This is a genomic window from Thalassotalea euphylliae, assembly GCF_003390335.1.
Taxonomy (GTDB): domain Bacteria; phylum Pseudomonadota; class Gammaproteobacteria; order Enterobacterales; family Alteromonadaceae; genus Thalassotalea_F; species Thalassotalea_F euphylliae_B.
This window is the reverse complement of the sequence record NZ_QUOU01000001.1, coordinates 3,805,457-4,036,142: the sequence shown is the minus strand read 5'-3', so window position 1 is coordinate 4,036,142 and position 230,686 is coordinate 3,805,457. Positions and strand designations below refer to the sequence as shown.

The 230,686-nt window shown below is 45.1% G+C and carries 173 protein-coding genes, 1 tRNA gene, 1 rRNA gene and 2 pseudogenes (2 of these 177 cut by a window edge); 122 read left to right on the top strand and 55 right to left on the bottom strand.

Annotated elements, in window-relative coordinates; all coding sequences use genetic code 11:
- Both DXX93_RS17580 and DXX93_RS17575 read left to right on the top strand, forming a co-directional pair.
- Positions 1-389, top strand: the 3' portion of a protein-coding gene (locus DXX93_RS17580; RefSeq protein ID WP_116009247.1) for a hypothetical protein. 274 nt of this gene lie to the left of the window's left edge; only the last 389 of its 663 coding nucleotides appear in the window; its start codon lies beyond the left edge, outside the window; it ends in the stop codon at positions 387-389.
- A 180-nt stretch (positions 390-569) separates the two neighbouring features.
- On the top strand, positions 570-1,760 hold the full coding sequence (locus tag DXX93_RS17575; RefSeq protein ID WP_116009246.1) for a serine hydrolase domain-containing protein: 1,191 nt from the start codon (positions 570-572) through the stop codon (positions 1,758-1,760).
- Positions 1,761-1,922: 162 nt separating this feature from the next.
- Here DXX93_RS17575 and DXX93_RS17570 read toward each other — a convergent pair whose 3' ends face one another.
- Entirely contained in the window at positions 1,923-2,855 is a 933-nt protein-coding gene (locus DXX93_RS17570; RefSeq protein WP_116009245.1) for a GAF domain-containing protein, read from the bottom strand.
- A 541-nt stretch (positions 2,856-3,396) separates the two neighbouring features.
- Positions 3,397-4,428 (bottom strand): annotated as a pseudogene (locus tag DXX93_RS17565) (IS630 family transposase).
- Positions 4,429-4,676: 248 nt separating this feature from the next.
- On the opposite strand from DXX93_RS17565, the gene DXX93_RS17560 reads away from it, so the two are divergent.
- Positions 4,677-5,306 carry a hypothetical protein gene (locus DXX93_RS17560; RefSeq protein ID WP_116009244.1) on the top strand — a complete coding sequence of 210 codons (630 nt, stop codon included), beginning with the start codon at positions 4,677-4,679 and terminating at the stop codon, positions 5,304-5,306.
- Between the two features lie 186 nt (positions 5,307-5,492).
- Here the strand turns inward: DXX93_RS17560 and DXX93_RS17555 are convergent, their stop codons facing one another.
- Genes DXX93_RS17555 through DXX93_RS17540 form a run of 4 tightly spaced genes read right to left on the bottom strand, consistent with a single transcriptional unit; the run spans position 5,493 to position 11,061 of the window.
- Positions 5,493-7,526, bottom strand: a complete 2,034-nt coding sequence (locus DXX93_RS17555) for a TonB-dependent receptor (protein WP_116009243.1) — start codon at positions 7,524-7,526, stop codon at positions 5,493-5,495.
- Between the two features lie 2 nt (positions 7,527-7,528).
- A complete protein-coding gene (locus tag DXX93_RS17550; protein ID WP_116009242.1) occupies positions 7,529-8,881 on the bottom strand; it encodes a DUF3526 domain-containing protein in 1,353 nt (450 codons plus the stop codon).
- Positions 8,881-10,305 (bottom strand): ABC transporter permease, encoded by a 1,425-nt coding sequence (locus DXX93_RS17545; protein ID WP_116009241.1) that lies wholly within the window; start codon positions 10,303-10,305, stop codon positions 8,881-8,883. The genes DXX93_RS17550 and DXX93_RS17545 overlap by 1 nt, the downstream gene beginning before the upstream one ends.
- Before the next feature lie 3 nt (positions 10,306-10,308).
- A complete protein-coding gene (locus DXX93_RS17540) occupies positions 10,309-11,061 on the bottom strand; it encodes an ABC transporter ATP-binding protein (protein ID WP_116009240.1) in 753 nt (250 codons plus the stop codon).
- 362 nt (positions 11,062-11,423) lie between these two features.
- Between DXX93_RS17540 and DXX93_RS17535 the strand changes: the two genes are divergently transcribed.
- A complete protein-coding gene (locus DXX93_RS17535; protein ID WP_116009239.1) occupies positions 11,424-12,512 on the top strand; it encodes a succinylglutamate desuccinylase/aspartoacylase family protein in 1,089 nt (362 codons plus the stop codon).
- 501 nt (positions 12,513-13,013) lie between these two features.
- Positions 13,014-14,930 (top strand): methyl-accepting chemotaxis protein, encoded by a 1,917-nt coding sequence (locus DXX93_RS17530; RefSeq protein WP_116009238.1) that lies wholly within the window; start codon positions 13,014-13,016, stop codon positions 14,928-14,930.
- 116 nt (positions 14,931-15,046) lie between these two features.
- Here the strand turns inward: DXX93_RS17530 and DXX93_RS17525 are convergent, their stop codons facing one another.
- Positions 15,047-16,234: an HD-GYP domain-containing protein gene (locus DXX93_RS17525; protein ID WP_116009237.1), complete on the bottom strand. Its 1,188-nt coding sequence runs from the start codon at positions 16,232-16,234 to the stop codon at positions 15,047-15,049.
- 171 nt (positions 16,235-16,405) lie between these two features.
- Positions 16,406-17,413 carry a sensor domain-containing diguanylate cyclase gene (locus DXX93_RS17520; protein WP_116009236.1) on the bottom strand — a complete coding sequence of 336 codons (1,008 nt, stop codon included), beginning with the start codon at positions 17,411-17,413 and terminating at the stop codon, positions 16,406-16,408.
- 289 nt (positions 17,414-17,702) lie between these two features.
- On the opposite strand from DXX93_RS17520, the gene DXX93_RS17515 reads away from it, so the two are divergent.
- The 3 genes from DXX93_RS17515 (at position 17,703) to rlmB (ending at position 21,693) form a co-directional block, all read left to right on the top strand.
- Positions 17,703-18,329 carry a tetratricopeptide repeat protein gene (locus DXX93_RS17515; RefSeq protein ID WP_116009235.1) on the top strand — a complete coding sequence of 209 codons (627 nt, stop codon included), beginning with the start codon at positions 17,703-17,705 and terminating at the stop codon, positions 18,327-18,329.
- A gap of 106 nt (positions 18,330-18,435) precedes the next feature.
- Positions 18,436-20,880 (top strand): ribonuclease R, encoded by a 2,445-nt coding sequence (rnr, locus tag DXX93_RS17510; protein WP_116009234.1) that lies wholly within the window; start codon positions 18,436-18,438, stop codon positions 20,878-20,880.
- Positions 20,881-20,940: 60 nt separating this feature from the next.
- A complete protein-coding gene (rlmB, locus tag DXX93_RS17505) occupies positions 20,941-21,693 on the top strand; it encodes a 23S rRNA (guanosine(2251)-2'-O)-methyltransferase RlmB (RefSeq protein WP_116009233.1) in 753 nt (250 codons plus the stop codon).
- Between the two features lie 93 nt (positions 21,694-21,786).
- Here the strand turns inward: rlmB and DXX93_RS17500 are convergent, their stop codons facing one another.
- Positions 21,787-23,067: a DUF945 family protein gene (locus tag DXX93_RS17500; RefSeq protein ID WP_116009232.1), complete on the bottom strand. Its 1,281-nt coding sequence runs from the start codon at positions 23,065-23,067 to the stop codon at positions 21,787-21,789.
- 424 nt (positions 23,068-23,491) lie between these two features.
- Here DXX93_RS17500 and DXX93_RS17495 point away from each other — a divergent pair, with 424 nt between their 5' ends.
- The 7 genes from DXX93_RS17495 (at position 23,492) to DXX93_RS17465 (ending at position 29,447) form a co-directional block, all read left to right on the top strand.
- Complete coding sequence (locus DXX93_RS17495; protein ID WP_116009231.1) at positions 23,492-24,274, top strand: SDR family NAD(P)-dependent oxidoreductase; 783 nt, start codon at positions 23,492-23,494, stop codon at positions 24,272-24,274.
- A gap of 347 nt (positions 24,275-24,621) precedes the next feature.
- Complete coding sequence (locus DXX93_RS17490) at positions 24,622-25,731, top strand: GGDEF domain-containing protein (RefSeq protein WP_116009230.1); 1,110 nt, start codon at positions 24,622-24,624, stop codon at positions 25,729-25,731.
- A gap of 195 nt (positions 25,732-25,926) precedes the next feature.
- Complete coding sequence (gene rpsF / locus DXX93_RS17485) at positions 25,927-26,325, top strand: 30S ribosomal protein S6 (RefSeq protein WP_116009229.1); 399 nt, start codon at positions 25,927-25,929, stop codon at positions 26,323-26,325.
- Positions 26,326-26,335: 10 nt separating this feature from the next.
- Positions 26,336-26,638 (top strand): primosomal replication protein N, encoded by a 303-nt coding sequence (gene priB / locus DXX93_RS17480; RefSeq protein ID WP_116009228.1) that lies wholly within the window; start codon positions 26,336-26,338, stop codon positions 26,636-26,638.
- Between the two features lie 62 nt (positions 26,639-26,700).
- Positions 26,701-26,928, top strand: a complete 228-nt coding sequence (rpsR, locus tag DXX93_RS17475) for a 30S ribosomal protein S18 (protein WP_116001469.1) — start codon at positions 26,701-26,703, stop codon at positions 26,926-26,928.
- A gap of 17 nt (positions 26,929-26,945) precedes the next feature.
- Positions 26,946-27,398 (top strand): 50S ribosomal protein L9, encoded by a 453-nt coding sequence (rplI, locus tag DXX93_RS17470; RefSeq protein ID WP_116001468.1) that lies wholly within the window; start codon positions 26,946-26,948, stop codon positions 27,396-27,398.
- Between the two features lie 207 nt (positions 27,399-27,605).
- Complete coding sequence (locus DXX93_RS17465; RefSeq protein WP_116009227.1) at positions 27,606-29,447, top strand: EAL domain-containing protein; 1,842 nt, start codon at positions 27,606-27,608, stop codon at positions 29,445-29,447.
- Here the strand turns inward: DXX93_RS17465 and DXX93_RS17460 are convergent.
- Positions 29,401-30,426, bottom strand: coding sequence for a 1-aminocyclopropane-1-carboxylate deaminase/D-cysteine desulfhydrase (locus DXX93_RS17460; RefSeq protein WP_258872702.1), 1,026 nt, complete (start codon positions 30,424-30,426; stop codon positions 29,401-29,403). The genes DXX93_RS17465 and DXX93_RS17460 overlap by 47 nt on opposite strands.
- Positions 30,427-30,773: 347 nt before the next feature.
- Here DXX93_RS17460 and DXX93_RS17455 point away from each other — a divergent pair, with 347 nt between their 5' ends.
- The 30 genes from DXX93_RS17455 (at position 30,774) to metH (ending at position 71,309) form a co-directional block, all read left to right on the top strand.
- Complete coding sequence (locus DXX93_RS17455; protein WP_116009226.1) at positions 30,774-31,700, top strand: hypothetical protein; 927 nt, start codon at positions 30,774-30,776, stop codon at positions 31,698-31,700.
- Entirely contained in the window at positions 31,693-32,298 is a 606-nt protein-coding gene (locus DXX93_RS17450; RefSeq protein ID WP_116009225.1) for a PilN domain-containing protein, read from the top strand. The genes DXX93_RS17455 and DXX93_RS17450 overlap by 8 nt, the downstream gene beginning before the upstream one ends.
- The gene (gspM, locus tag DXX93_RS17445) at positions 32,298-33,017 is read left to right on the top strand and encodes a type II secretion system protein GspM (protein WP_116009224.1); all 720 of its coding nucleotides are present in this window, start codon (positions 32,298-32,300) and stop codon (positions 33,015-33,017) included. Before DXX93_RS17450 ends, gspM begins: the two co-directional genes overlap by 1 nt.
- On the top strand, positions 33,010-33,417 hold the full coding sequence (locus tag DXX93_RS17440; RefSeq protein ID WP_116009223.1) for a hypothetical protein: 408 nt from the start codon (positions 33,010-33,012) through the stop codon (positions 33,415-33,417). Before gspM ends, DXX93_RS17440 begins: the two co-directional genes overlap by 8 nt.
- A gap of 11 nt (positions 33,418-33,428) precedes the next feature.
- Positions 33,429-35,087, top strand: coding sequence for a pilus (MSHA type) biogenesis protein MshL (mshL, locus tag DXX93_RS17435; protein WP_116009222.1), 1,659 nt, complete (start codon positions 33,429-33,431; stop codon positions 35,085-35,087).
- A gap of 53 nt (positions 35,088-35,140) precedes the next feature.
- Positions 35,141-36,052 (top strand): ExeA family protein, encoded by a 912-nt coding sequence (locus DXX93_RS17430; RefSeq protein WP_116009221.1) that lies wholly within the window; start codon positions 35,141-35,143, stop codon positions 36,050-36,052.
- Positions 36,049-37,392: a tetratricopeptide repeat protein gene (locus DXX93_RS17425; protein WP_116009220.1), complete on the top strand. Its 1,344-nt coding sequence runs from the start codon at positions 36,049-36,051 to the stop codon at positions 37,390-37,392. The genes DXX93_RS17430 and DXX93_RS17425 overlap by 4 nt, the downstream gene beginning before the upstream one ends.
- A gap of 4 nt (positions 37,393-37,396) precedes the next feature.
- The gene (locus tag DXX93_RS17420; protein WP_116009219.1) at positions 37,397-39,109 is read left to right on the top strand and encodes a GspE/PulE family protein; all 1,713 of its coding nucleotides are present in this window, start codon (positions 37,397-37,399) and stop codon (positions 39,107-39,109) included.
- A gap of 8 nt (positions 39,110-39,117) precedes the next feature.
- A complete protein-coding gene (locus DXX93_RS17415; RefSeq protein WP_116009218.1) occupies positions 39,118-40,353 on the top strand; it encodes a type II secretion system F family protein in 1,236 nt (411 codons plus the stop codon).
- Positions 40,353-40,835, top strand: a complete 483-nt coding sequence (locus tag DXX93_RS17410) for a hypothetical protein (protein ID WP_116009217.1) — start codon at positions 40,353-40,355, stop codon at positions 40,833-40,835. Before DXX93_RS17415 ends, DXX93_RS17410 begins: the two co-directional genes overlap by 1 nt.
- Positions 40,836-40,993: 158 nt before the next feature.
- On the top strand, positions 40,994-41,620 hold the full coding sequence (locus tag DXX93_RS21150) for a prepilin-type N-terminal cleavage/methylation domain-containing protein (RefSeq protein WP_116009216.1): 627 nt from the start codon (positions 40,994-40,996) through the stop codon (positions 41,618-41,620).
- 74 nt (positions 41,621-41,694) lie between these two features.
- Positions 41,695-42,207, top strand: a complete 513-nt coding sequence (locus tag DXX93_RS21145; protein ID WP_116009215.1) for a type II secretion system protein — start codon at positions 41,695-41,697, stop codon at positions 42,205-42,207.
- A 204-nt stretch (positions 42,208-42,411) separates the two neighbouring features.
- Positions 42,412-42,975, top strand: coding sequence for a type IV pilin protein (locus DXX93_RS21140; protein WP_309545405.1), 564 nt, complete (start codon positions 42,412-42,414; stop codon positions 42,973-42,975).
- Positions 42,965-43,579, top strand: a complete 615-nt coding sequence (locus DXX93_RS17390; protein ID WP_116009214.1) for a prepilin-type N-terminal cleavage/methylation domain-containing protein — start codon at positions 42,965-42,967, stop codon at positions 43,577-43,579. The genes DXX93_RS21140 and DXX93_RS17390 overlap by 11 nt, the downstream gene beginning before the upstream one ends.
- The gene (locus DXX93_RS17385) at positions 43,579-44,385 is read left to right on the top strand and encodes a PilW family protein (RefSeq protein WP_116009213.1); all 807 of its coding nucleotides are present in this window, start codon (positions 43,579-43,581) and stop codon (positions 44,383-44,385) included. The genes DXX93_RS17390 and DXX93_RS17385 overlap by 1 nt, the downstream gene beginning before the upstream one ends.
- Entirely contained in the window at positions 44,375-44,875 is a 501-nt protein-coding gene (locus DXX93_RS17380; RefSeq protein WP_116009212.1) for a pilus assembly PilX N-terminal domain-containing protein, read from the top strand. Before DXX93_RS17385 ends, DXX93_RS17380 begins: the two co-directional genes overlap by 11 nt.
- Entirely contained in the window at positions 44,875-49,257 is a 4,383-nt protein-coding gene (locus DXX93_RS17375) for a LamG domain-containing protein (RefSeq protein ID WP_116009211.1), read from the top strand. The genes DXX93_RS17380 and DXX93_RS17375 overlap by 1 nt, the downstream gene beginning before the upstream one ends.
- Before the next feature lie 283 nt (positions 49,258-49,540).
- A complete protein-coding gene (locus tag DXX93_RS17370) occupies positions 49,541-50,584 on the top strand; it encodes a rod shape-determining protein (RefSeq protein WP_116001432.1) in 1,044 nt (347 codons plus the stop codon).
- Between the two features lie 87 nt (positions 50,585-50,671).
- Entirely contained in the window at positions 50,672-51,592 is a 921-nt protein-coding gene (mreC, locus tag DXX93_RS17365) for a rod shape-determining protein MreC (protein ID WP_116009210.1), read from the top strand.
- Positions 51,579-52,058, top strand: a complete 480-nt coding sequence (gene mreD / locus DXX93_RS17360; RefSeq protein WP_116009209.1) for a rod shape-determining protein MreD — start codon at positions 51,579-51,581, stop codon at positions 52,056-52,058. Before mreC ends, mreD begins: the two co-directional genes overlap by 14 nt.
- A 62-nt stretch (positions 52,059-52,120) precedes the next feature.
- Complete coding sequence (locus tag DXX93_RS17355) at positions 52,121-52,723, top strand: Maf family protein (RefSeq protein WP_116009208.1); 603 nt, start codon at positions 52,121-52,123, stop codon at positions 52,721-52,723.
- Positions 52,724-52,903: 180 nt separating this feature from the next.
- Positions 52,904-54,370, top strand: a complete 1,467-nt coding sequence (rng, locus tag DXX93_RS17350; protein WP_116009207.1) for a ribonuclease G — start codon at positions 52,904-52,906, stop codon at positions 54,368-54,370.
- An 81-nt stretch (positions 54,371-54,451) separates the two neighbouring features.
- Complete coding sequence (locus DXX93_RS17345) at positions 54,452-58,468, top strand: YhdP family protein (RefSeq protein ID WP_116009206.1); 4,017 nt, start codon at positions 54,452-54,454, stop codon at positions 58,466-58,468.
- The gene (locus DXX93_RS17340) at positions 58,461-59,324 is read left to right on the top strand and encodes a carbon-nitrogen hydrolase family protein (protein WP_116009205.1); all 864 of its coding nucleotides are present in this window, start codon (positions 58,461-58,463) and stop codon (positions 59,322-59,324) included. Before DXX93_RS17345 ends, DXX93_RS17340 begins: the two co-directional genes overlap by 8 nt.
- Entirely contained in the window at positions 59,317-60,756 is a 1,440-nt protein-coding gene (gene tldD, locus DXX93_RS17335) for a metalloprotease TldD (protein WP_116010022.1), read from the top strand. Before DXX93_RS17340 ends, tldD begins: the two co-directional genes overlap by 8 nt.
- Before the next feature lie 230 nt (positions 60,757-60,986).
- Positions 60,987-64,109, top strand: a complete 3,123-nt coding sequence (locus DXX93_RS17330) for an efflux RND transporter permease subunit (protein ID WP_116009204.1) — start codon at positions 60,987-60,989, stop codon at positions 64,107-64,109.
- A gap of 39 nt (positions 64,110-64,148) precedes the next feature.
- Complete coding sequence (locus DXX93_RS17325; protein WP_181902253.1) at positions 64,149-65,273, top strand: efflux RND transporter periplasmic adaptor subunit; 1,125 nt, start codon at positions 64,149-64,151, stop codon at positions 65,271-65,273.
- Positions 65,274-65,398: 125 nt separating this feature from the next.
- Positions 65,399-66,469, top strand: a complete 1,071-nt coding sequence (locus DXX93_RS17320; RefSeq protein ID WP_220347580.1) for a trypsin-like peptidase domain-containing protein — start codon at positions 65,399-65,401, stop codon at positions 66,467-66,469.
- Between the two features lie 168 nt (positions 66,470-66,637).
- Positions 66,638-67,591, top strand: coding sequence for a homoserine O-acetyltransferase MetA (gene metA, locus DXX93_RS17315; RefSeq protein WP_116009202.1), 954 nt, complete (start codon positions 66,638-66,640; stop codon positions 67,589-67,591).
- Position 67,592: 1 nt separating this feature from the next.
- Entirely contained in the window at positions 67,593-71,309 is a 3,717-nt protein-coding gene (gene metH, locus DXX93_RS17310) for a methionine synthase (RefSeq protein ID WP_220347579.1), read from the top strand.
- An 83-nt stretch (positions 71,310-71,392) separates the two neighbouring features.
- On the opposite strand, the gene DXX93_RS17305 is transcribed toward metH, so the two are convergent.
- Positions 71,393-72,418, bottom strand: a complete 1,026-nt coding sequence (locus DXX93_RS17305; protein WP_116009200.1) for an alpha/beta hydrolase family protein — start codon at positions 72,416-72,418, stop codon at positions 71,393-71,395.
- Between the two features lie 543 nt (positions 72,419-72,961).
- On the opposite strand from DXX93_RS17305, the gene DXX93_RS17300 reads away from it, so the two are divergent.
- Together DXX93_RS17300 and DXX93_RS17295 are read left to right on the top strand one after the other, a co-directional pair.
- A complete protein-coding gene (locus DXX93_RS17300) occupies positions 72,962-81,289 on the top strand; it encodes an Ig-like domain-containing protein (protein WP_116009199.1) in 8,328 nt (2,775 codons plus the stop codon).
- Between the two features lie 3 nt (positions 81,290-81,292).
- The gene (locus tag DXX93_RS17295; RefSeq protein ID WP_116009198.1) at positions 81,293-82,576 is read left to right on the top strand and encodes an OmpA family protein; all 1,284 of its coding nucleotides are present in this window, start codon (positions 81,293-81,295) and stop codon (positions 82,574-82,576) included.
- Between the two features lie 223 nt (positions 82,577-82,799).
- Here DXX93_RS17295 and DXX93_RS17290 read toward each other — a convergent pair whose 3' ends face one another.
- Positions 82,800-83,807 (bottom strand): NADP-dependent oxidoreductase, encoded by a 1,008-nt coding sequence (locus DXX93_RS17290; protein WP_116009197.1) that lies wholly within the window; start codon positions 83,805-83,807, stop codon positions 82,800-82,802.
- Between the two features lie 88 nt (positions 83,808-83,895).
- The gene (locus DXX93_RS20820) at positions 83,896-84,042 is read right to left on the bottom strand and encodes a hypothetical protein (RefSeq protein WP_181902252.1); all 147 of its coding nucleotides are present in this window, start codon (positions 84,040-84,042) and stop codon (positions 83,896-83,898) included.
- Here DXX93_RS20820 and DXX93_RS17285 point away from each other — a divergent pair.
- Both DXX93_RS17285 and DXX93_RS17275 read left to right on the top strand, forming a co-directional pair.
- Complete coding sequence (locus DXX93_RS17285; protein ID WP_116009196.1) at positions 84,042-84,293, top strand: hypothetical protein; 252 nt, start codon at positions 84,042-84,044, stop codon at positions 84,291-84,293. The two genes, DXX93_RS20820 and DXX93_RS17285, sit on opposite strands and share 1 nt — an antisense overlap.
- Positions 84,294-84,604: 311 nt before the next feature.
- Entirely contained in the window at positions 84,605-86,029 is a 1,425-nt protein-coding gene (locus DXX93_RS17275) for a hypothetical protein (protein ID WP_181902251.1), read from the top strand.
- Between the two features lie 172 nt (positions 86,030-86,201).
- Here the strand turns inward: DXX93_RS17275 and DXX93_RS17270 are convergent, their stop codons facing one another.
- Together DXX93_RS17270 and radA are read right to left on the bottom strand one after the other, a co-directional pair.
- Entirely contained in the window at positions 86,202-88,427 is a 2,226-nt protein-coding gene (locus DXX93_RS17270; protein WP_116009194.1) for a S9 family peptidase, read from the bottom strand.
- A gap of 114 nt (positions 88,428-88,541) precedes the next feature.
- Positions 88,542-89,903, bottom strand: coding sequence for a DNA repair protein RadA (gene radA, locus DXX93_RS17265; protein ID WP_116009193.1), 1,362 nt, complete (start codon positions 89,901-89,903; stop codon positions 88,542-88,544).
- Positions 89,904-90,103: 200 nt separating this feature from the next.
- Here radA and DXX93_RS17260 point away from each other — a divergent pair, with 200 nt between their 5' ends.
- Entirely contained in the window at positions 90,104-92,551 is a 2,448-nt protein-coding gene (locus tag DXX93_RS17260; protein ID WP_116009192.1) for a PilZ domain-containing protein, read from the top strand.
- A gap of 134 nt (positions 92,552-92,685) precedes the next feature.
- Here the strand turns inward: DXX93_RS17260 and serB are convergent, their stop codons facing one another.
- Positions 92,686-93,708: a phosphoserine phosphatase SerB gene (gene serB, locus DXX93_RS17255; protein ID WP_258872701.1), complete on the bottom strand. Its 1,023-nt coding sequence runs from the start codon at positions 93,706-93,708 to the stop codon at positions 92,686-92,688.
- An 81-nt stretch (positions 93,709-93,789) separates the two neighbouring features.
- Here serB and DXX93_RS17250 point away from each other — a divergent pair, with 81 nt between their 5' ends.
- On the top strand, positions 93,790-94,431 hold the full coding sequence (locus DXX93_RS17250; RefSeq protein ID WP_181902250.1) for an AhpA/YtjB family protein: 642 nt from the start codon (positions 93,790-93,792) through the stop codon (positions 94,429-94,431).
- On the opposite strand, the gene DXX93_RS17245 is transcribed toward DXX93_RS17250, so the two are convergent.
- The 5 genes from DXX93_RS17245 to DXX93_RS17225 all read right to left on the bottom strand — a co-directional run bounded on the left by DXX93_RS17245 (position 94,407) and on the right by DXX93_RS17225 (position 100,400).
- A complete protein-coding gene (locus tag DXX93_RS17245; protein WP_116009190.1) occupies positions 94,407-95,228 on the bottom strand; it encodes a TatD family hydrolase in 822 nt (273 codons plus the stop codon). The genes DXX93_RS17250 and DXX93_RS17245 overlap by 25 nt on opposite strands.
- Before the next feature lie 100 nt (positions 95,229-95,328).
- Positions 95,329-97,074 (bottom strand): arginine--tRNA ligase, encoded by a 1,746-nt coding sequence (argS, locus tag DXX93_RS17240; protein WP_116009189.1) that lies wholly within the window; start codon positions 97,072-97,074, stop codon positions 95,329-95,331.
- Positions 97,075-97,286: 212 nt separating this feature from the next.
- Positions 97,287-98,867 (bottom strand): peptide chain release factor 3, encoded by a 1,581-nt coding sequence (gene prfC, locus DXX93_RS17235; RefSeq protein ID WP_116009188.1) that lies wholly within the window; start codon positions 98,865-98,867, stop codon positions 97,287-97,289.
- Between the two features lie 180 nt (positions 98,868-99,047).
- The gene (locus DXX93_RS17230; RefSeq protein WP_116009187.1) at positions 99,048-99,836 is read right to left on the bottom strand and encodes an acyl-CoA thioesterase; all 789 of its coding nucleotides are present in this window, start codon (positions 99,834-99,836) and stop codon (positions 99,048-99,050) included.
- 6 nt (positions 99,837-99,842) lie between these two features.
- Positions 99,843-100,400 carry a YaeQ family protein gene (locus DXX93_RS17225; RefSeq protein WP_116009186.1) on the bottom strand — a complete coding sequence of 186 codons (558 nt, stop codon included), beginning with the start codon at positions 100,398-100,400 and terminating at the stop codon, positions 99,843-99,845.
- Between the two features lie 294 nt (positions 100,401-100,694).
- Between DXX93_RS17225 and DXX93_RS17220 the strand changes: the two genes are divergently transcribed.
- A complete protein-coding gene (locus DXX93_RS17220; RefSeq protein WP_116006715.1) occupies positions 100,695-101,897 on the top strand; it encodes an IS256 family transposase in 1,203 nt (400 codons plus the stop codon).
- 104 nt (positions 101,898-102,001) lie between these two features.
- Here the strand turns inward: DXX93_RS17220 and DXX93_RS17215 are convergent, their stop codons facing one another.
- The 9 genes from DXX93_RS17215 to DXX93_RS17175 all read right to left on the bottom strand — a co-directional run bounded on the left by DXX93_RS17215 (position 102,002) and on the right by DXX93_RS17175 (position 108,448).
- Complete coding sequence (locus DXX93_RS17215) at positions 102,002-102,637, bottom strand: imm11 family protein (protein ID WP_116009185.1); 636 nt, start codon at positions 102,635-102,637, stop codon at positions 102,002-102,004.
- A gap of 3 nt (positions 102,638-102,640) precedes the next feature.
- Entirely contained in the window at positions 102,641-103,321 is a 681-nt protein-coding gene (locus tag DXX93_RS17210) for an AHH domain-containing protein (RefSeq protein WP_116009184.1), read from the bottom strand.
- A gap of 9 nt (positions 103,322-103,330) precedes the next feature.
- Positions 103,331-103,840, bottom strand: a complete 510-nt coding sequence (locus DXX93_RS17205; RefSeq protein ID WP_258872700.1) for a hypothetical protein — start codon at positions 103,838-103,840, stop codon at positions 103,331-103,333.
- 53 nt (positions 103,841-103,893) lie between these two features.
- Positions 103,894-104,160 carry a hypothetical protein gene (locus DXX93_RS17200; protein ID WP_116009183.1) on the bottom strand — a complete coding sequence of 89 codons (267 nt, stop codon included), beginning with the start codon at positions 104,158-104,160 and terminating at the stop codon, positions 103,894-103,896.
- A gap of 33 nt (positions 104,161-104,193) precedes the next feature.
- On the bottom strand, positions 104,194-104,610 hold the full coding sequence (locus tag DXX93_RS17195; protein ID WP_116009182.1) for a DUF6911 family protein: 417 nt from the start codon (positions 104,608-104,610) through the stop codon (positions 104,194-104,196).
- Positions 104,598-106,397, bottom strand: coding sequence for a cytidine deaminase-like fold-containing protein (locus tag DXX93_RS17190; protein ID WP_116009181.1), 1,800 nt, complete (start codon positions 106,395-106,397; stop codon positions 104,598-104,600). The genes DXX93_RS17195 and DXX93_RS17190 overlap by 13 nt, the downstream gene beginning before the upstream one ends.
- Before the next feature lie 78 nt (positions 106,398-106,475).
- Complete coding sequence (gene rimI / locus DXX93_RS17185) at positions 106,476-106,955, bottom strand: ribosomal protein S18-alanine N-acetyltransferase (RefSeq protein ID WP_116009180.1); 480 nt, start codon at positions 106,953-106,955, stop codon at positions 106,476-106,478.
- A 1-nt stretch (position 106,956) separates the two neighbouring features.
- Positions 106,957-107,298, bottom strand: coding sequence for a DNA polymerase III subunit psi (locus DXX93_RS17180; RefSeq protein ID WP_116009179.1), 342 nt, complete (start codon positions 107,296-107,298; stop codon positions 106,957-106,959).
- Positions 107,299-107,470: 172 nt separating this feature from the next.
- The gene (locus DXX93_RS17175) at positions 107,471-108,448 is read right to left on the bottom strand and encodes an NAD(P)H-dependent flavin oxidoreductase (RefSeq protein WP_116009178.1); all 978 of its coding nucleotides are present in this window, start codon (positions 108,446-108,448) and stop codon (positions 107,471-107,473) included.
- A 179-nt stretch (positions 108,449-108,627) separates the two neighbouring features.
- Between DXX93_RS17175 and DXX93_RS17170 the strand changes: the two genes are divergently transcribed.
- Positions 108,628-109,644, top strand: a complete 1,017-nt coding sequence (locus DXX93_RS17170; protein ID WP_116009177.1) for an AraC family transcriptional regulator — start codon at positions 108,628-108,630, stop codon at positions 109,642-109,644.
- Between the two features lie 119 nt (positions 109,645-109,763).
- On the opposite strand, the gene DXX93_RS17165 is transcribed toward DXX93_RS17170, so the two are convergent.
- The 4 genes from DXX93_RS17165 to aceK form a co-directional block, all read right to left on the bottom strand.
- Positions 109,764-109,840, bottom strand: a tRNA-Trp gene (locus DXX93_RS17165).
- Between the two features lie 266 nt (positions 109,841-110,106).
- Positions 110,107-110,820, bottom strand: a complete 714-nt coding sequence (locus tag DXX93_RS17160; RefSeq protein ID WP_181902249.1) for a tetratricopeptide repeat protein — start codon at positions 110,818-110,820, stop codon at positions 110,107-110,109.
- Between the two features lie 169 nt (positions 110,821-110,989).
- Positions 110,990-111,808, bottom strand: coding sequence for a tetratricopeptide repeat protein (locus DXX93_RS17155; RefSeq protein ID WP_116009175.1), 819 nt, complete (start codon positions 111,806-111,808; stop codon positions 110,990-110,992).
- A 352-nt stretch (positions 111,809-112,160) separates the two neighbouring features.
- Positions 112,161-113,903 (bottom strand): bifunctional isocitrate dehydrogenase kinase/phosphatase, encoded by a 1,743-nt coding sequence (aceK, locus tag DXX93_RS17150; protein WP_116009174.1) that lies wholly within the window; start codon positions 113,901-113,903, stop codon positions 112,161-112,163.
- 185 nt (positions 113,904-114,088) lie between these two features.
- On the opposite strand from aceK, the gene queA reads away from it, so the two are divergent.
- The 5 genes from queA to secF all read left to right on the top strand — a co-directional run bounded on the left by queA (position 114,089) and on the right by secF (position 119,653).
- Positions 114,089-115,135, top strand: a complete 1,047-nt coding sequence (queA, locus tag DXX93_RS17145) for a tRNA preQ1(34) S-adenosylmethionine ribosyltransferase-isomerase QueA (RefSeq protein ID WP_116009173.1) — start codon at positions 114,089-114,091, stop codon at positions 115,133-115,135.
- 84 nt (positions 115,136-115,219) lie between these two features.
- Entirely contained in the window at positions 115,220-116,353 is a 1,134-nt protein-coding gene (tgt, locus tag DXX93_RS17140) for a tRNA guanosine(34) transglycosylase Tgt (protein WP_116009172.1), read from the top strand.
- Positions 116,354-116,455: 102 nt separating this feature from the next.
- The gene (gene yajC, locus DXX93_RS17135) at positions 116,456-116,785 is read left to right on the top strand and encodes a preprotein translocase subunit YajC (RefSeq protein ID WP_116009171.1); all 330 of its coding nucleotides are present in this window, start codon (positions 116,456-116,458) and stop codon (positions 116,783-116,785) included.
- A 63-nt stretch (positions 116,786-116,848) separates the two neighbouring features.
- Complete coding sequence (gene secD, locus DXX93_RS17130; RefSeq protein WP_116009170.1) at positions 116,849-118,696, top strand: protein translocase subunit SecD; 1,848 nt, start codon at positions 116,849-116,851, stop codon at positions 118,694-118,696.
- 9 nt (positions 118,697-118,705) lie between these two features.
- On the top strand, positions 118,706-119,653 hold the full coding sequence (gene secF / locus DXX93_RS17125; protein ID WP_116009169.1) for a protein translocase subunit SecF: 948 nt from the start codon (positions 118,706-118,708) through the stop codon (positions 119,651-119,653).
- A gap of 509 nt (positions 119,654-120,162) precedes the next feature.
- Here the strand turns inward: secF and DXX93_RS17120 are convergent.
- Together DXX93_RS17120 and DXX93_RS17115 are read right to left on the bottom strand one after the other, a co-directional pair.
- Positions 120,163-121,947: a Na/Pi cotransporter family protein gene (locus tag DXX93_RS17120; RefSeq protein WP_116009168.1), complete on the bottom strand. Its 1,785-nt coding sequence runs from the start codon at positions 121,945-121,947 to the stop codon at positions 120,163-120,165.
- A 411-nt stretch (positions 121,948-122,358) separates the two neighbouring features.
- Positions 122,359-123,873, bottom strand: a complete 1,515-nt coding sequence (locus DXX93_RS17115; protein ID WP_116009167.1) for a CRTAC1 family protein — start codon at positions 123,871-123,873, stop codon at positions 122,359-122,361.
- Between the two features lie 389 nt (positions 123,874-124,262).
- Here DXX93_RS17115 and DXX93_RS17110 point away from each other — a divergent pair, with 389 nt between their 5' ends.
- A complete protein-coding gene (locus DXX93_RS17110; RefSeq protein ID WP_116009166.1) occupies positions 124,263-125,159 on the top strand; it encodes a discoidin domain-containing protein in 897 nt (298 codons plus the stop codon).
- Positions 125,160-125,459: 300 nt separating this feature from the next.
- On the opposite strand, the gene DXX93_RS17105 is transcribed toward DXX93_RS17110, so the two are convergent.
- Positions 125,460-125,975 (bottom strand): GyrI-like domain-containing protein, encoded by a 516-nt coding sequence (locus DXX93_RS17105; protein WP_116009165.1) that lies wholly within the window; start codon positions 125,973-125,975, stop codon positions 125,460-125,462.
- A gap of 166 nt (positions 125,976-126,141) precedes the next feature.
- Here DXX93_RS17105 and DXX93_RS17100 point away from each other — a divergent pair, with 166 nt between their 5' ends.
- From DXX93_RS17100 to DXX93_RS17090, 3 genes are all read left to right on the top strand, one after another.
- Positions 126,142-128,325, top strand: coding sequence for a DUF6351 family protein (locus tag DXX93_RS17100; RefSeq protein ID WP_181902248.1), 2,184 nt, complete (start codon positions 126,142-126,144; stop codon positions 128,323-128,325).
- A gap of 194 nt (positions 128,326-128,519) precedes the next feature.
- On the top strand, positions 128,520-129,704 hold the full coding sequence (locus DXX93_RS17095) for an acyl-CoA dehydrogenase (protein WP_116009163.1): 1,185 nt from the start codon (positions 128,520-128,522) through the stop codon (positions 129,702-129,704).
- Between the two features lie 51 nt (positions 129,705-129,755).
- Positions 129,756-130,163 (top strand): GFA family protein, encoded by a 408-nt coding sequence (locus tag DXX93_RS17090; protein ID WP_116009162.1) that lies wholly within the window; start codon positions 129,756-129,758, stop codon positions 130,161-130,163.
- Between the two features lie 29 nt (positions 130,164-130,192).
- Here the strand turns inward: DXX93_RS17090 and DXX93_RS17085 are convergent, their stop codons facing one another.
- Together DXX93_RS17085 and DXX93_RS17080 are read right to left on the bottom strand one after the other, a co-directional pair.
- A complete protein-coding gene (locus DXX93_RS17085; protein WP_147302710.1) occupies positions 130,193-130,552 on the bottom strand; it encodes a hypothetical protein in 360 nt (119 codons plus the stop codon).
- Positions 130,553-130,949: 397 nt separating this feature from the next.
- A complete protein-coding gene (locus DXX93_RS17080; protein WP_116010019.1) occupies positions 130,950-131,951 on the bottom strand; it encodes an aldo/keto reductase in 1,002 nt (333 codons plus the stop codon).
- Positions 131,952-132,162: 211 nt separating this feature from the next.
- On the opposite strand from DXX93_RS17080, the gene DXX93_RS17075 reads away from it, so the two are divergent.
- The 6 genes from DXX93_RS17075 to DXX93_RS17050 all read left to right on the top strand — a co-directional run bounded on the left by DXX93_RS17075 (position 132,163) and on the right by DXX93_RS17050 (position 141,031).
- On the top strand, positions 132,163-133,044 hold the full coding sequence (locus DXX93_RS17075; protein ID WP_116009160.1) for a LysR family transcriptional regulator: 882 nt from the start codon (positions 132,163-132,165) through the stop codon (positions 133,042-133,044).
- Positions 133,045-133,378: 334 nt separating this feature from the next.
- Positions 133,379-133,756 carry a YacL family protein gene (locus tag DXX93_RS17070; RefSeq protein WP_116009159.1) on the top strand — a complete coding sequence of 126 codons (378 nt, stop codon included), beginning with the start codon at positions 133,379-133,381 and terminating at the stop codon, positions 133,754-133,756.
- A gap of 72 nt (positions 133,757-133,828) precedes the next feature.
- Positions 133,829-135,142 carry an efflux RND transporter periplasmic adaptor subunit gene (locus DXX93_RS17065; RefSeq protein ID WP_116009158.1) on the top strand — a complete coding sequence of 438 codons (1,314 nt, stop codon included), beginning with the start codon at positions 133,829-133,831 and terminating at the stop codon, positions 135,140-135,142.
- The gene (locus DXX93_RS17060; RefSeq protein WP_116009157.1) at positions 135,139-138,282 is read left to right on the top strand and encodes an efflux RND transporter permease subunit; all 3,144 of its coding nucleotides are present in this window, start codon (positions 135,139-135,141) and stop codon (positions 138,280-138,282) included. The genes DXX93_RS17065 and DXX93_RS17060 overlap by 4 nt, the downstream gene beginning before the upstream one ends.
- A gap of 75 nt (positions 138,283-138,357) precedes the next feature.
- On the top strand, positions 138,358-139,500 hold the full coding sequence (locus DXX93_RS17055) for a PQQ-dependent sugar dehydrogenase (RefSeq protein WP_116009156.1): 1,143 nt from the start codon (positions 138,358-138,360) through the stop codon (positions 139,498-139,500).
- A 196-nt stretch (positions 139,501-139,696) separates the two neighbouring features.
- Positions 139,697-141,031, top strand: a complete 1,335-nt coding sequence (locus tag DXX93_RS17050) for a hypothetical protein (protein ID WP_116009155.1) — start codon at positions 139,697-139,699, stop codon at positions 141,029-141,031.
- On the opposite strand, the gene DXX93_RS17045 is transcribed toward DXX93_RS17050, so the two are convergent.
- Positions 141,015-141,866: an HDOD domain-containing protein gene (locus DXX93_RS17045; protein ID WP_116009154.1), complete on the bottom strand. Its 852-nt coding sequence runs from the start codon at positions 141,864-141,866 to the stop codon at positions 141,015-141,017. The two genes, DXX93_RS17050 and DXX93_RS17045, sit on opposite strands and share 17 nt — an antisense overlap.
- A 137-nt stretch (positions 141,867-142,003) precedes the next feature.
- Between DXX93_RS17045 and DXX93_RS17040 the strand changes: the two genes are divergently transcribed.
- From DXX93_RS17040 to DXX93_RS16980, 12 genes are all read left to right on the top strand, one after another.
- Complete coding sequence (locus DXX93_RS17040; RefSeq protein WP_116009153.1) at positions 142,004-142,879, top strand: ATP-grasp domain-containing protein; 876 nt, start codon at positions 142,004-142,006, stop codon at positions 142,877-142,879.
- 237 nt (positions 142,880-143,116) lie between these two features.
- Positions 143,117-144,310 (top strand): ISL3 family transposase, encoded by a 1,194-nt coding sequence (locus DXX93_RS17035; RefSeq protein ID WP_116006470.1) that lies wholly within the window; start codon positions 143,117-143,119, stop codon positions 144,308-144,310.
- 734 nt (positions 144,311-145,044) lie between these two features.
- The gene (locus DXX93_RS17030) at positions 145,045-146,052 is read left to right on the top strand and encodes an aldose epimerase family protein (RefSeq protein WP_116009152.1); all 1,008 of its coding nucleotides are present in this window, start codon (positions 145,045-145,047) and stop codon (positions 146,050-146,052) included.
- A 200-nt stretch (positions 146,053-146,252) separates the two neighbouring features.
- A complete protein-coding gene (gene rplM, locus DXX93_RS17025; RefSeq protein WP_116001331.1) occupies positions 146,253-146,681 on the top strand; it encodes a 50S ribosomal protein L13 in 429 nt (142 codons plus the stop codon).
- 3 nt (positions 146,682-146,684) lie between these two features.
- The gene (rpsI, locus tag DXX93_RS17020; RefSeq protein ID WP_116001329.1) at positions 146,685-147,077 is read left to right on the top strand and encodes a 30S ribosomal protein S9; all 393 of its coding nucleotides are present in this window, start codon (positions 146,685-146,687) and stop codon (positions 147,075-147,077) included.
- 934 nt (positions 147,078-148,011) lie between these two features.
- On the top strand, positions 148,012-148,602 hold the full coding sequence (gene petA / locus DXX93_RS17010) for a ubiquinol-cytochrome c reductase iron-sulfur subunit (protein WP_116009150.1): 591 nt from the start codon (positions 148,012-148,014) through the stop codon (positions 148,600-148,602).
- On the top strand, positions 148,602-149,864 hold the full coding sequence (locus tag DXX93_RS17005; protein WP_116009149.1) for a cytochrome b: 1,263 nt from the start codon (positions 148,602-148,604) through the stop codon (positions 149,862-149,864). The genes petA and DXX93_RS17005 overlap by 1 nt, the downstream gene beginning before the upstream one ends.
- Positions 149,861-150,562 (top strand): cytochrome c1, encoded by a 702-nt coding sequence (locus DXX93_RS17000; protein WP_116009148.1) that lies wholly within the window; start codon positions 149,861-149,863, stop codon positions 150,560-150,562. Before DXX93_RS17005 ends, DXX93_RS17000 begins: the two co-directional genes overlap by 4 nt.
- 202 nt (positions 150,563-150,764) lie before the next feature.
- Positions 150,765-151,406, top strand: a complete 642-nt coding sequence (sspA, locus tag DXX93_RS16995; RefSeq protein ID WP_116001321.1) for a stringent starvation protein SspA — start codon at positions 150,765-150,767, stop codon at positions 151,404-151,406.
- 12 nt (positions 151,407-151,418) lie between these two features.
- Positions 151,419-151,910, top strand: a complete 492-nt coding sequence (locus DXX93_RS16990; RefSeq protein WP_116009147.1) for a ClpXP protease specificity-enhancing factor — start codon at positions 151,419-151,421, stop codon at positions 151,908-151,910.
- Between the two features lie 122 nt (positions 151,911-152,032).
- The gene (locus DXX93_RS16985) at positions 152,033-153,049 is read left to right on the top strand and encodes an IS110 family transposase (RefSeq protein ID WP_116008069.1); all 1,017 of its coding nucleotides are present in this window, start codon (positions 152,033-152,035) and stop codon (positions 153,047-153,049) included.
- Between the two features lie 294 nt (positions 153,050-153,343).
- Entirely contained in the window at positions 153,344-154,534 is a 1,191-nt protein-coding gene (locus DXX93_RS16980; protein WP_116009146.1) for a CaiB/BaiF CoA transferase family protein, read from the top strand.
- Here DXX93_RS16980 and DXX93_RS16975 read toward each other — a convergent pair.
- A complete protein-coding gene (locus tag DXX93_RS16975; protein ID WP_116010018.1) occupies positions 154,508-155,344 on the bottom strand; it encodes an HDOD domain-containing protein in 837 nt (278 codons plus the stop codon). The two genes, DXX93_RS16980 and DXX93_RS16975, sit on opposite strands and share 27 nt — an antisense overlap.
- A gap of 133 nt (positions 155,345-155,477) precedes the next feature.
- Here DXX93_RS16975 and DXX93_RS16970 point away from each other — a divergent pair, with 133 nt between their 5' ends.
- The 27 genes from DXX93_RS16970 to mutT all read left to right on the top strand — a co-directional run bounded on the left by DXX93_RS16970 (position 155,478) and on the right by mutT (position 189,771).
- The gene (locus DXX93_RS16970) at positions 155,478-155,963 is read left to right on the top strand and encodes a YcxB family protein (protein ID WP_147302709.1); all 486 of its coding nucleotides are present in this window, start codon (positions 155,478-155,480) and stop codon (positions 155,961-155,963) included.
- Positions 155,964-156,050: 87 nt separating this feature from the next.
- Entirely contained in the window at positions 156,051-156,929 is an 879-nt protein-coding gene (locus DXX93_RS16965; protein ID WP_116009144.1) for a sulfite exporter TauE/SafE family protein, read from the top strand.
- 104 nt (positions 156,930-157,033) lie between these two features.
- Positions 157,034-158,044, top strand: coding sequence for a Fe(3+) ABC transporter substrate-binding protein (locus DXX93_RS16960; protein ID WP_116009143.1), 1,011 nt, complete (start codon positions 157,034-157,036; stop codon positions 158,042-158,044).
- A complete protein-coding gene (locus DXX93_RS16955; RefSeq protein ID WP_258872699.1) occupies positions 158,041-159,663 on the top strand; it encodes an ABC transporter permease in 1,623 nt (540 codons plus the stop codon). The genes DXX93_RS16960 and DXX93_RS16955 overlap by 4 nt, the downstream gene beginning before the upstream one ends.
- An 83-nt stretch (positions 159,664-159,746) precedes the next feature.
- Positions 159,747-160,865 (top strand): ABC transporter ATP-binding protein, encoded by a 1,119-nt coding sequence (locus DXX93_RS16950; RefSeq protein WP_116009142.1) that lies wholly within the window; start codon positions 159,747-159,749, stop codon positions 160,863-160,865.
- Between the two features lie 492 nt (positions 160,866-161,357).
- Positions 161,358-161,945 (top strand): cohesin domain-containing protein, encoded by a 588-nt coding sequence (locus tag DXX93_RS16945; protein ID WP_116009141.1) that lies wholly within the window; start codon positions 161,358-161,360, stop codon positions 161,943-161,945.
- Positions 161,946-162,068: 123 nt separating this feature from the next.
- Positions 162,069-165,872: a M4 family metallopeptidase gene (locus DXX93_RS16940; protein WP_116009140.1), complete on the top strand. Its 3,804-nt coding sequence runs from the start codon at positions 162,069-162,071 to the stop codon at positions 165,870-165,872.
- Between the two features lie 129 nt (positions 165,873-166,001).
- Entirely contained in the window at positions 166,002-166,457 is a 456-nt protein-coding gene (locus DXX93_RS16935) for a hypothetical protein (RefSeq protein ID WP_116009139.1), read from the top strand.
- A 440-nt stretch (positions 166,458-166,897) separates the two neighbouring features.
- The gene (gene mraZ / locus DXX93_RS16930) at positions 166,898-167,356 is read left to right on the top strand and encodes a division/cell wall cluster transcriptional repressor MraZ (protein WP_116001310.1); all 459 of its coding nucleotides are present in this window, start codon (positions 166,898-166,900) and stop codon (positions 167,354-167,356) included.
- 5 nt (positions 167,357-167,361) lie between these two features.
- A complete protein-coding gene (rsmH, locus tag DXX93_RS16925; protein WP_116009138.1) occupies positions 167,362-168,306 on the top strand; it encodes a 16S rRNA (cytosine(1402)-N(4))-methyltransferase RsmH in 945 nt (314 codons plus the stop codon).
- 31 nt (positions 168,307-168,337) lie between these two features.
- Complete coding sequence (ftsL, locus tag DXX93_RS16920) at positions 168,338-168,652, top strand: cell division protein FtsL (protein WP_116009137.1); 315 nt, start codon at positions 168,338-168,340, stop codon at positions 168,650-168,652.
- Positions 168,649-170,385, top strand: coding sequence for a penicillin-binding transpeptidase domain-containing protein (locus DXX93_RS16915; RefSeq protein WP_116009136.1), 1,737 nt, complete (start codon positions 168,649-168,651; stop codon positions 170,383-170,385). Before ftsL ends, DXX93_RS16915 begins: the two co-directional genes overlap by 4 nt.
- Positions 170,378-172,024 carry a UDP-N-acetylmuramoyl-L-alanyl-D-glutamate--2,6-diaminopimelate ligase gene (locus DXX93_RS16910; RefSeq protein ID WP_116009135.1) on the top strand — a complete coding sequence of 549 codons (1,647 nt, stop codon included), beginning with the start codon at positions 170,378-170,380 and terminating at the stop codon, positions 172,022-172,024. The genes DXX93_RS16915 and DXX93_RS16910 overlap by 8 nt, the downstream gene beginning before the upstream one ends.
- Positions 172,024-173,445: a UDP-N-acetylmuramoyl-tripeptide--D-alanyl-D-alanine ligase gene (gene murF, locus DXX93_RS16905; protein WP_116009134.1), complete on the top strand. Its 1,422-nt coding sequence runs from the start codon at positions 172,024-172,026 to the stop codon at positions 173,443-173,445. Before DXX93_RS16910 ends, murF begins: the two co-directional genes overlap by 1 nt.
- A complete protein-coding gene (mraY, locus tag DXX93_RS16900; RefSeq protein ID WP_116009133.1) occupies positions 173,445-174,527 on the top strand; it encodes a phospho-N-acetylmuramoyl-pentapeptide-transferase in 1,083 nt (360 codons plus the stop codon). The genes murF and mraY overlap by 1 nt, the downstream gene beginning before the upstream one ends.
- A 75-nt stretch (positions 174,528-174,602) precedes the next feature.
- On the top strand, positions 174,603-176,018 hold the full coding sequence (gene murD / locus DXX93_RS16895) for a UDP-N-acetylmuramoyl-L-alanine--D-glutamate ligase (protein WP_116009132.1): 1,416 nt from the start codon (positions 174,603-174,605) through the stop codon (positions 176,016-176,018).
- 32 nt (positions 176,019-176,050) lie between these two features.
- On the top strand, positions 176,051-177,286 hold the full coding sequence (gene ftsW, locus DXX93_RS16890; protein WP_374188952.1) for a cell division protein FtsW: 1,236 nt from the start codon (positions 176,051-176,053) through the stop codon (positions 177,284-177,286).
- Positions 177,279-178,400 carry an undecaprenyldiphospho-muramoylpentapeptide beta-N-acetylglucosaminyltransferase gene (gene murG, locus DXX93_RS16885; RefSeq protein ID WP_258872698.1) on the top strand — a complete coding sequence of 374 codons (1,122 nt, stop codon included), beginning with the start codon at positions 177,279-177,281 and terminating at the stop codon, positions 178,398-178,400. Before ftsW ends, murG begins: the two co-directional genes overlap by 8 nt.
- A 73-nt stretch (positions 178,401-178,473) precedes the next feature.
- Positions 178,474-179,898, top strand: a complete 1,425-nt coding sequence (murC, locus tag DXX93_RS16880) for a UDP-N-acetylmuramate--L-alanine ligase (protein ID WP_258872772.1) — start codon at positions 178,474-178,476, stop codon at positions 179,896-179,898.
- Positions 179,898-180,824 (top strand): D-alanine--D-alanine ligase, encoded by a 927-nt coding sequence (locus tag DXX93_RS16875; protein WP_116009129.1) that lies wholly within the window; start codon positions 179,898-179,900, stop codon positions 180,822-180,824. Before murC ends, DXX93_RS16875 begins: the two co-directional genes overlap by 1 nt.
- 73 nt (positions 180,825-180,897) lie before the next feature.
- The gene (locus DXX93_RS16870) at positions 180,898-181,671 is read left to right on the top strand and encodes a cell division protein FtsQ/DivIB (protein WP_258872697.1); all 774 of its coding nucleotides are present in this window, start codon (positions 180,898-180,900) and stop codon (positions 181,669-181,671) included.
- A gap of 4 nt (positions 181,672-181,675) precedes the next feature.
- Positions 181,676-182,911, top strand: a complete 1,236-nt coding sequence (gene ftsA / locus DXX93_RS16865) for a cell division protein FtsA (RefSeq protein ID WP_116009127.1) — start codon at positions 181,676-181,678, stop codon at positions 182,909-182,911.
- 83 nt (positions 182,912-182,994) lie between these two features.
- Entirely contained in the window at positions 182,995-184,149 is a 1,155-nt protein-coding gene (gene ftsZ, locus DXX93_RS16860; RefSeq protein WP_116009126.1) for a cell division protein FtsZ, read from the top strand.
- A 161-nt stretch (positions 184,150-184,310) separates the two neighbouring features.
- Positions 184,311-185,225 carry a UDP-3-O-acyl-N-acetylglucosamine deacetylase gene (gene lpxC, locus DXX93_RS16855; protein WP_116009125.1) on the top strand — a complete coding sequence of 305 codons (915 nt, stop codon included), beginning with the start codon at positions 184,311-184,313 and terminating at the stop codon, positions 185,223-185,225.
- Between the two features lie 350 nt (positions 185,226-185,575).
- Complete coding sequence (locus DXX93_RS21135; protein WP_309545404.1) at positions 185,576-186,430, top strand: M23 family metallopeptidase; 855 nt, start codon at positions 185,576-185,578, stop codon at positions 186,428-186,430.
- Positions 186,431-186,524: 94 nt separating this feature from the next.
- Positions 186,525-189,227 carry a preprotein translocase subunit SecA gene (gene secA, locus DXX93_RS16845; RefSeq protein ID WP_116009124.1) on the top strand — a complete coding sequence of 901 codons (2,703 nt, stop codon included), beginning with the start codon at positions 186,525-186,527 and terminating at the stop codon, positions 189,225-189,227.
- A gap of 148 nt (positions 189,228-189,375) precedes the next feature.
- The gene (mutT, locus tag DXX93_RS16840) at positions 189,376-189,771 is read left to right on the top strand and encodes an 8-oxo-dGTP diphosphatase MutT (RefSeq protein WP_116009123.1); all 396 of its coding nucleotides are present in this window, start codon (positions 189,376-189,378) and stop codon (positions 189,769-189,771) included.
- A 120-nt stretch (positions 189,772-189,891) separates the two neighbouring features.
- On the opposite strand, the gene yacG is transcribed toward mutT, so the two are convergent.
- The 10 genes from yacG to DXX93_RS16790 form a co-directional block, all read right to left on the bottom strand.
- Positions 189,892-190,128, bottom strand: coding sequence for a DNA gyrase inhibitor YacG (gene yacG / locus DXX93_RS16835; RefSeq protein ID WP_116009122.1), 237 nt, complete (start codon positions 190,126-190,128; stop codon positions 189,892-189,894).
- A gap of 44 nt (positions 190,129-190,172) precedes the next feature.
- The gene (gene zapD, locus DXX93_RS16830) at positions 190,173-190,916 is read right to left on the bottom strand and encodes a cell division protein ZapD (RefSeq protein WP_116009121.1); all 744 of its coding nucleotides are present in this window, start codon (positions 190,914-190,916) and stop codon (positions 190,173-190,175) included.
- 169 nt (positions 190,917-191,085) lie between these two features.
- The gene (gene coaE, locus DXX93_RS16825; protein WP_116009120.1) at positions 191,086-191,685 is read right to left on the bottom strand and encodes a dephospho-CoA kinase; all 600 of its coding nucleotides are present in this window, start codon (positions 191,683-191,685) and stop codon (positions 191,086-191,088) included.
- A 71-nt stretch (positions 191,686-191,756) separates the two neighbouring features.
- Positions 191,757-192,644 carry a prepilin peptidase gene (locus DXX93_RS16820; RefSeq protein WP_116009119.1) on the bottom strand — a complete coding sequence of 296 codons (888 nt, stop codon included), beginning with the start codon at positions 192,642-192,644 and terminating at the stop codon, positions 191,757-191,759.
- Positions 192,645-192,736: 92 nt separating this feature from the next.
- On the bottom strand, positions 192,737-194,017 hold the full coding sequence (locus DXX93_RS16815) for a type II secretion system F family protein (RefSeq protein ID WP_116009118.1): 1,281 nt from the start codon (positions 194,015-194,017) through the stop codon (positions 192,737-192,739).
- 49 nt (positions 194,018-194,066) lie between these two features.
- Positions 194,067-195,770 carry a type IV-A pilus assembly ATPase PilB gene (gene pilB / locus DXX93_RS16810; RefSeq protein WP_116009117.1) on the bottom strand — a complete coding sequence of 568 codons (1,704 nt, stop codon included), beginning with the start codon at positions 195,768-195,770 and terminating at the stop codon, positions 194,067-194,069.
- A gap of 122 nt (positions 195,771-195,892) precedes the next feature.
- On the bottom strand, positions 195,893-196,576 hold the full coding sequence (locus DXX93_RS16805; RefSeq protein WP_116009116.1) for a hypothetical protein: 684 nt from the start codon (positions 196,574-196,576) through the stop codon (positions 195,893-195,895).
- Positions 196,577-196,623: 47 nt separating this feature from the next.
- Positions 196,624-197,058, bottom strand: coding sequence for a pilin (locus DXX93_RS16800; protein WP_309545403.1), 435 nt, complete (start codon positions 197,056-197,058; stop codon positions 196,624-196,626).
- A gap of 666 nt (positions 197,059-197,724) precedes the next feature.
- Positions 197,725-198,621 (bottom strand): carboxylating nicotinate-nucleotide diphosphorylase, encoded by an 897-nt coding sequence (gene nadC / locus DXX93_RS16795; RefSeq protein WP_116009115.1) that lies wholly within the window; start codon positions 198,619-198,621, stop codon positions 197,725-197,727.
- Between the two features lie 56 nt (positions 198,622-198,677).
- Entirely contained in the window at positions 198,678-199,193 is a 516-nt protein-coding gene (locus DXX93_RS16790; protein WP_258872696.1) for a retropepsin-like aspartic protease family protein, read from the bottom strand.
- Positions 199,194-199,462: 269 nt separating this feature from the next.
- Here DXX93_RS16790 and ampD point away from each other — a divergent pair, with 269 nt between their 5' ends.
- From ampD to DXX93_RS16745, 8 genes are all read left to right on the top strand, one after another.
- Positions 199,463-200,017, top strand: coding sequence for a 1,6-anhydro-N-acetylmuramyl-L-alanine amidase AmpD (ampD, locus tag DXX93_RS16785; protein WP_116010013.1), 555 nt, complete (start codon positions 199,463-199,465; stop codon positions 200,015-200,017).
- A gap of 24 nt (positions 200,018-200,041) precedes the next feature.
- Positions 200,042-200,884 carry a beta-lactamase regulator AmpE gene (gene ampE / locus DXX93_RS16780; protein ID WP_116009113.1) on the top strand — a complete coding sequence of 281 codons (843 nt, stop codon included), beginning with the start codon at positions 200,042-200,044 and terminating at the stop codon, positions 200,882-200,884.
- Between the two features lie 826 nt (positions 200,885-201,710).
- The gene (pdhR, locus tag DXX93_RS16770; RefSeq protein ID WP_116009111.1) at positions 201,711-202,478 is read left to right on the top strand and encodes a pyruvate dehydrogenase complex transcriptional repressor PdhR; all 768 of its coding nucleotides are present in this window, start codon (positions 201,711-201,713) and stop codon (positions 202,476-202,478) included.
- A gap of 148 nt (positions 202,479-202,626) precedes the next feature.
- Positions 202,627-205,314, top strand: a complete 2,688-nt coding sequence (aceE, locus tag DXX93_RS16765; protein WP_116009110.1) for a pyruvate dehydrogenase (acetyl-transferring), homodimeric type — start codon at positions 202,627-202,629, stop codon at positions 205,312-205,314.
- A 23-nt stretch (positions 205,315-205,337) separates the two neighbouring features.
- Positions 205,338-206,987: a dihydrolipoyllysine-residue acetyltransferase gene (aceF, locus tag DXX93_RS16760; protein WP_116009109.1), complete on the top strand. Its 1,650-nt coding sequence runs from the start codon at positions 205,338-205,340 to the stop codon at positions 206,985-206,987.
- A gap of 181 nt (positions 206,988-207,168) precedes the next feature.
- Entirely contained in the window at positions 207,169-208,602 is a 1,434-nt protein-coding gene (gene lpdA, locus DXX93_RS16755) for a dihydrolipoyl dehydrogenase (protein ID WP_116009108.1), read from the top strand.
- A gap of 108 nt (positions 208,603-208,710) precedes the next feature.
- Positions 208,711-209,046, top strand: coding sequence for a hypothetical protein (locus DXX93_RS16750; RefSeq protein ID WP_116009107.1), 336 nt, complete (start codon positions 208,711-208,713; stop codon positions 209,044-209,046).
- Positions 209,047-209,282: 236 nt separating this feature from the next.
- Positions 209,283-210,464: an IS4 family transposase gene (locus DXX93_RS16745; RefSeq protein WP_116006317.1), complete on the top strand. Its 1,182-nt coding sequence runs from the start codon at positions 209,283-209,285 to the stop codon at positions 210,462-210,464.
- Between the two features lie 243 nt (positions 210,465-210,707).
- Here DXX93_RS16745 and DXX93_RS16740 read toward each other — a convergent pair whose 3' ends face one another.
- Positions 210,708-213,521, bottom strand: coding sequence for a bifunctional aconitate hydratase 2/2-methylisocitrate dehydratase (locus tag DXX93_RS16740; protein ID WP_116009105.1), 2,814 nt, complete (start codon positions 213,519-213,521; stop codon positions 210,708-210,710).
- 573 nt (positions 213,522-214,094) lie between these two features.
- On the opposite strand from DXX93_RS16740, the pseudogene DXX93_RS21210 reads away from it, so the two are divergent.
- A pseudogene (locus tag DXX93_RS21210) lies at positions 214,095-214,220 on the top strand (hypothetical protein); the annotation flags it as partial.
- A gap of 328 nt (positions 214,221-214,548) precedes the next feature.
- Here DXX93_RS21210 and DXX93_RS16730 read toward each other — a convergent pair.
- The gene (locus tag DXX93_RS16730; RefSeq protein WP_181902246.1) at positions 214,549-220,236 is read right to left on the bottom strand and encodes a discoidin domain-containing protein; all 5,688 of its coding nucleotides are present in this window, start codon (positions 220,234-220,236) and stop codon (positions 214,549-214,551) included.
- A 527-nt stretch (positions 220,237-220,763) separates the two neighbouring features.
- On the opposite strand from DXX93_RS16730, the gene DXX93_RS16725 reads away from it, so the two are divergent.
- From DXX93_RS16725 to DXX93_RS16700, 5 genes are all read left to right on the top strand, one after another.
- Positions 220,764-222,218 carry a YncE family protein gene (locus tag DXX93_RS16725; RefSeq protein ID WP_116009102.1) on the top strand — a complete coding sequence of 485 codons (1,455 nt, stop codon included), beginning with the start codon at positions 220,764-220,766 and terminating at the stop codon, positions 222,216-222,218.
- Between the two features lie 148 nt (positions 222,219-222,366).
- Positions 222,367-224,775: a galactose-binding domain-containing protein gene (locus DXX93_RS16720; RefSeq protein ID WP_181902245.1), complete on the top strand. Its 2,409-nt coding sequence runs from the start codon at positions 222,367-222,369 to the stop codon at positions 224,773-224,775.
- Between the two features lie 341 nt (positions 224,776-225,116).
- Positions 225,117-225,593: a FixH family protein gene (locus DXX93_RS16710; RefSeq protein ID WP_116009099.1), complete on the top strand. Its 477-nt coding sequence runs from the start codon at positions 225,117-225,119 to the stop codon at positions 225,591-225,593.
- On the top strand, positions 225,580-226,809 hold the full coding sequence (locus DXX93_RS16705) for a cytochrome-c peroxidase (RefSeq protein ID WP_181902244.1): 1,230 nt from the start codon (positions 225,580-225,582) through the stop codon (positions 226,807-226,809). Before DXX93_RS16710 ends, DXX93_RS16705 begins: the two co-directional genes overlap by 14 nt.
- Before the next feature lie 172 nt (positions 226,810-226,981).
- Positions 226,982-227,212, top strand: coding sequence for a VF530 family DNA-binding protein (locus tag DXX93_RS16700; protein ID WP_116009097.1), 231 nt, complete (start codon positions 226,982-226,984; stop codon positions 227,210-227,212).
- Positions 227,213-227,243: 31 nt separating this feature from the next.
- Here the strand turns inward: DXX93_RS16700 and DXX93_RS16695 are convergent, their stop codons facing one another.
- Both DXX93_RS16695 and DXX93_RS16690 read right to left on the bottom strand, forming a co-directional pair.
- Positions 227,244-228,425: an EAL domain-containing response regulator gene (locus DXX93_RS16695; RefSeq protein WP_116009096.1), complete on the bottom strand. Its 1,182-nt coding sequence runs from the start codon at positions 228,423-228,425 to the stop codon at positions 227,244-227,246.
- 87 nt (positions 228,426-228,512) lie between these two features.
- Entirely contained in the window at positions 228,513-229,319 is an 807-nt protein-coding gene (locus DXX93_RS16690) for a hypothetical protein (protein WP_116009095.1), read from the bottom strand.
- A gap of 985 nt (positions 229,320-230,304) precedes the next feature.
- Here DXX93_RS16690 and DXX93_RS16685 point away from each other — a divergent pair.
- Positions 230,305-230,686 (top strand): 16S ribosomal RNA (locus tag DXX93_RS16685) (it continues 1,175 nt past the right edge of the window).

The following is a 230,686-nucleotide window of genomic DNA, read 5'->3' as shown; positions in this document are numbered from 1 at the left end:
GTTTTGTGTCTGCTTGTTATTTATTTTCGATTGGCTTAATTGAAATACTCTCCGCCCAGTCATTATTGAGCACTGGTTACTGGCTAGGGGAAGATCCCAATGCCAGTTATCAAGCGCTCTATATTTTGTTAACGAGAATAAGGGGCAGCATTGAATTCTCAAGTGACATTTGGTTTTTGTTGATTAACCTTTGGCTGCTCGCTCACCGTCAACTTAGCCACTGGCTACCCATATTGGGTGTGGCCACCACGTTGTTCGGCTTTCTGCTTTTAACACCCACTTTTGCGCCTTACGCCGTTGTTTATGTGTGTGCAAAAGGTGGTTGGTATTTCGTGATGGCTGGCTGGTTGCTTGGCAAAAGTCAGCGGGTGATCGCCTCACCCAATTAAGCTTATTTAACCATTCACGCATTGAGCTTTTACATTGCAATGTATCATTATTGCGATCTCTTCACCTCAATTTGACCTCATACCATTTAATTTACTCCCCAGCCGCTAGTGGTTCACTCGGGGCAACTAGCAAATTCGTTTTATATTTATTGGTAAACAGGGAGAATCGTTTTGAAACATATGCAAAAAGTATTGGCAATAACAATTGCAATGGGCACTGGCCTGTTATCGGCGTGCGGCTCGAGTAGTGACAATAAAGTGCAAACACCGCAGCCTCAACCTCAACCAACGCAACCTCAGCCACAACCATCAGAGCCAGCACAAAAAGATTATCAAACGATGATCGATAATGTCGTCGGTGACGATGTACCAGGCTTGATCCTGCGTGTTGATGGCAAAAATACAGACTTCTTGGGGGCGGCTGGTTTATCAGATATCGACAGCCAAGCGCCAATGCAGGTTTATCATCAAATGCCCGCAGGTAGCGCAGGCAAAAAAGCAACGGCATTGCTGGTAGCTATGCTACATGAAGCAAGCTTGCTTGATATTGATGGGCTGATCTCAACTTGGTTACCAGACAATATTCTCAACAACATTCCATACAGCGACACTATTACTTTGCGCCAGTTACTTAATCACACCGCAGGCGTTTATGATTACCTTGATGAGGAAACCTCAAGTGATTGGTTTACGGCGGGCATAGCTTCCATAGGTGAGTTGAAATCTGATATCGACGCGCTTGAGTTTGTTTACGGGAAGCCAGCGTACTTTGCGCCCGGTGAGGGGGTTAAGTACTCAAATTCGGGCTACATATTGGCTGGATTGGTCATGGATCAAGTCTTGGGCGAACACCATCATCGCGCGCTACGCGAGTGGGTGCTTGAGCCACTCGGGCTGATTGACACGTATTACAGCGGCTTTGAGAACGAATTAGGCTCATCTATTCCGGGCTATATTTGGGAAGACGGCACGCGTGTAAACACTAAACCTTTTTATGAAAGTGTCGGCGTGGCAGATGCGCCACTCGTCACAACCGTATCCGATTTAACCGCCTTGCTACGCGCGATCCTTACCGACAAAACAGTGGTCACCGAGGAAATGCGCGACTTACTCATTGGCGAAGACAACATAGTGGCTACGGATTTTGGTTTTGACTTTGGGCTGGGGCTTTTCAAAGAAGAAACGGATGCGGGGATTATTTATCATCATGGTGGCGATGAAGCTGGCTACAAAACATCAAATGCTTATGTGGTTAATGCCGATGTCGCGGTGACGTTATTTGCCAATTGCAATGGTGATACCGCCTGCATTGATAAGACGGACTCTTTGTTTAACCAAATTTTGGTTAAAGTGATTAAAGATAGTCAATAATGCCAATTAACATAAATGCTTATCCATGCCTGATAGCGAGTTTAGTCACGTATTTAATTGGTGTTTTTCAATAAGAATATATTAGGAGTGAGCTAGCGATTAGCACAGTACATAGCGTGCTGTGCTCGCTTTTTTATCGACTTTCTCGGTACATATAAGCCGCTATTTTCGATTAGCGTTGCGATAGTGCGCCATAAAGGCCTTGAATATAATTTCTTCGATGGGCGAGCTTCCATCATCTTCTGCTAAGCCAGCAATAACCTGAATATCCGTGATGTTAGCTGCCGTGAGTTGTTGATTAATAAGCGCGTTAATTTCATTGGCCTTTGATTCGATTGACGTTATTGTTGTGTTTGAAAAAAATCCCACAAATCCAGAATCTTCATATCTTGCAAATGCGTCAGAATGTGTCGAGTTTTTTGTGATCGCATCCACTACAATAGCTAATATTTGGCGATACCTTGCTTGGTCCCTTTCTTTAACACCTGCTAGCCCCTTTATGTACAAATAGGCGAAGGATAAAGGTATCGCTGCATTGCGACAGATTGATTTTCCGAGATTGGCAATTTGATGAAACCCCGCTTGGCTCAGCAATTTTGTTTCTTGGCAGTAGTCGTCACTGTGACGTGTCGCTAGTTCCAATTCGATTACGGCCGCAACTTGCTTGAGTTGTAATTGCGATTTGCTCTCGAATGAACGTGATTTATTACCAAGTAAATACAAGGCGCCAATTTTTTTGCCATCTGGCGATTTTATTGGTTGAGCAACATAAAATCGAATGTTCGGAAAGTCATTTACCAGTGGGCTATTGATAAAACGTTGATCGGCAAGTGTGTCAGGTACGACACAGACATTGTCCTGTGAAAAATCATCATCAAATAAGTGATTGTCGCTTAATATTTGTGTAATACCTTGTCCAACATTAGACGTGACCCATTTTTCGTCTTTATCAAACAGCGAAAATACAACAATCGGAATGCTAAATAGTTTAGAGACATATCGAGTCAGTCGATCGTACTTTTCTTGAGGTGAACTAGTTGGCAGGTTGAGCCGCTGTAACGACTTAATGCGATTTTCTTCGTTTGCAGGGTTCATTTTGTAGGAGTCATGAAGGTAATGAGTTAAACCAATCCATCGATAAGTTGAGCTTTTACTCAATTTTATGTGAATTGGGTGGTTATGCAATATCCAAGGAGGTTTTTAACCTTTTTTATAACAAAAGGTTTTCTTGGTTAACGTTTTGGTGTTGCAATTGTTACATAGGTAACGGGTTTGTAATGGCGCTAACTTGAGGGCACGTAAAGTTTAATCACTACTTTATGCAATAAGACGAGCTAAAGCCTGTGCCGCCATTTTAGAGCCCCCAGGTTGGCAAAAATCAACTGAGTGACTTGCCAGCGGCCGTTGCTGCTGCAATTTATCGAGCGGATTGATTGGCTGCCCTAATGTGTCGTTAAACACGACTGTAATACCAGTGCTTTCTTCGCCATACTGACTTTTCTGTACTGGCGTTGAGGTAGCCCGCGTGGCAGAAAAATATGACTCATTTGTTTGAGTAAATAAGCTAAAACGTCGCAGGCCATTTTTTGAGCACTCATTAAATTCATCGCATGAGTAATACCAATTTCATTAAGTATTAAGTCACTTTAATCCAATCTCTCGAGCACATTTGTTTCACTCTGCTAGGAGTTGATATAAATGTGTTCCATGCTTTTGATACTTGCTCGACAATATCGTCATAACCTTTAAATGTTCGATTTGATAAACAGTGCTGGCGTATCCAACTCCATACCTGTTCAATTGGATTGAGCTCTGGAGAATAGGGTGGGAGCTTGATAAGAGTAACGTTGTCAAATGGCCGGAAGTATCAACAGTGTGCCACCCGGCACCATCGACAATAACAACTGCATGCCTGCCAGGCGCTGTCGCCTTGGATATTTGTTCCATATGTAATGTCATGGCTTCTTTGTTAACGCACGGTGTTATTAAAGCTTCAGTCTTTCCATTGCTTGGGCAAACTGCCCCAAATAAGTACCCATATTCATACTGTTGCTGTTTCACCACTCTAGGTCGAGTGCCGCATTCAGCCCAAACTCGCGTTGTTTGATTCTGCTGCCCAAATCTTGCTTCATCTTGAAACCAAATATCCATGTCTTCAGGCATGACATTAAATGGGGTGTTCACGATCGTTGACAGGCGAAACTTTTTTAAAAACTTCTTGAGCCTCTGCTGATTGCTTGGGGTGTTTGGAACGAGTTGTTATCCAGCTTAGCTCAAGACTGTGCAATAACCGATAAACATTGCCTATCTGATAGTTCACATTAAAGTTGTTGCTAATGTAGGTTTGAATATCAGCAGCAATCAGTCGCCCCCCATCACTGGACTGTGCGTGTTTTAAAACGAACGCTTTTAATTCAAGCTGTTGATGTAAAGTTAAATTGGCTGGGCGACCTGAAATAGGCTTGCTGTCTAAGCCAGTTAACCCTTTTTCCAAATAACTAGATACCCATTTATTCACGCTACTTCTAGCTGTATTTAGCCTTCGAGCGATATTGGCTCTATTTTCGCCTTCAAAAAATAATGACACTGCCAATAAGCGTATACGCTTTCGTGCATTTGACTCTTTTCTTGAGAGGGCTAAAAGCTGTTTTGATGTTTTTAAGTTCAAGGCGGTTAATGAAGATTATGATAACAACCCTTATTAGATCAGATATTTAATTAAAATGGTATAAACTAATTACCGACATTAACACTTGCCAATATTGGCATGGTTTGTCTTTAACTAATTCCGTTTTTTGATTAATGGCGCTGAAATTGCTTACTTCGCAATTAGTAACAGCATAAGTGACACAAAACCAACGCTGTACTCCTCATACTTATTTATTCGTGTAGCACAACCAAGGAAGTCTCCTATTAATGTCAATTGTTTTACACTCCCCGAAAAATAGTCACTCGCTATTTGCTCCAAACACGGTCAAAAACACCACTAAAAATCTGGAAGAGGTAAGTGCGCCATCGGTAACGCCGCCATCAGAAAAACAAGCCACTAAGTCGCTCACAAGCGAACGATATTCACGTTATATCTCAAATATAAAACCGGAAGAGGTTAAGGCTAAATATGAAGAAATTCGACACAAGGCAAAAGAATCTCTAGAGGCGGCAAACCTTACCAATAAAGTGCTTAAACCTTTTGACTATCTAGAGGCGACAATCGACGAAATAGAAAATGCGCCAATTGAAGTTAAGATTGATCGCGATGAGGTTAATACCGCAATTCTCTACAACAGCCTTGGGATCAGTTTTCTCGATGTTAAGCGTGTCGAAGTTCGTATGGAGATTCTTCAACTAGCAAAAGACGACGTGACAAAGAGTGCTGAAAGCGGCCTGATACGTAAAGATCAAGCGGATCAGCTAAATCAGAAAATAGCAGAGCAAATGGCTAGGCTGATGGAAGAAAAAGAAAACTTAATGGCTGGAAAAGCGCGTGACCAAAGCGCTGATGAGTTTTTAAACCAGGTTACCAAACAACGTACATTGAATTTATAAACCTACTGGTAACAAGCCAGAAATGGCTTACCCTATTAGTTTGCATAAATAGCTCACATGAATGGTTCACATAGAGGCTAGCTAACGCGGCAAGCTTTGCCTCAATATAACGAAATTTAACGCAACGTTGCGGCTGAGGCTTGCCTATTTAATTTCTCTCTTAGCTACAGCTAAAGCTACACCAGCTTAGAACGAGTAACGAATAGACAGCGAGTAGTTTCTGCCATCAGCTGGCGAGTGAATCGTCGCTGTGCCGTCGCTGCTAAAGTCGAATACGTATTCGTAATACTCATCGAATAAGTTGTTGGCATTTAAGCTCACTAAACCCCAGTCAAATTCGTAATCAATGCTCGCGTTGGTAATGGTGTAGTCACCAAACTGACCACCTAAGTTCGCTTCGTTAACGTAGTAGTCGCCTTGGCTGTCAACGTGGACACTGGCGGTAATTTGCTCGGTAATTTGGGCATCGATACCAATTGATGCGGTATATTCAGGAATACTGCGCAGTTCATTCCCTTGGGTAGCCGCGGCAGCGGTACTGGTTTTAACGATTTCCGTATCAACCGATGAGTAGTTTGCCCAAATATCGATGATATCGGTTGCTGCCCATGTGAGCGCTAGCTCCCAGCCTTTACGTTCGGTTTCTCCCACGTTTTGTGAAATGCCGTCAACCGAAATAAATTCGTCTTCGGCGTCTTGTTGCCACAGTGATAAGCGCACATCAGCTGTATCGCCAAGGCTGACTTTTGTGCCTAATTCGTAACCTTTGTTGGTGGAAACATCGCGAGCATTGGTGTCACCGCTGGTATAGAGCGAAGAACCAAACGGGTGCTGGAAAGATTCACCGTAGTTAAAGAATAAGGCAAAGTTGTCTGTAGCTTGATAGAAGACATTCAACTTAGGTTGAACAATCCAATCAAAATCGAAAATATCCCGTGGTGATTGTGTGCCATCGCTACTTGTTGCGGTGAAATCACCGTCTAACTTGTCAGCGCGCACGCCTGCGGTAATCGACAGCTGCTCGTTAACTTGGTGTTCAACAGAGGCATAAACGCCTGTGGTATCCAGCGTGTAGTCAAAGTCTCGCACAACATTATTGGTATCGCGCACGCGGCGTTGACCTATCGTGCCAAAACGCTGTTCAATCACATCTTCTTGCTGGTAAGAAAGCCCTGTTAACAAACTCCAATCGTCATTAAAGCTGTAAACCGTGTCGAGAATAAAACCTAACTGCTCTTGGTCGTCGTATCGATTGCCCAGCGAACCGCCTTCGCTAAAGCGCACCCAGCGCTCGCGCTCAAAGGTTTGGAAGTAAGCTTTCGCGCTAATATCGAGTTTGTCGATGCTGGTGTCTAAATGTAGGCTATTGTGGAAAACGGTCTTATCGCCGCCATCTTCGCTGGCATAGCTGGCTGATGAGCGTGGGCTGCGGCGAGATTCTTCTTTGGTTAAGTAACCCGGTGCGTCGGCATCAAAATGTGAATAACGTAAGATGTAGCCAATCGTGGTGTTGGCGTCTAGTTCATAGAACCAGCGACCAGAGCCAGCGTAGCGCTCTAGATCTGTGTTATCGCGATAGCCTTCACTTTCGCGGTAACCGAACGCATAGTTGTGGGTTAGCTTGCCCGATTCAATACCTGTGTAGCCTTGTAATTCTCGCGTGTCAAAACTACCCACTGTGGCATCGATAGTGGCAACGCCTGTGTCTTTACGGCTAAAGACATTGTAGTTACCGGCTAAGTTGTATAAACCGTAACGCACATCGCTGATGCCTTTGAACGCTTGAATCGAGTCAATGTTAAGTGAGAATAATTGATCTAACTCACCAAAACCGTTGTGTAAGTTTTGCGGAATACCGTCAATTAACAACTTAGCGTGCGGAGTAGTACCGTCACCATCAAAACCGCGTATTGATAAATCGGCGTTGATAGGTCCTTGGTTATAGCGTGAAATCGACACGCCCGGCAGCTTGGTAAAAAGCTCAACGTTGTCGTCAACGCGCAAGTAATCGAGCTGATCGCGACCGATAATTTCGTAACTACCGACAAGGTTCGCCGCTGGTGCTTCGGTGGATTTACCAATCACCATGACGCGTTCAATGCCTGCTAGGTCATCCTCGGCATTTACTGCTGATGCTGTAGTTGTTAATAGCGCTGCGGCTATGCAAAGTGCGAGCAATTTAGCATTAGGTTTAAAAGCAAAGTGTTGAGAGTTATTCATTGTTATTGTCCTTGTGTGCTGCTTACTTTATTGGTGTTTGCAGCTTCTGTATCTGTAACCTGAGTATTTTTAGCTTCTGTACTTTTAACTTGGGTAAATTGGGGCAGCTTGGTCATCACTTCCTGACTAAACGCTACCTTGTTAAATAGCAGTGGGTAGTAGAACTGGCGCAGCTTAGCGTGGTAGTCGCGCACGCGCTGTTCGTAAGCTAGCGAGGATGCAGTGTCTGTTTCGGCAATGTTCGACATCAATCGTTGGGTCAACATCGGCGGTGAAAAGAACGAGACTGTGTCTGCGAGCGTATCTTTGTGCTCAGTCGCTGCGCGATAGGCTTGTGAAAGTGCTGCCGCTTTTTGGTCGCCGACTTGTTGGAAGGCGTAATACCATTTCCATTCAAAGCGGCTTTCCATCTGAGTTTTATCAGCCCATTCTGGGTGTTCGGCAAGGAAAGGCTGCCAAGTTTCTTCAAAAGGAATGTCCCATGCGTTGTTCACCGCTTCGCGCTGGGTAAGTGATATTTCCCCGCCTGCTGGGCTTGCTACTAACTCGTCAATGGCGGCATCACTGCCAACAGGAATCAGCACAGTAAACACTAACCAAATCGCCAGTAGCATAGATGCAATACGCGCAGCACTTTGCTTAGCATTAAATTTCAAGCCAGTGACCACATACGTAAGTACTAGCCAAAACGCTAAATGAGCGATTACAACAAGCGCCATTAACAGTGTGTCGGCAAGCGCAGCTTGGGTAATGAATGCGCTCACTAAAAATGGTAGCAATACGGCTAGTGCCAGCCCTGTGGTTAACACTAAGGCGCGTGTCACCCAAAGGTGACGTTGGCTTTTTGCAGTAACGACAAGTAAGTCGTAACGACCTGCATTACGCTCGCTGGCGCGTAAGTCATGCAACAAGAGAATGACAAATAAGGGCAGTAAAACACTGACTAAAAAAGCGAAGTCAAAGCGTCCTAAAAACGAGAGTTCAGGGTTGTCGGCATCGGTCTCGTAAATTTGTCCTTCCAGCGCCAGCATGCGCACGCGGTGCTTCCACGGGAAAATATCTCGTTGCCCCATGGCGGCAAAGGCAAGTGGTGACGGCGATGAGTAGGTTAAATGGAAACTGTAATAGGCTGCGCCGCCGTAGTCTTTTTGCTTGGCGAGCATATTGGCGCGGTCTATTTGGTCTTTTTCCAACAAGCGCTCAATGGTTTGCGTTTGTGCTGTGGTTTCTTTTAACCCAGACCAAACGGCAAATACTGATAAGGCAAAAACGATAGTGAAAAACACCAAAACATAGCGTTGTTTCGCGATAAATGAGGCTTCGCGTAGGAAGCTATTAGAGCTTGTAAATGCCATTATTGCGCCATCCTTCTGATCGCTACTGCCAATAACAGGCAAACTAATACACACCATAAAATCAGCTGTAAGCCATAAGGCATACTTTGCGCTAGGCGGTTTGCAGTGCTTTCAGGCGCAAATTCAAAATCGGCCAGGACTTGCCAATTGCTCGCATCGACTACCGCTTTGTTTTCACCTTTGTAGCGATTGACATCGGTTTGATAATCCAGCTTATCGCGGTGGACGCGGTTAAGGGATTGCACAAAGTCGATACGCAGTGCTTCCGCTTCACGCAGGAATCTGTGATGGGTTTCCAAGCTTGTGCCTGCCATCATCATCGACAAAGAGCGAATGGCAACGGTTGGCGACAACCAACCAAACTGACGGGCAATTTGTGCTTGTTCCAGTTCTTCACTCATGCGTTGTTCGGCAAACTTATTTAATACCTTGGCTTGCTTTTGCTCTGAGTATTCCGCAACGACACCGCGAAAGTTAACGGGCAGTTTATCAATGCTATCGACTTGGTATTTAGCCAGTAAGTTGGTTTTGAGTTTTTCAAAGGCAGGATCGGCAGCGTTGTGACCGTCACCTAATTTGCGCATTTCCTCGAGTACGGCAAAATCAGCTTCTAGTTTACCCGGTGAAGGCACCAATGACGCGGCAGTAGAGCTACCAATACGCGGTACTAAAATTGCTAGCGCAACCCATACGACAATAAGGCTAGTAAAGCTGACACTGTTATTGTTCACCAATGCTGAGATGGCAACGACCAGCCCACTCCAAACCAACACGTAAAGCATGTAACCTAAGATAAAGCTCGTGGTAATAAGCCCTGATTCTTCATTGCCTAATAAACTGCTCGCAAGGATCAGCGGTAATAATAGCAACAAGCCACTGGTGGTCAGTGCCAGTAATTTACCCAGCAACAAGTGCCATTTATTCAACCCTTGGGTGATCATAATGTTGAGCGTGCCTGCTTCTTTTTCTCGGCTGACGCTGGCATAACCAATTAAAATAATAAACAGCGGCGCAAGCACTTGAATTAGAAAGCTTGGTGATAAGCTGCTAAATCGGGTTAAGCCACTCGATTGGCGTTGATCAGAAAACATTGCACTGTTCTGGCGGTGACCTTCAAGGAAAATCGACGTGCCTGTAAACGCGTCAACCCCAGGTTCGATAATGCTCAGTGGTGATGGCGTGCGAAATACGTAATGACCATAGTGCACCATACGATGTGGGTGGCGATCCGGTTGTTCAACAAAGCGCGTTTCTGCGGTGTGTTGCAAGTGTTCACGTTGATGGGCTTTGTGCTCAATTTCCAGTGAGTTAACAACAATGGCAGCAACGGTCAGCAATAAGCCAATCAGCATCACTGTGGTCGCGACTTTGGTTCGCCACCAGTAGCGCCACTCATCGAGCATAATTTGTTTAATTACTCTCATTATCTATTGCCCATTACCAAATGCTTGTATGCTTTTATTTGCGTTGCGGGCAGCAAATGCGGCATGGACGGTTTCAGTGTCAATATGTTCGTTGCCTTCGCGCTCAAACATGCCGACAATTTTACCGTGATCTAACAGCCCAATGCGGTGAGCGATCTGGCAAGCGCCGTAAACATCATGCGAGACCATAAACACTGTGGTGCCTTCGCTGGCAAGGTTGCTGATCAGCTGGTTAAATTCATCGATGGCGCTTGGATCTAAACCCGAGGTTGGCTCATCAAGGAATAATACTGGGGCATTGCGCAGCAGTGCTAAGGCAATTGCGGTTTTTTGGCGCATACCTTTTGAATAATTTGAAAGCGCGCGGTGCCAAGCCTTCTCTTGCAGTGCGACTTTGCTCAGTGCTTGGGCGATTTCCTCTGTTGAGCGAGCAATACCTGCCAGCGACAAAAAGTATTCAATATTTTCATAGCCGGTTAAGTGACCATATAACATTACTGACTCAGGCAAATAAGCAACTTTGCGGCGCACTTGGTTGATTTCATTTACAACACTATGGCCCATGATTTCAGCGTGGCCGCTGGTTGGTTGAACAGTACCCAGTAAAGTTTTTAATGTGGTTGATTTTCCAGCACCATTGCCGCCTAGCAGGGCAAAAACTTCCCCTTTTTTGACGGTGAAATTAACATTGTCGAGTATTTTGTGGTCACCGATTTGAACATTAAGTGACGAAGCAACTACCATTTCTGGCTGCATTGATATTCCTTGCGTTTACTTTGTGATAACATAACGTTTTGCAAGATCGGAATTGTCATATTATAACGTTACGGTTTGCAAGCCAGATAGCGGTAGAAATTCTCGCTATAACGCTTTCCGTGTAATAAACCATCAGTTCGGGTTGAAAACATCCTATACATCTTAGTGAGCGTGATGTTAGCGATTGAATAATGGAATTGTTTGGCACAAAGCCACGCCGAAGCTGGCAGCAATTTAATAGATATGCTCAACAATGAACTCAGATACAGAGCTAGAGCACTTAGATATAAAAATAGAGAGCTTAGACTTAAAAATAGATAACTTGGATTTAAAAATAGAGAATAAGGGTTAGGTATAAATTAATGAAAATATGGTTACTCATCAACTGCTTAGTATTAACGCTACTGTTTCACGCTAACGCTGAAGCTAAGGCAGATTCGCGTTCAAGCCAGTCGCTTGTCGTTGGCGAGCAGCAAGTGGCTGCAGGCAGCAAAGCGGATATCAAGCTTGAAATTTCAGCAGGTGATAAAGACGGCGCAACTTTTATTCCAGTTACCGTTGTTCATGGCAAACACCCAGGACCTGTTCTCGCCGCAGTAGCTGGCGTTCACGGCTACGAGTACACGTCGATTGTGGCGGTTGAACAATGGCTAAAAACGCTCAATCCAGCAAACATGCATGGCTCAGTTATTGTCGTGCGTGTTGCCCATGTACCTGCGTTTGAAAATCGTTCTGTCTATGTGAATCCACATGATCGCAAAAACCTCAACCGCAGCTTTCCGGGGAAACCCAATGGCAGCCAAACCGAGCGTATTGCTTGGGCGATTTCACAGCAAATCGTTGCCAAAGCCGATTTCTTAATTGATTTACACAGTGGTGATGGCGGCGAATGGTTAGCGCCATTTATCGGAGTGTATGGCGGCCCACTATCAAGCGACTACCCACAAGCGTTAGCCGTTGCCGAAGCGTTTAACTTCCCGAACCTAGTGCGTTATAAAATGAATACACAGAAGCAAGTGGACACGCGCCGCTCCCTTAACCGCCAAGGGGTAGCCGCAAAAATTCCAACGATTTTGGTAGAAATTGGTGAACATGGTACGGCCACGCCAGAGCAAGTAAAGGCAATGATTTCGGGATTGTCGGCAACATTAAAAGTGATGGGCATTGACAAAGCTAAGCCAAATATTAGATCAAGTAAGTCACTTCGCTACTTTGAAAACACCAAATCCGTGCCAGTAAAACATTCCGGCCTTTGGCTCCCTAAACACGCCAAAGGTCGATTTGTCGAAAAAGGTGAAGTGCTCGGGGTACTTAAAGATTATTTTGGCAATGAGCTTGAGCAAGTTAAGGCACCAGTGAGTGGTTACGGTATTTACGGCTTAAAAGGGCCAGCAATTCGAAAAGGCGATAGCGTGATGACGATTGCTGTGCCGACTAAGTCCATCAAATAATAACGTTTGATCAATCATGTGCGGCCCACAAATTTAACGAACATTTGTGAGTCGCCAGATTAGACTTTTAATCTAAATAGCTACTTGGGTTCATCAACCCTATTCTTTGAGCTACCTCTTCTCAATAATTAAATAGCTCGTTCATTGCACAAATGATTTATTTCACAGGTCAAGCCATACTGCGCTAATACTAGGCTATTAGCTCAAAGTATTCGGTCAGTAGTCATGACTGTCATATGAAATATCTAACCAATTGTCTTATCTCCCTTATTTTATGTTAATAGGATGTAACATTTTAGGCTGGGTAATTGAAGTCAGTAGTCAGTAGTTTATAATGCGCGCAAAATTCATCAGACCAGTTCGAAAAGTGGACGATAACACGTTTAAAATGCCTGTTAGTGATGAAAAATATGCTCGATTTTTGCTTGCTAAATCGCCAAAATCGTCCCTCACATTCAAATACTTTGGAGCTCAGCTCCTTTGCAAGGTAGTAAGAGATCAATGAAACTTGATATTCGTTCGAAAGTTGTTGCAGCTTCGGCAATCGTTATCGTGATGGCAATCGCTATTATCAGCGCGTTTACCATTATTAACACTCGAAATATTGTATTGTCTAACACGATAGACAAAGAGCTGCCAGCGGTAATGGGGGAAGTGGTTAACAGTATTAATACTGATTTACAGCGTCCGATTGCTGTTTCTCGTGTGTTAGCAACCAATCCAGATTACAAGCAATTTCTAGCCAGTGGCGAGCAAGACAGTGCCAAGTTGTCTAACTACCTAAAAGCGATTAAAGAAGAATTTAATGCGACTTCTTCATTCTATGTTTCTGATGTGACAGGTAACTATTACACAGCTGATGGTATTTTAACGCAAGTATCAGAGGATAATCCTGAATTCTTTTGGTTCTATGGCTTTAAAAACAGTGGTAAGCCTTTTGCCGCCGTCATTAATGTTGATGCGGCGAATGGCAAAATGACGTTATTTGTGAACTACCGCGTTGAAATTGATGGCCAATTTAAAGCACTGGCGGGGGTCGGCTTTGCGGTCGATAGTATGGCGGAGCTCATTAAACAATATAAAATTGGCGAGAACGGTATCGTCTTCTTGGTTGATGGCGATGGAAAGATTGCTGCGCATCCCGACACTAACAAGGTTGGCCAAAACTACTTTTCACATATGGGCGTAGACAAATCGGTACTGCTTACACAACAGGCATTTGCCAGTTATGAGTTAAGCAATGCTGAGCATCATAGTTTATTAGCTAGCAGCTACTTACCTGATCTTGGTTGGTATATTGTTGCTGATGTGCCTTATGACGACGTGTTTGGACAACTTGATAGCTTAACTTATTCACTGGTGTTACTTGGCGTTATCATTGCCGTGGTATTTCTAGTGTTTGTGACACTCGTGATCACGCGCCTTATCTCACCATTTAGTGGCATGACCAAATTGTTAGAGCAAATAGGCCAAGGTGGTGGTGATTTAACCATTCGCTTAGACGAGTCTAGAACCGATGAAGTCGGTCGAATGGCGCGCGGCTATAACAACTTTGTTGAGCACCTAGCTGATATTTTGCGTCAGGTGTCTCGCGCGGCGGATGAATTGCAAAGTTCGGTGAGTCACGTCGACGTTAAAACATCTGAGATGACCGACGAGCTCTCTGTTCAAACACAAAACACTGAGCAAGTGGCCACGGCGATTGATGAAATGGGCGTGACCGCAAGAGAAATTGCCAATAATGCCCAGTCCGCAGCAGATTATTCAAAAGCTGCTGAGCACTTGGCGAATCAAGGTACAGAGTCAGTAGTAGAAACCTTAGCGACAGTGAATAGTACAACCTCACAATTGGCAGAAACCACTGATTTGGTAAATCAATTATCAGATAACACCGAATCAATCGACGATATTTTGGAAGTCATTCGCTCGGTATCTGAGCAGACCAACTTGTTAGCGCTAAATGCGGCGATTGAGGCCGCGCGCGCTGGTGAACATGGTCGAGGTTTTGCCGTGGTTGCTGATGAAGTGCGTAGCCTAGCATCGCGCAGTCAACAGTCGGCAGAGGAAATTAAAACGACGATTGAGTCATTTAAGCAACAAACTCAAGTAGTGGTTGAGTCTATCGCGCAAACGGTTGAGCTGAGTAATTCGAGTTTGGCGCAGGCAACTAAGTCAGGTGAACACTTAGAAGAAATTGTGGGCAATATGGCGCAAGTCAATGAGATGAATTTCCAAATTGCTTCAGCGACAGAAGAGCAGTCTAATGTGGTTGGTGAAATTACCCCGCACGTAGCCGCAATTGCACAAGTGGCGCAGCACAATTCATCTAACCTCAATGAAATGGCTGATGACAGTCAGCAATTAAACGAAATGGCGAGAAGCCTGAATAAGTTAGTTACTAACTTTAAGTTGAACTAGCTGCATCTCTTGGCAAGTATGAGTGAGCGAATTTAGTCTCTGTAAACACAAGCTAAGCCGCTTTTTAGCTTGTGTTTATGTTTGACGTATCTTGCCTTCTATCTATTTTAAATACCTCAGCCTTGCAACATCAAAAACTCGACGATTTTATTCATTTCTAGATTAAAGTCGTCGGCGCGTACACTTTTAATGGTAACGCCTTCAACGCTCGAGAGATCAATATCTTCCGCCATGGTGTAATGGCGGTGGTCTATGTCGTAGAACGAGCGTACTTTGGGGCGTATCGGATCATCGGTTCTCGCTTCAACAATGGCGAGCCGATTGGCATTTAGCTCAACTAAAGAGCCAATTGGATAAACGCCCATGCAGCGAATAAATTGATCGACAAGGGGTAAATCCAGCTCGCCGTCTTGCGCTAATTTGCGCAGAATATTGAACGCTTTAACATGGCAATAGCCCGCTTTATAGACTCGGTTGGCGGTTAAGGCATCAAAAATATCACAAATGGTGATCATCCTGCCGTACAGGGAAATATCGTCAGCAACTAGCTGATAGGGGTAGCCATTGCCATTGAGTTTTTCATGGTGAAGCGCCGCGACTTCAAGGCTAATGTCGGAAATACCGGTAATGTTGTTGATAATCTCTACCGAGTGCTCGACATGCGATTGCATGATGACAAACTCTTCTGGGGTGAGCTTACCGGGCTTGTTTAATATTTCATCGGGTATTTTGATTTTACCAACATCATGTAAGAAGGCGCCAATTGCGAGCTCTTTTGTTAGGCGTTTTTCAATGCCTAAATGACGGCAGAAAATCGTCATCAACACAGAAACCGAGACCGCGTGTTCAAGCAAATAATCGTCTTTAAAGCGGATGTTGAGCACACACGCTAACGCGTCTGGGTTTTTAAAAACGGCGTTAACGGTGTCGTCAGCAACTTCTTTAACGGGCGCTAAATCAACGTCAACATCGTTGAGTATATTGCGCAATACTTGTTGTTGAATGTGCTTCGAGTGTGAAAATAGCGCTTTAGCTTGGCTAATTTCAAAGGCCAGGGGGGCAATGTAGGTATCGGTTTGCTCCGGCCGAGTGAATTGAATATCACCGCTTTTTTCGTTTTTTATCGTCAGTGACTTACGCGTATCAATGAGTAGGCTCAGCACGCCGTGCTTGGCGAGGTGGTCAATGATCGCCTGGCTTTTTACGTGCCCCGGACCTTTCAGCTGGTAGGTTCCTGTTTGATCAACAATATCAAGTACATATTGTCCAAGCTTTAGGTCACTTATCGCCACTTCAATAATCATTAACAAGGTTTCCGTGCGAGGTTCGTTATAAATAGGTTGGTTAATTATTAAGTGTAGACGTCAGTATTAGCTTCGCAATTGAATGGCTAAGACGCGGCGTACCTAACTGAACGCGCCGAGGCACTATGATTAAAGGAGATGAGAGAAGAAAAAAGGGGAGAGAAAAGGGCGCTAACCTGGCTGTTCGGCTTTATGTCGATATAGGGCTTTATCTGCCAATTTTAACAACTCATCCATGGTCTGCTGGCCATTGCTTTCAATGGCGCCGCAGCTGATAGTAACGGGCAGGAGTAATTCTTGATAGCGCATTTGATGCGTGGCAAAAAAACGTGTTAAACGCGCCGCAGCTTGGTCTGCTTCACGCTGGCGCTGGCTCGCCAAAGTGATCACAAATTCATCGCCCGCGTAACGGAAACATCGGTCATTATCGCGTATCAACTCTTTAAGCTGATTGGCAACATAAACAAGCACTTTGTCACCACAGTCGTGGCCGTAGGTATCATTGATTTGCTTAAACTTGTTACAGTCGATAAACAGCAATGAAAATGGCACGCCATAGCGCTTTTGACGGCTTAACTCGTCGGCAATGGTGGCTTCCATTAACCGTCGGTTGGCGGCTCCGGTGAGGCGATCGTAGTTGGCCATATACTCCAACTGTTCGCGAATTAACACGTTAGATAAACACAAGCTCACTTTGACGGCTAACTGCTCTAAATGCATAGTGCCTAAGTCTGGTGCAAACCGGCCTTTGCTACTATCGGTTAACAGCAAGCTGCCAAATAGTTTGCCCTCAAGTTTCACTGGAATAAAAGCGGCAGATTTTGCCCCTGTAAACAGGTTAACAGGCAAAATACAGTCAAACTGCGCAAGCTCGTTCGTTAACATTGGCTTTTCATCGTGATGAAACAAGGCTAATCGCTCAGCACTAATTTGGCGGGTGTGTTGTTTGTGCCAATCGGATTGGGCGACTTGGCTTAACATGTAGTTGAGCGGCGGTGGATCAACCAATAATAAATGAATATCGTGAAGCTGAAATTTGGTTTTAATCATCGTCAGCAAGGTTTGTAAGAGCTCCTTGCTTGAAGTACAGCTAAGAATTTCCGTTTCAATTTCAAATAGCTTTTTGGCTATTGCTTCATTGGTTCTGGAGTTTTCTATTAACTGCGCTAATGACGACATTCACATCCACTCGCTAATCATGGCTAACGGGTTAATTGTTAAGAATTATTAACCGCTAAGCAAGCTAAAAGTGCTTTATTCGCCATTTTTACTCGCCATGGTATTGTAATTGCTTTAAAACTGAAGAATAGAGGTTGAAACTAACGGGTCATTTGATGGCGACAACTCTTTGGCGCTGAGTTGCTGGTTCATACGGCTTATTAAGGTTCTGTGGCCGTAGGCCGATAACCAATTACACGGCCCGATTTCAATCACAGTAGATAATCGTTATCACTTAGGTAATTTAAGCATGCGCGTACTTTTCTTTCTTGTTTCACTTGCTGTACTACAGCTGTTGGCAGTAGCGCCCAGCAAAGCGCAGAGCTTTGAAGCGGTGCAAATTTACACCGACAACCAGTTACTTGATCTGATCAAGGAAAATAAGCACCTGAGCCAAGTAGTGCTTGATGAATGCCAACTCGTACAAGATATTGAAGCTCGCGCCATTAAGGCGCAACTACCGTCTTACCAGTTTTTGTGGGGCGATATGCTGGCCTTTGGCGTGTGTATCAAAAAAGATATCGAATTGGGCCTTTACTACATGCAGCTATCGGCCGACCAAGGCTTGCCAGAAGCGTTGGAGCAGCTAGGCCGTTATCACCATGTTGGCAAGTTTATGCAGCCTGATTTAGACAAAGCGATTATGTACTTAAAGGCGGCGTCGGCGTCTAATAGCTTAAAAGCACAAATGCGTTTGGCGGATATTTACAACCAAGGCCATGGCAGTCCTTTAGATTTCCCCGAACTCTACTCCCAGTTACATCACGCTGTGACTGACGACAAAAAGGTGCACAAGCGCATTGGCATGTCGCTCGCCAAGCTTGCCGAGAAAATGCCTGCGCATATTGTTGCCAAAGCTAAACGCATAAAGTACTGACTTTTCGTACAAACTTTAGCACAAGCTTTTACACAAAATACGCTAAATCGCTCACTAGAAATGCGCAACTGAGGTTATACTACAAAAAAAATCCAGAGCATTTCATGTGAGCCCAAAAGATCCTTTCATTGAACGCGAAGCTAACAAGTACGAAAAGCCTGTTGCCAGCCGCGAGCACCTGCTAGAACTTATCAAATTATCCGCTGTCCCGATGACCTTTAGCGCTATTGTTAAAAAGTTGGGCTATGGCAAAGACGAAGATCGCAAAATTGGGGTTAAGCGCCGCTTACGTGCAATGGAAAACGCTGGCCAGCTAACGTTTAATAAGTTTAAACAGTATGTGATTGCCGACCAAAGTGCCAAGCTAACGGGCAGGGTGATAGGCCATCGCGATGGCTATGGTTTTTTTGCCCCTGACAAGGGCGGTAAAGACTTCTTTATCTCCTCTCATGAAATGCAGCGGGTGATTCACGGCGATATCGTTGAAGCCATTCTGCTTGACCGCACCGATCGCCAAGGCCGCAAAGAAATTAAAATACTCGATGTTATCGAGCCAAGAAAATCAGGCGTTGTTGGGCGATTTTTTGTCGAGAATCATCTGGCGTTTGTCGTCCCTGATGACGCCCGAATTAACCAAGATATTTTGATTGTACCCGATGGCAAACTCGGTGCTCGCCACGGCCAAGTGGTGGTGGTTGAAGTGGTGCAACGACCGAGTAAGCGCAGTAATGCTGTCGGCAAAGTGATTGAAGTACTAGGCGACCATATGGCACCCGGTATGGAAATTGACATCGCATTGCGCGAGCATGACTTGCCGCATCAGTGGCCGCAAGCGGTGACAGATGAAATTGCCGAGCTTAGCGAAGAGGTTGAAGCGTCTGCCAAGCAAGGTCGCGTTGATTTACGTGACTTGCCACTTGTGACCATTGACGGCGAAGACGCGCGAGATTTTGATGATGCGGTGTATTGTGAGCGCAAAAAGTCAGGTGGTTGGCGCTTGTGGGTGGCAATTGCTGATGTCAGTTATTACGTGCGGCCAGGTAGTGGCCTAGACGATGAAGCAATTGCGCGTGGCAATTCGGTCTATTTTCCAAGCCAAGTGATTCCAATGTTGCCGGAAAAACTGTCTAACGGCTTATGCTCGCTAAACCCAGATGTTGACCGCCTTTGTATGGTCTGTGAAATGACCATCAGTGAGCGCGGCAAGCTATCAGGCAGTAAGTTTTATCCTGCGGTGATGCGCTCTCACGCGCGCTTTACTTACACTAAAGTAGCGGCCATTTTAGATGGTGATGAGGCATTGCGTAAGCAATATGCGCCGCGCGTTGAGGAATTAGAAGAGCTGCACAAGCTTTACACCGCTCTTAACGATGCGCGTCTAAATCGCGGTGCGATTGCGTTTGAAACAGAAGAGTCGCGATTTATCTTTAATGCCGACAAAAAAATCGAAGCCATTCTGCCATTAGTGCGCAACGATGCGCACAAAATGATTGAAGAGTGCATGATTTTAGCGAATGTCGCCACGGCTAAATTCGTGGAGAAACACGCGATGCCGGGCTTGTTTCGTGTGCACGACAAGCCAAGCGAAGAAAAATATAAAAACTTCGTCAGTTATTTGGCTGAACTTGGCATTGCCATGCCGATTTCAGAAGAAGTCGAGCCACGTGATTACAGTGATGTGTTGGCAAAAGTGGCCGGACGCCCTGATCAAGAGCTGATCCAAACCATGCTGCTGCGCTCAATGAAGCAAGCGGTGTATCAAAGTGACAACATTGGTCATTTTGGCTTAGCGTTACAATCCTACAGTCACTTTACCTCGCCGATTCGCCGTTATCCTGATTTGGTGATTCACCGTGTGATTAAAGCAATTTTAGAAGCACAAGCAAACAACCCAGTGAATGTTGGCTGTTTTAGCTATTCAGAAGAGCAAGTCGTCAACTTAGGTGAGCATTGCTCAATGACTGAGCGCCGCGCAGATGACGCGACCCGTGATGTTGCTGATTGGCTAAAATGTGAGTATATGCAAGATCATGTCGGTGATGAGTTTACCGGTGTGATTTCAACCGTTACTAACTTTGGCATGTTTGTTCGCCTTTCTGACTTGCATATTGAAGGCTTAGTGCATATTACTTCGCTTGGCCGTGATTACTATCACTTTGATGATGTACGTATGTGTCTGACAGGCGAGAAAACCAATACCCGTTACCATGTTGGCGATGTCCTAAAAGTGCAAGTCGCGGCAGTAAATCTCGATGAAAAGAAAATTGATCTGGTGCTGTGCGGTGAAGACGCCGTGATCAAACGTGCTAAACCTCTACGTGATGCAAACAAAAGCGGTGGTGCAACGAAGGACAAGGGCAAGGCGAAATCGAAAGGCCGAGGCGGGGTCAGTTACCAGCCAGAGCACAAGGGCGATAAGGCTGCTGGTAAAAAATCGAAAAAAGCCAAGGCGAAGCAGGAGCAGCCGAAAAAGGAAAAGTCAAAAGCGGCAAAGCGCAAGGCGAGAAAATCTCGCCCGGGTAAGAATGCCCGCAAGCGTGCTAAGCAGTAGTTGCTGTCTTAGCCAATTAGGCTTCTAAGCAAAGTTAAAAAGTTAAATTAAGTAAGTGATATGGCAAAAGAAGAAATTGTTTTAGGTATCCATGCGGTCAACGCGCTAATTAAACGGTCACCTGAGCGTTTTGTTGAAATGTGGTTACTCAAAGGGCGTGATGATGAGCGTCTATTACCTATTATCAACTTAGCGCGAAAGTATGGTATTCCGGTGCAACTCGTGCACAGGAAAGTGCTCGACGACAAAAGTGACGGTGAGCAACACCAAGGCGTAGTGGCACGTGTTAAGCCGGGTAAAACTTATACCGAAAATGACTTGGAAGATATTTTAAGCGAAGCTGAGCGCAACAACGAGTCGCCATTTTTACTGATCCTTGACGGTGTCACTGACCCGCATAACTTAGGGGCTTGTTTGCGTAATGCCGATGCTGCTGGCGTACAAGCTATTGTTGTGCCAAAAGACAAAGCAGCACGCATTACGGCAACGGTAAGAAAGGTCGCCGTAGGTGCAGCGGAAACCGTGCCGCTTGTGCAAGTCACTAACCTTGCTCGCACGATGAAACAACTCCAACAAATGGGCGTGTGGATTATTGGCACTGCTGGTGAAACTGATACCTGTTTGTACGATGTTAAGCTCGATGGTCCGATGGCTCTGGTGATGGGCGCTGAAGGCAAAGGGATGCGCCGTTTAACGCGTGAGCACTGTGATCAACTTGTTAAATTGCCAATGGCGGGTAGCGTGTCCAGTTTAAATGTCTCGGTGGCGACAGGTATTTGTTTATTTGAGATTGTTCGCCAGCGTCGAGCCTAGTCTGATTTAGCGGTATCCAAGCCACAATAAAAAACGCCAGCCTGATAAGCAAATCAGGCTGGCGTTTTGTTTTATCTCAATAGAAGTAATGGCTTACAACGGCATGACTTTGTCGTTAACTGTTAGCTGACCTTGCGCAAAGCTAGCGGTAAAGCTCAAATTACCTTCGTCTTTGGTGAGTAGCCCTTGTTGTACATAACCGTCAATCATTGGCGATAAGCCAAATTGTTGAAAGAAGGCCTCAGGTGCAGCACCGTCGGCAACAACATTCATTGCCGCAACAATTGACATGGGGTTATTCATATCAACTAAGTCTTTGTTGATATCTAATGTCGCTTTGGTGGCCAACTTGCCGTGCTCCGTCACTATGCTTAATTCTTCAATCGCCAATACAGGGCGGTGATCAAGCATTTTCATTGCCGTAGGGATTAATGCTTCGAACGCTTGCTGTGCCGCTGCCGATTGCGGGTTATTGGTGAATGACTGAGACGCGCGATTAATTTCTTGAATCGCTTTGATATCTAAATTGCGCATTGCAATCACTAAGTTACTGTCTGTGACTTTCTTACCCATGGCTTGCACTTCGTCTACGCTATAAGTGAGTTTTAGATCGAGCAGCTCGTCATGTTCATCGGTGACACCTAACATATTCATGTTCTTGATGGTGACGTGCTGGTTCGTTGCACTATCGGTAAATGCAAAGTTCTCTAGCACTAAACTAAAGTCGCCAACAGAGACGGCATCGCCTGAGTACATGTCGCCAGCAATTAACGTTTGATCAACAGTTAGTGTTACTGGCGCAATCTCAATGCTTTTCCCTTTTCCTTCAACAGAAAGGCCTTGCCACTCGTAGTCACCTGTTAGCGTCTCACCGCTAAGCGTAAACACGCCAAATGAGGGTTTAAGATTAATTGCTTCGCCATTTTCGTCAAATTGAAAAGCGAGTGTTTCTAATTCGGTAGAATAGTTACCTAGCCAAGAAACGGCTGAATTAATGTTAATGTGCTCGTTAAGCTGCTTAACAATCTCTGGTCGTGATGCAAACGCTGGAATATCAAAGCTTGTTTTCGATTTAACCAGTGACAGCTGCAGGCCATCTGATGTTACGTTTACTGGGCCAAAACTCAATGCCTCAGTTAATACGATATCCACTACTGGCATTTCAGGTACTTGTGTTGCAATTGCCAATGTGGTCACGGCTTCACCTTTAAACCAGTTACGGGTGAACTGATAATCTTTGACCGAGACTGCTGGGTTTTTCTCAATTGAGGCGATGGTGTTTTGATGGTATGACTGAAATGAGTTGCCAACAAAGTTGGGTATGATTAAACAGCTAGCCACTGCGACTGCTGAAACTGCGATAGCTTTTTTCATCGTGGGTTCCTTGATAAAACATTCCTTGGCATGCAAACATCCAAGATTGCAAACAGTTCTCAACAGTACGATAAATATCTAAGTTAGGCAAACAAAAAGGTATTACTTTCATGCGTTTGTGCGTTTTATTCGAAGTTTGAACTTGACGTAAGTTGTCAACCAAGGCGGGATGAAATTAGTACCGTAATAGTGTGTGACTTCAACACAATCGTGCATAAGGTTTTTTCTACCCTATTTGCGACTATCCAAGGGCGGCGATACCTAGGCTCATTTAGCTGATTTATCTAGGGAATAACTGCGTGATGATGTGATTTGCCGCTGAACTTTCACGACAGATGCCGTACTATTCATGTCAGTTTTATATTTGAGATTGAAATTACAAGTGGCCTAACTATTCAGGCTATTAAGTTACTGGGAATCATTGATGAAGAAAATACTAATTACTGGCGCGGCAACAGGGTTTGGCCGCGAAACCGCTATCGCATTGGCAAAACGGGGTCATCAAGTTATCGCTGCAACTTACGATGAGAGCCAAGCTGAGTCGCTTGCTGAATATTCAACATCGCAAAACGTCGAGCTCACCATTATGAAGCTTGATATTACCAACCCGGATGATGTCGAGCAGGTCAAAGCGTTCGATCTGGATGTTTTGATCAACAATGCCGGTATTGGTGAAGGTGGTGCGTTAGTGGAAGTGCCGTTAGAGCGCATTCGCAACAACCTTGAAACCAATGTCATCGGTACGATTGCCATGATTCAGGCGGCTGCGCCCAAAATGATGGCAAAGAAAAGTGGTACCATTATTATCGTCACGTCGTTAGTTGGCCGTATTCCGCTGCCATTCTTGTCGCCTTATTCAATGACTAAGTTTGCGCTAGAAAGTGCAGGCGCTGGTTTGGCAGAAGAGCTGTCACCATTTGGCGTTAATGTCTCTATGATTGAACCAGGTCCATACGGCACTGGCTTTAACGAAGCCAATATGGAGAAAAAATTCTCATGGATGAAACCGGACTCGCTTTACAAAGATCACAAAGAATATATAGCCCAAGTAGAGCAAAAGTCGGTGTTAAATATGCAGAGCGACAATATTCAACCTGTTATTGATGCCATGGTTAAAGCCGCTGAGCATGACAAACCTAAACTGCGCTACGCTGTGCCGAAATGGATGGGCTTAGCGGTGAATGTTATGCGTGGTTTTGGCAAATAACGGTTGGTATATTCAGACTTTACGTACATAGCCATTAGCATGCTGATGGCTATGGCTTTATTTTTCAATGATTGAATTTAGCTAACTTATTTGAAATTAACGTTAATTTTTTGTAAACACTTTTAATTCTCAGTGCTTCCCTTTATCCTTAAAACCCCTATGGTATTTAACTCCCGTTGAGTATTGAAAAGGATTTTATGCTGATCACTTTGTTTTATGGCGTGTTCCTCTATCGCCGCTTCCCACTAGGGAGCTGCTTTATTCGATATCTTCCCTGTGTAAAGACAATGGCAACTGACATTATGTTCGTTGCGGTACTGCAAGACAGGTTAGGCAGGTAATGAACAGTGACTTCAGATAATTCAAGTGCGTCTATCCAAGTGAATGAACAAGTTGAGCAAGATATTGAGCGACGTACCCTCAATGGCTGCTATATCTATCTACTGGGTTGGCTAGCGATAGGTATTGGCACCGACTTTTATCGCCAGCAGACGACTTGGTTTTATAGCATTGCGTGTGCATTGTTTTTGCTCGGTGCTTTTCGCATTATCTTTTATTACAGCTCTCGGTCCTTAAAGCAATATAGTCATAAAGTTTGGTGGCTATTGCTGCGTGCCAGTGTCCTGCTTCCCTGTCTGATTTTCAGCTCTGTGTTTGCCCTTTCTATGCTGCGACCGGAATTTGAACCTTTGTTTATCTATGTCTTTATGACGCTGTTTGCGTTAGTGAGCAGTGGTACGATGACTTACTCGTTAGACAGATCTTTGTATAGTTATTACTTGGCATCGAATACGGCGATCCCCATCATTACTGTGGTATTAATGTCAGACTCTGTTGTTGCCCAGCTCGAGGTTGGCATGCTGTTTTTTTACAGCATATATATGCTATTTCAAGGCCGTCAGTTAAATAGCGAATACCATGAAAAGCTTAACCAAGAGCAGACATTAAAAGAGCTATCAATTAAAGACTCGTTAACCGGCATATATAATCGCCGCCATTTTGATCAGTACCTAGCGCATGCATGGGATGCGAATATGCGCCGCCAAACAATGTTGTCGATTGTGATTGTTGATATTGATTATTTTAAAAAAGTGAATGATAAGTATGGCCACCCGGCGGGGGATGAAACCATCAAGCATGTTGCCAGTGTGATGAAGTCAACATTCCAACGAGATACCGACATTGTTGCGCGTATAGGGGGGGAAGAATTTGCGGTTATCGTTACTGATACCGAGCAAACTGACGTGTTTAGCCTAGTAGAAACACTACGTGAAGAGATCAGTTCCTCGACAATTTATTTTAATCAACATGACTTTTCAGTCACCGTGAGTGCTGGCATATATTCATTAGTACCTAATCAACAAAGCAGCGCCAGTAATTTGATGAGCAGCGCGGATAAGGCACTTTATCAAGCGAAAGCTAATGGTCGAAACTGCACGGTAATTAATAAGGGTTAGCCTTATCTAACGCTAATAGTTAGTGGGTTGTTGTCTATTCGGTAATTAACAAGTGTTTTTTGCCGCGCTGTACTTGCCTTCCTTGGTTATTTTCCCTACAATACGCGACCTTAAATCAGCCGCAAGTTTTGTTCCTTGCCTCAACACTGGTGTTGGCTGAGCCAGATACGAGGCTACAACCGTAAGGAGCTCGTAATGCGTCATTACGAAATCGTATTTATGGTTCACCCTGATCAGAGTGAACAAGTACCTGGCATGATCCAGCGTTACTCAGACATGATCACAGCTGCTGAAGGCTCAATCACACGTCTTGAAGACTGGGGTCGTCGTCAATTAGCTTACCCAATCAACAAACTACACAAGGCACACTACGTTTTAATGAACGTTGAAGCGCCTCAGTCAGTTATTGATGAATTAGAAACTTCTTTCCGTTACAACGACGTAGTTCTACGTAACATGATCATGCGCACTAAAGGCGCGGTAACTGAAGCGTCTCCTATGGCGACTGCTAAAGATGACCGTCGCGAAGCTAAGAAAGAGGTTACTGAAAAGCCAGCTGAAGCTCCTAAGAAAGAAGAAGCTGCTGCTGAATAATTAGTAATCCGTGACTAACAGTTTCGTTCTGGTTGGTAATGTGGTAAGTCCACTGAAATTATCAACTAGCCCTGCGGGGGTTCACCACTGTCAGTTTAGTATCGAACATCGTTCAATTCAGGTTGAAGATGGCCTAAACCGACAAGCATTCGTCAGAATGAAAGTGGTCGCAACAGGCGAATGGTCACAACGATTAGCAAGTGAATTAATTGAGGGCATGCAAATTCAAGTGACAGGTTTTATTAACCGTCACGAGTCAAGAACCGGAAATCCAGTACTTGCCTTGCATGCTCAACAGATTGAAATGATTTGATTCGATGATTGTTTAATTGAGTGTTTGCTCACTAAACAACATCAATGATTAGGAGAAATCCCATGTCACGTTTTTTTAGACGTCGTAAGTTCTGCCGCTTCTCAGCGGAAGGTGCTGCGCAAATCGATTACAAAGATATCGCAACACTAAAAAACTACATCACTGAAAGTGGTAAAATCGTACCTAGCCGTATCACTGGTACAAGCGCTAAATACCAACGCCAACTAGCTACTGCTATCAAGCGTGCACGTTACTTAGCACTATTACCATACACTGATTTACACAAGTAACCTAAAGGGGCATTAAGATGGAAGTTATCCTTCTAGACAAAATCGCCAAGTTAGGCGGCCTTGGTGACAAGGTGACGGTAAAGTCTGGTTACGCACGTAACTACTTATTACCAAAAGGTAAAGCTGTATTCGCTTCTAAAGCTAACGTTGAGCACTTTGAAGCTCGTCGTGCAGACTTAGAAAAGCAACTAGCTGAAGCTTTAGCTGCTGCTGAAGCACGTGCTGCTAAAGTAACTGAGCTTGCAGAAGTGACTATCGCTTCTAAAGCTGGTGACGAAGGCAAGCTATTCGGCTCTATCGGTACTAAAGATATTGCTGATGCTATCACTGAAGCTGGTGTTGAAGTTGTTAAATCAGAAGTTCGCATGCCTCACGGTTCAATCCGTGAAACAGGTGAATTCGAAATCGCACTTCACTTACACACAGATGTAGACGTTAACGTTAAAGTTGTTGTAATCGCTCAAGCATAATTTGCTTTGTAGATAACAACGACACGTTAATACAAAAACACCATGTGCCTCGGCCATGGTGTTTTTTTATGCCTAAAGATAAATACAAAGATAAAGATTCAAATTAGTTGAATTAATTGGCTTATACCTCGGCCGTTATACCAATTGGTAGGGAAAACCTGTACCGAGTTAAATATCAATACTATAACTTATTAAACGGAGTTAATTTTGTCAGAGGCTGCTGTGCCGCATATTTTCCAGCATACATTAAAAGCGGTTATTAAACGGTTTGAACTTGGGGCTTTATTACTCTACCTTGCCAGCGTCGGCTTTATGTTTGGCAATGTATGGAGTGAGCAAAATCAGCAAGCTAACGAGATAGTGCAGGCCAGTAACCAGTGGTATCCCGCTCCTTTGATTGAGATTTTCGACAACGCCACGGGGTTGCCGCTTTATCATGAGCGCGCTTCTCGTTTAACTCTGCTGCGCGAAATTGAAAGTGGTGAACTGACGTTTGTTTTTGTGCATCCGCTTAACCTGCTGTTCACCTCTTGGCTATTTATTGCGTTTAATTTTATTTTTGCTGCCTGTGTACTAGGCGTTCGCTTTAGCCTGTCAAAGAGTCTCTCATCTTCCTTTGCCCCCATTCGTTCGCTGGAAAACTGGGCAGCTTTATCGCGTATTCACGGCAAATACCAGCCGATCAAAGCGCAAGAGCCAATCAGTGAGTCAATCGCAGAATTGCTGCACAAGCTCCACGAAGCGAAGGCGAATCAAGGACATGCTGAGTTGAAAATTCGCGAACGTTTATTATTGGAGCCCGAAACGGGCGTCGGTAATCGAGAGTTCTTCAATAATCGGCTAGATGCCTTGTTGAAGGAAGAAGACGCCAGAGGCTGTGTGATGTTACTGTGTTTTAAAGACTTCGACGCGGTGCAAGCGACCTATGGCGGGCAGACGGCGCTAGCATTTGTCGAACAAGCCATAGCGCTAATTAAAAAGCGTTTGGTTAACTTTAATAATTACTTTATAGCACGTCCTAATAGTGCTGAATTGGCGATTCTGATGACGGGCCTATATGCCGATGAAGCACAAAAACTGGCCAACAAACTGCTAGCAAGTATCAATCAAATTCCGTTACCTGTCGGGGTTGCCAAAGATGAGTTTACTCACATTGGGGTGGTGTGTTTTGCTGGAGACAACCAAGCCTACAAAATTATGGCAGAAGCGGATATGGCGCTGCGCAACGCACAATTGCAAGGGCCTTCTCAATGGTTTATGTACGAGTCTGGTGAGGTCGCTAGAGAGTCAGCGAAAGGTTCGCTCAAATGGCGCACCTTTTTGGCACGTGCGATTGAGAAAAACGCGTTTGTGATCTTCTTTCAACCAGTGATCGCTAGCCAAAGTGATCAAATTCTTCATCACGAAGTGCTCTCTAAAGTGCGCGATAGCCAAGGGCAGCTGATCAGTGCGCGTGTCTTCCTACCGATGGCGCAAAAGTGTGGGTTAAGCGCGAAAATTGATTTATTGGTGTTTGAGCAAGTTTGTCGGCTGTTGCAATATGAAGGCAAGCAGCCTGACGCTTGCAGCTTGAATTTGTCGATTGATGCTTTGCTCGACGAATACTTTATTGAAGCCGTTTATAACAAGTTGGCACAAGTGCCGGATATTGCGAATCGCTTAATTGTTGAAATCAGTGAATATCATTTAGTAACTCAACTGAATAAGCTAGCTCCTGTTATTCGCTTGCTTGACGAGCTGGGAGTGAAAATCCTTGCCGATAAAGTCGGGCAGTATGTCGTCAGTACCGATTATTTGCGCGACTGCCCGATCAGGTTTATCAAACTGCACCGCAGTATTGTTTACCATGTGCACGAGAAAATTGAGAACCAAGTCTTTATTCAAAGCCTTAAAGCCCGATGCCTTCAGCACGGCGTAAAAATTTATGCGCTTGGTGTTGAAAGTAAAGACGAGTGGCGAACGCTAGTGCATTTAGGGGTTACTGGTGGTCAGGGGCACTTCTTTACTGAGCCTGTGGCGCAGGTGGCAAATGCGATTGTACTGCCTTAACAAATTCAGCGGGTAACAAGCCTCGTTCCAGCTGTCCACCAAGCCCTTGAATGCCACCTGTATGCAATAGCGTTATACGGTGCCCTGATGGAAAATAGCCTTGTTCGATTAAGTCGAGTAAGGCGAGCAGCATTTTCCCTGAATAGATAGGTTCGAAGGGGATATCAGTAAACGCAGTAAATTGTGCCAAGCGCAAGCAATCCTCGTGACTAAACTTACCATAACCGCCTCTGTGTCGTTCAGTATTGAGCTGCCAATTTGTGTAAGGGCTGGTCGATGGTGTTGTACCAAGCAATTGATTGATATGGCCAATCAGGTAATCAGCTTGCTTGAGCACCGCAATCCCCAGTATGTGATGCTGGTTTTGATCTGCTTTGATTAAGCCCGCGATGGTTCCACCGCTACCCACGGGTAGCATGAGGGTGTCGTAGTCCACTTGTTGATTTAACTCGCTGACCAGTGTAGCTAAGCCTGATAATGCATATTCATTGCTGCCACCTTCTGGCACAACCAAGTGATCGGGGTAAGCAGCTTGCAATGATTTTAAATAGCCTAGTTCGCTGCGTTGGCGATAGGTTTGTCGATCGACAAATTGTAAATTCATTCCCCAATGCTTCGCCCAGCTCAAAGTGTAATTTGACTGGTACTTTGCCTCTCCTCGCACAATTGCTATTGCCGATAATTGGTACTGTTGGCAGGCATAAGCCAGCGCGTGCAGGTGGTTTGAGTAAGCGCCACCAAAACTTAAAACACCGCGTTTTTTAGCTTGCTTAGCAAACGCTAAATTACCTTGTAACTTGCGCCATTTATTACCAGAAATAATCGGGTGAATGAGATCGTCACGCTTAATGAAAACGGTTAGCTGGTGCGCTTTAAACAATGGGTGTTCAATTTGTTGTATGGGTGACATGGATGACAATGCGTATAACGGCGATAAGTGAGAATAAAAGTTGGCGTACTGCTGTTGCCAGTTTAACAAGTTTACCTTACGCACTAAATACTGACATAGTGATTAGAGACAGCAAAATAAGCAGAAAATAACTGAAAACGAACAAAACACGAATCAGTTAAAACGCCCTGTGTGGCACAATATCTGTTGTTGAATTGTGGCGTACACTGGTAATGTTCGACCCGTTGTTTCGAGCCGTGTGCGTTATTCGAACTAATTCAAGGCGTATCTTGGCGTTTGTATTTGCAATCTCAAGCGATATTGCGCGACGAGTTAAAGCTTGTTTTTGTTGCTAAAAAGCTTGCGCATCAAAGGGAATAGAGGATAATGGCGTTGTTTGGTAGCACCGTTTTGGAATAAATAATAAGAATCATTGGATGTCGTTAACCTCTAAATTATCTAGGCTGTTTCGCGGCGCAAACGCTGCACATCAAGTTGGCTTGGCATTTCGACAAGATGCCCTTGCTGTCTGTTATGCATTAGAAGCCGATACATTTGATTATCAGCAATATCCGGTCGTCAACAATGACCAATTACTCGCGCTCAGTAAACTTCAAGCCGAGCACAAAACTGCCGCGCAAGGTCACTTGGTGCTTGCTCCTGCTCAATACCAGATTGTGCAAGTGGACAAACCCAATGTGCCAGAAGATGAACTCAATGGCGCGTTAAAGTGGCAAGTTAATGATTTAGTGCATGTTGCACCAGATGAAATGATATTGGATTATTTCTCTGGCCCCACTCTTTCTGGCGGTGTTGAAAAGATCAACGTAGTGGTGGCAGCAAAAGCCCATCTACAATCGCTAGTTGAGCAACTTGATGGCAGTTCCATTGAATTGACAACAATCACCACCGAAGAATTCGCTTTTGCCAGCTTAGTGCCATTTCAAGAGCACGCCGTGCTACTTGTATGCCAGCAGCCAAATGAAGAAATTGTGATTTTGATTGTTAAGCACGGTCGAATTTTCTTTCATCGCCGTTTGCGCGGCTATGCGCAACTGGCCAGTAAAACGGTTGAAGAACTTTCCTTTGGCGTCATTGATACCTTGAGTTTAGAAATTCAACGTTCATCTGATTATTTTGAACGGCAACTCAAGCAGGCGCCGATCAAAGAGATTCAGGTCATTCTGCCGATTAAAACCAAAGATTATATCGTTACTAAACTCGCCGAAAATACTAACACACCAGTAGCGGCGTTTACCTTTAGTGAACAACACCAAGATAAAGGTATGTATGCTGTGGCAATCGGTGCTAGCCAGCTCAGTGCTAACCAATTGTCAACAGAGGAGCAAGTGATCCATGATTAAGTCATCAATTAACTTACTCCAACCGGAACTACTGCCAAAGAAGCCATGGTTGACTTTGTCAACCGTGATAAGTATTTGGCTACTCGCTTTGTTGGTGATGTTGGCTGGTGCCGGTTATAGCCATTTTCAACGGTCTGACACCGCCACCGAGCTGGTGCAGCTCAATCAACAAAATGAAAGTTACAACGCGCAGCTTGAAACACTTAAAACCCAGCAAAGTAGTGCGCAAGCTGACAGTGTCTTGACGACCGAGCTGGCGACATTAAAGGCGCTGACCAGAAACAAACGATACTTTCACGGGCACTTAACTGACACCGAATATACCTATATTGGTGGATTTGCTGCGGCAATGAAGGAACTTTCTGCCTTGCACAGCGCGCAAATTAGTTTGCACCATATACGAATTCACGAAGATCAGTTTTATTTTGCCGGGAAAGCGCGTCAAGCGAATGCTGTACCGAATTGGCTAGCAAACTTCGAGCAATCACAAGTGCTATCTGGTCAGGTCTTTCAGCAACTGAGCATGATAGAAGGCGAAGACAAGCTGATCGCGTTCCAAGTCAGTTCAACTGATAACTTGGTTGAGGAGAGCGAATAATGGAGCAGTGGCGCCACTACCAAGACAAGTTTTTGCAACTGACCAAGCGCGAGCAGATCATCATCTTGTTTGCGGGCTTGTTTCTTATTTTGTACCTAGGTTTTACGCTGTTTATTGAGCCTAATATCAAACAAACCGAACAAGATCGTGCGCGTATTAGGGATTTGAATAACTCGATTAACACCGCGCAGGCATCAATTGACATATATCAAGCAGCGTTAAGCTCAGATCCAAACGAGGCGGTGAGCAACGAAATTGAACAGCAAAAAGCCTTATTAGCCGACATTGACCAAGAGCTGCTGACACTCACCTCAGAGCTTATTAATCCGGTGCAAATGCGCATTGCGCTGATTGAGTTGTTAACGCTGCAACCGGGGGTTTCTCTGTCGGCACTGGAAGTGATTCCCCCCAGTGCGTTGTTTGTTGCTAGTGAAGCCGAAACGGCAGAAGGCGGTGAGGCTACAGCAGAACCAGAAAGCATAGCAGCGTCAGCGAATACAGGTAACGAGGCGCAAACCGTGGCGCTTTATCGCCACGGTATCAAGTTAACCTTAACAGGGCGATATAACGCATTACAGGCCTACCTTGCTGAATTAGAGCAAATGAAGTGGAAATTCTTTTGGCAAGAGTTTGAGTTAAAAGTAACGGAATACCCGAGTAACGAGTTAACTGTCACTTTGTATAGCCTGAGTACAGCAAAGGAATTTATCGGTGTGTAGAGTAGCGTTAAAAAAACGACAACGAAATTATTCAAATATTGCGCCTGTTGCCTTCAGTGTGCTGGCACTGTGCTACTGTGTGCACGCTGGCGCGGCAACTGACCCAACAAAACCACTGGTGGCAGGTCTGTCGTCAACTAGTGGTCAAAGTGCTGTACCAAAGCCAGGTGAATTGGTTTTGCAGTCAATTATTGCCCCTTCGTTAAAGTCATCGGCACTGACGCCAGAACAACGCAGTGCGAATTACAAGGCAATTATTAGTGGACAGCTTGTTGCCAAAGGGCAGCAGGTTGATGGTTTTCAGGTTGTAGACATCAGTGAGCGACAGGTTATCCTTCAATCAGAAGATAAAAGCAAAGAGTTAGTGTTGTTTACTCACCCTGTCGTGACATATAAATAAAAGAAGTGAATATGAAAAAGTCTCCCATTTATCTGTTTGTAGCAAGCTCGTTAATCGCTCTCGCAGGCTGTATCTCAGTGCCGGAAAAACCAACCTTTATTGAACAAGAGTTGGATCAAGCGATAGCTGGGCAAACGGCTAACGCCAAACGCAAGCCGCTAACTCAATTGCCAACAGCTGTGCAGCAAGAATTGATGCAGCAAACCATGACTGACGCGAAACAGTCATTACTTGCGGAAAAACGCTTAGACATTGCCGCTGTCGACGTTGATGCGAAAGCATTTTTTGCTGCGCTCGTCGAAGACTCGGACTACAGTGCAGCGGTTCACCCTGATGTCAGCGGTAATATTACGCTTAACCTCAAAGACGTTACCATTGATGAAGCGTTAACCGTTTTACAAGACATTTACGGGTTTGACGTCAAGCGCTTTGGCAAGGTTATTCAAGTCTTTCCGGCGGGGATGCGTACCGAAACAATTGCCCTTAACTACTTGTTTTTAAAGCGCTACGGTGCCTCGAATACGACAATCAATTCAGGTGGTGTTTCTGAGAACGACCCCAACAACGGCAACAATAACAACAGCAACAATCGCTCAAGTAATAACAGCAACAACAATAACAATAGCGGCAACAACAATAATCAAAACGGTAGCAGTGGCATTAACATCTATACCGAGAATGAATCAGATTTTTGGACTGAGCTACAAGAGACGTTAGTCTCGCTCGTCGGCGATGAAGATGGCCGTTCAGTGATTGTTTCTCCCCAAGCGGGCTTAGTTACCGTCAGAGCCTTGCCGAGTGAAATCAAAGCCGTGAAAACCTTTGTTAACGATACGCAAAAACATTTGCGTCGTCAGGTCATCATTGAAGCGAAAATTATGGAAGTGACGCTTAACGATGACTACCAGCAAGGGGTGCGCTGGGATGAAGTGATTGGCCATATTGGTAGTACCGATCTCTCATTCGGCACAAACATGGCACTGCCGGGTAATACTATTTCCGCGACAATTGGCGGTACAACGGGTATCAGTTTTACCAATGCTGATTTTCGGGGGGTGATTGCCTTATTGCAAACGCAAGGTAACGTGCAAGTATTGTCTAGCCCTCGTATTACCGCAACCAATAATCAAAAAGCGGTGATCAAAGTGGGTGAAGATGAATACTTTGTTACCGAAGTGTCGAGTACCACAACCACAGGCACGGCGACCACAACAACGCCAGAAGTGGAGCTAACACCGTTCTTCTCCGGTATTGCACTAGACGTGACGCCGCAAATTGACGAGTCAGGCGAGGTGATTTTACACGTTCACCCGTCAGTAACCGTAACTGATGAGCAAACCAAAACCATTCGCCTAGGGGGCGATGACTTTGCGTTGCCACTCGCGCAAAGTAGTGTCCGCGAGTCTGACACCATTATTCGCGCTAAATCTGACGAAATCGTAGTGATCGGCGGTTTAATTGAAACGCGCAAGGTTGATCAAGAGTCGAAAACACCATTGTTGGGCGATATTCCAATCATGGGCGAGCTGTTTAAAAACAAAGTGCAGACTACGCAGAAGAAAGAGTTGGTGATCATGTTAAAACCAACGGTTATTGGTCATAATACGTGGAATGAGCAGTTGATCGAAGCGCGTGAATTACTGAAACAATGGTTCCCAGAAAGCGATTAATCGCGCTGCTGGGAAGTTTGTGCCAGCAAGTGCACGAGAACATTTGGTAAACCATGTACCTGTATCACTTTGGGCTAACACAGTTACCTTTTACACTGACCCCAAATACTAGCTTTTATCTGGGATTAGCGCCTCACAATGAGGCGCTAGCTGTATTGCTAACGGCGTTAAAAACCGGTGAGGGCTTTTTAAAGGTTATTGGTGAAGTTGGCACGGGGAAAACCTTGTTGTGCCGAAAGTTACTCAATGATATTCCCGACCATTTTGTCACCGCCTATATTCCCAATCCATATTTGAATCCAGACGAACTGCGACGCGCTGTTGCCGTTGAGTTGGGCGTCAAGCAAGCACAGCGCATGTCAGTGCAGTTGTTGACGCAGCGCATTCAAACACGCTTGCTTGAGTTACATGCCAAAGGCCACTCTGTGGTGCTTATTGTCGATGAAGCACAAGCATTGCCAGAGGAAAGCTTAGAAGCACTGCGCCTGTTTACCAATTTAGAAACTGAGAGCCGAAAATTACTGCAGGTGGTAATGTTTGCGCAACCTGAACTCGACGCTCGACTAGCAGAGCAACACTTTCGCCAGCTGCGTCAACGCATCACTTTTTCCTATCGTTTACGCGCCATGTCGGCTGAAGAGGTTGAGCATTATATTCAACACCGTTTAAACGTAGCCGGCTATAAGGGAGCGGCGTTATTCTCTTCCAAGCTTTGCCGTCAACTGACAAAAGCCAGTAAAGGTATTCCTAGGCTAGTGAACGTTATTTGCCATAAAATGCTGATGCTAGGATACGGGGAAGGGCAATATCAATTGACCCCAAAACACCTAAGCTTGGCAGTTAACGATACCGAAGACACAGTAAAACCCAACAATCACTGGCGTACAATAGGGGTGTTGACCGCGACACTTGTGGTGCTCGTTATTGCCGCTTGGTTATTCATACCGATGGAGAGATTTGTGTGAGCGTCATCAATCAAATGCTCAAAGACTTGGAAAAGCGCAGTGACGACAATCGTGACGTATCAACTGCCGCAGGCCCTGTGACGCCGCAGGCAAAGAATAAAACTTCAATGGCGTTAATCACCGTTGTGGTTTCTGTGCTGCTTACCCTAGTTTTAGTGGCTGTGGTTTTCTTATTTCAAGAAAACCAACTATTAAGGCAACAGGCTAGCACAGGTGATAAGGTGTTATGGCAAAACCAGCAAGCACAGCAATTAGTTGCCGCCGTGGAAAAAATAGCCCAGCAATCAGCCGCCGTTAATGAAACTGTTGATGATTTGGAGCAGCGTTCGCTTGAGCAAAAACTAGAGCGAAAAACAGTGCAAAAAACAGCGCAACAACCCGCGAATGAAGCCGAAATCGCTGACGTTAATAGTGATACTGAGCGCACTCAAAACGATGCGACAGCGGCCGACATTACCCCTGAAAAAGTTCAAACAACAACACAAGTTAGCACTTCAACGTTCACTGAATCGCGCCGCCCTCTAGCAAGCGCTAATCATCATGTCGCCAGCACTGAGCTTATGCGTGATACCCAGTTATCGACCAGTCGCCAAATGCAGAAGCCGAACGAGACGACAACGCCAACCGACACAACTAATCTGCGTTCAATTAGCAGCGAATCAAGCCCATCACCAGAGCACTCTCAGCCCAATGCCGTTAAGCCATCGTTGACCATTGCGCGCAAGCAGCTGTCCTCGGCACAGTTGGCGGCGCAAAAAATTAACCAAGCCGAGCAAGCGATGGCTGCGCAGCAGGGTGAACAAGCAGAGCAGTTATTACAAGATGCCTTGTTACTGGTACCTAACAATAAGCAGGCGAGAAAGCAACTGGCGGCGATATGGTTTGCCAGAGGAAATAATCAAGCAGCGGTTAATTTACTTAATCAAGGCATTAGCTTGTCGCCGCTTGAGTCAGACTTCCGTTTGATGAAAGGCAAGATTTTATTGCAGGGGTATCAGCGTAGCCAGTTTCAAAATCCAGCTCAAGACTCGCCATTGCTGACTCAGGCATACGATACCCTTGTCGCGCAACCTGATGTCTCGCAAGTAGAGTATCAGGCGCTGTTAGCGAGTGTTGCACAGCAATTAAATCAATTACCAGCGGCAACTAACGCGTATCAACAGTTAGTGACCTTACAGCCGAATCAGGCTAAGTGGCAACTTGGTTTGGCGACTGTGCTTGATCAAGCCAGTCGCTTTAACAATGCCCTGGCCGCGTATCAGCAAGCACTCGCGATTGGCGGTTTGTCGACACAAAGTCGACAGTTTGCAGAGCAACGAATTAAAGAATTAGGAGAATAAGACGATGGCGGCACCCAAGTTAAAAATGCGCCTAGGTGATTTACTGGTGCACGAAGGGATTATCAGTAATGACCAGTTAATGCACGCGCTCAACAGTCAAAAATCGTCTGGCCGTAAATTAGGGGACATGCTGATTGAACTGGGTTATATCAGCGAACGCCAGCTCCTTGAATTCCTCGCCCAACAATTAGATGTGCCTTTTATGGATATCAGCCAATTGCGTGTCCCGGGGGAAGTCGCCAATCTCTTGCCTGAGGTTCACGCGCGCCGCTTACGTGCGCTGGTGATGGAAGATCGCGGTGACAGCGTGTTAATTGGCATGAGTGATCCTGCTGATTTAAATGCACTTGACCAGCTCGAACAAATGATGGCGCCCAAGCGAATTCAGCTTGCCGTGGTGATGGAATCACAGCTGTTTGAGTCGTTTGATAGCCTTTATCGTCGCACTGCGGAAATTGAATCATTTGCCAGCCAGTTAGAGCAAGAGTACGAGCAAACGTCCGACTTTGACATGTCGGCGACCTTTGATGATGGCGGCGATGCCACCGTCGGCAAATTACTGCAATCCGTGTTTGAAGATGCGGTACAAATGCGCGCGTCAGATATTCACATTGAACCTGACGAAAGACAACTGCGCATTCGCCAGCGTATCGATGGCGTATTGCAAGAAAACATTTTAAATGAAAACAAGATTGCTGCCGCGCTAGTGTTGCGTTTGAAGCTCATGGCCGGTCTGGATATTTCTGAAAAACGCCTACCGCAAGACGGTCGTTTTAATTTGCAAATAAAAGGGCATAACGTGGATGTGCGGATGTCGACCATGCCAGTGCAATACGGCGAATCTGTAGTAATGCGTTTGCTTGATCAATCGGCGGGCTTGCTGTCACTCGATGAGACAGGGATGCCGCCTGAGCTGGTGCAGCGACTTCGCCACCAAATTACCCGCCCACATGGTATGGTGTTAGTAACTGGGCCAACGGGTAGTGGTAAAACCACCACACTTTATGGTGCGCTGAGCGAATTAAACCAGTCTTCGAAAAAAATCATTACCGCGGAAGACCCTGTCGAGTATCGCTTACCTCGCATTAACCAAGTGCAGATCAGTAGTAAAATCGATTTAACCTTCTCTAGCGTGTTGCGCACTGCGTTGCGGCAAGATCCTGATATCATTATGGTCGGCGAGATGCGCGATAGTGAAACGGTCGAAATTGGCTTGCGAGGCGCGTTAACGGGTCACTTGGTATTATCGACACTACATACCAATGACGCGATTACCAGCGCGCTGCGTTTGATTGATATGGGCGCTGCGGGCTTTTTGGTCGGGAGTTCATTACGAGCGGTGATTGCACAACGTCTAGTGCGCCGCATTTGCGAAAACTGCCGGAATGACTATCGCCCAGATGCGCAAGAGCAAATGTGGCTCAACAACCTGACTGGACAAGATTGCAGTACATTATCGTTTAAGCACGGCACAGGTTGTCAGTCGTGTCAGTATACGGGGTACCGCGGTCGTATCGGTGTGTTCGAATTACTGGAAATGAACGACCCTATGATGGCCGCATTAAAAAGAGAAGACACCGAAGCCTTTACGGAACACGCCAAGCGCAATCCAACATTTAAACCACTGGCGAAGGCCGCATTTGATTATGCCTGTGAAGGTATAACCAGTGTAGAGGAAGTGCTAAGGTTAGTGGAAACCGTAGATGTAGCAGGTTAACTTAAACGATGGCAATGTTTAACTATATTGGGCGCGACGCACAAGGTAGCCAAGTTAAAGGGGCGCTTGAAGCGGTCAGTGCTAATGCAGTGGCGGAAGTACTGGCACGCCAGCGTATAACCCCTGTATCGATTGAACAAGGGACAGATCCTCAACAAGCTAGTGGCATTAATATCGATATTGGTGACTTACTGGGTTTTGCCCCCGTTGCACTCGATGATTTGATTGTCTTGTGTCGCCAGATGTATGCCCTGATGCGCTCAGGTGTTCCTATTCTTAGGGCGATTAACGGTTTGGCTGAATCGAGCGCCTCCCCTAAACTGCGCAAAGTACTCGCTGACGTCGCCAGCCAATTAGAAGGCGGTAACGCCTTGTCTTCTGCCTTAAATCAACATCCACGGGTATTTTCCTCGCTCTTTATTTCAATTGTTCACGTAGGTGAAAATACTGGTCAGCTTGACGGGTCTTTTTTGAAGTTAGCGACCTATTTTGAACGAGAGCAAGACACGCGCAAGCGCATAAAGTCAGCACTGCGTTACCCGAGTTTTGTGGTTGCGGCTGTTGTGATCGCGATTGTGATCCTGAACATTTTTGTGATTCCAACGTTTGCCAATATGTTTTCGCGTTTGGGCGCCGACTTGCCATTTGCGACAAAACTACTGATCAACAGCTCTAACTTTTTCTTAGCGTACTGGCCGCATATGTTGGCGGCGACTATTGCCGCGATAATCGCAATACGCGCTTATGTCAAAACCGATACTGGCCGATATCAATGGGATAAACGCAAGCTTAAAATTCCCGTGGTCGGTGGGATTATCGAACGCTCGATTTTATCGCGATTTACTCATAGCTTTGCGATTGTCCTTAAAGCTGGTGTGCCCATGACCTCTGGCCTGACCTTAGTTGCCGATGCCGTTGACAATGATTATATGCGCGACAAAATAATTAAAATGCGCCAAGGTATTGAAAGTGGTGAAAGCCTATTGCGCACCGCTGTTACCAGTACTTTGTTTACGCCCCTAGTATTGCAAATGATTGCCGTGGGTGAAGAAACAGGGCGCGTTGATGAGTTACTTGAAGAAGTTGGCGACTATTACGAGCGTGAAGTTGACTACGATTTAAGTACCTTAACGGCACGTATCGAGCCGATTTTACTGGTTATTGTCGCCGCCATGGTACTGGTACTCGCACTGGGAATATTTACCCCGATGTGGGATATGGCCTCTGCGTTCCAAGGTCGATAATGCGTAGGCAAATCGCTGCAGAGCACAAAGAGCGCACGGTCTTTGAGTTGATCATTATTGGTGTTTTGATCGCCTTGCTGATGGCTAATTTTTTGCATTCATTCTTAAAACAAGAAGGCAGTATTAGTGAAGCGGGCTTTCGGGCGCTGGGCAATCGCTTTACCACACAAGTCCATGCCATTCACGGTCAGTGGTTGATGGATGGACAGCCAAGTGTGGTAAAACTGCGCGATAGCCAAGGGCAGATAAACCAAGTGACGGTTAATCGCTTTGGCTGGCCAGATGGTGATAGTTGTGAGCACATATGGTTACAAGTCTTAGAGATGCCAATGTCGTTACTCAACCAACCGATTTCGGCGTTGGCATTGAACACTCAATCGCCAGAAAATAACGCGCGCGCCGTGCAACGAGTTTGCCGATATTATTTTAGTGAGAATCAATATTTTGATTATCAGCGGCATAGCGGCAAGGTATTGCTATAAAATTACTGCTATAAAAATATAAGTGTTAACGCATTTTTGCCTGTGCAGAACAACAGTTATGTGCGTGAACCTTGGGGCAAAGTTAAGCCAAAAGTCAGTGACTTATGTAACAAATCATTGCTAAAATCAATCAGTAGGGGAAATTAACGGGTGTACCCATGAACAAACAATCAGGTTTTACTTTAATTGAATTGGTTATTGTGGTCGTTATTTTGGGCTTTTTAGCAGTGACGGCTATTCCAAAGTTTCTAGACTTAACTGACCAAGCCAAGCAAGCGAATATTGAAGGCATGGCGGGCGGTTTTGCCACCGCAGTATCGTTAGTGCGCGCGCAGTGGGAAGCGGAAGGGCGACCACAAAATGCCAGTAATGAAAATTCAATTAACTATGACGGTGTTAACTTGGTGTTGACGACACCAACAACTAACCAACCCAATATCAGAGCCGGTTATGTGACTGGCCTTACAGACGGCGTAACGCTGGCGGCCAACTTTGACGTCAATAATTGCGTTGAAATCTGGCAGAATATTTTACAGCAACCGCCGGTCATAACGTCAATAGTGGCTAATTTAAACAACAACAGCGCAACGGATTATCTGGCGACAACGATTGCTAACCAGCAGCCCGCCAACACCAGTATTTGTGCGTTTTACTTAAAAGAGTCATTAAACAAAGATGCCAACGGCAACTTTGTCGCGCCAGCCGCAGGAGCCGAGACAACTACTGGTAACTTGTTTACTTACAACCCTGCAAATAGCTCTGTGGTTGTTTTTATTAACAACTAAAATTGAGCTAACGTTGCAGATATAAAGCAACACATAAACACAACACATAAACTTGAATAAATAAGAGTAGTCATATGAGAACATTACAGAAGCAACAAGGTTTTACCTTAATTGAACTCGTCGTTGTAATTGTTATTTTAGGTATTTTAGCTGCTACGGCCGCACCTAGATTTATTGATTTACAAGATGATGCTAGAAACGCAGTACTAAATGGTATCGAGGCGTCATTGCAAGGGGCTTCAACGCTTGTACGCAGTAAATCCTTGATTGAAGGAAATCAATCTGCTGCCGGTTCTACTTCACCTCAAGTAGCAATCAATGGTGTAGATGTTGATATTTCATATGGCTACCCAAGATCAGACACAGGTAGTGCTGCTGAGTGGAGAACTAACCTAGTCCAACTTGGTGATGACTACACTATTTCTGACACTGCTGTAAGTGGCAGCATCGTGATTTATCCTGCGGGCGCAACAGCACCAACATCGTTGAGTTCTTCGGCTTCAAACAATTGTTTTGCTTTTTACACTGAAGCTACAGGCCCCGCTACTAACCAAGCACCTAATATTGACGTAGTAGAGTGTCAATAACAATTAAGAATATGGAAAGGAGGGCCTCTTAGCCCTCTTTTTTTACGTCTAAATATGATAGCTGTAAGCCTCTGCTCAGCTAATTGGCTTATTTTTTACTTAACAGTATACTAATCAACACCATAACGGATGCTAATTGGGCGTTCTTGGTTCTTCAAGTAAGTCATAAGAAGTAGGTCACACGAGTTAAGAGAGGTTGCTGGCGTGGGATACAATCGTTGGACAATAAATCATATCGCTAAGCGCCGCTGTATACTGGCTTCTCGCGCTGAAAAACTTCGTACCTTGATTGACGCCAACAAGCAAAGTGGCTTTACCTTACTCGAACTTATTGTCACCATTATTATCATTGGCGTGCTCGCCGTAACCGCTTTACCACGCTTTACTGGCACAGACGGATTTGAGGAATACAGCTATCGCACGCAAGCCATCTCAATATTGCGCAATGCTCAGCTTAGGGCAATGAATCAAGCGACTAATACCTGCAACACTATTTTGATTGATAACAAAAATCTAGGTATACCTGACAATGGCAGTTGCAATGGTTTTTCCAGTAATTTTGGTGATCGCGATAACGACTTTACACGCGTTACCGAGCTGAAAATCACCAGTGATAATATCCAATTCTCAACCGTCGCCCCCAATAATAGGATCACCTTTGATAAACAAGGTGTGCCAAGCTGCGGCAGTAACTGCACCATAGAAATTCGAGGTACAGAAACTCTTCGTATTGCAATTGAGCCACAGGGGTATATTCATGCCCAATAAGCAAAATTCAAAGACTGGCTCACTAGCCAAGCACCATGGCTTTACCTTGATTGAATTAATTATCGGTATTGTCGTGCTCGCGATTTCATTTTCAGTGATCACCAGTTTAATTATTCCAACAACCGTACAAAGTGCCAATCAGCTGCATCAAATTCGCGCAGCGGAGTTGGGTCAAACCTTGATGAATGAAATTTTGGCTCGATCTTTTGATGAAAACTCTGATCATGCAGGTGGCTTGTTTCGCTGCCAAGAGCAAGGAGTAGAATGCACAGGCACCATTAGTAGCATTGTTAGCTTGGGGGTTGATGTGGGCGAGTCTCGAGATCAATACAACGATGTAGATGATTTTTATTGCTACGACCCAAGTAGTCCAGATAAATCGAAATCCTACGAGCTTCCCTGTGCTAACCCCGCCAATTGGAATATTGCGCCTTATTCGTCAGATATTTACAGTAATTACAGAGTGGCGGTCAACGTATTCTACGATGGAAATTATGATGGGGTAGACGATAACGACTATGCTGTCGCTAAACATATAGGCTTATCAATAAGAACACCAAGCGGTGAAGAGATCAACTTGACCACATATAAGGTAAATTTCTAATGCCAAGTCGTAGTCGTGGTTTTACCTTAATTGAAATGGTGATGGTTATTGTGCTGCTGGGGATTGTGTCCGTTGGCATCGGCAGTTTTATTCGCTTGGGCAGTCAAGCCTACGCAGAAGTTTCAGCACGTGATGAGTTGATTGCCAGCGCTCGCTTTGCCGTTGAGCGATTAAACCGTGAATTACGTCAGGCATTGCCAAACAGTATTCGCACAAACTTTACCAGCGTGAATGTGCAATGTGTTGAATTTATGCCGATTGTGGCAAGTACTATTTACCAAGATGTCCCTGTGCGCCCAGAGCCCGCTAGTGATACGCTGAGCATTATTAATTTTAGTGGCGCAAATGATATAGATAACAATCACAGCGTTGCTGTTTATCCAATAAACCAAAGCGACTTATACGCCAATAATAGTTCTTATATTTATTCAGTTGATAATGTCAGTATTCCAGCAAATGCCGATATTGGCACCGTGGAACTTGATGTTGTATCAAATATTCACTTTGCAGAAGATTCGCCAACGCAGCGCTTGTATTTTATCAGTAGCCCCGTAAGTTATTGCGTTGAAGATACCGAGCTTTATCGCTATGAGAGAGTCAATAATGTGCAAAATCGCGTGTTAATGGCGCAAAATTTTCAAACGCCAAATAACAATCCTAGTGACGCCATTCCCGACTACGCTCCGTTTGAGTTAATGACTGCGTCCCAATTTCGAAACGCAATTACGCGTGCAGAGCTCAGGTTTAGCCGAGACGGTGAACAAGTCATTTTTAACAATGAAGTACAGGTGTTAAATGTACCTTAGATACGGCGCTAAGAATTCACAAACTTCGGTGTTTACTCTCAACAACACTAAAGCTAAACAGCAGGGTAGCTCACTTGTTTTGGCCATTTTTGTGCTAGTGGTCATGCTACTACTGGGAACCGCACTTGTGCGTATGCTTGCGACATCTTCTCAATCAGTTGCCTATGAGGTGTTGGGCACTCGCGCATACCAAGCAGCCAATATTGGTGCACAACAACGTTTATCGATGATTTTTCCCGTACTTGGAAGTGCTCAACGTTGTGGTGTGCCAGATCCGGTAACCAATAGAAGCTCGGACAACACAGTCCCCAATGTACTTAATACTTTGGGGAATGTTAATGGCTTAAAGAGCTGTCAAGTTAGTGCGCTTAGTTGTAGTGACTTTGTTGTTGATGGCACCACTTATTATCGAATCACTGCAAGTGGACAATGCACCGCTGGCGAGGTTCAAACCTTGAGAACCATTGAAGTAGAAGCGAGAAGTTTGTAATGCGTTATTGTTTCTGGTTATTCACTTTGCTATTGAGTTTGATGGCTTTTTCCGCCAGCGCAGCGATTACTTGCGATGCCGCAGACAGTTTTGAACAAATTGCCTTTGATAATTTTAGCAGTGATCAAGGGCTATGGCGTGGCGTTGATTTTAACCGCACAGTCAGTAATTGGCCGAACGAGTCAATTCGCAACACAGGCAATGGGCTAGAGTCCCTTAATTTCGTTATTCGTCGCAACCGATTAAGCGTTCAGGGCAACGATAACGAATTCGGTATGGTTGCTTACAACTTTGGCGCATTAGATCCAGCTGCGGCGCGTCAATATAGCATTACAACGAATATTGCCTCTAACGTGTCGAGGGGCACAAATACAAATAATGATGTGGGTATTGTTTTTGGTTACCAAGACGAACGCAACTACTACTTAGCACGCTGGACGAAAATAGGCAGAGGCCTTCGAGACGACACTTTATATCCTGGTACTTATCGACAACTTGATTTAGTGAAAGTGGCTGATGGTACTGCAACCTTGCTTGATAGCGCGCCAAGTACCGGTACAAGTGCAGGAACTAATTTCGCCATGAAAGTGGTCGTAACCAGCGATGGTACCGGCGTCTGTTTGGGCAATTCGGGGGGCAACAATATGTCGCTGGTATTGTCATCGAATGAGGTCCCGTCACTACAAACCACAGGTCTTTACTCTTACGACAACCATAATATCGTTCGTTATAGCAATTTCGAAGTGCGATGCGATGATTGTGCGCGCTTGGTCGCAAACTACCGTATGGATGAGCAAAGTTGGAATGGAAATACGAGTGAGGTGGTCGATCAAACTGGCAACTATAACGCAACAGCCATCAACGGTGCGCTTACAAGCGAAATTTCGCCTGCGTTAACGGGTGATCCCGGTACCTGTCGATATGGCAGCTTTGACGGAGCCAATGATTACGTTGAACTGCCCAGTAATTTTGACAACCTGCAAGGTAGTTTCACGATTACGGCTTGGATCAACCCAAGTAATCTTGATAGCGGCTCTCGTATTTTTATTGATGACGAAAACAATTCTGACCAAGGCTATGGTTTTAGTTTAGGTGACCCGGGCAATGGCCGCTTGCGCTTTTACTCGCGAGGTGTCAGCCCAGTGAGCGTTGATACCGCTAGCTCAATTTCACCCAACACTTGGAGCTTCGTCGCTGCGGTGCACGACAGTGTTAATAAAACCCGGCAGATATACATCAATGGTGTTGCGCAACCGGTGGATGGTAGCAATACCATTAGTACCTACACGGGGAACTGGGGAACTGCTTCAGGCCCAGCCACAATTGGTGGTGAAACTGACCGTGGCGAAACGGCAAACCGCTTTACTGGCGATATTGACGAGGTAAGGGTCTATAAAGGTGCACTGACCTCAGCACAAATTAGCAATATTTTTACCGAAAGGCACCCTTGTCCAACCAGCAGCTTGCTCGCACATTACGACTTTGAACAGAACGATATTTCAAGTCAAATCAATGATACGAGTGGTTTAGATAATCACGCGTTTAGCATTGGCGGCTTGCTTGATACTGATAGCAAGTTCTGTAGAGGGTTTGATTCAAATGGCGATAACACAGACATTGCGACGGGCAATGCCTTTCGCTCGTCGCTTGATTTAGATGAGGATGTTGGCGTAACGGGCACGATAAGTTTCTGGTTCAACAGCGACATCGACTGGGGCGCAGGCAAGGAGCGGGTGCTGTTTGATGCCTCGTGCAACGGCAACCCAAATTGTGGTGGCCAGAATGATAAGTATTTTGTCTTGGAAATTGCCCAGAATGGCCGCTTGAAGTTTAGCGTTGAAGACTCAAACGACCGAGATTTTTCTTTTCAAGAGTCCAGTGCCTCGTCACGCACAGCCGATACCTGGTATTACGTAACGGCGACATGGGACTTTCCCAACGATCGTTTTGAACTGTATGTTGATGGCAATTTACGTGCGCGGCGAGTATTTGATACCAATGGGCAAATCATCGAGTTGAATCAAATTGTCTTTGGTGACAATGCCTCACGCTATGCCCGTGGCGACACCAGTAATTTTCCGTCGACAGACTCCTCACAAGGTCGATACGACGAAATTAAAATCTATGGCAAAGTATTAACCGCCGCTGAAATACAGGCAGATATGCAAGTAGGCACCGACTGTGCGGACAATAAACAAGTGTTCCAAATTCGTCATGACGGCTTAGGGCTAACTTGTGAACCTGAGCCGATTCAAGTGATTGCCTGTACCGACGGTAATTGTCGCAATATTGATAGTTCAGTCAATACTGATGTAACGCTTGCCATTAACGGCGGCCTAACCCGCACAATTTCACTAGCTAACGGTAAAAGCCCTGATCTTAATGTGTCAGGGCGTGCTGAAATAAACTATAACCAAGCCGGAAATGCCGAATTAAGCCTTACCTTAGGTGGAGATAATGGTTTTGAGTGTGGAGATTTCGGCGGCAATACACGCGATTGTAATATTGCGTTTGACACTGCGGGTTTTGTTTTTAACGGCGTTAAAAATGGCACCGCTGGATTACCCATCAATAATGTTACGATAGAAGCCAAGCAAGACAATGGCAGTGGCCAATGCCAAACCTTATTCGTTAACCAAAACCGAACTGTTGACTTAGCATTGGGTTACCTTACGCCGAATAATCAAGGTAGCAACCCATACACTATTGACGGCAAGGTTATACCTGATATCAGTAGTGGAAACTACCAAGATGTAAACCTTAGGTTTGACGCTACTGGCAAAGCAACCTTACCTAATAATATTCATAACGATGCCGGCCAAGTGCAACTAATTGCCAGGTATATACAGCCTGCCAATTTACCTACGCAACCGGGCTTTACTTTAATGGGCAACTCTGGAGCCTTTTGGGTTAAACCGCATTACATCAATATCTTGGTCGAGAAAAACGATGGTAGTGCCCTAGATGGTACTACTGCCGATTCACTAATCACGCATACTGCGAGCGCGCCATTTAAAGTCACTTTTGAGGCTGTCAATTACGGCGGTTCGACGACCAGTAATTATCAACCGAGTAATTTACAAATAAACTTACAGAGGACAGGCCCAACTGATGATGTCGCAGTAGAAGGCAAGTTAAGCTTACCTGGGTTAACTTTACAAGGGTCAACTTTACAAGGGGCAATTTTACCAGTTGCCGAAATCATTTCTGGCACGCCGGGTAACATTGACCCCCCATCGTTTTCCGCAGGAAAATACGAAACATCATCAGCAAAATACAGCGAAGTTGGTTTAGTAACGCTTGATGTTTCTGATACCAACTTTGGCGATCAAACTCCTAAATTTGTTGTTGATGGTGGCCTGTGGAATGCGAACAATCGCAGCGAAACAACGGAGATAGGTATTGGCCGTTTTATTCCTGCTTATTTTATTCAAACGGTGAAAGTCGACAACCACGGCTCCTTATCCGGAGATGAAGTCAACTGGGTATACTCTGGGCAAGAAGATGCCAGTGGAAAGGGCAGTATTAGATACCAGCAGCCGCCGACTATTACCATTACCGCTTACAATAACGATAACCAAGTGACGCAAAATTATATCGGCGATTTTAGGCGTTTATTGCCAACGGGAATCAAGATTACAGCACAGGCCGAAGATAGCAAAGTTGGCAAACTCAATAGTAAGTTGGCGATTTCAAAAGCTGAGATTATTATCAACAACACGCTCTTTGCGCGAACAGAAAAGGGGGAGGTTGATTACAGGCTAAGTACCATGGATAACTTCGCCTACGCGCATGAAGAAAATGCTGAAATCCCTCCGTTTGAGCCTGATTTCACTTTAGTGGTCAATAGCATCGAAGATAAAGATGGCGTGAAGGTCGACACTAATACCCCAAGCCACACAGAGGATATTAGGCCTAAACCGCATGTAAACAGCTCGAACGAAAGTTTTAAAGTAAGGTTTGGCCGTTTGGCCATTGATAATAGCTTTGGCCCCGAAACGAGTGATTTACAGCAAAAACTTTATGTTGAATATCTGAACGATAGTAATGTTTATCAGTTAAACACGGATGATAATTTAACGACATTGGAACTTGCGAAGTTAACACTTTCCAATATTAATCTACCAAGCTTACCCAGCCCTGCGACTGGTGTTAAATCGCTATCTACGCTTATGTTAAGTGGCGGTGAATTTACGGACTTTTCATTACTTGCCCCCGGTGCTAATAATCTGGGACAAACGAATGTGTTTTATGAAAGCCCTACATGGTTGAAATATGATTGGGACGACACGCTCAATCACGATAATAACGCCTCTGCCGTAGCCACCTTTGGCCGCTATCGCGGCAACGATCGCATAATCTACTGGCGCGAAGTCAATTAGCAAGCACTAACTATGCGTTAATGGGAATAATTAGCTGCCTTTTTTCGTTAGTAGCAGCTGATTGAGCGGGTAGGTTTTTACGAATCGCTTTTTTCTGTGCTGTTTTTTTAACCGCTTGATCTCCAATATGAAAAAAACTTGCCAATCAAGGCAATTTTTTTGCGAATCAGTACACACATCCGATAAATACTGAGTTATGATAGCTCGATCAAAAAATCAGAAATGATAAGCACATTCACGTTGCTGCGGCCAATCAGTAACAGTTATAGGGTATTGCGTTCATATGTTTAAGAAATTGCGCGGAATGTTTTCTAACGATTTATCAATCGATTTAGGAACGGCGAACACATTAATTTATGTCAAAGATCAAGGGATTGTACTGAACGAACCGTCAGTGGTGGCGATTCGACAAGACCGTGCAGGTGGTTCTAAAAGTGTTGCTGCCGTAGGTTTAGCAGCGAAGCAAATGTTAGGTCGTACGCCGGGCAATATTGAAGCCATTCGCCCGATGAAAGATGGTGTGATTGCCAACTTCTTCGTCACTGAAAAAATGCTTCAGCACTTTATTAAACAAGTGCACAGCAATAACTTCTTACGTCCAAGCCCACGTGTGCTAATTTGTGTTCCTTGTGGCTCTACGCAAGTGGAACGCCGTGCTATTCGCGAATCAGCGCTAGGTGCTGGTTCACGTGAAGTGTATTTAATTGACGAGCCAATGGCAGCGGCAATCGGTGCGGGCTTACCCGTCTCGGAAGCGACCGGCTCTATGGTGGTAGATATCGGTGGCGGGACAACGGAAGTGGGGATTATCTCACTTAATGGCGTGGTTTACTCTTCATCTGTACGCATTGGCGGTGACAAGTTTGATGAAGCGATTATCAACTATGTACGTCGCAACTTCGGCAGCTTAATTGGTGAAGCAACGGCTGAGCGCATTAAACACGAAATTGGTTCGGCTTACCCTGGCGAAGAGTTAATTGAAATTGAAGTACGTGGTCGCAACTTAGCCGAAGGTGTACCGCGCAGCTTTACGCTAAACAGCAATGAAATTCTTGAAGCATTACAAGAGCCATTAACCGGTATTGTCAGTGCGATCATGGTTGCCCTTGAGCAGTCGCCACCGGAATTGGCGTCAGATATTTCTGAGCGCGGTATGGTGCTTACTGGTGGTGGTGCGCTGCTGAAAGACCTGGATCGTTTGTTAATGGAAGAAACGGGTATTCCAGTCGTGGTTGCTGAAGACCCACTTACTTGTGTTGCCCGCGGTGGTGGTAAAGCGATTGAAATGATCGATATGCACGGCGGTGACCTATTTTCATATGAATAGCTGTCGTATGACTAGCTATTGTACGACTAATTGATTGAGTGCCAGTACAACTGGCACTTTACTTCTTAACCTGAAATCGGGTTAATCATGAATCCAATATTTAAACACGGCCCTTCCCTTCAACACCGTCTGGCGCTTGTCATGATAGTGTCTGCCTTGTTAATTTTCTTCGATCACAAAATGCAAAGCTTTGAATCCGCTCGCGGTTATTTGCAATCAGTGGTTAGCCCATTGCAATACATGGCGAACACTCCAAAACAGCTAATGACATGGACAGCAGAAAACTTGGTGACCAGACAACAGCTGATTGAAGAAAATGAAGCGCTAAAAGTTAATGAGCTTAACTTCCAGCAACAGTTGATGGAACTGGCCATTGTTAAGCAAGAAAACGAGCGGTTGCGCTCATTACTCGCATCGCCTTTACGCACTGAAACCAAGAAAATGGTCGCCGAAATACTTTCGGTTGATAGCGATCCTTATTCTCATCAAGTCGTTATTAACCGCGGCGCCAATGATGGTGTTTACGAAGGACAACCGGTTATCGATGAGCAGGGGGTTGTTGGGCAAATATTACACGTCGGCACAACCACTAGCCGGATTATTTTAATCACTGATTTAACTCATGCGGTACCTGTGCGCGTAAGTCGTAATGGCACGCGTATTATTGCCAATGGTGCAGGGCGTATCGATCGCTTATCTCATGCCCATGTGCCGCACAGCGCTGACGTGCAAACTGGCGATTTGCTGGTTACCTCTGGGCTGGGTGGTAAATACCCAGAAGGGTATCCAGTTTCTACAGTTAGCATTGTACGCAAAGATGAGTCACGCCCGTTTGCGCAGGTGTACAGTCTGCCCGTTGCGCAAATTGACAAACTGCGTTACCTGTTATTACTTTGGCCTGAGCAGCCTGCCAGTATTTTCGCACCGAAACAAACTAATCAACAGTCTGAGGCTCAGGGTGAGACCTTAAATCGTCAATCACAGGAGACGCCAAGTGCTAGCCAATAATGGCATTATTGTGGTGCTTAGCCTGTTGCTCGCCTTGATTGCCAGCATAGTGCCTATGCCACACAGCGTTGATGCTTTTCGCCCTGATTGGGTGCTAGTGGTACTGATTTACTGGAGTTTAGCACTGCCGAATCGCGTCAGCGTCTTTACCGCTTGGGTGATGGGTTTTTTGCTGGATGTATTGCTTGGCTCAACGCTCGGGGTGCACGCCGGTGCCATGGCGTTATCTGTGTATATCGCGGCGGTGAACTTTCAGAAAATCCGCAATTTTTCCTTGTGGCAACAAGCCTTGATTGTGGGTGTGTTAGCCGCGCTATATCACTTGCTGGTATTTTGGTTGCAGCGGGTATTAACTGATGTGGTGTTTTTACCCGGCTATTTATACCCTGTGCTCAGTGCCGTTGTGTTGTGGCCTTGGGTATTCTTGTTACTGCGTAAAATACGTCGCCACTTTAAGATTTCCTAGCGAGGCACAATGAACAGGAAACACGAACAACAGGAAACACAATCAATCGACAGTAATGCACAATGAATCAAACTAAGTTAATACTTGCCTCACAGTCACCGCGACGAAAAGCCTTGTTAGCCCAGCTGGGTTATGAGTTTACTTGCTTGCCAACCGATATTGACGAATCAGTGCAAAGCGGTGAAAGCGCTCGCGATTATGTCCACCGACTTGCTATTGCCAAAGCACAAACCGCGCTTGAGCAAGCAAGCGAGCAACACACTAACGGTGAACTGGTTGTGTTAGGTAGCGATACAACGGTGGTTTTTAATGATCATATTTTGGGTAAACCGGAACATTTTGAAGACTTTAATCGCATGATGACCATGTTATCGGGGCAATGTCACCAAGTGTTAACGTCAATTGCGGCGGTTAGTGAATCTAAGGCACAGGCACAAGTCATTGCTACCGATGTTTGGTTTAAACAGCTATCCTCTAAAGAGATCAGCGACTATTGGCAAACGGGTGAGCCGCAAGATAAAGCGGGTGGTTATGGTATACAAGGTATTGGTGGACAGTTCGTCAGTAAACTTGATGGCAGCTTTTTTGCGGTGATGGGATTACCCTTGTACGAAACCTCATTGCTGTTAAATCAATTCGGGGTAACGGGGTACGTTTCACCTTAGCTAAAAAAGTCGCTAACAGCTGTACTCGCGATGTTGCTGCGGCTGTCGGTATGATTGTCGAAATTATTGTCGAAATGACTGCCAATATGACAAGCCAAGTGGCTGCCCAAGCGGGATTGCAAGATAAAAAATTCTGGCGCTTATGGTATTTGCATATGCGCCCATCAAGAGGAGTGATACATGAGTGGTGAATTACTGGTAAATATTACCCCCAGTGAAACGCGTGTTGCCTTAATTGAAAACGGTGTTTTACAGGAATTACACGTTGAGCGGGAAGCTAAGCGCGGCCTAGTGGGCAATATTTATCTCGGTAAAATCATTCGTGTTTTACCCGGAATGCAAGCGGCATTTGTTGATATTAATTTAGACAAAGCCGCTTTTTTACATGCCTCCGATATCCACTCCAAACTTATTCTCAACGAAGAAGGCAAAGAAGCTGAGCCAGTCCCTGATATTCGCTCATTAGTGCATGAAGGGCAGTATTTAATGGTGCAAGTGGTGAAAGACCCGCTCGGCACCAAAGGCGCTCGCCTCACTACCGACATCACCATAGCGTCTCGTTATTTGGTCTTGATGCCTAATGCCAGCCATGCGGGTATTTCACAGCGCATTGAAGATGTAAATGAGCGCAATCGTCTCAAAGATATTGTAGTGCCATATTGTGATGATAAACACGGCTTTATCGTGCGCACCGCTGCCGAAGGAGCTGGTGAGCTTGAACTCAAACACGATGCGGAATTTTTGCGCCGCGTCTGGGCGAAAGTGAGTGAGCGCAAGCAACGTAAACAGATTAATGCGCCAATTTATCAAGACTTATCACTGGCATTTCGCGTCTTGCGCGACTTTTTTGGCACGGAATTAGAGCGCATTCGCATTGACTCTAAGCTGACTTACGATCAGCTGATGGAGTTTACCCAAGAATTTGTCCCCAATTTAGCGCATGTACTGGAGTACTACCCAGGCGAGCGTCCAATCTTTGATTTGTTCGATGTTGAAGCGGAAATTCAACGGGCGCTAGAGCGCAAAATTATGCTCAAATCTGGTGGCTATTTGATTATTGATCAAACCGAGGCAATGACCACGATTGATATCAATACTGGTGCCTACGTTGGTCATCGCAATTTAGAAGAAACCATTTTTAGCACCAATGTCGAAGCCACCCAAGCCATTGCTCGCCAACTGAGGCTGCGCAATTTAGGGGGCATTATCATTATCGATTTTATTGACATGACCAGTGAAGATCACAAGCGCCGTGTGCTACACAGCCTTGAAATGGCGATGGCCAAAGACAAAGTGAAATTTAGTATTCACGGTTTCTCGTCGCTGGGGCTAGTGGAAATGACGCGCAAGCGCACACGTGAAAGCCTAGAGCATATTTTGTGTGGCGAATGCCCATCGTGCCAAGGTAAAGGAACGTTAAAAACGGTTGAGACGGTCTGTTTTGAAATACTGCGAGAAATTGTTCGCGTAAATCGCGCGTACGATGCTGATCAATTTATTGTTTATGCGTCAACAGCAGTAAGTGAGTCTTTACTCAATGATGAGTATCACAACCTGGCTGAGCTTGAAGTTTTCATTGGCAAACTGATCAAGGTGCAAACCGAGCCTATGTATAATCAAGAACAGTTTGATGTGGTGATGGTCTAATTCAGAACGTCAGCTAACCGCTAGCACTAGTTGCAAGAGCGCTAGCCAGAGAAATCGCGAGAAAAATAGGTAGTAACAAGCTTGAACATTACGGCATTTTCGAACAGGTGGTTAAACCGACTATACAAGTGTATTGCGATACTCTTGGTCTTAGTGGCGGTGTTGATCAGCGCCATGCGTCTGCTGTTGCCTTACATGCACAACTACCGAGCCGAACTACAAAATCATATCAACTCAACGTACAACACCAATATTCACATTGGTGCGCTCACCATGGATTGGCAAAAAGTTGGCCCTGTGTTGGTTGCCAACAACGTTCGCTTAGTGAATACCGATGCCACAGTGGTCTTTATTGAACACTTAGACATCAAAGTAAACTTCTGGCGCAGTCTTCAGCACCGCACGCTAATTACACGTGGCTTGACCCTTGATGGTGCTAAAGTGATTGTCGACACCACTAAGTTGGCAAACAATGCCGTTAGCGATCAAGACAGCACCGTTTACGAGCGTTTATCAGATGTTTTCTTATTGCACGTGAATAAATTCTCGTTAACCAATAGCCAGATTGTGGTGCGCACCGAAAGTGGTGATAAAAAACTGGCACTCAAGCATCTGAACTGGCTTAACCAAGGGGATCGCCATCGCGCCAGTGGTGAGGTACTGGCACAGGGCTTAGCAACGAATACAGCCAGTGTATTACTCGATTTTACTGGCAGTGAAGTCAGTGAAATGTCGGGGCAAGTGTATTTAAAAGGTCAGCGCGTCAATTTAACCCCTTGGCTCGATCGCACGCTTACGATAGACAACGATAAAACCTATTCAGAGCTAAATTGGCAATCTTGGTTGACTATCGAGCGAGGTAAAGCGAGCCAGTTTTTATTGGCCGTCGATGATTCAAAACTGCGTTGGATTGATAATGACCAAGAGCATGAAATCATGCTGCAAGCGGCGATGTTTAACGCTGACTTTATCGAAGATCGTATCGCGATAAAGTCATCTCCTATCGATATTCTTGTTAACGGGCAATCTTGGCAGCCTGTGCATATCAATGCGGTGGTTACAGGTAGAGATATTGAGGGTTATGTGTCAGCAATAAATGTTGCAGGCGTTAGTGAAGTCTTACCTTTAATCATAGATTCACCAGCACTTCGACAAACAGTGGCTCAGCTTAATCCAAGTGGTCAATTGACGGATATTTATTTTCGACAATTAGCAGGCGAGTTAGCGCTGAGCGCTGAGCTTAATGACTACCGTCAAAATTACGCGCAAGGTATTCCGGGCATTAGCCACCTTAACGCTGAATTTACGCTAGTAAATGACCAGTTGGTGGCAGACATTAAGGCAACGGACAGCGCACTTAATTTTGATGAACACTTTAAACAGCCCATCGCCTTTGACCAATTAGCAACAAGACTGACTGCCCAATTCAACGCGAATGGTGTAAATGTTAATGCTCAGCAACTTAACTTTGCCGCGCCAAATATGGCATTAACGGGGCAAGTTAATGTGACTGTGCCAAAAGAAGGCGATGCCAGCATGGCATTGTTGGCGAACATTGAGCATGCCAACGCACAGCAAGCCAACTTGTATTACCCACACAAATTGATGGGTAAGGATTTAGTGAATTACCTCAATCGCAGCTTGATTGATGGTCAGATATCCGCTGGACAAGTGCTGTTCAATGGCGCGTTTCGCGACTTCCCGTTTAACGATCAGCAAGGTATTTTTGTGGTTGATGCTGAGCTAACCGATGCCACCTTTGCGTTTGATGAGAAGTGGCCAGCCATCGAAAACATGGCGGCGAATTTAAATTTCACTAACAATAGCATGCTGATCTCGGCGCGCGCAGGCAGTTTAACTGGGCTTAATGTTGAAGGAGTGACGGCTGGTATTGCCAATCTTAGCAAGGAGCAGTTATTGCGAGTGTCGGCTGATATTCATCAGCAGGCGCCTGAAAACGTGACCCGTTTAATGCAACAAAGTCCGCTGAAAAAATCGGTTGGCGAAACGCTCACGACATTGCAAATTAGCCAACCAATTTCCGGTAAGTTTGATTTATCGCTACCACTGAAACGCACTAAAGACGTTGTCGCTTCTGGCTATGTTGATTTTACCGATAATCAATTAGCGCTTTCCTCACCAGCGATGTCCTTTGCCAAGGTCAATGGGCGACTAACCTATCAAAATGAGATCATTGATACGCAAGACCTAGCGCTTGTTTGGCGCGGTATGCCGCTGACGGTCAAGGTGGCAGGGCGCGATCATCAAGACTACTACCAAACCGTGATTGACCTGCGTGGTGATTGGCGCGAAGTAGCATGGCTTGCACAGCTACCAGAATCGTTAACGCCATACGTCGCAGGTGAGCTTAACTGGCAAGGCCAACTCGCGCTCAATATGCATCGCGGTGGCGGTTTTAGTTATGAAGCCGATATCCAGAGTGACTTATCGGCAGCACAATTTAATTTGCCTGCCCCTTACGGAAAAAACACCGAGCAATTATTGCCATTGACGGCCAAAGTAACAGGTCAGTTAGACAAATCGACAATATCGGTGAGCGCTGGCGATGAGTTAAGCTTTTATGGGGTGCTCGATCACAGTGACACTCAGTTTCATCGCGCACATTTAGTCTTGGGTAACGATACCATGTTGCTGCCGATGAACGGCTTTCACATCACCACTAAGCTGGCGCAAGCGGATGTGTTAGCGTGGCAGCCGTTTATTCAAGATATTGTCACCAGCCTGCCCAAAGCCGATAAAAGCACTACACAGGTTAGCTTGTTCCCCGCCCCAGAGCGCATTCGCGGCAATGTAGATAAGCTTGATATTTTGGGTCAGTCACTTACCAATGTCTCGTTTAATTTGCTCGATCAAAGTAACTGGTGGCTACTGCGGCTCAATGCCAAAGAAGCGCGTAGCGAAATTAAGTTCTTCCCCGATTGGCATGCGCAAGGTTTGGAAGTTGATGCTGACTTTATACACTTAGCGGCAGATTTTGGCGAAACCAATACGGATGGGCTAGGGGAAAATGAAGGCGAGAACCAAAGCGAAGATGAGGGCGATAAGAAGGCCAAGACTAACGACGAGCCAGTTGAGTTGTCGTATCAAAAGCGTCTCGCACTGTTTAACAGTGTCCCTAGATTAGAAGTGGTTTGTGATAGCTGTAAGCTTGGCAAGCTTGATTTTGGTCAAGTGAGCTTTCAACTCAAGCGCTCTGGCGATAAAGCAAGTGGGCAACAACTGAACTTAGAAAATTTTAAAGCGAGCCGAGAAAAATCTACGCTAGCGTTAACTGGCACTTGGCAGCTAACGCCGGAAAACTCGAGTACGCATCTTACCGGTAAGCTCGATATTAACGAGCTTGAGCGTGAGTTCGATAAATTTGATTACACCAGTGTGATTAAAGACAGCGGCATGACCGCTGACTATAACTTTTACTGGCAAGGGGCACCCAGCGAATTTAGTTTGAATAAGCTCAATGGGCAGGCATCGATTGATATCGACGATGGCTATTTAAGTGAAGTCAGTGACAAAGGCGCGCGTATTTTCTCGGTGCTGAGCTTACAATCCCTAGTGCGCAAACTCACCTTAGATTTTCGCGATATTTTCTCTGACGGCATGTTCTACACCTACATGCGTGCCGATGCGCAAGTTAAAGACGGTATCCTCTACACAGACAATATGCGGATGAAAGGCGCGGCAGGTGATCTTTCGGTAAAAGGTAACACCGCTTTAGCACAAGGGATACTTGATTATCGCATGAGCTACAAGCCTAATTTGACCTCTAGCTTGCCAGTGCTGGCGTGGATTGCGACCTTGAATCCAGCGGTGTTTCTTGCTGGTGTGGCAATAGATGAAGTGTTTACTTCACAGGTGGTGTCTGAGTTTAACTTTGAGCTTACGGGCAGTGTCAATGACCCTAGCTTTAAGGAAGTGAATCGCAAAAGTCGCGATGTCAGCGTTGGTCGCTCAACACCGCCAACGTTTGTTGAAAACACCCCTGCACCTAGTGAGCCAGAAGAAATCACGCCTGAGCGCGAGCTAGATAATTTTATACCGCCGACACCGCTTCATTTGGACATGTATAATAATGGCTAGTGCCAGCCCCTTGCTGTCGGCCGTACAAATGTGTTCGGTTCCCGATATTGACGAGAATCTCACGTTTATCGCCAAGCAGCTGACGAAAATTACCGCGCAAGCATCCAATCGTGAGCACCTCGTGCTATTGCCAGAGTGCTGCCTTTACTTTGGTGGCAAAGAGCAAGATCAACTGAGCATTGCCCACAATGAACAAGCGCAAGTGACTATGATTGAAGGACTCGCATCGCTTGCTCACACTCATTCGGTAAATTTGCTCGCGGGTAGTTTGCCCACCCCTGCACTTGGGGGCGACCATCACAAGTTTTACAACACGAGTTGCTTGTTTTCACCGCAAGGTGAGCTAGTTGGCGATTATCAAAAACTGCACCTGTTTGATGTGGTGGTTGCTGATAACGAAAAAACCTACCGAGAATCCCGCTATACCCAAGCCGGTCAGAAGATCAGCTGTTTATCGCTACCTTTTGCGCAAATAGGATTGTCGATCTGCTATGATGTTCGCTTTCCTGAGCTGTTTCGCCAGTTGGCACAACAAGGTGCTGATATTATTACTGTGCCTGCCGCCTTTACTCGTGTAACTGGTAAAGCCCATTGGCAAACCTTGTTACAAGCAAGGGCGATTGAAAACCAAGTCTATATTGTTGCAGCGGGGCAAGAAGGCGTGCATGCTAACGGCAGAGAAACTTGGGGGCATTCAATGATTGTTAGCCCGTGGGGAGAAATTTTAAGTCAGCAAGCAACAGGGCTTGGTGTTGTCAGTGCTGAATTTGATCTTAATATACTCGCGCAAGTACGAAGTAGTATTCCGGTTAATCAACATAACCGCTTTAAAACAGAGTTAATCCATGATGAATAAAGTTGAGCAAGTGTTACTTGCAGATAGTCAGTTAGATCGCACCGCATTAACTGACACCTTAACCCAAATCCACCAACACCAAGTGGATTTTGCCGATTTGTATTTTCAATCGTCGCGCCATGAATCTTGGATGCTCGAAGATGGCATTGTTAAAGAAGGCTCATACAGTATTGAGCGTGGCGTGGGTATTCGCGCTATCTCGGGTGAAAAAACCGGCTTTGCCTATTCTGACGATATTTCTGCACAAGCATTAAACAAAGCGGCGAACGCGGCGCGCGGTATTGCGGCAAGTGGTCAGCATGGCAAAGTACAAGTGTTTAGCGATGTTAGCAGTGAAACGATTTATCACGCGATTGACCCGTTAGCGAGTTTAAGCCAAGAGAAGAAAATTGCCTTGATGCACGAAGTGGAAGCCCATGCCCGCAGTGTTGATAGCCGCGTGAGCCAAGTTATCGTCAGCTTATCTGGCGTTTACGAGCACATTTTGGTGGCGGCAACTGACGGCACCTTCGCCACAGATATTCGCCCACTTGTGCGCCTAAATTGCTCTGTGTTGGTGGAGTCGAATGGCAAGCGTGAACGCGGTAGCTCTGGCGGTGGTGCGCGCACCGATTACAGCTACTTCTTTGAAGCACAAGGTGACAAGCCGAGATACAAATTCTACGCCGAAGAAGCGGTTCGCCAAGCGGTCGTGAATCTGGATGCGATTGACGCGCCAGCAGGTAGTTTCCCTGTGGTGTTAGGGGCAGGCTGGCCGGGGGTATTATTGCACGAGGCGGTTGGTCATGGCCTTGAAGGTGACTTTAACCGCAAAGGTTCATCAGCGTTTTCAGGTAAAGTTGGTCAGCAAGTGGCATCAAGCCTTTGTACGATTGTCGATGATGGCACGCTGTCGAATCGCCGTGGCTCGTTGAATATCGACGATGAAGGTACACCAGGGCAATACAATGTCTTGATTGAAGACGGTATTTTGAAGGGCTATATGCAAGACAAGCACAATGCTGGCCTAATGGGCGTTGCGCCAACGGGTAATGGTCGTCGTGAGTCTTATGCACATTTGCCAATGCCGCGTATGACTAACACTTACATGTTAGCGGGTGAGTCATCACCAGAAGATATTATCAAATCAGTGAAAAAAGGTATTTACGCGCCTAACTTTGCGGGTGGGCAAGTGGATATCACTTCCGGTAAATTCGTGTTTACCAGTGCTGAGGCTTATCTTATTGAAAACGGCGAAATTACCTCGCCAGTTAAAGGCGCGACCTTGATTGGCAGTGGTCCTGAATCAATGCAGAAAGTGAGCATGGTGGGCAGTGATTTAGCGCTTGATGCCGGTGTTGGTGTGTGCGGTAAAGACGGCCAAAGCGTACCGGTTGGCGTGGGGCAACCAACCTTAAAAGTTGATGAAATGACGGTTGGCGGCACGCAATAATCGCTTTTATGTCGATGTCGATGTTGATTTCGGTTTTGGTTTCGATAAGCACTGAGGCAGCCTAGGCTGCCTTTTTTTATGCGCTGTAAACACAGAGTATGGGATGAGTTGTAACGACTTGTTACGCTTTGTCATTTTATCGCATAAATTATCGCGTTAAACTTATCGGGCTCCCGTCGCAAGCAGAGATTGGTTACCCTGTGCGGCGATAACGAAAACTAGAGCCTGCCATGAATTTAACCCGTGCTGCCTTAAAAAATCCCGCTGCAATTATCGTTGTTGCTGCGTTAATTATGGTATTTGGTCTGCTGAGTGTGACCAAGCTGCCGATTCAACTCACCCCTGATATCGAACAACCGCAGATTTCTATTTTTACTGGCTGGCGCAGTGCCGCGCCGGAAGAGATGGAGTCGGTGATCATCGAGCCGCTGGAAAATGCGGTTAAAAACACGCAAGGGGTGACCAAAGTCACCACCTTTATTCAACGCGGCTCAGGTAATATTACCCTAACCTTCGATGTCGGCGCCGATATGCAAAAGGCGATGCTGGAGGTGATCAACAATCTTAACCAAGCGCCACCACTGCCGCTTGATGCGATTGAACCTGTGGTATCAGCTGGGGGAGGGCGTGGCGGGCCGCAAACCGCATCATTATTAATTAAAACCTTACCGGATAACCCCAATCGCGATTTAGGGCAATACCAAAAGCTGATTGAAGATGTTGTGAAGCCACGTTTTGCCCGTATTCCAGGGCTAGCACAAGTCAATTTAGCCAGCCATCGGCCACGGGAATTACGCATTACGTTTGACCCACTGCGCGCCGCATCACTGGGGTTACCTATCGGCGATATTAGCGCAACCATTGCCCGTGCCAACGACATCTCGGCAGGAACCGCCGATGTTGGCCGTCGTCAATATACGGTGCGTTTTGCGGGCAAATACAGTGTTGATAACCTCACCGAAATGATTGTTGGCTACAGCGGTGATCGCCCCATTTATCTCAAAGATATTGCCACCGTAGAAAACACTTTGGTTGATCGCAATGGCTTCAGCCTGCGCAGCGGTCAACCGGCTTACTACTTTACGTTAACCCGTCAAAATGACGCGAATACCGTGGCATTGCTAGATGAAATTAATGTCGCGATAAAAGAGCTAAACGAAGGGCCAATGCGCGCTGCTGGCCTAACTATAGATCTGAGTTTTGATTCCTCGGTGCATATTCGCAATGCATTAACCTTAGTGAAAAGTAACCTTGGGTTAGGGGTATTGTTGGCGCTTATTATTTTGTGGTTGTTCCTACGTGGTATGCGCAATACCCTAATTATCGCCACTACCATTCCAATTTCATTATTAGTGTCGTTTGTCGCACTTAACTTATTTGATCGCAGCTTAAACGTGATCTCATTGGCAGGCTTAGCGTTTTCGGTGGGGCTAGTGCTCGATGCCGCGATTATCGTGCAAGAAAATATCGTGCGCATGCGCGCCAACGGGTTAGATAATCATAAAGCGGTAATGCGCGGCGCAATGCAAGTCACGGGGGCTTTGTTTGCCTCAACCGCGACGAGCGTCGCGATTTTCTTACCTATTTTATTTATGAAGGGCATTGAAGGACAGCTGTTTTCAGACTTAGCGCTAACCTTGTCGATTGCGGTTATTGCTTCACTGGTCTCGGCGATCACTGTACTGCCCATTGCCAGCAAATATTGGCTTAAAAATATTAAAGAAACAGATCCTTATGACCGCTATTGGCAAAAACTAACGAACTTGGTGATGAGCCTGACCGATTCGCGCCTGAAACGCTACACTTGGGTGAGTGTTTTATTAGGTGGCTCACTGTTTATTAGCGCAACTATGCTGCCAAAAACCGACTTTATGCCGCGCGCGCCGATTGACGGCTTCTTCTACTCGTTAAACATGCCGCCCGGTGGCAATGTGGATTTTGTTGAAAACGAAATGGCGGCACTTATTAAAGATCGCTTAGCACCTTATTTGGCGGGTGAACAGCAGCCTAAAATCAAAAGCTATAACTTTTATTCCAATGGCTCTGCCAATACGGGGGGCTTTATTTATGCTGACGACCCAACGCGCGTTGAAGAGTTGATGGACATTGTCCGCAATGAAATATTCAAAGGCTTACCTGATACTCAGGCATTTTTATTCAGAGGATCAATGATCAACGTCTCTGGCGGCGGTAATGGTCGAACGGTCGATATTGATATTTCTGGGCCAGATATCGAAGCACTGATGGCCGTTGCACAAGTGGGTATTGCTACCATTAACCAAGAAATGGCCAATACCACAGCGTTTCCTATGCCGAGCCTGAGCTTGGCTGAGCCTGAGTTAAAACTCACGCCGAATGACCAACGGATCACGCAAGCAGGATTAACCCGTCACGATGTGGCTAATGCCGTGCGAGCCTTTACCAGTGGTTTGTTTATCAATGAGTATTTTGATGGCAATGATCGCGTTAATGTGATTTTACGTGCGGATCAATGGCAAACACCGGATGAACTCGCGGCGCTACCAGTATTTTCACCCTTTGCCGGTATTCAAACACTGGGGGAGCTAACCGATATTGAACGTACCGCTGGGCCAACGCAATTACGCCGAGTCGATGGCAAGCGCACAATCAGTATTCAAGTGTCCCCACCCGCGGATATGTCACTTGAAGAGGCACTTATTATTCTCAACAGTAAAGTGGTGCCCGCCATGCAGGCCGATTTACCCAGTGATTCGAGCATTTTACTGAGCGGCAATGCCAATAAAATGGCCGCAGCGATAGTCGATATGGTGCAAAATTTTGTGCTGGCCTTAGTGATTTTATTCTTATTGATGACTGCTTTATTTAAATCAGCCAAAGACAGTTTATTGGTGTTATTGGTGATGCCATTAGCGGTTGCTGGCGGGGTGTTGGCGCTCAATGGCCTTAATCTCGTCACGTATCAGTCGTTGGATTTACTGACCATGATAGGGTTTATTATTTTGCTTGGTTTAGTGGTGAACAATGCGATATTGCTGGTGGATCAAACCCGCCAAGCGGAGCGCCAAGGGCTTGCGCGCCAACATGCTGTGGCACAGGCGGTGAGGGTGAGAGCAAGACCGGTGTACATGAGTACCTTAACCAGTTTATTTGGCATGTTGCCTTTGATGTTAATGCCAGGTGTTGGCAGTGAAATCTATCGCGGTTTAGCGACAGTGATTGTCGGTGGTATGTTGGTTAGTGCCTTGTTTACGCTTGTGCTGTTCCCGGCGTTGCTGCGTTTCCATGAAGACGATGACAACGCCGTAGACCACAGCCACGACAATGTCGAGCAACTTTACCCTGAGCCATCACTTAAAATCAGCAATCGTTAGGAGTTTATGATGTTGATAACAACAAGTAGCACAAAATTTATGCAGCAAAGCCTTCGCAAATTAAACACTCGCCAGCTAATCAATCGCCACTTTAGTCTTCGCCAATTGAGCAAGCTTTGCCAGCTATCACTTTTCGCAGCTGGCTTAGTGTTGGGCAGTGCAAGTATTCATAGCGCGGCGGCAAATGAAGCGCCTGCCAGTGCCGTCAAAGTGGATACGGTAACGAGTATGTCACTGGCGGCAACCGCCGAGCTAATGGGCACCATTCACAGTAAAATGCACGTACCTATCACTGCGGGGGTGAGTGGACGCGTAGACTGGGTAGCGGCACCGGGCAGTTTTGTGCGTGCTGGTGGCGAATTAGTGAAAATGGATATGTTGCCATTAAAACTGAGTCGGGCAGAGCATGTTGCGCAATTAAAACGCGCCAAAGTTAATCGCGACTACTATGCCAACGAAGTTAAGCGCCTTGAAACCTTGCGTAAAACCAATGCCACTTCGCAATTTCAACTCGATCAAACGCGCTCTCAGTTTGAACTGGCTGAGGCAGATATCGAAATTGCGCAATTACAGCTAGAGCAAATTGACGATCAAATCTCACGAGCTACTGTGATAGCGCCATACGATGGCGTGGTCACTGAACGCATGGTATTAGCGGGTACAGATGTTAATCGCAGCGATGTGTTAAGCAAGTTTCTCGACACTGAACACTTAGAGGCAAGAGTGTTTATTCCGGTCAAGTATTTAGCATTTTTGCGCTTAGGTAACGAGCTTACACTAGCCAATGATCAGCAAACAATGAGCGCCGCCATTACCGCAGTCATTCCCAGTGCCGACCCTAGGTCGCAAACATTTGAAGTGCGCATCGAAATTCCCAGTCACTTAAACAGCCAGTGGGCGGCAGGGCAATTGGTGAAAGTTACAGTCCCGACACAAAAAGCACAGCCAACGCTAACCGTGCATCGCGATGCGCTTATTCTGCGTAAAGATGGCACTTATGTGGTAAAAGTGGACGCTGATAATAAAGCGGTACGCTTACCGGTGAAAGTGGGTAAGGGCACATTTGAGCGCGTCTCGGTCACTGGCGATTTGCTCAATGGCGATAGAGTGGCGATTCGCGGTGCTGAACGATTACAAGACGGACAAGCCGTGATTATTCAGTAAAATTTTAACCGTGGATAGCTGTCAGCTCTAACAATCAAGTTATCAACAGTCTATAAACTCCTGATATTAATGTGATAGAGTTAAGCCATAATAATAATTGGTTTAGCTCTTTCAGATCTCAAATTTTGTCAAAATTCATCGCCTTACTTAAATATATCGTCCAATCGGCCAGCTACGGCGTACTTGCTGCCGTTATCTTGATCTTGTTGGTACCAGATTTGCGCATGCAATTGGCTGACTCGGCCTTTTTAAATGGCGAGAAAGAAGAAACTGCACCTTTGTCTTACGCTAAAGCTGTCAGCAGAGCAGCGCCAGCGGTAGTAAACATCTATTCGACTGATCACGCACAATCAAGACGCTATTCCCGAAATGTCGCCAATACCACACGTTTAGGTTCAGGCGTGATCATGGACCCAAACGGCTATATTTTGACAAACTATCATGTCGTACAAAATGCCGATTTGGTCTCTGTGTGGCTACAAACCGGGCAACGTTATGATGCCGTGTTAATTGGTTTTGATATTTTTACTGATTTAGCGGTGCTTAAAGTCGATGCTGTTAATTTGCCTGTGATCCCGCAACGTAGCGACTTAGAATCGCTCTCTGGTGATGTAGTATTGGCGATAGGAAACCCGTTAAATTTAGGGCAAACCGTGACGCAAGGCATTATCAGTGCCACGGGGCGCAATGGCCTGAGCAGTACCAGCTACTTACAGTTTTTACAGATGGATGCGGCGATTAATGAAGGTAACTCAGGCGGTGCTTTAGTCAACACTAACGGTGAGCTAGTGGGGATTAATTCACGTAAGTTTACACAACGTAACTCGCAGCTGAATGTGCAAGGTATTTTCTTTGCTGTGCCTTATAAACTAGCACATCGCGTGATGCAGAAAATTATTGAGCATGGTCGCGTAACCCGCGGTTGGCTTGGCGTAAACACCGAGCAACTGCCGTCACACACCAAAGGCTTTACTATTACTGCGGTTAACCCTAACAGCCCAGCGCAGCGCGCAGGATTAAAGGTTGGTGACTTGGTTTACCAATTCGACGATGTTGAAATTACCGGTGTTGAACAAGCCTTAGACATTGTTGCTGAAACTCGCCCAGGACAAACCATCATGGTTAGCCTTTATCGCGACAATAAAGCTATTCAGCTTCCTGTTAAAATTGCAGAGTTTCGTAATATAGGCAGTTAAGCTAGATAACGAGTTAGCAAAACAGGCTGCCATTTTCTGTGAGTAAGTAACGTACGGTATAAGCTTATAACTTCAAGTTTAGACGTCTAAACGTTTAGATGTTGACATAGCCAAAGATCCAAGGCACATTGACTAGCTCAATGTTCGCTTGTGTCTTGTGGGTCAGTTATGCCAATTAAAATTCCCGATCAGTTACCTGCCTTAAAAATTCTCGGTAACGAAGATATCTTTGTGATGTCGGAGCATCGCGCCGCCAATCAAGATATTCGCCCAATGGAAATGGCGATCCTCAACCTAATGCCGAACAAAATTGAAACGGAAGTGCAAATTCTGCGCATGTTGTCGAACACGCCGCTGCAAATTAACATTGATCTATTGCGCATTCACAAAAATCCGTCGAAGAACACACCAACGTCGCATTTAGAGTCGTTTTATCGTTTGTTTGATGATGTCAAAGACAAGCAATACGATGGCATGATCATTACGGGCGCGCCGCTTGGCTTAATGAATTACAAAGAAGTCAGCTACTGGAACAAAATTCAAGAAGTCTTCGATTGGGCGCAAAATAACGTAGTGTCGACCATGTTCTTGTGCTGGGCTGCCCATGCCGCTTTGTATCATCATTATGGCTTAGAGCGTCAGCTAAGAAATGCCAAGCTTTCCGGCGTTTATCGCCACGACAGATTACGCCCCCATGAAAAACTCACCCGTGGTTTTGATGATGAGTTTTGGGTGCCGCATTCGCGCTACGGTGAAGTATTGCCACAAGATTATCAGTCGGTTGAAAGCTTAAATATTTTGGCGCAGTCGCCAGAGGCAGGGGTTTATCTAACTGCCAGTGAAGATAAGCGACAAGTGTTTGTCACCGGTCACCCTGAGTACGATCCTACGACACTGGATGATGAGTATCGTCGCGACTTATCAGGTGGGGATATACCTGATATACCGGTAAATTACTATCGCGATAACAATCCAGACTCTGCCTTAGAAAAACCGCCTGCCAGCAAATGGCGCAGCCATGGTAGCCTGTTGTTTAACAACTGGATCAACTACTATGTTTACCAAATCACCCCTTACCAATTAGATGCTGAGCATATTCAGACATCAATCACAGGAGAGTAACGTGCAGCAGTTAGCATCGTTTCAACAACTTCAGCAGGCCCTTAACGAGCGTATTTTAATTCTCGACGGCGGTATGGGGACCATGATCCAAAACCGCAAATTTAGCGAAAGTGATTTTCGCGGTGAGCGTTTCAAGGAGTGGCACTGTGATATTCAAGGCAATAACGATTTATTGGTGCTGACTCAGCCAGAGACGATTAAGGCGATCCACTGCGAGTACCTTGAAGCGGGCGCTGATATTTTGGAAACCAATACCTTCAACGCTACGACGATTGCCATGGCCGATTATGACATGGAAGCGTTAAGTGCTGAAATTAACCTTGAAGCCGCTAAACTGGCGCGCGCTGCGGCGGATGAATACACCAAAAAAACACCGCATAAACCGCGTTTTGTTGCCGGTGTGTTAGGGCCAACCAACCGCACCTGTTCAATCTCCCCTGATGTTAATGACCCAGCGTTTCGCAATATCACCTTTAACGAACTCGTCACCGCTTACAAAGAATCCACCCAAGCGCTTATTGACGGTGGTTCAGATATTATTCTCATTGAAACCATTTTCGATACCCTAAACGCCAAAGCGGCGATTTTTGCGGTCGAAACCGTATTTGCAGAACGCGGTATTAAGCTGCCGATTATGATTTCCGGCACCATTACCGATGCTTCCGGTCGCACACTTTCTGGTCAAACAACTGAAGCATTTTACAATTCACTTCGCCACGCTAAACCGATTTCTTTTGGCCTTAACTGTGCGCTTGGGCCTGTTGAACTGCGCCAATACGTGGAAGAAATGAGTCGTATTTCTGATGTCGCCGTCTCTGCTCACCCCAATGCGGGCTTGCCAAATGCTTTTGGTGAGTACGATTTCTCGGTTGAAGACATGGACGAGCATGTACAAGAGTGGGCACAGTCGGGCTTTTTAAACATTATTGGTGGTTGCTGTGGTACCACACCTGAGCATATTCGCGGTATGGCAGAAACCGTTGCCAATATCGCCCCGCGCAAAATCGAAGCACGTGCAAAAGCGTGTCGCTTATCCGGCTTAGAGCCGCTGACCATCGAAAAAGAAACCCTGTTCGTTAATGTGGGTGAGCGCACTAACGTGACGGGCTCAGCGATTTTCCGCCGCTTGATCACCGAAGAAAATTACGACCAAGCAATCGCGGTTGCGCTACAACAAGTGGAAAATGGCGCTCAAATTATCGATATCAATATGGATGAAGGCATGTTGGATTCAAAAGCGGCGATGGTGCGCTTTTTGAATTTGATTGCTGGTGAGCCAGATATCGCGAAAGTGCCGATTATGCTGGACTCCAGTAAATGGGACATTCTTGAAGCCGGCTTGCAGTGTATCCAAGGTAAGGGGATTGTTAACTCCATCAGCTTAAAAGAAGGCGAAGAAATCTTCCGCAAGCAAGCTGAGCTGCTTAGACGCTATGGCGCGGCAGTGATTGTTATGGCGTTTGACGAAGTGGGGCAGGCAGATACGCGCGAGCGCAAGTTTGAAATCTGTCAACGCGCTTATCATATTCTCGTAGACGAAATTGGTTTCCCTGCGGAAGACATTATTTTTGACCCGAACATTTTCGCCGTTGCCACAGGTATCGATGAGCACAACAACTATGGTGTCGACTTTATCGAAGCAGTGAAAGACATCAAAGAAAACCTGCCGTATGCCATGGTCTCTGGTGGTGTATCCAATGTGTCTTTCTCATTCCGTGGTAACAACCCAGTGCGTGAAGCCATTCACGCGGTATTCCTGTATTACGCCATTAAGAATGGCATGGATATGGGTATTGTTAACGCTGGGCAACTGGCCATTTATTCTGACTTACCGGAAAAGCTCAAAGTCGCGGTTGAAGATGTTGTGCTTAACAGCGACGATGGCGCCACCGAACGCTTGCTGGAAGTTGCCGAAGAATATCGTGGTCAAGCGGGCGGCACGGCCAGTAAAGTTGATTTAGCGTGGCGCGAATTGCCTGTGAACAAGCGCCTTGAACATGCACTCGTTAAAGGTATTAACGAGTTTATTGTTGAAGACACCGAAGAAGCGCGCCTTGCTGCCAGTCGGCCGTTAGAAGTTATCGAAGGGCCGTTAATGGATGGTATGAATGTGGTCGGTGACTTATTTGGCGCGGGCGAAATGTTCTTACCGCAAGTGGTTAAATCTGCACGCGTAATGAAGCAAGCAGTAGCCCATTTACAGCCGTTTATCGAAGCGGAAAAAACCGAAGCCAGCTCTAACGGTAAAGTGCTACTGGCAACGGTAAAAGGTGATGTGCACGATATCGGCAAAAACATTGTTGGCGTGGTACTGCAATGTAACAACTACGAAATTATTGACCTTGGCGTAATGGTGCCATGTGAAGAAATTTTACGGGTTGCTCGTGAAGAAAACGTTGATGTGATTGGCTTATCAGGGCTTATCACGCCATCGCTTGATGAAATGGTCCATGTTGCCAAAGAAATGCAGCGTCAAGGCTTTGAACTGCCATTACTAATTGGTGGTGCTACGACTTCTAAAGCGCATACGGCGGTAAAAATTGAGCCACAATACGAGCACCCTGTGGTCTATGTGCCTAATGCGTCACGTTCGGTGTCTGTGGTGAGTACCTTGTTATCTGACGAGCAACGAGATGATTTTGTCGCTAAGCAAAAAGCCGAATACGTAAAAGTGCGTGAGCGCCACAATAAAAAAGGCCCACGGTCGTCACTGATTTCGCTAGAAGACGCGCGTGCGAATCCAACACCGATTAGCTTTGACAACTATACGCCAGTCAAACCTAAGCAGCTTGGTGTCACGGTCATTGATGAGCTAGACCTTAATGAGGTGCGCAATTATATCGATTGGACGCCATTTTTTATGACGTGGCAACTTTCTGGCAAGTATCCAAAAATCCTGGAACATGAGCTGATTGGCGAAGAGGCGACTAAGCTGTTTAACGATGCCAATGCCATGATTGACGATGTTATTAATAACAATAAACTCAAAGCCAGCGCTGTCATTGGTTTATTTCCTGCGCATAGCGTGGGTGATGATATTGAGTTATTTACTGATTCACAAAGTCAGCAATCAGGTCAGCGTTTGATGCGAATTCACCAGCTGCGCCAACAAGGTAAAAAGCCTGACGGGCAATATAACCGCTGTTTATCAGACTTTGTTGCACCAAAAGGCGCAACAGCCAACGGAAAAGAGGTGGAAGATTATGTAGGCGCCTTTGCGGTATCAGCTGGTTTTGGTGCGGATGAATTGGTCAAAGCGTATGACGCTGAGCACGACACTTATAACAGCATTTTGCTTAAAGCGGTTGCCGATCGTTTAGCGGAAGCGTCTGCCGAGTACCTACATGAAAAAGTGCGCAAGGAATATTGGGGTTACGCACCTGATGAAGCCTTTGATAACGAAGCGCTAATTCGCGAGCAATACCAAGGTATTCGCCCTGCACCCGGTTACCCAGCTTGCCCTGAACACACTGAGAAAGGCTTACTGTGGGAATTATTGGATGTGGAAAACAACATCGGCATGGAGCTAACGTCTAGCTATGCCATGTGGCCGGGCGCTGCGGTAAGTGGCTGGTACTTTGCGCACCCTGACTCAAAATACTTTGCGGTCGCGAAAGTGAATAAAGACCAAGTGCTCGACTACGCTGCGCGCAAAGGGTTTACCTTAGAGCAAGCTGAGCGCTGGTTGGCGGCTAATTTGGACTATGATCCGGATTAGTTTGTTTTGATTGAGCCAGTTAGTGATTAGCTAGAGAAAAACAACTGGCTCTTAGCGAGATAGTTCACCGTTAAACGAGCGACTTATTTTAAATAAGTCGCTAACCAGCTACTCACCTCACCAGTCATTTCTTTTCGATGCTTTGCCAGGGCATGATTACCTTGAGGGTAAACGACTAGTTTATTCGTTAGACCATGCTTATCCAATTGTTGCTGAAAGTCTATCGACTGCTCAACATTGACTCGTTTATCGTTTTCACCGTGCAGCAGCAAGTAAGCCGTCTCCTTTGGCAATTTCTCTACCCATTTACTTGCTGAACGGGAAGTGAGCACTTGCGCTCTATTTTCCTCAAAGTTAGGCACGCGCTTATGGTACATTTTTTCCATCTGAGGCCGCCAAGCAAGTGCTTTGTTTTCATCTGTTACCCCTGAAATAGCAACAATGGCGCTAATGTTAGGTAAATCGTGAGTGTTTGAGCGGTTTGCCGCTATGGCTTTGGCGACAAGATAGCTTTGCATTACCCCTCGGCTCCAGCCAACTAAGGCAATTTTCTCGGCATTCGCGTTAGGTAAAGTGCTAGCGATGTCGATGAGTTCAATAACATCTTGCACATCGGCACCACCAAATTCATCCCAGCCATTGTTTTTAATTCGCCCGCTACTGCTGCCACGGTATTGGCTACCAATCACTAAATAGCCTTGGGCGGCGATGTCGGCAATTAGCTTCATCTTTTTACCGAACGTCACATAGCCGTATGGACCGTTACCACCGCGGTTAAAAACAACGACAGGGAGTGGCTTACTGGAATTCTTAGGGGCGAGGTAGTAGCCTTCTATATTTAAGTCATCCACTTGATATAGAAAGCTTTTACAATCCAGCGTTGCTTTGTTTCTATCGTATCTCTCTTGCGGGAAATCCAGCTGAAACTTGGTTAAGTCAAAATTCTTCTTTGCAGACAGCATATCAATCCATTGTTGATAACTGGCGAATGGGCCGCGAAAGCAGTCTTTACTTTGGGTTATCGCAGCATTTGCGCTAAAAGGGAGCGTTAAATTAAGGGCAATCATTAGGATAACTTGCCATCGACTATTGAGAAATGTGTGAAACATAATTCATTCCTTTGAAAAAAGTGGCTGTTGGGACAGAAATTCAGCCCAAAACTACCTGTAAATATTTGCCTGGTAAAGTATTATTTAATTTTTAACAATCGGTAAAGGTGCTTAAAAAGGGACTTCTTCGCTAATTGTTTAAAGGCAATACCATAGGCATTTGGCGTGAAAAAAGTGGGGCTAGTTAACGAGTAGAAACCAAGCTATTTTGTCTTCACTTGCTATTAGGTGTTGAGACGATTTTCTTGCATTTTTTAGACTAAGTTACTTAGCAAGCCATAATCTTGCTGCTAGATGCAAACCTCGCTTTGTTATTTACTTTTTAGATGCTTTAACCATAGATCACGAATAACAACTTTAAAGTGTTTTATTGATATTGATCAAAAAACTAGCAAGTAGCTGTTTTTTATTAATTTCAGTCGTATAAATCCGTTTATTTAATATCCAAACCCTGTAGAATGGGTGCGTTTTTTCACATATTTTTTACAAAGTATTACATTTAGACTTTGCTTCTTTAATGTTTTCAATTGGATAAGTAGTAACATGCCAAAAAGCAGCCCCCCGTTTTTGCATACTTTTCTTTTAAACTATGCCCTGCCAGATCGCGCTCGCAAGCTAGGTTTAGGGGTATTGATTTCTGCTCTGTCGAGCAGTGCTGCGTTTGCCGCAACCGTTGATAATAGTTACACCGAAAATCAAGGCAAAATCGCGATTGATCACAATTTTGCTGCCTTTACGGGCAGTGATTATTCAGGTGGCTCATTGGCAACAACAATTTCCAATAGCACCGCTCATGATAAATTAACCTTAGCCGCAGATGCCAACACATCGACCACTAGTGGTGAGCTGTCGGTGGTTGGCAATCAAGTTTTTCTTGGTGATGGCAGCACCGCGATTCCTGTGGGTAGTGTTGATAGCACAAATAATGGTGACAGTGGCAAATCGCTGCAAGTGAATTTTTCTGCTGGCTTTGAAAATGCCAACTACGAGGTTGGCAGTAATGGTGATACCAGTATTCAAGGCTGGACGAATGTGTTATCGCAAGTGATTACTGGTCAAACGGTGATTGCGGGGCAAGTGGTACCACTCGATACAGTATACCCAACGACGGGGGACGACAGTTGTTCTAATATTGGGCCGAGAAACCAAGATAAAAATACCCCCAATAGTTTAGGCACTTTAAGTGTCCAGTTGACGACTGCGGAAATCCGCGCTGGCTCAGAAGGCGCCGCCGCGCAATTGAGCAGCACCAATGTATCCACACAAGTGGGCTGCGATATTGTGCGTGGCCCAGCAATTTATAGTAATAGCCTAGTCACCGTTGAGGCGGGCGATACCATAGCATTTGATTGGCGTGCCAAAGGTGGCCAGGATGCTTATGATGTCTACGGCTATATTATCGATGTTAATGATGCTAATAAATTCCAAATATTACTTAACCAAACTGGTCAAAACACCAATGCAACAAATTGGCAAACTGCATCCGCTACTATTGCTCAAGCAGGAACATATCGCTTTGTTTTTGTTGCCGGTACCTATGACTATAGTGGTGGGACCTCGGCTGGTGCACAGTTGTTTATGGACTCGTACCGTATTGCTCGCAAAAATCCAGCGCCAGTATTAACCGCTGCTAACATTCAAACGCTCGCACAAAAGCTGCGTTATGAAAATAACAATGACAACATTAATACCACCACGCGAACGCTGGCCATTACTGCAACTGATAAAAACGCTGCACAGATCTCAAGTCCAGCGAATATCGTGATTAGCGCGGTAAATGATGACCCTGTAATTTCCGGTGTTAATGCGAAAAGCTTGTTGGAAAGTCAAACGCAAGTGGCCGACTACAACGCCACAGATGCTGAGAATGACAGCCTAACTTTTTCCGTGACAGGTACCGATGCTAGCGTTTTTACTATCAATAAGGCTGGCTTGTTAACCTTTAAATCTGTGCCCTCGTTTTCGTCTCCCAGTGATAGCGACAGTAACAATCAATACCAAGTTAATGTAGTGGTGACCGACGACGGTAGCCCAGCAGCGAGCGATTCTATTGCCGTTACGGTTACTGTTCAGCAAGACAGTGACAAAGACGGTGTTGCCAACAGCGTGGAAACAAGCCAAGGGACAGATCCGTTTGATCAGCAAGATTATCAAGACACTGATAACGACGGTGTGCCAGACGCGCTTGATGATAACGGCAATATTGACGATGACTCAGGTAATGGTCTAGCGAACTACTTTATCGAATACCCCCAATCATTCCAGTGTGACGGTGATTACTTTATTTCTCAGCGTGACACTTTATTCCACCTAGACACCACCAAAACGCCGTTTGCGTTTAACGATGTTGCCCCCGCAGGGTTTCGCGGCAAGCAACTGATTAACTCGATTGGTTTTAACTATCAAGATGGTTACTACTACGCGACGCGAAACTCACGTAGTAATGAAATTCTACGAATTGAGGCGTCTGGTAATGTCCGTAATATGGGGGCAGTGACTGGTTTACCTCGTAGCCACTATATTCGCGGTGATTTTGACCTCAAAGGCACATACTACATTGCGACTAATCGACGGTTACATCGTATTAACCTAGAAACCATGACGGCAACCACACACTGGTTGCATGGTTACTTTGCGCCGCCTGATTTTGCCTTTAATGTGCGCGATGGCCATTTATATGGTGCGCAAAACAATCGTTTATATAAGTTGGACACAACAACTTACGAAGTGACTTCGCAAGTGATTAAAAACTTGCCATCTTCTGGCTATGGCTCTGCATGGTTTGACGCCGCTGGTCGTTTCTTCTTCTCATCAAACCAAACCGGTAATATTTTCCGTGTAGATGATTTTAACAATCCGGTTGCCAATCATGTATCTAAAGGCATGCCAACGTCGATTAACGATGGTGCATCGTGTGCAGGCTCGCCAATTCTCGAGCACACTATTTCGCCTGCTAGTACTTCGCCATTGCAAGAAGTTACGCACACTTACACCATAGACAACGGTTTACCTTCTACCGAGCCGCTAGGTAATAACTTATCGTTTAATTTTGCTGACAGTTTATCTGATGGTCGTACTTTTGTTGCTGACTCTTTAACCATTACTGGTGCAGCGAATAGCCCAACGATAAATAGTTACGCTGGTGGCGCATCACTGACTATCGATAATATTGAATTGGCTCCGGTCAGTCAGCTTGTGGTCACGGTAAAAGTCAAAATCCCTGCTAATTTAGGTGGCACTTATTATAACCAAGCCAAATTAACTGGTGTTGCACGTTACTTAGGTGGGCCGGAAATTTTGTCAGACAACCCTGGCGGAACACGCCCAGACGCAACGCCATTAGTTGTCGTCAGCGGCAGCGCTAACAATACCTTTACCGGCGCTGTGTATAACGATCTCAATCGAAATGGTAGCCGTGACCGCGGTGAGCCAGGTGTTGCTGGTGTTAAAGTTAAGCTTGATAGCGCCAATGAAATCAATACAGATGGTGATGGTAATTACCAGTTTAGTGCGCTGACAGATAATAACTATATTGCCCGTATTGAATTGCCAAGCGGCTTTACTCTGGTTGGCCCGAATCCATTAAACAAAGTCGCGCTAGCGGGTGGTAACACTGCAGCCAATAACGACTTTGCGATATTTTCGAAAGCGTCGATTATCGGCACCGTTTATAACGACATCGACGGTAACAAACGCCGTGATGCCGATGATGAACCGGGCATTAAAGACGTTACGGTTAACCTAATTAACTTCGTTAATAACCAAAAGCGGATAATCGCCACGACAACGACTATTGATGGCGGTTTCTATAGCTTTGAGCAGTTAAATGGCGGCTTGTACTATGTAGAGCAAATTGATGATAGTGCCTACAGCAGTGTCTCTGACAATTTAGTGGAAGTTAACTTGTTAAGTGGTCGCCAAGTAAAGAAAGACTTTGCCGATATGCTTAAAGGGACAATTTCCGGTCGTGTTTTTGATGATGCAAACGGCAATGGTATTCAAGATACTGGCGAAGACCCGCTGGTGGGCGTATCTGTTAGTATCACGGAGCGAGGCGCTAAAAATCCGCTTGAAAGCAAAACTACTGATGAGTTAGGTGCCTACAGCTTTAGTGTTGCGGCGAACAAGTCGTATATTGTTAAAGAATCTGATCCTGTTGGTTTTAACAGTATTACCAGTAACGAGCGTACCACCAGTGTTGGCGTTGGCGGCGCCGCTGTTGCCAACTTTGCCGATATCAAACAATCGGTGATTTCAGGTGTTGCCTTCGAAGATTTGAATGGCAATAAAGTTCAAGACCTTGAAGAGCTTGGCCTGTCTGGCATCAAGATCACGCTCAACAATGGCGCACCAATAACAACAGGCCCAGGTGGGCGATATCAATTTAACAATGTTACGGCTGGCACTTATGACGTTGCTAGTGCCAAGCCAAATAACTTTGTTCATGCCAGTGCTGACATTCAAAAAGTTACTATCTTACAAGGTCAATCGAACACCGCTAATTTTGCCTTTGTCGCCACTAACTCAGTTTCAGGCACAGTCTTCATTGATTACGATGCCAATGGAGAACAAGGGGCTAATGAAGCCGGTGTCTCTGGTGTCTTAGTCGAGTTATCAAATGGACTGTTTACACACACTGGCGATGATGGTCGTTATGAGTTTGCCAATGTTGTGGTTGGCAAATATGACCTTGCAATTACTGCGCCCGACGGTTTTAGTGCAACCACAGGGGTTAAAAAAGAGATCACCCTGACAGGTTCTAATGCGGCAACTCAAGGGTTTGGTTTGCGCCCTGATGGCGTCATCTCAGGGATCGCGTTTAATGATCTGAATGGTGATGGCAGCCTTAATAGCAATGAACAGGGCCTAGGTGATGTTGAGGTTAAACTCGATGATGGTAATCCTGTAGACACCACTATTGACGGTAGTTTTAAGTATGCGTTCCTAACGGCGACTGAAAAAACGGTTTCAGCGGCGGTGCCAACTGGTTTTGCTGCGACGACGAAACTGTCTCAGGGTAAAACGCCAAGTGCGAGTGTCAATTTTGGCTTTGTTCAGCTCGGCTCTATCTCTGGCGTGGTGTTTAGCGATGCGAACGGCAATGGTGTGCAAGATAGCGGCGAGGCAGGTTTGTCTGGCGCGACAGTCTCTATCTCTGGTGCTGATACTGGCTCTACCAAAACCGATGGCGCAGGTAATTACACTTTCACCAATTTAACCGGGGGCAGTGAAACCTTATCCGCTAGCTATAATAGCGATTACTTTAACATCAACGAAAACCCGCATAAGCTGACGCTTACCGACAAAGCGGTTTACAACTTTGCGTTACAAGAAAACATTGCACCGGTTGCCAATAATGACGTGGCGACAGTGGTTGAAGACAGTGCAAATAACGAAATTGATGCGCTAAACAACGATACGGATGCCAATGGTGACACCCTAACCATTACCTTAGCATCAGCCAGTAATGGCCGCGCTGCGATTGTGAATAACAAAATCAGCTATACACCTAACGGTGACTTTTCTGGGCGAGCGAGCATTAGCTACACCATTAGTGATGGTCGTGGCGCGACAAATTCTGGCACCATTACTGTGACGGTTGCTGGTGTAAGTGATGCGCCAACGGCTAATCGTCAGCGGTTAAGCACGGTTGAAGAAACGGCTGTACCTATTACGCTAACGGGTAATGATGTCGACGGCGATAGCTTAACCTTTAGTGTGCAAACAGGGCCAGCCAATGGCACTGTCTCTGGCAGTGGCGCGAATATTACCTATACGCCAGTAAAAGACTTTTTCGGTACCGATAATTTCACCTTTGTCGCCAATGATGGCAACAATGACTCTGCGCCAGCGACTGTTACTATTGAAGTAAGCAATGTTAATGATGCCCCAACGGCTCAAGGACAAAGCGTTGAGCTTACTGAAAATACCCGTGAGTCGATTACGCTTACAGGCAGTGACGTCGATGGTGACAGTCTAACTTACCTAGTGGCAACCCCACCAACCAATGGTACTTTAACGGGCAGTGGTGCCACGTTAACTTATCAACCAAACCAAGATTATATTGGCGAAGACAGCTTTACCTTTACCGTGAATGATGGCCAGCTCGCTTCTGATCAAGCGAGGGTTTCAATTACTGTAAATGCTGCTAATAATGCACCGCAGGCATTAGATGACAGTGTGACGGTTGAGCAAAACAGTATTGATAACCCAGTCAATGTACTTGCTAATGATAGTGATATTGATGGCGATGAATTAGTCGTCAGCAGTGCTGCTGCCAACCATGGTCATGTCGTTATTCTGGCCAATGGCGCATTGAACTATACACCAGAACAATCATTCCATGGTGAAGACACTATCGCCTATAGCATTAGTGATGGCAAAGGAGGCTCAGCCTCGGCCAGCGTTAAGGTGACCGTGAGTGAAAAGCCGGTTAACAAAGCGCCGATTGCCGTTGATGATAGTGTTACGATCAGCACTATTAACACGACAACAATTGATGTTTTAGCAAATGATTCAGATCCTGAGAATGATGAATTATCAGTTGTCAGCGCTTCGTCTGATTTTGGTAACACTCAAGTCGTCAATCAGCAAGTGCAGTTTACACCTTACCAAGGGGTGAGCGGTTTGCTTGTAGTTAACTACAGCATTGAAGATAGTGCAGGCAATACAGCATCAGCTCAAGTATTGGTTGATTTTGACAACACCCTCGCACCTGAAATCACTTTACCGCAAGACTTGTGTGGCGAGTTTACGGTTAATGCTAACGCTCTGTATACGCGTGTTGAACTAGGGCAAGCATCAGCGGTTGACCGCTTTGGTAATACAGTTCCCGTATCGCTTGTTGACGGTATTTCACTTTTCCCGCCGGGTTTAAATGAAGCCGCTTGGCAGGCAACCGATAGCGAGGGCAATACACGTATTGCCGTGCAGAAAGTCTGTGTTTTACCGCTTGTTTCACTTGCTAAAGATCAAATTACCAGTGAGGGGCAGAGTTTAACTATTGGTGTTCACTTAAACGGCAATGCTCCTGTGTATCCTATGGTTGTGCCATACACCGTCAGTGGTACTGCCAATAGTGACGATCATAATCTCGTGTCAGGTGAGCTGGTTATCGAGCAAGGTACGGATGCCTCTATAGCGGTAAAAATTACCGAAGACGGCAACAGCGAAGGCGACGAAACACTGGTGGTAAGCTTAGATTCGAGTGTCAATTTAGGTGATAAATCTACTCATACCATCACGATCAGTGACGGTAACATCGCTCCGCAAGTTACACTTAATGTTAGTCAGCAAGCACAAGAACGTTTGTTGATTACCGCCGATGGTGGTGAAGTCGTTATTCGCACCAGTGTTACCGACGCAAATGTCGCTGATGAACACAGCTACCAATGGCAGATAAACGATGCAAGTGTTACCAACACTAGTACTAACCCCGACATTTTTAGCTTTGATCCCACACAGCTTGCCGCTGGACTGTATCGTATTGATGTCGAAGTTACCGATAATGGCGTACCAGCTAAGTCTGCTAGCTCTTTTGTTTATATTGAGTTAGTCGGTCAACTACCAGAGCTAACTGACGCGGATACTGATGGCGATTTGATCCCTGATAATCAGGAGGGCTTTGGTGATAGTGATGCCGACGGTATTGCAGATTATCTGGATGCAACACCAGAGTGTAATGTCTTACCTGAGCAAGCAATTGTTACCAATGCTTACTTAGTCGAAGGGCAAGCCGGCGTTTGTTTGCGCCGTGGTGAGTTCACTTTAATGGGGGAAACCGGTGGTGCTCAAATCACAGATAACGATGTGGCTAACGAAGGTGACCAGCTGACTCAAGATACCGAAGCCACTAATATTGGCGGTATCTTTGATTATATTGCCTATGGTTTGCCTGTTCAGGGCAGCAGTTACGCAATCGTTATGCCGCAGCGTAACCCTGTGCCGGAAAATCCTGTCTATCGTAAATTTAATTTGGCGCAAGGTTGGCATAACTTTATTGAAGATGCCAACAACAGCTTGTGGTCTACAGCTGGTGAGCCGGGCTACTGTCCGCCGCCTGCGGTTGACAACAACAGTGTTTGGACACCGGGTTTAACGCCGGGTCACTGGTGTGTGCAAATGGTGATTGAAGATGGTGGGGTTAACGATGATGACGGTGAAGCTAATGGCACTGTTGTTGATCCAGGCTACGTCGGCGTATTGAAAACAGCTAACCAGCTCCCGGTTGCTGAGGACGATAGCGAAACCTTACTGGTTAATTCAGAAATCACACTTGATGTGCTGGCCAATGACAGCGATGCCGATGGTGATGTGCTAACAATCAGCTCAGCAACGGCGAACATAGGTGAAGTGTCCATTGTTGATGAGCAGCTGCACTTTACTCCACCGCCAAACTATAACGGTGATGTGGTCATTATCTATGGTATTACTGATAGCCAAGGCGGTACGGCACAAGCCGAAGTGACACTCAGCATTATTCCAAACAATGCGCCACAAGTAAGTGGTGAGCAAAGTGAGATGAACCAAGGTGAAGAACTTACCATTAACTTGCTTGAAAATGACACCGACCCAGAAGGCGATACGCTAACGCTAGTGCGTGTTGAAGTAAATGCTGAGCAAGGCCAAGTGAACTTCAACAGCAATGGTCAGGCAAGTTTCACCCCTGCGGCCAATTTCTCTGGGGCAGTGCTGATTAATTATATCGTTGAGGACACAGTGGGTAATCAAAGCCAAGGGCAATGGCAAATCAAGGTTGTGCCATTAACACAAATTCAGGCACAAACCAAAGGTGGCGGTAGTGTTAACCTATGGATGTTATTGCTGCTTGTACTATTAACCGCGCGCTTAAAGTGGCAAGCAAAAGGATAAGTAATGAAGAAGTATAACCTGATAACCGCCAGCATTTTATCAGCGGGCGTAATGGCCAGTAGTCATGTGATGGCTGATAGCAGCCAATGTGATTCGCAAGACGCTCATTATCAACAATGTGACAATCAACTTGGTTGGTACCTTGGCGCAGATGTTGGTATTGCCAAAACGGATGTGGGTCGCAGCGACGTTGAGCGATTTTTCGAACAATCTCAGCTTGATGCTGATGTGGTCGATGTTGATGATCAAGGCAATGCTTGGTCAGCATTTATCGGCTATCAATTTAATACTTACTTCGCCATTGAGCTTGGTTATCTAGATTTGGGTGATCGCAGCGTTGATTTTACCGGGCAAACGGCTGACCTTGATGCATTTTACGATAATGTCGAGCATATCTACCCACAATCTGCGGAAGGTGGCACCATTAATGTCGTGGCGTCGTATCCATTGTCAGAGCGCTTTAAAGTATCGGGTAAGCTGGGGTATTTTGATTGGCGTGGTGACTATCAAACGCGTGAATCAGGACAGGGTGTGGGGCAAGACAGTGTGTCAGATCAAGATATCTGGTATGGCGTTGAGCTTAACTATCGCGTAGCAAACAATTGGCAAGCCTATTTAGGCTTTTCTCAGGTCAACCTAAGTCGTGACGACAATGAGGTATTCAACTTGGGTATACGTTACTACTTTGGTGGTGGCAAGACTCATACTGTGAAGCAAAAATCTGAGCCAGTGGTTAACGAGGACAAAAACTCGACTAACTCAGTAAATTCGCAATCGACACTATTAAAACAACCACAGCCAGTAAAAGTGCTAGAGCAAGATACTGACAATGATGGCGTGTTCGATCATATAGATAAGTGCGCGCAAAGTGATAGCCGCTATCAGGTTGATAGTGACGGTTGCACCTTAATGCAGCCGCAACAAGCCAGCTTTAACTTAGTAGTACGCTATGCCAATGACAGTGCTGAAATCGCCCCCAGCTATTTTGAAAAAATTGCTGAATTAGCAGAATTTGTGAATAAGTATCGGGTCAATAGCTTAACCGTTACGGGTCATACGTCAGCACCCGGCAGTAAGGCTTACAATCAAACCTTATCAGAGCAACGAGCACAATCACTTGCTAAAATACTGGTCGAGCAATATCAGATCAAACCTGAAATTATTAACACGCAGGGCAAAGGTGAGAGTGATTTACTTGATACGTCGAATAATGAGCAAGCTCATCAGCTCAATCGTCGTATTGAATTGAGCTTAAAAGAAGAATTGCTATTACCTGTAAAAAAATAGCGAATACTTAGATAAGCTGTAGATTAATAAAAGGGCGCTTAAAGAAAACTTTAAGCGCCCTTTTTGTTACTCAAAACTTCTCAGCTCACGTTAGCTCATATTTGCTCACGATAAAAAAGCCTAACACGCATAGCGATCCGGCAGCCTTGAGTTGCTAGCTAGATATTTTATCTAGCCAGCGTTGGCTCACTCTAGCGCTCACTGACTTAATTTGGTCAAGGTGCTAGATTTTAATCAATTGCTTACCTGTATTTACGCCTTTGTATAAGTCGGCGAGTGCTTGCGGCGCATTTTCCAACCCTTCCGTGATATTTTCGCGATATTTTAATTCGCCTTGCGTGTACCACTGGGCAAGTTGCTGCAATGCGGCTGGCGCTTTAGCGGTGTGATCAATCAAGACAAAGCCCATTACGGTTAAGCGCTTAGTTAAGATATGGCGATCGCGGCGTGGGCCTAATGGTGTTTCTGGCTCCCAGCTTTCAACGGCAGCGGTGCCGACTTGTAGCGCACGAGCGTTCATCGCTAGGTTAGGGTATACGGCATCGGCGATAGCGCCAGAGGTGTTATCAAAAAATACGTTGATGCCTTCTGGCGCAAGCTCAGCAATGGCTTTTTCTAAGTTTTCGGTAGTCTTGTAGTTAAGCGCGTGATCGTAGCCAAATTCATCAACGCACATCTCAACTTTGTCGTCGCTACCCGTTAAACCAATGACTTTACAGCCTTTAATTTTGGCAATTTGACCAGCGATACTACCTACGCCACCAGCGGCAGTTGAAATTAATACGGTTTCATCCGCTTCAATTTTACCCAGCTCATTAAGCACCAAGTAGGCAGTTAAACCATTTGGTCCTAGTGCGCCCAGTGCACTTGAAATTGGTGCGAGATCTGGGTTTATTTTGCGTACCATAGGGTTAGGTTCGCACACACAGTATTCTTGCCAACCGAAAATGCCGTAAACCGTGTCGCCTTTGGCATAATCAGGGTGTTTCGAATCGACAATTTCACCGACACAAATTGAACGCATGACTTCATCAATTTGCACCGGTGGTAAATAGTTTGGCTCTAGTGATACCCAACCGCGCATTGCTGGGTCAATCGATAGGTAAATATTTTTAACGGCAATTTGCCCCTCAGCCAGTGTTAACTCTAGCTCGGCGGTTTTTGCTGAAAAGTGCTCTGGGCCCGGGATACCATCAGGGCGTGTTGATAATACGATTTGGCGATTTTGCATCACACTCTACCTTTTATGCTTAGCTGCTAATAATAATTTGTTGTTCCATTATAACCATCATGCCAGTAACGGGTTATCAGGTAATCTATTAACGGTAATACAATTTTTGAATAACGACAGGCTGTTTTTGCCAGTTATTGATTGCCAGCTCGCTCGCTTTTGCTGTGAATGATAGCGCTCGTAAATTAGCTCGCGTAAAATCCTTGTTTTGTTCTTCGTTATCTTTGCTTGTCAATGGCTAAACCTCGTAAAAAGCTACCGGAAAAGTCTGTCGATATTTATTGCAGTAAGTGTAATAGCGCCTTATTTCAGTATAAAAAAGGCGGTAAAGGGGCGTTGGTAAAATGCTTTAAAGAGCGTATTACCAAAGACTTCACTCATGCGCCTTGTCAGTGCCCTAATTGTCAGCAAGTGTTTGCCCGTGAAACGCTGATTCGTGGCACACCTGCGTATAAAATGATTGGCGGCAAGGTGTGGTTTAAATAATCCCGTATTTGTTACTTATGTTTATATCATTTGATAGGGCTTAGCTGTGTATTTTGCGTGCGGTTTAAGCGGGTTGAATTTAGCCTTTGTTTGATGGTTATCAATTGTGAATGAGTTAACACAACATCCAAGCGTTAGTTTGTTTAATATTTATGTTTTGTCTGTATGGCTTGTAACAATGCTTGACTAAATTAGAGTGAAGTTATCCAAAAGCAAAATTTACTCAGTGACACTTGCGAGATAAGCAGTGTTTTAAAATGGCAGTAGCAACGAGGTGTTTGATGTATAAATAGTTGTTTTTAGTATCGCTAATGGCGCTTAGCGTCGTTAGTTGTGGCGGTGGTAGCGGTGATTCTGGCAGTGCCTCGACAAATACGAGTGCGCCAGACCCTTCTGCTGGCTCGGATAATAGCGGCGCTAGTTCAGGCGGTAGCTCTAGCAGTAGCGGGAATTCGGGCAACGGTGATAGCTCAGGTGCTGGTGATAATTCAGGTGCTGGTGATAATTCAGGTGCTGGCGATAATTCTGGTGCTGGTGATAATTCAGGTGCTGGTAATGGCTCAGACTCTGGCAATGGACAGTCATCACAACCGACTTTAAAACCGAACTCCAGCATCAGCATTGGTCGAACAATAAATGTGTTAATGTTGCACTCGCATACCACAGATCAGCGAGCATTGCGCCAAGATGAAATTGACGCATCTTTTGATTTGGTCAAAGAGGTGTTGGCATATAATCAGGTCACTAACAGCTATCAAGTCAGTTACGCTCAGTATGAGTCTGCCCAATCGAGCCAAGAGATGCTGGCCTACAACGCAAATAGCGGTAACTATCCTGAGTCAAATGCCCTTGTTCAGTCAGCGTGGATAAAAGACAGTGCCAATATCGAAATGTTGAATCGCGCCGATATTGTGGTGTTGAGAACGAGTTTTAACAGCGAAAATACATCGGGCTCTTTCTGGGGAGCGGGCACTGGTGAAACACCCATTTGGCCGAAATTAGCGGCAATTGAAGGGCTGAAACAAGAGCTCGTCTTTTTCAATGCGCCAACAGATCCTGAAACTCAAGGGTTTCCTTACCCCCACAATCCTTACTTGGCTGATAGCCTAAAAATTTCGCGCTTTGATCGCATTTTTGCACATGAATTTATCCATGCGTTGGGTTACCAAGCTCATGATGAAGGGGTTGATGTTCATCAAACAGAAGCATTCTCAACCAGAGTGCGCGATGATTTAGCCTACTCGCCAACAGTTGGCGATACCCTCTCCTATGGCGACTGTTTTTCGGTTATGGGCAATGCGGATTGTTCGTTGATGCTGTCACCTTCTGCTAAAGAGCTATTGGGGGTTAATCTTGATGCGGTTTCGGTTTATCAAACACAAAAAGTGCAGCTGGCTAATGGCCAAGTGCTCAAAGCCTTGTTAGAGCAGTCGACTGGTATTACTGGGTACGAGCAAATTTTGACTTATATTACCTTGGCAACGCCTGACAACAGCAACTACGGCCAAAGCCTTAACGGGGATATTGAACTGGCGGATGCTAGCCATAGCCTGCAGGCGAACAAGCAAGGTTACTTGTTGCGTTTGGTCAAAGTTGATGTCTCAACAGAGACAACCCCTAACGTTGTGCTACTGGATGCATCTCCACCGTTAAATGATGTTGATTACACCTTAAACGTTGGTGACACCATTAGTGTGGGGCAAGGTAAAAATAGAGTACTTATCTCAAACCGCTGAGCAGGCTGAATTTCAGCTAACGTACTTTTAGGCAGCCAACGGCGCAGCTTTATCTCATCAATTAATAAAGCGCAGCTTGAGAAAATAAAAAAGGAGTCATATGACTCCTTTTTGCTTTTTAAAATAGTTTATTAAATATAGTTTGTTAAATATAGTTTGCTAAATCGTCATTTTATGGCTGAAAGTGACGATTAAAGAAATTCACAATCGTGCTATTCAAATGCACTTTCACTGCTTTGCCACGCATACTGTGCTTGCTGCCTGGGTAGGTCATTAGTTCAAACGTTTTGTTTTTATCTTGCATCGCTTTGATCAGCTTAGTGGTATTGGTAAATAGCACGTTATCGTCGGCCATGCCGTGATATACCAAGAGATCGCCAGATAAGCCATCAATATAAGGAAAAACGCTGCTCGCATCGTAACCTGCTTGGTTAGCTTGTGGGTGATTTAAGTAACGCTCGGTGTAGTGTGTGTCATACAACATCCAGTCGGTAACCGGCGCGCCAGAAACCCCTGCTTGAAAGTAATCGCCGGCTTTGAACATCGCCATTAATGCCATGTAGCCGCCATAAGAGTGGCCATAAATACCAATACGCTCTTTGTCGACGAAAGGCAAGGTATGCAGGTACTTCACACCTGTAATTTGGTCGGTCACCTCAACATCGCCTAGCTTCTCGTAAATTGGAAACTCAAATGCAGTACCGCGATAGTTGGAGCCACGGTTGTCGAGCTGGAATACCACATAGCCTTGTTGCACTAAATACTGGGTTAAGTACTCTTTGCTGCCCCACTGGTTGGTAACGCGCTGTGCGTGTGGACCGCCATAAACGCGCACGATAACTGGGTATTGTTTACCCGGTGCCATAGTGGTTGGCTTGTAGAGTTTGTAATACAGGTTCGCCTGACCGTCATCTGAGGCGAGTGAACCAAATTCGGGTGCCACCCAGTCACTCAAATACGGGTTGAGTGGATGCTGTTCATCAAGCTTGTTTTCAGAAAGCCAAGTTAAATGCTCACCACCAATTTGATGCAAGCTCACTTGCTTGGGTTGGGCAATGCTTGAGTAATCGTCTAGGTAGGTTTTAAAGTCGCCAGCGATGGTGACATCGTGATAGCCGTTGCGCTTAGTGACACGAGCGACATGCTCGGGTGATTTACCCGACAATGGCGCTTTGTATAGATGGCGTTCAAGTGGCGTATCGGCACGACCGGTGAAATACACCCAACCATTTGCTTCGTCAACGGCTTTTACACTGTCAACCACCCATTGACCCTTGGTCAGTTGTGCTTGTAACTCGCCTTTTTTATTGTAGCGATAAAGGTGCTTAAAGCCATCGCGCTCAGACGCCCAAATAAAACTGCCATCGCTGAGGAAGGTTAGATCGTCATTGAGGTTTAGCCAGTGATCTGAGGTTTCCGTAAGCAAAGTTTTCTGGCGACGCGATTTGATGTTGTAGCTGCGCAGCTCAAGTGTTTGTTGGTTGCGACTTTGCCACTGATAGGTTAGCTGTTGGCTGTCTGGCATCCAGTTAACACGTGGCAGGTAAATATCGCTTTCTTCGCCTGTATCGACAAATCGAATACGCTTACCTTTGACATCAACAGTTGCCAGCTGAATATTAACATTGTTAGTGCCAGTTGCTGGGTAGCGCTGCTCAATCAGCTTAATTTCTTCCGCGTAAATTTCATTGCGAATTTCCACCTGTACAGGGGATTCGTCGACCCGTAAAAACGCTAAGTTTTGCTCGTTAGGTGCCCACCAGTAGCCTGTCATACGCCCCATTTCTTCTTGGGCGACAAATTCAGACATGCCGTTTTTAATGAGTCCGCCACCGTCTTTGGTCAAGCGGCGCTCTTTGCCTGACGCTAACTCGTAAACAAAAATGTTTTGCTCACGAATAAATGAAATATAGTTGCCTTGGGGCGAGAATTTTACGTCAGTTTCAAACGCTGGCGTTTCTGTAATACGGCGTGCGGCTTGGTCGGTCAAACTGTAGTAATAGACATCGCCGTTAAGTGGAAACAACAACGCTGTGCCATCGCTAGAGAAGGTGTATTCCATAATGCCTGAGCCATAAACACGCTGGCGTTCGCGGCGTGCTTTTTCTTCATCTGAGAGGGTTTCAGGGCCAGAAAAAATATCGTTGGAATCAACCAATAAACGGTGTTGCTTGTCAGCTAAATTGTATTCCCACAAATCGTAGCGGTTTAAGTCTTCTTTCTTCCCTTGCAAGTAAGTGACGCGATGGCCATCGGGTGAAAATTTTAGCGACTTAGGGGTTTGTCCGCTCAGGGATGGTGAGCTGTGAATACGCGCTAATGAAAGCTGTTCGGCATACACAGGTTGCAATGCCAGTGCACAGCCCAGAGTGAGTGCGACACGAGTGAATAACGTCATAATAAACCTGAATTTTATTATTAATAAAAATGGTTAATCCAATGCGTTGAAGCGATAGCTGCATTAACCAAGGATTTTGTGTTGTCGCATACTAGCAAAATTCACTAGCTAAGGCTAAATCGCTTCTAATGCTTCGCTCAGCTTTTTGACGCCAATCACCTTCATTCCTTCAATTTTGGTTTTTGGCACATTGTTATATGGCACGATAGCGCGTTTAAAACCGTGTTTAGCCGCTTCGTTTATGCGCTCTTGACCACTGGGTACTGGGCGAATTTCACCCGACAGGCCAACTTCACCAAAGACCACTAAATCTTGTGGCAAAGCGCGATCGCGAAAGCTCGAAACCAAAGCTAATAGCAAGGCTAAATCGATACTGGTTTCAGTGACTTTGACACCGCCAACCACGTTCACGAAAACGTCTTGGTCATTCATTTGCAAGCCACCATGACGATGCAAAATCGCCAACAGCATGGCTAATCGGTTTTGTTCAGCACCCACTGCAACGCGTCTTGGGTTGCCCAGTGCTGAGTGATCCACTAATGCCTGAATTTCAACCAGTAGTGGGCGCGTGCCTTCCCATAACACCATAACAATACTGCCGGGCGTTTGCTCTTCGCCGCGATTAAGAAAAATGGCCGATGGGTTTTTAACTTCTTTTAGCCCTGTGCCTGTCATGCCAAATACGCCCAGTTCGTTGACTGCGCCAAAACGGTTTTTGTGGCCGCGCAGGGTGCGGTAACGAGAATCGGTCGAGCCTTCAAGCATGATTGAGCAATCAATACAGTGCTCTAGTACTTTCGGGCCAGCCAGCGAGCCGTCTTTGGTGACGTGACCCACTAAAATCATGGCAACGTGATGTTGCTTGGCAAACCGCGTCAGAAAGGCGGCGCTTTCTCTGACTTGCGAAACACTGCCGGGCGCTGATTGAATATCTGCCATGTGCATAACTTGAATGGAATCTATGACCATAATTTTCGGTTGCTCGCGTTCGGCAATATGGCAAATATTTTCAACGCTGGTTTCTGATAGCAACTTGAGTTTGTCTGTCGCTAAACCTAGGCGTTTGGCACGCATGGCGACTTGTTGTAGCGATTCCTCACCCGTGATGTAGAGTGTCGGCATTTGGCTGGCAAGGTGACACATGGTTTGTAGCAGTAGGGTACTTTTACCCGCGCCCGGCTCACCGCCGATCAAAATCGCGCTGCCCGGTACAATGCCACCACCTAAAACGCGATCAAACTCAAGGAAACCGGATGAAAAACGTGGTAAATCTGTTAAATCAATGCTGTCTAGCGTTTGTACTTGTGCGGCGACAGTGCCAGCAAAACCAGAAAAATTGCCGCCGCGGCCTGTCGCTTTCGGTTGGCGAAATTCGGAAATAGTGTTCCACGCTTTGCACTCGGGGCACTGGCCTAACCAACGAGAGAAGTCGGCGCCACATTCAGTGCAGACATAAGATGTTTTGTTTTTTGCCATGTTTTTCCTTGTCAGGTACAGATATTGCTAGCTCGTTTTGTTAGATATTGATTTTAGTTCCATTGTGTTTAAAAATTGGCGCTAAGTGTTGTTCTAACTAGTGATTTTATCGGCTATGTAGTTTATCGGCTATGTACTATGATATCTGGCTGGTGTTGTCGAATCGCTGTTAGCGCCATTGTAAAGAAAATAGAGCTTAGATGACTAAAGATTTTTCTCAACATGCAAAAATAATTGAGCGCTTTAGAGGCGAGGTTAAGCAAGCTGATTTTGAGGCTAGCTTTCTCTCTGCCACTAAAAGTCTAGCCAAAACAGAACGTTTCCTATTGAAAATGGAAATCAAACGTTTGGCACAGCCGTGTACGCGCTTAATTGATTTACGCGGCCATGTTGATGGCGACTGCAAGGCGTTTGACGATGATAACCGCACCCATTACCTCGATGATTTAGCCATTAAGGTTTACCAGGAAAGTGTTAACGCCTATGGCGCGTATACCTTTGGTGTTTATGAGGCGGTCAACAACACCGACAATAACTTTCGCGTTATTTACCAACGTGAAAAGGCGGGTAAGTTAACACCCGCTGTCAACTCAGCGGATTCACTAAAAGTACAAGAAAAGCTGCACTACCCCGCGAAGTTTGTTGCCCTTGGCGATTTTCATAATCGCCAAGAAGAGCGCATGAACTTCGCTATTCCTGTTATTGCGACACTCGCCAACGAGCAAAGATCAGAAGCGACCAGCTCAGACATCAGTATTTCTGGCGTCAAGTTTCGCTTTAATGAAATGCAAAAAGTGGCCGTTGGTGATGTCATTAAGTTGGAATTTACCGGGTTAAGCCAGGAATTTCAGTTTGGAAGTCAGTCGGTGTTCGAATACCAAGTGAAAAACATCGCGCTGGAAGATAAAATCCAATTAATTGGCGCACAGCGAATTTTAGACAAAGAAAAAGATGGCTTTAAACAGTTTTTAAAAGGCTTTATTCAAGGAAATAAACGCCGTTACAAGATTAATTTAGACAACACCATCGCCGCGCTGAAATCGCGCAGTTTAGAGCAATTCGCGTTACCTAAAATTAATGAGTTGCCGGTTTTTGTTGAAGCCAAAGACGGAAAGTTTGTGCCGCGCTTTGCGCTAACCTGTAACAACAACCAAGCGGTTTATCAATATTGGCAAAATGAAGCCAAGCAAAGCACCTTGTTTAATCTGATTGATTCTGATCGCATTGAACGCATGTTACGCGCAGACAAATCCGGTCACTCACTCTTGGTGTATAGCTTTGTTCATCAAAGCCAAGGGCGTTCATACTTCTACACGGCAGATGAAAATCAGCTTGCTCAAGACGACGCCTTTATCAAGCCGTTTTTAGGCTTTGCAGCATCCAAACCAACTTTTGCTGTGACTATGTTATCGATTATTGCGGTCGACAAACACAAAGCTACGGCGCCGTTGACGCTTGCCAATACTTTGGCAAAAAAAGATGCTTATTTGGATATGCCCATTTCTGAGGAAGTGCAGGGGCTATTATCAGGCTTGCCTTACATTGTTGTCGCAACGGATGTAACCAATAAGCAGGTGCATGCAGATTACGCACAATTTAGTTTTGAAAACATTGCGACCAGTAAATTAAAGGCGTTTGGGCACAAGCGCTTGGTGAGTCCACCGCTGATGGATGAAGTTGGCGTAAACTATCGCAACCAACGACAAGAGCCGCGCTTTGTTTATAAAACACCAGTTGAAGTGGAAGCTGAAGGGGTTACTTGGACGGGTGAAGCACAAGACTTTTCTGTCTCAGGCTTAAAGGTGCATCTGGATAAATCGGCGGTGCTTACTAAAGGTGAGATCGTTAATATCAGCTTCCCAAATTTGCAAAAAATTACCTCGAGTTTCAATCTTACATCACTGCCTTATGAAGTGATGCGGATCAACCAAAAGAAGAACATTTTGAACCTGCGCGTTCATGTTGAGCGACATCAGCATATTGGTCGAGCATTCTTTAAAGTACTGATTGAAAAAAATAGAGAAAAGCTCAAGAAAGACGAATACGCGGATATGATCCCTGGGCTGGCAAAAGCACTCAGGGCTATTTACGCGAAAAGTACCAGTGTGCCTAGCTTGTATGTGCAAACCAGTGGTAGTCGTTACAAAGTCGAAACGCTAGCGGCAAGCAGTGAACAAACGCCATTTCTCAATCGCTTGAAGCACCTTAGCGATCGACCTAGGCACCATAACTTGTATCCGCTCTTACATCACCCAGAAGCGGCCAACTTAATTAATGTCACCTTGAAAAAGCTGCAGGCCAGTGACGCGCCTGCCAGTGAAACACTCTTTATTGCGATCAAGCATGATGTGGAGTTTGTCGACAAAGCCGTCACCGCTAAACTGGCGAGTGAACTGGACAGCCCTAAGTTGAAAAAGTTATTTATTGCTAACGCACAGAAAAGTGGTGAGTTTTATTGCGTGAGAATCAAGCTATCACGGACGGCAGAGCCAGATATGGAGCATTTAAACCCAGAGCTAAGTTATATCAGCTCTTATGCGATTCACCGTGGCAAGCAAATTGAGCAAGAAATATGGAGTGTTGCAGGTGTGATGCAATGCGTTGATATTACACAGGAAGTGATATATCGACACAAGTTATTAGGTTAGCTAGTAGTCGTCAGTGTGAAATCACTAAAACGTCAAATCGCTAAAGTATTGATAAATTAAAATAAATAAGCTATTGCAAGCAGGGTGTTGCAATAGCTTTTTTAATGCCTAGAAAGCGCAAGAAGCGTGAGCGCTTATTTAAGCCAGTGCAGCATGCAATCTAGCCCTGAGTGGCTAATACTGGAGTCGGCTTTGGCAAGCACCAGTGGCTTTGCTTTGTAGGCAATGCCCAGCTGTGCAGCGGCCATCATCACCAAATCGTTGGCACCATCACCCATGGCGACCGTTTGCGCTGGGGCAATATTTTGTTGTGTAGCCAGTTCAACCAGCACGTCTGCTTTTTTCTGCGCATCGACAACTTCACCGAGCACTTTCCCCGTTAACTTGCCATCTACAATCTCAAGCGTATTGGCATAAGCTGCATCCAAACCAAGCGTGTTTTTTAAATAATCAGCAAAATAGGTAAAGCCACCCGAAGCGATAGCGACTTGCCAGTGATGGGCTTTTAGCTGCGCCACTAAGGTTGTTAACCCCGGCATTAGCGGCAGGTTTTCAGCAACACTGGCGAGAATTGATTCAGGTGCGTCGGCTAATGTGGCAACGCGTTGATGTAAGCTTTGTGAAAAGTCGAGTTTGCCTTGCATCGCCAGCTCTGTTACCTCAGCCACTTTCCCACCGACACCAGCGAGCTTGGCAATTTCATCAATACATTCAATTTCGATGGTCGTTGAGTCCATGTCCATCACTAGTAAGCCTGGCGTTAATAAGCTGGGAGCGTTAGCTACAATCGCTGCTTCAAATCCGTGCGCTGTGGTTAACGACACTAATTGCGCTCGCGCTGTATTGACATCGGCGCATTGCACGCTAAAGCGCGCACTTTCCACTTGATTGCGCTGGTTGATAGCGGTAAGTGCCATTGTTGTTATTTGGCATTCAGTCACAATGCGGTGTAACAGCGCAGTCGTAAGCGAAGTAAAGACAACCAGTTCAAGCTCGCTGGCAAAGGCTTGATAGTCGCTAAACGTAAACCCTTTGGCAGACGCTGACACGGTTAATGGCGCGGTTAATATCTCGGCGGAAATAGAGGCTGCTTGGAAGGATTGCGCAAGCGAGTGCTCACCACAAGTAATGTCAGTTTGGAAATGGTTAGTTTTCACGAAAGAGTCCTAAATTCAGTATTTAAACAAGCGCGCGCATACTATATGGTATAAATATTGTTCACTTGGTTAATGGCTACGATGCAAACAGAATTGCCTTTATACCCCAAAATATCGTCGATTTATAACAAAATTCTGCAATTAGCGATAGCGATAGTGTTGATTGTGGTGTTGCTGAATATGCTGATCGTGCGCTTTGATGATCAGGCCAAACGCATCACGGCGCAGCAGCAGGTTTTTGCTGACGATTATATCGAGCAAGCGGGGCAGGCAATGTTGGTGCTGATAAAGCAAGACAAGAAGTCAGCAATTAATGAGTATTTAACCAAGCTAGCAACGCCTGAGTTTGTGTTAGGCGCAACTTTGTATGATCAAACCGGGCAAACCATTGGTTTTGGCGGTAGCAAGCAGAGTATTAATGAGCTTTACGGGCTTAGCAGTGAACTCCCGCCTTTAACGCCCACTGTAAGCCCCTTAGTGGTTGAGCTAAGAGATGAAAAGCTCTATGGCTATTTACGCTTAACGATCAGAAAGCAAACATGGCAGCAAAACTTGTTGCAAGCCAATGAAGAAAACCAAGTATTTACCCGCTATATGTTATTAATCGCGGGCTTGGTTGGCTTTTTGTTAGCGCGTGGACTTAGTCGCTTTAGTCGCTCTAGCCGCGTTAGCAGTGTTAACCAAGCTAACCACAAAAGTTACCGATTAAAGCCAAATAATTGATCAATATTCTTTTCTAGTTGCTCAGCAAGTGCGTTCCTCTCTTCACTTCGCAAACTGGCGAGGGTATCAAACACGTCGGTGACATGTTTCGGGTGATTAGCTTGCCCTTGAAAGCCCGCTAACGGCATCGACGGCGCATCGGTTTCTAGTACCATGGCTTCGATGGGGAGTTTTTTTACTGTGTTGATGGTTTTCGCCGCTCTTGGGTAGGTAATGGTGCCGCCAATACCCAATAAAAAGCCCAGATCCAGATACTGCTTTGCTTGCTGGTAGCTACCAGAGAACGCGTGAACTATGCCGCCTTTGGTCAGCTTGGCTTTTTTTAAGCTACGCACGACCTCTTGGTGAGAGCGCCGATGGTGGACAATCACTGGCAGCTGGTGTTTATCAGCAAGCAATAATTGTTGCTCAAAAATATCGATTTGCTGGGCTAGGTTTTTTTCCGGGGCATCGGCGTTTTTCGCAATCGTGCCGTCGACGCCCATCTCCCCCAATGCAATTAATGATTGCTTGTGTTGATTCACTAGAAGGTCGAGCTGTGATATTGCATCTGCTGGTAAATCGTCTAAAAACCAAGGGTGAATACCAAGGCATGGATAAACGGCTACATCATCAGTCGTATTAGTTGTTAACGACAATACGCTTTGCCAGTTTTGCGGGCCAATGCTGGGAACAATAATCCGCTTGATATTGCGCTGCTGGCAGGTCGCTAACACGTTATCAAGCTGCTCGGCTAGCTCGGTAAAATCTAAATGGCAATGGCTGTCAGTAAACTGGCTATCGGTAAAAGTAGACAAGAGCTGATCAGAATTAATGAAGGCTAGATAAACAAAAGGTTAGCATGATAGCTAACCTTTTGGGGATTGAATTAGGTGTTTAGGTTTCACACTATCGAGCTTACATGCGCTCCATAACATCGATACCCAAAATGTCTAGACCTTTCGCCAGCGTATTCGCAACACTTGCGCAAAGCGCTAAGCGCGAGGTTTTGGTGGCTTCGCTAATGCCGTCTTTTAGGATTGGGCAAGCTTCGTAGAAGGTCATGTATAAGCTGGCTAACTCGTAAAGGTAGTTACACAATAAATTAGGCGTACAGTCAGCAATGACTGAGTCTAATACTTCTTCTAATTGTAATAATTTCAACGCCAGCGCTTTTTCTTGTGGCGCTTCAATTGTTGCTGGCTCTGTTAAGCTTGCTGCATCAACACCCGCTTTGCGGAAAATACTTTGGATACGCGAGTAAGCGTATTGCAAGTATGGCGCTGTCGCCCCTTCAAAGCTCAGCATGGTTTTCCAGTTAAAGATGTAATCGCTAGTACGGTTTTTCGATAAATCAGCGAATTTTACTGCGCCAATACCGACTTTACGCGCCACTTCTTCAAGTTGCTCTGGGCTGATCTCTGGGTTTTTCTCTTTGATCAAGTCTGTGGCACGGCTAACGGCTTCATCCAGAAGTTCTGCTAGCTTAATCGTACCGCCAGTACGGGTTTTAAATGGTTTGCCATCGTCACCCATCATCATGCCGAATGGGCAGTGATCGTAAGCCACTTGCTCAGGCAAGAAACCGGCTTTGCGGGCAACAATTTCCACTTGTTTAAAGTGCAAGGCTTGGCGCGCATCGGTAAAGATAATGATGCGATCTGCGTTTAGCTCACCGCTACGGTAGCGACAGGCTGATAAGTCGGTAGTGGCATATAAGTAGCCACCGCCAGATTTTTGTACGATAAATACCGAAGGCTCACCGTCTTTGTTCGCCATTTCGTCGATAAAGACGACTTTTGCGCCTTGGTCTTCAACGGCAATTTCTTGTGCCATTAATTCATCGATAACTTTTGGTAAGTCTGGGTTGTAGGCGCTTTCACCCATGATGTCGCTGCGTTTTAAGGTCACGTTGAGTTTTTCGTAAATTTCTTCACTGTGGGCGATAGAAATATCAATAAACTGTTGCCATAGCTTGTCGCATTCCGCGTCACCACCTTGCAGTTTTACTACGTATTCGCGGGCGCGATCGGCAAAGCCTGCTTCGTCGTCAAAGCGCACTTTAGCTTCGCGGTAGAAAGCTTCTAAGTCAGATAGGGCAGTTTCAGCGACTTCATCGGCGGCTAGCTTATCGCTCAGGTGCGCCAGTAACATTCCGAACTGAGTTCCCCAGTCACCCATATGGTTTTGACGAATCACTTTGTCACCACGGAACTCTAGGGCGCGTACCACAGCGTCACCAATAATGGTTGAGCGCAAGTGACCAACGTGCATTTCTTTCGCTAGGTTTGGCGCTGAGTAGTCAACCACAACAGTTTGTGGCTCTTCGCGTTGACTAACACCTAAATTAGCATCAGCAGCACTTGCCGCTAACTGGCTAGCTAACCAAGTATTGTTTAAATGAATATTAATAAAGCCTGGGCCCGCAAGTTCGATATTGTCGGCAATATCCGCCAGTGCTGGCGTTAAATGTTCAACCACTTTCGTTGCTAATTCACGTGGGTTGGTTTTAAGCTTTTTCGCTGCGCCCATCACACCATTGGCTTGGTAATCACCAAACTGAGGTTTGGTTGATTGACTAACGGCTGGGTTGGTATCGGCCGGTAAACCAGCAGCGACCATAGCCGAGAGGACTTTTTCTGAAAGCAAAGACTTAATATTCATGTTAAAAGATCTCTATCTGTATGCTGTTAAGCAAACTAAGCACCGTTTGGTTTAATCGGCATTTAGCAAAATTCTATATTGTTTCTTTATTCTTCAAAGTAAAAGCTATTTAGACGAAGCCGTCGAAAAATTATCGCAGGAGCATAGCCGTTCTATGTGACTGTGATAATTTTGATGACAATAAAGTATAAATAGCCTTTTAAGCAGAAGAATTAGTGTTCGCGCGTCTTATGGAACACTATGTCTGGATGACGTTCTTGTGCCAAGTTCAGGTTAACCATAGTTGGTGCGATATAAGTTAAGTTATCGCCGCCATCTAGCGCCAAGTTATCTGATGCTTTCTTGCGGAACTGATCAAGCGTGCGCTCATCATCACAAGTACACCAGCGCGCGGTAGCAACACTTATTGGCTCGTAAATCGCGTCTACGTTGTATTCAGTTTTTAAGCGTTGAACAACCACTTCAAATTGCAGTACACCGACCGCGCCAACGATCATATCGTTGTTATCTAGTGGTCTAAATACCTGTACTGCACCTTCTTCTGATAACTGGATCAAACCTTTTTGCAGTTGCTTGGCTTTAAGTGGATCGCGCAGGCGAATACGACGGAACATTTCTGGTGCGAAGTTCGGAATACCGCTGAACTTCATTTCTTCGCCATTAGTGAAGGTATCACCAATTTGGATACTGCCGTGGTTATGTAAACCGATAATATCGCCAGCAAAGGCTTCTTCAACGTTTGCACGATCGCCCGCCATAAAGGTGACCGCATCAGCAATTTTCACGTCTTTACCAATACGCACTTGGCGCATCTTCATGCCTTTGCTGTATTTACCCGAAACGATACGCATAAAGGCGATACGGTCACGGTGTTTAGGATCCATATTTGCTTGAATTTTAAAGACGAAACCTGAGAATTTTTCCTCGATGGCTTCTACATCGCGTTTGTCTGTTGCGCGCGGCTGTGGTGTAGGTGCCCATGTGGTTAAGCCATCAAGCATATGGTCGACACCAAAGTTACCCAATGCGGTACCAAAGTATACCGGTGTTAGTTCGCCTCTTAGGAATTCGTCTAGGTTGAATTCGTGCGATGCACCAACAACTAGTTCTAGTTCTTCACGCAAGTCTTCTGCGAAGGCACCAATTTCAGCGTCTAGCTCTGGGTTGTCTAAGCCTTTAATGACGCGTTTTTCTTGAATTGTGTGACCTTGGCCTGTGGCGTAAAGGATGGTTTCATCGCTCAAGATGTTGTAAACACCTTTAAACTCTTTACCCATGCCAATTGGCCAAGTGATCGGTGCACATTTAATTTTCAGTACGTCTTCCACTTCGTCCATGACTTCCATGGGATCACGGGTATCGCGGTCCATTTTGTTCATAAAGGTAATGATTGGCGTATCACGCAGACGGGTCACTTCCATTAATTTAATGGTTCTGTCCTCAACACCTTTGGCGGTGTCGATAACCATTAAACAAGAGTCTACCGCCGTTAGTGTACGGTAAGTATCTTCCGAGAAGTCTTCGTGACCTGGGGTGTCGAGCAGGTTAACCAGGCAGTCAGCGTATGGAAATTGCATTACCGAGGTGGTGATCGAGATACCACGGTCTTTTTCCATTTCCATCCAGTCAGACTTAGCGTGCTGACCTGATTTTTTACCCTTTACCGTACCGGCTGTTTGCAAAGCTTGACCGAATAATAATACTTTTTCGGTGATCGTGGTTTTACCCGCATCCGGGTGAGAAATGATAGCAAACGTGCGGCGCTTGCCGACTTCTTGCTGTTGTACAGACATGCCTGATTCCTGTAACGATAAGGGTGAAAATTAAAAAGCCCAGTGCTTTTTGAAAGCCCTGTTTTTTGAAGCGACGTATTATAGCGAGAAGTGCCGATAAGAGCAGCAAAAATTATTCACGCTTATTCGCTATTATTTACCCTTGGCGATCCGGTTTAGGCTTGTATTAATTAAGCTGACTTAGTCGAAAACCCCCACCACTTGGCGACTGATAGCAATCAGCTTGCCATTGGCATCCCAAATATCAGACTCCATATGACAATAGCCATCGGCTGCTTGGCGTGGGAAGGATGAATAGGCGAGCCAATCAGTTGGCTTAATTTCATCATGCGGGTGCAAAAACTCAATATTCCAGTTCATGCTGCTCGCTGGTGCTGGCCATTTTAAGGTTTGCAGTACTGGGCAAGGGTAGCCATCGATTAACGCGATTAAATGAGCGTCGGTAATCGCTTCTGGCGCTTTGCTAAAACGGATCCAGCCTTTGATATGATTCTTTTTGCTGCCCATAAAGGGAAATTTACCTTCCACTAGGTTGAGGTCTAAGTGTTTTAAAAACTTAGGCACAACTTTCGGGATCGGTGGAATAAACTGTGCTTTTTTCGCCGGCGGTAAATCGTGTCGCTCGGTATTTTCCACCGCGATTTTTGATTGGCGATCAACCGCAAAACACACTTGGCAAATGACCGCGACTTTATCTTGCTGAATGATTTTGCCGAATGCTTGCGTGGCATTTTTACCTTCGCGCAGAATTTCCACTTGTAGCTCAAATGGCTCATCTACCGCCAATGGCCCGACAAAGTTACAGTTAAATGAACGCATTGGCCTGTCGCTGGTGACTTTCGATTTGATTGCCTGATAGAGCACGGCTGCTGAAATACCACCAAATACGGTACGCCCTTGTCCCCAGCTAGCGGGAATGGTGAGTGTCGATGAGTTTGTTGCTTGCGCGAGTAGGGTATCTATATGCATAAAATGCTAATTCCTTGATAGGATTTGCGGTGTCACTTCAATGGTTTCCTCACCATCTGCTTGGCTAGTAATGGTCAACCAAAGTTGGCCCTCAGAAAGAGTACATTGCAGATGCATTTGGCGATCAACTAAATTAGCCAATTGTTCGGCTAACTCAGGCGCTATGGTGGTAACGATTAAGTTGCTTTTTAAGCGAAGTTGGCTCTGTTCTTTTTGCCACCACTGGTTAAACGGGCCATCGGCATAGCTATAAATCGTCATTTGCTTGGCTTGATTGCAACCTTTCTTAATGCGTGTTGCTGACGGTTGGCCGAGCTCTATCCAATGCTCAATTTCATCGTGTAAGTTTTTTTGCCATAAATCAGGCACATCAACATCGCTTAACCCTTTGGTAAAGGCTAATGACTCGTTGGCATTAAAAATAAAGGCCAAGATGCGCAGCATCATTCTTTCGTTGTTTTCAGAAGGGTGACGAGCAATGGTGAGGTCGTGCTCGGCGTAGTAGTTTCTATCCATATCAGAGATAGATAACTGAACTTTAAATATTGTTGCTTTTAGCGCCATAAGAAATGATGAATATGAGTAGTTGCTCTAATTATATTCACACAATGGCAGATATTGTAAGCCTCTATTGATCTGAGCTCTGCAATAGTTCGCGATTGAGAGGCTCATCTAAATATCAAAGATATTTTTGACGTACTTAAAAGCCGATGGTTCCATATGTGGTAAGTATCATTAAACAGACTTAGATGGTCAGGTAGGCGCTGCCTTTGCCCGCGACAAAGGCATAAAAGTTAGGGGAGGTAGTGTTTAGAAATCTGTGTCATTTCAGTAATATTAAGAAAATAGGAATGACACATGACTCAATCTTTCGACTTCAACAAAGCATTAGCAGAACTTCAATCAGGTAAAGGGTTAACGGGTGAAGATGGTGTTTTAACGCCACTCATTAAACAATTAACAGAAGCTGCACTCAAAGCCGAGCTAGAGCAACACCTAGACTCAGAGCAACAACCTAACCGTAAGAACGGTACAAGCAAGAAAACGGTTAAATCCTCCGTAGGCCAGTTTGAGCTTGAAACCCCAAGAGACCGTACTGGCTCATTTGAACCTCAACTCGTTAAGAAAAATCAAACTAAGCTAACCGCTGAGATTGACCATAAAATCCTATCCATGTTTGCGTTAGGCATGAGCTATCGTGATATTCGCAGCCATGTTCAGGAAATGTACGGCATTGAAATCTCAGAAGCCACGATAACAGGCGTTACAGACCAGCTCATACCAGAGCTAAAAGCGTGGCAATCACGTAGCCTTGATACGCTGTACCCGTTTATCTGGCTTGATGCTATTCACTATAAAATCAAGGAAAGTGGCCGTTATGTTAGCAAAGCTGTTTACACCGTACTCGGCATAAATATCGAAGGTCGCAAAGAGTTACTTGGCTTATACGTCTCAGAAAGCGAAGGCGCTAACTACTGGCTATCAGTGCTCACCGATTTACACAATCGCGGCGTATCCGATATTTTAATTGCTTGTGTTGATGGACTTAAAGGCTTTCCTGAGGCCATTGGTACTATCTATCCTGAAACAGAGGTTCAACAGTGCGTTATTCATCAAATTCGTAACTCGATGAAGTATGTTGCTTCAAAGCACCAGAAAGCATTTATGGCGGACTTAAAGCCTGTTTACCGTGCAACGACCAAAGATGCCGCAGAAGCAGCCTTAGACGAATTAGATGCTAAATGGGGCAAGCTATATCCCATCGTGATTGAGTCTTGGCGCAGAAAATGGGCTAACTTGTCGGTTTACTTCAAGTATCCAGACTACGTGCGCAAAGCTATTTACACCACCAATGCTATCGAGGCAGTGCACCGCCAGTTTAGGAAATTGACCAAAACGAAAGGCGCTTTCCCGAACGAAAATAGCTTGATGAAATTATTGTATGCGGGCATATTGAACGCTTCGAAGAAATGGACAATGCCAATCCACAGTTGGAACCTGACATTGTCGCAATTAGCCATCCACTTCGAGGGGCGATTAGATGGCGTGCTAGATATTTAGCAATTTAGGCTGACACAGAATTCTGAACGCCCTCTTAGGGGACACTGCTTTGCCTTGGCCTTTGCTGCTAAGGCTTAAAACACCATATTAAGACATCAATGAGACTAGAACTGCATGCCTTCTTCAAAATCTGCAACTTTCACTAAATTTACGCCGGATGCTTCTTCTTCATTAAAAATATCGGCAATTTTTTGATGCACAAAGATATATTTAATACCACCTTCTTGCTTGAATATTAGTCGCTCTTCTTCCGGTATTTCATCTAACACCTTACTGTCTAAGTGGTACTTATATATATCGCAGCCATCCATATAGTCAGGATCTAACATCTCTTCAGCGGTGAATTTCTCAATTTTTGATTTCTCTCTATCCCAACAGTCCAGTTCTTCCCAGAAGTTCATACACCAATAATCTTCATGGTATTTACCATTATCATCAACATAAACAGCTGGGTACAGTTGCATACCGACAAAGTTAAAAGCTTTCAGCCTATCTCTTAGGCGAGAATTAACAAGTGGCGTAACGCCTTGCAGTAACACATCGGTAATAGGACGCGTTATACCATCTTTAACATCTTTTTCTTTATAGCTATTTTCAAAAAACAACGGCTCTTGCCCCCAAACTAGCCGCTTATAACGGTACTCTCTATTGGCAGATTTTTTTAATGGTTTAGCATATAGCGTTTGATTGGTAAATTTTTTCAATAAAACATAATATTCATTGTTGTAGTCGTGCGACATGACCTAGTTTCCTACTTTTAATTGGTAATGAGATCTGGTGTAGCTAATAACTTGTTTAACTTTACGTACCTCAGCATTTGGGTTTAGATAGTTTATATGGCCTACATGCGAACGTTCATGATGGCATCTAGCAATACTGCCTTCACAATCCGTGACTTCGGTATGGTTTGAGCAACCAACCTTACTGGATGGTTTAAAGTTCCTGAAAATAGAGGTTAAAGGCACTCTAAATTCAGCTATACGCTTTAAAATTTTTATGCTTTCTTTATCAATTTTTTGCTGAATTTCACTACTATCTTTTTGGGTGCGAGATGAGCATTTACGTAGTTTCATCTCTATTTTTTCCAATGAAGAAGCTACTTGGTCATGATAGGCTTCTTGATTTGGTAACGCGTAAGTGTGATCTCCCCTATGAAGTTGCACTTTTAATTGACAAGCTCCCATCAATGTACTTGGTAAAAAGACTAGATTTCCCAGTAAATTGATGTTGTAGCCTTTCTGAATAAGTAAAGCTCCCATTTCAGTGTTTTGAACTGCATCCTTCGATACGAGGTGATGGGCAGCCATATAAATGCCATTGTTATACGGGTGATTTTTAATTTTTTTTGCTTGCTTTTCTAGCCTCTTACGATACTTCTTGTCTTTATCAATAGTTCCTTCAATTTCGTTCTCTGTGTCACTCATGATTATTCCTTATTCATAGTGTACGATGCCTCTTAGGCTTCGTGGCGTCGTATGATCTGTTTTGTTACATATTCGGCACTTGGTTTCACGCTTTGTCGTTTCTTTTTTCGCGGTTAAGGTGGAATCGGTTTTGCCCTTAGCAGTTAAGCCTGCGGCTCTGGCTTGGGTCAGTTTCTTACCAAGGTCTTTAAGTGTTGCTGCACTGTTGGTAAAGTCTTCTACCGTTTTGCTAAAGGCGGTGATTGCTGCTTGTGCTTTATTGATTTTCTGGTTGGCACCTGCGGCTTTTGCACTGCTGGCGGCAAGCTTGGCAGCCAGCGTAGTAACGCGCGCGGCAGTACCTGCGCCGAGGGTGAAAAACGTGGTGAGTATCAATAAACAGACTTCGATGGTCAGGTAGGCGCTGCCTTTGCCCGCCACAAAAGCATAAAAGTTAGGCGGTACAGCCTCCATAAATAAGCTGAGGTAAGCGATATAGGTTAATGCGCTATCATGGTCTTCAATTAGGGCTAACACCAAATGAAAATCCGGGCTGGCTTTAATCTTTTCCGAGCTCTAGTTGAAGCGCAGAGCTATTCTATCAACATCCAATCACCAGTTCTGATTTCTTCACTTGAGAGCATCACACTGTCACGAGTTTCAAATGCTCTATGTTCGCTTTTCGCTGTTCTTTGAAGCAAAGATCTTTCACCTATAATCGTTAAGGTTTGTTTTACCCCTTCTTCTGAAACTAGTTGAAACTTTCTTCCAACTACACTGCATTTTGGATCATCTAGCAAACATGCCAGAATGGTTACTCCATTTTGAAGAACAAATTTTTCTTTTAATTTGATGGACATAATCTCTACCCACAGTAAAAACTGACATAGTAATTATTCATCCTCATCAATGTAATATATCCAATTGAATAAAGTAGAAGGTTTACCTGTTTCAAAAAAAAACTTTGCAATGCTAATCAAGTCTTGAATCTCGGTACATATTTGATTATTCGGCCAATAGTTACCACCAACATCAACTTTTGCGTTTGGCTTTTCGAAGGCCTCAAACAAATATTCTTCATACTCGTCAATAAATATGCCGATGTGATAATTGCCTGGCTTTGCCGTAATAGTCATGTTGGTATATAACTCTTGTTCACTCCATAGAGAAATAATTTTAACCTTTCCCGTATCAATCTCTCTAATACAATTTAATACATCCTCCCAGTTTGGTTCTGCAATTTGCTGTTTCTCACTCAGCTCTGAGGTCGAAAAAGACATAGTCTTGACAAAATTTTCTATATTGGCCATTTTTTACCTCCTTTCTTGGTTGGCTTAAAGTCCTCTGGGTTTTCAAAGGTAACAGTATTTGAAGGCTGTATAACTTTCAAACTCTCTAGCTCAAGCTCATTAGCCATTTTCTTCAAGTCAGTTCGGCAGAAATTACAAGCGTCTTGGCCATGGATAGTAAGAACTGCACTACCCCCTCGATTTCCTGCTAAGTACGACTGGCCTAGGGCAGCTATTTCAGCGTGTGCATCAGCTGTTGTGTTATTCGGCTTGCCTCTCTCAACTCTTTTTTCGCTGTATATTGGGAGAGGCTCTCCAGTGGCATTTTGAGGGTTCCTCGCTGTCTGATTTACATCATAAAAGGTTTGTCCGTTATGTTCGAATACCGCCTCTACTTGTAAATTTTCTTCTTTGACTTTGCTAGCTTTTCTTAATTCTGTCAAAGTTGGCTTGTTACTTTTAAAGGGGGTTTTCAATCGGTTTGCAGCCCCATCCCAAACTTTTCCGATTGTTCTATCAATCGCAACCTCTGCGGCAACACCCGCAGCAATTTTACCTGTTTGCAAACTAAAAAAGCCAAATTCGCTGATACCTTCTTTAATACCGCCATAGATAGACGCTAAACCATCTATTGCCCATTCAATCGGTAGGACAGGAACGCTGTTTAACCCTTGTTCTTGTGGCAGTTCTTGCGGTGTGATATTGGGTGTTTGAGTGAATGTGAAGTCGCTAATATTCTCATGGGGCTCAAGTACTCTGGTTATTTGATTTTTCTTTGCCTCAAGCACTTCAATCTCGATACTGTGCTCTGCGCCATTCGCTACCGCGGTTAGTTGGTAAGTGCCAGGGTCAAGGGTCAGGCGAGTCTCCGAAAAGCGCATCTGGTCTGGTGGTGGTTTTGGCAGTGAAATAAACTCACTGCCACTACTTGCCCCTTGCCAGCTCACTTCCACTGAACTGGCGTTGGTGACCGAGCCTTCAACATGAGTATCCCAACCACTGGGAACTTTGATGGTATCACCAGCTTGTGGCGGGTTACGACGGGTAAACCCTTCGTTAAAGTTATAGGGATAAACTAACCCTGCGTCTGCTTGACCCGTATATTGCTTGGCAACCGATTCAACCGTATCAGCAGGTGTCATGGTGTGCTGACTAAAGCGCATATACACCTGCGCTGACTTTTTGAGTTCGATTTGCTCGCCCTGATAGGGTTTGCTGATAAATACATGAGGCTCTAATGCTTGCTCAGGGTCAACACTTGCCCCTAAAAACCGTTGATTGATTTCGGCTTGAGTGAGGCCGCGCTTGTTATTTTGGCTATTGGCGAGCGTATTCGCGCTAGTTGAGCCATTCGAAGAGGTCGATGCATTGTTAGTGGCTAAGGCACTTTGCACCGCACTGGTGATTTGGCCGACTTGGCTCGTAATGGGGTTAATCGCATTGTTTGCACTGCCACCACCCGCAAATTTCGGCGTGTTGTTATCTACTTCAAGCGGTTGGTAAGGGGCAAAGGCATAGCGTTCACCGCTGTGATGACGATATTGCGCATAATTGACTTGCTGCCAATGTTTGTTGGTTTTAACCCAAAACATGGCGCTATGCTGGTAGCGAAATAAGTCACTTTGTCTTGGTGGGATAAGACTCCATGCTTGGTTACGCAGCTTGCGTCGTATTTCATCCGGTAACTGGTTAAGCACCGACGCGGGGATTGCTTTGGCGGTAATAAGCTGTTGTGGGGTTAGTTTTTCAGAGAGTACATCATTAATGAGCGTGTTTTCCTTATACGCAGGGTTAGCATCCAATGCCATTGATAATCCTTTATCAAAAATTCTATTTAAGTCACGATGAGGATTTTCGCACAGTGATAATGATTGTCAATGCGACCATTAACTAATTTTTTTCCCCATGACAATAGAGTCTTCATAGCCTGTTGCCGTTGGGTAGTAACCAGTGCGGCGGCTAATTTCGGTAAAGCCGTGGTTGATGTAAAGCATAATAGCGGCCGTATTGCTGGTTCTAACATCAAGCCAAAGTTGCTCGCCACCAAGGTTTTTCGCTTGTGTAATAAATTGTGTTAGTAGGGCATTGCCAAAGCCTTGACCTTGTTCAATGGGGTTCACGCAAATGTTCATCAGCGTAGCTTCACCCAAAATATATTCGCCAATATAAAAGCCGACAAGCTTTTGATTGCCCTTGCTATCTGTTAGCTGCGCGTATTCGCCAAAGTAACGGCCGCCAACACAAGAGCGAAACAGCTTTTCTGTCCACGGGTGAGTATGGCAAGCATTTTCAATTGGCATCAGCTGGATAACGTCATCTTGGGTTATCGGTTGATAACTTAGCTTAATATTGTTTTCCGCATTCATGTTAGTTTGTCAGTAATTGCCAAAGTTGCTGTTTAAGGTGAGGTTGCTCTGCCAACGCCTCAAGAGTGGGGGTTTGCAGATTTTGTTGCTCTAGCTTTACGCTATTTTCATCGTGAAAATGCCAACAAAATAGCCCTAAGTCTATGGTGTTTGGTGAGATGGTCACTTCCGTTTGATTCAAGGAAAGTGCTGCCAGAACATCTAAATACAAGCGGTTACCCGTGATGGTACTTTCATCAAGTGTTAGGTAGCTGTTTGCCGCCTCATTACTTTGCTGTTCTCGCAATTGATACAGCTCAATGCCCATGGCGGTTAATTTATCAAATGCTGCTTGCTGAATCATAAAACACACATAAAACTCGATCTAAGATGAGATCATGCGTTGATGGAGAGAAAAAGTAAAGTGAGAAGCGCATTGGCTTGACTAATCAGTGTATCAGTTCAGCACAAGCCAATGCTGTAGACGAGTCCCCCGAACCAATAATCGCTTGTCGGTAACTCGCTTGCCGTCGATATTAGCCTTGGCTAAAGACGCTAGATAAACGGTCAAAGGCACTGTTATATTCTTGCCCTAAGCGCTCGATGTACTCTGCGGCAGAAGGGACGTCTTTGATCGCCGCAATCCCTTGACCGCTACCCCAAATATCTTTCCAAGCCTTTTTCTCGGTGTTACCACCAGAGCCAAAGTTCATTTTTGACGGATCGCTGTCTGGCAAGTTGTCAGGGTCTAATCCGGCATTGACGATTGACGGCTTCAAGTAATTGCCGTGCACACCAGTAAACAAGTTGCTGTAAACAATATCTTCGGCACTCGAGTCGACAAGGCATTGTTTATAGTCTTCTTCTGCGCGTGCTTCTTTTGTCGCGATAAAGGCAGAACCGATATAACCTAAGTCCGCTCCCATCGCTTGGGCAGCTAAAATTGAATCGCCGGTGGTAATAGCGCCAGAAAGTAACAATGGGCCATCAAACCATTCGCGAATTTCTTGAATTAGCGCCATCGGTGATTGTGTACCGGCATGACCGCCAGCGCCTGCGGCTACTGCAATTAGGCCGTCAGCCCCTTTTTCAATCGCTTTTTTCGCAAACGTATTATTGATAATGTCATGTAGCACAATGCCACCGTATGAATGAATAGCTTGGTTAAGCTCTTCACGCGCGCCAAGTGATGTGATCACAATGGGGACTTTGTATTTCACACACAATGCCAAGTCTTCTTCCAAGCGATTATTAGAGCGATGGACAATTTGGTTGACGGCAAATGGCGCGGCAGGTTTGTCAGGGTTGGCTTGGTTATATGCGTCTAATTCTTGGGTTATCTGAATCAACCATTGCTCAAACATGCCTTCACCACGCGCATTCAATGATGGAAACGAACCGACAATGCCCGCCTTACACTGGGCAATGACCAGCTCAGGGCCAGAAATGATAAACAGTGGAGCCGCAATAGCAGGTACTGATAAGCGACCTTTTAGAACATCTTGAAGTGCCATAAATTTACCTCGTTAAACCTAGCTTTTAGTCGTAAAAATAATGAATATAACGTCATTATGGCGGCACAGGTTCAATAGCTGAATGACAATAGGTTACATTTAATTTGATGTTTTATAACAGTGTTAGGGTAATCTAGTAATACATAAAAGATATCAGACTATTCCTTAACGACTTAGTGATGGCTCAGTTAACTCCAAACAATATTTCCATCAGCACTGAATTTGTGCGCTCTGCGCTAGCCCGTTTACATTTGCCAGCACAAGAGATTGAACCCCTATTGGTTGAGTGCCAAATCGCCCCTTCTTTGCTGAGCAATAGCCAGTCTCGTTTATCTTTACGTCAATTCGGACAAATTATCACGGCACTCACTAAACGAAGTGGCGATGAACTTTTAGGACACAGCAAGCAACCATTACCGTTGGGCAGTTTGTCTTTGTTACTGCATTGGCTACTGCCGCTAGATAATCTTGAGCAGGTAGTACAGCGGTTACCTGAATTTTATCGAATTCTTGGTAAGGGGATTGAAATTGAAGTCATCGAAAAACCGGATGAGGTTGAAATTCGCTTCGGTTACGCCTATCACAGCTACGATGCGCGAATATATATCAGCGAATATGGCTTTTTTTTCGTGCATCGGATCTTGTCTTGGTTAACCAAACAAATCATACCCATCAGCCAACTTCATTTTCCATTTACGCGTCCTTCGTATGCGCGGGATTATCGTTTAATGTTTTACGGTGCGCCTGTTGAGTTTGAGGCAAATGCGGCTGTAATGAGTTTTTCCAAGGTGCTGATGCAACAAGAGGTTGTACAAAATCGCGAGGCGCTTGAACAGCTGTTAACCGATCCTTTTACTCAATTACTGATGTTAAATTTTAGTCGAGATAACTGGACGGCTAAAGTGGTTAGCAAGGTACAAGAGCAACTTAGCGACTTACCTACACTGCCCGAATTGGCGGCACAAATGCAGCTAACGCCACATACTTTACAGCGGCGACTTGCCGCCGAAGGCAGTACTTATCTTGCGATCAAAAATCAGGTTAAACGCGATAGTGCCATTGAACTGTTGGTGAATAGCAAAATGACAATCGAGGCCATTAGTGAGCAACTGGGATTCTCTGAAACGAGTCCTTTTACGCGCACCTTTAAAGAATGGACAGGTGTGCCGCCGAGTGCTTATCGCAAACACAGATAACTATTGAGCGGATTTCTAAAGTTACTGATAGTTAAACGTTATTTCTTTATAAAAAAGTTTTTGAATGAATTTTTCTAAGAGAAGTAAAATTAGGAGTTTTTAAGATAAAGAGAAAAAAGTGGCAGGGGTAGAGAGATTCGAACTCCCAACCGTCGGTTTTGGAGACCGCTGTTCTACCAATTGGAACTATACCCCTGCAGAGGCGTTGCATTATACCCAACCAAAGCTAAAGGTAAACCCCTTAAAAAGGGAAAATTGCAAAAAAATAGAAATATTGAATTGTTTGTTGGTATTTTCAACAGAAGGAGTTTGATAAGTAAACTCCTTCTGCTGACAGGGGGCAAGTAAAGTATCGAGACCCCGATTTTAGGCCACACCTTCTAGGTAAACTGTGTTTGGGTGTAGCAGTTTCGAGACCCACAGTTTAGGCCAGTTAACAAGTTACCCATGTTGGTTAGTTCATCAGGGGGTTGCAGCCCAGTACCTAGGCCATTGCACCGTTCTTCGTCTGCGCTCTTTGAATATGTTTAGTTGCGTGTCTAAATATTCCGGTAAAGATGCTTGCTTGTTTTTATCAGCTTGTTGCCAAACTAGCCAATTTTCAGCTGCTTCTTCATTGAGTTGAGGTAGTTGCGCTAGCGTTGCCGGTTTATCGCGTTTTAGTTGCTCAACCAGATTGGGCATACTCGTATCACCGTGTCGGTAGGCTTGTGCCAACCAGTAATCTGCTTGCGCTAAGTTTTGATTGTGTAAATAAATCAGCCCTAGGGTATGCATCGCGCCGGGGTGTTGGCGTTGTGCGGCTTGCTGTATATTGGTAAGGCCTTTTTCAGTGTCTTGGTAGTGATCGTTGTATAAATAGATTAGCCCCATTTTGTATTGAGCACTTGGCACACCTTTAAATGCCGCTTTTTTGTAGTATTTAACTGCGCGGCGTAAATTCTTTTTTGTACCATAACCGTGATAATACATCTCAGCTATCGTGGCGATAGCTTCTTTGTGCCCGCTACTAGCATATACATCGAAGTCATTAAAGTAACTGCGACACTTGGCACTCAAGCAAGACTCCATCGTTGTCGAGGCGTAGGCTGAAATTGGCGGCAATGCCATTAGCGCGGCCAACGCTAGTGACACTATTGGCTTTATAAGTGGCTGGCTTACTTGTGTTTTTATCATCTTAACGTCCCTCTGATTGTTTTTAAGCTTGATCTTGGCTTTGTTCATCCCAGCTAAGCTGCGTTATCAATCCATAAATATTGCAAAGTGTACAACTTTTACTTTAGCTGAAAATTTACTTATTCAGTTTTGTTTATTATCCCCCTTTATCATTTGTCACAATTCCCGTTTATTGGTTGCTGTTACCACCTCTTGAAATAACTTCTAACGTGTCGATTGTTTCTTGTGCCGTTAACGACTTACATGCCGTGGTATTTTGACAGTCTACGCCCGGCATTCTGCTGCCTAAATGTTTTGGCTGCTTGCGCGCGGCAATCATTTGCTCTCTCAATAATGCGTCGATATCAGGTGATTTGACGGTGATAACTTCGGTGCCATCGTCAGCATTCGTTGGCCAAGCCAAGCTGTTTTCTTTTGTCGTTAATAAAGGGCGCTTCTTTATTGCTGAATATAAGTTAGGGAATTGGTGCTTAGTTAATGCTTCATGTGCCAAGATATGGGCAACAAATTCTGGTATATCTTTGTGTCTGCGCCGATAAGCTTTGGCAAGCCAAGTATCTGCCTCGAGCTTATCTTGATCGCCAAATTGATCACTGTAATAAATAACCCCGAGTAAATAGGCTGCGTTAACATGGTTGTTATAGGCGGCGCGCTTTAGGTGTTTAATACCTTGCTCTAAATCTTTGTACGCCGCTTGATTTAGATAGAGGAGACCGAGCTTGTATTGAGCGCGCACCACACCCAGTTTTGCCGCTTTTCGGTAGTACTTTTGTGCTTTCGGCAGGCTTTGCGCTGTGCCAAAACCGTGATAATAAAATTCCGCCAGTGTCGCGATAGAATCAGCGTGTCCGCGTTTGGCAGCCGCTTTGAAATGATTGAAGTAATCTTTGCAACGTTTTGTGTCGCATGGTTCGACGGTAACTTTAGCGTGGCTACTTAGCACAACAAGTGCCAGCATAGCGCACGCTATGCTGCGCATTAATTTCATATAACTTCAACTAATTTACCTAGCTTTTATCGCTTGTGTGCCTTAGCAAAGTGACAATAGTCTGTTGGTTAGACATTGAATCTTGGTTGAGTGCTGAGTAGTGTTAAGAAATCGCGATCGCCGCGAGTATCTTCTTAATTCACCTCTTAGCTAACCAATTGGCTATACAAACTTGTTTCTCTGTAAACCTACTTCCTATGCCGACCTGCTCTCTATGTAAACTGAGAGCGCAATTGACAAAATGCAGCCGCCAATCAAGGAGAGTGCACTAGCAACCGCTTTGTCAATTACATCATTCGCACTTTGCGATTTATCACATCACAGCCTAATCAGTTGCAAGCAAATTTTACAGTTAACTGTGATTGCTGGCTGGTTTGGTGTGATAAAAGCGAACGTCATCTGGGTAGGGGAATACATCTTCGACGATTCCGGCAGCGACATTTTGTTGGGCTTGTTGCCAGTAACTGGCTTCCAGTAGCTCTGGGTGATGCTGTAAAAACGCTTTGCGATACTTGGGGTTAGCCAGTGCGAAGGTGGCTAATTCCTCTGGGAACATATCACCTGGGTCAACCGTGTACCAAGGCTCTGAGGCATAAATTTGCTCTTCGGTTTTGGGCTCAGGTTTAACGCGGAAGTTCACTTCATCCATGTAGGTGATTTCGTCATAGTCATAGAAAATCACGCGCCCATGGCGAGTGACGCCAAAGTTCTTTAACAACATGTCGCCCGGGAAAATATCGGCGGCAATAAGCTGTTTAATCGCTGTACCATAGCCGAGCATAGCATCACTGATTTCTTCGTCGCTCGCTTTGGCAAGGTACAAATTAAGCGGCGTCATACGGCGCTCAATATACATGTGCTTAATAACCACTAAATTGTCTTCATAGCGAATGATGGATGAAGCCACGCTTTCCAGCTCTGCTAGTAACTCAGCTGAAAAACGATCTTTCGGGAAGGCGACTTCTGAGTACTCCATGGTGTCTGCCATTCGACCAACGCGATCGTGCAGTTTAACCAATCGATACTTAGCTTTAACGTCTTGCTTGGTCATTTGCTTACTGGGTGCAAACTTATCCTTAATAATTTTAAATACATAAGGGTAAGAGGGCAGGGTAAACACCGACATCACCATACCCTTAATACCTGGGGCAAGCTCTAGCTTGTCGTCACTTTGTGCTAAATGATGCAAGAAATCTCGATAGAACTGCGTCTTTCCTTGTTTGTGATAGCCAACAGCAGAATAAAGCTCCGCTTTGGTTTTACTTGGCATTAACTCTTTCAAGAAATTGACCATAGGCAGTAAGTAAGGGCAATCAACAAAGAAATAGGCACGCGCAAAGCCAAATACAACCGCCATCTCTTCGTTGTTGGTGAGTAGGGTATCAATGAAAATATGACCTTGCTCGTCGTTTAAGAGCGCGACAATAAAGGGCGTTTCGCCGCCGGGTGATACTACGCGGCCAATGATGTAGGCGCCTTTATTGCGATAGAAAACCTGATCCAAAATATCGAACTTCATTTGCTCAATCGGATAACGGGTTTTATCTGCTTGGTCAAAAAAGCGTTTAATGACAGTTGCAATATCCTCTTGCAAATCGCGATATGGCAAGCAGAAGTTAGGCTTGTTTAAAATGGTGGCAATGGTTTCTTCCAAGCCTTGCTCATTGGGCTCGTAGCGGGTGTAAATTTGCTTTTGGCGCAGGTTGTTTAAACACTCTTGTGAAGATTCAACGAATATAAAGCCATTGTGATAGTATTTTCGCTCAAATAAATGGCAAAAAACTGAATTATAAAAGCTTTCCGCTAAATCTGACTTGTCGTGATAGAGCAGTTGGTCAACATACTCTTGCTTAACCTTTTGCCACAATCCTTCATCTAATTCATCGATGGCGAAGTCTTGGCGAATGGTGGCTAAGGTTTCTTTAATACGCAGGTCATAAAAGTCGGTGCGCTGGCGCGACGCCTCTTGCACTTCGTGCCACTGTGCCTGCTCGAAACGCTCTTTAGCGGAGCGCGTGATCTCACCAAACAAATACATATGGCGCTCAAAACCATTGATGATGGTTTTTGCGACGGCAATAGCTAAGTTACTCATAAAAACATCCTAATTTACTTAACGGCTTAGCCGAGGAAACTGCTCTGCTGAGCATAACTGATGGCAATCCTTGGCGCTTGTTATTTTTTCGCGATATCCACTATTAAGATCATCAATATTGCTTGAATTTACGCCGCCTCGGCACTAGACTTACGCGGTTTTTTTGATGCTAGCCGGCGGTGTATATGCGTGTTTCTGATTTTGCTTTTGATTTACCTGAAGAGTTAATTGCTCGTTATCCAAAAGAAGATCGCACTGCAAGCCGTTTGATGACGGTTCATGGCAACGATGGCGCGATCACCGATGGCACGTTTGTTGACGTAGTAAATCACCTTAACGCGGGTGATTTACTGATCTTCAACAACACGCGTGTTATTCCTGCCCGTATGTTCGGCAAGAAGGCCTCTGGTGGTAAGTTAGAAGTGTTGGTTGAGCGCGTATTAGATGAGCATCGCGTATTGGCCCATATTCGTTGCAGTAAGTCGCCAAAACCGGGCACTGAAATCATCCTTGAAGAAACCGTATCTGCGACTATGGTGGCGCGTCACGATGCACTATTTGAATTAGCGTTCGAAGGTGAAGAAAAGGTGTTAGATATTCTTGAGCGCATCGGCCATATGCCATTGCCCCCTTATATCGATCGCCCAGACGAGGACTCAGATCGCGAGCGTTACCAAACGGTTTACAACGAAAAACCCGGTGCAGTGGCAGCGCCAACCGCAGGTTTGCATTTTGACGATGAACTACTGGCGAAGCTGCAAGCCAAAGGTGTAGAGCTTGCCTTTGTGACGTTACACGTTGGTGCGGGGACGTTTCAGCCCGTTAAAGTTGATGAAATTGCCGATCACGTGATGCACGCTGAATACGTGGAAGTCTCCCCAGAAGTGGTGGCTAAAATTGATGCAACCAAAGCCAATGGGGGCCGTGTGGTTGCAGTTGGCACAACGTCGATGCGCTCACTTGAAAGCGCTGCCAAAGCCGCTGACGAGCAGGGCAAATTAATCGCGCCGTTTTACCAAGACACCGATATTTTTATTACCCCGGGCTTTAACTTTAAAGTGGTTGATGCTTTGGTGACGAATTTCCATTTATCGGAGTCAACTTTGTTGATGCTAGTGAGTGCGTTTGCTGGCTACGATCATATGATGCAGGCATATCAGCACGCGGTCGCAGAAAAATATCGCTTTTTTTCGTACGGCGACGCCATGTTTTTAACGCGACAAACACGTTAAGCATTTTTTAAATTCTTAGGCTTGTTTTGCAAGCTAATCTTAAACTTAGCCGCTGGTCTGTTTTACCGGTGGGCGGAGAACACAATGAAATACGAACTTATCAAAAAAGACGGCAAAGCCCGTCGCGGCCGTTTAACCTTTGCACGCGGCACCGTAGAAACCCCAGCTTTTATGCCGGTTGGCACTTATGGCACCGTAAAGGGGATGAAAACCGAAGAAGTCAAAGAAATTGGCGCTGAAATTATTCTCGGTAACACCTTTCACTTAATGTTGCGTCCAGGCACGGACATTATTGAACAGCACGGTGACCTGCATGATTTTATCAACTGGGACAAGCCGATTTTGACTGATTCAGGCGGCTTCCAAGTATTTAGCTTAGGTAAAATGCGCAAAATTACCGAGGAAGGGGTAAAGTTTTCATCGCCGGTCAACGGTGAAAAAATCATGTTAACACCTGAGCGCTCAATGGAAGTACAGCGCAAGTTAGGCTCAGACATTGTGATGATTTTTGATGAATGTACACCTTACCCTGCCACGCACCAAGAAGCGCAAGATTCGATGGAAATGTCGCTTCGTTGGGCGCAGCGTAGTAAAGACGCACACCAAGGCAACCCGAATGCCCTATTTGGCATTGTCCAAGGTGGTATGTATGAAGACTTGCGTGAAGTGTCGGTTGAAGGTTTAAAAGCAATCGAGTTTGACGGTTATGCCATTGGTGGGTTGTCAGTGGGTGAGCCAAAAGCAGACATGATCCGCATTTTAGATCACACCACCCCCTTGATTCCCCAAGATAAGCCCCGATATTTGATGGGAGTAGGCAAGCCGGAAGATTTAGTGGAAGGTGTGCGCCGCGGCATTGATATGTTTGACTGTGTTATGCCAACGCGTAATGCGCGCAATGGCCACCTGTTTGTCAGTGACGGTATTGTCAAAATTCGCAATGCGAAAAATAAAACCGATACCGGCCCGTTAGATCCTGAGTGTGATTGCTACACCTGTAAAAATTACTCAAAAGCTTATTTACATCATTTGGATAAGTGTAATGAGATTTTAGGTTCACAGCTAAACACCATTCACAACTTGCGCTTTTATCAGCGTGTGATGAAAGGTTTGCGCGATGCGATTGAGGCAGGTACATTGGACGACTTTGTTGCTGATTTTTACGCCCGTCGAGGTTTGCCTGTACCGCCATTAGCCGAGGGCAGTGAGCAAGTTTAAGCAACTGTTTTACGCGCCAGTGTTTGCCAGCTCGGGAGCAGACTGAGCTGGCGCTATGGTCAAGAATTCAATTTATAAATATTAAAAGAAGTAGAGGAAATTATGAGTCTATCTTTAGGTACTATTTTCGCCCAAGCACAACCACAAGGTGGTGGCATGGAAATGTTAATCATGCTCGCGGTATTTGGTTTAGTGTTCTATTTTATGATTTACCGCCCACAAGCCAAGCGTGTGAAAGAGCACAAAACCTTGATGTCGGCGTTATCTAAAGGTGACGAAGTACTGACGCAAGGCGGCTTAGTTGGCAAAATCGCTAAAGTGTCAGACGAGAAAGACTTTGTTGTGGTCGCTATCGCTGACAACACTGAAGTGACAGTGCAAAAAGCATCAATCAGTGCAGTATTGCCAAAAGGAACTATGAAAAGCCTCTAATCGAGGCTTTTTGCGTTTTTAGTTACGTCTAAAAAATAGCATGTTAAAACTAGTGGAATTATTGTGTTAAATAAAACCCCTCTATGGAAAACGCTAATGGTGATGTTCGTTATCGCCATTGGTGCGTTATACGCTTCGCCTAACCTCTACGGTGAAGACCCTGCGGTGCAGGTATCTGGCCTGCGCGGTGTTGAAGTTGATGCTTCAACGCTTGATCAAATTAAGGCTCAATTAAGTGAAAACAACATTGAAGCCATGAGTATTGCACTGGAAAAAGGCCAAGTATTGGCACGTTTTCGCGATACAGAAAACCAAATCAAAGCACGAGACTTGTTACACGACACTTATGGTCGTGACTACTCGGTGGCGTTAAACCTAACTCCAGCAACACCAGGTTGGCTGGCGACTATTGGCGGTTCGCCAATGAAGTTGGGTTTGGATTTAAGTGGTGGTGTGAGCTTCTTAATGGAAGTGAACATGAAAGAAGCCATCAACAAAGCGCAAACGGGCCTAGTCGGTGACTTTCGCTCTGAACTACGCGGTGAAAAAATTCGCTACCGCAGCGTCAAGCTTGATGGTGACGCGATTAAAGTTATTTTCCGCAACCCACAAGACTTAGAAAAAGCTGAAGATTACCTGAGTAAGCAAAACCGCGATTTACTGTTTACCTCGGATGACGATTCATTGAGCTTAACGGCCGTGATGTCCGAGCAAAAACAGAAAGAAATTCGCGAGTATGCTTTGCAGCAAAACATCACCATTATTCGTAACCGTGTGAACGAATTAGGTGTTGCTGAGCCGTTAGTACAACGTCAAGGTCAAAAGCACATTGTCATTGAATTACCGGGTGTTCAAGACACGGCGAAAGCAAAAGAGATCTTAAACGCAACTGCGACCATTGAATTTAGAATGGTCGATACCGATAACGATATCGGTAATGCCCTTGACGGCCGCGTTCCGGCCAGCTCACAGCTACTATACGAGCGCGATGGCACGCCTGTGTTGTTGAAAAAACGCATTATGCTAACGGGTGACCATATTGTTGATGCCAACTCTGGCTTTGACGAGTACAGCCGTCCGCAAGTAAATATCACGCTTGATTCGCCAGGTGGTAGCAAGTTCTCGAACGCCACCAAAGATAATATCGGTAAGCCAATGGCAACGGTATTTATTGAGTACAAAGGAACCGACCGCAAAGACGCCGAAGGCAATATGATCTTCGAAAAAGTTGAAGAAGTGATTTCTGTTGCGACAATTCAAGCGCGTCTTGGTAAGAGCTTCCGCATTACCGGTGCTGGTAGCCAACAAGAAGCCCACAACTTAGCGTTACTCTTGCGCGCCGGTGCCTTGATTGCCCCAATTCAAATTGTTGAAGAGCGCACGGTTGGCCCATCACTGGGTGCTGAAAACATCAAACTTGGCTTCCAGGCGATTGTTGGCGGTTTTGCACTCGTGTTCGTGTTTATGATGATTTACTACCGCGCATTTGGTGTTGTGGCTAACTTGGCACTAGGTGCCAACCTGATCATGATTGTTGGCGTGATGTCGATGATTCCGGGCGCGACGTTAACCTTACCGGGCATGGCGGGTATTGTACTCACCGTTGGTATGGCGGTTGATGCCAACGTTCTGATTTTTGAGCGTATCCGTGAAGAATTACGCAGTGGTAAATCGGTTCAGCAATCGATTCACCAAGGTTACGATGCAGCGTTTTCGACCATCTTAGATGCTAATATCACGACCTTAATTGCCGCCTTCATTCTATTTGCTGTCGGTACTGGCCCGATCAAAGGTTTCGCCGTAACACTATCAATCGGTATTATCACCTCGATGTTTACCGCGATTGTAGGTACGCGTACTGTGGTTAATGCAGTGTGGGGCGGTAAACGCCTTGATAAAATCAGTATTTAGGTGATAGTGATGCAAATTTTAAAGTTAAAAGAAACTGTTGCCTTTATGCGCTACCGCAAGGTAGCCATGGTGTTCAGTATGGTGATGATGATCGCGGCGATTGCCTCGCTAGCGGTTAACAAGTTGAACTTCGGCCTCGATTTTACCGGCGGTGTCAAAGTTGAAGTGGGTTTTGAACAAGCGGCCGATCTCACTAAGATGCGCCAAGTACTCGATGCCAACGGCTTCGATGATGCGATTGTACAGTTATTCGGTACGAGCCGTGATGTGGTGATTCGCATGGGCGAGCGTCCGGGCGTGAAAGCAGAAACCTTAGGCGATCAAATACTTTCTGTACTAAAAGATGGTATGGGCGTAAATGTTGAAATGCGCCGTATTGAGTTTGTTGGTGCCAGTGTCGGTGACGAGCTAACCGAGCAAGGTGGCTTAGCCATGCTAACTGCGCTGATCTGTATCTTGGTTTACGTTGCGTTTCGCTTTGAATGGCGCTTTGCATTAGGTTCAGTATTCGCGTTATTCCACGATGTGTTGCTGACTTTAGGTTTATTCTCAGTGTTAGGTATTGAGTTTGACTTAACTGTATTAGCGGCAATCTTGGCGGTTATTGGTTACTCGCTTAACGATACCATCGTAGTGTCTGACCGTATTCGTGAGAACTTCCGTAAAGTCCGCGAGGCTGGCCCAGAAGAGATTATTAATATCTCACTTACACAAACGTTAAGCCGTACCTTTATCACCTCAATTACGACGCTATTGGTATTGGCGGCGTTATTCTTTAAAGGTGGCGCGCTGATTCACGGCTTTGCAACCGCTTTGCTATTTGGTGTGTTCGTGGGTACTTACTCTTCTATTTATGTTGCCAGTTCGATTGCCCTGACGTTAGGTGTTTCCAAAGAAGACCTGATTCCAGAAGTGGTGGAAAAAGAAGGTGCCGAGCACGAAGAAATGATGCCATAGCCATCAGTTGCTAACGTCTGTAAACATTGAAAAACCGCACTTTAGCAGCTAGCTAAAGTGCGGTTTTTTATTGGCTAAAAAGCTCTTATGGCTTATACCAATTGAAATAAATACTTAATCATTCAGCGAGAATTAAAAGGTTCAGAGGCAAGGCATTGATTGCAGAGAATGGTCGCTCCCTTGTCAAAATCAATAACGCAGCATATGAACCTTTTAAACTCGCCCTTTGGGAGCGTGTCAGCGTCGCGATAACTGCGCCAAATTGATGAGATGTAGAACAACTATATCAACAAAAATTTGGCTTGTTCTCCCACCGCTGACAACGCTCTGAATTGATCAATTAATTAATTCAATTGGTATTATACCAATTTCAATAAATACTTGCTCATTCTGGCTGGTCAAAACACTCATTTACTGCGTTGCTATTTTTGAGATTAGAACAACTAGTTACTTAAAAATAGCGCCTTGTTTTTGAGCGTTTTTCCTGCGCCATAATTGATCAACACGCCCTAGTCTGGCTCTTGAAATAGGTTTTTCGGTAGTGATAGTTTCGCGATACGTTTGGCCAGTGAATAGATGCGTTTCATGCTGTCGATCAGCTCGTTTTCCATATGAGTGACATCAATATTTTCCGCTCCCTCCTGCTTTAAGCGAACCGCTTGCATCTCAATCGCTTCTCGTACCAATTGATTGATATTGTCTTTCATATGCAGAATATCTTGTGCCGCTAATTCATCATCGTTTAAGGCGATATGATGGGTATCGGTCAATGCTTCGCGTAGCTGATAGTAAAGCTGGCTGAGGACGGTACGCTCGGTTTCGGTGGCGCGCAGTTTAAGGCGCACCGCTTCTTTACCTACCTCCACTAAATTGGTTTCTATAACATCACCAATGCGCTCTAAATCTTCGTTGATACTGAGATAGCGCATTAGGCTGTCATTCTCTTGCTCGGTCAGGTTTTGTACCGTGAGTTTGCGAATATAGTCAGTAATTTCCGCGTGCAAGATATCGGCTTGATCATCCATCTTAGCAATCTCATCAAACTTAGTGGCATCACGCTCACGAAATGCATCACCCGTTTTTGCCAGCATGGTATCGACAATAGACGCTAGATGGGCAAGCTCGCGGCGCACCATATCAAGGGCTAATGCGGGGGTTTCCAGTAACTCATTATCGAGATAAAGCGGTTTAATAATGGCTTTTTTCGACGTGACTTTTTCTGGTAGCAAGTATTCAACTAAGCGGCCAAAATGCGTAGTAAAACCGATAAAAATTAAGGTGTTAGCAATATTGAAAATGGTATGTGCGTTGGCAATTTGTCGTGGCACTTCGGCAGCTAGTTTGTCGATACCCGTTAAGTTATTGGCGCTAGGGGAAATATAGCTCACCAGCCACGCTAGCTGCGGTATAAACCACAACCATAAGAATACGCCGGCGATATTAAAAATAATATGAATAGCGGCGGCGCGTCTCGCTTCTGTCGGTTTACCTATGGCGGCAAGTAGGGCGGTGACGCAAGTACCGATGTTGGCGCCAAAGGCAAGCGCAATACCGGCGGGTAAGCTAATAAACCCCTGACTCGCCATGACAATGACAATACCTGTGGTGGCAGATGAAGATTGCACTAACGCAGTAAATGCCGCGGCGACCAAAATACCCAGTAAGGGCTTTTCCATGCTGGCCATGAGGTTGATAAAAGGCTCATAGCTGCGCAGCGGCGACATGCCTTCACTCATAATACCCATGCCAAAAAATACTAACCCTAAACCCATCAACATATTGCCGTAGTGCTGCATTTTTTCTTTGTTCGATAAAAATAACATGGCAAAGCCAAGTGCTATCATCAGCAAAGCGGCCTTTTCTACTTTAAAGGCAACAATTTGGGCAGTAATGGTGGTGCCAATGTTAGAGCCCATAATGACACCAATCGATTGCGATAAGGTCATCAGTCCGGCAGAGACAAAACCAACCACCAGCACAGTAGTCACCGAAGAGCTTTGAATAATGGAGGTGACCGCAGCGCCGCTAATGGCAGCGGAAAAGCGATTGGTGGTGAGTTTTGACAGCAGGTTTTTCATTTGATCGCCAGCCGACGCTTTAAGGGCATCAGACATTTGCTCCATACCAAATAAAAACAGTGCTAAGCCGCCAAACAGCTCCATGGTCATTTGAAACCAATGCAGAGACTGACTATCGCTTGTCGCTGCCCAAACAGCTAGAGGTAACAAGGCAAGAATTAAGGCGCTTATGCGAGTTACAAGCGCAGTTCTGGAGCGAAGTTGAATGCTGAGCATAGTCATTCCTATCGAGCAAAGTGCACGGCACAGGTGGTTGTTATTGTTAATCAGTAGCTATTTAACGACTTAACTTTGCCAACTTAGGCTAACTTAGGCCAACTTAGGCTAGCGTAGTCGCGCGCCTTTTGATGTTGCGTCACGACCGCTTGCATGATGCGAATGCTACTGATGAGTTACTTTTATCATAGTGTATCTTGAAAATTGCGGGTATTGGTTCGGTAATGTTTGCAAAATTTATCGCGGGGCTAAGGGCTTAGCGGTAACAGGCTAGACGGTTAACGAGTTAAAGCCTAGCGTATTTTTCAACCTTATCTAGGACGGATCACTGATAGTGAAAAAGTCACAAAAACGAGTTTTATGCTCGATTTTTTATGTTTAAGCGAACGCTTGATAAACGGAATGTGACGATTACTTGATGTGATCCGCTTTAATGGTAATTTGCTGATTTACTGTTTGGTTATTAATTCGCTTTACTTGTCGGCCAGATTGACTCATGGATGTCACTTCAATATCAACGCGTGAGTGCTTGCCAAGGCCAAAGTGCAACGCCTGCATATTTTGCGACACGTAACCTCCACCAGTGTCAACAATACTCGTGCCGATAAGTTTGTCGGTACCTGCTTGGTAAATTCTTACCTCGTCACCTTGGCGTGTGTATAACCCTTGATTGTCGAGCAATAACACTTTCAGGTAGTTGTGCTGGCTAGTCTGGCTTAGGTTGTTTCGCCAAACACTGAGACGAGCGTTTTGATGACGATTCGTGAGGGCAAGGTCGAGATCGCCATCATTGTCGTAATCAGCAAAACGAACGCCGTGGTCACCATCAAACTTGTGTAGCGACGCTGGAAAAACATCAACAAAGGAACCACCGCGGTTGTGGTAAAGGCGATCACTCCCGTGCGCTTTACCCGCTTGGTAGGCGGCCAGGTATAAATCCATTAATCCATCGTTGTCAAAGTCTCCGCAATCAGCACTGACCGCCTGTGCGTCATTATTAACGCCCCATGTTGCCGCTTGCTCACTAAAGCCGCCTTTGCCGTTGGCAATATAAAGCATGTCTTTTCCGTAAACTGGCACAAAAATATCAAAGTGCCCATCATTATTCACATCGCACAGTGTGGCACCAACACTACCTTCGCGCAGTGGGCGCTCTGGGCGAGAAACGCCAAGCGCTTTTGCTATGTCTTCAAACTTGCCTTGATTGTTGCGATAAAAGCCGTCTCTATCGCCTGACTGGTTGGGGAGGTAGAGGTCTAAGTCTCCGTCACGATCAAAATCAAACCACACGGCGCCAACAGAACGCCTAGGATCATTAAGCCCTGTTGCTTTGCTGACATCAACAAAGCTATTACCGTTATTTTGAAAGAGCTTGCTGGTTCTATCGCGCATGGCGACAAATAAATCGGTATCACCGTCGTTGTCATAGTCAAGCCAAGTGCTTTGTCTTGACGTACCCAGTGCGTCCACGCCAACTTGCTGTGCTTGCTCGGTAAAGCCATACTGGCTGCCGACTAGCAGTCGATTCCGGTGTCCGCTGTCGCGGCCAAAACCAATGTAGAGGTCGGCAAACCCATCCCGATTAAAATCCCCCCAAGATAATGATCGATAATCACTTTTTACAAGTGGCTTGGAGAGCTTTATGGGGGTATGTTTGAACTCTCCTTGATGCTGCTGGTAAAGGTGCACTGTGCCACGGCGAAACCCCACGGTAAGATCAAGATCGCCATCGTTATCGACATCTGCCCATGCAACGGCTTGGCCACCACTGTTCGTAAAAAGCGCGGTTTGGATCGGTTCGAAGTTAACTTTTGATACTGTTGCGTGAGCACTGGTGCAGGGAGCCATAGTCAACGCCATGCCAGTGGCGATTGCGACTAAACGTTGGGCAAATCGATTGTTAATGGCGCTTAGCTTAATCTTCACGCACACCTCCTCGTTGTCTTATGGATTACCAATAACAGTGATCGAACAACCCGATAGTGTCAAATAACCTGCTGTTTATTGGCAGGAAACGAAAACTAATTGCCAGTCTTAGTATTTTGTATCTAAGAAATGCACATCAAAGTAGAAAACGAGCGGTAGCATTGGGAAGTATTGCCCTTGCTTGTCAAATAATTGGCTGCACTAAACGCCTGTTTTTTAAGCGCTTAGCGAATTTTCTTAACCAGCCCTTGCGCGCAAACTCACGGCTGGCTTGGTCTTTGTAAAAACACAACACACTGTGATAAATCATTTCTTCAAAAAGCCCAAACTTGGTTCGCTAATTGCTGTAACGGTTAAAATTCCCCATAGTTATCATGGAAATCTAACGAATGATGTTAAACAAAGGTCTGTTGTTAACGCTAATGCTCGGTATTTCGCTCAGTACTGGCGCCGCGCAAAGTGATGTTTATGAATATAAAGGTAAAGTGTCGGATATTTATATTGGCAAAAGTAACCGTATCAAAGTTGGTGTGACAGTTGATGAAGACGACCCGCTGGTGTGTGATTACTATGATGATAAGCAGTGGCCGTTTTACTTTGAGTTTGATAAGCCTTACTCGGCGCAGTGGTTTGAGCTGATCAACTTAGCCAGACGCACACAAGAGCCAATTCGCATCGGTTATCTCTCCAGCGACGATTCAAGCTGTGCAATCGAATACTTGGCATTTAGCAAAGGCAATGGCGCAGATACCGATGGTACTAGCGGCCAAACTGATGGCCTTATTCGCAGTGGTACTTACGGTAACATTGCGATGATATACACCAATAATTTAACCGAAAGTAACTACACGGCCTCTGATCATTATAACGTCGACCGCGCTAGTGCTGCGTTTGACGGCCACACTTATGCTAAGCAAATCGATGACAAGGCAGGTGATAAGATCGAGCGGGGCTTTTGGATGGTGAAGAAAGACCCGGATAACAAAGATCAAGAATATTGGCTACAAGTAAGATTTGATAAAGTCGTCAATATCACAGGTTTTAGAATTATGGTTAACTCACAGTCAGCAAGCTTAGGCAGAAGTCCAAGAGGGATCACTATCCAAACCTCAACTGATGGTAAAGATTTTAATGAGCATGAATCCTTTACTCTATCGAAGGCTATCGACCAACGCGGCGTATTAACCGAAAGCGTTGAAGCGAAATACTTCCGTGTCAGAGTGGATAGTAACTACGGCGACAAATTTATTGAAATTGACGAGCTAGAAGTTTACTCAGCAAACTAGCCAATAAGCTAAAACGCAGCAAGCCAACTAGCGTGTAGTCACGTTAGTTGGCTTTTTTTATTTACTAACGGTGCAACTGTTTTAGTGGCATTTGCTCGGAGATTGCCCTAAGTAACGCGTAAATTCGCGACTAAGCCGGGTTGGGCTGTCAAAGGTTGCTAACATGGAAAAGATGGGCTTAACGCACTTGTCTGAGACTGGTGGCTTAATGTTAGATATCGTCCGTAAGATTTTAATCGCTGCACTGTAAGCTGTTGCTCATAAGGGAGCCTAAGCTCCCTTTTTGGTCAGGCATAACGGCTATATGTCCTCGTCAGCAATGGCAATATAAACCTCAATTTCATTGGCATTTGGATAGTATTCAAAGTCAGTTGTAAACAGCCGTTGGTATCTTGGTGTATCCGTGTTAACGTCTTTACCTCCAAGCTTTTCACCTTCAAACTTTCTACCTTCAAAAAAGTGCCAAACCTCAGTCCAGACATCAATCGCAATTTGCGGCATCTCACCTTGCTGGCGAAATACTAAGTAACGACCAGACGGTATCGTTATTGTCGTTAGCGACTCATCCGCCTGCGCCTTTGGCGTCGAATTTTTCGCATCATAGCCAGCTAAAACCGTAAAGTCGCCGTGCTGATCTGAGGCATAGTCAAAGTAAGCGCCATACACTCGCTCCCCACCCGGGTAATCAACCGCGACTTGCCTATCAAAGGTTTGCCAAAGTGCGGGAATTTTACCATTGGGGCTCATTTCAGTGGCATTATTGGTGCGTGTGCAGATGCCATAAATGGTTTTACTGTCGATTGATTTTACTTCCATGAATATCCTCTTCTAACTTGGATTCAATAAATTAGCTTATTTGATTGCGCTTTAGGTTAGCAGATCAACAGGAAAGATCTGTTTTAAATTTCTAAACTTAAATGAGAGCGCACGCTCGTGTGTAATTTGTGGCCGTAGTCATCATTGAATAAGTCAGGGGAGCCTTATGTGGCTTAGGATCTTAGTGGTACTTGTAGTCGTTAGCGCCAGTTCGCTGGCCTATTTGTCATATTCTGACTCGTCTAAGTATAGGCTGCGACAGGTTCAGGGACTGCCGTCCATGCATCTGGCCAGTGAACATACCAGTGCGAAGATCTTGGATTTTTCCACCCATATTCGCTTTAGCGCACGGCCAAAAGAAACCTTTCCCTTTCCCATTAAACTTGGTGAGTTTGGCCCGATAAATACCTTATACGCAGGCGCGCCGCAATATCCATTTTATTGCATGACACTTGATAGTGGCCTTGGACAGCCGCACGTCGATAATCAAGCCGGTTGGGGAGTCGCGGTCTATGAGCAGCAAGCAAATCCAGACAAAAAACAGCAGGTCATTGGCTACAGTAAAGATTGTGCGATACCAACCACAATCAGTTATGCCGCAGTCTTTGGAAATGGTGAAATTAAGCTCTTTAAGCACTTGCCAGCAACGGATATTAGCCAGTCGGCAAAACAACTTTTTCAGTTGGAAACCGGTACGATTAATCGTTTTCTTTATTTGCTGATCATGCCTGTAAGCCAATGGTCACGCGAGCAAGTTAATCCGCACCATACGTGGAATAACAAGCTAATCTATCAGTTTGAAGGGGGCTCAGGGATTGGCTTTCGCCAAGGTAAGCTCAGAATAAAGCGCACCATAGAGCGGCGCATTGAACAGCTTAGCTTGGGGTATGCGGTGATCACCTCAACCGCGAATAAAACTAGTCATACCTATAATATGTTACTCGCTGAGGACACCGCGCGCCGCGTTAAACATCAGTTTGTCAGTTTATACGGAAAACCCGAATACACAGTCGGGATTGGTGGCTCTGGTGGTGCCTTAGCGCAGTACTTAATTGGCCAGAATAGTAACGGCCTATTAGATGCGGCCATTCCGCTTTACTCTTACCCAGATATGATCAGCCAAACCCTGTATGCCCTCGATTGTGACTTACTCAATAACTACTATGCGTTTCGATCGCAAACACCTGAGTTTTGGCGACACTGGCCGAACCGTATTTTACTGGAAGGCATGAATGCCCGTAACGGTGACACTCATGTCAGTGCGGTATTAGAGCCGATAAATCAAGTGCTAGCAGGGCGTTGGCCTCGTCCCCCACAGGGGAATAGCGAATGTATTAATGGCTGGTTTGGTTTATCGACTTTTATCCACAACCCGGCACAAGGTTTTTTGAATGAGTATTTTGCTGACACTGTCGCCGAGCAGGTGCAGTGGAGCTATTGGCAAGATATGGTCGAGCTGTTTGGTCATGACGAGCTAGGGTTTGCTAACCATACATGGGGCAATCAAGGGGTGCAATATGGCTTATTGGCGTTAAGACAACGGCAGTTGTCTGCTCAGCAGTTTATCGACATTAATTGGCATATTGGCAGTTGGAAGCCGCTGGCAGAGATGGCACCTGAGCGATTTATTGGTGGCTGGCGCGGTAAAAAAGGCATCTTATGGCTAACTTTATGGAGTCGCCACAATATCACTCAGGCAACGACTGACAAACCTGCAAAACGTCTAGCAGGCAGTGATCAGGCGGCAGCAATGGCCTACCGCAGTGGCCAAATATTTATTGGGGATATTGATTTGCCCATTATTGATGTTCGCCATTATTTGGAAGATGAGCTGGATATGCATCATATGTCTGCCAGTTTTGTCACTCGGCTGCGAATAACTCAAGCGTTAGGGCATGCTCGGCATCAGATTATTTGGGTGGCAGATAAGAACTATCAACCTGAGGTGCGTGCCTTTGCAGCCATGGATCGCTGGCTGCAACAGCGGCGGGCTAACCCTGAACTTTCCGCATGGCAAACAAAACCTGCCGATATTGTCGATGCGTGCTTTGATCATCAAGGCCAGGTGATTGCCAGTGGTGATAAGGTATGGCATGGCAATTGGAATCAGCAAACGGCGGGGGCGTGTGCGCAGCATTTTGAAAGCTTTAGTAATAGCCGTATTGCTGCTGGTGGTCCATGGGCGGGTAATATATTTCGTTGTAAATTGATGCCAGTTGAGCAGGCAATCGCACAAGGGGTTTATGGCGATATTGATATGCAGCCGCACCTAACTAAGCTCAATGCGATTTTTCCCACTGGGGTATGCGATTATCGTTATCCAGATCAAGCTCGGCCAACTAATTTATAGCTAAGCTATGTTAGGCGCTAGGTGTTAGGCACTAGATGTAAAGCGCTAGACACAAGCGCCTGTAATAATAAGCGGCAACTTTTCGCTACTGACTGACGTAAATTATCTATCACAAAACCTTAGGTTTATTTTGTAAACGTTAGCAGTTGCGTCAAACTAATACCAATTCAACATAGTTAATGAAGGAAACAAGCGTGGCAAATGCAGTATTAAGCAATTGGGATGACATTTTGTTACTCAATGAGCAGCTCACCGAAGATGAGCGCATGATTCGCGACATGGCACACAACTTCTGCCAAGAGCAATTAATGCCGGGCATTTTAATGGCTAATCGCAATGAAACATTCGATGCCAATATTATGCGCCAGTTTGGCGAGGTGGGTTTGTTGGGGGCAACTATTAAGGGATATGGTTGCTCAGGTGTTAACTATGTGAGCTATGGCTTGGTCGCTCGCGAAGTAGAACGTGTTGACTCTGGTTATCGCAGTGCAATGAGCGTGCAATCTTCTTTGGTAATGCACCCCATCAACGTTTTTGGCAGTGAACTTCAAAAAGAGAAATACCTACCTAAACTTGCCAGTGGTGAATTTATTGGCTGCTTTGGCTTAACTGAGCCGGGCTCAGGCTCAGATCCGGCAAGTATGATCACGCGCGCCAAAAAGGTGGCTGGTGGCTACGAGTTAACAGGCTCGAAAATGTGGATCACAAACTCACCCATTGCGGACGTGTTCGTCGTTTGGGCTAAAAATGAAGCCGAGGGTGATGCCATTTGTGGCTTCGTGCTCGAAAAAGGCATGGCTGGCCTTAGCGCACCTAAAATTGAAGGCAAGTTGTCATTGCGTGCTTCCATTACTGGTGAGATTGTCATGGATAAAGTATTCGTGCCTCAAGAAAACATGTTCCCAGAAGTGCGTGGCTTAAAAGGCCCATTTAGCTGTTTAAACATGGCGCGCTACGGTATTTCATGGGGCGCATTGGGCGCCGCTGAATTTTGTTGGCACGGCGCCCGTCAATACGGCTTAGATCGCCAGCAATTTGGCAAACCGTTGGCACAAACACAGTTGTTTCAAACTAAGCTCGCCAATATGCAAACCGAGATATCACTGGGCTTGCAAGGCTCACTGCGGGTTGGCCGCATTATTGATGGCGGTGAGTGGGAGCCAACCATGATTTCACTGGTGAAACGCAATAATTGTGGCAAGGCGCTTGATATTGCGCGCATGGCGCGTGATATGCACGGTGGCAATGGTATCGCCGATGAATTCCACGTGATTCGCCATATGATCAATTTAGAAACCGTCAATACCTATGAAGGCACGTTTGATGTCCACGGCTTGATTTTAGGGCGCGCACAAACAGGCTTACAGGCGTTTTTCTAGCACTGGCAGGCATTTTTCAAGAATAGGTATCTCAAAACGTGGAGAAAGTGTATGCGCAGTGTCGGTAGTTGCTTATGCGGCGCCATTCAGTTTGAAGTTGCGCAGTTTGAGCCGCTGGTCGGCCATTGCCACTGTAAAATGTGTCAGAAATTCCACGGCGCGGCATTTTCGACCTTTGGTGAAGTCAAGCGTGAGCACCTGCATTGGCAATCGGGCTTGCACTTGCTCGGTCATTATCGCGCGGAAAACGAGAGTGAACGCAGTTTTTGCCAGCGCTGTGGCTCAAGCCTGCTGTTTGAGTCACGCTTTAATCGCGCGCAAGGGACAGTCGAGATTGCTTTAGCAGCTTTTGATGTGCTGGAAGCGGTTATGCCCGATGCGCATATTTATTGTCAGAGCAAGGCGCAGTGGCTGACCATGGACGATGCGCTACCTAAGTTTTCAGGGTATCGAAAATAGGCGAATACAGGCCAGAGCAGTGCACCTCGCTATTGGTAGAAACCATAGCTCAACAAGCGAAAGGTCATAAAAATACTGGCGAGTAGGGCGATAAAAAACAGCCACATAATCAATTTTTGAATCATGCGTAGCAGCCATAATCGCAGGCGCGTCAATAGCCCAGCATTGCTTGTTGAAGCACCAATTTGGCTGCTAAAACTGTAGATAAAAAGCGCGAGCATTAAGCTCCACATTAACAACAATGCACTGGCGAACTGCCAAACCTGATCAGTACGACTGTGATCAGCAAACGAAAAGCCAAGGAAAACCGCCAGCGCAACAAACGCCATAAGATAGGCCGCGGAGCGCAATGGATATAATCGTTTCGCTATTTGATGTAGTCGCTGCATCGTTTTTCAATTCCTTGTTAAAACACTAAGTAACCTTAGTTTTGGATAACTAATGTGCTGCTAACGGCTTTTTTACTGCTATCTGTATTGAATTCACTTGCAAGACGACCCCACGGATGGGGGAGATAGAGCGACGTTGGAACCTAAGCCGAGACTCGCTATTGACGCGTATATTCGCTTTGATATCAGCAAAAATTTCTCGCTAGAAGACTATTATTCATTTAACTTGATAAACCTATTGGTTACTGACTATTTCTTATCCCGAGCTAAGGTTAAGTATTTGAATCAGTCTACATCTTATAGTGATTTAGCTAGCGAAGGCACGTAGTTTTTGTACGCTCTACTTTGCTTTGTTTTTATTATCTATTTTGTTTTGCTGTTCGATGCTAGTGTCGGTTTACGGCAATTCTGCGCCACGTGCGGTAACGTATAACTGATACCAATGCGCGCGCGATAGCTCAATCTGTACCGCCTCGGCGCAGCGGCTAATTCGCTCTGGGTTAGTGGTACCTATAATCGGTTGAATGTTGGCTGGGTGTCTCATCAACCAAGCCAACACCAGTGCATCGGGGGGCGTTTGATATTGCGCCGCCAATGTTGCGACCAGCGCTGCTGTTGCCCTGATTTTTTCGGCGTTAGTTGCATGTCCGTTAGCCGCATCTGATTGACTATCGATGGCTCGACCAGAAAATATCCCCTGCGCAAGGCTGCCCCAAGACTGAATTTGCACACCGTTTAACTGGCAATGCTCTAACGTGCCAGCGCAGAAATTATGATGGCTACCGTTAGGGTTACCCGCTAAAACGCCGTGCTCTAGCCAGCCCAGTTGCTTCAAGCTCATTTCAATTTGATTGGCAACGATTGGCATATCGAGCGCTGATTGCAGATAAGCAATTTGATGATGATTCATATTGGAAACGCCAAAATGCTTCACCTTACCGCTGGCTTTTAGCGATGTAAGGCAAGCTGCTAATTCCGCTAATTCCATCAATGGATCTGGTCGATGCAGTTGCAGTACATCGAGGTACTCAATGCCTAGCCGCGATAAGATGCCATCAACCGATTGCGTTACCCATGCATTTGAAAAGTCATATCGCTTGGGGCCGCTACTATCTTCAAATCGTATGGCGCATTTCGACTGGATGATCATCTGTGCTCGCAGATCTGGTTGCTTGGCAAGTACTTGCCCAAAAGCTTGTTCAGCTTTGCCAAACGTGTAGATGTCGGCATGGTCAAAATAGTTAATGTTGTGAGCGAGCGATGTTTCGATTAATTGCTGAGCTTGGTAAACGTGCGCTTTGCTGTATGGTTGCTGATCCCAGTGACCGCCCAGGCCCATGCAGCCACTGATAATTTGACTTGCCGCTGGCAGGTGCTGGTGAATTGATAATTTTTTCATGATTTTCGACCCTGAACATTCATTTAACATTCAACACTATGGTGGATAACTGTATCGCTAAGTTTAGTGTTTGGTGCTGCCAAGCAAAATAAAAACAATAAGAATTCACTGTGCTTTATATAAAACAATGTGAAACAATGTAAGAAGCAATGAAAAAGTAGGACAAGACAGCACAGGGCTAGACACAGATCTAAACACGGGGCGAAACGTAATGAGAGAGCATAAAAAAGTTGAGCGTTTGTTATTGTTTGCGGAGGTTGCTAGCCAGTTAAACTTTACCAAAGCGGCACAAGTGCTAGCTGTTTCAAAAGGCTATTTATCGGCGCAAATTAAGCAACTTGAGCAGGAATTAGCAACCCCGTTATTGGTGCGAACCACACGCAGTGTCAGGCTCACCGAATCAGGTATGGCAGTGGCGAAACAAGTGGCTGAAATGCGCCAAAATATGCTGGCGATTGACCGTTTTACCCGTGCGGAAAGTGATGAAATATCTGGTGTACTCAACATTACTGCACCACAACAATTTACCCTGGGTAAACTCGCCACTTGGTGTATTGAGTTTCAACAACAATATCCAGCTATTCAAATCCGGCTAGATTCCAGCTATACCCAGTACGATTTAATGGCCAATGACTTTGACATTGCGTTTCGAGCGACTAAAATGCCGCCGGATAATCTAATCGCCAAAAAATTGTTAAATTACGGCTACATATGTTGTGCTTCGCCCAGTTATTTAGCCCAGCATGGTCACCTTGAAACGCCCTGCGAATTAAATGACCACCAGTGCTTGATGGGCGCGGCCAATGAAATATGGCAATTCTCGTCGCAGCGCATCACACCGAACAAGGCGCTGGTGATAAATGACAAAGCGATTATCCGTGAGCAGGTGATTAGGGGCGCAGGCATTGCCTATCTGCCTAGCTATTTTGTTGACTCGTTAGTGCAAGCGGGTGATTTGGTCGCTTTGTTTAACAAAGAGACAGAGCAAACTGCTGCTAGCTCAGCGATCTATTTACTCAGGCCGCAATTAATTCGACCTGCGCGCAAAGTGCTGAGCTTTTGTGAGTTTATCTCGGCGAAGTGTAGCGGCTAGTATCAGTGTGCAATGACTCCAATGACTCAAACACAATCGCCCAAGTAAAATAGCTCAGGTACAACAACCTCAGCACAATAGCTCAGGCACAATAGCTCAGGTACAACAACCTAAGCACAGTTACTGAGGCACAAAAACCTGTGTACAGGTGCCGTCACATCACAGCGTCAGAGGTTAGTTATTTAGCGCGGCTTTGCTACACTCAAAGCAAGCGTTTCACAAATGAGTAGACCTTGTGAGTTTGAAGGTTTGCTTTAGTCAATAATTTCGGTAGCGCGAATAGCTCTTAATTCACACCAAGCGCTGCCTCAACGTCAAACGTGTTAGGTTTTTTATGGAATACGAATTCAGACATGACCCAATATCTGGGCAAGCAAAAGCGTTATTTTCTCTGGAACAGCAAATGATCGGCCCTTGGTTGGAAACTGAAGTGGGCGGTAACGTTGAAATGCTATCGGCAATGTTAATTGCGATTGAAAAGATTGAACGTCAACATCAGCACGAGATAACCGTGACTGGCCGTGAATATTCCGTGACGTTGACGGAGCAAGATGCCTTTATTCAGCCTAATTCGAACTTAAATGGCAGTGACAGCGTACCAGAAGAGCTTGCTGTTCAAGACTTACACCTAGACAGTGAAACCGTCAGCGCCTGTGGGCTTGATGATTTTCGTCAAATATTGTTGTCATGGGCAAAATTTACCAAAAATTAACTCATTGAAAAGGCAAAAGTGAGTTAGTAACATACTGAAAGTTATAATTTTAATAAATCATGGTGTCGTTTAATGTCCAACTCTGCCGCTCATCAAGTTAAGCCGAAACGCGCTAAGCGCATGGTGCCCCTACGTTACGTATTAACCCCCATCGCGATTATTTTTCTCGCCATTATCGCGGTCATGGTTTTAGGCATGATGGCGCCAAAACCGGCTAAAAAAACCGTTGAAACTCGTGCACCTTTGGTGGATGTTGCGGCGTTACACCCAACGCAGGTGCAATTTACCATTGCCAGTCACGGCTCGGTCATGCCACGTACGGAAACGGTGTTGATTTCAGAAGTGTCGGGCATGGTCAGTGAAGTGTCTGACAAATTCGTTGTTGGTGGCTTTTTCAAAAAAGGCGAGCAACTGCTGAAAATTGATGACGACACCTATCAAGTTGAAGTGCTGCAAGCCCAGTCGCGATTGGAATCGGCAGAAGCTGAGTTGGTGTCTGAGCAAGCCCGCTCAGAGCAGGCGAAAGACGAATGGTTACTCACTGGTAAAACACTGGCGCAAGCGCCGATCTTGGCGTTGCGTAAACCCCAGCTGCAAAAAGCCAAGGCCGATTTAATTGCTGCTAAAGCGGACTTGCGAGAAGCCGAGCGCAAACTTGCCCGTACTCAAATTTTGGCGCCATACGATGCCATGCTCAAAGCTAAGCGTGTTGATGTTGGGCAATACATCACGGTTGGTGCTGCGCTGGCGGACACCTTTGCCATTGATTACGCGGAAGTTCGCCTGCCCGTCAAACAGCGCGATGTCCCTTTTTTAAACCTACCGAAAATCAATCAGTCGCAAAGTGAAAGTTCGACGGTAGAGCTTTTTTATGACGTTGATAACACACGTCAAAGCTGGAATTCTCAACTGACGCGCTACGAAGGTGTTGTCGACACTTCTTCTCGTGTTCATTACGTGGTTGCGCAAGTTGTCGACCCTTATGGCGTATTGGACTCAAACACCGCTGAAGAGATTCGCATTGGAACTTTTGTTAACGCCAAGATCTCAGGGAAGTCGGTGAGTGACGTGGTTGCCATTCCTCGTGGTGCAGTGCACGGGGCGAATACTGTGTATTTAATCAACGAAGAAAATCAACTGCATATTCAGCAAGTGCCGGTACTTCGCTCTGATGTTGAGTATGTTTATTCACAACACAACTTTGCCCAAGGTAGCCGTTTAGTGCTAACCAATTTGGAAACTCCGGTTGAGGGCATGACGTTGCGGGTTAATGGTGAGTGGACGCCAGATCAGCAAACGCAAGAAAGTGCTGACGAGCAAACGGCAACGACCAGTGAAGATAGCACTGAGAGCCAAGACGAAGCTGCGCAGGAGTCAGGGGTATGACACAAGCTAAGGAAGAGTTAACTGGCATTATTGCGTGGTTTACTCGCAATAGTGTTGCCGCCAACTTATTAATGGTCTTTATTCTGATTGCTGGGTTTATTTCCTTTCAGGGGCTGAACAAAAAAATGTTTCCTGAGTTCAACCCAAACAGCATTCAAGTGGTTGTCCCGCACTTAGGCGCTGCGCCTGAGGAAGTGGAGCAATCCGTTATCCTCAAAGTTGAAGAAGCCGTCGAAAATATCGAAGGCATTAAGCGTATGGTGTCAACGGCGAGCGAAGGCGTTGGCCGTGTCGAGATTGAACTGCAATCCGGCTACTCGCTGGCAGAAAAGCTCGATGAAGTGCAGCAACAGGTTGATGCGATTACCACCTTTCCCGAGCAGGCAGAAAAACCCATAGTCACGCGCCAAGAGTTTAAAGGGCAAGTAATTTGGTTATCGGTAAGCGGTAATATGGATCGCCGAGCGCGTCAAAACATGGCACAAGATGTTCGTGATGAGTTGATGGCGCTACCGAGTATTAATAGTGCTGAAGTGGTGGGGAGTCGAGACTATGAAATCAGCATTGAAGTGTCTGAGGAGAAACTTCAGCAGTTTGATTTAACCTTTGATGAAGTCACCGCAGCAGTGCGCCGCTCTTCCATTGACTTGCCAGGTGGCACAATCAAAACAGTAGGTGGCGACATTTCGCTGCGCGTTGAGGGCCAAGCCTACACAGGTCAAGAATACAGTGACCTTGTCTTGCGCACTGCCGCAGATGGCACGCGTTTAGTCTTGTCAGACGTTGCCAATATCGTTGATGGTTTTGTCGAACGTGAAGATTTTGCCAGATTTAATGGTGAAAATACCTCCAGCATTATGGTGCAATCAACGGGTGACCAGAACGACTTGGATATTTCTGAGCAAGTTCATGCCTATGTTGCCAAGAAAAACAAGCAATTACCGCAAGGTGCCAAGCTGACCGCCTGGGGTGACTCTTCGTTTTACTTGAAAGATCGCCTCGACATGATGATTTCCAACATGATCCTCGGTGCGTTTTTGGTTTTCCTGGTACTGACCTTGTTTTTACGCCTGCGCGTTGCATTTTGGGTCATGCTCGGAATTCCGATTAGCTTTTTCGGCGCGTTTATTTTGATGCCGATTATGGGCGACTGGTCAGTGTCAATTAACTTACTAAGCCTGTTCGCCTTTATCATGGTGCTCGGTATCGTGGTTGATGACGCTATTGTGATAGGTGAAAGTGCCTACACAGAAATTCAGCGCTCTGGGCACTCAACCGACAACGTGATTAAAGGCACATTAAGGGTTGCGATGCCTGCAACCTTCGGAGTGCTGACGACCATTGCCGCCTTTGCACCTTTGTTGTTTATCGACGCTACTTTTGCCGCCTTTTTCCGCGCCATCGCGTTAGTTGTCACCTTCTGTTTGATTTTCTCGTTAATTGAATCAAAGTGGATTTTGCCTGCCCACTTAGCGCATATGAAATACGTGCCGTTGAAGGAGAACCCCAACGCGTTTGAGCGTTTTCAAATGCGTTTTAAGGCGGGATTAGATAATTTTATCCACAACACCTACAAGCCTCTTTTGAAAAAGGCGTTAGTCGCTAGGTACAACACCATTGCCATTTTTATTGCTGGCTTGCTGCTCACGGTTGGTTTAATTGTTGGTGCGTTCGTGAAAGTGGAAGTTTTCCCCAATGTGCCGAGTGACTTTATCCAAGGCAACTTAACGCTTGTTGACGGCAGCGCAGTGAGTGAGCGTAACAAGGCGATAGAGCGTATCAAAGACGCGGCCTTTGAGGTGGCAGAAGAAAATAAAATTAACGGCGTTTCGTTTATCAAACACTCGATGATTTTCACTAACGGTAATACCAGCGCGAGCTTTTTGTTGGAGTTGGTCAAACCGGAGCAGCGCGAGCTTAACGCTTACGAGATCGAGAAGCTGTGGCGTGAGAAAATTGGTGAGATTCCCGGAGCCAAGGAAATTCGCTTTTTCGCTGGCACGAATGTTGGCGGTGGGGCCGCGCTTGAGTTCCAACTTACCGGGCGCAACGATGTCGAGCTAGAAGCTGCTGCTGAACGCATTATGGATAAGTTAGGGGCTTATGACGGGGTTTACGATATTCGCAATTCGTTTAGCCGTGGCTCTCAAGAAATTAAGCTCAGTATTAAGCCGGAAGCAGAAGTGCTTGGTTTGACCCTGTCTGACTTGGCAAAGCAAGTGCGCCAAGCTTTCTATGGGGAAGAAGCGCAGCGCATTCAGCGTGGCCGTGACGAATTAAAGGTGATGGTGCGTTACCCTAGAGAAGATCGCCTTTCCATTACTGATCTTGAAGACATGTGGATTCGCACGGGCAGTGGTGAGCAAGTGCCGTTTTATCAAGTGGCCGATATTAGCCTAGGCCAAGGGTTTTCAACCATTACTCGGGTGAATCAAAAACGCTCGATCACCGTTTCTGCCGATATCGATAGCGAGAAAATTGAATCTCGCAAAGTCCTGTCTGAAATGAACGACGAAACCATCCCGGATATTTTGGCCGATTATCCATCGGTGACATACGGCGTTGAGGGAGCGAGTAAGGAGCAAGCGGATTTTCTTCGCCAGCTTGGTATTGCTGCCTTGGGCGCTTTATTCCTAATTTACGGCCTGATTGCCATTCCAACCAAGTCTTATGTACAGCCTCTGGTTATTATGTCAGTTATTCCGTTTGGCATTATTGGTGCGATAGTCGGTCACTTTCTACTGGGTAAAACCATTAACATGATGTCGATTTATGGCTTTATCGCGCTGACCGGTGTGGTCGTAAACGACAGTTTGATTTTAGTCGATTTTATTAATCGGGCTAAAGGCACTGGCCAGCGCATGATAGATATTGTGATTAATGCTGGCACTGAGCGTTTTCGCGCGATACTACTTACTTCGCTAACCACTTTCTTTGGTATTTTCCCTCTCTATTTCGAGGGCAGTTTACAGGCACAGTTTATTATCCCTATGGCGATATCACTGGGCTTTGGCATTATGTTTGCGACCGTTATCACCTTGTTCCTGATCCCGTCGCTTTATATGATTAAAGAAGACATACACGGATTGTTCACCAGAAAACATAGGGAAATCAACGAAGCGTCACAAGCTCAACTATAATTGACCAAGTTAATTAACGCTGGGTAAGACAAGTACTACAACTAAAACAGCTAAAACAAACAAAAAGAGAAAATTATGTTGATTAAGTTTGCTAAAACGACACTTGCCATCGGCGCTTTAACGCTATCGGCGGCTTGTGGTGCTTTTCAGCCCCCTGAAATGACAATCAATGCTGATCAGCAATTTTATCAAGTTAAGCAGTTTGCAGAAGCTGTCGATGTCCCTTGGGGCATGGCGCAATTGCCGTCAGGTGAGATCTTGGTTACTGACCGCAAAGGTGAGCTTAGGGTTATTCGCAACGGCAAAATGCTGGGTGATAAAGTTGGTGGACTACCGGAAATTGTTGCCCAGGGCCAAGGTGGCTTACTGGATATTGCGTTGCACCCTAAATATCAACGCAATGGCTGGATTTACATTACCTTGTCAAGCCCACAAGGTGAAGGTGAGGGCAGCAATACTGCTTTGATGCGTGCCAAATATGATCCAAAAACAATTACGCTGACCCATCAGAAAATTTTGTATAAAGGCAGTGATAACACCACCAAACGCCATCATTTTGGCAGCCGAATAGCGTTTGATAACGATGGCTATGTGTATTTTTCCATTGGTGATCGCGGTGAGCGTGATCGCAAGCCACAAGATTTATCACTTGATGGGGGGAAAGTGTATCGCCTCCACGACGATGGTCGCATCCCCAAAGACAATCCATTTGTCACGCAAAGCAATGCTAAAAAGGCTACGTTTTCTTATGGTCATCGAAATCCACAAGGCATGGCCAAACACCCGATAACTGGCGATATTTGGTTGCACGAGCACGGGCCTAAAGGTGGTGACGAGATTAATTTGGTCGCTGCTGGTAAAAACTACGGTTGGCCAGTGATCAGCTATGGTGTGAATTACAGTGGCACTAAGTTTACCGAAATAACTGAAAAAGCGGGTATGGAGCAGCCGTTACTGTACTGGACTCCATCCATTGCCCCTTCCGGTATGGTCTTTATTACCAGCGACAAATATCCACATTGGCAAGGGAAAATGTTAGTTGGCTCACTCAAGTTTCATCATTTAGTGCTGGTCGACGTTACTGAAACGGGGATTAAGGCTCAAGCTAAGCTTTTTGAAGGAATCGGGCGCGTACGCAGTCTTATGCAAGGCAGTGATGGTTACCTTTACGTTGGCACCGATGGCGATGGTATTAAGCGCATAGAGCCAAAGGCTTAGTGCTAATAGACTTAACGGGCCTTAGTGCTAGGACTTAACGCTGGGCTTAATGTTAGGCTCAATTCTAGGCCTAATTTAAGGTCTAATGTAAAGCCGAATAAATAGGGCATGCGCAGTGTTTATAGTGTCTGTCCTTGTTTCTTAGCAGAGCTGGTGATTTATCGGTCTGCAACTTCCATAAAAATAATGGTAAATTTTGAGTGTCGTTTTGATTATTCGAGTGTTAGTGATTTTGTCAGTGCTGTTTTCTGTTGCGATGGGCCAAGTGCTGGCGGCATCGCTAAATGTGGAAAATCCGCATATTTGCAAAGATACGTTAGCTGAATTTACGCAGCCTATTACACCGCACACCTCACCTCTTGACGGCTTGATTAACGCCGTGCGATTACATTGTCAGGATCAGCACCAAGCTTCTATTGAGATGCTGGCGCCAGTGCTTTCATCGCCTATTGGCATCGACAGTAAACAGCTTACCTACGCCTATATTTTGCAAAGTATAAATTTCAACAATATTGGTGATGACAACAGTTGCCCTACGGCAAAATTGTCGATGGCGCATGCGGTGAATAGCGACAGCCCGGCATTGGCGATTCGCGCCGAGCTGAATTACTTTTCATTTTGCAATGTCTACGACGACAATACCCAACACGCGTTAAAGCGCTTGTATGAGTTGAATCAGATGGCTGCAGACATGAAAAATCCAGGCTTGCAGCTAGTGACACATAATCAATTGTCTTTTGTGTACTACATGCTAGATCAAAACCAACTGTCAGCGGAAGAAGCGGAAAAAGCACTTATATTAAGCGAGCAGATTGGCGCTGATGACTACTTAGTCACCTTGTTTAATTTGGTTGATGCATACCTTGATGCTGGCGAGTTGAGCTTGGCAGCGCAACGCTTGATGCTATATGGCGATAAGCTGCCCCAATCACCAAGCGATTTTGAGCAGTATTTATATCATTATGCCCAAAGCTATTTAGCCTATTTACAGGGGGATTTTGAGCAAGTATTGGCGGTTAGAGATGCGTATATTTTGAAAACAGATTATCGCGCCCCTTCGTTTGAGGAAAAGCTTGCCGTATTAACTGGCTTGGCGTGTGCGCAGTTGGCGCAATTTGATTGTGTAAAACAGGTGATTGAGCAGCACTTCGCCGAATTCCTGACGAGTCAATCGCTGGAAAATATATCGCGCTTAGGCTTGTTTGAATTATTAATTCACTGGCATGCACATCAGCAAGACTACCCAGTGTTGGCTAAAGTGCATCAAGGCTATTTTAATCTGGCAAATGAAAAGCTAATCCGCCAACAACAAGCAACGAAAGTGCTCGGTGTGGCGAAACTTAACAATGAAGTGATTCGTTTAAATTCTGAAGAAGTTCACAAGCGGTTGGCAGCGCAGCAACAAACCACGAAAAACTATCGGATCATGCTGTCAGTTGCCGTCGTGTTACTGATTATTGTGCTGTTGGCCTATTTGCAGTTAAGGCGCAAAATAAGCCAACAATTGATGCATATTAACGAACTGAAGTAAGTGCTTCGTCTAAGTCTTCGAGCAGGTCTTGGTAATCGTACTCATCGCAGTCTAACACGGTAAATACACTGTCTTGAAGATATTGCCAGTCAGATGAGGGTCTAAAAAATTTGTGTTGGTGGACGATGTTTTCCGCCATTTTTAGAATGGCAAAGGCTAGCTGCGCTTCGCTGCCATCGAGCTTAGTTAAAAAGTCTCGTTCGTGGTGACGCAAGATCAACTGACAAATATCAGGTGGCAATCGCCAAGACGTTGCCACGTAATAGCCAATAGTTGCGTGGTGAACCTGAAATGCTCGCTCTTCAACCGCCGTGATCACCTCGCTTGGGTTTTTCTCGGCATGATCAAGCACGTCTTGATAGTTATGGTACTTGATCGCCATAATGGGAATGCCACAATCGTGAAACAAGCCCAGCGTAAATAACTTTTCTTTGGCGATGCGACGGTGTAGCTTTTGACCAATAAATACTGCGGTATTAGCAATATTGCTGGCGTTATCCCAAAAGCTTTCTAGCGAAATGCTACAGTCTTGCTGGCGAAAGCTCTTTTGAATTAAGTCACTGGTGACCAATGACACTATGCCATCAAGGCCAATATATTTAACCGACTTGGGAATGTCGGCAATTTTTCTGGCTAAACCATACAGTGGGCTATTAATTGTTTTCAGTACTTTCGCACTGACGGAGATATCTTGAGCAATCAGCTCGGCAATTTCGTCTAGGTTCGGTTCACCTTGTTTTACTTTGTCTTGCAATTCTAATAGTAAACTGGGCTGAGCTGGCACCGAAAAGCCACGGCCAATATCTTTTAAAACCGACTCATCTACTTGTAGCATGTGGGGCTGTTATTTATCTGAAAAACGCTTATCTGCCTATAGTAAAACGTGCGGCAAAAAAAATCATGCCCAATATTTGTATTCAATATACTTTAGTTGCAAGATGAACAACTTATTAACAATTAAAGAGGTAAATAATGAAACGTTGCGCAATTTTAACTATGGACAGTTTGGAAAACTTTGAAGCTTACGATGATTTATTAGCGCAACCTCTGGCTGAGCTTGGTTGGCAGATGGAAATGATTTCATGGCGTGACACTAAAGTTAATTGGGACGACTTCCATGCGGTAATTGTTCGCTCGCCTTGGGATTATCAAGACGATGCCGATAAGTTTATGCAAGTGTTAGCGAAAATCGAACAATCGAGTGCGCATTTGGAAAACAGTTTAGCGGTAATGCAATGGAATATTGATAAGCTTTATTTAAAAGAGCTAGAGGCTAAGCAAGTGAACATAGTGCCAACGCTTTGGCGAGAGCATTTTGAGGCCAGTGAACTGCCTGCGTTTTTTGAACACTTTGACGCGGAGCAAATCGTATTAAAACCGCGTATTTCAGCCAACGCTGATAACACTTTTTGGCTTACTAAAGAGAATTACCAAGCCAAATTAGCCGAGCTAAGAGATGCCTTTGCTACGCGCAACTTTATGGTACAACCCTTTATGGAAAGTGTGATCGAAGAGGGAGAGTTTTCACTGTTCTATTTCGATGGCAATTACAGCCATGCTATTTTAAAAACTCCCAAACAAGATGATTTTAGAGTGCAAGAAGAGCATGGTGGTCGATTAACCGCGGTAGCGCCTGAGGAAGAGCTAGTGCGCCAAGCGAGTGTTGCATTAGCAGTAATTCGTGAAATGCCGTTGTATGCCAGAGTTGACTTTGTCCGCAGTGGCGACACGTTCGCGTTAATGGAAGCTGAACTAATTGAACCTTCACTGTATTTTAATATGGACGAACAATCCGCCACTCGCTTCGCTCAAGCCTTTGCTGCGAAAATGCAAAAACTGGCTATTTAAGTAAACTGAGAGTTTAGTGGTGTGATTGAATGCGCTATCGCGACAGGTCAAGCCGCTTAACTTGTATCAGTTTGGGGACAATATAACGATCCCCAAAGTATATTTATGTCAATTGGCACAACGACTTTGCACGCAAAAAAAAGGTTCTTCGCATATTAGCGGGACTAGAAATGAAAACGGTAGTAAAGGTAATGTTTAGTTCGCCAAAACAAAAACAACACCCAAACTACCGTTTCTATGTCAGAGCTTACTTTTCTTGCCCAGTTTTGGGAAGGGTTTCATGTCACAAATATTGAAACCAATCCTACATCCATTCACTTCACGTTAGAGCCTAACAGCTCAGGTCGATGCCGTTGTGGTCAATTAACTAACAGTATTCACGATTCGTCTTGGCGTAATATCCAAGATGCTACGATGCTGGGTCGTAAGGTGAGCTTAGCTGTTAAGACACGGCGAATTGTCTGCCCAAACTGCGGTGTTGTTACGGAATCAATTCGTTGGCTAGAGCCATTCGCCCGGATAACCAAACGACTTCAAAGTTACGTCGAAGGGTTATTGCCAATCCTACCTATCAAGCATATCTCAGAGGTGACAGGACTTCATTGGCATACCATCAAACAAATTGATAAAGCGCGGCTTGCACAACAAGTTAAAGCGCCGAATTGGTCGCGCGTAAAACGCTTAGTCATGGACGAATTTGCCCTGTTTAAAGGTCATCGATACGCCACAGTCATCGCAGACGCGGACACTTACCAAGTGCTCTGGATTGGCGTTGGTAGAGCAAGGCAGCATATTCGCCCGTTCTTTGAGTCACTTGGTGAGCATTGCCAGCAAATTGAAGCTGTTGCAATGGACATGAACACGGCCTTCGACTTGGAAGTTAAGCAACACTGCCCACAGGCTCGCATCGTTTACGACCTTTTTCATGTCGTGGCTAAATACGGTCGCGAGGTTGTTGATCGCGTTCGCGTTGACCAAGCCAACCAGCTCAAGCATGACAAGCAGGCCAGGCGTTGGGTTAAACGCTCTCGTTGGGTTTTACTTAAGAACCGAGATAACTTAAATACTCATCAGCAAGGATACCTAGATGAACTGCTCAGCATGAACCGAGACTTAATGGTGGTGTATCTATTAGGTGAGCAACTCAAAGAACTTTGGTATTGCGAGGATGAAGAGCAAGCCAAAAATCTCTGGCAATGCTGGTGGCAACAAGTCATTGAAAGTGGCATTAAACCATTGATTGCCTTTGCTCAAAGGCTCAAACCATACCTGCATGGCATCACTTCTTCAGCAATCTATCGGATGAACACATGTACCTTGGAAGGCATGAACAATAAAATCAAACTGATTAAGCGAATGGCGTATGGATACCGAGATATAGAATATTTCTTTTTAAAGATAAAAGCAGCTTTCCCCGGAAAGCCGCGATGAACCAAAAAAAAGCCCACATAAAGTGGGCTAAGAGTAGTGGGCTTTCCCGTCAAGGAAGCTGTCAAAGTAACATTGATACAAACGTATCACTTACACATTTCACTGGGAGTGAACTGTTTCAACCTCAGGCTGTCTGACCCAAGGAATAAACTTAGGGTGCCCAGCTAACCGACAGTGCTATCTGAGGGCACACATGTCACTGTCAGCTGCTGAGCTTGCTTGGAAACTTGTCGCTATAAACCTTAGCTGGTGGCGCCAGCTTTAGTTCACGATTAAAAAATGTCATCTCGATTCACCTTGGTAATATGAATCCCTGAAAAAGATACCTAGAGGCAATTAATTTGTGTTAACTAGGGGGGTAGCTAACTGGAGCTGGGCTAATGCTCCGCAAATCATACAACTGCCTGTCGGTATCAGTTGGGCTTCAGTTCCAAGATTGCTCTTGGCATTTTCTAATCGTGGTCTATCATAACAGCTGAAAATCAAAAGTAAACCCAAATGAGAATTGTTTTTATTTATTTTTTTGGTGGTTATCTTTAACCAAAAGATGATGCAGTAAATCGTCATCGATAAAGTGTTTTAGCTGTCCGTAAAATCGAGTATTCGATCCGCACGTCCCCCATTTTGTTTTATCCGCATGTATCAATTAAATCATTGAACGCAAATTCAAAAGCCAGCTAATATAGAAGAAAATAAAGTGTGGTTATCACCACCAACAATGAAAGGGTAGATGTATGGAGTTACGTTCATTCGTACTTTGTAATGACGCTGGTGATGAAGTGTGTATTTCTAATTATGGCGCACGGCTATTGCAATGGCATACAGATGTTTTTGGCCAAGACCGAAATATCATTCTAGGTTATTCAACACTTAGCGATTATTTGGAAGACCCTTTTTACCACGGTGCGATAGTTGGTCCATACGCTAACCGCATTGGCGGCGCGGCATTTTCCATTGATGAGCAAGAATATCAACTGCAAGCCAATGAAGGGAAAAACCACCTGCATGGTGGTGAACAGAGTATTAGTCACCTTTGTTGGGAATTAGTTGCCCAAGAAGCGCAAGTGCTGACGTTAAAGTGTGAATTACCAGACGGCCACAATGGCTATCCCGGGGCGATGCATTATTGGGTTACCTACCACTTAAATAACGATAGTTCGTTAGATATCGATATTAAAGTAACGACCGAGCAAGCTACTGTGATTGGCCCAACCACTCATCCTTATTTTAATTTAGCGGGGGTTGGGGAAAGCGCCGCAGGCCATATTCTGCAAATATTTGCGGACAATTTTACCCAAGTGGATGACGCTAACGTGCCAACGGGAGAAATTAGTCCTGTAGATGACACGCCCCTTGATTTTCGCAAGCCACGCGTACTTGACCCACAACAGCCGAAAGACAGTTTAGATCACAACTTTGTTGTTAGTCGGCCTGCAGACGAATCTCATGGCATATTAATTAGCCCAGACAAACAATTGCAGCTACATGTGTGCAGTGGTTACCCAGGTTTACAAGTTTATACCGGTGAATTTCTTGGCGGAAAATTCGAAAGTTTTGGGGGGATTTGCTTAGAGCCACAGTTTTACCCCAATAGCCCGAATATTGATAATTTTCCATTTTATCTTACGACGCCAGAAGAACCATTTAAAATGCGTATCAGCTATCGACTTGTTAAGAATCAAATAGAAGCGGATACACCAGCCGAACATCAGCGAGCGGTTCCGGCAGAAAAAGCCGACTAACACTATCAAAAGTCTAAAAATTGTACGTGATCTTTTAAAAAGAGTTCTGTATAATCCTGCGCTCCCTACGTTACAAAGCTTATTCTTTCCCGAGAGTAAGCACATGGCTCGATACTCGAAGGGGTAATTGCGTAGCCTTTTGAACCGATAACGCTAGGGCGTTATCAAGTTTAGTAACATTTTTATTTGGGTTTTTATAAATGAAAACTTTTGTAGCAAAACCAGAAAGCATCGAACGCGACTGGTTTGTAGTGGACGCTGAGAACAAAACTCTTGGTCGTATCGCTACTGAAATTGCGCGTCGTTTACGCGGTAAGCACAAGCCAGAGTACACTCCTCACGCAGACACAGGCGATTACATCGTTGTTGTTAACGCTGAGAAAGTACGCGTAACAGGTAACAAAGCGAAAGGTAAAATCTACTACTCGCACACTGAGTTCCCTGGTGGTTTGAAGCAAATTAGCTTCGAAAAACTTATCGACAAAGCGCCAGAGCGTGCTATCGAATTCGCAGTTAAAGGTATGCTTCCTAAAGGTCCTTTAGGTCGTCAAATGTACCGTAAGTTAAAAGTGTATGCTGGTCCTGAGCACAAGCATGCTGCACAACAACCACAAGTTTTGGAGCTGTAACCCATGGCTGATAATCAATATTACGGTACTGGTCGTCGCAAGAGCTCTACTGCTCGTGTGTTCATGAAAGCAGGTAACGGTACCATTACCATTAACAAGCGCGATATTTCTGAATACTTCGCTCGTGAAACTGCTCGTATGGTTGTTCGTCAACCACTTGAGTTAGTTGAATTATTAGAGAAGTTCGACTTAAACATCACTGTTACTGGTGGTGGTAGCACAGGCCAAGCTGGTGCTATCCGTCACGGTATCACTCGTGCACTTATGCAGTACGACGAAGCATTACGTGGTGACCTACGTAAAGCTGGTTTCGTTACTCGTGACGCGCGTAAAGTTGAGCGTAAGAAGGTTGGTTTACACAAAGCACGTAAACGTCCTCAATTCTCAAAACGTTAATATTTGCGTTTTCAAAATCAAAAAACCGGCTTATGCCGGTTTTTTTATGCCTGTTATTCAGTGCGATAAGTTAGCGCGATAAGTCAGTGCAATAAGTCAGTGCGCGGTTATATTTTAGCAGACGAAGAACAATCATACTGGGCAGCGTTAGCTTACCTCAGTAGCATGGTTAAACGGTTGGTGTAAACAAAGCAGCTAATTCAAGTTACGTCCTCAATGCTCAAAACGTTAATATTTGCGTTTTCAAAATCAAAAAAACGGCTTATGCCGGTTTTTTTATGCTGTTATTCAGTGCTATAAGTGGCTGAGCGGTTACACTTTAGCATATGGCTCACAATCAAACTGGGCAGCACGAGCTAACCTGAGTGGTGTGGTAAAAGGCGGGTGTAAATAAAGCAGCCAATTCAAGTTAACGTCCTCAATGCTCAATACGTTAATATTTGCGTTTTCAAAATCAAAAAAACGGCTTATGCCGGTTTTTTTATGCCTGCTATTCAGTGCGATAAAAGCGGCTGCGCGGTTACACTCGAGCAAACGGATTACAATCGAACAGGGCAGCGTGAGCTCACCTCAGTGGCATGGTTAAAAGTCGGGTGTGAACAAAGCAGCTAATTCAAGTTAGCGTCCTCAATGCTCAACACGTTAATACTTGCGTTTTCAAAATCAAAAAAAACGGCTTATGCTGATTTTTTATGTCTGAAATTTAAATTGTTCAAGCTTTAATCAGTTGGTGTTTTGTCAACGTAATATTTTGTCACCAAGTTACATAAACTCACACAAACAAGGGTTAATTACCTTGTAAAAATAGGGGCTTTTCTTTATGATCGAAAAAATTTTTTTGTCGCTAGTTTGCTCAAGTAACTAACTGATAATGCTTGAATAAGAACCATTATCATCTATGTGATTGAGTTTGTAAATAAATTGGAGAATTTGAATGAGCAATGCGCCCGTGAATAACGGCCGTCGACGCTTTTTAACTGCTGCAACTTCGGTTGTTGGTGGTGTCGGTGTTGTCGGTGTGGCTGTGCCTTTCATTGGTTCTTGGAACCCTAGCGCCAGAGCGAAAGCTGCTGGTGCTCCGGTTGAAGTCAATGTGAGTAAAATCGAGCCTGGTCAACTAGTTCGTGCTGAATGGCGTGGTAAACCTGTGTATGTAATTCGTCGTACCGACGACATCATTTCGGCACTACCCAAGCACGATGATCAACTTCGTGATCCTAACTCCGAAGAGCCACAACAGCCAGAGTATGTGAAAAACGCACATCGCTCAATTAAGCCTGAAATTATGGTTGCGCTTGGTGTTTGTACTCACTTAGGTTGTGCACCAACTCATCACAAAGGTGATTTCGAACAGCACGTTGCTGGTGTTAAAGACGGTTTCTTTTGCCCTTGTCACGGTTCTAAATTCGACATGGCCGGCCGTGTATTCCAAGGCGTTCCTGCACCGCTTAACTTATCAGTACCAGACCATTCTTTCCCCAATGAAAACACCTTATTAATCGGTGTTGCTCCAGGAGAAGCATAATGAATAACTTTCTGGCTTGGATAGAGCAGCGTCTTCCTATGATGGAAGCGATGAACAAACACGTAGTGCAATACCCAGCACCGAAAAACTTTAACTTTTGGTACTTCTTTGGCTCACTAGCCATGTTAGTACTCGTTAACCAAATCCTTACCGGTATTTGGTTAACCATGAACTACGAACCATCTGGTGACGGCGCATTCGCGTCAATCGAATACATCATGCGTGACGTAGACTACGGTTGGTTATTGCGTTATATGCACTCTACAGGTGCATCTGCCTTCTTCGTAGTGGTCTACTTACACATGTTCCGTGGCTTAATGTACGGTTCATACCAAAAACCACGCGAGTTGCTGTGGATCTTCGGTATGCTGATCTTCTTAGTATTAATGGCTGAAGCCTTCATGGGTTACTTATTGCCTTGGGGTAACATGAGTTACTGGGGGGCACAGGTAATTATCTCCTTATTCGGTGCTGTACCTGTGGTGGGTGAAGACATAGCAACGTGGATCAAAGGTGACTATGTTATCTCTGGTGCGACGCTAAACCGTTTCTTCGCACTACACGTTATTGCACTACCATTAGTACTTGTTGTCCTTGTGTTCTTACACATTTTAGCGTTACACGAAGTGGGCTCTAACAACCCAGACGGTACGAACATTAAAAAGCCTAAAGGCAGTATGAAGCCAGAAGAGCTTTCTAAGTTCAAATTCCACAAGCAATACGCAGACAAGTACGACATTGTTGATGCGATCCCGTTCCATCCTTACTACACAGTAAAAGATATTATGGGTGTGGCTGGTTTCCTTATCCTGTTCTGCTACGTGATGTTCTTCGCGCCAGAAGGTGGTGGTTACTTCCTTGAAGCGCCAAACTTCACACCAGCAAATGGTTTGAAAACGCCTGAGCATATTGCGCCAGTATGGTACTTCGGTCCGTTCTACACTATCTTACGTGTTGTTCCTGACAAACTATTAGGTACTATCGCTATGTTTGGTGCGATTGCGGTATTGTTCGCGCTACCTTGGTTCGACCGTGGTACAGTGAAGTCAATACGTTACCGCAGTAAATGGCACTTATTGAACCTTACTCAATTTGCTATCTGTTTCATTATTTTAGGTATTCTAGGTACATTACCAGCGTCGGATACGGCTAACTTGATTGGTGTTATCGCCAGCTTTGGTTACTTCGGTTTCTTCGTAGCGATCTGGTTCTACTCTAAGAATGAAAATACTAAACCTGTACCAGAAAGGGTGACCAAATAATGAAAAAGCTTGTCATTACTTTATTAGCGGCCTTGCCTTTGTTTGCCTTCGCTGCTGGCCCAAGCATTCCGCTAGATGCAGCGAATAACGATTTAGCTGATAAAGAGTCGTTAAAGCGTGGCTTTAAATCTTACATTAACTACTGTTTAGGCTGTCACCAGCTTCAGTACCAACGTTACAACCGTACCTTTGCCGATTTAGGTATCAGTGACGAAGAAGGTAAAGCAGAGTGGATGTTCACTGGTGAAAAAGTCGGTGATCACATCACTAATACTATGCCCGCGAAAGAAGCGGCGGCATGGTTTGGTGCTGCGCCACCGGACTTAACGCTTGAAGCGCGTTTCCGTAGCCCTGACTGGATCTACACGTACTTGCGTTCTTTCTACGTTGATGAAGCTCGTCCATTTGGCGTAAACAACAAAGTATTTAAAGACGTTGGTATGCCGCACGTACTGCAAAACTTGCAAGGTATTCGTACGATGGACGAAAACGGCGTGTTATCTGCACCTGTTGGCGGCACCATGACAGAAGCTGAGTACGACGCATTTGCACGTGACTTAACTAACTTCCTTGAGTACGTTGGTGAGCCGAACAAATTAGAGCGTAAAGAATTAGGTAAGTGGGTGATCGGTTTCCTATTTATCCTGTTCATTCTTTCTTACTTCTTGAAGAAAGAATACTGGCGTGACGTTCACTAATCTATTAGTGAACAGAAACTAAGTTAGAAAGGCAGCGTTAGCTGCCTTTTTTGATCCCAATGATATATGCCTACTGGTCAAACCAGTTTTAAATTTTCATCAAATTTTAGTATCATAGAGCACTTTGTTACGAGTTCCGTAACCCTTATTTTATTTAGTGTATGTAAGTCATACACTTATCACGCATATCTTTGGAGATATTATGGCTGTTGCTGCAAACAAACGCTCGGTTATGACCTTATACTCACACGCGGATGACATGTATAGTCACCAAACCCGCATCGTATTAGCGGAAAAAGGTGTCGGTGTAGACATTCACTTAGTGGATCTGGCTAACTTGCCAGAAGACTTAATTGACTTAAACCCATACGGCACAGTACCAACCTTAGTTGACCGCGAATTAGCACTATACGAAGCTAAAATCATCATTGAGTATTTAGATGAGCGTTTCCCGCACCCACCATTAATGCCAGTTTACCCAGTATCGCGTGGTCGCAGTCGTTTAATGATGCACCGCATCGAGCAAGACTGGTACAGCCTTGCTGAAACGATTATGAAAGGTGATGCAACAGCCGCTGAAAAAGCACGTCAAGAGCTGAAAGAAAGCTTACTAAGTGTTGCGCCAATTTTAAATGAAGCACCTTACTTTATGAGTGAAGAGTTCAGCTTAGTTGACTGTTACTTAGCACCACTATTGTGGCGTTTACCTGTGCTAGGCATTGAGCTTGCTGGCCAAGGTTCACAAGAGCTGAAAAACTACATGTTAAAATTATTTGAGCGTGAGTCTTTCCAAGCTTCATTAACAGAAGCCGAGCGCGAGTTGCGCTTTGGTAACCCGGCCTAAGCTCGACTACTTATGTCTACATCGATTGAAATGACATCGAACAAGCCCTACATCGTTGGGGCTTTCTACGATTGGATCTCAGACAATGACTTAACGCCATATATTGTGGTTGATGTCAGTGTTTATGGTGTAATGGTACCGATGTCGTTCGTTAACGACGGACAAATCGTTTTAAACATCTCTTCTTCTGCTGTTGGTAGCATCGTGATGGGTGAAACAGCTATTGAGTTCTCTGCGCGTTTTGGCGGTAAATTAGAGCATTTAATGGTGCCTTATGGCGCTATTGGTGCTATCTACGCGAAAGAAAATGGTGCGGGCACATCTTTGCCAATAGAGCACCCAGAAATCGTTGACGAAGATGACGCACCAGCAAAACCAGCTCTTACTGGTGTTGAATCGAGTTCAACAGAGAGTGAGCAAGCACAAGGTGCAACGACTGGCGACATCGAAGACAAGCCTGAGAAGCCAGCGAAAGGGCGTCCTAGCTTAACGGTCGTTAAGTAACGCTTAAAAACGTTTTCTGTAATTGTGAGAAGCCGCTATTGCGGCTTAATTAGATGGTTCGCCTCACCTCTAAGCTAGCTCAGCTAATCTTAGAGTTAGGCAAATAAAAGAGGCAAACCATCATGTCATTAATTAAAGTGCTTGGTATCGATTTAGGCAAATCCACATTTCATTTAGTTGGTCATGACCACTCAGGTCGAGAGCAGCTAAGACGCAAATTCAACCGCAAACAACTCCTTCAGTTTTTAGTCAAACACGAGCCAGTCACCATAGCGATGGAGTCTTGTGGAGGAAGTCACTGGTTAGCTCGTAAACTAGTGTCATTTGGCCATCAAGTTAAGCTAATCCCTCCTCAATATGTAAAACCTTACGTTAAAACCAATAAAAATGATTTTATTGACGCGGATGCCATAGCAGAAGCTGCGACACGACCTTCTATGCGCTTTGTCAGTATAAAAACGGAAGAAGCTCAGGTGATTGCCGTTATTCAGCGTATTCGGGCTAGCTATATCAAAGAGCGCACAGCTTGCATGTCACGCATTGGCGCTATCTTACTTGAATTTGGTATGAGCTTTCCTAGAGGACATAGCCAAATGAAGCAATTATTTCAGTGGCTAGCAGAGCATAAAGCGTCAATCAGTCCCATGTTGATGCTTGAGCTTGTTGAACATCATGAATATTACACACACCTTAATACCCTCATACAAAAACAAGATAAAAAGCTAACCGAATTAGTTTCAAAAGACGAACGCGCTCAATTGCTAAAAACCATTCCTGGCGTGGGAGACTTAACAGCAAGCCGCTGTTTATCTGACATTAGTAATGCTCAAGATTTTAAAAATGGTCGTCATATGGCGTCATGGCTTGGATTAGTTCCTCATCAGCACTCGACCGGCGGTAAATCGACGTTACTAGGGATTAGCAAGCGTGGTAACAAATCCTTACGTACGTTATTTATCCACGGAGCTAGGGCATTGATGTCACGACCAGAGTTAGCGAGTAAATGCTTTGGAGAGTGGCTCGTCAACCTCAGGGCAAGGAAACCTTATAACGTTGCAGTGGTCGCGTTAGCCAATAAGCTAGCTCGCATCTCATGGTCAGTCATGGTGACGAAACAACCATTTAAAATAACTGTTTAACCCGAATTTGCAATGGATAATGAAGATGACAAAACGATTAATTGGCTAGGTTGAAGACCTGACACAAAAAACAGCATGTTAATAATGCTTTGGGCTTTTTGAGGACAATCTAGCGCGGATCTCATCGTGGAGCGGGTGATATGCCTATGACTCCGAAGACATTAGCGCAAATCACCCCGTTATCGAAATATCACTTGCAATAACGAGGCAAACCATACATTTTTTATAGCTAAGTTTGCAAATCACTAAACTCCTTTGTATCTTGCCAGCATCCAATTACGCAGGGAGTAAAACATGGCAGGGCCATTAACGGGTATCAAGGTACTAGATTTAAGCCGCATTCTTGCAGGCCCATGGTCAACGCAAGTACTCGCCGATTATGGCGCTGAGGTTTGGAAAATCGAGCGCCCAAATACGGGCGATGATACACGCAGTTGGGGGCCTCCATTTATTTCAGGCGAAAATGGCCAAAATCCAAAAGATTCAGCGTATTACCTTACTGCTAATCGCGGTAAAAAATCATTTACCATAGATTTTACGACTGCCAAAGGGCAACAGTTGATCCATCAGCTTGTTCAACAAGCCGATATTCTCGTAGAAAACTATAAAGTTGGTGGCCTTGCTAAGTATCAACTTGATTACGCATCAATAAAAAATATTAATCCCAAGGTAATTTACTGCTCTATTACCGGCTTTGGTCAAGATGGTCCATATGCTCAGCAAGCGGGCTATGATGCCATGATCCAAGCAATGGGCGGATTAATGAGTATTACCGGTGAGCAAGAAGGTTTACCCGGCGAAGGCCCGCAACGAGTAGGTGTTGCGGTGGCCGATTTGATGACCGGCATGTATGCCGTCAGTGGCATATTAGCGGCGCTTTATCATCGGGAACAAACCGGGGCAGGGCAGCAGCTGGATATTGCCTTACTCGATTCTATGGTGGCTATGCTGGCGAACCAAGGGAGTAATTACCTTGTCTCTGGCAATACCCCAAAACCCATGGGAACGGCACACCCGAATATAGTGCCTTATCAGGTCTTTGCGGTACAAGACGGCCACATTTTATTGGCCGTTGGCAACGATCAGCAGTTTAAAAAGTGCTGTGATGTGATGGGCTGCCCTGAATTAGCATTGAGTGAAAAATTTGCTACCAACTCCCAGCGCGTTGCCAACAGAGAAGTGTTAGTTGCGACAGTAAGTAAATATTTACTTACTCAAAAGCTTGATGACTGGCTAGCCAAGTTCAATCAAGTACAAGTGCCATGCAGCCCAATTAATACACTAGATAGAGTCTTTGACGACCCACAAGTAAAACACCGCCAAATGCAGTTTAACTTGCCTCACCCCAGCGCAGGTTCAGTTCCTATGGTGGCGAACCCAGTGAAATTTTCGGCTACGCCAATTGACTATAAGTTAGCGCCTCCGCAACTTGGCGAGCATAACGCAGAACTAGATACGTTAATAAATGGGGAATGCCGCAAGTAGTTCCATCGCCTGTTCATTGCAATGCTCAATCGCTGCGTCAACATCTTCTTCCGTTAGTCCTAAGCTGTCGAGGATATGTTGCCCAACGATGGTTTTCTTTGAGTACAGCCCAGGGTGTGAGTTAAAAACAGCAAGTCTTGAGGCAACATAAAGCAAATTACTTGGCGCATCGAGCTCTGCTTGAAAGGCTTGATTAAAGTTTTTGATTGGCATCACTATGCTTGATGGTAATTGCCAAAGTTTCAACAAGGCAGCACTACAGTCGGCAAAGGTAAAGCCAAGTTTTTCTTGTTGGCGATACCAAGGTGTTTCACTTGCCGTGTATTGTTCACAAAACTTCACTACCTCTGGGGCATCGTGAACAATCGCCAATAGCCCTAAATTGTGAAACAAACCAGAGAGAAAAATAGTTTCTGTATTGGCTATTTTTTTTCGGCGAGCCAAAAACTGGCAAATAAGCGCGCATTCAACACTGATCTCCCAAAACTTATCCATGTCAGCGATATCTGGGTTCAGGCCAGAAAATGCGGCAGTCACGCCATAGGCATCAACCAATTGTTTAACTTGGCTAAGCCCCAACAGAATCAATGCTTTATTGATAGAGTCGATTTGTTTGGGGAAGTTAAACATGGCGCTATTGGCAATTTTCAATAAGCTGGCCGCAATCGCAGGCTCTAGTTCAACAACTTTGGCGATGTCGTCGATGCTACATTGGTCGTTGGCCAGCATTTCAGTTAACTTCAAATAGATATCGGGTAATACACAAAGCTCTTGGGCTGTTTGGGCAAATTCTACTGGCGTTTTAGGCATATAAATATCCGGTAATGGCATCCTTTAGTTAACACCTTAGTGCATTTTTGTGACAAGACAATAGGCTTGGTTGTGAATATTCGTTAATATTCAATCAATATTAACTTGCATGCCTTATAAATACTGAGATGTTATGGCAGATCCTTTTCAATACCACACCACATTTACGCTAGATAAAGCGTACCTAACAGAGTGTTATGAGCAGACTATGGTTCAAAAAACGCTGCTCCAAGCTTATAAAAAATCCATCGCCTTTTGCTTGCTCGGCTTAGGCTTATTTTCGGTCCCCAATGTCAGTGCTTACTGGCCGAGTTTTTTAATTGCACTGGCAGTCATTGAAGCCTTGAGTGTCAGGTTTGGTAAAGCTTGGTGGGTGACGCGCCAACTGCTTGGCAAAAGTGGTAACAACCAGATCAATTTGGTGGTGGATCAGCAAGGGCTTGTATTAACATCGCCCTTTATTGAACAAAATTTTACTTGGCAGAGTATTAAACAATTAGAGCATACTAAGCTGGGGTTGATTGTTCATCTAGAGCAGCAGCGGCAATACCTCTCTAAACAAGTGTTGTCAGCCGAGGCCATTGCGTTTATTGAAAGCAACACAAAAAATACAATGTGATATTCTTCAATTTAGCGAAGCTCGATATAGTGAAGTTACATGTAGTTAAGTAAGCACAAAATAATAACGAAAAGATGTAGCCAGTTAATGACCACGCAAGATCGCTCCCCACTTTTGACGCTAAAGTTCTTGGCGCCGTTTACGGTGTCTTGGCTGGTGCTTGTTGGTTTGTCTGGCTTTCCAGTGAGTCAGCTCAGTGAATACATTAGTTTTAGTTTACTTGGCATACTAGGGGCTATTTTTGCTAACTCTACTGGCGCAGGCGGCGGGGTCATTTTTATCCCGATGTTTAATCACCTAGCTTTCTCTGAAATTCAATCAGTTGCTACCAGTTTTGCTATACAGTGCTTTGGCATGACAGCAGGTGCACTGACTTGGTATCACCACTACCACAAAGAGAAGCGCGATTTAGTGCTATGGCAGGGCTTTAAGCGCATCATTCTGATCGCGACACTAGCTTCAATTGCTGGTCTTTGGTCAATTTATGGTACTGGTATTGGCTCGCCGGCCAGTTTGCATCAAAGCTTTGGTTGGTTTTCCCTGATACTCGGCTTGTTTATCGTCACAACGGTTTATTTAGTCAAGCCAAAGCGTGAATCTAGTAAGATACAACACTTTGATTATGTGGCAATTGTCGCTATTGGATATTTGGGCGGTGCCATTACCGCCTGGTTGTCGGTTGGCGTTGGTGAAGTACTGGCAATTTACCTTATTTTGAGACGCTTCGATGTTACTATGGCGGTTGCTGCCGCAGTTGTCGTATCAGCGTTTACCGTGTGGTCAGCCATTTGGCAACATACCTTGATAAGTTTTAACGTGTATTGGCAAGTGGTACTGTTCGCAGGCCCTGGCGCGATTATTGGCGGCATCTTAGCAAAGTCACTCGTCACTTATTTATCGGCACGTAAGCTGAAATTATTATTTGCCTCTTGGTTGATCGCGATCGGGCTGACTGAAGTTTTTTAGAATAAATGAGAATAGTTCTCAAATCGGCTTGACAGCTTGTATGCAGTTAATTACTCTTGCGCAATTAAATATTCATCATATTCTCAACCAGATAAAGGCTTAATATGATCAAAAAAATTATTGGCTTAACGGCCTTTGCTGCAACCTTAGTTGCGCCAGTATTTAGCGCATCAGCAGATGAAGTTAACGTATATTCCTACCGTCAACCTTTCCTTGTCGAGCCTTTGTTTAACGAATTTACCAAAGAGTCGGGTATTAAGGTGAATGTGGTCTTTGCCAAAAAAGGGATGGCTGAGCGCTTAGCGCGTGAAGGCGAGCACAGCCCAGCCGATGTGCTGCTTACTACCGATATTAGCCGTTTAATTGAATTGCAAGAAAAAGGTTTATTGCAAGCGGTTAACTCTGATGTATTGGAAACAGCAATTCCCAGCCAATTCCAAGCGGATGACAATACATGGTTTGGCTTAACGACGCGTGTTCGCAATATCTACACGGCAAAGCGTTTAGGTGATATGGCGATCAACTACGAAGACTTGGCCGATGAAAAATACCGTGGCAAGATTTGTACGCGCAGTGGTAAGCACCCATACAATGTGGCATTAGTATCATCTATGATTGCTCAGCACGGTGAAGCGAAAACACTGGCTTGGTTAGAAGGTGTAAAGAAAAACTTGGCGCGTAAGCCGCAAGGTAATGATCGCGGTCAAGTACAGGCTATTCACCAAGGCCTATGTGACGTTTCATTAGGTAACAGCTACTACTTTGGTAAAATGCTTAACGATGACAAGCAAAAAGTGTGGGCTGATGCCGTGAATATTAACTTCCCGAATCAGGCTAATCGTGGCGCTCACGTCAATATTTCTGGTGTTGGTGTTGCTAAGTACGCACCAAACAAAGTGGCAGCGAAGGCACTCCTTGAGTTCTTAGCGTCTGATAAAGCGCAGCAAATGTATGCCGAAACTAACATGGAATATCCGGTACGTGCCGGTGTAAAGAAATCTGAGCTTGTTGCTTCATGGGGCGAGTTCAAATCAGACGATTTACCGCTGGAAACGATTGCAAAACACCGCAAGGCTGCACTGAAACTACTTGATCAGGCAAAATTTGATTTGTGATCTTTGGTCAACGTAATACTCCTTGGCTAACCTCTAGTTGGCTTATTGCACTGGCGCTATTAGCGCCAGTGCTCGTTATGCTGTTTACCAGCATAGGCAATTTCGGCGAGCTATTCGCCCACCTTTGGCAAACCGTACTGCCGACCTATATCAGCAATACCTTGTTGTTGACGCTTTATGTCTCGTTGCTCGTGTTAGTGTTTGGCGTACCTAGTGCTTTTTTTATCAGTCAAACACAGCTCATTGGCACTAACTGGCTGCGTTGGGCTTTACTGCTACCACTGGCAATGCCTGCCTACCTTGTTGCCTATCTTTACACTGACTTGTTTGACTATGCGGGGCCTGTACAGCGCTTGCTAAGAGCATGGTTTGGCTGGCAGTCTCCAACCGACTATTGGTTCTTTGACTTACGCACGCTAGAGGGCGCTGCCGTTGTTTTAGCACTGGTGCTTTACCCCTATGTTTACATGTTGACTCGCACCGCACTGGAGCAGCAAGATACGAGTTTGCTCAGAGCCGGTCGAACGCTGGGCTTGTCTGCACGTCAAACCTTGACGAAAATTGCGCTGCCACTGGCTCGGCCTGCGATTATGGTCGCGGTGACGTTAGTGATGATGGAAACCATTGCGGATTTCGCGACGGTGCAATATTTTGCCGTTAACACCTTAACCACTGCCATTTATGATACTTGGCTCGGCTATGGCGATATGGCTGCGGCAAATGCGCTGGCGAGTGTGTTATTGCTATTTGTGCTCTTTACCGTGGTTGCTGAGCAAAAAAGTAGAGCGGGGCAACGACATCAGTCTAATCGCCCGAATATGTCTAGTGATAAAATTTCGCTGTCGTTTAGTCAGCAGGTGATGGGGCTAGTGTTTTGCTGGTCATTGGTGCTGCTAGGCTTTGCATTGCCATTTGCTCTACTAGTGAGCATGGCGATTGAATATGCGCAGCTTGAACAACTGGGTAAGTTAGCCGAGATTGGTTGGGAAACACTGAAAATTTCTGCTTATGCAGCCACTGCTGCGGTATTGATTTCACTCTCGTTGGCACTGCTACATCGTTTTTATCCCAAAAAGTTGAATCATTTACCGCTACAAATTTCCGGCTTTGGCTATGCCGTACCAGGCACCGTACTTGCCATGGCATTGATGGCTACATTTGGGCCGATAGATCACTGGCTTAACGATACTGCCACATGGCTAAATTGGTCAAAGCCCGGCTTGATGTTATCTGGTACCACGTTCGCGATTATTTTCGCTTTTGTGGTGCGCTTCGCCGCCATTGCCAATGGCACCATTAGTGCGGGCATTGGCAAAATACCGCATTCCATTGATAAAGCACCCGCCAGCTTAGGGGTGGGTTTACTCGCAACGATTAAGCGAGTGCACTTACCTATGCTAAAAAGTTCGATATTGGTTGCTTGGCTGTTAGTGTTTGTTGAGGCAATGAAAGAGTTACCCGCAGTGCTATTGCTAAGACCGTTTAATTTTGAAACCCTAAGTACCTTTATTTATCAGCTAATCTCTGATGAACAATTAGAGCAAGGGGCAATCGGGGCGATATTTATTGTGCTATTTGGTTTGATCCCCATAATCTGGCTAAATAAAAATAAGCAATAGTTAAGCTGACGGCGAGTAAACTTGCTTAAACAGCAAGCCATATTGAGCGAGCCACAAATAGTGTCAAAACGAAAAGAAAAGAGATGTTAGAAACGAATCCGTCCAATGCCGATATTACTGGCGCTAAGGTGTTAAGTGTTAGCCAGTTAAACGTGACCTTAGCAGGGCAAGCCATATTGCGAGATATTGCTTTTGAGCTTAATGCGGGCGAGATCCTTGGTTTGGTAGGACCAAGTGGTTGTGGTAAAACTACCTTGCTAAATACCATTGCGGGCTTTATTGCACAGCAACGCGGTAGTATCTCGATTGCGGGTAAGGCGGCAATTCATCCTGATAACATGCTAGCGCCAGAAAAGCGCCAAGTCGGGATGATTTTTCAAGACTATGCGCTCTTTCCTCACTTAACCGTTGAACAGAACATTGCGTTTGGGTTGAGCACACTACCAAAGGCCGAGCAGGCTGAGCGTGTTAATCATATGTTGGCATTATTGGCGCTGTCTGGCTTTAATCAGCGCTACCCACACGAGCTTTCCGGTGGGCAGCAGCAGCGCGTGGCGATTGCCAGAGCAATTGCGCCGCAACCTAAGTTACTGCTGTTAGACGAACCCTTCTCGAATATTGACGCCCGTTTACGCCAGTCATTGATGTTGGAGCTTCGCCAATTATTCAAGCAGTTGCAGATCACCGCGATCTTTGTTACCCACAACAAGGATGAAGTGTTTACCTTCGCCGATAAAATGGCCGTGATGGCACAAGGTGAAATTTTGCAGTTTGGTAGTCCTGCAGATATCTGCCAAGCACCTAACAGCTATCACGTGGCTGATTTTTTGCAATTGGGGAGTTGGTTGCCGTGTGAGGTGAACGGTGAAAATTTAGTGAGTGCACTTGGCGAGCATCAGTACTCGGACGAGCAAGTTATGCAATTCAAGCAACTCAAGCAGGCTGGCAGCAGTTACCAACTGTTAGTGAAACCTAACCACATCGAGTTTGTAAAAGCTGATCGAGTTCAACATGCCAATATGGAAGTGGTGCACATTGGTGTCGCTGAGCAAGGATTTCACTATCACTTGCAAAGCATAGCGCAATCAAACCCGCTGGCGATTAGCCAATTAAGTATCTACTCAGAGCAGGCTCTTGTGCTGCAAGACAAGCTACAAGTCAGCATTAAACCACACCCGTATTTGGTGTTTACCACTGATTAGCATTTATCAAGCAATTTGCATGGATCAAATTGCTTGTATTTTCCTTTAAGGTTGTCAATGTACCGCAACATTGATTGAGTTGCGATCATTTAAGCGCTGCCGAGATAAACTGATAACCCTCACTTAGCACTTGCGTCTGCGCTGTTTTTCAGAGCTGTTTCTCAGGTCAAAACGCCATCCAAAAACTTCACAATATCTACCGCAAAAGCAGTAAGTTCGCCAGTAAAAGCCAATAGACCATTTGCCTAATTTCGCGATGTTGTCGCGAGTAAATTGCAGGCGCGTAAACTACTGTCTATAATTTAACCAGCTTAATTGTGTGAAATTGAAAGTTTTTTTAATTTTATTTACAAAAAGGCTCCTCCATAGAGCAAAAAATCATAACTCAATGTTAAGAAAGCAAATCTTTTAATGGCAACAGGTATGGTGGAAATGCTCTGTAACAAAACTTTTTAAAATTACTAAAAATACTAACAAATAAAGGAATTATTTATGAAAAAAGTAGTTACACCCCTTGTCTTAATCCTCAACTTTATGTTCGCCAGTATGGCACAGGCCAATGTTATTTTATCGCTCGATACTGCACCGCAAGACGCAGCTTTGGGTGACACGGTCTCTGTTAATCTATCGATCGATGGTTTGGGAGATGGCGTACCTTTGTCGCTATCATCATTTGACATTAACATAGCCTTTGATACGAGTGCGCTATCGTTTGCTGGCTACAATTTGTTCGATGGTTTGGGCGATCTCAGTCTTTTTGAAGCTGAAGACTTTAGTCTGGGCGATCTGGGTGGCGGTATCGCTAATATTTCAGAACTTAGCTTTCTTACCAACGTTGATCTTTGGGCCTTTCAGCCAGCCAGTTTTACGTTAGCCGAACTCTTATTTACAGTCGATGCAGTGCCGTCTAGCAGTGATATATCCGTAAATGGTGCAGTTCTTTTCGATACTAATGGCGATCTTATCAATGTTGTTGGCGTGAACAATACGTCAATTACTGCGGTACCTGCTCCGGCTATCTCAATATTGATGGGGCTAGGTCTATTCGTCTTATTTACTAGAAAACATAGTATTCGTTAGCGATCACAAAATTATTTACACCAATTTTATTAATAAAAAAGAGTAAAACCCTGTAAAGGTTGCAGTCGTTGTTTAGAGAACTTTGGGATTTATACATGTCAAATTCTGTATAAGGAAATTCATATGCAACACGTTGTAAAACTTGCAGTAATGCTGTGTTTCACGTTAAGCACATCAATGGCTCTTGCCGAAAAATCCAAAGGAGCCCAGAAGCTAATAGCGGACACGAATGGAAGAGCGAAAATCAGTGTCGACCAAGCCTCTGGTTTAGCCCGTTTTATTCGCCTCACGCCGAACTCACAACTTGGCCCACTTAAACCTCAGTCGAGAACTCAAGGAAGTACTAAAAGCAGCGTCTTAGATAGCTCGGGGCGTCAGTCAATGACATTTCTAAGGGAGTATGGCAGCGCTTTTGGCATAGCTAATGCCGATACTGAGCTCACACTTGTCGCAACCAATCAAGATAAGCTGGGTTCATCACACAATATCTACAAGCAAAATTATAAAGGCATCCCAGTATTTGCTGGTGAGCTGAGAACACACTTCAATGCAAATGGAGAAATGATCGCAGTAAACGGTAATTTTCTTGCGGACATCAAAGTGGTTATCAAGCCTGTTATCACAGCTGAGCAGGCGGCAAACATTGCGTTTCGCCGGGTTGCGCAAGACCCTACGAAAGACGTTATGGCCGATAACAAAAATAAAGAAGAGAAAATAGGCACACCCGCAGCACTCTTTTCAAATTCAGTAACCTTGATGGTATTTCGAGCTGGTTTGATTAAGGGGACTCCTGGTCGAGATCACTTAACTTATGAAGTCGAAGTTGTGAATAGTATTGGTAATGTGCGTGAATTTGTTTACGTTGATGCGATAAATGGTGAGATTGTTGACCAAATAACTGGCATACACGATGCGCTCGACCGCAGAGCTTTTGATGCGGAAGGTGCTCCACACCCAGGTCCAAACTATGATACTAACCCTTTTTGGGTTGAGGGAAATGCACTGCCGACAAGCAGCGTCGAAGCCGATAACATGATTTATGCATCGGGTGAAACATATGCATTTTTTGACAGCGCTTTTGGGCGCGACTCATTTGATGATGCAGGCGCGACAATGGACGCTATTTTCAATCGTGGTGATTCCTGTCCGAACGCCTCGTGGAATGGCGTTTACATTTCGTTTTGCCCAGGAGTAACCAGTGACGATGTTACTGCCCATGAGTGGGCTCATGCGTATACACAATACACCAATAATTTAATATATCAGTGGCAGTCAGGCGCGCTGAACGAGGCCTATTCTGATATTTGGGGGGAAGTGGTCGACCTTATCAATGGCCGCGATGAGCTCGAAGCTCCCGATGTGACTCGCACAGATGGTAGTTGCTCAATACATGGTGCTGGCAGTCCTAGTGTTGATAACAGTGTTCGCTGGTTAATGGGAGAAGACACATCAGGTTTTGGTGGTGCTATTCGCGATATGTGGAATCCAACCTGTTATGGCGATCCTGGCAAGGTTACGGATGCAGAATACTTTTGTGGCACAGGGGATCAAGGTGGCGTTCATGTTAATTCTGGCATTCCCAATCACGCTTTTGCGCTGATGGTTGATGGTGGTAGCTACAATGGCTTTTCAGACAATGGCATCGGGTTAATCAAATCGGCACACATCCATTGGGCAGCACAAAATATGCTAACCCCTTCCAGTAACTTTATTGATCATGCTGACGCCTTAGAAGCTTCGTGTGGTGCTTTGACCGGAGTAGATCTGGTTGGTTTACAAGATGGTCTGCCGACCGGCGAAGTTATAACGCAAAGTGACTGCGGACAAGTCGCTGCCATTATTGATGCTGTAGAGTTGCGCACGCCACCTACTCAGTGTGGTTTTGAACCTCTACTCGCAGCAGATGCTCCTGCGCTTTGTGAAGGCTTGGGTGAAGTGCAAACATTCTTTAGTGAAGACTTTGAGTCTAACGCTATCCCTGCGGGTTGGACAGCCAGCTCTCATGATGTTGCTAACCCAGCAACTTTTGACAGCCCGGGATGGTCAGTCATCGATAACTTGCCATTTGGTGCCAATAGTAATTTCGCTGCGTTTGCTCCTGATCTGATTACGGGTAACTGCGCAGATGATACCGAAGCCGGAGTTGTTAATTTAGATAGTCCAGTGTTCGAACTTCCAGAAGGAGAAGTACCGCATGTCGCATTCGAACATTGGGTCGCTACTGAAACTGGCTGGGATGGTGGCAACCTTAAAGTCAGTGTAAATGGTGGGCCGTTTACTTTAGTGCCTGCGTCAGCTTATACATTTAACACCTACAATGGTGTAATCAGTACGGGTGATAACCCTCTATCGGGCGAGCAAGCCTTTACTGGTACTGATGGCGGTAGTGTCAACGGTAGCTGGGGGCAATCGCAAGTTAACTTATATGGTCTAGCCTTCCCTGGTGATAATGTTCAGTTGCGTTTTGATTTTGGTACCGATGGCTGTAACGGGGTTACGGGCTGGTATGTCGACAACGTACAGGCTTATTCATGCTCTGCTGAGGAGCTGCCTATTTGTGGTGATGGTGAACTCAATCCTGCGGAAATGTGTGATGATGGCAACCAGGTATCTGGCGACGGTTGTTCTGCGAGTTGTCAGGTAGAAAGTGGCTTCTCTTGCTCGCTACCGACAGGGCCAATCAATAGCACTAATATCGTTGGCGATTGGAGTTTTGAAGCTGGCGTACCTAACCCTAGCTGGCAACCTAGTTCAACGTTTTCTGGTATCCAAGGCTTCCCTATTTGCGGTCCTGGAAATAGTTGCCCTACCGTCCCAACGAACTCGGGAAGTTGGGTTGTCTGGATCGGTGGTTTATCCGAAGGGGTTTCGAGTAGTGTGACTCAAGAAGTGACTATTCCTGTCGCTGCGACTGAGTTAACCGTCAACACCTTGCGTGGTTTGTGTGATGCTGCTGACGATTTCATTGAGATAACCATTGATGGTAACGCGATTGGTACTGTTGTTTGTGATGATACTGAGACTACCTATATTGAACAAACTTTCCCAATTGCACCATATAATGACGGAGAGGTTCACACCCTTGCCATCAGTGGAACCGTCGGTGGCACTAACGGTACACACTCTAATTTCTTCGTTGATGATGTAACTATTGAAGACAATACGCCAAAACCTGCTACGCCTAGTGTATGTAAGCCTATCGTTACAGACCTTGCTTGTAATGCTGAGCCAGTTGGCTTCGACGAAGGTATCGCACCGAGTTGGACTGTTGTCGACAACGAGGGAACAGGCATTATGTGGTCCAATATTACGGGCTCAGGAGTTGGAGGTAACTTTACTGGTGGCTCAGGTGATGCAGCAACAGCCAACAGTGATGCTACGCCAGGTGAATTCAACACTGAACTTCATTCTAACTCGTTTAGCTTGGCCGATTGGAATGGTGCTGCATTGCAGTTCCTTGTCGATTACCAAAACCTGTCATTTTTAGATTTTCTTAATTTAGATATAAGTACTGACGGCGGAAATAGCTGGACGAATATGCTCAGTTGGAACGAGGACCACCCAGCGGGAGGTCTATTCAATGACAATGGTGAATCAGTATCTGTTGATTTGACACATTATGCTGGCGAAGAAGATGTTAAATTGCGCTGGCACTACTTTGACCCCAATACTGGAGACTGGGACTGGTATGCGCAAATTGATGATGTATCATTAACTTGTGACAATGAGCCTAAGGTGCTCAAGTGCGATGTGAATCAAGACAACTTTGTTGATAGAAGTGATATCAGGTTGATTAGTGCAGCACGTAACCAAGTTGCTGAACCAGGCGATCTTCGTGACTATGATGAAGATGGTATTATTAGCCTAGCGGATGCACGTCAATGTGTTCAGGTTTGCACCTTGCCGAGGTGTGCACCACAACCATAATCACACAGCTATACTTGATAATCACAGCATAAGCTCGGCAAAAGCCGAGCTTATTTTTAGGAAGCGCCTTGTTTAGAGCAGGGGACGGTATAGTGTTCGATATAAGGTTTGGCATAGGAGATCTTGATAATGTTCAGGTTTATTTATATTGCAGCCATCACACTAACTGGTTGTTTTGCGACTAACTCAATGGTAAATGAAGCAGGTGTTAGTGCTAACCCCTCAGTAAAAGCACTGCACGCTGAGAAGCAAACCACCCAAGAAGTATCTTCCGTTGTTTCCTTTCAAGCAACTCAAACCATTAGTTATAAAAACTTGCAGTTAAGAGCAATTAATATAGAAGACTCTCGGTGTCCAATAGGCACGACTTGTATTTGGGCTGGCCAAATGGTGGTAACACTGGAAGTCGTAAACGAGCTTATGGAGAAAAGAGAACTAACCTTAGTACACAAGAGAAAGCCAACTATCGTAAAGGCATTCGGCTTTAATTTATCGCTACTGGGATTAGAACCGCATCCTAAAGAAGGAAAGATAATTCAATTAAACGATCAGATCATTAGCTTGCAAATCACACAAGCCAAATAGCAATCAGATTGCTAAACATTAGCTCACTAGAGTGCTCTGTATCTGCCTTTAACTCGTTTATAGTTTTAACAAGGGCGCAATGTTAGGAAAGGGCTAGCGTTCAGCTAGAGCAGCAAAATCTAGATCCAAAAGATTGATTGAGTCTCACTGTCAATATCCTCAGTAGTGCAAATTCTCTCCAGTTTTTTCTAAAAAGCGCCATTTTTTGGGATGACGATCCACAAAATTCCACAGAATCATCAACTTCGCTCTATCGCCTGATTTTTCTGGCTTATAGCAAGATCAAATAACCTATTCTTTGCTTGACATAGGTTTACTCAAGTCTCTAAACTGTATAAATGTGGGAAAAAGTGGGGAATCGTGGATCATCAGGGAAGTAAGCTGGCAACTGCTAGCCAAAACGATCCACCTCAACGAACAGGCTCGAAAAGCACAGAACAATGTTTAGAGGCACCAGCGCTATTACGCTCGACAGCAAAAAACGCATCACGATACCAACGAGGTATCGCGAAGAGCTTATTGCCGATTGCCAGGGCAAGATGGTGTGTACCGTTGATGTGCAACAAGCCTGTTTACTGCTTTATCCCTTGCCCGAATGGGAAGAAATTGAATTAAAACTCTGCGCTTTGTCCTCCATGGATCGCAGCGAGCGACTATTTCAACAAGTATTACTTGGCAATGCCGCCGATTGTGAAATGGACAAAAGTGGTCGCCTATTAATCAATGGGCCGTTATGCCAACACGCTGCATTAGAAAAGAATGTGATGTTGGTCGGCCAATTAAAGAAATTTGAGATTTGGAGTGAATCCGCTTGGCAACAGCGCATGCAACAAGGCATCAGCCAGATCCAAGCCGGCGAAATCGAATTAACCGAACGATTACTTGATTTAACACTATAACGAAAATGCCTGAGCAAAGTTCACACATATCTGTATTGCTTGATGAAGCAATCGAAGCCCTCGCCATTGATCCTAATGGCCGATACATCGACTGTACTTTTGGTCGAGGCGGTCACTCGGGCCAAATCCTTTCCCAGTTAGCCGAAAACGGCGAACTTATTGCTATTGATCGCGATCCAACTGCGATTGAGGCGGCAAAGCAATACCGCGACGACGATCGCTTTTCTATCGAACATTTTGGCTTTGCCGAGCTGCAAAACATTGCCGAGCGCCGCGAAGTACTGGGTCAAGTGGATGGTATTTTATTTGACTTAGGGGTTTCCTCTCCTCAATTAGACGAGGCGGAGCGCGGTTTCAGCTTTATGAATGACGGCCCGCTAGACATGCGTATGGATACCACCCGCGGGGAAACCGCAGCCGAGTGGTTAGCACGTGTTGATGTTGAAGATTTAAGCTGGGTGCTAAAAACATTTGGCGAGGAAAAACACGCGTGGCGTATCGCTAATGCCATCGTCGATAGCCGAGAAGAAAACCCACTGACGCGCACAGGGCAGTTGGCAAAGCTTATTCAAACGGTTGCGCCGCAGCGCGAGATCAAGAAGCACCCCGCGACACGAAGTTTCCAAGCGATCCGCATGTACATAAATTCTGAGCTTGATCAAATTGAACAAGCATTGGCAGCATCGCTGAACGTGTTAAAACCCGGCGGCCGTTTGGTGGTGATCAGTTTCCACTCGCTAGAAGACCGATTAGTGAAGCAATTTATGCGCAAACACTCGCAAGGTAAGCAAGTGCCTAGAGGTTTGCCCGTGAGTGAAGCGGAATTGCAGAAAGGAAAGAAACTGAGCTTGGTGGGTCGTAAAACCAAGCCAAGTAAAGCGGAAGTTGAGCGTAATGTTCGAGCGCGAAGCTCAGTATTGCGGGTGGCAGAGCGCCTAGCAGAAAGCTAAGCAGCTACCGATTAGGGACAAGTAGGTACTCATGGCGACTAAGAAATCCGCACTCGTTGTTGATATTTTTCATGATATTCAACAGCACTTAGTGACCTATGCCCTGTTGGTCGCGGTGATCTTGTCAGCTTTTGCGGTGATTTATTTCACTCACGTTAATCGACAAACCACCAGTGAGCTGGAAGTGTTGTTAACCGAGCGTGATGAATTAGACATTGAATGGCGCAATTTATTAATAGAACAGAATAGTTTGGCAGAGCATAGCGTGATTGAACGCAAAGCCTCACATATGTTGGATATGCAACGACCAAACGCAAATTCGGAAGTAGTGTTAACCATACCATGACAGCCAAGGTAAAACGAAATAAAGCTAATCAAAAACCGAGCACAGTGGCTTGGCGCTTTTACGTTGTCTTGGCGGTAGTCGCGGCGATTTACTTAGCCTTGATGGCGCGCGCGGCCTACATTCAAGTGTTCGAACCTGACATGTTGAAAAAGCAGGGTGATATGCGCTCGCTAAGAACTGCAGCCAGTGAAGTGCAGCGCGGTTCAGTGCTGGATCGCAATGGCCGTGAGTTGGCGGTTAGCGTGCCAGTGGAAACGGTGTGGGCTGATCCCAAAGTGGTCATGGATAACAACGCATTAGCCATGAATGAGCACTGGCAAGCGTTAGCGGATGTGCTGGATCAAGACGTTAACAAACTGACTAGCCGCATTGTGCGCAACCCGAACAAACGTTTTGTCTATGTTGAGCGTCAAGTCTCGCCAGTGATGGCGAACTACATCAAAGAGTTGCGTATTCCGGGTATTCACCTGCGCAAAGAATCCAAACGCTTTTACCCATCAGGCGAAATTAGTGCCCACGTGGTCGGCTTTACCAATGTTGATGACAAAGGTATCGAAGGTATAGAGCGGGTTTACGACACTATGCTCACCGGTATTGGTGGCGAGAAGAAATTCCGCAAAGATGCCAAAGGGCGAAAAATCGAAATCCTCTCCGTCGAAGAGGCGCAGCCCCCGAAAGATGTGGTACTCAGTATCGACCAACGCATTCAAACTCTGGCATACCGCGAACTTAAAGGCGCGGTTTCTGCGTTTAAGGCAACCTCGGGCTCTGTGATTGTCGCGGATGTTCACACCGGTGAAATCCTGGCGATGGTTAATTCGCCGTCGTTTAACCCGAACAACCGCGCCAACACACCCGTGCACAAAATGCGCAATCGCGCAATTACCGATATGTTCGAACCGGGTTCGACAATGAAGCCTTTGTCATTGCTAACTGCAATGGAGTTTGGTGTCGCTGAGGCAAGTACCATTGTTGATACACATCCCGGCTGGATGCGATTAGGCGGTCGCCGTGTTAGCGATCCAATCAACCGTGGTGAGCTCACCATGGAAGAAATCTTAATCCACTCATCAAATATGGGCACTGCCAAATTAGTGCTTTCCATGCCCAAAGAGTTCTTGTTAGATAAGTTCTTTGAAGTCGGTTTTGGTGAGCAAACAGGTACCGGGCTGATTGGTGAAACAAGCGGTATGATGCATGAGCGCAGCCGCTGGTCACAATTTGAATTAGCGACGTTATCATTTGGTTATGCCTTGGCAATTAGCCCATTACAACTAACTCGTTTGTACGCCACTATCGCCAACGGCGGCACGAAAATTCCACTAACCATTTTAAAACAAGACACCCCGGCTCGCGGTGAACGTATTTTTTCACCGCAGTTAACCGCAGATTTACGCGCTATGCTTGAGGGCGTTGTCGAAAACGGTGCCAAGAAAGCCAAGATTGACGGTTACCGCGTTGGCGGGAAAACCGGTACGAGTATTAAAGCCATCGCCGGTGGTTATGGTAATGACTACGTTGGCCTGTTTGCGGGTATGGCTCCTATTGATAACCCAGAAGTTGTGGTCGTGGTCGTGATTAACGAGCCGGGCGGTGATTTATATCACGGCGGTGATGTTGCGGCGCCCGTTTTCTCGCGCGTGATGAAAGGCACTATGCAAGTGCTTAATATCGCGCCAGATAAGCAAAGAGTCGTTAAAAGTGGCGAGCGCAAAGGAGGTGGTAATGCCTAACTTTGTCGCCAAGAATCCAGCTGCTCAAACGCCACTGATGCCAACCGCGACTGCTGAATTCTCTATTGCTGATGCCTTGGCACAGTTTGATATCCACATTGAGCCATTAGTAACGGCGCAGTTGGTCAACAACAGCCGCCAAATAAACCAAGGTGATGTGTTTTGTGCTGTGATTGGCACCGCCAGTGACGGCAGAAATTATATTGACCAAGCCATAGCCGCAGGTGCGAGTTTAGTCATTGCTGAGTGTCAGCAGCCGCAGCAACATGGCAACCAACTTGTTCGTGAAAAAACCACCGGAAAAGTCACCAAAAAAGTTACGATCGTTCAGTTTTATCAGCTTAACCAGCATTTGTTTGAGCTGGCGGCAAGCTATTATCAAAACCCGCAAGACAAACTGCGTTTAATTGGCGTCACAGGTACAAACGGTAAAACCAGTACTAGCCAAATGATTGCTAGCTTACTCAATCTTTGCCAGCAGAACATCACGCCTCAAAGCCAAGGTGAAAAATTGGTTGCGAAAGCTGCAGTCATAGGTACGACCGGCGCTGGCGTGTTACCTGAACTTACGCCAATCGCCAATACCACCCCAGGGGCGACTGAGTTAAATCAGATTTTTGCGAGCTTTGCCGAACAGTCTGTCAGTCATGTAGCGATGGAAGTATCATCTCATGCGCTAGATCAAGGGCGTATCGCTGCCGGGCAAATAAGCGTTGCGGTATTTACTAATTTAAGCCGTGATCATTTGGACTATCACCAAACGATGGCGCAATACGCACAAGCGAAATTTGGCATCTTCACCGATAGTGCCATTTCAGCACCTCAAGCCGCATCAACAGCGCAGCACAGTTCACAAGTTGCTGTTATTAACGGCGACGATGAATATGGTCGTGCTTGGCTGGCTAAGCTCAATCAATCAAGTATCGCGTTTGGTAAAGGTGAGTCAGTTAGCCAGCACAAACGTTTTGTTAAAGCGCAAGACATTCGCCTGTCACCGAGCGGCGTAAGCTTCACTGTTGTCACAGAGAGTGCAAATGCCAAAGTTGCAAGCAAGCTACTTGGCGAATTTAACGTCGATAACTTATTGGCGGCGATTGCTAGTTTGCTTGCGCTTGATATTCCACTAGAGCTCATCGTTCCTTATATTGCCGAACTGCAACCTAGCCAAGGACGTATGGAAGCATTCCATCAAACCGATAAGCCTGTGGCTGTGGTTGACTATGCGCATACTCCCGATGCGTTAGCCAATGCCCTGCAAGCCTGCCGTCATCACTGTGATGGGGAATTGTGGGTGGTGTTTGGCTGTGGTGGTGATCGCGATAAAGGCAAGCGCTCACAAATGGGGCAAGTGGCAGAGCGATTTGCAGATCATGTGGTGGTCACGAATGACAATCCTCGCAGTGAAGCCCCAGAGCTTATTGCGAACGATATTTTATCTGGTTGTCAGCACGCCGAGAAAGTCACTGTTATGTTAGAGCGCTCGCAAGCGGTGCGCTCAACTCTAGCGCATGCCAAACCGAACGATGTTGTCTTGTTAGCAGGTAAAGGGCATGAGAATACCATTGAAATCGCAGGTCAAATAATTGAATACAATGAACGTGCGCTGGTTGCAAGTATCTACCAGGCAGGAGAGCAGTAATGATCCCGTTAACCTTATCTGAAATCGCAACAGCCACTGGCGGTGAGTTAATTGGTGAAAACATCACCATTAACGCGATTAGCACCGATAGTCGCGCGCTGGCGTCAGAGCAGGTCTTTCTGGCGCTAAAAGGCCCGAATTTTGATGGGCATAAGTTCGTCGAGCAAGTGGCTGAGTTGGGCGGTGTTGCTGTGATTGTTGATCACCCTGTTGCAACATCCTTACCGCAAGTCGTTGTTGCTGATACCCGTATTGCATTAGGTAAAATTGGCGCTTATGTCAAAGCGCAAACTGCACCTAAAACCGTTGGTATTACAGGTAGTAGCGGTAAAACCACAGTGAAAGAAATGGTCGCGGCAATTTTATCGCGCTTGGGGAACGTGCTTGCCACTAACGGTAATTTTAACAATGACATTGGCGTGCCGTTGACCTTGTTGCGATTAACTCATGAGCACGACTTTGCCGTGATTGAAATGGGTGCCAACCATATTGGTGAAATCGCCTATACGACAAATTTAGTTAAGCCTGATGTTGCCATTATCAATAATATTGCCCCGGCACACCTTGAAGGGTTTGGTGATTTATGTGGTGTTGCCCGTGCCAAAGGGGAGATCTTTGAAGGCATTCCACAAGGCGGTGTTGCATTTTATAACCAAGACTCAAAATGGGCGCACAAATGGCAATGGCGATTAACGGACAAAAAAGTGCACCGTTTCTCTTGTGCTGATGACAAAAGCGCAAATGAAGTCGTCAAGGCCGAGCAAACCGCTGACAGCTACAGCAAAAATATCACCTTGGACGATGATGGCTGCGCTAACTTTAAGCTGCACACCCAAATCGGCAGTACATATATTCAGCTTGCGCTACCCGGTAAGCACAATGTGTGTAATGCGGTTGCCGCAGCGGCCATTGCTATTGAGTTTGGTGCCAGTTTAGATGACGTGAAACTTGGCTTGGCTGAAATGTCGCCGGTAAAAGGGCGCTTGAATTTACACCAAATCAATGACAACTGTAAGTTGATTGATGACACCTATAACGCCAATGTCGAGTCGATTAAGGCGGCCACTGAGTTATTGGCGAGCTACCCTGGTTATCGGGTATTGATTTTGGGCGATATGGGGGAGCTGGGCAGTGATGCCAGAAGCTATCATCAAGAAGTGGGGGAACACGCGAAAGCACAAGGTATTGATACCCTGTTAACACTGGGGGTTTTAAGCCAAAGTACCGCTGATGCGTTTGGTGACCATGGTCAGCATTTTAGCTCGAAAGAGCAATTATTGGCGTCTTTAAAACTGCAATTGGCAAATGAAGCGCGCGCTATTTCCATTTTAGTGAAAGGCTCGCGCAGTGCTCATATGGAGCATGTGGTAAATGAAATTTTAAGTTGGCGCGACACCAGCGCTGTTGAGGAGCACTCGTAATGTTGTATTGGTTAGGCGAGTACCTCACCCAATATTATTCTGGATTTAATGTATTTTCCTATCTGACGTTTAGGGCGATTGTGAGCACCCTAACGGCGTTGGGTATTTCCCTGTATTTTGGCCCTAAGTTAATTCGAGCCTTGCAGCGCATGCAAATTGGCCAAACCGTCCGCGATGATGGCCCACAGAGCCATTTGTCAAAGTCGGGCACACCGACCATGGGCGGTATTTTGATTCTGGCGTCTATTATCGCCAGCGTATTGTTATGGGGCGATCTATCTAATACCTACGTGCTAACCACTTTGTTTGTTGTGGCGTCATTTGGTGTGATTGGCTTTGTCGATGATTACCGCAAGGTCATTCGCAAAGACTCAAACGGTTTAATTGCCCGTTGGAAGTACTTCTGGCAAACGGTGATCGGCTTAGGCACTGCAATATTTCTCTATGCGCAGGCGCAATCACCAGAAGAAACCGCTTTATTAGTTCCTTTTATTAAAGATGTGATGCCGCAGTTGGGCTTGCTTTACATCGCAATGGCGTACTTTGTCATTGTTGGTACTAGCAACGCAGTGAACTTGACAGACGGTTTAGATGGTTTAGCGATTGTACCCACGATTATGGTGGCTGGTGCTTTTGCGGTGTTTGCCTATGTCACGGGTAACGTGAACTTTTCAGAATACTTAAATATTCCTTACATTCCGCAAACCAGTGAATTGGTGGTGGTGTGTACTGCCATTGTGGGGGCTGGTCTTGGTTTCTTGTGGTTTAACACTTACCCAGCACAAGTCTTTATGGGCGATGTTGGCTCATTGGCGTTAGGCGCCGTTTTAGGTGTTATTGCCGTGTTAGTGCGTCAAGAGCTCGTACTCGTGATCATGGGCGGTGTGTTTGTCATGGAAACGGTTTCTGTGATCTTACAGGTCGGTTCATACAAGCTGCGTGGCCAGCGTATTTTCCGTATGGCGCCTATCCATCACCATTATGAGTTGAAAGGGTGGCCGGAGCCGCGTGTGATTGTGCGTTTCTGGATTATTTCTATTGTCTTGGTTTTGGTTGGCTTAGCCACGTTAAAATTGAGATAGCAGACAGATTTTTAGTGATTAAATAAAACATTAACTTAAACATTAATTAATAAGAGCAAAGAGCAAAGTTACCAGATGTCATCAATATCGTTAACACAGTTACAAGATAAGCGCATTGTCGTGTTAGGCCTAGGTCTGACCGGTATGTCATTTGTTCGTTTTTTAACGAACAATGGGCTTAGCTGTGCAGTTAACGACAGCCGTGCGCAACATCCGGCCTTTGCTGAATTTGCCGACTCTTACCCAGAATGTCAGCTGTACACAGGACAATGGCATCGCGAAGTCATTGCCCAAGCGGATATTCTCCTCGCCAGCCCTGGCGTTGATATCACCTTGCCTGCGATCGCCGAGCATATCAGTGAAAATGCCCAAGTGTGGGGGGATGTCGAGCTATATGCGCGCTTAAAAGACACGCCTTGTGTTGCGGTTACTGGCTCAAATGGCAAATCAACTGTGGTCAATCTACTGCATCACATTGGTCAGAAGCTAGGTGTTGATACGCAACTTGGTGGTAACGTTGGCGTTCCCGTACTTGATACCATCAATGAATCCCCTGAGCTGCTAATTCTTGAGCTTTCCAGTTTTCAATTAGAAACCATTAGCAGCTTAACGCCGCTAGTGGCGAGTGTTTTAAATCTCAGTGATGATCATTTAGATCGCCATAACACCATGGCGCTTTACACTGCCCTTAAACAAGGTATTTATCGCGGTGCGCAATTTGCCGTGTTTAATGCGCAAGATAGCGCTACGATGCCATTACCCGATTTCCCGATAGCAGCGAAAAATAGCTGCTCGTTTAGCCAATCCACGCCAGCAAGTAGCGCGTTAGAAAATAGTGATGCACAGCAGCACTTTGGCGTGATCACTCATCAAGGCGAAACTTATTTAGCGAAAGGTGAGCAGTTGCTGATGGCTGTTGCAGAGCTACCTATTGCCGGTTTACACAATGCGGCTAACTGCCTAGCAGCGCTTGCCATTGGTGAGCAGTTGGGCTGGGAGTTGGCGAAAATGCTCGACGCAATCAAGTCATATCAGGGCTTAGCACACCGCTGTCAGCCTGTTGCAAGTGATGATGGTATTCGCTGGATTAATGATTCAAAAGCCACCAATGTGGGCGCAACGCTTGCTGCGCTTAAAGGGCTAGCACCAAGCTTGGGCGCCGATCAAAAACTTTATTTAATCGCTGGTGGTGAAGGCAAGGGTGCAGATTTTTCGCCGTTAGCGCCTGTGATTGCTGAGCACGTTGCGCATGTTTTTGCGCTCGGTAAAGATCAACAGCAGATCTTGGCCTTATCAGAAAATAGCACTGCGGTAGACTCAATCGAGCAAGCAGTCGCTAACTGCAAACAACGAGCAACTGCGGGCGATGTGGTGATGTTATCGCCGGCGTGCGCCAGCATTGATATGTTTACCAACTTTGTCGAACGCGGTAACGCTTTCGCTGCCGCCGTTACTGACGTAGCCCGCAAATCTAGTGAGGAGTTGAGCTAATGGCGATTAACTTCTCGCTAAGAGTACTAAGCATGCCTGGCATGTCGGCTATGCCCAACTGGATGAAGGTGGAAACCAATGCCAATGTCACCTTTGATCGCGCTTACATTATCTTGATGGTGACGATGTACTCGATTGGCTTGATTATGGCGGCAAGCTCATCAATGCCCGTGGCTGAGCGTCTGTTTAACGATCCATTCCATTTTGTTTTCCGCCATGGCATTTATATCTGTTTAAGTGTCCTTATTGCTGGTTTTGCCTTGCAGATTCCAATGAGCTGGTGGCACCAAAACAGTGGTAAATTGCTGTTGCTGGCAATTGCTTTGTTGCTGGTCGTACTGGCAGTGGGACGTACCGTTAACGGTTCAACCCGCTGGATTGTGCTTGGGCCAATCACGATTCAAGCAGCAGAGCCAGCTAAGTTATTCTTTTTCTGTTATTTATCGGCTTATTTAGTACGTCGCCGTGATGAAGTGATGGAAAACATTAAAGGTTTTGCTAAGCCCTTGATTGTCTTCGGTGTTTTGGCCATGTTACTGCTGCTTCAACCAGATTTAGGCACGGTCATCGTGATGTTTGTCACCACCTTTGGTCTGCTCTTTCTCGCGGGCGCTAAATTATGGCAGTTTATCGCGGTTGCGACAGTTGGGGTCGGTGCGCTATCATTGCTCGCCATTTTTGAGCCCTATCGCTGGCGACGCGTGACCAGCTTCCTTGACCCTTGGGCTGATCCCTTTGGTAGTGGCTACCAATTAACGCAATCGTTAATGGCCTATGGTCGCGGCGAAATGTTTGGTCAAGGGTTAGGGAATAGCATACAAAAATTAGAATACCTGCCAGAAGCGCACACGGATTTCGTGATGGCTGTGCTGGCAGAAGAGTTTGGTTTTATTGGTATTAGTGCCATTTTAGTGTTGAGTAGTATTTTAGTGATTAAGGCATTACTGCTAGGTCGCAAAGCGATCAATAAAGAAAAGTATTTTGAAGGCTTTTTCGCCTATGGTATTGGCATCTGGTTCTGCTTCCAAGCCGCGGTCAACGTTGGCGCCAGTGCTGGTATTGTTCCTACCAAAGGGTTAACTATGCCACTGATCAGTTACGGTGGTAGCTCAACCATTATCATGACCATTGCGGTCGTGGTATTACTGCGCATCGATCATGAATTAAGGCTGCAAACCCTGCAGGCGACCAGTTCGAACCGTAAGTCTGCAAGTAAACCTAAGGCCACTAGCAAGGCCGCACCAGAACAAGGAGCGCTTGATGTCTAGCACTTCATTGTCAATGTCTGAAACCACCAACAAAGCGCCTAAATTACTGGTCATGGCGGGTGGTACTGGTGGTCATATTTTCCCGGGAATTGCGGTGGCTAAAGCACTTGAAGCTGAGGGCTGGGATATTCACTGGCTCGGTACGGCAAAGCGTATGGAAGCAGATATTGTCCCGCAACACGGCTACCCGATTTCCTTCATCAATATTGCGGGTCTGCGTAACAAGGGCTGGCAAGAGCTGATCAAGTTGCCTTTTAAGCTGTTGCAATCTTTGTGGCAGTCAATTCGGGTGATTCGCGGCATCAACCCAGATGTAGTCTTGGGCATGGGCGGTTACGCGAGTGCGCCGGGTGGTGTTGCTGCATGGTTACTCGGTAAACCGCTGGTATTGCACGAGCAAAATGCGGTGGCAGGCATGAGTAATCGTTATCTCTCCAAGCTTGCCAAACGGGTGCTTTGTGCCTTCCCAAATGCATTTGCCAAGCAAGTGAATGCGGAAGTGGTGGGCAACCCGCTGCGCAAGGAGATGGTCGAGCTGGAACAAGTGGTTTCAGTGCAGCCGACAACCAGTAAGAAAGTTCTTGTGGTCGGCGGAAGCCTGGGCGCGAAAGTGTTTAACGACACAGTGCCAGCGGCGATGAAGCAGATTCAACAGCAACACATTCAAGTGTGGCACCAAACCGGTAAGGGCAATGCCGAGCAAGTTACTGAGGCTTATCAACAAAATGAGCTTACTGGCGAGCGCGCTAAAGTGACCGAGTTTATCGACAATATGGCAGAAGCCTACAACTGGGCTGATATTGTCGTGTGCCGCGCAGGCGCGTTAACCGTGTCAGAGCTTGCCATGGCTGGCAAGCCCGCGATTTTTGTGCCGCTACCTCATGCGGTTGATGATCATCAAACTAAAAATGCCATGTACTTAGTCGGCCGCGGCGCAGCAAAGCTGATAGCGCAACGAGATTTTAATGGCACAACGCTGGCGCAAATGCTTAATAGCATGTTCAGCTCAGATACAGTGGTGCGCAATATGTCAAAAGCGGCGCTCGATGCCGCCCACGCTGATGCCACGGTGAAAGTTGCTAACGCTTGTAAGGGGTTAGTAACACATGGATAAGAATAAAGAAATAAGTAGCACTGTGAGTGAAAAGAATAAAGCGAAAGCCAATACACTGATCAAGGTGCCTGAAATGCGCCGCGTCAAGCAAATCCACTTTGTCGGGATTGGCGGCGCAGGCATGGGCGGTATTGCTGAAGTGCTATTAAACCAAGGTTATCAAATCAGCGGTTCAGATATCGCTGAAAATGCGGTGGTGAAGCGCTTAGTCGCTTTGGGTGCACAAGTGCATATTGGTCATCAAGCTGAGAATATTAGCGGTGCAAGCGTGATTGTCGTTTCTACCGCCATTGATAAAACCAATCCTGAGATTACCGCCGCGTTTGAGCAACGTATTCCTGTGGTGCGCCGCGCCGAGATGCTAGCTGAGCTAATGCGTTTTCGTCACGGCATCGCCATTGCGGGTACTCATGGTAAAACCACAACGACGAGCTTGATTGCCAGTATTCTCGCCGAAGGTGAACTTGACCCAACGTTTGTCATTGGTGGCTTGCTCAACAGCGCTGGTACTAATGCGAGATTAGGCTCAAGTCGTTATTTAGTGGCAGAAGCGGATGAGTCAGATGCTTCCTTCTTGCACCTACAGCCTATGGTCGCCGTTGTCACCAACATTGACGCTGATCATATGGAAACCTATGACGGCGATTTTGAAAAGCTCAAAGACACCTACTTAGAATTTTTGCATAACTTGCCATTTTACGGCGTTGCCGTGCTGTGTATCGATAACCCTGTGGTACGCGAATTACTGCCACGAGTGGCGCGTCAAGTGATCACCTATGGCTTTAGCGAAGATGCTGATATTCGTGCGAAAGGCTTTACCCAAGCAGCAGGCCAAAGCCGGTTTACTGTGGTGATGAACGACGAAGCAAGTTTCGAGGTTAGCCTTAACCTGCCAGGTGAGCACAATGTGTTAAATGCGTTAGCAGCGATTGCAGTTGCTCATGACGAAGGGGTAGCGCAGGCGGCAATTACTAAGTCGTTAAGCGAATTCGCGGGCATCGGCCGCCGCTTTGAACAGCTTGCGGATTTAAGCACTGATGCAGGTGAAATGGTGTTGGTAGATGACTATGGTCATCACCCGAAAGAAGTGGAAGCGACGATCAAAGCGATGCGCAATGGCTGGCCTGATAAGCGCTTAGTCATGGTATTTCAACCGCATCGCTACTCACGTACCCGTGATTTATTTGAAGATTTCGTCGAAGTGTTATCGGAAGTCGACAGCTTATTCCTGCTTGATGTGTACAGCGCAGGTGAGACCAGTATTCCCAGCGCGGACAGTAAATCGCTTGCACGTGCCATTCGACAACGCGGTCAATTAGAGCCAGTTTATGTCTCTGATGTTGAAAAACTGCCATCTTTATTGGCTGTGCAGTTACAGGAAAATGACATGGTGATCACCCAAGGCGCTGGCAATATAGGCGCGGTTTCACGCTCATTGGCAACGAGCCCATTGTTAAATATCAACAGCAGTGCTTCAGCTAATAAGGAGCACAGCTAATGAATACAGTTAAGAACATTGCTGTACTGTACGGCGGCACTTCTGCAGAGCGAGAAGTATCGCTCAACTCAGGTAAAGCGATTGCCAATGGTTTGCTACAAAACGGTTACCACGTTGAATTAATTGACACTAAGTCAGTGCCTTTGTCTGCGTTAGCGGAAAAGCACATTGACTGTGTGTTTATCGCTTTGCATGGTCGCGGCGGTGAAGATGGCTGTTTGCAAGGCGCATTAGAGTTTATGGGGCTTAATTATACCGGTTCAGGTGTTTTAGGCTCGGCGCTTTGTATGGACAAAGTGCGCACTAAGCAGGTGCTATTAGCGCAAGGACTACCAACGGCGCCATTTAAAGTGATCCAACAAGCGCACTTTGACATGGCTGACTGTGAAGCCGTATTAGCAGAACTGGGCGGAGTTGCCATGGTTAAGCCAGCCAAAGAAGGCTCGAGTATTGGCATGGCAAAAGTCACGAATGCGCAGGCCTTGGAAAACGCCTTAATTGAAGCCTTTGGCTTTGATGAACGCGTGTTAGTGGAAGCATGGATCAACGGCCCTGAGTATACCGTGTCGATTTTAGGCGATACCGCATTGCCAGCCATTCATATGGAAACGCCTCGTGAATTTTATGATTACGAAGCGAAATACCAAAGCAATTCGACCTTGTATCACTGCCCAAGTGGCTTGGCAGCGCAAGACGAAGAAGCCTTGCAATTGTTGGCAAAACAAGCGTTTGATGCGGTAGATGCCCATGGCTGGGGGCGTGTCGATGTGATGCGCAATGAGAATGGTGACTGGCAGGTGCTTGAAGTAAATACCGTACCTGGCATGACAGAGACCTCGCTGGTACCCAAAGCGGCGCAAGCGGCGGGGATCAGTTTTAGCGAGCTAGTCTCGCGTATCGCTGAAAGTGCCGGTTTAAATAAATAACAGCTAACGGACTCGTCGCAGATAAGGCAGCAGTGAGGCTAAAAAGTTAATGGTAAACGCATTGGCAAAAACGTTGACGAAAAAAAAGGAAAGCAAACCAAACGAAGTGGCGTCAAGCACTCACTGGACGTTTTGGTTGGGCTTTGTATTTTTTCTGATGGTTGTCATTGGCTTGTTATCAACCGCTTGGTTGGTCGGCAAGAAGTTTAACTCGACGGAAGCCTCGCCAGTAACTCGCGTTGCGATATCTGGCGAGATGCCATACACGCGCGAGAGTGATGTGTTAAATGCATTGGAGCCACTGAACATTGGCAATTTTTTTAAGGTCAATGTCAACCAAGTGCAGGCGCGTGTTGCGCAGTTGCCTTGGGTTTATTCCGTGTCAGTGCGCAAGCAATGGCCAAACGAGTTAAAAATTTATGTGGTTGATCAAGCGCCTATTGCCCGCTGGAATGGTGACTTTTTTATCAACCAATACGGTAAGGCGTTTCAAGCGTCACATGAGCGCGTAAATCACCCGCTGCCCGAATTTTTCGGACCAGAGGGGAGTGAGCAGCTAGCGTTGGAAAACTTTCACAGTTTGAACAAGTTGCTGGCGTACCGCAGTTTAGCGATTAACGAATTAGTGCTGTCAGAGCGCTTTTCGTGGCAGCTAACGCTTAGTGATGGTGTGCAGATTAATTTAGGGCGTGAAGAACGCGTGCAGCGTGTGCAGCGCTTTATGGATATTTATCCACAGATAAAACAGTATCAAAAACAAGACGAAGTGATTGATTATATTGACCTTCGCTACGATACCGGTGTTGCGGTTGGCTGGAAACCAGCCCCAGAAGAGCAAAGAGTATAAATTGATGGCGAAAGTAGCAGAGAGAAAATTAGTTGTTGGCCTAGATATCGGTACGTCGAAGATCTCGGTTGCTGTTGGCGAAGTCACGCCAGAAAATAAACTAAGCATAGTAGGTGTTGGAAATCAGCCATCACGGGGCATGGACAAAGGCGGTGTGAACGATTTGAATTTGGTTATTCAATCGATTCAACGCGCCATCAACGAAGCTGAATTAATGGCGGACTGCCGTATTAGCTCAATTTATTTGGGTATTTCCGGTAAGCACATTAGTTGTCAAAACGAAAACGGCATGGTGCCAGTGAGTGACAATGAAGTTGTGCAGGAAGACGTGGATAACGTGATTCACACCGCGCGCTCGGTGCCGATTTCAGCCGAGCGTCGCATGCTACATGTGCTGCCACAAGAATTCAGCATTGACTGCCAAGACGGTATCAAAAGCCCTATTGGTATGTCAGGTGTGCGCATGGAAGCGAAAGTGCACATAGTCACGTGTGCTAACGATATGGCGAAGAATTTAGTTAAATGTGTTGAACGCTGCGAATTAAAAGCGGATCAACTGATTTTCTCTGCACTCGCTTCTAGCTATGCGGTTGTGACTGAGGATGAAAAAGAGCTAGGCATCTGCGTGGTTGATATCGGTGCAGGTACGATGGATTTAGCGGTGTTTACGGGCGGCGCGTTGCGTCATACGGCCGTGATTCCTGTTGCGGGTAATCAGGTCACCAGTGATATCTCGAAAATCTTTAGAACACCACTGAGCCATGCCGAAGAAATTAAAGTGCAATACGCTTGTGCGCTGCGCCAGATGGTGAGTATGGAAGAGAGCATTGAAGTGCCAAGTGTTGGCGGCCGACCTGCACGTAGCATGTCGCGTCATACGCTATCCGAAGTGGTCGAGCCGAGATATCATGAATTATTTGAATTAATTCAAGAAGAACTGCGCGAAGCGGGCTTGGCAGATCAAATTGCTGCTGGCTTTGTACTCACAGGTGGTACGTCGAAAATGGAAGGTGTGGTGGAATTTGCCGAAGAAGTCTTCCAAATGCCTGTGCGTATTGCGCAGCCATTGCCAGTTGATGGCTTGTATGAATATGTGAGCGACCCGAGCTACTCAACCGTGGTTGGCTTGTTGCACTACGGCATGCAAGAAGCTGGCAACGAGGAAAAAACGAAGAAGAATGTCGAAGGTGTGACTGATCTATGGTCACGCGTTCACGCCTGGTTTAAAGGCGAGTTTTAATTGCCGCATATCGCAATAATGCGAGTCGCGGTTGATGTTTAAATTTTTGGTGGAACAAAAACGTTAAAAACGGAGAGAGAAAAATGTTTGAACTGATGGAAGATCACAACGAAGAAGCGGTAATCAAGGTTATTGGTGTGGGCGGTGGCGGCGGTAACGCTGTTGAGCACATGGTAAGTCAAACCATTGAAGGCGTTGAATTTATTACTGCTAATACGGACTCACAGGCGCTGCGTAACTCGTCTGCAAATGTGACTTTGCAGCTAGGTGGCGATGTCACTAAAGGCTTAGGCGCTGGTGCTAACCCAGAAATTGGTCGTCGCGCAGCAGAAGAAGACCGTGAAACGATCAAGCAAACGCTTGAAGGTGCAGACATGGTGTTTATCGCTGCTGGTATGGGCGGTGGCACAGGTACTGGCGCGGCGCCAGTAGTTGCAGAAGTGGCGAAAGAAATGGGCGTGTTAACGGTTGCCGTAGTGACTAAACCTTTCCCATTTGAAGGGAAAAAGCGTATGAACTACGCTGATCAAGGTATTGAGTTCTTGGCAAATCACGTTGACTCGTTAATTACCATTCCTAACGAAAAACTATTAAAAGTACTTGGCCCAGGCACGTCATTGCTTGACGCATTTAAAGCGGCGAACAACGTATTACTTGGCGCGGTACAAGGTATTGCTGAGCTAATTACCCGCCCAGGTCTCATTAACGTGGACTTTGCTGACGTTCGCACCGTAATGTCTGAAATGGGAACGGCGATGATGGGGTCTGGTATTGCATCAGGCGAAGATCGCGCGCAAGAAGCTGCAGAAGCCGCCATTGCTAGCCCATTGCTAGAAGACGTCGACTTAGCGGGTGCACGCGGTATCTTGGTCAATATTACTGCGGGTATGGATATTAGCATCGACGAATTTGAAACAGTCGGGAACCAAGTAAAAGCTTTCGCGTCAGAAAATGCAACGGTAGTGGTGGGGGCGGTAATCGACCCTGAAATGACCGATGAATTACGCGTGACTGTTGTTGCCACAGGTATTGGTGCTGAGCGCAAGCCAGACATCACACTTGTTAACCCAGCGCCTGCGGTTGAACCGCAAGTGGTTGGTGGTGATTACGTTGCCGCAACGCCACAAGCTGAGCCAATGACAGCAGCTGTGCCAGAATCTGCGCCAGTAACAACATCGGCAAAAGAGTTGGATAGCTACTTAGATATTCCAGCATTTTTGCGCAAGCAGGCTGATTAATCTGTGGCGACACTAAGTCGCTTTTAACAGCCAAATGTTACAAATCGTACAGGCTTTGGCCGTATTTTTGATTTGATAGGCAAATTTTGATACATTACGCAACCGCTTAATAAGGTGGTCGGATGTTATCCGAATTTTATTGACTAAAGAATAGGCAATCTATGATTAAACAACGTACATTAAAAGATAGCGTTTCAGCAGTCGGTGTTGGTTTACACAAGGGTGAGAAGGTAAAGGTCACTCTCCGTCCTGCGCCTGCTAATACCGGTATTGTGTTCCGTCGTGTTGACTTAGAACCCGTGGTTGACATTAAAGCAACGCCAGAAGCTGTTGGTGAAACGACTTTGTGTACCTGTTTAGTGAATGAAGAAGGTGTGCAGATTTCCACCGTCGAGCATCTTCTATCAGCTATCGCTGGTTTAGGTATTGATAACCTAGTCATCGATGTTGACTCGCCTGAGATTCCCATCATGGATGGTAGTGCATTACCTTTTGTTTACTTGATCCAATCAGTAGGTATTGAAGAGCTAAATGCTGCTAAGCGCTTTTTACGCATTAAGAAGCCCATTCGTGTCGAAGAAGATGATAAGTGGGCAGAGCTTGTGCCTTACAATGGCTTTAAAGTGGATTTTGCGATCGACTTTGAGCACCCAGTTATCTCGAAAACAGGTCAAAGTATGACGATGGATTTAACCTCGTCGTCGTTTATCAAAGAAATTAGCCGCGCCCGTACGTTTGGTTTCATGAAAGACATTGAATTTTTACGCTCTCATAACCTAGCGCTTGGCGGTAGCTTAGAAAACGCCATCGTCCTTGATGAGTACCGTATGCTAAACAGCGATGAGCTGCGCTACGACGATGAATTCGTTAAGCATAAAATTCTTGATGCCATCGGTGATTTATACATGGGTGGTGTTAGCATTCTTGGCGAACTACGCGCCTTTAAATCAGGCCATGCAGTGAATAATTTGCTACTTCGCGAAGTATTCAAGCAAACAGATGCTTGGGAATGGGTCACATATGAAAATGAAGCCAATGCACCAGCGATGTTCCAAGAATTAGGTGTAGTGAGCTAATTCCAACACTAATTACAAGAGGTCGACACAATGTCGGCCTTTTTTTTAGGTATAGTAGTTTAAATGTCGTGTTTTGAGCTGAGATACATCCATGCACGGCTATACAAATGCGGCTAGCCATTGAGTTTTTTGTGGATTTATGCCAAAGTTCCGCAGATATCACAAAGTTGTATCAGCCGTTTATACCGAACCGTTTATATGCGTTTGTCAGTCATCGTTGAGTAGAGAAATAAGGTAAGCGAAGCGTTCACTTTCTACAGTAAACCCAGTGAATAGATAAAGTGACCCGCTTGGCACCAGATGTTATGAGTTTAATCCTTTTATATCGCGGTAATAATGTTAGATTTTCAATGAAGTTAACCAAACTTCATTGGCTTTCCGCTATTTCAATTTTCGCTTTACTCTCTGGCTTAGTTGTACATTTAATCATTTCTGCCAACGCCATTCCCGCGCACTCAACACAAGCCATTGACCCGACGACTCAAATTGCTCAATTACCCTCATCAGATAAACAGCAAGTGATTGCACTGACGCTAAAGTTAGCTGAACTGCAATCGCAAGTATTGCGCCTTAATGCACTGGGTGATCGCTTGGCGGAAGAGAACAACATTTCCGAAAAAGAATTTAATTTTGACCAGCAGCCACCCGCTGGCGGGCCAGTTCAGTCACCTGAGCAAGTCAAAAGCAAAACACTAGCTGAGTTGTTACTGGAAATAGAAACGTTGGAGCAACAAGTGCATCAGGAACAAAATCAATTGATGCTACTTGAATCAGTGACTTTGGGTCACCATATACAAAGCAACAGTTATTTGTCTGGTCGCCCTATTGTTAAAGGTTGGCTTTCATCCTATTACGGTGTCAGAAAAGATCCGTTTAACGGTCGCCCAGCAATGCACAAAGGCGTTGATTTTGCCGGTAAGGAAAATGCGCCGATCATCGCGACAGCTTCTGGTATTGTGAGCTGGTCAGGTGAGCGATATGGCTATGGTAATTTGATCGAAATAGATCACGGTGATGGTTATAAGACCCGCTATGGGCACAATAAAACACTACTCGTGACCATGGGTGACGTAGTCGAAAAAGGGCAGATTATCGCTCGTATGGGAAGTACAGGACGTTCAACCGGACCGCACGTTCACTACGAGATTTTGCGGAATAATGCGCAAATCAACCCAATAAAGTACGTATATCGCAAAGCAAAATAACCCTGAAATTTAATCCGTTTATTTAGTTGTGGTCAGCACCACAGCGTGAATTTTTATTAGTTGAAGAATTGTCTTCTAAATTTGGTTTATCAAAATGTTTGTAAAGTTAATGACAAAAGTTTTCGGAAGTCGCAACGACCGACTACTGAAAAAAATGCGCAAAGATGTGGCTACAATTAATGCTCTTGAGCCAACAATTGAAGCACTGAGTGACGAAGAGTTAAAGGCAAAAACGGCTGAGTTCAAATCGCGCATCGAACAAGGTGAATCATTAGAAGTTATTCTTCCTGAAGCCTTTGCTGTTGTGCGTGAAGCAAGTAAGCGTGTATTTGGTATGCGCCACTTCGACGTGCAAATGATTGGTGGCATGGTACTTAACCAAGGTAAAATTGCAGAAATGCGCACGGGTGAGGGTAAAACCTTAACGGCGACGTTACCAACGTACCTTAATGCCCTTTCTGGCAAAGGCGTGCACGTTGTTACGGTCAATGATTACTTAGCAAAGCGCGATGCTGACTGGTCTCGTCCACTATTTGAATTCCTAGGCTTAACCGTTGGCTGTAATATTCCGGGGATGTCGCAGCCGGAAAAGCATGAAGCTTACCAAAGCGATATTACCTACGGTACGAACAACGAGTTTGGCTTTGACTATCTACGCGATAATATGGCGTTTTCGGCAGGTGATCGCGTTCAGCGTCCGCTAAACTTCGCCGTCGTGGATGAGGTTGATTCGATCTTAATTGACGAAGCGCGTACGCCGTTGATTATTTCTGGTCAAGCGGAAGACAGCTCTGAACTTTATCGCGCAATTAATACCATAGTGCCGACCTTAGAGCGCCAAAGTGAAGAAGACAAAGACGAAGATACAGGCCAGTCTGAAGATTTCGTCGTTGGTGATTACACGATTGACGAGAAAGCCAAGCAGATTTACTTAACTGAGCGCGGCCAAATCAATATTGAAGAGATTCTGCAAGCGCGCGGCCTGATTAAAGAAGGCGAGTCATTATTCGCGGCAGCTAATATTTCTTTACTTCATCATGTGATGGCGGCATTGCGTGCGCACAATCTATTCCAAAAAGACGTTGACTACATCGTTAAAGATGATGAGATTGTTATTGTTGACGAGCACACTGGCCGTACGATGGAAGGCCGTCGTTGGTCTGAAGGCTTGCATCAAGCAGTTGAAGCCAAAGAAGGCGTACGTATTCAAAACGAAAACCAAACGCTTGCTTCTATTACGTTCCAAAATTTCTTCCGTATTTACGAAAAGCTGTCTGGTATGACAGGTACAGCAGATACAGAAGCGTTCGAATTTAACCATATTTATGGTTTAGAAACCGTGATCATCCCAACCAACAGAGAGATGATCCGCAAAGACATGGCTGATCTTATCTATCTGACGGCGGAAGAGAAATACGAAGCTATTCTTGAAGACATTAAAGACTGCGTTGAGCGTGGTCAGCCTGTACTTGTCGGTACCATTAGCATTGAAACGTCTGAGTTTTTATCGGCATTCCTTAAAAAAGCCAAAATTAAACACAAAGTACTTAATGCGAAATTCCATGCGCAAGAAGCGGAAATTGTTGCAGAAGCGGGTAAAATTGGCGCAGTGACTATTGCCACCAATATGGCCGGACGTGGTACAGATATCGTACTAGGCGGTAATTTAGAAGCTGCGCTTGCCAAGTTGAATAACCCAACAGAAGCGCAAATTGAAAAAGCCAAAACAGCATGGCAAGAAGAGCACGACAAAGTGCTTGAACTTGGTGGCTTGCATATTATTGCCACTGAACGTCATGAATCTCGCCGTATCGATAACCAGCTGCGCGGCCGTGCTGGTCGTCAAGGTGATGCGGGTTCTTCGCGTTTCTACTTATCAATGGAAGATGGCTTAATGCGTATCTTCGCTTCAGAGCGCATTGCAAATATGATGCGTAAACTGGGGATGGAGCGCGGTGAAGCGATTGAGCACCCATGGGTAACCAAAAGCATTGAAAATGCACAGCGTAAAGTTGAAGGTCGTAACTTTGATATTCGTAAGCAGCTGCTTGAATTTGATGATGTCGCCAATGATCAACGTAAAGTGATTTACGAGCAACGTAACGAGTTGTTGGATGAAAGTGACATTGGTGAAGTAATTTCAGTGGTTCGCAGCGATGTGATCAACGGTGTGATTGATCAACATATTCCACCACAGTCGCTTGAAGAGATGTGGGATGTTACTGGCCTTGAAGAGCGCTTAAAAGGTGAATTTAGTACCGAGTTAGCAGTTGCTCAATGGCTAGATGAAGACAAGAGCCTACACGAAGAAACATTGCGTGAAAAAATTGTTGGTGAATTTGAAAACGCATACCGTGAGAAAGAAGAAATGGTCGGCGAAGATGTACTTCGTCAGTTCGAGAAAGCAGTAATGCTGCAAAGCTTGGATTCACACTGGAAAGAGCATTTATCAGCGATGGATCACTTGCGCCAGGGCATTCACTTGCGCGGTTATGCACAGAAAAACCCTAAGCAAGAATACAAGCGTGAATCGTTTGAGTTATTCTCAGAAATGTTGGATAACTTGAAATACGACGTAGTAGGCATTTTAAGTAAAGTTAGAATTCAAGCTGAATCTGATGTGGAAGCCGTTGAAGAGCAACACCGCAAAGCAGAAGAAGGGCCAAAAAACTTTGAACACCAAAGCGCTGAAAACGAAGTAGCACCACAGCAACGTCAACCGCGTGTTGGTCGCAATGACCCTTGCCCTTGTGGTTCAGGCAAAAAATACAAGCAATGTTGTGGTAAGTTAAGCTAATAAGCGTTCACAACCAGCAAATAATGAAAGGGGATTAACATCCCCTTTTTTATGGGCGCTAGTGCGGTGTACTGCTGAATTACAAGAGCATGTGTGGGCGTCAATATGTGCTGCAGAAATCAAATAAAAAGCTAATAAAGAGATATTTATGAAATTAGTACACGTAGCCGTTGGTGTTATTGTTAGTAATCAACACCTATTCCTTACCAGACGTCATGCAGAGGCTCATCAAGGTGGAAAATGGGAGTTTCCCGGGGGCAAGGTGGAATCTAATGAAACGGTTGCTCAAGCGCTGTCTAGGGAGCTTAAAGAAGAAGTTGCAATCGATGTGTTAGCTTGCCAGCCGTTAATGGAAATTAACCATGACTATGGCGACAAGCAGGTTAAGCTCGATATCTTTCTTGTTGACCAGTTTACTGGCGAGCCAAGCTCTCAAGAGGGGAACGATGAGCAGTGGGCGAGTATTGATAGTTTAGGATTGCTTGAGTTTCCCGCTGCCAATCAAGTGATTGTCGAAAAGTTACAGGCGATGTATCGCGAATAGCGACTTTCATTGTATAACTAAAAAACAGTGGTCACGTTTAAGTGGTCACTGTGCTGTTTGTTGCTAAGCCAAAAGCTATCGAACATTTTCTACTGACTTAGTGTAGCTAAGTTCTTAACACTACTCCGGCTCGACAAAAAATTTGTGGTGCTGTAAAAATTGGTCTTCAAGCGCATCAAGCATTTCTTCTGATATTGGCTCAGCACTTTGTACGGGTTGGGATATTTTGTGATTTTCTTCCGCCCAATCACCTAAATCAATCAGTTTACACCGCTCAGAGCAAAATGGGCGATGTTCACTGCTTGCTTGCCAAATAACGGGTTTGTCGCAGGTCGGGCATTTTACTGTCGTTGTCATAACTTAACTTTGTGATTAGGGAACTAGTGGCGGCGAGTATAGCGCTAGCATCTGGCTAGTTCAAATTGTGTGGTTTGCTTTGAGTATTTTCGACCTGTTTGCTCGCAAGGTAGCATAAATCGAATGGAGTAACGGAGCCTGTTACCACTAACGGTAGGGTAATAGTTAGCGTTTTTATCAACTTTGATGCGCAGCAACAGCAAGCCTTCGCCATTGTCTTGATAAAAGCCTGTATCGCTTTTTATCAACTCAAAATTGCCTCGTTGACGGATAAAACGCAAAACTAAATTGATGGCCTCTTGCAATAGCGCAAACTTTGCCAGCCAAGCAGAGATATCACTAGCGATTTGTGTTTGGCATCGCGATAACCAAAATTGGAGCTGGGGTAAGTCGAAAAGCGAACTACCGCCTTGAATGGCAAAGCGTTGTTTGAGTGACGCGATTAATTTGTCGTGCTTGAGTTCGTGCCACGCTTGCTTATTCGACCGCAGTTGGCAAACATAGCCCACTATTTGCTTTAGGTTTTGCTCAAGCGCTTTAGTGTCTATCTCAGGTGATTTCGACCAAACCACTAAGTGCTGCTCTAAGCGCTCGAGATCTTTAATTAATTCACCGCGAATATCGTTGCGATCGAGCGTGTCAAAAATGGCAAATAGCGCGTTGAAGTAAACTTGGTAGTGATCAGTGATATACTCAGCCTGGCATTTACTCGCTTGAACAAAAAGCTGCTCAAGCTTGAGGTAATTGCGTATGCGCTCGTTAAGCGGGTGCTCGTATAAAACTGACATCGAAACAGGTATAAAAGGGCTAGATTCGCTTATACTAACGATTGGGCTGCAAAATGGCGAATATTTTCATTAAATTGTCATATGCGCCGCGTACTAGGTTATTTTGCTAATGCCTCGTGAGTTTAATGACGCCAGCAGTGCGGTGTTAGGCATAGAGCAGCCAGCACAGCTAAGCCTTTGTCGCCATCAACAGGTACTGTTGGTGAAGCGCCTTAACTTGTTGCTCTACTTCCAACAAGCTAGGGGACGTGTTGTTGATGATATCATCTGCTTTACTTAGTCGCTCTTCACGCGACACTTGAGCGGCAATGATGTTGTTAATAATGTCTGGCGATGAGCCATCGCGTTTTAACGTGCGCTCAATTTGCTGGTCTTTTGTCACGTCGATTACCAGTATGCGAGCCACCTGCTCTGTCAGCCCGTTTTCAATAAGCAGTGGCGCCACTAGGATTTTATAGCGAGATTTTGCGCGCGCGAGTTGGGCAAAAATTTCTTCTCGAATAAGTGGGTGTAGCAATTGGTTTAACCACGCTTTGGCGGTTTCATCGCTAAAGACTTTGCTTCTCAGCTGTGCGCGATCAAGGGTGCCATCATCAGCTAATATGGATTCACCGAAATGGTCAACAATTTCTGCTAAACCTTTAGTGCCGGGCTCAACCACTTGGCGTGCGACAACGTCAGCATCGACAATATCAATACCGAGTTTGACGAACATGTTAGCAACTGTGGTTTTACCGCTGCCAATACCACCTGTTAATCCTATGATCATGCGTTTTACTTACCTAGCTTACTTAATCTAAAAGGTCTACTTTGACCTACCTATCTGAGTTACTTAATTTACTACAAGGCCAACTTTGCTAAGTACCATTGCCAGATTGAATTACCCCAAAGTAAGCAAACCCAGCCAGCAACCGCGAGATAAGGGCCAAATGGAATGGCTTGGTCGCGTTGGTGGTTTTTAAACAGCATCAGCGAAATCCCTACGATAGCGCCCACCAATGAGGCCATCAGGATCAGCAGCGGTAATAATTGCCAGCCCATCCAGGCACCAAATAATGCCATCAGCTTGAAATCGCCATATCCCATGCCTTCTTTGCCCGTTAATAGTTTGAATAACCAGAATACCGAAAACAAGCTCATATAGCCGGCTATTGCGCCAATCACTGCATCTTCAATAGGCACAATGGTGCCGTTAAGGTTAATGATGAGACCAAGCCACACAAAAGGCAGTGTGATCTGATCGGGCAGTAACATATGATCCAAATCAATCATGGTGAGTGCAATCAGCGCAAAGGTCAGTAGCAATACAAAAACAGCCGTTAAGCTAACACCAAAATGGTGGGCAACAACTAAGCCTAATAAAGCGGTTGTTAACTCTATTGTCGGGTAGCGTTTTGAAATAGGGGATTTGCAGCTGCTGCATTTACCTCGGAGCATTAACCAGCTAACAACAGGAATATTTTCGTAAAACCTGATGTTGTGTCCGCAGTGAGGGCATGTGGAGTCAGGCTTTGACAAGCTGATCGGTGTTATATCTCGTGTTGGCTTTTCTGGTACTTCATCTTTTAAGAACTCACGGCATTCCGTGTACCAACCAAGCTCCATCATTTTAGGCAAGCGATAGATAACAACGTTAAGAAAGCTGCCAACCATCAGTGAAAACACAAACACAGTGCCGAGATAAAACCAGGGAAATTGCTCAAAGGCAGAAATGGTGTTCTCTAACATTTTTATTACTCAAACTTTATCTTTTTACTAAAACTAAAAAAGCCATTGTTGAAGCAATGGCTTTAATACAAATTTTCCACTTAAACGAATTGTTATACAACTTGACCTATTTGGAATATTGGTAAGTACATGGCGATAATCAAGCCACCAATTACCACACCTAAAACGGCCATAATCATAGGCTCTAGTAGAGCGGTTAAGTTATCAACGGCATTGTCTACTTCGGCTTCGTAAACGGTTGCCACTTTCGCCAGCATATCATCAACAGCACCTGACTCCTCACCGATAGCGACCATTTGTATTACCATATCAGGGAATATTTGTGAATTTCGCATCGCCAAGTTCATTTGCATACCAGAAGATACTTCGGATCGAATATCTAAAATCGCATCGCGATAAACGGCGTTACCGGACGCACCAGCAGCAGATTCTAATGCATCAATTAACGGTACACCAGCGGCGAAAGTTGTAGACAAGGTTCGTGCGTAACGAGCAACCGCAGCTTTATCTAAAATATCACCAATGACTGGAATTCTGAGTATGGATTTATCTACATTATCTCTAAACTTCTGGCTATTGCGGTGAGCACGTTTAAATAAAAAACCAATAATAAATAACGCCCCTATGCCCAAGTACCAATAAGACTGCATAACTTCAGAAATGGCAATCACCAGTAGTGTAAAAGCCGGTAGTTCTGCGCCAAAGCTTTCAAAAATCTCTTGAAAAGTAGGAACAACAAAGATGAGTAATATTGAGGTAACAACCAATGCTACGACCAAAACGGCGATAGGATAAGTAAGTGCTTTCTTTATTTTAGCTTTTAACGCCTCTGCTTTCTCTTTGTAAGTGGCAATGCGATCATAAATTGTCTCAAGTGCACCAGATTGCTCGCCTGATGCCACTAAATCACAATATAAGTCGTCAAAGTATTTAGGGTGTTCCCGTAAGCAGTCGGACAAGGGTAAACCTGATGCTAATTTATTACCTATGCTCGTCAAAAGCTCTTGCATATTGCCGTTATCATTCCCCTTGGCAATCATTTCTATGCTTTGTACTAATGGTACACCAGCACCAAGCATAGTCGCAATTTGCCTGGTGACCGTCGCAATATCTGCGGGAGTAATAGGCTTTGAACCACCGCCTATACCAAATAATGGCCTCGGTTTTTTCTTAATTTTTCCGGGCGTGATCCCTTGCTTTCTGAGCTGTGCTTTGAGCTCTAAAACGTTTGCAGCAGAAAGCTCACCATTAATTTTTTTACCTTTGCGATTAACCCCTTGCCAAATAAAAATGTCATTAGCTTTGGTTTTTACATTTTTATCTTTAGCCTTGCTTTTTGGGGGGCTACTTTTTGATGCGGAGCCTACTGCCATGTCAACTTCCCTTAGCGCCTTACAGTAATTTTAATTAGTGTGGCATTTATTAATTGGCAGTAACACGATTTATCTCAGCTAAGCTTGTGATACCACTCATTGCTTTTACTATGCCAGATTGTCTGAGGTTATTGTAGCCTTCTTTTTGGAACTGACCTGCAATATCAAGTGAGTTGCCACCTTCCATAATAATCGATGCCACTTCGCTAGTAATTTTCACTACCTCATAGATACCAACTCGACCTTTATAGCCACCTGTACATTCATCACAGCCAACAGGCTTATATATGGTAAAAGTGCCTAATTTATCTTCCGGAAAACCCAATTGACGCAAATGATCATCAGGTACATTGTCTGGCGTCTTGCATTGGGTACATAAACGGCGGGCAAGGCGTTGCGCAATAATAATACTTATTGAGCTGGCGACATTAAATGCAGGAACGCCCATATTAAGCAGGCGAGTTAGAGTTTCTGCAGCGGAGTTGGTGTGCAGTGTAGAAAGTACTAAGTGACCAGTTTGCGCTGCTTTAATGGCAATTTCTGCTGTTTCCAAATCTCGGATCTCACCGACCATGACAATATCGGGATCTTGGCGAAGGAAAGAGCGCAAAGCACTGGGAAAAGTAAGGCCTGCTTTGGTATTAATCTGAACCTGATTAATACCTTCTAAGTTAATTTCAACTGGATCTTCGGCGGTCGATATATTGCGTTCAGCAGTATTGAGAATATTCAAACCTGTGTAAAGGGAGACAGTTTTACCGGAACCTGTGGGACCTGTCACCAAAATCATTCCTTGCGGTTGATCTAACGCTTCCATATATATCGCTTTTTGCTCGGCTTCATAGCCTAACATATCAATGCCTAACATAGCGCTAGAGGAATCTAATATCCGCATTACAATTTTTTCGCCCCACATAGTAGGTAGGGTAGAAACACGAAAATCGATAGATTTCTTTTTTGATAGCGCTAACTTTATCCTACCATCTTGCGGCACACGCCGTTCGGCAATATCCAGTTTTGACATGACCTTTAACCGCGCCGCCATTCGAGAAGCGAGTGCTACAGGGGGCTTAGCTATCTCATTTAAAATACCATCGATGCGAAAGCGAATGCGGTAGGAATGTTCATATGGCTCAAAATGTAAATCTGATGCGCCTTTCTTAATAGCATCTAAAAGAATTTTATTAATATAGACAACAATAGGCGCATCATCTTGCTCTTGATTAACGCCATCATCTTCTCGTTCGTCTTCTTGAACTTCTAAGCCCGCTAATTCATTGGAGTCAATATCACTGATATTTAAGGCATCAACATCGGATTCAAGTACATCTTCGATTGCTTTTTGTAAGCTTTCTTCGTCTGCCAACACCAATTCGGTTGAAAAGCCAGTATTAAACTGTATATCTTCTAAGGCGTCGATATCAGTAGGGTCAGACATAGCAACAAACAGCACTTTACCTCTTAGATATAGAGGAAGCGCATTATGCTTTTTAATTAGCTTTTCATTTCTAACCCCTTCGGGTACGAGCGTTTTATCAAATAAAGATAAATTAATTAAGGGATAGCCAAATGTTCGAGATAGAACTGAAGCTATTGAGTTACCGTTTAAGTGTTTATCTTCGATCAAAAATCGCAAAAACGGCTTCTCTTGATCGGGATAAGAGGTATTTATTGCATCAGCTTGCTCTGAGGATATTACGTTATTCTTGGTTAATGCTGACAATAGACTTGATTGTTTATGTAGCCCTTTCATTTTATTTTTTCTCTATAAAGCCTAATTCAGTCTATCTGCTTTCAAGCAAAAAAACACTTATCTTGTTGAAATCTATGTTATCTGCATTCATCTGATATAATATTTCCCGTAATTAATTGCCTCTACTTGAGGCCATTATAATTTCTAGGAAACAGCTCTATACCTTCAACTAAACCAGAATCCGAAAATATCAGAACTGAAGTTCTTTTCTTTCCCACCAGTATTTTTAGCTTTTTAGTTTCCGCTATTTGCGCCTTTAACTCTTGCGGAAGCCGCGAATAAGGGAAAAAAGGCTTAATTTTTTGTATTTCGACTGGTAAATATCGGGTCGTGTTAAACATTAGTTTTGTGTCCAATGAGCTAACAGACATTAATTCTGGGCTCTCATCAATACGAACTAATGGAATCTTACTTAAAGTTACTACACCAAGATTACTGTGTAATTTTTGCCCTTTTAAATCTTCATTCGTAACGAGATGAAAAACACCATCCAAATGAACCAATGCAATGATTTTTTGTCCGTGGATTTGGCTTAAGCCATACCCTAATGCTGACAACTGAATAATAAAAATAACGCAAAAATCAAAACAAACTTCTCTTAGGCTCTTTTGCTCGTTTATTAGTACCAAGGTTAAAAAAGGACCAAGAATTAAGTCGATAACTGCAACGAGAGACAAAGGTAACCAAGTACCGTCTAGTAATAAAAAAGGAAAGGGAAACCAAAAAAATACAATAAGGGCGCTAACAAAAGATATAACGCAAATACTTAGTGCTAGGTGGTATTTAAAAGCTTTAATTTTGTCCATACATAAAAAAAGCCGCAATAGCGGCTTTTCGCAAAATTTATCTAAATCTAACAGATACCATTCGCAATACAAGTACCAGTCTGCTCCCATGTCAGTGTATTGTTGGCTGCTGTTGGAGTCAAAATGTATGTTGAGGCTGAAGAATCCTTACCCTTACCTTCGATTGCCTTTGTGGTAGTGTTTATAGTAACGGTATCAACTTCGGCACCTGCTTCAACTTGTGCCTTGACAGCGCCAATCTCGTCGTACTCATCACAGTTACCTAAGTTTCTATCGCCACGTGTTTGGTAACACACATCTATTGCGCTCTTTACAGATGATACAGCTAAAACTACTTCAGAAAATTTAGCTTTTTCTGTGTATGTTTGATAAGCAGGCAGTGCAACGGCTGCTAAGATACCTATAATCGCAACAACGATCATTAGTTCGATTAACGTAAAACCTTTTTGGGTTTGCTTTTTCATATTTTGAATTTTATTCATAATAATAATTCCATCTTTATTACGGGGGCTGGAGATATAGTGCAATAAAAAAACAGATATGTAAAACAATGTAACCCATTTTTTGGTTATTTTTTAATTTTGATCAAAAAAAGCTCGTTATTAACCGTTTTTTAACGAGTGGGTTGTTTTGTGAGTCATCAATTTTCACCCTAGTTTTAAGTGGCGGTTTTAGTTATTAAATTTTCTCTGCTTTTTCAGTGTGTTTTTGATAGCAACTTTACTTTAGTGAGATACAGGTCTGTGTGTTTAATAAACACAGTTAACTAAGGGCATTGATAATGACAATTGCTTGTTTCTTCTAATGTTATTTCAAGAGTCGTTATAAATACTGGCTTTAGGCTTACGGTGCGCTCAAACTCGGTAGTTAACTTATTTTGCGAAAAGTTGCTTTTTGAATTTTCAAAAAGTGTGACTTGGTAGAATATGGCTAGCTCAATACTGATTAGCTTTGCGGTAAAAAAGCTTAATGACAGCTTACTTATGTGATCGTTAGGAGAAAAGTTGGAGCGGCGAGGAACTCAAGCGAGGTTTTAGAAGTAAGTGCGATTAAGAGAAGCCTATGCCTTTATTCAGTGTAATGGCTGAAATTCAAAGGCATAGATTCTTCGATAGGTGAATATTTCTGTGCGGTATCAAATTTAGCGCTTATGAGAAGCGCATTGATAGATCTATCGCTTTCACGTGTTTAGTAAGTGCGCCAGAAGAAATGTAGTCAACACCTGCTTGTGTGTATTCTTTTAGGGTTTCAATGGTCATATTGCCAGAAACCTCTAGCTTGGTCGTTTGATTGTTTTGCTGGTTGTAAGTTTCGGTGATATGAACCGCTTGCTCTATCATGGCGGTGGTAAAGTTATCTAACATAATAATGTCACAACCTGCGCTAAGTGCTTGATTGAGCTCATCCATGCTTTCCACTTCTACTTCGACTTTTATTTCTGGCTGATTGGTGCGGGCTGTTGCAACAGCTTTATCAATGCCGCCACAAGCGGCAATGTGATTTTCCTTGATCAAGTAAGCATCAAACAAACCAATACGGTGATTATTACCGCCACCGCAGCTCACAGCGTACTTTTGTGCACTACGTAGGCCTGGAATTGTTTTGCGCGTATCTAATAATTTAGTGTTGCCGTCTGCCAACTCCGCAACATAATTGGCGGTTAAAGTAGCTGTGCCTGATAGCGATTGTAAAAAGTTCAATGCTGTTCGTTCACCCGTTAACAAAATGCGTGCATTACCGCTGATCTCAAACAGTATACTATTGGCTTTGACCCGTTCGCCGTCATTCACAAACCAAGTAATTTCTGTCTGAGTATCTTGTGCGTTATCGAGTTGTTTGAACACTTCGTTTACCCAAGCGACACCACATACAATACATTCTTCACGTGTAACCACAGTAGCAGATGCGGTGTTGGCTGCTGGGATTAACATTGCCGTTACGTCATAACTTGCATCAACGTCAGCTTGTGGTGAAAGTCCTAAGTCTTCTTTAAGGGCAAGTGCAACTGATTGGCTGATGTCTTGTTGTAAAGCGGCAGATAACATTGATGTGATTCTCTTTAAGTCTCTTGATTGGTGGAAAACAGGGGATATTGATGAAACTAACGTTGTTGTAGTACAAGTTGATTTCCAGTTTGGCGAAATTCTACCTTTTTTAGGGCACTCATGCCTAACAGAATTTCGTCGCTCTGCATACCTGGGTTAATATGGGCATCAACATCGTATAAATAAAGGTTACCGATCGATAAAGATTGTATTTTGGTGCGAAACACCCGCACGGTGCCATTAGCGGTTTGCACAGGGTAGCTACCATAACCTTCTAAACCCAGTCGCTCGGCAACGCTGGCGGGTATCGAGACTTGCGTTGCACCAGTATCAAGTAGGAAAATTACCGGCTCACTGTTGATCGTACCGCTGGTTATGTAATGACCACTGCGGTTTTGCTTTAGCGTAACACTCGCTTTACCTTGTGATGACAAGCTCGAGTCAGGCTGCTGGTTTGGATTCCATTGACGATCAAGCACCCCTTGGAATGCAAAAATTAATATGCCGAGTGCTAGTATCCAGGCAATCCATATAAAGCTACGGCCAAACGCTGAATTTTGATTATCCTTCACATTCACCTTCCACACTCACTTTCCCAGTCACCCTAGATAAGCGTTTGTTAACGCTGCTCTATTGTTTTTTCGGTTTACTGCTTGAGAACCGACAATGCTATTTTGACAAGAATACTATCGCAAGTGCGCAGGTATAACACTTTACGATAGTGAAATGTTGTCATTTGATATTATCATACGTAAATAATTGGATGTTGGCTGCACTTGTTCGCGACTATTTATGGGCGAACCATGCAGCTAGCTCATATTCGAACATTGGTAAAAATGACATGTTAACAATTCAAAACGGCTGGCTAATGGAAGCTGAACATCAACAATCGTCCCATTTTTCAGTGCGGGATACGCGTGATGAAATCAGTTTGCTGGTAGTGCACAATATTTCTTTGCCACCCGGAGAGTTTGGTGGACCATATATCACGGATTTATTTCTTGGGCGGCTGGACAAAAGCGCGGATCCTTATTTTGACGATATTTATCAATTGCAAGTCTCTGCACATTGCTTAATTCGCCGCGATGGGCAGGTAATTCAATACGTTTCTTTTGATGATAAAGCATGGCACGCTGGCGTTTCTGAATTTGAAGGGCGTGAGCGGTGCAACGATTTTTCAATAGGCATTGAGCTAGAAGGAACAGATACCACGCCATACACCGAAGAACAGTATCAACAACTGGTCAGCTTAGTAAGAAAACTGCAAGAATCTTATCCACTTATTCGCCATAATAAGATTGTTGGCCATTGCGATATTGCCCCGAATAGAAAAACAGATCCGGGAGTAGCATTCGATTGGCAACACTTTCACGCTTTACTCGATAACGATAAATAGCAGGGCAAACTAGCAGGAGCAACTATGGGGCTAATTAGTTTACTAATCTCTCTCGCCGCCGAAAAAAGCTTGTCATCACCTTATTGGCAGTTCAATTTTGCATTTGGTCATTACATGAAGATGGTGAGGCAGCAAAATTTTCATCGCAAGGTGACGGGGACATTACTGCCGCTATTGCTGCTAGCTATCCCGGTTTCATTGACTTACCTAGCGCTTAGCTTGGTTGAAGACAGCGTTTTAAACTTAGTGCTTTCTACTGCCATTTTGATTGTTTGCTTTGGCTGTGTAAAAACACGAGACACCTACAAGTGCTTTTTGCAATCGGCCTTCAAAGGTGAGCTAACGACATGCGACTTGCATTACCAACAACTATTAACCGATAAAAGCTTACCAAACTATGGCTTTGGGCAAACCTTGATCTGGTTAAACTATCGCTACTACATCTCGGTGATGATGTACTTCGTTGTATTTGGTGCGGCAGGGGCGGTATTTTATCGACTCGTTTGTAGTTTAGATGAGCAACAACATCAATTAAAAATAAAAGATCCTGAAAGCGCCGCAATTACCGACGTGTACGCTAAAGTGCTGTTTTGGGCAGACTGGCTACCTGTTCGATTGGCATCATTTGGTTTGATGATTGTCGGCCACTTTTCCAAAGCGTTTCCTATCTGGCTTGAAAATATCACTCAAATAAATAAAGCACCCCAGTGTATTTTGATTGATGTCGCCCAAAAAGCTGAAGATATCATGGTCGATGATGAAGACTGCACCGCCGAGCCGTGTTTGTTGGTAAAGCTGGCTAAGCGCAATGTCTTGTTGTGGTTTGCCATTATTGCTGTACTGACCTTAACGGGCACTATTTATTAGTGTGTTATTGATGTGCATCATTTACTAGGTGGTATTGCCTAGTACTGTCTGTCATTCAGTAAGCTCTAGGATTCCGTGAGCTCTGCGCTTCAATAATGTCTGCTAAAGTACATTCGTTCAGTGATCTATACTCAGAACAATTGACTAGAAAATGCTGCATAGCAGGCCTAACCCTAGTTTATACGTGTCAGCGAATTTAGCTTTATTGCAGTCATTTCGCTGACCTTCCTTTCTCTCCTTATTCTCTTATTTGTTTAACTCCTGCTTGGTAGGCAAACTAGTTCGTCGTGTGACGGTTTTATTTTTAGTATTGCTACAAAGAAAATTACCTTGCTGCACTTTACTATCACTGCTCTACAAGGCTTTTGAACTTCAACGTGATTGAGGCGCTCAATTGACTGGCAATAATCTGGGATTACCCGAAATTTGACTGTTCAGACCAGCGTGTGCATTTGCCAGCTAGTACCGAAAGTATCTACTTATCGCTCCAATTTCACCGCTGGCATTTCACCCGTAGTCAACTAAATTGATTTACAGTAAAACTGAATTTTGCTACTTTAATAGCAGTTAAAACCAATGGTAAGACCAATTTACCAATTTGATTGCAATTAGCAATAAAGGGAGTTGGCTGCCTGTCGCGACTTTCATCGATGAAAGTCGGCCAGTTATTAACCCGATAGCTGCTTTTGGGGTTATTGGCATTGGTGTGTTTACAGTAGCTCTTGGCTGACAACTTTCAGCAAACTGACGGCAACTGACAAAGAGCCAAAGGGTCAAGGGATTCAAGAGGCGACAACTAGAATAGAGTGGAGTTCTCGTAGAAAACATGGTGTCGATAAACAGCGTAAGAACAAAACAGCCAAAACTATCAGACATGATCATGAGCCAGTTAGAGCAAATGATCGTTGAAGGTAGTTTAAAAGCCGGGCAGAAGCTGCCGCCAGAGCGTGAATTAGCTGTGCAATTTGATGTTTCTAGACCTTCACTACGCGAAGCTATTCAAAAACTTGAAGCCAAAGGGTTAGTGACCCGTAAGCAAGGCGGCGGCACCTTTGTTAGCAATAATTTGTTGAATGGCCTGTCTGATCCGCTGTTTGATTTAATGTCTAAAAGCCACGAATCACAATTTGATTTACTGGAATTTCGTTACGGCATTGAAGGTATGTCGGCGTATTACGCAGCAATGCGCGGTACTCCAGCAGACTTTGAGGAAATCAAACGCAAACATGAAGATATTGGCAATGCGCAAATTGAAAACAACTACCGAACCGAAGCGGAAGCGGTATTTGAATTTTACATAGCAATCTGCGCGGCGTCTCACAACGCCATCATGCTGCATTTAGCACGCAGTATGTCGAGCCTGATTATCGACAATATTGAACAAAATCTAAGGGTGCTGGCACAGCGCCCCGATATCTTCTCTAAAATCACTGAATACCGCACTCAGTTGATGAATGCCATTTTAAGTGGTCAGCCGCAAAAAGCATGGGGTGCAAGTCACCGTCATTTGGCTTTAATTGAGGAAGTGTTATTAGAGTTAACCCAAGAGCGTAGTCGCATGGAACGTTCAATGCGCAGAATGCAGCGCTATTGATACGAAAATATACAGCCACCAAGGCTAGCAGCATTTTTGTGGCAAGTAGCGATACTCGCCACTGACGAGAATAAGTTAAGCGGATAGTAGATTTTTAACTATCTTTATAAGGTTTAATACCATAACAATATGGAGACTAAGTAAAATTATGTCTGAGCTCCCAAATCACTTTGATGTTGATTCTGCCGAAACACAAGAATGGTTAGAATCATTGGAAGCCGTTTTGGATAACGAAGGTCCAGAGCGTGCACATTTCATCTTAGAAAAATTAATTGATCGCGCTCGCCGTGGTGGTACGCATCTACCTTTCGATGCGACAACGGCATACGTAAACACTATTTCACCAGGCCAAGAACCGAACATGCCTGCTGATTTATCAATTGAATCGCGCATTCGTGCCGCTATTCGTTGGAATGCCATGGCATTGGTATTACGCGCCTCGAAAAAAGACTTAGAGCTTGGTGGTCATATTGGCTCGTTTGCTTCAAGTGCGATGCTTTATGATGTTGGCTTTAACCATTTCTTCAAGGCCGCTGGCCCAGAAAACGGTGGTGACTTTATTTTTGCCCAAGGTCATATTTCACCGGGTATTTATGGTCGTGCTTTCCTCGAAGGCCGTTTAACCGAAGAGCAAATGAATAACTTCCGCCAAGAAGTAGATGGTAATGGCTTATCGTCTTACCCACACCCGCATTTAATGCAAGACTTCTGGCAGTTCCCAACAGTTTCAATGGGCTTAGGTCCACTACAAGCGATTTACACTGCACGCTTCCTTAAATACTTAACGGATCGCGGCATCAAAGATTGCTCTGGTCAACGCGTTTACTGTTTCCTTGGTGATGGTGAGTGTGATGAGCCAGAATCATTAGGTGCAATTGGCCTAGCAGCGCGCGAAAGCCTAGACAACTTGTGTTTTATCGTAAACTGTAACTTACAACGCTTAGACGGCCCAGTTCGCGGTAACGGTAAAATTATTCAAGAACTTGAAGGCACGTTCCGCGGTGCTGGTTGGGAAGTGATTAAAGTCATTTGGGGCTCTTACTGGGATCCATTAATTGCGCGCGATACTTCTGGCAAGTTATTACAGCTGATGAATGAAACGGTTGATGGCGAATACCAAAACTGTAAAGCCAAAGGTGGTAAATACACCCGTGAAAACTGGTTCGGTAAATATCCAGAAACCGCTGCTATGGTCGCGAATATGTCTGATGAAGACGTATGGCGCTTAAACCGTGGTGGTCATGACCCAGTTAAAGTTTACTCAGCGTATGATCGCGCAATGAAGACGAAAGGTCGTCCGACCGTCATTCTTGCGAAAACCGTAAAAGGTTTTGGTTTAGGTCAATCGGGGGAAGCACAAAACGTTGCCCATAACGTGAAGAAAATGGATATCGAGTCGATCAAGCAGTATCGCGATCGCTTCAATATGCCAATCGCTGATGATCAGTTAGAAGATTTACCTTTCTTCCGCTTCGATGAAGACAGCCCAGAAATGAAGTACATGCGCGCTCGTCGTGAAGCGCTAGGTGGCTCATTACCGGCACGTCGCGAGCAAGCGCAAGAAGAGCTAGAAATTCCATCATTAAAAGCATTTGATGCCATTACTAAAGGCTCAGGTGATCGTGAAGTGTCATCAACTATGACCTTTGTACGCGTCCTAAATGCTTTATTAAAAGATAAGAAAATTGGTAAGCGCATCGTACCGATTATTCCTGATGAAGCGCGTACATTTGGTATGGAAGGTTTGTTCCGTCAAGTGGGTATTTACGCTAACGAAGGCCAAAAATACGTACCACAAGATGCTGACCAAGTGGCTTACTACCGCGAAGACAAGAAAGGTCAGGTACTGCAAGAAGGTATCAACGAACTAGGCGCAATGGCTTCTTGGGTTGCGTCAGGTACGTCTTACTCAACGTGTAATGCGACGACGATCCCATTCTACATTTACTACTCAATGTTTGGTTTCCAACGTGTTGGTGACTTAGCATGGGCAGCGGGCGACAGCCAAGCACGTGGTTTCTTATTAGGTGCTACGGCGGGTCGTACAACGTTAAATGGTGAAGGCTTACAGCATCAAGATGGTCATTCACATGTGCAAGCAAACCTTATCCCTAACTGTTTAACTTACGATCCAACTTATGGTTACGAAGTTGCAGTGATTGTGCGTGAAGGTTTACGCCGCATGTACGAGCAAAATGAAAACATTTTCTACTACATCACTTTGATGAATGAAAACTACCAACACCCAGCAATGCCAGAAGATAAAGCCGTTGAAGAGCAGATTATCAAAGGTATTTACCAGCTAGAGCGCGTTGAAGCAGCGGCGAAAGCAAATGTGCAGGCTAATGTTCAGTTAATGGGCTCAGGTACTATCTTGTTGCAAGTACGTGAAGCGGCGCAAATTCTTGCCAATGATTATGGCGTTTCAAGTGATGTTTACTCGGTAACTTCATTCAATGAGTTAGCGCGTGAAGGCCAAGAAGTGGTTCGTCAAAACATGTTGAACCCAGAAGCAGAGCAGCAAGTGCCATACATTGGCCAAGTGATCACCAAAGACGCTGGCCCTGCCATTGCCGCAACTGACTACGTGAAGAACTACTCAGATCAAGTACGTGCCTTTATCGACACTGACTACCGCTGTTTAGGTACTGACGGCTTCGGTCGTTCAGACAGCCGTGCAAACTTACGTCGTCACTTCGAAGTGAATGCGTCTTACATCGTGGTTGCGTCATTACACGAGTTAGCAAAACGCGGCGAAGTTGAACACAGTGTAGTGACCGAAGCGATCAAGCGTTTCAACATCGACACTAACAAGATCAACCCACTTTACGCGTAATTGGGGATTATAGGAGAACAACTATGTCTGACGTTCAAAAAATTCTTGTCCCTGATGTTGGTGGCGACGAAGTTGAAGTCATTGAAATTGGCTTTGCCGTAGGCGATATGCTGGAAGCTGAAGATGGTATTGTGACCGTTGAAACCGACAAAGCATCTATGGATATTCCAGCGCCAATGGCTGGTGAGCTTGTGGCACTGACTGTTAATGTCGGCGACAAGATCAAAGAAGGCGATGTCATCGGTGAAATAAAAGTAGCTGGTGAAGCGACAACTCAAGCGCCAGCAGCTGAACCAGCTGCGGCAGAAGCGCCTGTTCAAGTTGAAGCACCTGCACCGCAAGCAGAAGCGGCAGCACCAGCAACTGGTGGCAGTGAAGTGATTGATGTTGCTGTGCCAGATATTGGCCAAGACGGTGAAGTCGATGTCATTGACGTGCTTATCTCTGTTGGTGACGAAGTTGCCGCAGAAGATGGTTTGATCACACTTGAAACTGATAAAGCCACGATGGATGTGCCATCACCAGAAGCGGGTATCGTTAAAGAAGTGTTGGTAAGCACTGGCGACAAAGTAGGCCAAGGTTCACTAGTGATTAAGCTAGAAACTAATAGCGGCGCACCTGCTGCTATCGCAGAGCCAAAAGCCGAGCCAGCAGCTGCCCCTAAAGTTGAGCAGCCTGCAACACCAGCGCCCAAAGCGGCACCAGTACCTCACCACCCGCAAGCGGGTGAATTTAAATCAACAGGTAAAGTTTATACGTCGCCCTCTATTCGCCGCTTAGCACGCGAATTTGGCGTTGATCTTAGCTTAGTTAAAGGTACTGGCCGAAAAGGCCGTGTGTTAAAAGAAGATGTGCAGTCGTATGTGAAATACGAATTGTCACGCCCGAAAGCAAACGCGGGTAGCTCAGTTGGTAAAGGCGAAGGTGGCTTACAAGTTATTGCCCAACCTAAAGTTGATTTCAGTAAGTTTGGCGAAGTGGAAGAAGTCGCGTTAACGCGTATTCAGAAAATTTCTGGTCCAAACTTGCACCGCAACTGGGTAACCATTCCACACGTAACTCAGTTTGAAGAGGCTGACATTACCGATGTGGAAGCTTTCCGCAAAGAGCAAAACGTCATTTGTGAAAAGCAGAAAATGGGCTTTAAGATCACGCCGCTTGTATTCATTATGAAAGCGGTTGCCAATGCCTTAGCGGCATACCCGGTATTCAACTCAAGCTTGAGTGAAGACGGTGAGCACCTGATCATGAAGAAATACTTCCACATCGGTGTTGCGGTTGATACACCAAATGGCCTAGTGGTACCGGTAGTGCGTGATGTTGATAAAAAAGGCATTTACGAGCTATCAAAAGAACTACTAGAAATTAGTGTTAAAGCGCGTGAAGGCAAGCTTAAAGCGGCCGATATGCAAGGTAGCTGTTTCACTATTTCGAGCTTAGGTGGTATCGGCGGTACAGCGTTTACACCAATCGTTAACGCGCCAGACGTTGCTATTCTGGGTGTTTCGAAATCTGAGATGAAACCCAAGTGGAATGGCAAAGAGTTTATCCCACGCTTAATGTTGCCATTATCACTATCATACGATCATCGTGTGATTGATGGCGCTGTTGCAGCGCGCTTTGCTGTGCAGCTGTCGTCGGTAATGTCAGACATTCGTAAATTAGTGCTGTAAGCACACCGATTAAAGAGCCTCATTAGAGGCTCTTATTATTTTGCTAAGATATTGATTAATTGATAGCGAAGTGCCTATATTTTCAGTACACTTCGCGTCATTCAAAATAAGAATTTCATTAGTACAGCGCCAATAAAACTTGGTACTAGTATTAATCAACAAACATAACTTTGAGGTTAGCATGAGCAACGAAATTAAAACTCAGGTAGTAGTTTTAGGTGCCGGTCCTGGTGGCTACTCAGCCGCGTTCCGTGCCGCAGATTTAGGTTTAGATGTGGTTTTAGTAGAAAGCCGCAAAACATTAGGTGGCGTATGTCTAAATGTTGGCTGTATTCCATCTAAAGCTTTATTACACGTTGCTAAAGTTATCGACGATGCGGCTGATATGGCTTCTCACGGTGTTAGTTTCGGCAAGCCTGAGATTGACCTAGATAAAATTCGCGGCTGGAAAGACAGTGTCGTTGCACAGTTAACTGGCGGCTTAGGCGGTATGGCTAAGCAACGTAAAGTAACGACTGTTTACGGTTACGGTAAATTTACTTCTGATAAAACTATCGCCGTTGAAACAGAAGAAGGTACGAAAACGATTTCGTTTGACAACGCGATTATTGCCTGTGGCTCTTCAGTGGTTGACCTACCATTTATTCCAAATGATGACCCACGTGTTATCGACTCTACAGGTGCGTTAGAGCTTAAAGACATTCCAGAAGAAATGTTAGTGCTAGGTGGCGGTATTATCGGCCTAGAAATGGGTACTGTTTACAGCTCATTAGGGGCTAACGTATCGGTTGTTGAGTTTGCGGATCAACTAGTTCCTGCGGCTGATACCGACATGGTGAAAATCTACACCAAGCACAACAAGAAGCGTTTCAAAGACATTATGCTTTCAACTAAAGTTACTGCGGTTGAAGCAAAAGACGATGGCTTATACGTGACGTTTGAAGGGAAGAACGCACCTGAAGGTCAAGTGCGTTACGACAAGATCTTAGTTGCTGTTGGTCGTAAGCCAAACGGTCACTTAGTTGCTGCCGATAAAGCCGGCGTTAATGTTGATGAGCGTGGTTTTATCAATGTATCAAACGAGCTTCGCACTAACGTAAGCAACATTTTCGCTATTGGTGACGTTGTTGGTCAGCCTATGCTTGCCCACAAAGCCGTTCACGAAGCACACGTTGCTGCAGAAGTGATTGCGGGTAAGAAACACGTATTTGAACCACGTTGCATTCCTTCAATTGCTTACACAGATCCAGAAATTGCATGGGTAGGTGTGACTGAAGGTGAAGCAAAAGAGCAAGGCTTAAACATTGAAGTGGCTAACTTCCCATGGGCAGCGTCTGGCCGCGCCATTGCATCAGCACGCACAGAAGGTAAAACCAAGCTGATTTTTGAAAAAGAATCTGGCCGCGTACTTGGTGGTGCGATTGTTGGTATCAACGCTGGCGAAATGCTTGGTGAAATCTGTTTAGCGGTTGAAATGGGTGCAGACGCAGAAGATGTGGCATTAACGATCCACGCGCATCCAACACTAAACGAGTCTATCGGTTTAGCGGCAGAAGTGTTTGAAGGTTCAATTACTGACCTACCAAATGCCAAAGCAGTGAAAAAGAAAAAGTAATTAGCTAAGCTTTCTTTTTAGCAAGATGATTAAAGCCAGCGTTTATCGCTGGCTTTTTTATTGCTAGCTTTTACACTAGATAAATCACCTTGTTATAAGGATATTATTATGAAAATACTTTATTTTTGTGTGATGTCAGCTTTCGCTTTGTCTATGCAAGCTCATGCACAAGATCAAAAAGGCCAGTTTGAAACTGATTTTGATCACCGTGTGCAGTTTAAACTCGTAAAGCAAACAGATAAACAATACCACCTTGAAGTAGCGCGCTTGGGTGGTGTGTCATTTGAGCGCATGAATTTATTTACCACTCGAAAGGCAAAGCGTATTTGTGGCGATATGGGCTATAGCATTAAGTACTTAGAAGGAGTGGAGAGCTTTGACGATCGCAATGCTAAACCTAACTATATTTTCCCATCGTTGACGGTGGAGATTAGCTGTCCCTAATTTTCACACTTCATTGGTTTAATACCAATTGAAATAAATACTTAATCATTCAGCGAGAATTAAAAGGTTCAGAGGCAAGGCATTGATTGCAGAGAATGGTCGCTCCCTTGTCAAAATCAATAACGCAGCATATGAACCTTTTAAACTCGCCCTTTGGGCTGAGGAATCCCCAAAAAGTGACAGGCATAACAATTTGTGATCTTATTGAATCGCCAAACACAATAAGGACAACTGCTATGCCTGTTAAATCACTATGCCACAACTACCTTAAAAATACCCTCTCTTCCTTCAATCGCGCACGCATGAAAACCTTAATGCTCAGTGCCGATGCGTTAATTGACTCGAATCGGTTAACTCTCACTGATATAGGTCGACACCTCGAAGGAAAAGCGTTCAGTAAAAACAAAATTAAACGAATCGACAGATTTTTAAACAATGACCACTTACAACGAGAGCTTATTGACATTTACCGTGCGCTTGCCAAGCCCGTTATAAGCCAATTGCCATACCTAGTCATTGCTGTCGACTGGAGTGGGTGCTGTGGCTCAAATTATCATTTGTTACGCGCTAGTTTATTGGTCGATGGTCGCTCAATGACGCTCTACAACATGGTTGTTGAAGAAAAGGATAAGGAAACCCGTACCACTCATCAATTGTTTCTCTCACGATTAAGTCACATATTGGCGGGGCATGCGAAAGTGTATATCACATCTGACGGCGGCTTTTTAACACCTTGGTATGCCGAAGTACTTGCCCACGGATGGGATTTTATTGGTCGACTGCGAGGTACAATGAAGTGCCAATTGAAACAGCAGCCAACGCAATGGCAAACCTTAGCGCAGTTAAGAAAGGACGCCAGTTGTACACCTAAAAATTTAGGGAGCGCAAGGTTAACGCAACACAGCAAAACGGGGTGCCAAGCGAGCCTGCACCTTTATCAAGGTGAGCACAGAGGCCGACGCGGGAAAAGCCGCTTTACTAAGGATGATAAAATGTACCGCAACCTTGCTCATGAACCTTGGCTCATCGCGACATCTGATGCCGAGCTAACAAGTCGCGAAGTAATCAATTTGTACGCTAAACGTATGCAAATAGAGCAAAACTTTAGAGATGACAAAAGTGAGCAGTATGGTTTTTCTTGGCGGTTTAGTCGAACGATGGGCATTAAACGGATGAGCATACTGTGCCTTATCGCTTGTGTAGCAAGCTTGGTACTCTGGCTTATTGGCTTTGAAGCAGAAAGAAGAAAATGGCACTTTAGGTTCCAAGCAAATACCGTGAGAAAGCGGCGCGTGCTTTCATTTCTGTCACTCGCCAAAAATATTGTCAAACAATGCCCTCACCAGTTAACAAAGAGGTTTATCAAAAGGAGTTGGTTAAATTTCATTAACGACTACAACAAGATAATCATTGTATGATAAATGGGGATCCCTCAGCCCTTTGGGAGCGTGTCAGCGTCGCGATAACTGCGCCAAATTGATGAGATGTAGAACAACTATATCAACAAAAATTTGGCTTGTTCTCCCACCGCTGACAACGCTCTGAATTGATCAATTAATTAATTCAATTGGTATAAGCTAACAGCTCAAACGTTTGGGCAATAAAAAGGGCTGCTTAATAGCAGCCCTTTTAGTCTCTAGTTTAAAAGCTATGATAGCTGATTAGCTAGGATCAGCAATCTTAACTGCAACTGCACCAGAAGCTGGTGTTGTCATCGCTTCAGTAGGTGGCGCGAAACGTGTTAGGTCGATACCTTCTACAGCCGTTGTGTACTCATCCATAGTCGGGAAACGACCTAAGATAGTTGAAAGTACGACTAGTGGTGTTGAACCTAGTAACGATTCACCTTTCTTCTCTGCGCTATCTGCTACCACACGACCTTGGAATAGGCGAGTAGAAGTAGCGATTACCGTGTCACCTGGTTCTGCTTTTTCTTGGTTACCCATACATAAGTTACAGCCGGGGCGCTCTAGGTATAAGATGTTTTCGTAGCTCTTACGTGCTTCACCTTTCGGGTTTTCATCGTCAAATACGAAGCCAGAGTATTTCTCTAGAATTTCCCAATCACCTTCCGCTTTTAACTCATCAACGATGTTGTACGTTGGTGGCGCAACAACAAGTGGCGCATTGAATTCGATTGAACCGTTTTGCTTCTCTAAGTTACGGAACATTTGCGCGATAATTTGCATATCACCTTTGTGAACCATACAAGAACCAACGAAGCCTAAATCAACAGGGCGATCGTTGTAGTATGAAACTGGGCGAATCACATCGTGAGTGTAACGCTTAGAAACGTCTTCGTTGTTAACGTCTGGGTCAGCAATCATTGGTTCAACGATTGTGTCTAAATCAACTACAACTTCTGCGTAGTACTTAGCGTTTTCATCTGGTGCTAGCGCAGGTGTTTCGCCCGACTTAATACCAGCGGTACGCTCATCAGCAAGCTTGATTAAGCCAGCTAATGTTTGTGCTTCGTTATCCATACCCTTGTCGATCATGATTTGGATACGAGATTTTGCAAGTTCGATAGACTCAATTAATGTTTCATCGTTTGAGATACAAACAGATGCTTTCGCCTTCATTTCAGCCGTCCAGTCAGTGAACGTGAACGCTTGGTCAGCGAGTAAAGTACCAATGTGTACTTCGATTACGCGACCTTGGAATACGTTTTCACCTTCGAACTGTTTAAGCATTTGTGCCTGCGTTGCGTGAACGATGTCACGGAAGTCCATGTGATCAGCCATTTTACCTTTGAAGGTAACTTTTACTGATTCTGGAATTGGCATTGCAGACTCACCAGTGGCAAGTGCAATTGCTACCGTACCTGAGTCAGCACCGAATGCTACACCTTTAGACATACGCGTATGTGAGTCACCGCCGATGATGATTGCGCGATCATCAACAGTAATATCATTTAGCACCTTGTGAATAACGTCAGTCATTGAGTGGTAAACGCCTTTCGGGTCACGGGCTGTGATCACACCGAATGCGTTCATAAATGCCATTAGCTTAGGCGTATTAGCTTTTGCTTTGCTGTCCCACACTGATGCCGTGTGACAACCTGATTGGAATGCACCGTCAACAAGTGGAGAAATCGTAGAAGCAGCCATCGCTTCTAATTCCTGACATGTCATAGGGCCTGTCGTATCTTGAGAACCTACGATGTTTACTTTAACACGTACATTAGAACCTGCATGTAATGGTGCATCAGATGCAACACCTACCGCGTTACGGTTGAAGATTTTCTCAACAGCCGTTAAGCCTTGACCTTCGTGAGAGATTTCTTTTGCCGCTGCGTATACAACGGGTGCATCTACACCTAACGCCTCAGCAGCGAACGTTTGTAACTTCTTACCAAAAGTAACCGCGTAAGAACCACCAGCTTTCATGAACTCTTGCTTTTGTGGTGTGAATGCAGAAGCAACATCAGCAACTTCTTCGCTGCCGCTGAATAATTTCTTCGCTTTCGTATCGATAGTCAGCACTGTACCTGTTGCTACAGAGTACGCTTCTTCTAATACTGGGTCGCCATTTGCGTCAGTAACCGTGTTACCGTCAGCGTCTACTTTCTTCACCCAGTTTTTAAGGTCAAGACCAATACCACCAGTTACGTCAACTGTTGTTAAGAAAATTGGTGCAATACCGTTAGTACCTGCAACTACAGGTGCAATGTTGATAAACGGTACGTATGGAGAAGCTTGCTCACCTGCCCAAAGTGCTACGTTGTTGACACCAGACATACGTGATGAGCCAACACCCATAGTACCTTTTTCGGCAACTAACATGACTTTTTTACCAGGGTGCTCTTTTTGAAGTGCAACGATTTCTTGTTGTGCTTCAGGCGTAATCATACATTGGCCGTGTAATTCACGGTCAGCGCGTGAGTGCGATTGGTGACCTGGCGATAGTAAGTCGGTAGAGATATCACCAACACCAGCTACGTAGGTTACTACGTCAATTTTCTCTGAAACTTCAGGTAACTTTGTGAAGAATTCAGCCTTTGCGTAGCTTTCTAAAATCTCTTTCGCAACTGCGTTACCTGCTTTGTATGCTGCTTCAAGGCGAGCAGTGTCTGCATCGTATAAGAATACTTGTGTTTTCAATACGTCTGCCGCTGGCGCAGAAACTGAAGCATCGTCACCTAATGCAAGGTCAAGAAGTACTTCAATTGAAGGACCACCTTTCATGTGTGAAAGTAGTTCGAATGCGAATTCTGAAGAGATCTCAGCAACAGTTGCTTGACCTAAGATGATTTCTTTTAGGAATTTTGCTTTGGTACCAGCAGCACTGGTGGTGCCAGGTAAGGTGTTGTAGATGAAGAAGTTTAATGATTCTTCACGATGTGCGTTGTCTTGATCGTTAATTTGCTCGATAATTTCGGCTAATAAATCAGCGCTATCAATTGGCTTAGGTGCTAGACCAAGCTCTTCTTTGCGGGTTTTAATTTCCGCTAAATATTCTGAATATAAGCTCATTTGATACTCACTTTGATTAAAAAATGCTAATTGACGGGTATTAGTATGATTATTTCGGACGGTATTTTACCTGATTTTTTGGCGACGAGTAATCATTTACTGAAATAAGCGGAATTTATATTACTTATAAGAGGTAGAAGTTTTAATTATAGTGGGTGTGTTTTATCTATCACGTGGCCGCTATCTAGATAGGCTCACAATAATAACCCTATTTAATGAAGCCCTTTGCCTGAGACGTCTTGCCCTTATACCAAAGTCTAATTTAACTGGGCGTGGTGATGTCTTAGGTTTATACCTTGTCGATAATTTGTCTTGAGATTTTAGTGTTTATTTACCTTCAACTAAACTCAGCAAATATACACCAAAGTAGATGTCTGGCCTCTCTAGTCGTGGTAAAAGCAGATATGGTAATACCTAGGGTACCTCAACGATGAAAGGTGAAAACTGCGCTAGATGGATACCGTAGACAAGGTATAGAGCGTATTGCCTACGAGTTAATCATAATCTTTGGAGGCGGAGCAAACCGCTGCATGAGTTGAGTTAGTTAAAAACCCACCTAAGCGTAAAGAAGCGACTTACCGATTAGGTACTATGTTAGGCGGTAACAATATTCAGCCAATGATTGACTTACTCGACGAACATAAGCTGGCAGAAATAGCAGGTGCTGGCGTTAACAAGAGCCTATGGTGTTTTCTTTGATGTTACAGAGGGGGTTGAAGCCAGCGATAAAGTTGCGTAATCGTGGGCAGCAAGCGAGTGCTTTACATCTAAATTTGTTGTTGCAGAAAAAATCACGTAAAAGTCTTTCAAGTGATAGGTAAAGCCAGTACCAATGCTCTCTCATATCAGGTGCTCGATTATGCCCTGATATTGGAGCCCATGCCAAAGCCATGCTGAAAATGGCGCGTGATGGTATTACCCAGATGAATCGGGCGCTACTGGCCCAATCATATAAGTGAATCAGGCAAGGATAATAGCGTTAGCGCTTGGTGCTATATGATTAAAACCAAGCGCTATTGGTTCGCTATTATTCCGGTTGGCTTACTGCGATAAAGCCAATAACCTCGCGTACGTGTAATATTTCTTCGTCTTTAGACCTTTCCTCTTCTATTCTAACCTCAGCGCCTGTCTCGCCTAGGTTTATATAGCGCATCGCTGCAACATCACCGCCAAAGTAAGACTGCATACCAGCAATAAAGGCTGGGTTGCTTAGTGGCTCTGCAAAGTTAATTCGATAAAAGTCATTGGTCACTACTCTTTCTGTTTTACCTACTTGCCAACGCTTACCGTCTTTGGTGCTCGTTATACCGGGTTCAATGGCAATCCAGTCGACGTTCTCCAAGGCGTGGACACCGTCTGCGCCTTCTTGCTCTTGTATGCGTAACTCAAAGCCTTGTGCGGTGATATTACGAATGCGTACGGTCACTGCCGAGGCTTCATTGGTGCTCACCGTTTGCGCGAAAACAACAGGTGCAACAGTAAACGATTGACTGAAGCGGATTGTTTGCCAGTTTTGGTTTAACTGGCTTTGACCCGCTTCGGCGGCCAAATCACCTAAGCTAGAGCGACCGTTTTCTAAAGCTAGGAAGGAAACCGTTTCATTGAGGTGCCAGTCGTCGAGGTAATCCCACTCTTGGATTCTGGCACTAAAGCTATTGTTATTGCGCTCGGTGATTCTAACCACTGATGGGTCACCACCAAAATGAGTTGGCGCGCCCATAACTACTCTAGGTGCAACAAAACCTGTTAGCGATGTTTGTGTTCCGGTGTGATTAGCGGTGATTGATCCTACTTGCACTCGGCTTGTTAAGGCAGAGCCATCAAGTTGCATTAAGAATGCTGCGATAGCATTAGCTTCTTCTTGAGAAACATTATTTGAGGTACTGTGAGCGGTAATTGCCTCAGATACTGTTGCGGCAGAGCCGTCATGTAAATACGGGGCGCTGTTCCATAGACCGAGTAAGGATGGAGTATCAAAACCGTCTAATGTTTGTGCTAAGCGCGAGCCGCTATCACTATCTAGTGTGCCTATATCATGGCGTTGGCCTGTTGCTGAATCTGTGGTAATAACCCCTGTATGACAGCTGCTACATTGGTGTTGTTGAAATAATTCCTTACCTTGTTGGGCTAGGTTTGCCAACGCTGAGTTTGCCGTAGAAGGACTGACTTCCACTTCGGTGAGAGATGCAAGGTATGCCGCAAGTGCATCTAAATCGGCACTAATACCTGCTTTGCTATCACCTAGTGGCTGGCGGCGAGTTCCCGTATTAAAGTCAGCATTTGACATTAAGCCACTGCCGCCAGCTAGGTTGCGAATTTGTCCTTCAAAGTCTTGTATTTCATCAAAGTTGCCCGTCCAGTGCAGGAATCCATGACCAATGGCTGCTTTACCGCGCAAAGAAATTGTATTGCGCAAGCCTTCGCCAAACTGGGTCATATCCCATACACGACCATCGTGCTTAGCTTCTTTGTGACAAGAAGCGCAAGACATATAGCTATCACGGGCTAAACGCGTATCGGCAGCATCATAAAAGAGCTGCTTACCTTTTAAGACAGTGGCTGAAAGTTCATCACTATTTACCACGGCAATGGTTGATAATATCTCGCGTACTGGCAAGCCTGTGCGCATCGCTTCTGTTAAGTCATAACGAGAGATACTGCGATCCATAAAGTTATGAACATAGGCTCTTGAGCCATCACTTGAAAAGGCAACCGATTGCGGAGCGCGGCCTGTTTCGAGGCGCATTAATTCAAAGCCTAATACGGTGTCAAATACCACCAGCTCTCGGCTAGTTTCAAGTGTAATTAATAAGAAGCGACTATCACCGCTATACGCAGCACCCGTGGCAACACTGGCGTTATCGTGATCGATACCTGCGCGTATACTGCCATCATTTAAGGCAATACTAGACGTGTGAGCGCGTACTGTTTGATCAAAGGTCATACCAGGGTTGCCGCGTAGCGTACCTGCAATAATATTATCTTTCTTGCCTGGTATATAGGCGAACATTGAGTCATAGCTAATGGCTGGCGCAGCTAAATAGTTAGGTAAACCTGGGCCGCGTGACTCACTCATGGGGGTAACATCAAATGGAATCTTGTAGGTGTCTACTAATATCATTGCTTGCGGGTCAACAACGAACACCTCGGCGTTGGCGTCATTAACATCAATGTTGTCAGTGTCTTCACCAGCAACAAATGGCGAAATAAAGTTACTGACGAGGAGCTTGCTATCATCGTAACTCATGGCTAAATGACGAGGCGCACCGGGTAATTTAAGCTGTTTAATGACACTATTGTCAGCGCTATTGCGTTGTTCAAGTTCAGCGCTTGCCTCTAATACGAGATAGTAGTTATCACCACTGGCGTTAAAAACAATACCGTGAGGTTGAGAATGTATTGGTAGGTTAACCGTTTGTATTACTTGTAAGCTCTCTGCGCTGATAATAGAAATACTGGCAGAGCTTTTATTCGTGACATAGATATTGCCTGATGATGGTGATAGGGCGATAGCCCACGGCGTATTGCCGACAGAGATCTCACGCACAATACCATCACTGGTAGTTACTGAAACGCTATTGTTATCAGGGTTAACATTCCAGATGCGATCTTGCCCTTGGTACTGTTCAACTAACAAGGTGGTTGAGTGACGAGGCGGCTCTGGTAAGGCGGCAATACTACCGTCACGGCTTGGATCTTGCGGGAATGGATCGGCATTATCTCCTACGCCATCGCCATCACTATCTTGTGATTCCGCAGGGTTGCGCGGGAACACATCGGCATTGTCGCCGACGCCATCACCGTCAGTGTCGACAGATTCACTGGCATCGTTCGGGAAGGCATCTTGCGCATCAGGGACGCCGTCATTGTCGGTATCAATAACCCGTTCAGGTGGCAGAAAGCCCTCAATTTCAACTTCAGCAAGGCTTAAATTCCCTTGCTCATAGCGCTGTATCCTTAAATAACGGCCTGTTCGGTTGATAGCAAATTCTTGCGATACATTGACTCGGTCTGGGTTCGTGATGGTCTTAACTTCTAATTGGTTACGAGTAGTTGTGACATTCTTATTAGTAAAAGGTCGATCAGAAACAAAAATATGGAACTTAGCAAGTCGGTGTTGCCAGCCATCCGTGCGATTCCATAGCTTGACAGTTGTTATGTCATGTATGGCCCCTAAATCGATTTCCCACCAAGCGTTGTTATCATAGCGGGTGTGGGTGACGGAACCTTGGCCATATCGACCATCTGTGTTGCCATCATTTGCGCGAGTTGCTACCCCTTGGTGTACGGTCGACGATTGGCTAACTTGTTTACCTAGTGCGACATTGCTAAAGGCAGGAGTACCGAATATTTCGAGCTCAGCGATGTTTAAAGCGTTTACTTGCTCTAGTTGAACGCGAACATAGCGACCTGTTCGATTCGCTTTCAGTGTTGATGTGACAACGACAGTATTTGGGTGACTTAAACTGGTGACACCGCGTTGATTGCGGGTGATATTAATATCTTGGCTGGTGAAAGGGCTATCGGAAATAAAAACCGTAAAGTTTGACAGCCGTGCGGTACAGCAATCAGTGCGGTTCCAGATATTGATGTCGGTTAAGTTATAAACAGCACCTAAATCAACTTCTAACCAAGCGTTTCTTTGAAACTCTGTATGAGTGATATCGTTCCAAGTGCTGTTAGTACGGCCATCAATTGCTCTTTCGGCAACGCCGTTAAATCGCACTGAAGACAGTGTTGCTTGTTTGTTTAATGCGACGTTTTCACCTTTGGGGCGTGGTGGCTGATATTGCTCAAGCGCTACCGTGTTTAAAGCATCGACGGTAAAACGACCTTCTTGCAGCGGCTCACCCCAATTGATGCCATCTTCACTAATGTGAATGGCGTAGTTTCTAATGTGGCCATTAGTTTTGTCTTGGCGTGGTAAGTAGGTCAGCGCAGAGACATCTTGGCGCGCGCCCATATCAATAATAAACTGATGAGGTGGTAACCTATTATCTGGGTTTGACCAGGAGCTATGCCAGAAGGTATTACGATCTCCATCGATAGCATTAGTAGCAGGTAAGTTTGCTCGATCAAGTTCTGCACTACTGGTTGAAACTGTCCAGTTAGCGCGATTGATTGGTCGACCATTGGCATTTAATAGGTTAATTTCGGCAATCGCAGCAAACGGACTGTTATTGGTTTCCGTTAGCGCTGTTAGCCTTAAATAACGTAAGCTCGAGATATTTTTTTTACGAACAATTTGAATGGTTTGGCCGATAGATGGGGTGCCATTGGCATTTAAAGCAAACAACCAATAGTTACCGGGAATAAGGACATTAGGATTGGCATTGAGCCGCAAGTTAAAAGAGCCATCGGCATTTTTCGTCGATGACACAGGTAGGAATCGTTGATCGGTATTGACATGGTGCGTGGTACCAGACAAACGCACTAACGAAAACCTTTGCGTATCGGCACTAGCTGTTACGCGAATAGTTTCGCCGGCGCTAGCAATAGCTGCACTGTTTTGAATAACAGGTCGAGTGGCGGCTGAGCCATCGGCATTAAATAAGTACGGTGGTGAATAAATTTGGCCATTTAAATGGTTGGCATTACAAGTGTTGCCACAGCCCCCACCACCTGCAGATAGTACTCGGCCATCTTTTAGTAGCAAAGCGATCGAGTGGTAATTGCGGGGGACTGAAATGCTATCAACAACGCGCCAACGATTGGTGCTTGGATTATAGATTTCAGCGGGAAATATTGAGCCCTCATCATTGAATATACGCGCCGAGGTATTACCGCCAACGATGAGTAATTCACCATTTGGCATGGTCACGGTATTATTAAAAGCACGGGCAAAATTCATTGGCGCGCCCCGGGTGATAGCGGGTGTGGGGCCGTTTAAATCCACTAACAAGACATTGCTGTTAAGCACTGGCTGATCTCGACGTTTGTCGTAACCACCTAGTAAAATCACTTTACCCGCATCATAACTCACAACGTTGCCGTACATTCTGGCGAGATCGCCGATGGGCCGACCCAGAGATTGATTATTTTGCCCACCTAATGGGTCAAATACATGCCAAGTCGGTGTTGGGCCACCATGAAAGACTTTACCATCTGGTGTTAATGCCATATGGCCAAACCACTCTAAATTTGAAGTATTACGGGGGCTAGGGCGACTATTTATAAAGTTTTGCTCGTCTACTAAGGTTTGCATTGACGCATTTGGGGTACGCGTCCAAGTGTTAGTTGCAGGATCATACAATTCTGAGCGGTTGCCAGAAGATTTGGCAAACGTAGACCAAATCTGATTACTGGGCATGGTGATGTTTGTACCGTACCAGCGGCGATCATTCATATTAGCTAATGGTGTCCAGGCAAGTGTATTTGGATTAAAGCTTGATGTTTTTTGATCGTCTGGATTGCCGCCTGACGCGACAATGGTGCCGTCTTCTAGTGTGCTGATACCGGCACAAAACATATCGTGAAAATTACTGTTGGCAGTAACAAAACGGCCAGTGTTTGGATCAAAAACTGAGGCATGAGTAAACTCACGATTAGCTGGAAAAGCATTCGTTTCAGTAGAGGACCAAGTCAGTACTCGGCCATCAGGTAAGGTTGCACCAGAGATCGCAATTTGCGGCCAATTGATGACAGGCCCCCAGTTACCTTGCACATTGTTGGCTAAGGCAGATGGGAGATTAAATAAGAGTATTTTTAATAGCAAAGCCGCTACTAACTTTCCATTCGCGCTTTTTGCTATCCGTGCTCGTTTTCTTTGCGTATACATCATTATTACTTCGACTTTTTATGAGGTTGATTGTTAGGTTGATAGCGGCAATTTATCAACCCACGTTAATAGGTGTTTTGTTCGTTTGCTCTGGTGAGCAATAGGTATTAAGCAATAAATATACCCCTCAATAAAATCAAAGGTTTACATGTGTTTTGTTAAAAATGTGTTAAAAAAATTAACAGTAAAATCAGGTGTAGGGGGAGCGGTGTGGTGCTTTTTCAATTATTCAGCCGTAATTTCATTGCTAACAAGCTTATAGTGGGAAAATTCATTGATAGTTTTTATTGAATACAACACCTGCCAGGGCACAAATTGATCACTGTCTCTATTTTTTACAGTTTTATTTCAGGTTTGTTTTGTTTATGTAACTAGTTTTAATTAAGTTATTGATAACAGTTGTTTATTTTTCTTGGTGTTATTTTTGCCTTTTTCGCCGAATAACGGAATTAAAAGGAAGATAAATGAGTTTTCAAATGGCACACCAAGGAGTTAAACACTGTCATTTTTGGCAGCTGATTTGGGCAGTTGTTTTGACCTGTCTCACTCACCTTTCATTAGCAGATGAGTTTGCTAATTGGGAGTCCCCTCATGTTCACCCAATTGATCGCACCCCTGATGGTAATACATTATTAGCGGTCAATACGGCTAATCACAGCTTGGAAGTATTTGATATAAATAATGAAGAGTTACAACATCGAGTATCAATCCCGGTTGGCTTAGATCCCATTACTGTTCGCGCTCGAACAAACAGTGAAGTTTGGGTGGTGAATCATGTTTCTGACTCTATTAGTGTTGTTGATTTAAGCCGTGCTAGTGTTGTTGCCGTTTTGGCAACAGAAGATGAGCCAGCAGATGTGGTGTTTGCTGAGAATAATGGCCGAGCCTTTGTTAGCTGTTCACAAGACAATTCAGTACTTGTGTTTGATGCTGATTCACTTGCTATTCCACCCACACGCATTGCTATTAATGGTGAAGATCCTCGTTCTTTGTCGATTAGCCCGGATGGTCGTACTGTTTATGCTGCGATTTTTGAGTCAGGTAATGCTAGTACAATTCTTGCGGGTGGTAGACGCTCTGCTCAGCCAGGCAATGTGGTGGATGACCCTCGCGGCCCATATGGTGGTATGAACCCTCCTTTTAATAATGGTCGTAGCTTTACTCCTGCGATTAACCCAGCGTTACCGACTCCACCTAGCGTTGGTTTGATTGTCCAAAAAAATGATCAAGGGCGCTGGCTTGATGATAATAATGGCGATTGGACGCCATTTGTGTCAGGACAATTTGCCGATGCCTCATGGCGTGTGCGTGGCTGGGATTTACCCGATAGAGACGTGGCCATTATTGACACGCAATCCTTAAATGTTCGTTATGTACACGGGGTGATGAATGCACTGATGAGCTCCGCTGTTAACCCCGAAACAGGGGAGTTAACAATAATTGGTACCGATGCAACCAATGTTGTTCGCTATGAGCCTAACTTGAATGGCCATTTTGTTGAGGTGAAACTTGCTTCAATTGATAGTCGTGGTGGTGTTGAAGTAACGGATTTAAATCCTCACTTACGCGACGGCGTTATCACAGTACCCATGGCACAACGATTAACCTCGATTGGCGATCCTCGAGGTCTTGTCTGGAACCAATCTGGTAACCTTGGTTATGTGGTTGGCATGGGCTCAAACAACGTTTTGCTGGTTAATGCCGAGGGGCAGCGAGTTAACGGAGTCCAGCCGTTAACTGTTGGTCAAGGGCCAACAGGTATTGTTTTAAATGAAAACCTAAATAATGCTTATGTGCTAAACCGCTTTGATGGTTCAATTTCAATTATCGATACTGAAAACTTCACTGAATTAAGCCAAGTGCGCTTTTTCGACCCAACGCCTGACGTCATCAAACAAGGGCGTCCTTTTCCTGTATAACACGTTAATTTCTTCAGGTCGTGGTCAAGCTGCTTGTGCTTCTTGTCATATTGATGGCCGTTATGATCGCTTGGCGTGGGATTTAGGCGATCCTAGTGCCAATATGACTAATGCCAATAATGTTCAGTACCATCCAATGAAAGGGCCAATGAGAACAACGTCTTTAGTGGGGGTGACCGATGGTAATTTATTACATTTTAGGGGCGATGCGGCGAGTATTCACGACTTTGCTCATGCTTTCGATCACCTTCAAGGGCTAAGCCAAGCACCTAACCGCAATGCGATGGATTTATTAGAGGGTTTTCTCGCAACGGTTAGAACCCCACCTAATCCTTATCGACAATTAGATAATTCGTTACCTAATCGCATTGTCATTCCGGGGCCACGTGGCCGAGTGGGAAACCCAAATCAAGTTGCACAACGTAACTTCTGCGCTCCTTGTCATGCCCAAAATAATGGCGGTCGTGATTCAGTGGTGCGCCCATCACCAGGTAATACAGCAGGTAATCAACCAGCAATAGCGCCATCGTTACGCAGTATGTACGAGTTATTGGGTCTTTACTACGATGATCCTAATGCGAGTAATACCGGTTATGGGTTTATTCACGATGGTTCGTTTGATGAACAGACCAGTGCGACATTGCGCGATAATGACAACTTAGCGTTTATGTTGGCTTTCAATGGCAATACAGAGGGCGATACTCATGCTGCCGTAGGGCGACAAGTGATTGTACAGCCGGGTCAACAGCAAAACGGTTTATTAAACCAGTTACGCGGCCTAGCGGATCGCGAAGCGATTGGTTTAGTTGCTAAAGGCATGATTAACAATCGCAATCGCGCTTATATGTACCTCGGTAGCGGCCGTTATCAAGGCGATATGCTAGCAGAGCAGTTTACTCATGCGCAATTACTTGGCGTCAGCCAACAAGCTAATATGCCATTGGTGTTTACCGCGGTTCCTTTTGACAGTAAGCGGCGGATGAGTATCGATATTAATGATAACGGTATCTTAAATGAAGATGAGCGCTTGGGCAGTCGTTTGCGCAGTGTTGCCATTGCTAACGCCTCTTTTGAAAGTCAGCAGTTTAGTGACGGTGGTTTTGCACTCAATGATATTGATGGCTGGCAAGTGAATAGTGCCCGAGCAGGCGTTTGGAATGTGGCTAGTCGCTATTATTCTGATGAAGCGCCAGAGGGCAATAACGTCGCTTTTCTCGATGTTGGCGGTACTATCTCGCAAACATTGCAAGAAACATTTGAGCCTAATACACACATAATTCTATCCGTGATGGTCGGTAATGCTATTGAGCCTGGAGAATCTTCAGGTTGGGAAATTCGCCTTTATGCTGGTACCCAGCTACTCAGCATGGTCAATAATAATGACGTAAACCCGCCAAACGATAGCTTTGCTCGTGTCACGCTTAGCTTAACACCGGAACAACTAAGCACTCATGCTCGTCATTATGGTCAACGGCTTCGCATTGAGTTATTTGATAGTGGTGGCAGCGAGAATGCCCATTTTGATGATGTTCGTTTGCAAATAGCCTCGAATATTAGTGGGCCTGTGTCGCCGCCAACAAGTTCAAGAGAAGCACTGATTACCAACTCCTCTTTTGAAAGTCAGCAGTTCAATGATGGCGGCTATGCACTCAATAGTATTGATGGCTGGCAAGTAAACAGTTCTCGTGGAGGTGTCTGGAATGTGGCTAGTCGCTTTTATTCTGATGAAGCGCCAGAGGGTAATAATGTCGCTTTCCTTGATACACGCGGTACGATCTCGCAAACCTTACAGGAAAGATTTGAGAGCAATACCCATTTAACTTTATCTATGATGGTAGGTGATCAAGCGAGTAGCGGGGAAGCTTCAGGTTGGGAGATTCGCCTTTATGCAGGTGATCAGCTGTTGGGCGTGGCTAACAATAGTGATGTAAACCCGCCAAACGATAGTTTTGCTCGTGTCACATTGAGCTTAACATCGGCACAACTAAGTACTCATGCTAGCCATTATGGCCAGCCCCTTCGTATTGAATTATTTGACAATGGTACCAGTGAGAATGCTCACTTTGACGATGTTCACTTAACCATTACCCCAGATACAGGGATGCCCCCCAACATGAGTAATATTGCTTTGGGTAAATCTGCTACTCAATCAAGTTTGCGACATGGCGGCGTGCCCAGTCGAGGGATAGATGGTAACACCGATGGCAATTTTCATCATGGCTCAGTAACTCATACTCGTACCCAGTTCTCTCCTTGGTATCAGCTTGACTTAGGATCATCACACAATATCAATACGATTCGTTTGTGGAATCGCTCGGATTGTTGTGTCGATCGTTTAGCTAACTTCTATGTGTTGGTGTCAGATAGACCTTTTGTCAGTGGGAATTTGAATGAGGTATTAGCACAACAAGGAGTTACCGCAATACATCATGCGGGCGTTGCGCCACGCGAAACAGCGTTTAGCATGAATGGCGTGGGCCGCTATGTACGTGTGCAACTGGTCAACAGTGGCATACTAAGCCTTGCTGAGCTACAAGTCATGGGCGCTAGCAGATAGCTAGCGTTTTTATACTTCTCTTTATCCGCTTAGGCAGTTGCTAATTGACAGTGACTGCCTAGCTAACTTAAAAGCTGCATAATAACTAAAGCTAATATACGGTAGGGGGCCGCTTAAATTGGCCATTACAATCAGCTCCCACGGCTATCCGTTATCGACAATTGTTAGTAAATAGTGTAAAGCTAAAAAGTTGAAGAAGATGATGACATTACTCACTTTATTGAACTCGTGGGTTATTTTGTTATTTCAAAACCAAAACTTTACATAGCAATGTCTCTTAATAAAAGCAGGTACAGGGTTTTGGATTTTATCGTTGTATATTTTATCTATTAGGGAAAGCAATGAAGCAGTATCGTTTGATGTTAGTAACTGTGGCGTTAGTAATGACTTCATTAAGTTTATTAGGCTGTCAGGATGCAACGAAAAGTGCCTTATCAATAGCTGAAAATACTAACGAATACACAAAAGGGCAGGGGTTCAACCAGGCTGTTCACAGTCAATTGAAGTATTTTCATTTATCGGTAGCGGCGAAAAATCGCCAGGCATTACCCATTAATCAATTTCATCAATGGATTGTGACTTTAAACGATGTTAACCAAACCCCCATTACCGACGCCGCTTTTTTTATTAGTGGTGGCATGAAAGGGCATGGTCATGGCTTACCCACACAGCCTAAAGTAACCAAACATTTAGGTAATGGCCGCTATTTACTCGAAGGAATGAAATTTAATATGGATGGCAAGTGGTTTGTTCGCATCCAAATATCCACACCGAAACAACAGGATATTGCTGAGTTCAGTTTTAATGTCCACTATTAAGCGCGTTATAACAACCATTTGCCTTGCTATTGCACTGGCTACAGTGATTGGTTGTGAGCAACAGCCAAGGTACTGGACAGTGCAAGAGCGCGCTTTGTTGGCATCTTTTCAATTGAACAAGCTCAGTCCTAGTGATGCTAGCTCGAATCGCTTTGCGGTAAACCCTGCTGCTGTAGCTTTTGGCAAACAACTGTTTTTTGATAAGCGCCTGAGCCTTGATGGTTCGATGTCTTGTGCAAGCTGTCATCAGCCTGACTTGGCTTTTACTGACGGCCTTGATAAAGCGCAAGGGGTGAACCGCACAGGCCGCAATACCCAAACCTTGCTTGGCGTGCAATATGCTTCGTGGTTTTATTGGGATGGTCGTAAAGATTCACTGTGGGCGCAAGCATTAGTGCCATTTGAAGCGGCAGATGAAATGGCCAGTAGCCGCGTCCAAGTATTAAAAATTGTGGCTCAAGATGCTCAATATCGGCGCGCTTATGAGGCATTGTTTGGCGCCTTACCTGAGCTAATCTTTAGTGGTGCTATACCAGAGAAAGCTGGACCTTGGGGGGATAGTGAAACGAAAGACAACTGGTATCGCCTCTCAACAACGAATCAACGCGTGATTAATCAAGCTTATGCCAATATCGGCAAAGCCGTAGCGGCGTTTGAGCGTACCATTGAGCTGCCTAATACTCGGTTTGATGATTATTTGCAGGTACTTTTTATTGATGGCTGGCAAGAAGCTAATCGTCGGCTGTCAGATTCTGCACTCGCTGGTGTTAAGTTATTTTTAAATCAGGAAAAAACCCACTGCTTGCGCTGCCATAACGGCCCACTGCTTACAAACCAAGACTTTCACAATATTGGCACAGGCAATTTCACAGGTATTGAACTCGACTTTGGTCGTTATTTTGGCATTCCTGCGGTGTTGCAAGATGAGTTCAATTGTTTAGGGCCTTATAGCGATGCTCAACCAGAGCAGTGTCATGGCCTTAACTTTATGGCGAAACAGATCCACGAAGAAGCGCAGGGGGCGTTTAAAACACCAACATTGCGATATTTAAGTAAAACCGCCCCTTATTTTCACGATGGCCGATTTACCACGCTAGATGAAGTATTAGAGCATTATTTAGCCATTAAACCCAACCAAACAGAGCTGCCTGAGTTGACATTAACAGCACCAGAAAAAAAGCAGTTGATCAGCTTTTTGTTATTGCTCAGTGAATGATTTTGCACACGATTTACTCGCTACTGTTTATGATAAATAAAAATAGCGAGTTTGTGCTCTTAGCGCTGTATGCTAGCGTTAATATCTAACGTGCCAAGCCCGTTAAGTGATACAGCCATTGACCGATAACGTGCTACTATAGCGCTTTATAAACTATTAACACTCGCTATTGATGAATAACCAGCCGAAAAATCCGTTACACGGTAAAACTTTAGAAATGATCCTCAACGAGCTAGTGGCTAAAATCGGTTGGGAGGCCATGGGACAGAATGTTGATATCCGCTGCTTTAATCATGATCCTTCCATTAAATCCAGCCTCAAGTTTTTGCGTAAAACTCCTTGGGCGCGAGCTAAAGTTGAAGAAATGTATATTAACGTGTTCCATGGCTTTCAGTGGAAGTGATACCACTTTAGCGGTAGTTAATTAACTTTAGTTACTTCCAGTGTTTTGCCCATTGAATTAATTCAGTGGCGGGCATAGGTTTAGCAATGGCATAGCCCTGCGCATAGTTGCAGCCCAAGCGTTGCAATTGGTGCAACGTTTCAAGGTTTTCAACACCCTCCGCAACTATGCTCATGTTCAGCATTTTCCCTAACATAATACAGATCTTGACGATAATCATAGCCTCTTCATCAAACAACATGTTGGCTACGAATTGGCGATCAATTTTAAGTTCGTTAAATGGTGCTTGATACAATTGTTGAAGCGAGGAATAGCCAGTACCAAAATCATCAATTGACAACTGAAACCCTTTCATTCTAAGACGATTTAATACATCGAGTGAGGAGGTCAATTCGCCCATCACAGCGCTCTCTGTCAGCTCTAACGTTAAGTTACTGGGCGCCAAATGATTTTTGTCGGTAAGCGCTTTGAGTTGTTCTGGTAGGCTTAACGCGATGATGTTATCGGCAGATACATTAATTGATAAGGAAATATCTATATTCGAACGTAGCATCTCGCTACTTTCTCGCACGGAAATATTGAGAATTTCTTGGGTCAATAAGTCGATTAAACTGTGCTTCTCTACAACACCAATAAATTGGTCGGGGTAAACTAGACCATCTGTTGGATGTTGCCATCTAACTAAGGCTTCAACACTATTGACTTTGTTGGTTGTTAAGCATATCTGAGGTTGATAGTGAAGCATAAGCTCATGATTTCTTATACCAGCTTCAATATCTCCAGCAGAGTATTGATGTTTTATCGTTTTGGGAAGTTTAGGCTGCTGTATATTTATGGCCACGCGATCGAGTAATTGTACAAAGCTCGACATCTCAATTGGTTTCGTTAACGTCGCTAATACTTCGATATCGTGAGCTTTAGCTAACTGCTCAGCGGAATGGAGTACCTTTTTATCAAAGCCGCTGACTAATATGAGTGGACAATGTTGGCCGCGATCAGCGAGCATCCTGATGACTTCTATGCCATCAAAGTTTGGCATCACTAAGTCCAATACGAGAGCGTCACAGGTGGGAAATTCTTTGGTAAGAAAGCTGACCACGTTTGTTTCAAACTCTGCTCGCCAGCTCGCTTGTTCTGCAAATTCTTTCAATAACTCTGCATACTGCTCATTATCATCCAGAATATAGAGAGTTGCTTTATTGTTATTGTGCACAACAGTTTCATATCTAATCCTTGATTAACTAAAAGCTAGCAGTAAAAGGTAGTGCTTTCAAATTAAAGAAAAATCGTTTTTACGGAATCATCGGCGATCAATATTAAGTTTTTTGCGTACTGATTGCATATGAGCATCGAAAGCGCGATCAAATTTGCTCTTACCACATCGAAAAGCGGACACCGCTGATACACCTTCGATTCCCACATTGCTTAAATCTTCAACCAGCACACAGGTGCCATTGTTCAATTTGGTAATTGATTTATCGTCACTTAATCTTTGAGTATTTTTGACTCGCTCTTCATCTGCGGTTGTTGGTGTGACAGATCTAGGAACAGAAGTTGGGTTAGGATGCATACCGGATAAAGAGCGGTGCTTTAGGCGATCTGTAATCTCACTTTCAACAATCCTTGCGTCTATATCACTTCTTATAGCCTCAAGCTGTTGTAATGGGCTAATCGATAGGGTTTTATTGCTAGTTTCTGAGGCTAATACTTTTGAGTCTTTACTAAAAACTTCACTAGGCAGCTTCTCTACAAGCTTTTGCGGTTGATTTTGATTTTCGCTGATCGCAGCTGGTTTTATCGCGCTTTTTGAATCAGGTGTAGTAGTCGTTCGATTATCTTCTTTATTTGATTGGCTTAACGTTTGAGTGGGGTTAGTTTCCTCTCTATCCAAATGACTATGTTGGACTTTATCAATTGAACGCTTCACTGGCGCGATGTCTGGCTTGTCTAATTTTGGTGGAATGTATAAGTAACTATTAAGTGGTTTTATTGATTTTTGCTTGTAGTGTGGCGCTAGTGCACTTGGTTTAATACTTATGATAATCGCTATAACAGCAAGGTGTAGTGATAGAGAGGCTAAAAAAGGCTTAATACTTCCGTGTTTCACAACAAATTATTTATTACTCAAGTCTGCATTAGTAGAGTAGCTTACTTTCAATAAGTTCCTGCTGTGAAAAAAGCTATTGATAAGAAGAGCTGTTGCTAAGTATGAGGTTTACACTGTTTAAGCAAGATATTATTCAATGAGCTAACATAGCAGAGCCTCCTATATTTTAGCTTTCGAGTAGTCCAATGGGAAATCATAGCGTTGTTGTCCATAAACCTAACTTTGCTAAGTAAATCACGAAGTATTTTCTATAGCTAAATATGTTTTAGTTATCTGCTTTAGAGTAGGCTTTTTAATTTTTCATGCATCAAACTATGTTTACTTCAGGCTCGCTAAGGACGAGAGTACATTTATGTCGCTCAATAAGTGTGCGGTTTGTGCGAGAATGGAGCAAATAAACGTAATTGTCAAAAAACTTTCAAAAAGGTGTTGACGCCCAGCTAAAAATCTCTAAAATGCGCATCCAATTCCACGGGGCAGCCCGTTGATGTTTTGTATAGGAAATACTTATTAGAGCGAGTCAGGACGACGAAAGCTCAGTTTTGATAAGTTTAGTTAGTGAATGTACTAAATAAACGGGTCAGATAACTTAGAAAAATGGCTCACTTAAAAACAAGTAAGATTTTTTCAAAAAGTTGTTGACATCAAAACTAGGAAGCGTAAAATGCGCATCCGCTCTCAACGAGAGAGTAAGCGGTTTAACAACGAATGCGATTGTTAACTCGCACCGAACAAAACGTTCATCCCTTAATGTTTTAAGAGGAGCGGTTCGGTATACCTACTTCGTGTAGGCATCTTTAACAATTAGTTATCATGCAATTTGTGTGAGCATTCACATGATGTTGATTTTACAAATAAGCAAACTTAGGTTTGCCAAAATTAACTCAGTGAACTCATGCAAAAACTACTTAATATTATAAGTTTTATTTGTACAGAATTCATTGAGCCGATGTCTTTCCTAACAGAAGGTCATCACAAACGATTTTAATTGAAGAGTTTGATCATGGCTCAGATTGAACGCTGGCGGCAGGCTTAACACATGCAAGTCGAGCGGAAACGAAGAGGAGCTTGCTCCTTTGGCGTCGAGCGGCGGACGGGTGAGTAATGCTTGGGAATATGCCTTTTGGTGGGGGACAACAGTTGGAAACGACTGCTAATACCGCATAATGTGCTTTTCGTAAGAGAAGTACCAAAGCGGGGGATTCTTCGGAACCTCGTGCCAAAAGATTAGCCCAAGTGAGATTAGCTAGATGGTGGGGTAATGGCCTACCATGGCGACGATCTCTAGCTGGTTTGAGAGGATGATCAGCCACACTGGGACTGAGACACGGCCCAGACTCCTACGGGAGGCAGCAGTGGGGAATATT

Coding starts and splice junctions, on each gene's coding strand:
- argS (WP_116009189.1), bottom strand. CDS start 97,074: ATGAATATTAAGTCTTTGCTTTCAGAAAAAGTCCTCTCGGCTATGGTC.
- DXX93_RS17230 (WP_116009187.1), bottom strand. CDS start 99,836: ATGCATATAGATACCCTACTCGCGCAAGCAACAAACTCATCGACACTC.
- aceK (WP_116009174.1), bottom strand. CDS start 113,903: ATGAGTAACTTAGCTATTGCCGTCGCAAAAACCATCATCAATGGTTTT.
- DXX93_RS17410 (WP_116009217.1), top strand. CDS start 40,353: ATGCGTAGGCAAATCGCTGCAGAGCACAAAGAGCGCACGGTCTTTGAG.
- lpdA (WP_116009108.1), top strand. CDS start 207,169: ATGAGCAACGAAATTAAAACTCAGGTAGTAGTTTTAGGTGCCGGTCCT.
- DXX93_RS17340 (WP_116009205.1), top strand. CDS start 58,461: ATGGCTAGTGCCAGCCCCTTGCTGTCGGCCGTACAAATGTGTTCGGTT.
- secF (WP_116009169.1), top strand. CDS start 118,706: ATGCAAATTTTAAAGTTAAAAGAAACTGTTGCCTTTATGCGCTACCGC.
- DXX93_RS17110 (WP_116009166.1), top strand. CDS start 124,263: ATGATGTTAAACAAAGGTCTGTTGTTAACGCTAATGCTCGGTATTTCG.
- rpsI (WP_116001329.1), top strand. CDS start 146,685: ATGGCTGATAATCAATATTACGGTACTGGTCGTCGCAAGAGCTCTACT.
- rplI (WP_116001468.1), top strand. CDS start 26,946: ATGGAAGTTATCCTTCTAGACAAAATCGCCAAGTTAGGCGGCCTTGGT.
- DXX93_RS16875 (WP_116009129.1), top strand. CDS start 179,898: ATGAATACAGTTAAGAACATTGCTGTACTGTACGGCGGCACTTCTGCA.
- DXX93_RS17560 (WP_116009244.1), top strand. CDS start 4,677: ATGTCAATTGTTTTACACTCCCCGAAAAATAGTCACTCGCTATTTGCT.
- pdhR (WP_116009111.1), top strand. CDS start 201,711: ATGGTGTCGATAAACAGCGTAAGAACAAAACAGCCAAAACTATCAGAC.
- DXX93_RS17515 (WP_116009235.1), top strand. CDS start 17,703: ATGCGCGTACTTTTCTTTCTTGTTTCACTTGCTGTACTACAGCTGTTG.
- DXX93_RS16985 (WP_116008069.1), top strand. CDS start 152,033: ATGTCATTAATTAAAGTGCTTGGTATCGATTTAGGCAAATCCACATTT.
- murG (WP_258872698.1), top strand. CDS start 177,279: ATGTCTAGCACTTCATTGTCAATGTCTGAAACCACCAACAAAGCGCCT.
- DXX93_RS17105 (WP_116009165.1), bottom strand. CDS start 125,975: ATGGAAGTAAAATCAATCGACAGTAAAACCATTTATGGCATCTGCACA.
- DXX93_RS16965 (WP_116009144.1), top strand. CDS start 156,051: ATGACCACGCAAGATCGCTCCCCACTTTTGACGCTAAAGTTCTTGGCG.
- DXX93_RS17450 (WP_116009225.1), top strand. CDS start 31,693: ATGATTAAGTCATCAATTAACTTACTCCAACCGGAACTACTGCCAAAG.
- DXX93_RS17090 (WP_116009162.1), top strand. CDS start 129,756: ATGCGCAGTGTCGGTAGTTGCTTATGCGGCGCCATTCAGTTTGAAGTT.
- ampE (WP_116009113.1), top strand. CDS start 200,042: ATGGGGCTAATTAGTTTACTAATCTCTCTCGCCGCCGAAAAAAGCTTG.
- DXX93_RS16935 (WP_116009139.1), top strand. CDS start 166,002: ATGTTCAGGTTTATTTATATTGCAGCCATCACACTAACTGGTTGTTTT.
- DXX93_RS17190 (WP_116009181.1), bottom strand. CDS start 106,397: ATGGCATTGGATGCTAACCCTGCGTATAAGGAAAACACGCTCATTAAT.
- secA (WP_116009124.1), top strand. CDS start 186,525: ATGTTTGTAAAGTTAATGACAAAAGTTTTCGGAAGTCGCAACGACCGA.
- DXX93_RS17085 (WP_147302710.1), bottom strand. CDS start 130,552: ATGCAGCGACTACATCAAATAGCGAAACGATTATATCCATTGCGCTCC.
- murF (WP_116009134.1), top strand. CDS start 172,024: ATGATCCCGTTAACCTTATCTGAAATCGCAACAGCCACTGGCGGTGAG.
- DXX93_RS17300 (WP_116009199.1), top strand. CDS start 72,962: ATGCCAAAAAGCAGCCCCCCGTTTTTGCATACTTTTCTTTTAAACTAT.
- DXX93_RS17545 (WP_116009241.1), bottom strand. CDS start 10,305: ATGAGAGTAATTAAACAAATTATGCTCGATGAGTGGCGCTACTGGTGG.
- yajC (WP_116009171.1), top strand. CDS start 116,456: ATGAGTCTATCTTTAGGTACTATTTTCGCCCAAGCACAACCACAAGGT.
- DXX93_RS16705 (WP_181902244.1), top strand. CDS start 225,580: ATGTCCACTATTAAGCGCGTTATAACAACCATTTGCCTTGCTATTGCA.
- DXX93_RS17355 (WP_116009208.1), top strand. CDS start 52,121: ATGAATCAAACTAAGTTAATACTTGCCTCACAGTCACCGCGACGAAAA.
- tgt (WP_116009172.1), top strand. CDS start 115,220: ATGAAATACGAACTTATCAAAAAAGACGGCAAAGCCCGTCGCGGCCGT.
- ftsA (WP_116009127.1), top strand. CDS start 181,676: ATGGCGAAAGTAGCAGAGAGAAAATTAGTTGTTGGCCTAGATATCGGT.
- DXX93_RS17005 (WP_116009149.1), top strand. CDS start 148,602: ATGAATAACTTTCTGGCTTGGATAGAGCAGCGTCTTCCTATGATGGAA.
- sspA (WP_116001321.1), top strand. CDS start 150,765: ATGGCTGTTGCTGCAAACAAACGCTCGGTTATGACCTTATACTCACAC.
- DXX93_RS17080 (WP_116010019.1), bottom strand. CDS start 131,951: ATGAAAAAATTATCAATTCACCAGCACCTGCCAGCGGCAAGTCAAATT.
- DXX93_RS17075 (WP_116009160.1), top strand. CDS start 132,163: ATGAGAGAGCATAAAAAAGTTGAGCGTTTGTTATTGTTTGCGGAGGTT.
- DXX93_RS17040 (WP_116009153.1), top strand. CDS start 142,004: ATGAAACGTTGCGCAATTTTAACTATGGACAGTTTGGAAAACTTTGAA.
- DXX93_RS16750 (WP_116009107.1), top strand. CDS start 208,711: ATGAAAATACTTTATTTTTGTGTGATGTCAGCTTTCGCTTTGTCTATG.
- DXX93_RS17330 (WP_116009204.1), top strand. CDS start 60,987: ATGAATTTAACCCGTGCTGCCTTAAAAAATCCCGCTGCAATTATCGTT.
- DXX93_RS17575 (WP_116009246.1), top strand. CDS start 570: ATGCAAAAAGTATTGGCAATAACAATTGCAATGGGCACTGGCCTGTTA.
- DXX93_RS16815 (WP_116009118.1), bottom strand. CDS start 194,017: ATGGCAGTAGGCTCCGCATCAAAAAGTAGCCCCCCAAAAAGCAAGGCT.
- lpxC (WP_116009125.1), top strand. CDS start 184,311: ATGATTAAACAACGTACATTAAAAGATAGCGTTTCAGCAGTCGGTGTT.
- DXX93_RS16725 (WP_116009102.1), top strand. CDS start 220,764: ATGAGTTTTCAAATGGCACACCAAGGAGTTAAACACTGTCATTTTTGG.
- DXX93_RS17060 (WP_116009157.1), top strand. CDS start 135,139: ATGACACAAGCTAAGGAAGAGTTAACTGGCATTATTGCGTGGTTTACT.
- metA (WP_116009202.1), top strand. CDS start 66,638: ATGCCAATTAAAATTCCCGATCAGTTACCTGCCTTAAAAATTCTCGGT.
- DXX93_RS16805 (WP_116009116.1), bottom strand. CDS start 196,576: ATGGACAAAATTAAAGCTTTTAAATACCACCTAGCACTAAGTATTTGC.
- rsmH (WP_116009138.1), top strand. CDS start 167,362: ATGCCTGAGCAAAGTTCACACATATCTGTATTGCTTGATGAAGCAATC.
- DXX93_RS16940 (WP_116009140.1), top strand. CDS start 162,069: ATGCAACACGTTGTAAAACTTGCAGTAATGCTGTGTTTCACGTTAAGC.
- DXX93_RS16950 (WP_116009142.1), top strand. CDS start 159,747: ATGTTAGAAACGAATCCGTCCAATGCCGATATTACTGGCGCTAAGGTG.
- DXX93_RS17530 (WP_116009238.1), top strand. CDS start 13,014: ATGAAACTTGATATTCGTTCGAAAGTTGTTGCAGCTTCGGCAATCGTT.
- DXX93_RS17385 (WP_116009213.1), top strand. CDS start 43,579: ATGCCAAGTCGTAGTCGTGGTTTTACCTTAATTGAAATGGTGATGGTT.
- DXX93_RS17155 (WP_116009175.1), bottom strand. CDS start 111,808: ATGAAATTAATGCGCAGCATAGCGTGCGCTATGCTGGCACTTGTTGTG.
- DXX93_RS16720 (WP_181902245.1), top strand. CDS start 222,367: ATGAGAACAACGTCTTTAGTGGGGGTGACCGATGGTAATTTATTACAT.
- DXX93_RS17430 (WP_116009221.1), top strand. CDS start 35,141: ATGTACCTGTATCACTTTGGGCTAACACAGTTACCTTTTACACTGACC.
- ftsL (WP_116009137.1), top strand. CDS start 168,338: ATGGCGACTAAGAAATCCGCACTCGTTGTTGATATTTTTCATGATATT.
- mraZ (WP_116001310.1), top strand. CDS start 166,898: ATGTTTAGAGGCACCAGCGCTATTACGCTCGACAGCAAAAAACGCATC.
- DXX93_RS17030 (WP_116009152.1), top strand. CDS start 145,045: ATGGAGTTACGTTCATTCGTACTTTGTAATGACGCTGGTGATGAAGTG.
- DXX93_RS17415 (WP_116009218.1), top strand. CDS start 39,118: ATGGCAATGTTTAACTATATTGGGCGCGACGCACAAGGTAGCCAAGTT.
- DXX93_RS21150 (WP_116009216.1), top strand. CDS start 40,994: ATGAACAAACAATCAGGTTTTACTTTAATTGAATTGGTTATTGTGGTC.
- mreC (WP_116009210.1), top strand. CDS start 50,672: ATGAATCCAATATTTAAACACGGCCCTTCCCTTCAACACCGTCTGGCG.
- DXX93_RS17180 (WP_116009179.1), bottom strand. CDS start 107,298: ATGATTCAGCAAGCAGCATTTGATAAATTAACCGCCATGGGCATTGAG.
- DXX93_RS17100 (WP_181902248.1), top strand. CDS start 126,142: ATGTGGCTTAGGATCTTAGTGGTACTTGTAGTCGTTAGCGCCAGTTCG.
- rng (WP_116009207.1), top strand. CDS start 52,904: ATGAGTGGTGAATTACTGGTAAATATTACCCCCAGTGAAACGCGTGTT.
- DXX93_RS17225 (WP_116009186.1), bottom strand. CDS start 100,400: ATGGCGCTAAAAGCAACAATATTTAAAGTTCAGTTATCTATCTCTGAT.
- mraY (WP_116009133.1), top strand. CDS start 173,445: ATGTTGTATTGGTTAGGCGAGTACCTCACCCAATATTATTCTGGATTT.
- tldD (WP_116010022.1), top strand. CDS start 59,317: ATGAATAAAGTTGAGCAAGTGTTACTTGCAGATAGTCAGTTAGATCGC.
- mshL (WP_116009222.1), top strand. CDS start 33,429: ATGAAAAAGTCTCCCATTTATCTGTTTGTAGCAAGCTCGTTAATCGCT.
- DXX93_RS17380 (WP_116009212.1), top strand. CDS start 44,375: ATGTACCTTAGATACGGCGCTAAGAATTCACAAACTTCGGTGTTTACT.
- ampD (WP_116010013.1), top strand. CDS start 199,463: ATGTTAACAATTCAAAACGGCTGGCTAATGGAAGCTGAACATCAACAA.
- DXX93_RS21145 (WP_116009215.1), top strand. CDS start 41,695: ATGAGAACATTACAGAAGCAACAAGGTTTTACCTTAATTGAACTCGTC.
- DXX93_RS17325 (WP_181902253.1), top strand. CDS start 64,149: ATGCAGCAAAGCCTTCGCAAATTAAACACTCGCCAGCTAATCAATCGC.
- rpsR (WP_116001469.1), top strand. CDS start 26,701: ATGTCACGTTTTTTTAGACGTCGTAAGTTCTGCCGCTTCTCAGCGGAA.
- DXX93_RS17285 (WP_116009196.1), top strand. CDS start 84,042: ATGGCTAAACCTCGTAAAAAGCTACCGGAAAAGTCTGTCGATATTTAT.
- DXX93_RS17550 (WP_116009242.1), bottom strand. CDS start 8,881: ATGGCATTTACAAGCTCTAATAGCTTCCTACGCGAAGCCTCATTTATC.
- mutT (WP_116009123.1), top strand. CDS start 189,376: ATGAAATTAGTACACGTAGCCGTTGGTGTTATTGTTAGTAATCAACAC.
- DXX93_RS17370 (WP_116001432.1), top strand. CDS start 49,541: ATGTTTAAGAAATTGCGCGGAATGTTTTCTAACGATTTATCAATCGAT.
- aceF (WP_116009109.1), top strand. CDS start 205,338: ATGTCTGACGTTCAAAAAATTCTTGTCCCTGATGTTGGTGGCGACGAA.
- DXX93_RS17195 (WP_116009182.1), bottom strand. CDS start 104,610: ATGGCCAATATAGAAAATTTTGTCAAGACTATGTCTTTTTCGACCTCA.
- DXX93_RS17160 (WP_181902249.1), bottom strand. CDS start 110,820: ATGATAAAAACACAAGTAAGCCAGCCACTTATAAAGCCAATAGTGTCA.
- DXX93_RS17175 (WP_116009178.1), bottom strand. CDS start 108,448: ATGGCACTTCAAGATGTTCTAAAAGGTCGCTTATCAGTACCTGCTATT.
- DXX93_RS17200 (WP_116009183.1), bottom strand. CDS start 104,160: ATGTCCATCAAATTAAAAGAAAAATTTGTTCTTCAAAATGGAGTAACC.
- DXX93_RS17535 (WP_116009239.1), top strand. CDS start 11,424: ATGAAAATATGGTTACTCATCAACTGCTTAGTATTAACGCTACTGTTT.
- DXX93_RS17290 (WP_116009197.1), bottom strand. CDS start 83,807: ATGCAAAATCGCCAAATCGTATTATCAACACGCCCTGATGGTATCCCG.
- DXX93_RS16710 (WP_116009099.1), top strand. CDS start 225,117: ATGAAGCAGTATCGTTTGATGTTAGTAACTGTGGCGTTAGTAATGACT.
- petA (WP_116009150.1), top strand. CDS start 148,012: ATGAGCAATGCGCCCGTGAATAACGGCCGTCGACGCTTTTTAACTGCT.
- DXX93_RS17170 (WP_116009177.1), top strand. CDS start 108,628: ATGGCTCAGTTAACTCCAAACAATATTTCCATCAGCACTGAATTTGTG.
- ftsW (WP_374188952.1), top strand. CDS start 176,051: ATGCCTGGCATGTCGGCTATGCCCAACTGGATGAAGGTGGAAACCAAT.
- DXX93_RS17270 (WP_116009194.1), bottom strand. CDS start 88,427: ATGACGTTATTCACTCGTGTCGCACTCACTCTGGGCTGTGCACTGGCA.
- DXX93_RS17045 (WP_116009154.1), bottom strand. CDS start 141,866: ATGCTACAAGTAGATGAGTCGGTTTTAAAAGATATTGGCCGTGGCTTT.
- DXX93_RS16990 (WP_116009147.1), top strand. CDS start 151,419: ATGTCTACATCGATTGAAATGACATCGAACAAGCCCTACATCGTTGGG.
- DXX93_RS17540 (WP_116009240.1), bottom strand. CDS start 11,061: ATGCAGCCAGAAATGGTAGTTGCTTCGTCACTTAATGTTCAAATCGGT.
- ftsZ (WP_116009126.1), top strand. CDS start 182,995: ATGTTTGAACTGATGGAAGATCACAACGAAGAAGCGGTAATCAAGGTT.
- murD (WP_116009132.1), top strand. CDS start 174,603: ATGTCATCAATATCGTTAACACAGTTACAAGATAAGCGCATTGTCGTG.
- DXX93_RS17260 (WP_116009192.1), top strand. CDS start 90,104: ATGACTAAAGATTTTTCTCAACATGCAAAAATAATTGAGCGCTTTAGA.
- DXX93_RS16740 (WP_116009105.1), bottom strand. CDS start 213,521: ATGAGCTTATATTCAGAATATTTAGCGGAAATTAAAACCCGCAAAGAA.
- DXX93_RS17210 (WP_116009184.1), bottom strand. CDS start 103,321: ATGAGTGACACAGAGAACGAAATTGAAGGAACTATTGATAAAGACAAG.
- DXX93_RS17035 (WP_116006470.1), top strand. CDS start 143,117: ATGTCAGAGCTTACTTTTCTTGCCCAGTTTTGGGAAGGGTTTCATGTC.
- DXX93_RS17215 (WP_116009185.1), bottom strand. CDS start 102,637: ATGTCGCACGACTACAACAATGAATATTATGTTTTATTGAAAAAATTT.
- DXX93_RS17295 (WP_116009198.1), top strand. CDS start 81,293: ATGAAGAAGTATAACCTGATAACCGCCAGCATTTTATCAGCGGGCGTA.
- DXX93_RS16745 (WP_116006317.1), top strand. CDS start 209,283: ATGCCTGTTAAATCACTATGCCACAACTACCTTAAAAATACCCTCTCT.
- DXX93_RS16800 (WP_309545403.1), bottom strand. CDS start 197,058: ATGAATAAAATTCAAAATATGAAAAAGCAAACCCAAAAAGGTTTTACG.
- DXX93_RS17070 (WP_116009159.1), top strand. CDS start 133,379: ATGGAATACGAATTCAGACATGACCCAATATCTGGGCAAGCAAAAGCG.
- prfC (WP_116009188.1), bottom strand. CDS start 98,867: ATGTCTGTACAACAGCAAGAAGTCGGCAAGCGCCGCACGTTTGCTATC.
- rpsF (WP_116009229.1), top strand. CDS start 25,927: ATGCGTCATTACGAAATCGTATTTATGGTTCACCCTGATCAGAGTGAA.
- DXX93_RS16975 (WP_116010018.1), bottom strand. CDS start 155,344: ATGCCTAAAACGCCAGTAGAATTTGCCCAAACAGCCCAAGAGCTTTGT.
- DXX93_RS16970 (WP_147302709.1), top strand. CDS start 155,478: ATGGCAGATCCTTTTCAATACCACACCACATTTACGCTAGATAAAGCG.
- aceE (WP_116009110.1), top strand. CDS start 202,627: ATGTCTGAGCTCCCAAATCACTTTGATGTTGATTCTGCCGAAACACAA.
- queA (WP_116009173.1), top strand. CDS start 114,089: ATGCGTGTTTCTGATTTTGCTTTTGATTTACCTGAAGAGTTAATTGCT.
- coaE (WP_116009120.1), bottom strand. CDS start 191,685: ATGATCATAGGATTAACAGGTGGTATTGGCAGCGGTAAAACCACAGTT.
- DXX93_RS17120 (WP_116009168.1), bottom strand. CDS start 121,947: ATGCTCAGCATTCAACTTCGCTCCAGAACTGCGCTTGTAACTCGCATA.
- DXX93_RS17455 (WP_116009226.1), top strand. CDS start 30,774: ATGTCGTTAACCTCTAAATTATCTAGGCTGTTTCGCGGCGCAAACGCT.
- DXX93_RS17570 (WP_116009245.1), bottom strand. CDS start 2,855: ATGAACCCTGCAAACGAAGAAAATCGCATTAAGTCGTTACAGCGGCTC.
- DXX93_RS17520 (WP_116009236.1), bottom strand. CDS start 17,413: ATGTCGTCATTAGCGCAGTTAATAGAAAACTCCAGAACCAATGAAGCA.
- DXX93_RS17065 (WP_116009158.1), top strand. CDS start 133,829: ATGTCCAACTCTGCCGCTCATCAAGTTAAGCCGAAACGCGCTAAGCGC.
- zapD (WP_116009121.1), bottom strand. CDS start 190,916: ATGTCAGTTTTATACGAGCACCCGCTTAACGAGCGCATACGCAATTAC.
- murC (WP_258872772.1), top strand. CDS start 178,474: ATGCGCCGCGTCAAGCAAATCCACTTTGTCGGGATTGGCGGCGCAGGC.
- DXX93_RS16945 (WP_116009141.1), top strand. CDS start 161,358: ATGAAAAAAGTAGTTACACCCCTTGTCTTAATCCTCAACTTTATGTTC.
- DXX93_RS16700 (WP_116009097.1), top strand. CDS start 226,982: ATGAATAACCAGCCGAAAAATCCGTTACACGGTAAAACTTTAGAAATG.
- DXX93_RS17420 (WP_116009219.1), top strand. CDS start 37,397: ATGGCGGCACCCAAGTTAAAAATGCGCCTAGGTGATTTACTGGTGCAC.
- DXX93_RS16960 (WP_116009143.1), top strand. CDS start 157,034: ATGATCAAAAAAATTATTGGCTTAACGGCCTTTGCTGCAACCTTAGTT.
- DXX93_RS16820 (WP_116009119.1), bottom strand. CDS start 192,644: ATGTTAGAGAACACCATTTCTGCCTTTGAGCAATTTCCCTGGTTTTAT.
- DXX93_RS17495 (WP_116009231.1), top strand. CDS start 23,492: ATGAAGAAAATACTAATTACTGGCGCGGCAACAGGGTTTGGCCGCGAA.
- DXX93_RS17555 (WP_116009243.1), bottom strand. CDS start 7,526: ATGAATAACTCTCAACACTTTGCTTTTAAACCTAATGCTAAATTGCTC.
- DXX93_RS17375 (WP_116009211.1), top strand. CDS start 44,875: ATGCGTTATTGTTTCTGGTTATTCACTTTGCTATTGAGTTTGATGGCT.
- DXX93_RS17055 (WP_116009156.1), top strand. CDS start 138,358: ATGTTGATTAAGTTTGCTAAAACGACACTTGCCATCGGCGCTTTAACG.
- DXX93_RS17500 (WP_116009232.1), bottom strand. CDS start 23,067: ATGAAAAAAGCTATCGCAGTTTCAGCAGTCGCAGTGGCTAGCTGTTTA.
- DXX93_RS17220 (WP_116006715.1), top strand. CDS start 100,695: ATGACTCAATCTTTCGACTTCAACAAAGCATTAGCAGAACTTCAATCA.
- yacG (WP_116009122.1), bottom strand. CDS start 190,128: ATGACAACGACAGTAAAATGCCCGACCTGCGACAAACCCGTTATTTGG.
- pilB (WP_116009117.1), bottom strand. CDS start 195,770: ATGAAAGGGCTACATAAACAATCAAGTCTATTGTCAGCATTAACCAAG.
- DXX93_RS17250 (WP_181902250.1), top strand. CDS start 93,790: ATGCAAACAGAATTGCCTTTATACCCCAAAATATCGTCGATTTATAAC.
- gspM (WP_116009224.1), top strand. CDS start 32,298: ATGGAGCAGTGGCGCCACTACCAAGACAAGTTTTTGCAACTGACCAAG.
- rlmB (WP_116009233.1), top strand. CDS start 20,941: ATGGCAAAAGAAGAAATTGTTTTAGGTATCCATGCGGTCAACGCGCTA.
- DXX93_RS16980 (WP_116009146.1), top strand. CDS start 153,344: ATGGCAGGGCCATTAACGGGTATCAAGGTACTAGATTTAAGCCGCATT.
- radA (WP_116009193.1), bottom strand. CDS start 89,903: ATGGCAAAAAACAAAACATCTTATGTCTGCACTGAATGTGGCGCCGAC.
- DXX93_RS16910 (WP_116009135.1), top strand. CDS start 170,378: ATGCCTAACTTTGTCGCCAAGAATCCAGCTGCTCAAACGCCACTGATG.
- nadC (WP_116009115.1), bottom strand. CDS start 198,621: ATGTTATCTGCCGCTTTACAACAAGACATCAGCCAATCAGTTGCACTT.
- rplM (WP_116001331.1), top strand. CDS start 146,253: ATGAAAACTTTTGTAGCAAAACCAGAAAGCATCGAACGCGACTGGTTT.
- DXX93_RS17390 (WP_116009214.1), top strand. CDS start 42,965: ATGCCCAATAAGCAAAATTCAAAGACTGGCTCACTAGCCAAGCACCAT.
- DXX93_RS21135 (WP_309545404.1), top strand. CDS start 185,576: ATGAAGTTAACCAAACTTCATTGGCTTTCCGCTATTTCAATTTTCGCT.
- DXX93_RS17305 (WP_116009200.1), bottom strand. CDS start 72,418: ATGTTTCACACATTTCTCAATAGTCGATGGCAAGTTATCCTAATGATT.
- DXX93_RS17275 (WP_181902251.1), top strand. CDS start 84,605: ATGGCGCTTAGCGTCGTTAGTTGTGGCGGTGGTAGCGGTGATTCTGGC.
- DXX93_RS17525 (WP_116009237.1), bottom strand. CDS start 16,234: ATGATTATTGAAGTGGCGATAAGTGACCTAAAGCTTGGACAATATGTA.
- DXX93_RS16915 (WP_116009136.1), top strand. CDS start 168,649: ATGACAGCCAAGGTAAAACGAAATAAAGCTAATCAAAAACCGAGCACA.
- rimI (WP_116009180.1), bottom strand. CDS start 106,955: ATGAATGCGGAAAACAATATTAAGCTAAGTTATCAACCGATAACCCAA.